This window comes from Prosthecobacter sp. GW821-HT29F12 (assembly GCF_058803405.1).
Genome location: NZ_CM179517.1, coordinates 7,164,809 through 7,395,494, shown reverse-complemented (window position 1 = coordinate 7,395,494; position 230,686 = coordinate 7,164,809). Strand labels below are relative to the sequence as shown.

The window sequence follows — 230,686 nt, the reverse complement described above, 5'->3', positions numbered from 1 at the left end:
AGCACCGCATTGAAGGCACCGCTGACATTGGCGAGGACGTGAGACAGCGGCACCAGAGATGGCTGCGTGCGCACCTCGACGAGGCCGTTCTCATCCGCACGGATGACCGAGAGCAGCTTGATGGTGTAGCCAAGACGTTCGGCGAAGCGGAAATCGGTGATGTTCACGCGGTCCACGCCTTCCACATGGACCTTGTCCTGTGGAATCCAGAATCCGTAGCTCAGGGAAGCGAGAATGATGGCCTTGTGAGCGGCATCCCAGCCACTGACATCGAGGGTGGGGTCTGCCTCGGCATAACCCTTGTCCTGAGCCTCCTGCAGAGCATCAGCATAGCTGAGGCCAGCCTGGGACATGCGGGTGAGGATGTAATTGCAGGTGCCGTTGATGATGCCATGGATGGAGCGGATGTGATTTCCCACCAGCCCTTCCTGCAAGACCTGAATGATGGGAATCCCACCTGCGACAGCCGCCTCAAAGTAAATCGGCACGCCGCATTCCTCGGCCAGGGCGAACAATTCCTTTCCGCGCTCTGCGAGCAGGGCCTTGTTTCCGGTGACGACGATCTTTTTGGCACGCAGGGCAGCGGCCACCAGATCGTAGGCAGTGGTGGTGCCACCGATGAGTTCAACGATCACAGGAATGGCAGGATCATTGATGAGCACCTTCCAGTCTGTGGTGAGCAATTCGGCAGGCACCTCAACATCCCGCGGACGGGAGAGATCACGGACGGCTATTTTGGAGACTTGAAGTTCGGCACCGATGCGCTGACCGATCAGGGAGCGATTCTTTTGGAGATTCTTGAACACTCCAGCCCCCACATTGCCTAAACCGGCCAAGCCTATGTTGATGACACGCGGAGTACTGACGTTGGACATGATGGATAAGATGCCGGAATTGGGGGGCCGTAGTCATGGCGGAGGCACAGGGAACTCGCAAGCGAGAAGGCAGTTATTGAGAAACTCGGCAAATAACTTAGTCAATACCGAGCAAGGAACTGAAATTGAGATTTGTGCATCAATTTTGGAACAAAAAAACCTTGTTTGAACCGGGGAAGACCTGATAAAGATTATTTTAAATTCATGTCCTTCCGTTCCTTTAGTTACTGGTTAGCTTGCAGCATAGCTGCCGCCATGGCTGTGGGGGCGACGGAACCTGACAAGGCTGGCACGCTGGATCTCACAGTGTCTGGAGCTGCCATGAGCAGTGTGATCGCGGTGCCAGAGCCCAGCCGGGCATTGCTTCTATTTGCAGGAATCATGGCCATGGCTTTCACCTACCGCCACGCTTGGCTGAGCTGGAAGCGCAGTGCGCAGTCCTGAAGCGATCCCATCTGATTTGGGCGGCCGTTTTGATTCGACGCATCCGCTGCCGCGACTAGCATCCGTGGTATGAAAGTACTGGCCGCCCTTGTCCTGCTAGCCCACCCGGCACTGTTTGCCGCAGATGCAGCCTTCCCGAAACACGCCATAGCGACGGTGCACCCACTGGCGACTGAGGCGGGCCAGCAGGCGTTTGAAAAGGGTGGGAATGCCATTGATGCGGCCATTGCAGCGGGACTGACGCTGGGCGTGGTGGATGGGCACAACTCCGGCATTGGTGGTGGCTGCTTCTTTGTCATTCATGCGGCAGATGGCACGGTGACGTGCATCGATGGCCGAGAAATGGCGCCGGCCAAGGCAAGCCGCGACATGTATGTGATCAACGGCAAACTGGACGATGAAGCCAGCAAAACGGGGGCGCTGGCCTCCGGAGTGCCGGGATATTTGAAAGCCTGTGCTGCTGCGCAAGCGAAGCATGGAAAGCTCAAGCTGGCCGATGTGCTGCTGCCAGCCGCCGACATTGCGGAAAAGGGGTTCGAGATTGATGCGGTGTATGCGCGCAAGCTGGCGGCGACGGCGGCCAAACTCGCGAAGTTTCCTTCCTCCGCCGCCATCTTCCTCAAGGATGGCAAGCCGCTGGAGAAAGGCCAGCTGCTGGTCCAAAGCGACCTCGCACAAACTTACCGGTCTGTGGCGGAGAACGGGATCGAATGGTTCTATGGCGGTGAATTTGCGCAAAAGACTGGCGAATGGATGGCGGCCAATGGCGGGCTCATGACGGCGCAAGATTTTGCCGACTATCAGGCGCCTGAGCGGGCGGCGATCCGATCGAAGTATCGTGGCTACGATCTGATCACGATGCCGCCGCCGAGTTCGGGAGGGGTGCATGTGGCGCAGATCCTCAACATTTTGGAGCATTTTCCGATCCGCCACTTCCGAGCGAGCAGCCGGATTCATGTGATCACGGAGGCGATGAAGCTGGCGTTTGCGGATCGTGCCTACTGGCTGGGGGATCCGGACTTTGCGCCGGTGCCGAAGGGTCTGGTGGATCCTGCTTATGCGGCGGAGCTGGCGAAGAAGATTGATCTGGATCACGCCACCGCTGTTTCAGGGCACAACATGCCGCCGCACTGGGAGGGAGATGTTTTTGGCAAGCACACCACGTTTCTCTGCACGGCGGACGCTGAAGGCAACTGGGTGGCGCTGAATCAGACGATCAACACCGGCTTTGGCAGCAAGGTGGTGATTCCGGGGACGGGGGTGCTCATGAATGATGAGATGGATGACTTTGCGGTGCAGCCTGGAGTTCCGAATGCCTTCAAGCTGGTGGGAGCGGAGGCCAATGCGGTGGCACCGGGCAAGCGCCCGCTTTCAAGCATGAGCCCCACGATTGTGCTGAAGGATGGGAAGCCGGTGATCGTGACTGGAGCGGCGGGTGGACCTACCATCATCACACAGGCGCTGCTGCTGCAGACGCACATCATTGATGACGGGATGCTGCCGGCGGAGGCGCTGGCGGAGCCGAGATTTCACCACCAGTGGAATCCGGACGAGCTGAAGATTGAGAAGGCGTTTGGAGAGGGCACGCTGACGCGAATGAAAGCGCTGGGGCATAAGCTGGCGGAGTCCGAGGGGTTTGGGGCGTGTCAGGCGATCTATTTTGATGCGGACAAGAAGCTCTTTTTTCCTGCGAATGATCCGCGAGTGCCGGGGAAGGCGGATGGGAAGTGAGTGTGAATACCTGTTTCAGCTTTGTGAACGTTCGTCCGGAACCGCCTGAAGGCGGGACGACAAAACGTGGGCTGGTTTTGCTATGTCTTGGGGCAAAGGCGAAAAGGGTGTTTACTCTTCGCGGAGTTTCCGGCGCAGGGTGGCGCGGTTCATTTTCATGGCGGTGGCGAGGCGGGTGGGCTTGCCGTCGAAGCGCTTGAGCAGGGTGTCCAGCATGGTGGCCTCCACGGTTTCGAGCAGGGCATCATACGCTGGCATCATTTCATCGGTGCCAGTGGTCTTTTGATCCAGCCAGGCGGAGATGGCACGTTTCATCGTTTCTTCGAGGTGATTGGATTCCTCGGTCTTCACGATGCTGGCAGGCAGGTGATGGGGCAAAATGGTGCCGCCGCTGCAGACGGCGGCGGCGTGCGCCATGGCGGTTTTTAGTTCGCGCACATTGCCCGACCAGGTGTGGGCTTTGAGCGCGGCGAGAGCCTCTGCGGAGAGCACCTGACCGCCGAGAAAGGAGACTGCCAAAGCCGGGATGTCGGAGGTGCGCTCGCGCAACGGAGGCAGCAGGACCTGAAGGACCGCGAGCGCGTAGAACAAGTCTTCACGCAGGTGTGGTGCGGCCTCCTGACTGGATGCGCTGAAGAGGCGCGCTTTGATCATGCCTGAACTGAGGCGATGCATGAGTGCCGCCTGGAGGGGCTTTGACCACGCGCTGATTTCATCGAGAAAGAGCACGCCATCCCCTGCTCTGGCGATGGCTTGATCCAGCGCGGCTTCGGCACGATCTTCGGGCCATTCATCGGCACGGAATATGATGAGTGGTTTTTCAGAGCGAGCACTGTGGCGATGAATGACCTGGGCGGCGAGACTCTTGCCGCTGCCGGGGGGGCCTTGCAGGAGGACGGGCGCGTCATTGCCGCTGGCCTGGGCGATGACGGCGAACGCGCGCTGCATGGGCTCGCTGTTGCCGATCATGGTGGTGTCTGCGCGCTGCTCGGTTTTCGCTGGTGCGAAGACTTCGCGGATGGCCCGCTGGATGTCGGCGAGATTGAGCGGCTTGAGGAAATACTCGCGAGCGCCGAGACGCTTTGCCTCAAGGGCGGTGTCCAGCGTGCCGTGGGCGGTGATGATCATCACCGGGGGCGGCTGTGGGAGAGACTGGATTTTCTCCAACACCTTCAGGCCGCTCATGTCCGGCAGGCCGACATCGAGAATGATGAGAGCGAAGGATTGCGCCGCGAGTTTGTCGATCCCGCCCTGCCCTGAAGCGGCCACGACGGGCGTGGCATCCAGACGGCGCACCACGGTGGAGAGTGCTGCGGCGAGGGCGTATTCGTCTTCGATGATGAGGATGGAGGGAGTCATGCGGGAAGCAAGGGGAGCAGCACGATGATCACTGCTCCGCCCTTGGGGTCATTTTGCAATTTCAAGCTGCCGCCGTGTGCGGTGATGACGCTGGAGACGATGTTCAAGCCGACGCCCATGCCGCCTTCTTTTTCGGTAAAGAAGAGTTCGGTGCCTTGTGCCAGCGCGAGTTCGGAAAAGCCGGTGCCGGAGTCGGCGAAGCGAAGCTCGAACCCTGACTCGGCGGACTGGCCGCTGACAATGAGCATGCCACCGCGAGGCATGGCCTGGATGGCATTGATCATGAGGTTTCGCACGGCCTGGGCGAGGCGCTGGGAATCGCCCATGATCCAGATGGGAGAGGGCAGATTGATTTCGACTTCAACGCCGGCATGGCGGGCCTGAGCCTCGATGTTTCTGGCGACGCCGCGAATGCAGTCGGTGAGATCGAGCTTGGTGAGTTTGGGTGGGAGCGGATTTGCGAGGTGGAGCCACTGGTTCACGAGACCGGCGATGACTTCGGATTCGTTTTCGATGAGCTTGATGGCCTGGGCGTCTTCCTCATTCTGCGGGGTCATCAACTGCGCGTGAAGCTGAATGGAGGCGAGCGGGTTTTTGATGTCGTGGGCGAGGCTGGTGGCCACGCGCCCGAGCATGGCGAGGCGCTCGGATTGGGCGCGCTTGAGGCGCTCGCGGACGAGGAGCCAGCCCATGAGGCCGGAGATGAGCCAGAAGGCGATGAAGGCATTGAGTGTGGCGGGATCGCGCAGAGACAGTGACGACACCACGGGAGTGCGGGTGAAGATCATGTCGTTCTTTTCATCCAGGCGGATGGTGAGACGGTCTTCGGTGTTTGCGGGAGCTGTGCCTGCAGGGCGAAACTCGATCTGCATGCCAAGCAATTGCTCCAGATCCTGCGCGAGTTTGCCGCTGCGCGGGAGATTCATGCGGCGGACAAATTCGGCATCGGCCTGGGCTAGGGCCTGGAAGAGGTGGTTGGACTCCTCGCGCTCGCGCTGACGCAGCCACGCGAGGAGCAGCAGAGATCCCGCGATGATGAAGGCGAGAAAGCCGAGGCCGAGGGTGAGGCGGAGCTTGTGGGGAGAGGCGGACACTGCCTACGGTTCCGGCAGAGGAGCGCTTTTATCAATCGGCTTGTCTTCCCAGATGGCTTCGCCTGTGGCGGGGTCGTAGGTGAGGATGCGGCTCTTGCTGCCGGGGACGGGAGCTTTGTCGATCTTGGGCAGCCACTTGGCGAGTTCGGTTTTTTTGGCGATGTGCTGAGGATCCTTGGCGAGATTGGTCCACTCGTTGGGATCGTTCTTCATATCGTAGAGCTCTTCGCTGCCATCGGCGTAGCGGATGTAGCGCCAGTCTTGAGTGCGGATGGTGTGATTGCCCTGATTGTGGGTAGTGATGGCGGGCCACTCGCGGGGTGCGCTGGCGTCTTGGAACTGGGGCATGAGGCTGTGGCCTTCGAGGTCGGGGCGGGCGGGCAGTTTGGCGAGGGCGAGGAGGGATGGGAAGATGTCGAGGAGTTCGACGGGGCTGGTGCAAACCTGACCGGGCTTGATGCCGGGGCCGGCGAAGATGAGGGGGACGCGGGTGCTGCGCTCCCAGAGGGTGTTTTTGCCGGTCATGAGTTTTTCGCCGAGATGCCAGCCGTGGTCGCCCCAGAGGACGATGATGGTGTTGTCCAAGCGGCCGGTGGCTTCGAGCTCGTGCATGAGGCGGCCGACCTGGCTGTCCATGAAGCTGACGCAGGCGAGGTAGGCGCGGACGAGCGGGCGCCATTCGTTGTATTTGCGCAGGGTGCTGAGGCGTGGCTCGGGGAGCTTCCAGTGGAGGAAGTCGGCGAACTTGGGGAGGTCGGCGCGGTCATCTTCTTTGACCGGGGGCATCTGGAGAGTGGCGTCGGGATAGAGATCAAACCACTTCTGCGAGGCGAAGCATGGGACGTGAGGGAGGCGGAAACCAGCGGCGATGAAGAAGGGTTTGTCGGCAGGGGCGCGCTTCAGTGCATCAATGGCGGAGTCGGCGATTTTCCAGTCGGCGTTGTCTTCGTCCTTCTCGGGGAAAACGCCCCAGTCCATGGCGGGATGGCGGTCCGGGCCGGGGAGATTGGCGATGGGGGTTTTGGGTTTCGGCATGGGGCCGCGATTGCCCCATTCGGTGAACTCGGCTTTTTGATCGCCACCACGCATGGAGCCGTCGTGGTAGATTTTGCCGCTGTTGAAGGTGAAATAACCGGCCTGCGTGAAGGTTTGCGGGAGGGTGATGTGAGTCTTGGTTTGCTCCACTTCACGAATGCCGGGAGCGAGACCGTAGATGCCGGTGCTGGAGGGGCGGAGGCCGGTGAGCAGGGAGCTACGCGAGGGATTGCACAAGGGGGCCTGGCAGTGGGCGCTGGCGAAGAGAGTGCCACGTTTTGCCAAGGCGTCGATGGCAGGCGTCTTCACCTGCGGATGGCCGCCGAGGCAGCCGATCCAGTCGTTTTGATCATCGATGGCGATGAAGAGGACGTTGGGGCGTGAGTCGGCGGCGTGGACGGCGGCAGCGAACAGGAATACGGAGCAGAGACTGAGCAACTTCATGGTCGGCTTCAAACGAAGCTCGGCCGATGAAAATAGCAGCGTTAAGGGGCCACGTTTGGAACGAGATGTTCGGCGGCTTTGGCGGCTTCGGCGCGGAGTTCGGGATTGAGATTTTTCTGCTCGAATTCGCGGCACCAGCCTTTGATCTCAAGTTCGTTGAAGATCTTGCCGATGACGCGGCGGAGGAGGCCTTTGAGGTTGGGGAGTTCGACTTCCTGAAGGGAGCGGATGGCGGCTTCCTTGTAGCTTTCGAGAAGGGTCATGGCCTTCTCGTGAGCGCCGCTGTCGAGGGCCCAGTCTCGGATGGTGGCGTTGTCAGGCTTGGTTTTGGCGATGCCGTTCCAGAGGGCTTCCATTTGGTCTTTGACCTCGCCTTTACCTTTCTCGCGCAGGAGTGAGAGGACGATGCTGGGGCGCATGTTCCATTCGTTGTCGGCGGCGGAGTCTTCGCCGAGATCGTCGAGGTCATCGCGGATCTGGTAGGCGATGCCAAGATTTTCGCTGTAGGCGTGAAGCACATCAGCGCATTCATCGAGCTGGCCGGCGAGAGCGGCACCGACTTTGAGGGCGACCTCGAAGGCGGGAGCGGTTTTGCTGCGGAAGATTTCAAGCACCTGCGTGCTGCTGAGGGCAACGGGATGACGTGTCCAGAGGAGTTCGGCGCCCTGACCGATGCAGAGTTCGCGCTGGCCTTCGGCGGCGACGAGGATGGAGGCGCTGCGAATGTGGGCGGCGGCATCGTTGTCGGCGAGGAGGCGGTAGCCTTCACCGATGAGAAGGTCACCGATGTTGAGAGCCACGGGGATGCCGTGCTCGGTGTGCAGGGTGGTTTCGCCGTAGCGTTCGGCGTCGCCGTCCTCGATGTCGTCGTGAACGAGGGAGGCCTTGTGGAAGATTTCGACGGCGATGGCGGCTTTCTTGACAGTGTCTGAGATGGGGCCTTCGGGGTCTTCGCGCAGGGCCTGATAGGCGGCGACGGTGAGGAAGGGACGCCAGCGTTTGCCGGCGCGTGCGAGCCACTCGCGGGCGATGTCATCGCTATGGCCACGGGAGGGGCCCATGAGCGCGTTAAGGGACTCGATGGTGAACCATGTTTTTACCTCGTCATGCAGCGCGTTCAGATTGAGGCGACGGGTTTTGTCGTCGCTGGTGAGGTGGATGTAATCCCAGACCCAGTCGATATCAACGAGGGTGTCAATGCAGTCGTCCTGAAGGAGGGGGACGGCGACGGCGGGAATGGCGGCGGCTTCGATGTAGGGGAAGGTGCGCTCAAGGACGGGCAGGCAGGAAATGCCGACAATGGCTTCGATCTTACCCGTCTGGATGAGGGACATGACGATGGCGCTGCCTTCGGCGACGAGCACGGCGTAGCCGAGTTTTTCCGCTTCGTTTTGGAAATCCTGGATGGAGCAGAGGCCGCACTGCTTGCAGAGCAGGCCGAACTCATCAAAGGGGGCCGGGCATTTGCTTTCCACCCGGAGGCACTTCGGCATCAGCAGCAGACGCTTTTCAAACGGCACGGTGGCGAGGGATTCGCGCCAGGTTTCGTTGGCGAGAAGCACGCCGACGTAATCACGATGGATTTTGTCGATGGCGTGGATGGCGACGATCTTATCCGTGTGGTCCTGCAGATCTGCCAACGGCACCGGGGGGACGAGTTTCTGTTCCTCGGCATAGGCGCGCACCCAGCCGAGGATTTGATCACGATCCTGCTTGGTCTGCGGGATGTTTTTCTTCGGCTGGCGGATACGGCGGTTCAGACCGGGAATGGGCGGAGGAAGGGCGGCAGAACGGACGACGGCAGCGGACATGAGAGAAAGGGGAAAGTGGCAGAATGCCGGATGAAAAGAGTGGGCGGTTTAACCGTGTAAGAGGGGCTTAGTCTTGCAGATATTGCGCTAATGTGTGCGAATCTTGCGCTGCGAGAGGATACGAACTGGCTGCAGATGTCGTTTAGCAGCGGCAAAAACCAACCTCAAACCACCGTGCCACGACCACTTTTGGGCATGTTTTTCTTGGGCTTGGTCTCGGGGAGGCCTTCATCCTGGAGAATGGTGTCCTGAGGGAGCGGCTCCGCACCTTCTTCACCTTTGGGCTCAGGCTCGGCGAATGGCGTGGCCTTTTGGTAGAGCTTGAGACGGGTGTCGAACTCCTCCTGCAGTTTTTTACGATCTTCGTCGGGCAGGTTTTTGTCTTCCTTGAGCAGGGCGATGCAGCGCTTCTGCCAAAGCTCGGCTTCTTTGAATTCACCGTTGCGGGCAAGAGCAGCAGCCATCGTGTCGATCATTTCATAAGGCTGCTCATCGCTCTGGACGACTTCGGCAACGAGCTTCAAGGCACGCCGGGCGAGCAGGACGGCGCTTTCGCCATTGTGCAGATTGTCCTCAGGGCAGGTGGCCAGGAACCAGGCGAGATTGTTGGAAGCCCAAGGGTCTTCGGAGCGGGCCGCACGGCGATACCAAGCTCCGGCACGGCGGTAATCCACGGGCAGGCCCTGGCCGCTGTAGTAGAGATTGGCCAGGCGAGTCATGGCGGGAACGAAGTCCTGCTGGGCGGCTTTGAGGTACCAAAGCGCTGCCTTGGCGGAGCTTTTGTCAATGCCGTCGCCGCGTTCGAGCTTTGAAGCATAGGCGGTTTGCGAAGGGGGATTTCCCTGATCGGCGGCTTTTTTGAACCACTCCGCCGCCTTGACCACGTCTTTCTTCACGCCTTTGCCTTCCTCATACATGGCGGCCAGACTGTGCTGTGAGAGGGCAAAGCCGAGTTCAGCGGAGCTGCGGTACCATTCTGCCGCTTTGGCGAGATCCTTCTTCACACCGACACCATCTTCATAGAGAGTGCCCAGAACATGCTGCGCACGCAGATGCTTCTGCTTGGCGGCCTTCTCGACGGACTTCACGCCTTCTTCGAGATTTTTCTTCAAGCCTTCACCCGTGAGCATGCGCAGTCCCAGCTCGAACTGAGCATCGGCATCACCGCGATCCGCCCAGTCTCGCAGATCCTTTTCATCGATGCGCTGAGTCTGCTGCGCCATGAGAGAGGAAGCAGCAAACAGCAAAGCAACGAGGAGGCCGGCAAGGAGGGGGGATGAGGACGCAAGCTTCATGGAGCGAAATTACGTCTGGCCGGGGCCGTCTCAACCATCAAAATGCAGGCTCCCCTTAAATTGGGAGCGCTTCTACCCCAAATCACGGGAGGCCAGGCGACCTCAGCCACTGCGCCGAGGGATGGGTTTCATCAGAGATAAACTCAAAAAGCCGCCACCCATGTCAAGCCCCTGCCCTTCGTTTATCTTGGGCCGACGTTTTGACAAAATGCGTCATTTGTGCGTAACTAATATTGCAGCCGAAGCTGCCATTCCTTCCAGAGTGGTGGCGCGGGGGACCCAAACACCCTGAGTCGAAAGACGCAGGGCGGGGCGAAGGAAGGTGGGCAACCACCGACCAGTCCACTTCCAAGGACCAGTCCGACAGCTAACCTCGCAGGCGACATTGGAAGGGCGATCCTATGCCCGTCGCGAGTGCGCCGGAATCATGGTCTCCCAAGAACCACCGCTCCTGCGCGTGGACGGGCAACCGTTCACACACCGGGGCCAATGAGACCCAAAGCATGAACCTCAAAGAATATGCAAGCCCCCCGCCGGAGAGCGTGGTCAATCCACCTGTCCCAGGCACGGAGCCGCCGCCAGCAGACCTGCTGCTGGACTGGATGCACGTGATTTATCAACCGGACCACGAGTCCGAAGAACTCGATTTCGAGGAAGCCCTGAGCGCTGCGCCTCATGCAAGCGCCCCACGCCTCGCATGAACCGCACCACCCAAAACTCCATTCCAAATCTGAAATCTTCATGACACATCATCACTTCAAAGCCCCCTGGGACCGCACCCTGCTCATCATCTCCATTTTCACGACGCTGGTGACGCTTGGAGCTGCCATCGTCCTCACTCTCGGACGGCAAACGCCTCCCTTCCTCAGCCTGCCCGCGCTGCCTTCGCGCGGACTCGTCATCGCCGCCGTGCTGCTGATACCGCTGGGCGCACTGCCCTTCATGATTCGCGGTTATGTGCTCACGAAGGACGGCATTCTCATCAAACGCCTGTGGTGGAATACGGTGCTGCCCTTCGCTGAAATGCGTTCCGTCGAAGTGGAGCCGCTGGCACTGAGCCATAGTTTCCGCACCTGTGGCAACGGTGGCATGTTCTCCTTCACGGGCTTCTATTGGAGCCGGCAGCTCGGGCATTTCCGTGCCTACGTCACAGATCAGAACCGTACCGTCATCGTGCACATGAACAACCGCACGGCGGTGCTTTCTCCTGACGATCCTGAGGCTTTCGCACGTGCTGTCACAGCACATCTCCATGCATGACACGCCTACAGAGGCAACACTGGCACCACCTGAGGTGCTGAAAAAATGTGCGGGCTGCGCTGGGCGGTGCGGATGCGTGAGGGATCGGGACGATCCCTCTCCTCCGGAACGCTGACGCGTTGGCAAAGACGTGAGGAGCATTCTTCTCGGTGGGCTCACAGGCGGCCCGGCTCTTTTTCAACTGCCTACTTTTGACGTTCCAGCATTCGCAATCAGCTTCAACTATGGTATGAGGATCGCATGAAAGCGCTTCCGCTCTTTGCTCTGCTCGCCTGCTTCAGTGTTCTTTTTCTTGTCGGCTGCGACGCCAACTTGAACGCCATTCCCGGCCCGCCGTTTGCCTATGATGACTTTGGCACGGAGTCGATGGCCAGCGACCTGCTCGGTCCCAAGGGCAAGGACACCCAGGTGATTGCGCGGTTTGGCTCCACGAATTCAACTCCTCCGGCCGGTGGTCCTGATGTGCGTTATGTGGGTGTGGCGCAGGCCATGAACCACCTGCGCCACAGTGTGCGCAAGCTGGCCAAAACACCGGAAAATCAGGCGCTGTACCAGCGGCTCGCGACCACTTACAGCCGCTTGTACCGGCAATATTCCTCGAAGCGAGATGCTTTTATGGCCGTCCCCTCCGCCAGTTATGGCCGGGGCGGCATGAACCGGGCGCTGATGATGCCTCCGATGCCGCCGACAATCTGAGCGGAGCGCATTTGACAATGCTGCCGCTGCCAGCCACAATCCCGCTCTGACTCCAGTGAGTCGCGGGTGTAGCTCAATGGTAGAGCAGGTGCTTCCCAAGCATCATACGTCAGTTCGATTCTGATCACCCGCTCCACCGAGCATCGAAGCCATGTTTCGAGCGGCTGTGCCTAATTTTTCGATCTCCCCCACCGGCATAGGTGATCCCTATGTCTTGCCTCCTCTTAACAGCGCGCTTCATGCGTGAACACGCAGCATCGTTTTGCTATTCGGCAGCAGTAGAGTTGTGCGCTGCCCTGATACACTTCCGTTGTGCTTTGAGAGATGATCACAAGAAGGGCTGTGTCTTGAGAGAGGTCCATCGAAGAAGGTGCTCTGCAGCGTGAAGGAGCGAGACGGCAAGCAGTACGTGCGAAACGAGGGCTGGGAAGCCCATGCTTCCAAGACATTGAGTGACCGTGGTTGTTGCTGGTCAAATCATCTGACCAAAACCTGCACTGGCCTTTTTTAAGCGGTCATGCGCGCGAGCACAGCGTCGTCCACCGGCTTGCAGGAGCGGTAGCCTTCGCCGTGCTCGGGGAGTTCGGTGAGGAAGGCGGCGCGGGCTGCGGCGGTTTGGAAATCGAGTCCGATAAGGGCGCGGCCGATGCGTTCGCCGGACTGGCGGTAATTGAAGTAGCAGAGGCTGGCGCGATCGCGGATGAGGCGGGAGAGGAAGTCGTGCAGGGCGCCAGAGCGCTCATAGAAGTCGAGGCGCAGGAAGACAGGATGGGTGAGGAGATCACCGCGCAAGGGGATGGCGCGGAAGGCGACGTCCACCGCTCCGGTGAGGTCTTCCCAGGCATAACCGCCTGCGTCCAATCGTGTGGGAAGTGCTGCCAGCTTTTCGGAGTTTTCCGATGTGACGGTGAAGACGGGCCACGCCTCATCGGTGCGATGCAGTCCGTATTGAAAGTCGGCGATGTTGAGGCCTTCGAAGCAGGAATCCAGCAGCGCCAGCATGGCGCCGGGACGCTCGGGGATGCGCACACGCAGGGCGCGTGAGGCGGTGCTGCTGGAGCCTTCGGACTGTGCGATGAGGCCGAGCTGGAGGAAGTCGATGTTGGCACCGGTGATGACGATGAGGACTTTTTTTCCAGCGAGTGCGGCGCGGTCTTTCAGCACGGCGGCGAGGCCCATGGCGCCGGATGGCTCTGAGACGCAGCGCAGCGTCTCCCAGAGCACGCGGATGGCGGCGCTGACTTCGGCATTGGTGATGGTGGCTACTCGATCCAGAGACTGCTGGCAGATGCCAAAGGGGAGTGTGCCGGCTTTGCGGACGGCGGTGCCATCGCAGAAGATGTCGAGGTCGTGAAGTTCGACCGGCTTCTCTGCGGCGAGTGCCGCTTTCATGGAGGCCTGACCCACGCCTTCGACACCGACTGCTTCCATGTTGGGCCAGTAGGTTTTGAGCCAGCAGGAAACGGCCGAGGCCATGCCACCGCCGCCGATTTGGAGGTAGGCTGCGTCGAAGGGGCCGTGGCCAGAGAGCACGACCTCATCTGCCAGAGTCCCCTGCCCTGCCATGACTTTGAGGTCATCGTAGGCGTGCACGTAGGTGGCACCGCTGCTGCGTTCATCTTCGCGTGCGGAGGTGACGGCTTCGTCATAGCTGTCGCCAGCGAGCATGATGCGGACGAATTCGCCGCCGTGGTGGAGCACGGCGTTTTGTTTCACCTTGGGCGTGGAGCGCGGCATGTAGATGCGTGCGTGGATGCCGAGGGTTTTGGCGGCAAGGGCCACGCCCTGCGCGTGATTTCCTGCAGAAGCAGTGACGACGCCTTTGGCGCGCTGCTCGGGCGTGAGCTCGGTCATGGCATTGCAGGCGCCGCGCCACTTGTAGCATTTCACGGGGGAGAGGTCCTCGCGCTTCACCCAGATCTCAGGGCCGGGCTCGGCGCCGGGCAGGATGAGACGCTCCATGGGTGTGGGCTGGCCGAAGCGATAGACCCGCTCCCGGGCAAACAAGATTTCCTGCCGCAAGCGGCGATCCAAAGGCAAATTTTCGCGTTCCATTCGTGGCGGCATACATTCCCGCCCCGCATGCATCAGCAAGAGGTTTCGTGATCTCAATGCGCGACCTTTTTCTTGGAGACTGGATGCCTCCATTCCAAGATCTGCCCGTCCTGCTCAAGACGTGATTTGAGCTTGGTGTAGTCCACCTGCTGCACGGGAATATTGTCATCAATGGCGATGCAGGCTGCGGTGGCGGCGCTCTGACTGGTGCACATGAGCACGGGCTCCATGCGGATGCTGCTGAAAGCGGTGTGACTGGCGCTGAGGGCGAAGGTGACGAGGAGATTGTCGCATTCGCTTTCCTTTGGGACGATGGCCTCGTAGCCGATGCCATAGGGTGGTGCGCCATCGCGACCTCCGGCGGTTTTGCCTTCGCGAGTGACGACGCCGTCTTTTACGATGCGGCGGATTTCATGGGTGTCTGTGCCATAACTGCCGAGGCTGATGGGCTTGGGTGCATTTTTGCGACCGAAGGTATGGTGCTCGGTGAGCACGAGATCGCTGATCATGCGGCGGGCTTCGCGCACGTAGATCTGGTGCGGCCAGCCGCCGTTGTCGGTGAATTCGTCCTTGGGCAGGCCGAAGCGCTGCATGTCTTTGCGCACCTTTCCGGGGACGCGGGGATCGGTGGCAAGGAAGTGCAGCAGACCGCGATGATAGTCTTCGTGCTGCTTCGCGATCTTCTCGCGCTGCGCGTAGGAGGCCTCCGGCCATGCGTGTGAGGCGCCGGGGAGATTGCCGCCGAAGGTCGCGGTGTTGAAGTCCCATTTGTCATTCGGCAGTGCGTCGTGCTTTGAGAACCAGCGGAGGTCCATGGCATCGCCATTGGCGAGGCAGGCTGCGATGAAACGGACGACGATCTCGTAGCGTTTGGGATCGTAGTCCGAAGGCGGCGTGATGGGGATCATGTTGGCCGGATTGGTGGTGAGGCAGAGGCGGAAGCAGTAGGCCTGGACGCCGGGGGCGGGCTCGCCGGGGGTGCCGGGTTCGCCGGCTTGAATGAGGGGCAGCAGGCCGCTCGTTGGGTCGCCCTTCACGACGTAAGGATCGAGGGGGAAATCGCGATCCCACACGCCCTGGCCGCCTTTGAGACGTCCGCTTTCTCCAGGCTGTGCGTAGTTGATGTGCGGCATGAATTTTTCCACGTAGTGAATGCCGTTGTAGGTTTCGCCATATTTCGCATTGCCCTCGCGCATGAGGGTGTAGTTCACGCCGGACTTTGCCATGAGATCGCCCTCGTAGGTGGCGTCGATGAAGACTTTGGCGCGAAAGATGGTGCCGTCTTCGGTGATGAATTCGGTGATGTGTAGGCCGCTTTTCTTTACCGATGCCAGACGCGCTTTGAGGTGAACTTTCACACCGGCATCACGCGTCATGTCGTTGAAGACCTGCTCGGCTTTGTGGGGCTCAATGGCATAGGCACCGCCGGTGGCGGGACCGCCAGCTTTGCTTTCAAAGGCTTTGTCCCAGGCGAGTGTGACGCCGGCTGTGGCGGCGAGCTTGGTGAAGTATTCGCGGGCGATGCCGCCGACTGAGCGAGGATCGCCAATGTCCACGGCGCTGAGGCCGCCGCTGGTCATGCCGCCGAGATGGCGGCCCGGCTCGGCAATGACCACTGTCTTGCCCATGCGTGCGGCCTGCACGGCGGCTGCGACGCCGCCGCTGGTGCCGCCATAGACGCAGAGATCGGACTCCACCACAGCGGCAGAGGCAAGGGATGAGGAGAGGGCACAGGCGAGCAGGAACGACTTCATGAGTTGTACCAAAGCAGACGAATGAACGCGGCCTGCCTTGCTGGTCAAACTGACTGACCAACGGCGAGATCAACAAAGACCACTGAGACCGGCTCGCCAGTGCGCAGAGTGACCTCCAGGCTGTTTTTGCGTGCGTGCAGGAGTTTGGCGGGGATGGTCCATGCGCGCAGTTCGTCGTGTTTGCCGAGCAGTGAGGGATAAGGCACGGGGAAAGGTTCTGACACGTCCGTGGTCGAGGCAAGCGGCTCGTCGTTGAAGATTGCGGACCATTCGCTGCTGCCGAGGGGCTTGTCTGATTGAATGCGGATGCGTGCGTCTTGTTTCCAGCCTTCTGCGGGTGGGGCGAGATCGAAGTTGAACTTGGCGGGTTTGGCCGGTTCGATTTTGCGCGGGACGGGGAGCGGTTTCATACCGGGGGCGCGCCAGCCTTGGGCGATGAACCAGTGCTGCGGCTCCTGTGCAAGTGTTTGCGGATCGCGTAAAGCTTTCAGGGCTTCGAACGGTGGCTCGCCAAAGACGCCGCGGCCTTCGCCCTGGCCGTGCTGGCGATAGTAGGCGAAATTGAAGAGGCTGATGCCATCTGCACCACGCGAATAGGCGAGGTGTGCGGAGGTGTGGAGGTGCTCGCGGGTGGCACGACGGAAAGGAAAGACATCGTAGCCTTTGGCAACTTTGTCTCCTTTCCAGAGGGTGTGGCAGAGTTCGAAGTAGAGTGTGGCTCCGCGTGTCTGCTCGCTGATTGCGGCGAGATCGTGCTGCTGGGTGGTGAAGTAATGCTCGGAGGCGTTTACCATGTCGAGTCCGGCGGCGACGAGTGATTTTAAATCGAGGCCGAGAACGTCCAGTGCAGGCAGATGGCAGGGCACGCGGGCACAGAGCCAGCGGTGCTTGCCATTGCGGGTGGTTTGATCCAGCAATGCACGCACATCGCGCACGAAGCCGGTCATGATGGAGCGGCGCTGATCCAGAGGTGTTTCTTCGAGGCGGAAGTAGCCGTAGAAGCGGAGGAAATCGAGCTCCAGGCCGTCGATATCGTAGTTCTCACAGAGCTCGCGAATGAGTGCGAGCTTCTGCGCGCGCACCTCGGGCACGGCCCAGTTTTGGATGAGGTCGGCTCCGCGCAGGGAACCGGGCTTGAGGCGGAATTCGGGATGCTCAACGTAATGTTTCGTGACGCTCATGCCGATGCTGCCACCGGGTTTGTCGCCGGGTGCAGGATCGCTGAACTCCTTGTGATGCGCATCGTTCATGCGGAGGGAGATGAAGGCAGCCTGCTGGCGCTGGTGGCAGCGGTCGATGAAGACCTGAACGATATCTCCGCCGTCCAGCACAAACTGACCGAAGGGATCGGGCTTCTGACCGTAGCGCTGTTTGATCCAGGCGTAATGTTCCGCAAGTGGGAGCACCTTGCTGGGCCACATGGGCACCATGCCGAGGCCGGGCTGAAGGAGGTGTGCGTCCACGAGGCCTGTCACTTCATCCACCGTGGCTTCGAGCATCTCCTTGCGAAAGGGTTCCCGCTCCTTGTGAAAGGGGCTGATGCAGGAGGTGATGTTGGTGGTGTCGTTGCTGTAGAGAATACGCGGAGCACCACGTGATGAGTCCGCGGCGGGGAGCCGGGAAGCGGCGGCGAGCAGGCCTGCGCTGTGAATGAACTGCCGACGGGTGATCATGGTCATTGAGACTTCTCTGCGGCTGAGGTCATCTTCTTTGGCCCCTCGTGCAAATGCTTTGCCATTGCGGCAACCGTTGCAGCATTTGCGGTGTCTTTGGCGAGGTTGTGATTTTCCTGGGGATCGGTGCGTTCGTCGTAAAGTTCGGTGCCGACGACTTCATTCTTCATGTTGGTCCATTCGGTGTAGCGCCAGCGGTCGGTGCGTATGGAGCGGCCCATGAGCTTCTCTTTGCCGGGGCGCAGATACTGGCTGAAGGCGGCGGCTTTCCCCTTTTGCTCCGGATTGGCGAGCAGTGGAGCAAAGCTGGTGCCTTCGAGATGCGAAGGTGGCTCGAGGCCGCAGAGTTCGGCAAGGGTGGGATAGATGTCCACAAACTCCACAAGGGCATGGGTGCGTTGGCCGGGCTTTTGACCGGGTGAGCTGACGATGAGCGGCGCGTGTGTGCAGAGCTCGAAGTTCGTCATCTTGGTGAAGATGCCGTTCTCACCGAGATGATAACCGTGATCGCCAAGCAGGACGACGATGGTGCTTTCGCGCAGGCCGAGACGATCCAGTTCATCAAGCACGCGGCCGATTTGAGCATCGACGAAGCTTGTGCATGCGCGATAGCCGCGAATGAGATTGAGCGCCATATCATCGGGTATTCCACCAGCAGGAGGTACGTCGCCGTAGGTGCGGAGTTCGTACCAATTGTGCAGAGCCGGGGCGGGCACGTCGGGTGACGGCTGGTAGTTGTCGGGCAGTTTGATGGTGTCTGCGGGATACATGTCCCAGTATTTTTGAGGACAGGTGAAGGGTAGATGGGGCTTGTGAAAACCGACGCCGAGGAAGAATGGCTTCTCTGAGGACTTGAGGCGTTGGAGGGTTTCGATGGCTTTGGCGGCGGTGTGGGCGTCGCTGTAAACTTCGTCGGGTTCGTTCGCTGCTTCAAATGGCGGGCCGCGCACGAGTTTGGGTCGTTTATCAGGAGGGAGCTTTTTGATGGCCTTCAGCTTCTCGTCCGTTTCTTTGGAGAACCAGCTACGATCCGGGACGCCATGATACCATGAAGGCTCGCTCCATGACAGAGGATCATCTCCCGGCTCGCGCTCGCTGTGATGGAAGATTTTGCCCAGCGACAGAGAGTGCCAGCCGTTGTTTTTAAAATGTTGCGGCAGTGTGACGATGTCTGGCAGCTGAGGACGAAGGAAGTGCTGGTTGTCCAAGACACCCGTGGTGTCTGGACGCACACCGCCGAGCAGGCTGGAACGCGATGGATTGCAAACGGAGACCTGGCAGTAGGCGCGCTCAAACAGGGTTCCGCGTGCGGCGAGCTTGTCGATGTTGGGTGAGTGGATGTGCTTTGCGCCGTAGCAGCCGAGTTCGGCACGAAGATCATCAGCCATGATGAAGAGGACATTGAATTCCTTTGCGTGCAGCGCGCCCAAAGAAATGAACAGCAGGATGAAGAAAGATTTCATGGAAGTTTTCCAGCGGGTGATTTTTTGTTTTTGGCTGCGCCTTGTTTTTCTTCGGCTTCTCGCAGCCATTTCACCTTGGACTTGTAGCCTTCGGACAGGTTGGTCTGCGATGAGCGGAGGTGCAGCAGCATGCTTTCGCGCATTTGATTGAGTGTTTTGAGATGTTCGGGGTCAGCGGCGAGGTTGGTCATTTCAAAGGGATCGGTGTCGAGATCGAAAAGGAACTCGCCTTTTTCATCTGCCCACCATTTCCAGCGGCCGTCCGTGGCCATCATGTTCAGGGGTGACTGGGAACCGATCTCGCTGATGGCGGTCTTGCGAACCGAGCTGGTTTTGCCGGTCGCCACCGGCAGCAGGGAGACAGCCTGGCGACGAGGTGAAAGAGTGCCGCCGATGGCCTCGACGATGGTGGGATAGACATCGAACATCTGCACGGGTGCTTTTGTGTGGCCGGTTTTGACCTGGCCTGGCCAGCGGATGACCAAAGGCACGCGGACGGACTCTTCATAAAATCGGCCCTTGGTCAGCTGCCCCTGCGCACCCATCATTTCGCCGTGATCTGCGGTGAAACAAACCAGGGTGCGATCCCAGGTGCCGCGTTTTTGAAATGCAGCGACCACGCGACCGATGCAGTCGTCGGCGAGCGAGATTTTGCCGAGGTAGTTGGCGAGGAGTTCGCGTGCTTCGGGATGGCCGATGGTGCGCATCTCGCGGCGGAAGGTTTCGGGCACGTTGGGCGGCAGGGTCAGTTTTCCGGCTTCATACATGGTGGCGTATTCGCCGGGGGCATCGAGAGGAGGATGCGGCGAGTGCAGGCTCATCACGACGCAGAGAGGTTGATTGGCTGCTTGTTTGCCGACGAAGTCTGCCGCCTCACGGCTCACAAAGACATCGTGGTAGTGCTCCGGTGGCACCAGACTTGCTCTGGGCTGAAACTCCCATTTCACGTAGCGTTCGTGCATGTCTTCAGCGACTTGATCGAGAAGACCGAGTTTGCGCAGATAGGCGCCGTATGGGCTGCGGTCTGTGGGGGAATCGGGCGGGCCGGAGACATCGAAGACGTAATCCAGGCCAATCGCGTGATGATAGTCTTCTACTTTGGGAAAGGCCTGACGCAGACTGGGGCCAGAGGTCCAGTGGGTCTTGCCGATCTGGGCGGTGGTGTAGCCGGCCGATTTGATGTCTTGAAACATGGTGGCCTCTGCGGATGGCGCGTGGTAGTTCAATGCATTGCTCCAGATGCCGTGGCCGCTGTTGTGAGGATACAAGCCTGTGAGCAATGAGACGCGGGCCGGCATGCAGATCGGAGAGGTGGTGTAGCAGCGATCAAAGATCATGCCTTCTGCGGCGATGCGATCGAGATGCGGTGTGCGCACCTGTGGATTTTCCCAGCTAAGATAACGCGGGCTCCACTGATCCGTCAGGATTACCAACACGTCTGGTTTACGTGCGGGCGTATCACTCCACAGCGGAATGGCCATGCACAGCAGCAGAATCAAGCAAAGCGGTCTCATAAGGGGAAAAATCACGCCCTTTAACGAAGGTCCGTATCGGCTTTCGCTGCAATTTCCGCTTATGTTGATGGAGGATGTTACTTCCAGTGGGTGGTTTTCGTCTGCCCCGCGAACTCCACATTCAACTACTTGATTATGTCTGCGCAGCCATAGATACCTGCCGGGGCATTTGCCTGAAGCATCATGGGATCTGAGACGACTGCAGGCAGTTTCACCCCTGCTAAGGCGCGGAGACGCAAGACGAGGGCTGGTTTCATGCGGGCATCAGGACGTGTGGTCTGGACCGATGTTTCTGGCCAAACCGGCTAACCATTGGGGAAATGCGTTTGAGCTGCCAGCATGGGCTGCCAAGCGGCGTATGATGAACCCTCCATGAAGACTGCTTTCAAACTTCTCACTGTCGCGCTGCTGCTTGGCTGCTTTCATCTTCACGCTGAGACCAAGGCTCCAGCGGTGGTCATACCAACGCACACGCGGACGGACGATGTGGTCTATGGTCGGAAATTTGGAGTGGCGCTGACGCTGGATGTGATCACGCCGGAGAAGCCGAATGGCTATGGCATTGTTTACATGGTGAGTGGTGGCTGGGTGTCGGGCTACTCGCCGAACACGCCGGCATTCTATGCTCCTTTTCTTGAGCGCGGTTACACGGTGTTTTCGGTGAGGCATGGCTGTCAGCCGAAATTCATCATCCCTGAGATCACGCAGGACATTCACCGGGCGGTGCGCTTCATCCGGCATAACGCGGCCAGGTGGAAGGTGAATCCAGACAAGCTCGGCATCAGCGGAGGAAGTGCGGGCGGGCACCTCTCGCTTACGATGGCGGTGCATGGTGGGCCGGGAGATCCGAAGGCGAAAGACGCGGTGGATCGAGAGAGCAGTGCGATCCAGGCGGTCGCGTGCTTGTATCCGCCGACGGATTTCCTCAACTATGGCAAGCCGGGTGAGGATGCGGTCGGAGTGGGTACGCTGAAAAATTACAAAGGTGCTTTTGGAGCTGAGGCCGACACGCCGGAAGGGCGCCAGCGGCTGGGCAAGGAGGTCTCACCGATTTATTATATCACCGCGCAGCTGCCGCCGACTTTCATCATTCACGGTGATCAGGATTTCCTGGTGCCGCTGCAACAGTCTGAAACTTTTGTTGCCAAAGCGAAGGAGGCTGGCGCAACCGCGCAGCTGGTGGTCAAACCCGGTGCCGCCCATGGTTGGACGGACCGTCAGCCTGACTACACAGCGTTTGCGGAGTGGTTTGATGCGCAGCTGCGTGGCATCAAAAAGTAGCTGGCGCTACTTGGTCGGGAACGGGTTCCGCTCGTCGAAGCCGGCCTGGTGCCAATAGGGGTAGATCTTTGGCTTTTCGCTGGCGGCATCGAGCTTTGCGACCTGATCGGTGGTGAGGTTCCAGCCGACGGCGCCGAGGTTCTGGCGAAGCTGCTCCTCATTGCGGGCACCGATGATAAGCGTGGAAACGGTGGGGCGCTGGAGGAGCCAGTTCAAGGCGACCTGTGGGACGGTCTTGCCGGTTTCGGCGGCTACTTCATCGAGAGTGTCCACGACTTTGTAAAGATATTCGTCATCCACCTGCGGGCCCATGGAGGAGCTGAGCTTGTGGTTGAGGCGGCTGGTTTCGGGGCGTGGCTGATTGCGGCGGAGCTTGCCGGTGAGGCGGCCCCAGCCGAGGGGACTCCATACGACTGCGCCGACATTTTGATCGACGCCGAGGGGCATGAGCTCCCATTCGTATTCGCGGCCAATGAGGGAGTAGTAGGTCTGATTGGCGACATATTTGGTGAGGCCAAACTTGTCGGCATGCGCGAGGGATTTCATGAGGTGCCAGCCGGAGAAATTCGACACGCCGATGTAGCGGATTTTCCCCGCGCGCACGAGATCGTCCAAGGTGCCGACGACTTCTTCCACGGGCGTCATGGCATCGAAGCCGTGGAGCTGGTAGAGATCAATGTAGTCGGTGCCGAGGCGCTTGAGGCTGTTTTCCACGGAGCGGATGAGATGCCAGCGGGACGAGCCGACGTTGTTTGGGCCATCGCCAAAGCGGAAGGTGCCTTTGGTGGAGATGAGGACTTGATCGCGACGGCCTTTGATGGCCTGACCGAGAATTTCTTCGGCGAGGCCGTTTGAGTAGATGTCGGCCGAGTCAAACATGTTGAGCCCGTTTTCGAGGCAGATGTCGATGAGGCGTGAGGCTTCGGCGACATCGGATGCGCCCCATTCTTTGAAGAATTCTGTGCCGCCGCCGAAGGTGCCGGTGCCAAGGGTGAGAGCGGGGACTTTGAAGCCGGAGCCGCCGAGTTGTCTGTATTCCATAGGAGGTGTGGGTGGGTTTGAGTGTGAGTGAAGTTACGAATTGAAATGCAGCAGGCTTTTAAAAACATCTGCAGCGATTTCGAAGGAATGCAGACGTGCCTGCTGATCGTGAATGTGCGCGGTGGCGATGATTTCGTCTGCCCCGGTGTCATTGAGCAGGACTTCGATCTGCTGGCGGAAGGTGTCCGGTCCGCCGACGGCGGAGCAGCGGGTCATGCGGGACACTTGCGTAGCTTCCACGGGATTCCAGAGTGCATTGATGTCATCGACCGGCGGCTGCAATTGTGTGGGTCTGCCGCGGATGAGATTCAGGAAGACCTGCTGGAGCGAGGTGAAGAGGCGTTTTGCTTCTTTGTCGGTGTCTGCGGTGATGACGTTTACACCGATCATCACGTGTGGTTTGTCCAAAGCTGTGGAGGGTTGAAACTGGGTTCGATAAATGTCCAACGCCTGATGAAGCAACTCGGGTGCGAAGTGGGAGGCGAAGGCAAAGGGAAGGCCCATCTCCGCGGCGAGGGTGGCGCTGAAGGTGCTGCTGCCGAGGAGGTAGAGCGGCACATGGAGCCCCTGCCCTGGCACCGCAAACACGCGCTGACCGGGCAAAGGTGCGCCGAGGAAGCCCTGCAACTCGCGCACATCCGCAGGGAAAGTATCGCCACTGCTGCCGAGGCCACGGCGCAGTGCGCGGGCCGTGAGTTGATCTCCGCCGGGAGCGCGACCGAGGCCGAGGTCAATACGACCGGGATAGAGTGACTCCAGCGTGCCGAATTGCTCGGCGATGACCAGGGGCGCATGATTGGGCAGCATGATGCCACCGGAGCCGACGCGGATGGTGGAGGTGCCGCCGGCGATGTGACCGATGACGACCGAGGTGGCGGCACTGGCAACGCCGGGAATGTTGTGATGCTCGGCGACCCAATACCGGTGGTAGCCCCACTTCTCCGCATGCTGCGCCAGATTGAGCGAGTGGCGGAAGGACTGCGCAGCGGTCTCCCCTTTCAAGATCGGGGAGAGATCCAGGATGGAGTAGAGGAGGCCGGGGTGCGTTTTCATAACGCAGGGTAATCGGTGTAGCCCTTCGCTCCGTCTGCATAGAAGGTGGAAGGATCAGGATTGTTCAGGGCGGCACCTGTGGCGAAACGCTTCGGCAGATCGGGATTGGCGAGGAAGGGAACGCCAAAGGCCACGGCGTCGGCATCACCGGCGGAGAGGATGGCGTTGCCGGATTCGAGGGTGAATTTTTCGTTGGCCACATAGACGCCGCCGAAGGCTTTCTTCAATGCGGGGCCAATGCTGCTGGGGGCCTGATGCTCACGGGCGGCGATGAAGGCGATCTTGCGGCGGCCCAGCTCACGCGCGACGTAGCTGAAGGTCTCCAGAGGATTGGCATCACCCATGTCATGCGCATCGCCACGCGGAGCGAGGTGCATGCCCACGCGGTCGGCACCCCAGACGGAGATGACGGCATCCGTGACCTCCAGCATCAGACGGGCGCGGTTTTCCAAGGAGCCGCCGTATTCATCGGTGCGGTGGTTGGTTTTAGTCTGCAGGAACTGATCGAGCAGGTAACCATTGGCACCGTGGATTTCCACGCCGTCGAATCCGGCGAGCTTGGCGTTTTCAGCGCCTTTGCGATAGGCCTCGATGATGCCGGGGATTTCGGACAGCTCCAATGCGCGTGGTGTTACGAAGGATTTCTCAGGGCGCACGAGACTTACGTGGCCGGCTGCTGCGATGGCGCTGGGGGCGACGGGCAGGGCGCCATCCAGAAAAATGGGGTCTGAAATGCGGCCCACGTGCCAGAGCTGGAGGAAGATGCGGCCGCCGGCCTCGTGAACGGCATGGGTGACGAGTTTCCAGCCGGTGACCTGCTCGTCCGACCAGATGCCGGGGGTATTGGCATAGCCGACGCCCATGGGGGTGACGGAGGTGGCCTCGGTGAGGATGAGTCCGGCGCTGGAACGCTGGCGGTAATACTCGGCCATGAGGGCGTTTGGCACACGCTGCTGGCCTGCGCGGGCGCGGGTGAGCGGGGCGAGGAAGATGCGGTTCGGGAGTGTCAGGGGGCCGAGCTGGAGGGGATCGAAGAGAGTGGGCATGGGGATTAGTTCTTTAGTTCACAATTACCGAACAATAGAATGATTGAACTGCAAGTGAAATTAATGTAGCATCCACGCATCAGACCTCTCCACCATCCTCCAGCCGAAAGTTTTACCGTCGCGGGCATCCTGCATGCCCTGTCAGATCCGGTGCGTCTCAGCATTGTGGCCGAACTGCGCAAGGCCGAGGAAGGCCTGAACTGCGTGGAGACGACCAGTCGCCTGAAATGCACGATGCCGAAGTCCACCTGCTCGCAGCATTACCGCATTTTGCGTGAGTCGGGCATCATCCACAGCGAGCGGCGCGGCGTGGAGCTGACGAGCAAGGTGCGGCGCAAGGAGCTGGACAGCCGCTTCCCTGGCCTGCTGGATGCCATTCTCAAAGCGTGGCGGCGTGAGCAGGGGGAGTGAGATTTACTCCAGGGATTCTGGCGGGCCCAGCATCTCATGCCGCAGGGCGCCTTCCTGTGAAGCCTGCCAGCAAGCATTCGTGGCCACATCCAGGCAGGTGAGCCAGCCGCCACCATAGGCATAGGTGTCTATGCAGACGGCGTGACCGTAATTCAGCGGCCTGCCGTTTTTCTGCGCCGTATGCCCACAGAGCATCCGACGCCCTGAAATATGCGGACGTGGAACGCCGAAGTGCGCCCAGAGCAAGGTTTTCTCCGGCTGCTGCACGAGAGGAAGATCAGGCACAACGTTTGCGTGCACAAAAAAATCCTGTTCTTCCTCATGATAGAAGACTGTTGATTCAATGAAGTCCCAGTGAGCAGCGGGGATGTCGGCTAACGTGGTGGCGCCGTAGGATTCCAGAGTCACCGTGCCTCCATAAGTGAGCCACTTTGAGAAGAACGACCGTTCGTCCCGGGCCCGCAGCATCATCACTTCATGGTTTCCGCGCAACGTCACGAGCCGGCAGCGGCTGCGCAGTTCAAGAAGGTGCTCAATCACCGCCCGAGTGCCAGGGCCACGGTTCACATAATCTCCCAATGTAACGACCGTATCCTCAGCTCCAAATACCAACTCTTGATCCAGACGCCGCAAGGCATCCGAACTGCCGTGAATATCTCCTATGGCAAACAGTCGCATTGTAAATGGGTCGAGAATCAGGCATGGATCGGCAGGAAGACAGTTTTGTCAGCCGCTTTTGTGCCAGCAGGGAAGGCTGAAAGAAAGATCAGTCTGCTTTCAGCAGTCCGAGTTCTTCGAAAAACGCGTCCAGCTTTTGGAGTGTCTCCGCATACGAGTTGTGATGTTTAAACATCCAGGTGTGAATCGCCTCCTAGAATGCTGGAATCGTGTTTTCAGGATGCGTGCTCATGGCACCACGATGCACACAAAGAGCACGGACGGGCATGGCGATGTCTGCGGCGCTTCATGTGCTTTTAGCATTAAATTTACTTCAGCTCGAAAAAGGGCTGCTTCAACGCGGTTGCGGGATTGTGGAGCATGGGGCCGAGGAGAACAGGGATGTCGGTCTCGAAGATGTCCGCGCCCAGACTGAGGAAGCTGCGATAGCCTTCCTCGAGTTCTTGGATGTCGGCGACTTCGCCTTTGATCACCTTGAGATCGAGATGGCGCGAGGTGCCGGCCATGCAGCAGGCGCCTTTGCGGTGGATGAAATCATACAGAGCCACGTCTTGCGGCGGTGTATGGCCGACGAAGGCGATGACATTGCGCCAGGGAATGCCGAGGCGGTCAAACTCCACGGCCTTTGCCACGGTGGGGATCATGACCTCCATCATGATGTCCGGGTTCAGCTGATGGACGGCGGCTGCATCTTTGAAGCTGGAGACGATCAACATCACATAGGCCTCGGCCTTATGGCGAGTAACCATCTGGGCGCGCTCGATGGGTGTGACGTCTTTTTGATCAAGGACGAGCACGGTTTTGCCGCGAGCCCATTCGATGACTTCATCCAACGTTGGCATCAGGAAGGTGGTGGCCTGGCCTTCGGTGTCCTTCAGGCGCAACTGCTTGAGCTCCGCCAAGGTGAAGTCCGTCACGCGGCCGGTTCCCGTGGTGGCGCGCTCCAAGGTGGCGTCATGAAGCAAGACAATGGCTCCGTCCTTGGTGCGGCGAGGATCGATCTCCAGCATGGCAAAGGTGTGCCGAAGTGTGTGCTCGAAGGTGGGGATGCAGTTTTCAGGAAAGCCTTTGGCCGAGCCGCCACGATGGGCGCTGACAAAAGGCAAATGCTGCCCTTTGAATGCGAGAACGGCCTGCAGGTCCTGCGCGGTCTGCGGATGGATGCGGTGCAGTGGAGTGGAGGGAACTGCCGGTCCGGCACGAGGAGGCGGCGGAGTCTCTAACAACGGCTCTGCAGCGGCCTGCACGAGGCAGAGGCCGAATGCGAGAATGGATAAGGTTGTTCGCATGGTCGTCTCCTGAACGGTATTCGCTGCATGGTTCTGGCGGAATCCGCCCGATGAACCTCACTGAGGAGCCGTGAGCCATTCCAGATTGAAACGAGCCAGAGTCAAGCGGCCACCGGCAAAGTGGGCGAGAGCGGAACCGTCGCCGCTGCGGCCATAGAAGCAGAGGATGGTGCCGCTTTTGGTGACGGCGATGTCGGAGTACATGCTGGGGCCGGGCTCGATGGTTTTGTTTACCGGCCAGGTTTTGCCCTCATCGCGGCTGAGCTTCACGCTGACGTTTTTGCGGTCGCGGTTTTTGCCGGGCTCGGCTTTGGCTTTCTCTTTCTCCAGATTGTGGGGATTGGAGAAGAGGATGAGGCTCTGGCCATCGTGATTGTAACGGACGATGCCGCCCATGCAGATAGGTTCGAGGAGGGCATCGTCAAACTTGGGCGTGCTCCAGCCGGTGGCGCCGTCTTTGCTGACGGTGACGAGACGGCGGTGGGCCTTTGATTCACTGCGCACATTGAGCATGACGCTGCCGTCGTTGAGTTCGATGGCGACGGTTTCATTGGGGTTGATCCATTCGTCGGTGCATGGCACGGCGATGTCACCAGCCTTCCAGGTTTGGCCCTGATCATCGCTGTAGATGGTGGCGGTGACGCTGGGGCGGTGGGCATTGCCACCGGTGCCGGTGGAGAGCCAGACGGGGACGACGAGGCGACCAGTCTTGAGCTGGATGCTGTGGTCCGGTCCGGTGGCCAACACCTTCCAGTCATAGTCTTTTTTGAAGGCGTCGAAGGCGGAGGTGATCTCGGTGGGCTTGCTCCAGGTGAGGCCATCGTCAGCGCTGCGTTGGTAGAAGCAGCGCTCGTACTCCAGGCAGAAGAGCATGTGCACGGTGCCATCCTTGTCGGCGATGAGCACGGGGTTGTTGTAGGTGACGTCGTTGGGATCGACATTTTTCATCTTGAGGGCGAAGGGGTTTTTCGTCTTGGGTCCCTCTACATTGGCGATGCTCTGCGGGTCACTCCAGGTTTTGCCTTCATCGGTGCTGCGGCGGAGCAGGATGCGGATGTCGTCCCAGTCGCTAACACCGGCGGCACGCTTGCGAGCTTCACACCAAGCCAGCACTGTGCCCTTGGCGGTCACCACGACGCCGGGGATGTGGTAGAGCTGGTAGGCCGGATTGTCTCCGACGATGAAGAGGTCTTGTTTTTCGATGAAGGGTTCGGCGGCCAACAGCGACGAACCGACGAGCAAGAGTGTGAGGATGGATGATTTCATAAGGTTGAGTCTGGGTAAAAAGTGAAAAGAAGGCCATGGGATCACCACTCTCCGTGGCGCTCGAACTTCGCTTTGGCGTTTTTGCCGAACTGCGCTCCCGCAGCGGCGAGGTTGGCCAGCACTTCATCGCTGCTGAGACCGGCGCTGCTGCGTGCGGCGGGAATGACGGTCTGGCATTCGTTGGAATCCATGAAGCGGGAGGCTTCGAGGATTTGCGGCTGGGCTTCGGGCTCGATGACGAGGAAGCCGTGCTTGTCGGCGTGAATGAGATCGCCGGGAGTGACCTTGCGGCCAAAGACTTCGACTTCACAGTTCCAGCGCACGGGATGGACGTGCGCATGACCCACACAGAAACGACGGGACAGCGCTTTGAAACCAGCGTTGGTCATTTCATCCACATCGCGAATCGCGCCATCGACGATGGTGCCCACACAGCCGAGGGCTCGGTGCATGTTACTGTTCACCTCGCCCCAGAAGGAGCCGATGGTGCGCGGTTTGTCGAGATCCTGGACGCAAACGATCTTGGGGCCGGAGATGCTGGCGACGTAGCGGCGGTATTCGTTCCAAGCATTCGCATTGGCTTCGCGATGCGCTTTGTTGCTGGGCTCGACCACGATGGTGACGGCGTAACCGACCATGGGCCCCATCTGCGGCATGAAGTCTCGAGTTTCTTCGAGGTTGAAGCCATCGGCGGCGGGATCGCGTTTGGTGATCTGCTCCCAGCCGTTGTAGATGGTGGGGGTGTTCCAGCGTTTGAGTTGAAGGAGGTCGGAATGAGGAAGCATGAGGTGCGAAGGATGGGGCATCATGAACGACGCGACACTTGAAATCTCTGTGGTCATTTCAGCTTACCACGGCATGGTGGGAACTCCTGCTTATGCATGCTGTACCAACCAGACCTTCGCTCATCACTCACAGCGCCGACTTTTTGCGCGAGGCCCTGCTGCGTGGAGAATGGCAGGAGGTGCTGCCATCGGAGCGCACGCTTTGCACGCGACTGCGCATCAGCCGGCCCACGCTGCGGGCGGTGCTCGCACAACTGGAACGAGAGGGTGTGATCAGCGCGGTGGTGAACAAACGAAGGCAGATTCTCGCGGCACCTACGACGCGGAGAAAGAGGGCTTCATCTCGCATGATCGCGCTCCTGACGCCTGTGCCTCAGCAGGCGATGCCGCCGTTTGTACTGTTCTGGGTGGATGCGCTGCGTGAGCTGCTGGCAGAGGCGGGATATCAGCTTGAGGTGCATGTGAGTCCGCATTGTTTCACCGCCAAACCTGCGGGAGGGCTGAAGAAGCTCACGCAGCGCGTGCATGCTGCGGTGTGGGTGATGTTTCGCTCCACTCCGGTGATGCAGCGCTGGTTTGTGGAGAAGCAACTGCCCACCGTCATCGCAGGATCGTGCGCTGATGACATGGGCCTGCCTTCGGTGGATCTGGACTACCGTGCGACATGCCGGCATGCAGCGACGATGCTGATGCAGAAAGGACACCGCCGCATCGCCCTGCTGCTGCCGGACTCAGCGCATGGCGGAGATGTGGACAGCGCCCAGGGTTTCCGCGAAGCTTTTGCCACAAGCGATGCCGTGCCTTGCGTGGTGCAGCACCATGAAACCGTGGAACAGGTGATCGAGAGTCTGAATGAGGCGCTGAAAAGGAAACAGGCACCAACGGCGTTTCTAGTGGCGCGTACGATTCACACGCTGACGGTGGTGACGCATCTGCTGCGGCTGGGCCACAAGCTGCCGCGTGATTTTGCCATCGTGTCACGCGATGATGATGCGTTTCTTGATCATGTGGTGCCGAAGGTGACGCGTTATTCGGCAGATGCGGCCAAGTTTGCGAAGAGGCTGGCCAAGCTGGTGCTGGAGCTGGCGCAGACGGGGCATACGAGCGCGAAGCCGGTGCGTTTGATGCCGGATCTGCGACGTGGGGAGACGGTGTGAACGAAACCGCTATGCGCCGAAGGCTTCGATGAAACAGACTTCGAGGGCGAGGCCTTCGTTGACGTTGGTGTGCAGGTGGCTTTCGAGCTGGCGCAGGACGCGGATGCGTTTGGCGACATCTCCGGGCTCCCACTTGGCGGCGAGGGCGGCGGTGGCTTCTTGGAATTTGGGCAGGTCGAGATGCTCGGCTCCGGCTTGCTGGCGGGCGACATCGCCCATCCATGAGAGGAGGAGTTCCATGAGCGAGGTGCGCTGCTGGAGGTAGTCGGCCTCGATCTGGGCTTCGACCTGTTCTTCACGCTGCTTCAGCCAGGCACCGTCGGTGGTCTTGGCGTAGTGGTCCTGTTCGCGTTCGAAGTCGGCTTCCTGCTCCTTCTTAATGGCGTCGTGCAGAGACTCCAGGATTTCTTCGAAGTCCTTTTTCAATGAGAGAGCGGTGGAGATGCTGCCGCTTTCCTTTTTGGACATCTGCTTGAGCACGTAGAGCAGCTTTCCTTCGTGCTCCGTAAAGATGCGCGCGCCATCGGGAGGCATAAGCGCGACTTCAAGTACGCGGGACTGGATGGTGGGCAGGAGCTGCTGGGGCTGAGTAGAGAGCAGCAGCAGGAGCGTGTTTGGCGGTGGTTCTTCGAGTGTTTTGAGAAAAGCATTCTGCGCCTGGGCGTTCATGCGCTCGGCATCGACGATGACCGCGAGCTTCCAGCCGTTGGGTGCGGCGGTGCGGTGGATCATCTTTTCCAAAAAGCGGATGGTGCCGGGGTCGTCGCCATCATCACCGATGGTGATGCGGCGTGATTTGCTCTGCGGACGCAGGACGATGGCCCCCTGCCCTTCCCAGGCTTCGAGCGTGCCCATCTTTGTGCCGACGATGAGATCGAGCATTTTTGCGGCGAAGACTTCATGCTGCGCCTCCTTGGGTCCGGTGATCAGGTAGGCGTGGCCCAAGCGGCCGTTGTCACGGGCGCGGGCGATGAGCTCAAGGGCATGGTCGCTCTTAAACGGCATGGGATAGCGCGGTGATGGTCTGCCAGATGTTTTCGTGCACGACTTCAGGCGTGGCCGAAGCGTCGATGATTTTCACGCGCGCCGGTTCTGCCTGGGCGACTTCGAGGTAACCTTGACGGACTTTTTCAAAGAAGGCCTGCGGCTGGCTTTCCATGCGGTCCAGTTCGCGTCCGCTTTGATGAATGCGCTGCCAGGCGGTGGCGCTGTCCATGTCGAGGACGAGGGTGAGGTTTGGCTGAGTGCCGCCGATGGCGAAATGATTGATGGCGCGAACGCTTTCCAGCGGGAGGCCGCGAGCGATGCCTTGATAGACGGTGGTGGAATCGAGGAAGCGATCGAGGATGACGAAGGTGCCGGATTCGAGCAGTGGGCGGATTTTTTCGCGGACGAGCTGAGCGCGGCTGGCGGCGAAGAGCAGGAGTTCGGTCTCCGGGGTCATGGCGGCGCCTTCTTTGGCATGTTGCAGGAGATGGCGGATGCTTTCGCCAAGCTCAGTTCCGCCGGGTTCACGGAGCACCACGACGTTGCGCCCTGCGGCTTCAAGCCGGGTGCGAAGCAGAGCGATCTGCGTGGATTTGCCGCAGCCTTCAGAGCCTTCGAAAGAGAGAAGGAAGCCAGCGCTCATGACATCACTCCCACTCAATGCTGGCGGGCGGCTTGGTGCTGATGTCATAGAGCACGCGGTTTACGCCTTTGACGCTGTTGAGGATCTTGTTGGAGGCGTTGCGCAGCACGGAGTAGGGCAGCTCGACCCAGTCGGCGGTCATGGCGTCTTCGCTGATGACGGCACGCAGGGAGATGGCCTGCTCATAGCTGCGCTCGTCACCTTTGACGCCGACGGTTTTGACGGGGAGCAGCGCAGCATAGGCCTGCCAGGTGCGCTCATACCAGCCGCTGCGGCGGAGCTCGGCGATGAAGATGGAATCTGCATGCTGCGTGGTGGCGACACGCTCGGGCGTGATCTCACCGGGGATACGAACGGCGAGGCCTGGGCCCGGGAAGGGATGCCGCCACAGAGCCTGATGCGGGATGCCGAGGCTGGCGCCGAGGGCGCGAACTTCATCTTTGAAGAGTTCGGCCAGAGGTTCGAGCACCTTGCCCTGAGCCTTGAGTTCCATGATGCGATCGACGCGGTTGTGGTGCGTCTTGATCTTGCTGGCTATGGAACCGCTGGTGGCGCTTTCGATGACGTCAGGATAGAGCGTCCCTTGGGCGAGAAGCTCGACGTTGTCGGCGACTTTCCAGAATTCTTCAACGAAGAGCGTGCCGATGATGCGACGTTTCTGCTCAGGATCGGTCACGCCTTTGAGAGCACCGAGGAAGATGGCGCTGGCGTCGATCTGCTCGATGGGGACGCCGACTTCTTCAAAGAGCTGCTTCACTTCCGCGCCTTCATTGAGGCGCATCATGCCGGTGTCGATGAAGATGCAGCGGACTTTGACGCCGGCCTTGGCGAGCAAGACCGCGAGCACCGTGCTGTCCACGCCGCCGGAGACGCCGCAGATCACTTCACGGCTGCCGACTTCGGCTTTGATGCGCTCCAGCATCTGGGCTTTGAATTCCTGGATGTCGAACTTCGCGAGAACTGCGCCGCTGCGGGTGAGGAAGTTTTTGAGGATGGCGGTGCCTTCGTGCGAATGCGTGACCTCTGGATGGAACTGGATGCCCCAGCAGCGATCCGACCATTTGAGCGCCACGGGCACGGCGTCTTCATTGGTGGCGATGATCTGGGCCGTGCTGGCGAGATTTGCACAGGTGTCGCTGTGGCTCATCCAGACCTGGGATTCGTGGGAGATGCCGTTGAAGAGGTCCGTGTGATCGGTGACGACGAGCTTGGCGGGGCCGTATTCACGGGTGACGCCCGGTTTGACGGTGCCGCCATGCTTGATGTTGAGAAGCTGCATGCCGTAGCACACGCCGAGGACGGGAACGCCGAAGGACATGAGCTTGTCGTAATCAACATCGGGCGCATCAACATCAGAAGTGCTGCGCGGGCCACCGGAGAGGATGATGGCGCCGGGGCTCTGAAGATTGGCGAGTTCAGCCGGAGGATACAGGTGTGAGACAAAGCCAAGCTCGCGCACACGGCGAACGATGAGCTGAGAATACTGGGAGCCGTAATCGAGAACGGCGACTTCTTGGGCGGTCATGAGAGAGGGGGCAAATGCAGAATGAGGAACCGGACGCCTGATGGATCAATGAGGCTCGTAGTTGACCGGTTCTTCGGTGATGACGACATCGTGCGGGTGGCTTTCCTTGAGGCCACCGGCAGTGATGCGAACGAAGCGGGCTTTGGCACGCAGTTCATCGAGGGTGTTGGCACCGACGTAGCCCATGCCTGAGCGAAGGCCACCGATAAGCTGGAAGACGACGTCTGCGAGCGGGCCTTTGTAGGGCACGCGGGCTTCCACGCCTTCGGGAACGAGCTTGCCGGAGGAGTTCTGGCCGTAGCGGTCGCCTGCACCTTTGCGCATGGCTTTGAGACTGCCCATGCCGCGGTATTCCTTGAAGGTGCGGCCCTGCCATTTGACCATGTTGCCGGGGCTTTCTGCGGTGCCGGCCAGCAAGGAGCCGAGCATGACGAAGTCCGCACCAGCGGCGAGGGCTTTGACGATGTCTCCGGAGTAACGAATGCCGCCATCGGCAATGACGGTGACGCCTGCTGCACGGCAGACTTCAGCGACTTCCTGGACGGCAGTGAACTGCGGCATGCCCACGCCCGAGATGATGCGCGTGGTGCAGATGGAGCCGGGGCCGACGCCGACTTTGACAGCGGAAGCGCCAGCTTTGACGAGATCACGCGCGCCTTCGGCGGTGACGACGTTGCCAGCGACGATGGGCATGGTGGAACCGAGGGCCTCCCGCAGGCGGGCGATGACCTGCATGACGCGGGTAGTGTGGCCCGTGGCGGCATCAATGAAGACGGCATCTGCACCGGCAGCCTGCATGGCGAGGCCACGATCCACGCAATCCTCACCCACGCCGACGGCGGCACCTACGCGGAGCTGGCCGTTGGCGTCTTTGGCGGCATTGGTAAACATCTGGCGCTTTACGATGTCCTGCTTGGTGATCAGGCCGGCGAGCTGGCCGTTGGAATCGACGAGCGGGAGTTTTTCGATGCGGTGCGTGTAGAGAATTTTCAGCGCATCCTCAAAGCTGGTCTGGGGGGTGCCGACAGAGAGCTTCTCACGCGGCGTCATGATGGCCGAAACGGGGGTGTTTTCGTCTTCGATGTACCACATGTCACGGCTGGTGACCATGCCGGCCAGTTTGCCCTGCGCATCCACCACTGGAAAGCCGCTGACGCCCTTTTCGTGCATCAGACGCTGCACTTCACCCAGACGTGTCTCAGGGGAGACGGTGTGCGGCTGCTGGATGACGGTGTTTTCCGAGCGCTTCACCCGGGCCACGTGCTCCGCCTGCTGATCGATGGGGCAGTTCCGGTGAATGACACCGAGACCACCCTCACGTGCGAGGGCGATGGCGAGTTCGGACTCCGTGACGGTGTCCATGGCCGACGAGAGAATCGGCACATTGAGACCGATGGCGGCCAGTTTAGTGGAAACATTGACATCTCCAGGCAGCACCTGGCTCAGTCCGGGGAGGACAAGGACGTCATCGAAACTTAAAGCAAGAGAAGGCAGTTCACCCATACGCCATTCAAGCGACGATCAGGCGGCTGTCATGCAGAAAATTGGGCAGTTTGAAACGGACCGCCACTTCCCTGCAGCAAGAACTAGAAGCCAGGGCGATAGTTGCGCGCTTTGCCCGTGTAGGGATCAATCTGAATGGTGTAAAAGTTTTTGGGCAGATTCCCTGCTGTGACGTCCGCGCCGCTGTTGTAGGTGATGGTGAAAAAGCTAAGCGGCAGGGTGCCGTAATCGAGCTGCGAAAAACCGCCCAGCTGGGCGTTGACTTTTCGGCACGAACCGTCTGGCATGAAGCGAATGGCATTGTATTTGGCATTGGCCACGCCGGAATAGCCCGGACCACCACCTCCAGCGTTTGGCTTGACGTCATCGAGGGACGCACCGCCCGCCCCGTTCAGGAGCGGGGACAGATCCAGCCCCGCCGCGATGATGATGCCGTCAGACAGTTTGTACAAGGTGCCGACCGGCACCACTGACTCCGAGACCTGTGCACTCGCGCCCACGCCTTGTGTCAGCGTCACAATTTTAAACATCTGGTAAGACCGGAACAGCTGCACGGTGGAGCCGGGAAAATCCTGGTCGGGGTGTTTGAAAAACCTCAGTTCAACGGGAACACTCTGTGCGTAAGCCAGCTGCTTGGCTTCAGTGATGGCCCCCATGATGGAATCCCCCGTGGTTGCCAGCCGAGTGGCCTGCATGGTGCGCATCAAAGCGGGAGTGGCAGAAGCCATGATCATCGCGATGATGGCGATCACGACAAGCATCTCGATCAAGCTGAAGGCCCGCCTGGCCTGCCGCTCAGAGTATGGGGAGTGAATCATAGAATAAATGGGCCGGGTTTAAGAGCTAAGAAGGCTGCCATCAGAAGCTCCAGCGGGCCTGCTTGAGAGCGATGGTGGTGCTGAATATTCGATAATTGAGCTTTTGATCAAGCAGGAGCTGAACCAGCGTGCCCGTCTTGCCTTGGGCCCCATCAAGCTCTTCGACCAAGCTCGCGGCATTTTGGAGCTTGCCTGCAATGGCCGTAAGCAACTGCGTCCGCATCTGGCTGTTTTCTTCGCGTGCAAGAAACTCTCCTGACCGTTCATCCAAGGCGACCATGCTGACCTTGAGAAGCGGCGGGAGCAGGTGCTGAGTTCCCTGCGGGCTGGCATTGATTGGCGAAGCTCCAGGATTCACTTTCAAGGTTGAATCATAGATGTACAGAGGAGCGATGGCATAAGGAGCCACAGTCGTGTTGCCAGTGACCTCAATCTGCGGAGAAATCACAAGGGCAATGATGTTCTCGGCAATTGGCCGCGTGAATGCACGCGTTTGAGCGGTCTCTTGAGCGTTTTGAACCTCGGTGTTCAGCACATCCTGATACCATTCCATGGAGTGGGAGGTGATCGGCCGCAGATTAGTGTCATAAATCCGGTTCTTTTCGGCGGTGGGACTGTATTCCATCAGGCGAAGCCGGCTGCGCACCGGGACAGCATTGTTGAGCTGATCAAGAAACGCCGGGCGAAATGACGCATCCGTCCCCCATTCCACAAAATATCCCCGGCCACAGAGGAGGTTGACCATGTTTTCGGTATTGACGGGCTGGTTGGCGCCTCCCTGTCCAGTTGTCGCCACCAGACTTGCGATTCCCAAGGGAGCCTGGAAAAAAACAGCGTGGCCCGGATAGTTCTGTGAGTTGCCTGCAGCGGCAGGAATCACCCTGCTGGTGGGGCCACAGACAAACTGAAGTTCCGACTGCCTGAAGTAGTCTTTGGCCAGGGTGATCTGCTGCCCCGCAGCATCCGTACCCACGGCGTCAAATTCGTTGTCCCAGTAGTTGTTGAGAGTGGCCTGGGAGATTGAGCGAGAGAGTGTATCGAATGCCTGGCGTGCTTCACGAAACTGTGAGACACGGGAATTGGCACGCACCCAGGTGCGCTGAACGATGCCGATGACCTGCGAGACGACGAGCATCAAGATCACCAGAAAGGTCACTGAAACGAGCAGTTCAATCAGCGTAAAAGCACGTCCATTAACCGGCCGAGAGCAGAGACGCGACCGAGGATGTGATGAAAAGGCGGGAAGCTTCATGGCAGGGATAAATCAGCGGGTTTTAGCGATCAACTGATTGAAGGTGACATAAGGAGAAGTGGTATTGCTGTTAAGGGGCGCGAAGACAAAACCTGGCGAACTTGTCGCAGCGATCTTGATCACCATGCGCTTCAGGTAAGGCTGGGTCTTCTCGGCTTTGGGCAGCGCCACCACCTGCTGCGGTTCAATCTCCACAACGTAAGCAAGATCCGTGGCATCCTGCGCGACCTCACGTCCTTGATCGTTGTAGTACTTTTTTACTGTCGCATTCGGCAGCAAATCAAAGGAGGCATTCTCCATGTCATGCGTGATTTGCTCCAAAATGTTGCTGTCATTAATCATCAGCGACGTCTTGCGCGCCATATCGAGCCCCTGGGGCAGGAGTCCCAGGAGCGTGATGATGGCAAGAGCCGCAATGGCCACAGCGAGCGTGACCTCGACCAGTGAGAAACCAGCCTGTGAGCGGGATTTAGTGAGATGTTTCATATGAAAAGAGAGGTAGGGCCCAAGGGATCAACTGGCAGATCATCAGGGGCTGAAACGCTTGCTTTCCAGCGTGCGGAACTTGTAGAAAGTGTCCAAGGGCTTTTCACCCAGGGGGTTGGAGGCAGCACCATAATCAGGCAGAGGATTGGCCACGTCTGTGGGGTCAATGTAACGCTCAATCAGCGCGGACCCACGGTATTCGCCGAGAACGGCATCCTTGGCAGGGTCCATGGTATCCGCAGCCGTGGAACGCGCCTTGGTGATGACCTGCGCCCGCATGTGAACACGGAAGGTGTTGCTGCGCGTGGTGACACGGGCGTAGATGTTGGAATAGGGGCGTTCACGTGTGTTGTCCCCGGTTCCAGGATGGCTCTGCCAGAACTGCTCCATCACAGACTGCAAGTTGGTGCCGCTGGTGTTTGCAGTGATGTTGGAAATACTGCCGAGTGTTTCCCCACCGGATGAGGCTCCCTGGCTGACATCAGGAATCAGATGAATTTCGCAGATCTGGCTGGGGCTGCGGAAGAGACCCCGGTAGCGGTTGAGCGCATGATTGGTGCCCGTGGCAGAATGCTGGAACTTCTGGTCAAACTGATACAAGGTCTTGGTGACATCAATGGGGCGGTGCCAGTACTTCCCGTTGGTGCTCTCATCCCAGAAGCGGTCCCCCGAATTGCTCCACATCGAGGAAGTGGCGGCAGCCTGGTAGGTTTTGGCGTTCTCGGTGTCAGTAGCAGGAATGGTGGTCATGAACTCGCCTTTCATCACGGCATGCATGCCGGTGGCACGGGTGATGTTGGTGAAGGGCACGATCTGGTAGTTGAGGTTGATGCGGCCAGCGGTGGAAAGAGGCTCGCTGATGGCATAAGGCTCAACCACGGGCATAAAGAAGAGATCGAGCAGGTAGTGGTCTCGGGGATTGTTGTCACCCGGGTGGCCAGGACTGACCCCTTTGCCGTAGTTGGCGTTGGAGCTGGCATGAGGCCTGAACAGAAGCGTCTGCCAGGGTTTGCCCTCGGAATAAGTCACGCCACCGGAGATCGCACTGGTGCCGACATTGCCACCTGACCAGACGCCGGTAGGCAGTGAGCCAAACATCACAGGGGAAGACACGATGCGATTCGGGGTCATGTAAATGCCGGTGCGCCAGTCATCGCTGTTGTGCCAAGGCTCGTAGAAGTAGCCGGAACGATAGAACTGGGTCGAGTTGTAGCGGGTGAAATTTCCTGCGTAGAAGTTGCCTTCGTCCGGCTTGTTCACATAGGCGCCATCACGAGCATTGGCGATTCCGTTGTCATAGTCGCCGTAGGCGTTGGCTGTAGCCGCCCAGCCATTGTCTGGTGGCAGGTCGGGAATGCGCGCATCACCGTAAGTAACTCCAGCTACGAGCTGCTGGTCTCTGTTCAGCCCCAGATTAGGAAATCTGGTCATCGCAGCGGCAGTCGGCAAAATGCAACCTGGCTCCGTGGTGGTGACGTGTGTGGTGAATGAGTGAATGCTGCGGGGCTGATTGAGCGGCGGCAGGGAATCAACCGCCTGCCAGAGCGGATGGCGCATCCACATGGTGCTGGGCACATTGTAGCGTGCTGCAGGCAGGCGATAGTCTCCCACGGCAGGGACGAAGGTGCGGATGACATCCGAGCCTGACCAAGGATTGCCATTCGTGTCATAAATGGTGGCACCACTGGAGGTGACGGTCGCCTCGGGTGGGATGAGGCTCAAGCCGACTCTTCCGCCGTTGTCAAAATTGATCGTTCCGCCAGTGACGTTGGCAAATCGAGACTCGGTGTCCAGACGTCCGGTGCATACCTGATCATCGCTGGAATTGAAGGCGGTATAGAAGTTGGGGGCAGCTGGGTACAACGGGGGATTGGCGGTGCCGCGGTAGGCCAGATTGGGGGTGCCGGACATGCGATTGAGGCAGCCCATGCGATTGAAGCACCACCAATGAGGAGCTTGAGTGGAGCGGCGATAGGTGTCCCGGCCATAAGAGTCGATGTAGAAATAATAATCTATCTCATTTTTGTTGGCCGGATCAGTCAGCGGCGGGCCGTTTTGGCCGACACGTCTTTCGTTGGAGGAATAGACCAGAGCAGGGACAGGCAGAGAGGCGCCATCAAACGAAACGCTGATGCTCTGGCACTCCTGGCCGTTGTTTCCGGCTTTGGCGTGAGAGTCATAGATTCTGATGAGCAAATCGCGGTTACCGAAGGCCAAAACCATCGGTTGGTCACGGTTCACGGTAATGAACTGGCTGATCAGGCCCCAGTTGTTCAAACCGTCATGGCCGTTACTGCCGGAGCCGGGATTGGCAAGATAGCGGCTGGTGTCTGTGGAGCGGGCAGTGCCGGAGACGTAGGGATTGGTGTCGTCACCGATTAGGGTCGTGCCCCAGCCTGGACCGGCCCGGCCGCCAGCGATGGCAGTGGGACCCACATGGCCGCCCATGGAGTAGCAGTCAAAGGCCTCGTAGACGTTGCCGTTGGATTTGACGATCACTGTCTGCGATGAGGGAAAAAGCGACTGTCCATTCAGCGTGATGGCACGCAGGAAATCCCCTTCCAGAGTAATGGCCCATTCCGGGAACATCTTGGTCCAGCCGGACATGGGGCAGAAGAACTCCAGCATCAGCATGGCCTGCACGCGTTTTTCATTGGGTTTCAGGGGCGTGTTGAGATCCAAGGTCATGTTCCAGTTGGCCGGATTGTAACCTGGATGAAGCGAGGGGTGACGGTTTGCAATGGTGGGATTGCAACCGTAGAGCGTGCCGTTGCCGTAGGGAGCCGACAGCGGAGGGAAATTGGAATACCAGCGGTTGTAGCCCAGCCAGGGCGGGGTGTGCGGAGGCATCTGTGGTGGAAGCCAGGTGGCAGGAGCGCCACCTGGGTTGCTGCTGGGGGCCGCACTGCTTTCACGGGTGGAGAGCGCCTTGGGGGCGCTGCCACCACCGCTCAACACACCGCCAGTGTTCACCGCGTAAACCGGATCATTCATGCCATCCGCCGTGCAGATGAACTGGAAACCGATTTCTGAAATGGTGAACATGCGGCCCATGCCCTGCACGGTCCGACCGCCCGGTGATGTCCATCGAGCCGGAGAAACCTGGCCATGACCAGGAAACACATATTGATCGGCAGTGATCAGAGAACTGCCAATCTGCGTCTGCGTGCCATCATTTAAACTGCCCGACGCGCGGCGGGTGATGCGCTGCTCCGTGTAGGTGAAGCGGGAGGTGGCAATGTTGTCCCTCTGCAGGTAAAGCGGAGTGCCGGTGATGGGTTGGGGAGGGTTGCCGGAGTTGTAGCCAGACATCCCATCATTGTTGCGTGCCATGACTCCGTCATAGAGATTGGTGCAGCGGATGTAGTCAAAGAACTGGATGGCCAGCTGGGCGGCATTGTCGGTGCCGTATTTCTGGCCGAAATTATTGCTGCTGCCGAGCGAGGAAGTCTGGGGAAACTGCAAGGTCGTCATCTCAGCATAGAGATAATTGAGCAGGGTGTTGTTGCGTGTCAGCCCGGTGGAACCACCGTAATCCGATGAAGAGCCGGTCACGTCGTGGGTTGGATGATGGGGCTGGGCACGGCGGAAAATATAGCTGTTGGCCACTGCGGCACCGGCAGTCCTGCCACGGAGCGTGGAACACAGGGCGATCATGGTGTCGAAGCTGGTGCGACGCTGCTGTCCCAGCCCTTCGTCTGCCACCGGCCACATGGCGATGCGTGGCAGACCATGAATGCTGAACTCAGGAGACCGGCTGTTTGCAGTCAGGAAAAACCTGGATCGTTCGAGCGTGTCATGATCAAACAAATAGCGCGAGCTCTGGCCTGGCAGCGGAATGCTGGTGGCCACCCGGCCCAGATTGCTGTTGTAATTGTAGGCGTTGTCATTGGTGCCGTCCGCAAACAGCATTTCATCCACGCTGGCGAAGAGTCTTTCTTTTCTTGCCTGGACAGTGTCGCCGCTGGAAGCGACAGCCAGTTCACCATTGCTGCCGGAAAAGGCATCTCTGACGAACGGCTTGGTGCCGGACGAGGACCCCCCGGTGGCAATCTTGGGGATCAGCGAGTAAATGGCGTCCTTGGTCTGGGTGATGTTGGTGACATTGGCATTGCGCGCGTAGACGTCCAGATCCACCCCGGGTGCGAGCACCGTGCTCAAAGCCACCGTGGCGGGATGACCAGGATAACGCTGGTACTCGCCTGCAGTGCCGGGGAAATTGGCCCACTTGGAATCACGCTGGTGGTAAAAGTAGGGTGGGGCAAAAAAGGTGGGTTCGGATGCCGTGTTGACATTGACTTTGCAGGATTCGTCATCGGTCCAGAAAGCAACGCGTCCAACGATGGGATTGCTGGCGCTGGGGGTTGTCGCACCGTCGGCACTGATGAACTTGTTGCTGGCGTCAAGCGCGCCGGTGGTGCCGTCCCGCAGGACGTAGATCCACTCGACCGGCATGGGGAGGCGCAGTTTGTTGGGTTCAGTGCCAACATCCGAAGGCAGCACCACTTCATTGTAGGTCACCGTTCCACCGGCCCCGGTGATGGTGGGGGTGGACTTGGTGTATGTGAACCCTTCCACGGCAACCATTGTCCGCCCATTGTCCGGGTTGGTTCCGTTGTAAGCAGCACGGGGGTCAATGATCGGGAAATAGAGGGCCATGGTGCCAGTGGCGAGGCCGGGGCGTACGATCGGATCGTTCAAATCCACATAGCGAGCGGCGTTTTGCGTCGCGTTCCAGTCTTGAGGGATTTGATTGGTGCTGCTGAAAATATCCGCTTCATTGGAGCTGGTGATGACCATCTGCGAGCTGGAATAGAGCTTGTGAGCACGCACAAAATCACCATTGGCCTGATAGACACGCGCCATGCCAGGCTGGGTGGCATGGATGGTGCGGCTGAAGGAGCCCGTGACGGAATTCTGGGCATTTTGCAGCTGCGCCTCGGTGAATACGACAGCGAGATCCGCAAGCTGCTTGGCGCTACGAGAGGCCACATAGCTCTGGCTGGCTTTGTATTCCGTGCGAGTGACTGAAAATATAGCGACCACAAGCATGGACATCAAAGCCACGGTGGTGACCACCATGACTAAAGCCATGGCCTTCCTGCGTCTGTTCCAATTTGCGACTAATGTTGCAGCATTCATGATTAGCTCCTGGTAAATTACTGATTTATGAAGCGATAATAATAAAATCGCATCAACCTGACAAGGTATTTATCATGTAAACACAAAGGCGGCACTGAGCTTTTTCTCAGCAGGCCGGGCGCAGTCTGACTCAGACAGCCAGTCTGCGGCGGCGACGCCAGCCCAATGCCATAACTCCGAGGAGCAGCAGCAACAAGCGGCCGGGCTCTGGCACTGCCACCACGATGATACCCGTGGTGTACAAGTTGCTGATATCCCAGAACTTGCCTGCACCCAGGGTGGGCAGGTCAATGAAATCGGTCGAAGTGCTGCCGGAGAGATTGGCGAAAGTGCCGGTCGGTGTGAGGCCACCCCAGTCAATGAGCTTCCAGCTGTCACCCGTGTTGAAGCTGGTGGAAACCAAGGAACTGCCCGCACCGATGCTCACGTTCAATGTTGCCCCACTGATGGTGATCTGGGAGGCGCCTCCGACATCGCTGAAAACAAGGCGGTCAGCTTCAGTCGTGGTGGTAGAGCCTTGGTTGAGGAAAAGATTCAGCTTCAATGTGGAGCCGCTGGCCAGGGTGGCAAAACCTGGCAGCACAGTTGAATCAAGGTTCACGCTGAGCTGGCTGGCTGTGGTGTGGCCAATGGTGCCGACCATCAGGGTGGCTCCGGCGCTTACCGTGAGTCCATGGCCGCCGGCGGGGGCAATGCTGCCTGTGCCGCCAAGTGTGGCACCGGACTTGACCACCACGCTGCCGAAGCCCGTGCCGGAGCCGGTGCTGTTGTTCACCAGCAAGGTCCCGGCCGTCACCGTGGTATCACCGTGGTAGGTGTTGCTGCCAGAAAAGGTAGCCACGCCTGAGCCCGTTTTGTTCACATAGAGCGTGTCTTCAAGACCGTTGGCCTCACTGATGGTGCCGGAGAAGGTGATTCCCGTCCCCGAATTCGGCGTGGTGGATGCAATTGTCAGCTCTTTGGAATCAATAGTTCCATATTGGAGGAGGTCCTGCAGGGTCACGTTTCCGGTGAAATTCACCGCATTGGCTGAAGCAATGGTGGTGGTTCCCACTCCATTGTAATTGATGTCAATGTTCTGCGTGACCGTGGTGATCGCCGCGTTGTTGATCTGAAGGGTGACGTTGGCATTGCTCTGGTCCAGCAGCCAGTGGACAGGATCCGTGCCCACCCCATTGACATTGGTCACGCTCGGTGCCGCCATGAAGTAGGTCTGGCCAGCCGAGGATCCTTTATCCACAGAGACCTGGACGCCATAGGCCAGATTGCTGTTGGGATCATAAGAACCAGACAAGCGAGCCAGGTTCATGGTGAGGTCGTCATTGATCTGTGTGATCGTGTAAACCCCGTTGCGCTCAGGATGGTCAATCTCATCTTTCACAAGAATGGTTTTGCCGATGTCAGCGGAGCTGAAGGTGAAGCCGTCAATGGTGCGGCTGACATAGTAGAAAGCACCGTCACCACTATCCGGAAGATTAGAAACAATATGCCCGCCACCAGTGGCCACGAACGCACCACCATAACCACTGACATTGGGGACCACGATGGAGGTGTCGCGCTCCACCCCGAGCAAGGAGGCCCCTGCGGTGGCGTAATCTGCCAGCAATGAAAAGTTGAACGAATCCGCTGCGAAGCTCTTATCACCCAGTTCGAGGGTGGTGGTCTGCCCGAGCGCCGCAGCGTTTGTGAGAACCAGCGTGCCGGAGCGGATCACCGTTCCGCCAGTGATGTCGGCACCCGAGGCGCCCGTCTGTGAACCATAGGTGTTGGCAGATGAGAGAACCACAGTGCCCCCACCGATGACCGTGATGCCGCCCTGACCTGAAATGCCGCCATTATAAGTCACCGTGGAACCGGTGTTTTCGGAGAGGAACACATTGCCGCCGACCGTGCGGTTGATTGTCACAGCGCCACTGACCGTCGTGGAAGAGGCGGTGGTGCTGAGGACCGAAATACCGTCGTTGTTCACGTTGCCGAATGTCACCCCGTTGGAAAGGGTGCTGCCATTGAAGACGAGGGTCAGCGCCTTGTCGGAAGTGCGTGTGTCAGTGGTGGTGCCGACTTCGACCCCTCCGCTGCCCAAGGATCCGTTTTGCTGCGCGATGAGCGTGCCTTCGGCGAGCGAAGTGCCACCGGCGTAGGTGTTGTTCGCAGCCAGGCTCAGCACGCCGTTGCCACCTTTGACCAGTCGGCCGTCGCTGCCGGAGATCACTCCTGAGATGATGGCGTCAGGAATCAACGTCCCAGCTGATGGCGACGAGTAGACAGGGCCGCGACCGCTGATGACTTCCACCATATGGGACTTGCGGCCAAGATCAATGCCATTGGCGAAGTTCACCGTGCTGTCAGAGTCCTGGGCGCCGAGGATGAGGGAGTCATTGTCCGGCACGAAACCATTCAATCCCCACACAAGAGTGGCGAAACTGCCGCCGATATTGACGGTGCGGGTCGTGGTGTAGGCGGCAAAGCCACCGCTGCTGGTCCAGTCCACCTGAGTGCTGCCGGTGCCAAGGCTGCGGGTGAAGTCACCTGAATTGAGCCCCACCACACCGCCGTCGATGCGGAGATGGCTGTTGGCAGGCAGCGCACCTGCGGAATCCAGGCGCAAGACGCCACCCTGCAGGTAGGTGGTGCCAGTGTAGGTGTTGGTGCCGGAGAGTGCTGTGGTGCCGTTTCCGCTGAGCACCAGATTGACGAGCAGCCCGGCGGCGGTGTTGTTGGCAATGGATGAGCTGATGGTCAAGGCCGTCAGCGGATTCCAATTGTAGAGGATGAGGTCTGCGGTGGTTCCATCCTTGTTCACCAAGCCGCTGGTCAGGACACCGCCGACGATGGAGTTCACATGGGTGCCTGAGTGGGTGGATTGCAGAATGGCACCGCTGGCAATGGTGAGAGTGTCTGTGATGGTGACGGTGCTGGAATTGAGAGCCAGCGGGACGGTGGCCAGGTTTTCAGAGTACAAGGACACATCGGTGCCGCTCTGGTATGCGGAAACGGTAAGCGTGATGGTATGGTTGCCCACATCCACAAAGTCAATGACTGCACCCGCCGGGATGCCCGGCCCGGCGATCATCATTCCCACCTTCAGACGTGGATCATTGATGTTCGTGATGGTAGCGCTGCCGTTGGTAATGGTGCCGGAGACAAAGGCATTGGAGAAGGCGTACAAGGTGACCGCAGAACCTGAGAGCGTGGGGGCCTGGCTCAGAGTGATGGTGTTATTGGCCACATCAATGGCGGTGATGTAGGTGCCGTCGACAATGCCATTGCCACGGACCAGTTCTCCGACCTGCAGACGATCAACACCTGGAACGCGCTTCACCAGCGTGGGATCCGTGGAGAGCAGGTCAATATCCCCTGCTGTGGAAATTGCGTTGTTGGTCAGCAGAATCGTGTTCACTGAAGCACCGGACACTGTGCTGCCAGAGAACGACTCTTCCAGCAGGGTACCATCAGAGATGTTGTGAGTGACAACCCAGTCGGCGGGATTGGATTTGAACGTATGCGAACCTTTGATATCCGAGCCGGTCAGGATGTTGGTGGCGGAGTCGACAAAGGCAAAGTTGTTCACGCCGGGGTTGAGAGTGCTGTTGATGGTGAACAGGGCGCGGGGCATGAGAACACCGACGTCAATAAATGCGGTGCCGGCGACGGTGATCTGAGCCAGCAAGGCACCGCCATTCACTTCAAAGAGCACGTTGCCACCCTTTTCATAATTGATACCTGAAGGATTGTTGACGTCCTGCAGATTGAGGAAGGTGGCGGCGCCGGTGGTGCCAGTCACACGGATCCTGGAAGACCCCTCGGCGATGTTCAGAGTGCCGATGATGTTCTGCGTGGTGTTGCGGCCGGCGATGCTCTGAATATCGAGCGTGCCGCCGGCCATGGTCAGGGATCCCACATCGTTGCGGATGTACTGATCGTTGAATGCAGGCGAGAGCTTGAGTGTGCCGTCGCCCACCACGAGGGAATTGATGCCGTAGCCGCCGAAAGAAGTTCCGAGCAAAGCCAGCGTGCCAGCACCGATTTTGACAATGCCGTAATCATCCTGATTGCCGGGGGTGGTGTAGTTGCCGCCCATGGTCAGCACCGTGTACGCGTTGCCCACATCCCACACTGCGGTCTGATTGATGGTGAATCCACGGTCCGAGCTGGCGTCGGTGCCGTTGAATTGAAGCGTGCCGCCGTTGAACACCAGATTGGAGACGGTATTGCGGGAGGCGCCCAGGCTGGAAGCAGGACCGGCAAACACGAGGGTGTTGGAACCGGAGGAGATCGCCGCCACGGAGATGTAAATGGTGGTGCCGTCGACGATTTTGGTAATCGTGGCGCCCAAGGGGATGCCGGGACCCGAGACCAGCTCTCCCACACTCAAATTGGCAGTGGTAGGCACGGTGACCATGGAACTGCCATTGGTCGTGGAGGCGATGAGCGTCGCACCGATGCTGGTGCTGGCGCCAAAGGTGAGGTTGTTCTGGCCGGTGGTGGTGACGGGGTTGGAGATCTCGATCGTGTTTTGATCCAGAATCCGCAGGATGGTGGAGCCTCCGGGGATGCCGTTGCCGGTAATCGTCTGCCCGACGGTCAATCCGAGAGTGCTGCCCACCGTGATACGTGCACCGCTTTGAGTGTTGGTGGCAAGTGTTGTGCCGGGGGCGAGGAGGTTGGGGCTGCCAAAGGTGAGATTGGTGGTGCCGCTGGTAAGCGCGTTTGTCAGGGCATTGCCACCTGGGTCGATCACGCCAATGGTGATGGTGGTGCCGTTGACAATGGAGAGGATGACCACCGTTCCGCCGTTGGTGGGAATCACCCCGGAACCAGTGACGGTCTGGCCAACACTGAGCCCGGCAGTGCCGCCGGGGACGGTGATCGTGGCACTGCCAGCTGTGGTTGTGGCTGAAATCGTGCCAGATTTCGCTGCCACGCCGCTGCTATCAAAGTTCAGGTTGGCACCAGTGGTGGTGATGAGCGCGCCATTGGACAAGGTCACGGTGGTCGTGCTGTTGATGGCAGTGATGGTGACACCTGAGGGGAGTGCACTGCCGGTGACGACGGTTCCAAGGGTCAAACCGCTGGTATTGGCGAGAGTGAGCGTGCGGCCCAGCGAGGTGAGGTTCGTGATCAGCTGCGTGCCGGAAGTATAGCCTTCAACCCCCAGAGACTGGATGGTGGTGACACCTGCATTCAGGGTGGTGACGCCGGTGTAGAGATTCATGCCGGAGAGAATCAGATTGCCCAGGCCTGTCTTGTCCAAGCCGGTCACCTGTGAGAACGTCAGAGTGCCGGCTCCAGCTCCTGCAATGGCGGCATTGCTGAGGGTGATGGTATTGGTCTGGAAATTTCGGTCGGTCGAGCTGGAAATTGTTTCATTAGGAGTTCCGTCAAGCGTTAGTGTTGTGCCGTTGATGGCAATCACGGTGCGCCCAAGCAGTGTGGCTCCAACCAATAGATTGGACGGCACGCTGGATACTGTCACATTATTGCCGGAAGTTTGGGTGATGGTGACCGTGGCGGTAGTTGAAAGCGATGTGATGGTTGTTCCATCCACGATGCCGAGTCCGGAGACTCTCATTCCCACATAGAGGCCTGTAGTTCCATTGGTGCCGTTGAGGCCAGTGCCATTTGTGGTGCTGAGCCCGCTAACCAGCGTGCTGCCGGCGGCGGTGGTGCCGGAACGGTCCTGGCTGAACTGCAGGGTTTCCGTCACCGAAGCCGACGTGTTTGAGCTGAGTGTGATAGTGTTGGTCTGGAACTCCCGCGTGGTGGTGGCGGAGATCGATTCATTCGGCGCCCCATCGAGCGTGATGATTGTTCCATTGATGGCGGTCACGGTGCGGCCCAGCAGGGTGGCTCCCACGAAAAGATTGGATGGCACGGCGGATACGAACACGCTGTTGCCGGAAGTGCTGGTGATGCTGACTGTGGCCACCGAGGACAGCGCGGTGATGGTGGTTCCCGCAGCAATGCCAGATCCTGTCACGAGCATGCCCACGGCAAGATCCGCCGAGCTGATGTTGCGCACGAGGTTGCTGCCTGTCGCTATCGTTGCAGTGCGGTCCGCCCGGCTGGCGGTGTTGTCGATGATGGACGCGGAGATGTCCAATGGAGCGCTGGTGTTGTTCTGAATGACCAGCAGGTCATTGACCGTGGTGCTCACACGTCCGGTGGAGAGCGTGCCGATGCCATTGATCAGGGCCGTGCTGCCGCCCATGTTTGGGGAGACGAGAATGGCCCCGCCCTGCAGGGTGTTGGCACCGTTGAGCGTGACCGTGCTCACTCCGCCGCCGCCCACCGGGCTGTTAAAGCGCAGTGTATTGGCCCACCGATTTGTCTGCATGGTGTTCGCGATGAAATCCATGTTTCCAGTGGTCGTGGTGAGGACCCAATCATTGTCCACCTCATTACGGGTGTAGTCGGTGTAGGCCCGGATCATGAGGTCTCCAGCGGTCGTGTTCAGCGTATCGACCAGCGATTCGTTGAAGGAGCTCTTCGTCGCCCAGCTCGAATCGCTGACCGTGGCCCAGGAGCCCAGAATCCCGACCGTGTTGTTGGTGTCGGTGCTGGCGATGTCATTGCCGCTAAAATTGATCTTCGCTCCTGCCTGCCGGCTGATGCCGTTCATGCGCAGGATGGAAGTGCCGCTCAGACGCGTGACGCGGTTGTCCCCAGCACCCAGCGTGACGCCGGCGACGATTTCCACATGGGAGCCGCCCAGCAGTTCAAGGGTGCCGCCAAAACGGCTGCCACCAAGAACCAGAGCGCCAGTGTCTGCAAGCTTGCTGGAATTGTTGGTGGTGTAATCCAGGCGCAGAGTGCCGGCCTGAACCGTGTGGTTGGGCACATTGAACGAAGAATTCAAAGTATTGCGGGTGGTGGGATCTGCCTGGCCGCTAAGGATCAGCATGCCGCCGCCGATCTGCGTGACGCTGCCGTCACCGCCCAAAGATCCCTTGAGATTGAGAATCGAACCCTGCTGCACCAGGATGGTGGAGTTGGCATTGACAAAAACCGAGCCAGCCCATGAGCTGCTCCCCACAGTGGTGGCCAGAGTGCCGCCAGCGAGGTACATGGTCTGCACGGTGTTGTAGGCCACATTGCGCAGGTCGAGGGTGGCATTCTGATTGCCGATGAGGTTGCTGGCGTTGGTGCCGCCAGCGATGATCACGCCTGCGCCGCCCGAAGCACCGAAAGCGCCGTCCACAGTGGCTGCCAGAATACCGGCATTGACCATGGTCTCGCCTTTGTAAGTATTGGTGACGCCAAGGACCCAGGTTCCGTTGCCGATTTTGTTGAGCGAGGTCGGCCCACCCGTGTCATCCCCCAGCACCAGATTGAAGAGGTTGTCACCACGATTGGCTCCACCCAGGGTCAGGGTGCGGGAGCCGGAGCCGGTAAATGCCACAGCGGGGGAGCTAAGATTGTAGCCAAAGGTCAAGGTGGCACCGATCAGAGTGCCGTCTGCGATGATGGCTCCGGCGCTGTCACCCGTGCCGAGTGTGAAGGAGCGGTCGGTGAAGCTTGCGCTATTGTTAAAAAACCGCAGAGTGCCACCATTCAGGACCAGGTTGGCGGCAGCATTGGAAGAGTTGCCGATGCTGCTGTTTTGGCCACCGAATCCAATATCGGAGACGCGGAGCCCCCCGCCATTGATGACGGTAGGGCCTGAGTAGGAATTGCCGTTGGCCAGAGTCAAAATGCCATTGCCATTTTTGGTCAGTGACATGACACCGAAGGAGACCGCTCCATCGCTGATCACCCCATTAAAGGTGAAGTTGTCGGAGGCATTGACAACGAGGTTGGAGGCTGCGGTGCCATTGTTGGTGACCGTGCCGGTGCCGGTGATTTTAGCCACTGTGGTGGAGAAGCCGTTCAGATTGATCGTGCCATCGGTGACGACGGTATAGCCCCCGCCGGTGGTGCCGACCAGGCCGGTATTGCTCTCAAAACGGACTTCGCCGCCGTTGTTGGTGAGGGTGCCGTTGAACTGATTGCTGCCGCCCAGGCGCAGGATGCCGGAAGTCAGCAAAATATCGCTCGTAAGCGTATTGTTGCCAAGCAGGGCAATCGTGGACCCGATCATGCGGATGAAGCCGATGGTGTTGTTGCCGGTCAGTTTGACGGCATTGAAGCCATTGAATGCCAGGTTTTGATTGGTGCCATCCGCGACTGCGAACTGGGAAATCTCGATGGTGGTGTCGTCAACGATCCTGGTGATGACCGTGCCGTCCGGGATGCCATTGCCGGTGACCGTGGCCCCGACTTCAAGTCCTGCGGTGGTGGTGACCGTGACGGTGGTTCCGCCGGTGACGAAGGTTGAGGCCAGCGTGCCGGTGTTAGCCGTCTGCGCGCCGATGGTTTCCAGGCCGCCGGAGAGATTGTTGTTACCTGCGATGAGCAACACACCGAGACTGCTGCTGTCGGGAGCATAGATCAGGCTGCCGACGTTTCCAACGATGCTGTTGGCGGCGCCGATGGTCAGCGTGCTGTTGGTGGCCACGCGGAAGAAACCGTCCGCGACGCCCAGGGTGATGCCACGATTGGCATCGTTGAACACCAGGTTGGTGCTGGCGCGCAGCACCCCACCGTTGATGGTGAGCTGGTCAGCCTGATACGCGGTGGGATTTGAACCCAGGTCACTTTCACGGGTGATCTGCAGCACGCCGTCATTGATGTAGGTCTTGCCCGTGTAGGTGTTGAACACCCCGAAGGTCAGCGTGGTGGCGATGGAAGCAGTGGGTTTCTGGGAGAGGACCACCGTGTTATTGCCGGGATTGAAGCTCACCACTGTGGTGCCAGCCGGGATGCCCGATCCTGTCACCGTGGCTCCAACCGCGAGATCCGCAGTGGTGTTGCCATTGAGCGTGATGGTCGTGCTATTGGGGTTCATGGTGGCGACAGCCAGGCTCACGGTCGGGTTCAGCACCAAGGTGCTGGCCCCGGATTTCACCAAGGAAACCGCATTGCCACCATTGTCCACAATAGCGCTGAAGACGTTGAGCTGGTTGGTCGGCAACTGGAAGATCAACTCGTATGGATTGAGCGATCCGGTGTAGGTGCCAGCAGTGAGCTTGCCGTTCGCAATGGTATGTGTCGCCTGGGTGGCGAGGATACCCCCACTGTTAACAATCAGGGTGCCCCCGCCCATGTTAACGGGATTGATGTTGATGGTGAGGCCGGAGGTGCTCTGAATATTGAGCGAGTTGACGGTGCGGGTGCCAATGGCGGCGGTGGGAGCCTGGGAAGCTTGCACCTTCACATTTTGCGTGGCGGTCCAACCTGCGATGGCGGTGGTGTTACTAGTACCCGTCGCGGTATAGCCAGTGTACCCCGTGATGGCGTTGACGTTGACACCATTGACGTTCTGAGTTGCCACGGTGGCCCATTCGTAGGCCTGCACACCTGAGGTCAAGGTGGAGCGGACCGCCCAGCCGCCAATGATGCCGTTTCCGTTGGTGATGAGGGTCGTGGGTGAGGTGGTGAGCGCGATGACGCCGAGGTCCGTGTTGCTACGGATTGAATTGAAGATGGCGGTGGATCCCGCAGCACGGGTGCCGAGGCTGTCGAAGGTCAGGAGGTTGGAGGCTGAAGTGGCCCGCTCAGAGACGATGCGGTTGGAACCGCCCGCGAAGGACAAAGTCCCCAGGGTTTCAGAGAAGTTTTCCGTGCCTGCCGTGCCGACGCCCTGAAGGGTGAGCTGGCCACCATTCATGACGATCGCGGCGGAGTCGTTGATGCGGTTCACGGCGGTTGCGCTCGTGTTTTTGATTCTCAGGCCCTGGAAGGTGTTGCCGTCAGCCAGTGTGCCGCTGCCGGAGATCAGGATGCTGGTCACGCCGGTCAAGGAGCCCGAACCTTCAATGCGCATGTCGCCGCCGAGAAGATTGACCACTCCCGACACAGTGCTGGCTGAAGCGACCGTCAAAACAGCACCCGAGGTGACGTTGTTGCCATTGCCGACCACCGACAGTCCGCCGGACTGAACATTGACCACGCTGTTCCAGTTCACGGCAGTCAGGTTCTGTTTGCCGGAAATGTAAAATCCGCTGCCAGCGATTGTGATATTAGCGCCAATATTGGTGGTGCCGCCTTCCAAGACTTGGAAGCCGCCGCCGATGGTGGAAGCGGAATTGAAGGCCAGAGTGCCGTTGCCGCCGTCGCGCACGATCGCACCGGAACCAGAGATCAACCGGGTGAAGGTCCAGCCTGCGCCATTGTTGATGCGGAAACCCAGAGTGCCGTTGTTGACGATCGACTGAGCACCGAAGGTGCCTGAAGCGATGCCATTGCCGAAATTGGTGGCGCTTTCGAGAACCAAGGTGGCTCCGGAGTTGATGGTGGTGAGGCCGGAATAGATGATGTTGCCAAGAGCCAGGACCTGAGTGCCGGTGCCGCCAACGACGAGGTTGAGCACACCGGTTCCGGTGTTGTTGGCACGATCCCGGAGGAAGCCGTTGAAGTAGTTCACCCCGCTGGTGTTCAAGGTCAGGGTGCTGTTGGTCGCCTGGTTTTCACCCTCAAGGTTTTCAATGACACCGCTGGCGGTGAAATCGGACAATCCACGGACGGTCTCATTGAAGCCCATCAGCTTCCAGTAGGAATTGTTGCCGTTGTTGCCGGTTGAGTCGCCACCAAAACCGGAATCGAATCTGATGAGGGAGGTGTCGGCGATCTGTTCGCTGGCGCCAAGCTGGACGGTGGGGGTTCCCGAGCCGCCCATGCTGACATTGCCGATCTTCAGGTCTCCGATGATGGTACCGTTGGTGATGGTCTTGGCCAGCACGAGATTGGGGTTGGTGGCATCGCTGGAGCCGCGGCTGAACACGGTGGTCAGGCCGGTGTAGGTGTTGGCGGTTCCGCCGCTCAGAGTGAGACGCCCAGGTCCCATGATGTCGAGGCCCAAAGTCGAACCCGCGACCTGTGAAATGGAGCCGCTGATGTCGAGACGGGCGGTATTGCCACCCGCGTTGACATTGATGCGGAGGTTGCTTGCCATCACAATCGGAGCGGAGATCAAGTCGATGCCGACGGTGGTGCTGTTGGACTGCACCTTGCTGAGCAGGGCCTTGCCATAGTCACCATTGTTGAAGATCAGGCTTCCGCCGCTGCCTTGGGCAATTTCGAAGCGAGCGGTGTTGTTCTGGTCACCCATGACGAGCACGCCCAAAGTTTTATTGCCATCGAGGGTAAGGATGGTGTTCGCGGCGATATTGGTCGTCAGACTGACGATGGCTCCGATCGAGTTTGGCACGGCGGCAGGCAGCCAGGCGGCAGCGGCGTTCCAGGAAGTGCTCGCGCCCAGATTGAAGTTGCTCATCAGGACCGGGATGGTACCTGGCTTGGTGATCGCGAGGATGATGCCGTAGGTGGTGAAAAGGCTCACATCATAGACGAGTCCGCCGCCGAGAGTCGGCAGGATGAGATCGCCACCGCCGGAACCGCCCGTGCGGTAATTCTCGCCGACGTTGAAGCTGGAGAGCGCATTCAGGCCCACCCAGTTGCCGAGATTGAAGATGTCGCCGCTCTGCGCCTTGCCAGAGGTGGTGGCCAGGGTGAGGTAGTTGTTGAGATCCGAAACGACGAGCGTGGTGTTGTTCAGGGTCAGCATGCCGTTGACCGTGATGAAGTCCGTCCTGCCGGGGGTGATTGCGGTCGCATCCCATGTGGCTCGATTCAGATCACGATATCCGCCCAGGGTGTCATAGGTGCCCGTGAGCAGTGAGCTGGTCAGACCGGAACCACCGTTCAAGGTCGCATTGCCAATCTGGAATGTGGCAGCGGAACCGGTGTTCAGGGTGAGATTGCCGTTGAAGGTGAGGGATCCGACACTCGTGCCAAAGGCATCGCCGGGAGAGAGCAAGGAGCCGGTGTTGAACACATGATTGGTGCCATCAGTGAAGTTGTTGGCCAATGTGCCTGCGGTGCCATTGACGGTGCCAGATCCAGCCAGGGTGGCTCCGGTATTGACGGTGGTGGCACCCGTGCCGGTGCGTCCGCCAGAGGCGTTGCCGACCTGGAGAACGCCGCCGTTCACGGTCGTGGTACCGGTGTAGCTGCTGGTGGTGGAAGTGAGCACCCAGCTGCCAGCGCCGGTCTTGACCAGGCTGGTCGCTCCAGCATTGTCATTGACAGAAACCGCCAAGGTGTTGGCTCCGGTGTTGGTGCCGCCGAGGGTGAGGACGCGTGCACCAGCGCCGACGAAGCCCATGGTGACAGAGTTATTGAAGGTCAATGTGCCAGTGCCTGAGGCCTCAATCGTTGCCCCCGCAGTGCCGACACTGAAAAGCCGGTTGATCGAAACGGTGTTGCCGGTGTAGCGCAGCGTGCCACCATCAATGATCAGATTGGAGGCCTGGTTGGTGGAGGCTCCGATGCTGCTGTTGGTACCACCGTTGGCCAGGACGCCGACTTGCAACACCCCGCCACTGATGGTGGTGACCCCCGTGTAACTGTTGGAGCCGCCCAGGCGCCAGGTGTTGGAACCGGTCTTGGCTAGTGATGTGGTTCCGCTGCCATTCCCAATAGCAGCAATGATGCTGTTGATGATGGCGGCGTCACTGGTGCCGGTCAGCCTCAGTGTGTGTGTGCTGCCTGAAGTGAAGGCCAGTGCGCCGTTGTTGGTGAAGGCCAGTGCTCCAGTGCCAGAAGCGTCCAAGGTGCCGCCATTGGTGCCGCCGACGGTGAACAGGCGGTCGGTGCTGGAGCCGGTGCCTTCGTACCGCAGGGTGCCGCCGTCGATGACGAGATTGGCCGCAGCATTGGTGGATGAGCCTATGGCGCTGGCAATGCCGCCGTTCTGAAGATCGAGAATCCTGAGAATGCCGCCATTGATGGTGGTGACGCCGGTGTAACCATTGCCTGCAGAAGCGCTGAAGGCGATGTTGCGGCTCGTCTCGGCGGCTTTGAAAATGGTGACCGTGGTCCCGTTATTCGCCGTGACCGTGTACAAGCCGCTAGGATTTGGGGTTCCGTCTGCATCGACCTTGTCATTCACGGCAAGCGAGCTTCCGGGCAGGTCGAGGGTGACCGTTTCAGCAGCGGCCATTGCGTCGGAGGCTCTGTCGATGGTAAAGCTCAAGCCGTCTGAAGCGATGGAAACGACACGAGATCCGGCCTGGATCCCTTCGCCGCTGATGAGCTGATTGGTCACCAGACCGGTGGCGTCCCCCTGAATGGTCGTGGTGCCGTTGATGATGCCGCTGACGTTGGTGCGGCCATTGTTGGGCTGGAGCAGCCAGGTGCCGGAATCGGTCTTGGTGAGGGAGGTGGCACCGGTGCCGTTGCCAATGGCGACGACCATGGTGTTGTTGCCGGTGTTGGTTCCGCCCAGGGTCAGAAGGCGTGCGGTGGTCTGGTTGTTGAAACCCATGGCCCCTGCACTGTTGAAGATCAGCGCGCCCGAACCGGAGGATTCGATTTTGCCACCCGAACTGCCCACGGAGAACAGCCTGTTGATCGAGGCCCCCGTACCGGTGTAGCTCAGAGTGCCGCCATTCAGCACGAGGTTGGCCGCATCCGCCGTGGAGGCGCCAATGCCGCTGTTCACCCTGCCATTGGCCAGAGTGGCCACCGAGAGCACGCCACCTGTGATGATGGTCGCTCCCAGATAGCTGCTGTTCAAGGCATTGGAGGCCATGAGCAAGGTGCCCGTTCCTGCCTTGGTCAGGCTGTTGCCGACCTGGTTGTCATCCACCACACCGTTGACCGTGAATGTGAAACTGCCGCCGACGTTCCAAGTCTGGCTGGAGCCCAGGATCAGGTTGCTGTTGATGACATTGTTGGCTGAGTTGACGGTGATCGCCGTGGGGCTCAGCAGCATCAGGGTGTTGTTCGAAATGGTGACCGGGCTGCTGCCACTCAGGTAGGTGAGGCTGCCGGTAACCTGATTGCTCCCCAAGGTGATGCTCAGATTGCCAGCAACCGGGTTGGTGGTGGAGAATTTGACGTTGTCGAAGATGCCAGGCGCAGTAGGCCCAGAGCGAAGGACATTGCTCGTTTGATCGGTGTACCAATTGGCGTCGGTCCACAAGTTGCTGAGAGTGCCACCCCACCAGAAATCCACCGGAGTGGTGGCTGCCGCCACCTGGACTGAAATGGCCACGGCATTAGCGATGTTGGCAATGTTGGTGATTACTGCATTGGAGCTATCCCGCATGACCAGACTCAATCCGTAGCCTTGTCCGTTCACCAAGACACCCGGAGTGGCCAGAATAAACGCCTGGGCCAGGGTCTGGCTGTTGAGATTGAGGCCGCCGGCTTTGAAGGCGATCAAATCATGCAGACCCGCGGTCAGTGACGAGGCTCCTGATTGTGGCAGGATGAAGACGGTGGCACCACTGACTCCCACATTGATGGTGTTGGAAGCGGCGGTCGTCACGTCAGACACGACAATGGTGTCCGCGCTGTTGGCGGTCGTGCCGAGGTCAAAGGACATGCGCACGGTGCCGGCATTTGCGGTGCTGTTGCCAATGATCAGACCCGCGCCGGAAGTCCAGGCGGCGCTGCGATTGATGGTGAGAGTACCGGTTGAATCATTGTTCGCCATCGTGAAGGACGAACCGGGAGCCAGATTCAAGACGGCTCCGTTGGTGGCGGTTCCTGATGCGTTGGTATTCCCGATTTGGTAATTGAAGCTGGCAGCGGTGGTCACGGCCAGCGTGGCGTTGGCGGCCACATTGACGTTGAAAGTTGAGCTGGTGGTGGCCGCGTTGTCCAGGGAGCCAGCGGAGAGGATCAGCGTGCCTGCATTGACGTTGGTAGCCCCGGTGTAGGTGTTGGCGGCCGTCAGCGCCCAGGTGTTGCTGCCGTTCTTGGTGAGCGAGGTCACACCGTTGACGGTGGTGCCGTTGTTGGCGATGACCTTGCCAAAGGTGTTGGTGATGGCGGCGATGGAAGTGCCGGTGAGGATCAGAGTACGCGTCTGCTCCGCAGTGCCGTAAGCAATCGTGCCACCCGAAGAAGCGAAGGTGAGCGAGCCGGAGCCAGAAGCATCAATCGTGGCGGTCGCGCCAGCCACAGTGCTGCCAATGGTGAAGCCACGGTCTGTGGAAGTGTTGGCGACGCCAATGTATTTCAGCGTGCCGCCTTCAATGACAATGTTTGCTGCAGCAAATGCTCCCGCGCCGATGCCGCTTGCCACGCCACCATTGGCCATAGTGCTGACGCTGAGGGTACCGCCGTTGATGGTGACGGTGTTGGTTCCGGTGAAGTTGCTCACGCCGGTGAGGGTCAGTTCGCCAGTGCCCACTTTGACAAGGCGCAGATTGGCGAGCGTGGCTGCGGTGAGAACTCCTGAGAAGGTGGTGTTGGTGCTGTCTCCCACGGTGAGGGTGCTCAGCACGCCTGTGCCGGTGTTGGCAGCGGAAGAAGTGATGAAGCCGCCTCCAGAAAGTGATGCAATGGTCTGGCTGCGTCCGGCGAGATCCAAACCGGCGCCGGTGGCGATCGTGACTGCGGTACCGCTCGGCAGGACATTGCCGGCACCTGCGCCGGTGGTGTTGTCGCTGGTCATGCCCAGGCGAAGAATGCCTCCATTGATCGTGGTGGCTCCCGTGTAGTTGTTGGTGTTGTTGGTGAGCAACAAGATGCCGTTGCCCGTTTTGGTCAGTCCTGCCCCGGCCCCGCTGATCTGGCCACTGATCACGCCCACCACAAAAGCGCTGTCAACATTGATGGTGCGTGTGGTGGACCCGAGGTTGACCGCACCGGTGAGAGTGAGGTTTTGATTGGTGGTCTGACCGCCGAAACTGAAATCGCCCGTCACCGTCACGGCATTGCCGGTGTAGGTGGAGAAATTGATGGTGTTGGCGTTATTGTTGGCGGCGACGTTGTTCGACGACAAGGTGATCGTGTTGGCGCCGACGTTGATGCTGGTGATGTAGGTGCCCGCCAGGACGCCGGAGCCCCCATAGACCCCCTGCCCGACTGCCAAAGTGGCAGCAACGCCAGGAGCGAGAGTGACAATGTTAGAATTTTGCACGGTGCTGGTGCTGATACCGGTGACATTGCCCGCCTGGATGGTCGTGCCACCGGCGATGGTCAGCGTGCCAGTGCCCACTGCACCGCTGGTGAGTGCGCCGGGATTGCCCGCCGAATTGGTGCCAAAGATCAAGGTGCCTTCGTTCAGATTGAAGCCGTTGGTGAAGGTGCTGGAACCACTCAGGACCAGCGAGCTGTTGCCGGTCTTCGTGATAGCGCCGCCGGAACTGGTGATCGGCGCAGAGATGACCAGGCCGATGGGGGAGAGACCCGAAACATTGATGACGGGAGCCGTGCTGGTGAACTGGATGGCGGAATTGGCGGCGGTGGTCGCGGCCTGAATCATGGGGGTGGTGGCAAAGTCATCGTTGACCACGGTGATGGCATTCGCAGAGGTCAGCACGAGGGTGCTCAGCGCTGTGGGCGCGTTGAATGCGAACCTCGGCTGGGTGGTGCCACCGGTGTTGTTGAAGGTGAGGCTGGCCAGCGTGGTGGTGGTGGCGGAGGTGTAGCTGAACAGGTTGAGCACGGACCCACCGTTGAGGGTCACGTTGCTGCCCGCAGCGATCTGCCCGATGGTGGAGTTGAACTTGTTGGCATTGCTCATCGTCACCGTGGAGTTGTTGACGGTGAGATCACCGGGGATGACGATGGTGCCGGCTGCGCCGTTCAAATTGAGCGTGCCGCCGTTGACGAAGGTGCCGCCAGTGTAATCATTGGATACCCCTGTGCCTGGATTCAGCGTCAGGGCGCCGCCGCCGCCTTTGACCAGGCTGATGGCGCCGGTCACCTTGACGTTGAAGGCGGTTGTGCCCTGATTGATGTAAACGAAGAAATCGGGACCGGTGCCCGTGAGCGCCGAGGCCGCATTGCCTGCATTGATGTTGGAGCCGCCTGAGTTGGTGAGCAGGCCGACATTCAGCGTGAGGGTGACGGGGGTGGTGCTGTTGCCCAGGGTCAGAGTGCCGCCGGTGTAGCGCAGGGAATTGACGGTCTTGGAAACGAGCAGGGTCGGGCTGTTGCCGTCACTGATGTTCCAGGTGGACTGGGTGCTGGCGGAGGTGATGTCAAAACCGTCGTAGGTGGGGAACGCATTGCCGCCGGCGAACACATTGCCGCCCACAACGCTGCTCAGCGCCCCGATGCCCACGCCGTCCTTGTAAGTCGCAAAGCTGTCACCATTGACGACAGCCCAGCCGCCGATCAGCTTGTTCACCAACTGGCTGGCGGAGACGCCGACGCCATTGATCAAGGAAATCTGCACCGCGGCGTTGTTGTTGTTGCCCGTGCCGCCCATGCCCACGCCGTTGCCGGCGACGAAGTTGACCATGCTCCGGTCACTGTCGGTGCGTGTGAGTGATCCGATGCTCAAGTTGACCGCACTGCCGGCATTGGCCGCAGGAGTGACGGTGATGGTGCTGCCGCCGCGTTGAATGACCAGATTGTTCACGACCACGTTGGTATCGAGTGAACCACCGCCGGTGATGGTGAACGCCCCCCCCTGAAGGGTGAGCGTTGTTCCGGCGTTGATGCGAACCGGGTTGAGATTGTCCAAGGTGCTGAGACCACTGTCGTCCCAGTTCAGCGTGGCGAAATTCACCCCGATGGAGGAAGTTCCTGAGAGCGTGCCGCTGTCGCGCAGCGTGAGGCTGTTGGCCCGGACCATGGTGGCTCCCGTGTAGGAGTTCACATTGGTCAGGGTCATGGCGGAATGATTGGTGAAGGCCAGATTGCCCGTGAGGCTGCCATTGAAGGTGGTGGTGTTGCCGGTGGTTGTCAGCGTGGCGAGCGTGCTGGAGGAGTTGGTCACGACGCCCGTGCCGCCCACACTGTTGTTGCTGTTCAGGAAGGCGACCGCCTGATTGTAGCCATTGAGCTCCAGGGTGCCGCCATTGACGGTCAAGCCCTGGAAGCTTGCGATGGTGGTGGTGGGAGCGCCCAGCGGGGTGATCGTTTGCGGAGCCCAGATGGTGTTGTTGCCGCCGTTGAGAATCAGCGTGCCCGCATTGACGGTGGTGGTGCCGCTGTAGTAGCCGCGTCTATTAAGGCTGACCGTGCCGTCCCCTGACTTCGTCAGACCGCCCGAGGTGTTGAACAGGCTGCCGTTCACATTGAGCACGGTGTCTGCACCGACGGTGTGGAAGTAGAACGCGGCGTTGTTGTTGGAGGCAAAGAACGGGGCGTTGATGCCTGCATTGCCGCTGAAGGCAAGAACACCGCCGGTGTTGACGAGTTCATAAAGCAGGCCGGCACTGGTGTTGAACATGCCAAGGGCGGCCACGTTGCCGTTGGAGACACCACCGCCAGCCTGCAGCGTCAGGCTGTTGCTGTTCTGGCTGAAGGTAATGAGTGTGTTGGTGCTGAGCTGGAAGTTGGTGGTGAGGCTGTTGGACAGGCTGGTGCTCATTTCTGCCGAGGTCAGAGGCCGCAGGAATCCTGTGACGGAGTCTTTGGTGACGAAGGCGGTGCCCAGTCCCGTTAGTGAGTTGTCCCCGAGGATGTCAGAGCGGATGGATTTGGTGGTGGTCCCGTTGGCGCCCGTACCTTGGCTGGCAATGACGTTGAAGGTGGTGGCCAGAAGATTGGCAAAACCAGCGGAAGCTGCGGTTCCTGCGGCGCTGAGATCCCCGCGAAGCAGGAGTGTGCCGCCGGTCTGCACGCCATTCAGCGTGGCCACGGTGAGGGTCATGGAAGTCGCTGCGTTTGCGTCGAGTGTGATGATGCCGCTGCCGCTGCTGATGGTGAGCTGGCTGACGGTTTCAACGGTGTTGGCGCTGGCGTTGCCAATGATGTTGAAATTACCACCGCCGATGTTGAGAACGGTCGTCGGCGTGGCGGTGAGCGGTGTGGCGAGACGGTTGTTGAGGTTCCCGGCACTGTTGTCGAGCGTCAGGGTGCCGCCGGTGAGAACGGTCTGGTTTGGCAGGATGGCAGTGCCCGCACCTGAGTAGGTGACTCCGCCCTGGCCCACCGTGAGAATGCCCGTGGAGCCGCTGATGGCGTTTTGGACGCCGGTGATGGTCATCGTTCCCGTGCCGATCTTGGTCAGAGAGACGGCGTTAGGCGTGCCGTCATTGAAACGGTTGAGCTGACCGGAATAGGTAGTGCTACTGTTGTTGAAGCCAACCGTCAGCACGGCGTTGTTGGCGACGCTGTTGAACACCGAGCCACTGCCAGCCAGTGCGCCCCAGATGGTGGACTGGCCGTTGAGATTGAGCGAAGTCCCCGAATTCAGGGTGAGGGTGGAGAAACGTGAACCGGCGTTGACCGCACCCGATTGGATATTGCCGGCAACGACGTTGAGGGCGCCGACGAAAGTGGACTGATTGATCTGCAGCACGCCATTGCCCAGCTTGTTGAAGCCGCCCAGAGATCCCACCACACCGCCAAGGATGAGGCCGGGGGTTGTTGGAGCGAAATTGGTGAAGGTGCCGAAGTCGAAGGTGTTGACGGTGATGTTGTTGAGCGTGCTGCCGAGGTCGATGCGCCCCACAACCAGAGGGGAGGCCGCTGGATTGAACGGATTCGAGGTGATGCCACCCGCGCCGATGGTGAGCAGACCTTCACCGGAATTGACGGTGGGAGCCAGGTTGCCGCCACCCGAGCCATTGAAGGTCAGCCCCTGCAAGGTCTGGGTACCTGCCAGCACGAGAATGCCGCTGCCATTGATGGTGACTGCGTTGCTGGAATCAATGATGCCGCCAAGCTGCTGGACAAGGATGCCGCTTCCTGAGACGGCGCCGCCATTGATGGTGATGCCGCCAGTGCCGAGGGTGCCGGAACTGCCCACCACCAGAACACCAGAATTGACGACCGTTCCACCCGTGTAGGTGTTGGTGGCATTGAGGGTGAGATTGGCGGCGCCATCACTGCCGGACATGATCAGGCGGAGGGGCCCGGTGCCATTGTCCTTGATGGCCGCATTCATGGTGAAGGTGCGGTTGGTGCCACCGTAGGGCAGCACGTGGATGTAGAGGTCACTTGCAGTATTGGCCAGGCCGCCGGTGATGAAGCCGTTGTTGATGGCGATGTTGACGTTGTCATTGGCCAGAGCCAGCAGGAGGCCGCCCCCCTGCAGGGTGAGTGTCTTGCCACCCAGATTCACCGTCGTGGCGGCCACGGACGGATTGAGCATGCTGAAGGTGTTGACCGTGGTGTCCACCAGAAGCGGTCCCACGCTGGCGGTGGCGCGAATGTTGTCGGTGGCGATGGGGGTACCGGTGAGGGTATTGACGGAGTAACCGGCAAAACCGGTCTGGCTGAGGCGGCCCACCCCCAGGTCAGGGATGTAGCTGGCGAATTCACGGTCCACGACGGCCCAAGGTCCGATGAGACCATTGGTAAGGCCGCCGCTGTTGATGTTGACGCCGCCGGTGTTGGTGCTGGTGAGGACGCCGTTCAGGGTGGTGATGAGGATGCGGCCGTTGTTGCCGATGGCGCCGATGCCGTTGTCAGGGAAGCGAATCGTGGCCGTGGACCCCGCCGTGCGTGAGAGCGAGAGGAGGTTGAGCGTGGCTGAGTTGATGCCGGTGCCGCCATTGGCAGCCTGCACCATGTTGAGCCCCTCGGAGAGGATCACATTGCCAACCGATTGCGCGGTGTCTGTCTGGGCGCGTCCCTGATAGACGAGCGATCCGCCTTTGAGCGTGATGTCAGCGGCAAGGTTCACGCGGTTGGCCTGGGCAAAGTTGACATTGTCATCCAGACGGAAGGTGGCGTAATTGACGGCGATGGAGGAGGTGTTGGAGAGAGTGCCGCCATCTGCGAACAGATTGAGGCCCCCTGCAAAAACCGTGGCACCACTGTAGGTGTTCGCATTGAGGAAGTTGTACTGCTGGTTGCTGCTCTTGAGGAAGCTCATGGCCCCCGCGCCGGCTTCCTGCTTGATCACGCCGCCAAAATTGAAACCGCCGTTATCCAGGCCCAGGATAAGTGCCGCAGCTCCCGCTCCCGAGTTGGTGAAGGTCCCGGCATTGCCCTGCAAGGCGGCGCCATCACCACGTGTTCCGAAGGCAAACTGGGAAGTGCCGTTCAGGTCCAGCGTGGCTCCAGGGGCGACGATGAGGAACTGATTGGGGGTGAGCGTGTTGTTACCGCCGTTGAGTTTCACCGTGCCGTTGTTGACGGCGAAGTTGCCCGTCAGGAGGTAGCCGCTGAGGTTGGCCACACCGGCAAGATTGGTGGGAGCATTGAGAATCAAGGTACCGGGCAGGTCTTTGACGAAACCACCCGTGCCAGTGATCACGCTGTTGATGGTCAGACTGGTTCCTGCGGCGATGGCGGCGTAGCCCTGAGCGCCCAGATTCAATCTCGGGACACTGATGGTGTTGTCGCCATTGACGTTAAGGATGGAACCAGCCGTCAAAGTCAGTGTCGCCCCCTGGGTGGCGATGGAGTTTGTCACGTCAATGCCAGAACCGTTGATCTTGATGGCATTAACGGTCCGGCTGGTGGTGCCCAGAAAGGTCACGGCTCCCGTGATTTGCATGGTCGCTGTCGCTGCCGCTGTGTCGAGGTTGTTGCCGGCGGTGTAGGCCGTATATCCCGCCGTGCCAAAGGCTCCCACGCCCGGAGGCGTCGTGCCTCCGACATAGCCGGCAAATTCAAAGGTCTGGGAGTTGCCGGGGGACAAGTTGATCAGTGTGCGTGCCAGAAGACCATTGGTGGTGCCTGGTGCTGTGGTGAAGATGACTCTGTTGACCACGCTTGCGTTACCCAGATTTGCCCCAAGGAAAATCGTGCTGGAGTCACCGTTGTTGGTCCAGCTGGAGAAGGTGAGCGTGTTGGTGCCGCCAGCGCCTTGGTTCATGATGATCGTGTTGGTCGCACTACGATTAGTGGTCAGCAGGCCGAGGGTCTGCGCGGAGTTTCCGCTTGCAACACCGTCGAATCTGATGGTCCCGCCGTTCAGTGTGAGCGCACGCGCACCTGCGAAGTGGGCGGTGGCGGCGCCCTGGGTGTCATCCACCCACAGCAGTCCCGAAGGCCCCTGAATGGTGATGGTCCCCGTGCCACCCAGGGTGACTCCCGAGCCGGTGATTTTGAAGGTTCCTTCGTTGATGACCAGACCATTGACGAAGGAGGCGCTGTTAGCGCTAAGGGTTGTGGTGCCCGAGCCCATCTTGGTGATGGCATTGAGCGCGCCAAATCCAGCGCCGCTCACGTTGATGGCGCCGGCACCGGCAAGGAGCAGGTTCTGCGCACCGGTGATCGAGCCGGTCAGTGAGAGCGTCGCGCCTGCATCTGCACCGATGGTCGAGGCCGTTGCGAGCGTGACCGTACCGGTGACAACACTGGTGGTACCGTTCGCAAGCGCCTGAAGGGCACCGCCGTTGTTGATGCCGGAACCATTCAGAGTCAGGGCCTCACCGCCGATGTTGACACCGTTCAACTGCAGTGCGGCACCGCTGCCTGTCACCACCGTGTTGCCCGTGACGGTGCCGAGAGCAGCGGCATTGGAAACTTTCACCGCTCCCGAGCCGATGGTCAGCACGCCGTTCCAAGTGCTGTTGGCGTTGCTGAGTTCCAGCGTGCCGTTGTCATTTTTCCGCAGCGCATTGGAAACGGAGGTCAGGCCGAAAGCCGTGTTCAAGGTCAGCGTGTTGCCGGCCGTCACTTCGATGGCGTTGCTGGCCTGATTCAAGGTGATGGTGCGGCTGGTGGCGAAGGTCCCGGTCACACGCAACCCGACGGCAGTGGCGGCGTTCACATTGAGAATCACGCCGTTGGCCACATTGCCCAGTGCTTCATTCGAGGAGACCGCAACAACCCCCCCCTGAATGTCCACATTGCCGGTGAAGCTGTTGGAGGCATTGCCAAGCACCAAGGTGCCCGCACCCAGCTTGGTGATGGCACCGCCTGAGACGACGCCTGAGAGAGTCAGCCCCTGAGTCCAGCTGGAGTCCGACGCGGCGCTCACATTGATGACCTGATTGGAGCCAAGTGTGACGTCGCTGGTGATCTGCAAGCCGTAGCCGTTGCTGTTGGTCACATTCAAACCACCGATGGTGAAGGTCGTGCCGGTGGAGCCGGCAATTTGAATCAGCTTGTTGGATGGCGAGGTGAAGAGCGGGGCGTAGACGGTCCCCAGACGGCCGACGGTCAGGTTCAAGGCCTGGGTGGAGTTGACTGTGATGCCGCTGGCGATCACCTGCCGGGAGCCGGTGCCGTCTCCATCATTGAGCAGGGAGAGATTACCACCGTTCATGTTCAAGGTGACAGTGTTGCCTGCGGTCACGGCGCCCAAGGAAAGGGTGCCGAGGCCGGTCTTGTTGATCACGATGTTTCCGACGGAACCCACGCGGGTGATCTGACCGAGGGCGGCGGTCATGCCAGGATTGATGACATTGATGTTCACCGAGCCGGGAAGAGTCACCAGACCACTCAGCGTGAGGTTGGAACCGGTGGAGACAGTGCTGTCGAACCTGAACTGCCCTGAGAAAGCTGAATCAAATGTAACGGCGTTGCCGATGGTGAGGCTGGCGCTGGAGAGGAGCGTGAGATTGTTGCTGCCAGACATGGTCAGGGTACCTGTGCCCATCGGGCCGGCGCTCACTCCGCCCGTGGTGCCGGCATTGAAGACGCTGCCGGAGCTGAAGAGAAGGCCGCCGTTTTGGAGGCTGATGCCGCCGGAGAAGGTGCTAGGGCCAGTCAGCTGCAGGACGCCGTCGCCGGTCTTGATGATGCTGCCGGTTCCTGCCACGATGCCGTTGATGCTCAGGGAGGGCTGCAGCGGCGCCAGATTCTGACCGTTGGCATTCACCGCGCTGATGTTGAATGTGTGCGCCCCGCTGGTGAGGACCATGGAGCCAAAGCCTGCAAAGGTGAGCATGCTGTCTCCGGTCACGGTGCCAATGGCCGCATTCGTGGAAATTGTGATCGAAGTAGGGCTGTTGATGGCGGTGATGATGGTGCCTGCGGCAATGCCGCTGCCTGTCACCGCCGAGCCCACCGTGAGACCTGCGGTATTGCCCAGAGTGATCACATTGCTGCCGTTGGTCAGGATGCCGTCCATGATGCTCGTGGTGATGGTGGAGGTGCTGCCAAGATTTGAGGAGGTGGCGGTGATGCCGCCGCTGAGGGTGAGCGTGCCAATGCCCACGAGCAATGACGGGGTGGTGCCGCCGGTGTTGTTGAAATTCAGGGCTCCAAGGGTCTGATTGAAGCCGTTCAGTTCGAGCGAGGACCCGCCATTCAAGTTTAGGCTGGCCGTGCTGTTGATCTGGTTGGAGGCTCCAAAGACCACCGTGGATGTGCGTTCCTGGAAGGTGCTGCCATTGGTGGTGCCACCGCCGGTGATGGTCACATCGCCTGCGCCAAAGGCGCGGCCCGTGGTGGATTTCGCCATGACGAAGCCTGCATTGACGAAGGTTCCGCCGGTGTAGGTGTTGTTGCCAGTGAGCACGACCTGATTGGAGCGGAAGCCGCTGAGGCCGCCCGTGCCCGTGGTGCCGCGACCTTCGGTGCCGTCGATGACCAGAGTCACCGCCCCGGCCCCGCCGTTGTTGTCGATGATGTTGGCACCGACGATGACGTTATGACCATACACGTTGCCGTTGCCATTCACATAGCCAAGCGCATGGAGGTAAAGATCTGCCGCGCCACTGCCCGCAGTGAGGTTGCCGTTGGAGATGACGATCGGCATGTTCAGGGAACTGATGAAGTTGACCGCAGTCGGGGCGGCAATGTTGGCATTGGCGTTGCCGGCGAGGGTGACTGTCAGGCCGCTGATGTCCGTCACGGTGCTGCCCAGAATCACAGAGCCAATGGTCAGGGTGTTGGGAATGGTGGCCAGCAGGACGGTGTTGCTCGTTGTGGAGCTGGTCACCACGTTGACCGTGGTGTTGATCAAATCGAAGCCCTGGGAGGCGATCAAACCACCGCTGGCAAGGTTCAGGGTGAAGCCGCCGAGATCGAGAGTGCTGTTGCCGGACACCACCATGGCTAGGCTGTTGATGGTGCGGTTGCCCGTGAGGGTGACCGTCTGCGGCATAGTCAGGGTGGGATTGGCGGCGCCCAGATTTTGGTCGATGGTGAATTTGTTGCCATCAATGATGGAGGCCACCACGGCACCCACGGGGATGCCGCTGCCGAGGACGGCATCGCCGACTTTCAAACCGGCGGTGCTGGCGACGGTGAGCTGGTTGGAGCCAACGGTTCCGGTGGAAGTGACTGCTGCATAGGCCATGCGAATGTTGTCCGTGGCGATGCCTGAGTTGATGTCGTGGGTGGAATAGCCTGCGTAGCCTGCTGAATTCAAGGCTCCCACACCAGTGCCAGGGTTGTAGCTGGCGAATTCGCGCTCCACCACGGCCCAGCCGCCGATCAAATTGTTGGTGAGGCCGGCGCCCACAATCGCGGTGCTGACGCCGTTGATGTTGTCGAAGAACACGCGGGCGGTGCCGTTGCCGTAATTGCCGGTCACGTTGAAGAACCGGAGCGTGCCGTGGGATCCGGCCTGCTGGGTGAGGCTGGTGAACGTCGCCGTGGAGCTGTTGATGCCGGTGCCGGGGGCTGCAACATCGATGACGCTGGCGCCTTTGCCGAGAGTCAGCGAGCCAAAGGCCTCCGTGCCTTCAGTGCCAAAGCGCGCGCGATACTGGATCATGCCGCCCGACATGGTGATCGGGGCCGCGTTGTTGATCCGATCATCAACCAGCGCGTCGAGAATGCTGGTGCCGTTGTTGTTGCTCAGCAGGAGGGTGGCCTGATTGATGGTAAGGGAGGAAGTGTTGCTCAGGGTGGCGGTGCCGAGGAGCTGGAGGCGGCCGCCATTGAGGATCGTGGCGCCCGTGTAGGTGTTGGCGGAGTAGATGTTCCAGTCGGTGTAGCTGTTTGCGCTGGTGGAACGCACCAGGGCCACATTGCCCGTGATCGATCCTGAGAAGCTGCCACCCGTATTGACCAGGCCCAGAGTGGCCTGATTGGCAGAGGAGTTGATGATCGTACCGCCGATGTCTGGCACCAAGTTGGCGTTCTGAGCAGTCGTGGTGTTGGTGCGCAGAAGGTTGAGCACCTGCACATTGCCGTTGAGGTCCAGCGAACCGCCCTGAAGGACAAAATCATTGTTGTAAAAGATCGTGTTGGTCCCGCCCGCCAGCTTCAGGATGCCCTCATTGATGGCCGTGCCGCCAGTGTAGAACTGCTGAGTACTGAGCGTCAGGGTCGAAGCGCCGGCTTTCACCAACCCGGCCGAAACGCCGAACATGGCTGCGTTGATCGACAGATCGCTCAAGGTGTAATAGACGAACTGGGCGTTGCTGGTGGTGCCCAGACGACCGATGGTGCTGCCACCGATGCTGGCACTGGTGGCGCCTGCAAGCACCAGCACGCCGCCGCTGTCCAAGGTGAGGGTCTGCCCGGCATTGAGGGTGACAGCGCCGCCCGTCTGAAGGGTCAGCGAGTTCACGGTCAGGCTGTTGACCAAGGTGGCGGTGCTCAGGCCGGCCGAGATCGTCTGGTTGGTGGACAGGAGCACGTTCAGCGGAGTGGCGACACCGGCCAGATTGTTGGTCAGCGTCGAAGTCATTTCGGTGCTGCTGTTCAAGGCACGCAGCGCTCCGGTGACCGAGTCAGCGGTGGCAAACGAAGTGCCTGAGCCCGAAACGCTTGGATCAACGATCACCCAAGGAATGATACCCTTGTTGAGGGTGTTGGCACCGCCGTTCTGGCCGGTGAAGGCGAAGCCTGTGCCGGTGGCCTGCAATGTTGCAAGCCCGTTACCTGCCGTACCGCTGATCCCACGCACTAGCATGGTGCCGGTGATGCCACCATTGTTTGTGGCACGTGATACAGCCCCGGTGGTGAAGTTGAGCTGCTTTCCTGTATTCGAGTCACCTACTGCGGTGAGCGTGATAACGGTCTGTCCGGCATTCACTGTGAGGGCACCCACGGTTTCTGTGGTGTCATTTCCCGAATTTCCCAAGATGTTGATGGCGCCGCCATAGAGCGTCAACGCCCGACTGCTGAGCCGGTTGTTGGCATTCGTAGCGGTATTGTCGAGGGTGAGAGTCGCCTGAGGCGTGACGAAGACGGTGCCAGTGCCGCCATTCGCACCGGGCACACCCAAGGTGCCATTACCGCTCAGGACCAAAGTGCCCTGATTGACATAGACCGTCTGTCCGTTGAACACGTTGGCAGCCGTCAGTGTCCAGGTTCCTGTGCCTGCTTTCTCCAGCGAGTAGGTGCCGAAGGAAAGATTCCCGTCGTAGGTCATGGCCGTGTCGATGAAGCCGTTCCCTGCCCCGACCAGTCCAAACCAGGAGCCACGACCAGTGCCAGCGGTGCCCACCCGACCTATCATGGAGCCAGTGATGTGAAGTGTCGTTCCGGCATCCACTCCGATGGTGGCGGAACGGTTGTTATTGTCTGCGCTGGTGGGACCCGAAAACGTGATGATGCCGCTGTAGGTGTTGTTGCCGCTGAGGGTATAGGCCTGGCTGGTGGCGCTGGAGATGTTGGCATTCGCAGTCGAGGCCAGAGTGATCGTGTTGCCATTGACGGAAGTGATAGTGGACCCCATGAAGAAGGCCCCCGCCACCAGCATGGCCGGTGGAGCCCCCACCAACGTGACCGTGGTGCTGGAGGTCGAGCTGCTCAGCACCTGAACCGTGCCGCTGAAGGCGGAGTTGCGCAGAGCGCCGGCACCATTGATGCCGTTGGAGGTGATGTTGTTGCCAGGATTGAAAACCAAGGTTTCTGCGACCGTGACTCCTCCCGTCAGCTCCAGTGCCGCAGCCACATTGGCCACCAAGGTGTAGGCGGAGCCTGAATTGGAGCCGAGACTGTAACTGCCGGTGGAGCCAAGGGCCTCGTTGTTTGTGATCCGCACGACGCCCTGACCGACGGTGAGAATGCCGTTCCAGTTGGAGGTGAGTCCATTAAGCCCCTGCGTCATCTTCTGTGAGAGCACCAAGGTGCCTGCGTCGTTCTTCTGCAGGTTGTTGCTGTTGTTCGTAAAGCCGAAGGTTTTGTCCATCGAGAAGGTGTTGCCAGCCGTGACGTCAATGGCGTTGCTGCCCTGGTTCATGACGAAGGTGCGGCCGGCGGAGTGGAAGGTGCCGTCTGCACGCAGGCCCGCCGTGGCGGAGTTGGTGTTGACGAAAACTTCATTCGAGGCATTTCCCAGCGCCTCATTGCTCGTGAAGGCAAGCACGCCGCCCGAGACATTGATCACTGAAGTGCCGGTAATGGAACCACTGGGTGCGGCTGTGAGCCCCTGGCTCAGGTTCAACTGGGTCAGCACCAGGGTGGGATCATCTGAAGTCACGATCAAATTGGGCGTTGATGCCAGAGAAGCATTGGTCAAAGTCACCTGATGCCTGACGAGCGTGGGGTCGTTGGCGGTGATGTTCTGACTTAGACGCAGTTGGTTGCCGGGCAAGATTTCAGCCACAAAGGTGCCCGCTGGTATGCCGTTGCCAGACACGGCCATGCCCACGCGGAAGTCGCTGGTACCACCGACACTTGTCACAGTCACGATGGAGTTGTTGAAATTGCTTCCTGTGGTCGTGGTGGTGACGTTGTCATTGATGGAGGCGATCTTCGTTCCGGAGGCAATGCCGTTGCCGCTCACCAGCATGCCGACGGTGAAAGTGCTGGCGATGCTCGGAGTCAGGGTGAGAACGGTCTGGCCGCTGGCCACGCTGGAGGCAAAACTCTGCGTGGAGATGGAGCTGATGCGCGTGCCGACACCGCCGGCGTTGACGCCAGTGCCGCTCAGCAGCTGGCCGGCGACCAAATTGGACGCGCTCTCGACGGTCAGAACTGTCCCGTTGATGACACCAAAAGCATTGAAGTTGACCGTGCCGCCAAAGTTGTTGGTGGAATTGCTGAGAACCAGCGTGCCGCCACCGGCTTTGAGAATGCTGGCGCCCGCGCCGGTCACCTGACCGGCGAGTTCAAGGCCCTGGACCAGATTGTTCGAAGTGGTGGCGTTGTTGACCGTGAATGTCGGCGCGCCCGTCAGGGTGGTGACACCGCTCACCTGCAGACCATAACCATTGTTGTTGGCCACCGTCACGCTCCTGTTGCCCACGTTCAAAGAGGAGATCACCGCCCGTTTGTTGGCCGGAGGATTGTAGAAAGGGGAAATGGCGGAGGAAACGGGTCCGACCGTCAGCGTGACATTGCCAGCGACAGTGATGTTATGATTGAAGGCCAGATTCTGCAGGCCGCCGGTGCCGTCACCGTCGTCCAGCAGCTGCAGGGTGCCGCCAGCCATGGTGAAGGTCTTGTTGTTGAGGGCGCTCACGCCCAGCACGCGCAGGTTGGCACCCGGTTCAAAAACCAGCTGCCCGGCAAAGCCCGAGTTGTTGCCCGTGAGGCTCACCGTGCCGCTCTGGGAGGCAAAGCCGGTCTGCTGCACCACTCCCGTGGCCAGCGCATTGACAGCACTGACCGTCGTTCCAGCATTCTTGGGGGTGGAACGGATGACGAGGGTCGTGGTGGCGTCTCCGGTGATGCCGCCTGAGACGATGAGATTCGCTCCCACATCCGCGACGGGCTGGCCGCCCGCAATCGCATCCAGCACCAAGGTCTTGCCGCTGGCAATGGTCACTGCGCCGCCCAAAGTGACTGAGACCGCATTCGCCACGTCCTGAATGACGGCGTTTGAATTGACATCGACCGCATTGCCAAACGTGGTCACGGAACCGGCGCCACCTTTGGAATCCAGCACCAAATTGCCGCCCGAAAGCACGACCTTGGCCGAGCCAATGGGATCAAAGGAGCCTCCAACGGTGCTGCCGGTGAGCACCAGCGTGGGGGTCTGGGAGAAAGTCAGCGCCGTGGAGGAAGTCACCGCAGAGGCATCTCCCGAGACCTTGAACTGGGTGCCGTTGACGATGGCGATGATGACCGCGCCCTTGGGAATGCCCGTTCCGCTGACCGTCATGCCCACGGCCAAACTTGAGGTGCTCCCACTCGCCAGTGTCAGCGTGCTGGCCTTGCCGTTGAGAGTACCGTCAGCCACATAACTCGAGGCGACGTAGGTGGCATTTTGGGTCACGGATGTGCCGATCATCTGAATGCTGCTGGTGGAGCCCAGAGTGTTGGCGCTCTGAGTCCCATTGAAGTAGAGCCAGCCAGCGCCGGTCTTCTGGATGGTCATGGCCCGGCCCTCATCCGAAACCACGCCGTCAAAGGCCACATTCATGTCCGAGGCGATGGTGACCGTGCCGGCGGTGCCTGAACCCAGGGTGCCAAACACGGTAGGGGAACCTGCGGTCCCCCCAAAGCGCAGCGTCTTGCCAAAGCCGCCGCCGTTGCCCACCACGGCGGTCTGGCCGAGGAGATCGTAAGACGACACGGTGAGCTTGGCACCCGTGTCCAGCAAAAGGCGCCCCATCTGAGCGGAGGTGATGGTGGTGTTTGAGAGAGAAATCTCGGCGTCCCCCGTGAGGCGCACATCATTGCCCAGCTGCAGGGCGTTGCTGGAACCGTTGACCGTGTTGACATCCGCCAGACGAAGAACGCTGTTCGGAATGACTTTGCGAATCTGCCCGTTGCCCTCGTTGGTGTCAGGGCCTGCGTAGCCCAGATTGATGTTGCCGCCGCCGGAGCCATTCACGTAGTCGATGCGGATTTCGTGTGCGCCGGAAGCCAGAAAGATCGGCGCGCTGGAAAGATCCGTGTTGCCTTTGCCGCCGTCGTTGTTCAAGACCAGCACCCCGTCGATGTAAACCTTGGCACCGTCATCAGCGGCGGCAAAGAAGGTGTAGGCTCCGGCAGAACCGATGACCACCTTGCCCACCCACTGAGCGCCACCGGCCGCCGGGATGTTGTTGACATTGCTCAACTGGAGGTCCGTGCGGACGCTGTCTGCGACCCCGGTGAAATTGACGAGGCCGCTGTCACCGGTGCCGGTGGTGGTGAACTGACGACCTGAGAGGCCGTTTGAGGTGGAGTTGAAACCAAGAATGTCGAGCCTCGAACCTCCCTGCAGAGTGACCTGATTGGTGCCCAGCGGGTTCTTCCCGGTGGTGAGGTCGGTGGAATTCGCATCCACCCGGAGCATGGCTTTGTTGCCAACGGAAATGCCGCCGGTCAGGGAAGTGGCGAAGTTGTTGTTGCGAGTCCCCAGGTGCAAAATACCATACTTGGACCCGGCAGAGCTCGCCGTGTCGGTAAACTGGATGGACAGACCATTGGTGCCGGCCAGCGGAGCCGTGAGAGAAACTTCAGTGTCGGAGACGCTGGAGTCCCCCTTGATGGTGATGGAAGGCGAAGCGCCGGTGAACGTCAGCGTATTCGCTGCGGAGGAAGAGGTGATGCTTGTTCCCGCCGCTTCGAACCGCAGACCACCCACGGAGATGGGAGCGGTGATGGTCACGTTGGTGGAACCCAGGAAAGCAGCGATGTCTCCGCCCGCGTTGTTCCAGGCAATCTGTGTTCCCGCCGAGCCCGTGGGCACGGTAGCCAGCCAGTTCTTGGTGGTCGTGTCCCAGTTTCCCGAGGTGAACTCGCCGGAAACCTTGCCATCTGTCGTCCAGTAAATGGTCGCAGATTGCAAAGGCGTGGCGACTTGCATGACGAACACCAGCACGGTCATGAACCAGCCGAGGAGGATGCGATTGTGTCGAAGTGTTTTCATCAGAGAAAAAAGTTTGGGCAGGGGCGGCGCGGGAGAATTTTAAAAAAGGCGGAAGAAAAGGACACAAGACAGCGAAACGGCGGCGTTTAGACACTGAACCTGCGCATCCATGGGAAACCCTGAAAAGTCACAACCGTTCGACACAACGAGCATTTCGTTGTGCGTCTGGTCGATGGGGTGATTTCTCATGGGGGTAAGCAAATGGTTGGTGCGTGGATGCACGCCGGGGTAAGACAGCATTCCAAGCCTAGCGTTCAGAATAGCGAAAATGGATCTGTCCCGTCAATGCAAATACATCGACTTTACGATTTTTCGCCTCTGAGGAGCCTCAGGGCACAGCCACGGCAGGTCCATCTAGGATTTCCACGCGCAAAGCCGCCAGTTCCCCAGCGTCGCGGGTAATCAGCACGCTGATTCGGTGGGTTCCGGCGCTCAATTCGAGCTCCTGCTGGGGCAGCAATTCCTTTAGCTCTGCCCCGTCCACCGCCACAACGATGCCCTTCACGGCACTGAAGCCGAGTTTGACTTTGCCGGCACCGTCCAATTTCAGGCCAAATTGGACGATTTTTGGGAACCAAGGATACATTTTCTGCGCCGCAGGCAGATCAGCGAGAGGGAGGTCGCCATTCACCTGGCTGAGCGCCATCTGCCATGGGAAGGGATGTTTGTCGTCGTTCAGGGCAAAGCTGCCCACGTGGCGGACGTGGTCCACGTCCTTCTGCTCCATCTTGCCCATGGCCTTCCAGGTGCGGACGTAGCGGTTCGGCTGGGTCTTGTAGGCCCCTTCCCGGCCGAGTTCGGAGAGGAAACGCACAAGATCGATGAATTCGTCTTCGCGCAGGCTGGCGGTGAGGCCGGGGGGCATCATGCTCACGGGGCTCATCTGGCGGCTGGCGATGGCGGATTTGGCCACCCTGATGATCTGATTGGCGGGGTCACGAATCGTCAATTCCTCAGCGCCATCATTGATGAGGCCGCCGGAGATGACTCCGCCGTCCTTTTTGCTGATGATGACCATGTGGTAGCCTTCCTTGATCTTCTTGCTGGGTTCCAGCAGGCTCTCAATGAGGTAGTCCACCGGGGCGCTGGCACCGATGCTGACGAGGTTTGGCCCCAGCACGCCGCCGGATTCGCCAATGGCGTGGCAGGTGGTGCAGAGCATCTGCTGGCGGCGGTAGACGGCCTCGCCACGGGCGGGGTCGCCCTGGGTCTTCACCTTGGCCACCATGGCGCTCATTTCCTCAGGGGTGAGGGGGCGGTCCATCTGCTTGACGCCGCCGGCTTTTTTGAGGGCATCAGCCAGGGGGCCCTGAATGCCGCGTGAGGTGACCATGCGGATGCCTTCGACGGCCACGGAGTCAAGAATCGTCTTGCCTTCCAGTTCCTTGGCCAGCACGCCGGGGAGCTGCTTGTTCTTCAGGAAAACGGTGAGGATGGGCTTGGCGGCATCCACTTCTGCCTTGGCCAGGAACTCGACGGCGCGCTTGGCCGCGAGCTGCGGTCCGACGCTGGTCAGGCCGTCAATCATGAGGGCACGCAGGCCGTTGTCCTGGGATTCGGTGAAGAGCTTGTCGAAGAGGTCACGGGACTTCACGCCGCCGAGGGCGGTGAGGCCGCGTGTGGCACCATCGCGGATGGCAGGGAGGGTTTTGGCGTCCGTGAGCAGGGCGACCAGCGTGTCGCGGGCGGGTTCCACTTTCCAGAGTCCGGCGAGGATGGCGGTGCGGTGCACCACATGGGGCTCAGGGCGGGTAAACCAGGCCATCACGATGTCTTTCGCGCCTTCCGGAATGACCTTGCGATCCGTGGCAGCCTTCACCAAGGCGTCCTGCAGGCCAATGTAGTAGGGGGCAAGGGAGGCGTCGTTGACCATGTCGACCATGGTCCTGGCCTGCGCGGCGTCGGCGGCGCTGCCGGCCATGTCGAGCACGGCGGCGGCGTCTTCGGCGCTGAGCTTGCCGCTTTTCAGCGCAGCAAACAGGGGTGGCAGGGCATCGCTGCGGCCGGTGCTCTTCATGGCGTAGACGAGGTGCTTGGGCCGCTCGTCGAGCTTGAGCTTGCCCTGGACGACTGCGGGCATCCAGATGTCGGCCTGCTCACGGCAGGTCTGCTCCAGGAGGAAATCGAGGGAATCGTCCATCGGGCGGTCCAGCACCTTGAGGGCGAGGCTGACTGCTCCGGGCTTGCGCATGTCTGCCAGTACGGCCAGGGCCCAGAGGCGCACCTGGGCGTTTTCGTCCGCCACGGCCTGCTCCAGCACCTTCATCACTTCAGGGAAAACCTTCCAGCGGTGGCTCAGGATGCGCAGCGCGGCGGCGCGGATGCGGTAGTCCCCATTATCCCACAGCCTGCGCCAGAGCGTGGGCGAGAAGGAGTTCACGCCTTCGCGCGCCCAGGCGGCTTCGAGCAGGGCGTGGGAGTCGGCTTCCTTGGTGGTGTCCAGCTTGGCGGCCCACTCGTCCAGGGCCAGCGTGACTTTGGCGGCACCTTGGTCGCGGAGCTCGCGTTTGGCAAAACGACGCACGTGGTTGCGGTCGGACTTGAGCATTTCCAGCAGGTCGGCCGTGGTGGCACCGGAGATCTGGACCTTGGGGCTGAGGGGCTTGCCCTTGGCGGTGATGCGCCAGATGCGGCCGTGCGAGTGGTCGCGGCGGGCGTCGCGGAAGTCCACTTCCCCGTGCTGGATGATGGGATTGTACCAGTCGGCGATGTAAATGGCACCGTCCGGGCCCATCTTGACGTCAATAGGGCGGAAGGCGCGGTGCGTTGAGGCGAGGAGATCCGGGAGCTGCTTGGCGATGTAGCTGCTGCCGCTGGGGGTGAGCTGGAAGCGGTTCACGCGGTTGCCGCGGAAATCATTGAGCACAAAGGTGCCCTGCCAGTCCGCCGGGAAGTGGGGGTCTTCGATGATTTCCAGTCCGCACTGCTTGGGCTGGCCGGGGCTGAGGCCGTGGAGGATGCGCTTGGCCCCCGGGGAGGTGGCGAACACGGAGCCGGGGAAGATGAAATTGATCCCCTCCCCGCCTGCGCCGTCGCACGCGAAGCTCTGGCCCCAGCGGTCGAACTCGAGGCCCCAGGGATTGATGAGGCCTTTGCTGATGATTTCCGCCCGGCGCGTCTCCGGCCGGAACTCCCAGATGCCGCCGCCCATGAGACGGCGAATGCCGTGGGGGGTCTCCATGTGGGTGTGGATGTAGATGGACTGATTGAAATAGAGCATGCCCTCCGGGCCCCAGCGGAAGGTGTGGAGGAGGTGGTGCGTGTCCTCCGTGCCGAAGCCGCTGAGCAGGATGGTGCGGTCGTCCTCTTTGAGATCGTTGTTGGTGTCCTTTAAAAAGAGCACCTCGGTGGAATTGGCCACATAGAGACCGCCGTCTCCGGGGGCGAGGGCGGTGGGGATGTGCAGGCCTTCGGCGAAGGTGGTGGATTTGTCGGCCTTGCCGTCGCCATCGGTGTCTTCGAGCACGACGACCTGGTCCTTGGCCTCTTCGCCGGGCTTGATGTGCGGGTAGGTGGTGCTGGTGACGACCCAGAGGCGGCCCTGGGCATCCCAGTTCATCTGCACGGGCTTCTGGATCATGGGCTCCGCCGCGAAGAGATTCACCTCAAAGCCCTCGGGAACCACGAAGGCCTTCAGCTCCGCCTCGGGATGCGCGTCCGGCAGATCGGCGAGCGATGTCGGCTGCGAGGCATGGGCGGCGAGGCCGATCGAACCAACGAGAATCAGGGCAAGGCGAGTCATCATAAAAGGGAAGCGCAAGATACGACGCTGCGGCGGACATTTGGCAAGCATTCTCTCGGGGGAAATGCAGGGGGGTGGTGGGGAGGGTGGCGGTTGACCGATGCGGAGAGTGCGCTCATGGGTGAGCGCCCCGGACCGCATCCCCTGTTGAAAGCAAGGCCTTCAACATTTAGAATGCGCACATGAGCACCGCCGCCCTCAATATTGCCGAGCTTGTCGAATGCGCGCTCTCCATGCCTCGTGCCGAACGTTCCTATCTCGTCACCAAGCTTATCGGCAGTCTTGATGATGACGATGACCTCGAAGTGAGTCCGGAATGGCAGGATGAGCTCAACCGACGCGTGGAGGAAATGCGCGATGGCAGCTCTCCTGGAATTCCGCACGAGGAAGTTATGAGCGGTGCGCGGGAGCTGCTGGCCAGCATCCGCAAAGAAAAGCAGGCCGCATGAGCCTCATCTGGAACAGGCATGCCCGGATCGAATATTACGAGGCAGTCGGGTACTATGCCCGGATCCCCGGTTGAAACCGGACCCGATGACTCCGCAGATCTGGCCTGAGGGATCAAGATGATCCCCTCCTCCCAAAGCGCCAGTTTGCCTACGCAGGCGAGCCCTGACTGCGGCATCGCCCCCACGAGATACAGGCATCGGGTGAGGACAGATAAACGTTGTATTCAGCCAACGACTTAGAATCATCCTTAACCCCTGATTGCATCACAATCTTAGTATGGGGTATTCACCCCATATCAAATCGAGCTTAAACCATCTATTATTTCCATTGTAGCTATAAATTACAATAAATATAGATGACCTCATTACCTAATCGTATTTTCTCGCATATCCTCCTAAGGCGCATCTCTTGGTGCCTGATCACCACGGCCGCTGTGGCCGGATTCCACCTCTCGGCGGCTGAATCTCCCATCGTGCTGGGGCAGGCGGCTGACTTCGCGGTGCTGGCGGGGGCGGGCATCACCAACACAGGGCCCACCACCATCATCGGAGATGTGGGCAGCCTGCCCACGGCCACGATGACGGGCTTTGGCTCGGTGACCCTGACAGGGATCAATCACGGCGGAGATGCCATCACCCTGAGCGGCAAGGGCGATCTGCTCACGGCTTTCAATGACGCCGCCGGCCGCCTGCCGACGATCATCTATGCGCCGATCGCGGATCTGGGCGGACTGACGCTGGCCCCCGGGGTGCACACGGACTCCAGTTCCTTTGGCATCACCGGCACGCTGACGCTGGATGCGATGGGAAATCCCAATGCGGTGTGGGTTTTTCAGGCGGGCTCCACGCTCATCACCGCCGCCGGCAGCAGCATCAATCTGATCAACGGCGCGCAGGCGGCGAATGTCTTCTGGCAGGTGGGCAGCTCAGCCACACTGGGGGTGAACTCGGCCTTCATCGGCTCCATTCTGGCGAACACCGACATCACACTCAACACCGGGGCCACGCTGGACGGGCGGGCTCTGGCCCTGAATGGAGCGGTGACCATGGACAGCAACAACATCGCCATGACGCCCCTGCTGGTGAACGGCCCCACGCATTGGCTGGGCGCCGCGAGCGGCCTGTGGACGACGGCGGGCAACTGGGCCGTGGATGTGGCAGGCACGCCTTCGCTGCTCGTCCCCTCCGCTTTGGACAACATCACCTTTTCCGCCAACGGCGCGGCCAATCAGAGCACCAACCTGGGCGCTGATTTCACCATCAACACGCTGACCATTAAAGACCCGGCGGCGGTCACCATCGCCGGTGCCAACACGCTGACTCTGGCCGGCGATCCGGGCCTCACCATCAATGCCGGCGCAGGGCTGGTGACGATCTCCAGCGGTCTGGCCTTCACCGGCTCGGCACCGCTGGTGACTGTGAACAACACAGCCGGGGCGATTTTCAGCGGCGTGGTCACCAGCGCAGGCAGTTTGATCAAAGCCGGCACCGGCAGCCTGGGCATCAGCGGCGCGACCACGGTCACCGGCCCTGCCAGCATCGCTGCGGGCACGCTTAATATCCTCACGGGCGGCAGCTTCACAGCCCTGAGCACCACGGTGGCAGCAGGCAGCACGGTCTCCGTGGCCGGAGCCCTCAACTCCCCGGCGGTGAACATCCAGGCTGGCGGCAATCTGGATGGCACGGGCATCATCACCGGAAACGTGATGAACCTGGGCACGGTGAATCCGGGGGCCGCCGTGGGCGCCCTCACCATCAACGGCACCTACACCCAGGGCGGCAGCGGTCTGCTGGCCACCGAGCTGGTGACTCCGGCCAACCATGACCAATTGCTCATCAGCGGCGCGGCGAATCTCGGCGGCACGCTGGTGATCACCACTGCGGGCGGACTGCGCCCGAACCTGGGCGACAGCTTTGATATCATCCAAGCCGGCAATGTGGCGGGTCAGTTCGCCACGGTGGTCAATCCCTTCGCAGGTCCGGGCACCCTGGTGAATCTCGTCGTCGTGTACACCCCCACGGCCGTCTTTGTAAATGCCGTGCAGAACAGCTTTGGAAATGCGCTGAGCCTCATCCCGCTCACCCCGAATCAAACGGCCGTGGCGGGTGCGCTGGACTCCGCCTTGAACGATGTGCGCCAGGCTCCCGTGCTGGCCTATCTCAACGGTCTTAACATCAACGCCGTGCCGCAGCAGCTGGAAAAAATCGCCCCGGAAGAGCTGACGGCGATCTACAGCATCGCCTTTGCCCAGCTGGACACGGAAATCATGAGCGTGCAGCAGCGCCTTTCCTCCATCCGCAGCGCGGGCTGGAGCGAGCCCGTCGCCGAACAGACAGAGAGAACGAGCGGCAAGGATGTCTATCCCGTTTCCGGGCTCTCCCCCACGATCTCGCCAAACAACTACCGCTATGGCTTCTTTGCCAATGCGACCGGCCAGTACGCCAGCCTGGGAAACACCGCCAATGCGAACGGCTTTGATGTGCAGTCCGTGGGCAGCACCATCGGCGCGGATGTGCGCCTGAATGACAACTGGGTCCTGGGTGTCACCCTCGGCTATGCACGCTCCAACAGCGATCTCACGGACGGCGGCAGGCTCACCGCCGATGGCATGCGCGCAGCGGTGTATGCGATGTACCTGAGCGGCGCCTTTTACACCGAACTCATGGTGGGCGGCAGCTTCAACAGCTATGACACGCGGCGCAGCGCGCTGGGCGGCATGGCCACGGGAAACACCAACAGCACCAGCTACGACGCCTATATCGGCACCGGCTACAACATTCAGGTGAACCAATGGACCTTCACCCCCATGGCATCGCTGCGCTACACGCACGTGAACATCGACAGCTTTGAGGAATCCGGATCCCTGCAGCCGCTGCGTTTTGGCTCCCAGAGCCAGGAGTCGCTGCGCTCACGCATCGGCTTGCGTGCGGCCTACACCGCCCTCGTGGGTGCGGCCCGGGTCACTCCCTCACTCAGCATGCAGTGGCAGCATGAGTACCTGTACTCCCAGCTCGGCATCACCTCCCAGTTTGCCAATGGTGCCGGCAATCCCTTCACCGCCTACGGCCCCCGGATCGGGCGGGACAGCGCCCTCGTCACCGCAGGCATGAATGTCGCGTGGAGCCGCTACGCCGTCTACCTCGCCTACCAGGCCGAGCTCTTCCGCACCAACTACCAAAGCCACACCGTGTTCGCCGGCTTTCGCGTGAGCTGGTGAGCTGACGCAGGGTGGGTTCTCGATCCGAGCACAACAACCGGGCGGCATGCCAGAAGGTGGTATGAGTGCGGCGGCAGCCCGGGTGTCCCTGAGCGGGTGAAAGCTGGAGCGTCGCCAACTCCTCCAGCCTCTCACCGCTCCAGGGACGGCGCACCTTTTTGACCGCCTGCCATGCCACAGACCCGAAATCACGGACCCGACACAGCCTAACTCTTACCCACAACATGAAGCAGCTTCCAGGTTTCGGTCATGTCGTGAAGATGGCGCAGACCTCGCCAGAGGACTTCCATGCCTGGCGGTGGATCGTTCTTGCGATCCAGGTAGCCTCCCAGCCGCGCGATCCAGCGCACCGCCTCGGCGATGCTGGGTGGACTTGGAGTTTTCGTCTTGAGCTGACGCGTGGCCCAGGCGTTTAACACCGCGCACTCCTCGGCCTCCAGCCACTGGGTCGCGGGCTTCTGCGGCTTTTGACGCGCGGCATCGCGCAAGGCCATGAGCCTCCAGGCCACGATCAAGTCCAGGCTCAGCGCCTTGCGCAGCCTCTCCAGGCTGCCCAGACGCCGCGCCTCGCTCTGACAGCCGCTCTTGAGCGTGCGGTGGAACACCTCGATGCCCCAGCGCTTCGCATACCACTGCAGCTGTCGTTGAACCTGCGCCGCATCCCCGCAGGGAATGCTGGAGAGCAGCTTCCAGTGCAACGCTTCGCTGCCTTCGGGCGCGCCGGTCTCCACCGCGTCGATGGCCCAGAGATCCAGCGGTGTGCTCGCGCCAAAGAACCGCGCCTTGTCCCGCGGCACCCCCAGCTTCACCGGCGCGCTGCGCAGCACCAGCGTGGCCGTGCGCTCCTTGCGCGTGCCCTGCGCTGGCACCACGATCTCAACACGCGCCAGCTCCGGCTGCGCTTCGAGGTGGTCCCACACCACCTCTCCCGTTTCGTGCAGGCGGCGCGCATGCAGGGCGCGCACGAGCACGGCACATTGCTCGTCATGCTGCCGGTTGCTCACAAAGAGCTCGTAAAGATCGCTCTCCCGGTCAGCAACCAGCACCACACGGGGCTGCCTGCCGGAAGCCGCCTGACGCTGGGCCACGATGGCTTCATAAGCGCTGACCCACCGGTGGCTCTCGCGCTGATCGAGCGCTTTGCGGTTCTTTTGCGCCTGCCGTTGCCGCCGCGAGGGGCCGTCACGCTCGCGCGCCCAGGTGTGGGCATGGAGCACGCCGAGAGCTTCGCCCTGCTCGCTGAAAGCCAGCACGCTGTGCAGCAAGAAGCCCTGCGCGCAGCCATTGCCCTGGCCGATGGGGCCGACACCCTCCGTGCCAGCATGAGTCGTGTGATTGAAGCTCGTCGTGTCAGCCACGGCCAGCACGACCTCATGGCCGGCCATGCGCCCCCAGGTGGCCTCTCGATGACTCTGCCCAATGTCAGCAGCTTCGAGCCGTTCATTGGAGAGCAGACGGTAGGAAGCCTTGACAGCCGCTTTGCTGCGGCTGCCTTCAGGGATGGAGGCCTGCGGCTGCGCCGCCCAATCTTCAAGCATGATGGCCAGCCGTCGCACAAGACGCGGATCAATGCCACTGAGATGCGCCAGCTCGCGTTGCGACCAGCCCGCCGCCAATGGACTGCCTATACTTTTGCCTTTCGATGACGTTGCTGCTGTCATCTCCCATAGTTTAACCGCACCCGTTTTTGTACAGCGCTCCTTCCTCAAACTTGTGGGTAAGAGTTAGGCTGCGCCGCGTCCGTCGAATCCTTCGTCCCAGCGTGCACTGGCATCATCTCACGTTCTCCCTTTCCAAATCCCCCCTGCCCCTCACCGCCACGCACTCACCGCCGAGGAGTGCTCGCGGTAAAATTTCTCAAAAGCCGCGTGGGAGCCGTTGAAGAAGCTGCGGTCGCAGAAATGGCGCAAAGAGGCACGGCCGCCGTGGCGGGTGTAGGCGCCGCCCACGTCTCCGGTGAATTCCGGCCCCAGCAGCGCGGTCTTGGGATGGCCGCTGATGTCCCCGCAGTACTGCCAGAAGCTCCAGGTGCCAAAGACGCGCGGCACGCTGAAGGTCATGCGCATGGCCGACTGCTCCCCGTAGCGCGGGATCCACAGGCCGCAGGTCTTGAGCACCGCGCGCTCCGCCGGAGTGAGCGCCTGCAGCTCGCGCGTCTGCTGGTCAAAGCCCGGCATACCAGGAAGTGGCACGCTGCAGTAGAGCAGCGGCCATGCGCCGGTGCGCGCCCGCACGTGCTGAGCGCCCCAGGCGAGCTGCGACCACGAGACGCGGTCCTGCCCTTCGTTGTCCAGCACCATGAGCACCGGATGCGCGGTGGTGCCATGCCGATGCGCCGTGGCGGCCACCACGCGGATGAAGCGGTCCAGCTGCGCCTGCAGATTTCCGGCGCGGTTCACGTAATGATACGCGCCCCACTTCAAGCCAGCCACCCGCGCCGCGTGCTCGCGCTGCGCATACTCCACGTCCGACTTCGATGCGCCGCGTGTGGCACGATGGATGATGAGATCAATGCCCATGCGGCGCAGGAGATGGCAGTGCAGCGCGCCGCCGTCCCAGCCGAAGTCCACAGTGTTGTTGAGCAGCGCGCGCGCGCGATGCACAGAGACGGTCTCCGTGCGGATGGGGGAGCAGGACGCGAGCAGAGCTGCCACGGCAAGGGTGAACCAGATCGAGGCGCGTGTGTTCATCCGCCGTTTTAGCGGGAGGCGTGGGGTGGCGTCAATGAGGAAGCGTGGGGGCTGGTGATGTTAAAATAAAATATGACTTCTCTGCGGCGCCATCTTAACGATTTCCCATGCCCACATTGGTGACGAAAGACCTGCTCGATTTCTACGACGAATTCAAAGGCGACTTTGGATTGCTCGACGAGCGTTGGGCACGCCAGAAAGACCGGGACAGGCATGATCAGTTTGGCAAAGAAGCGGCGTCATTGCTGAGCGAATATGTGGACAAGCTGTACTTTGTGAAAGTCGAAGCGCTTTCGGAGAAGCTCAGATCAGACACCGTTGAAAGGATCGCTGAGCTTGAGAGCATCATTGATCCGGAAGTCGTTGGGATTTTGAGAAGAAGAATATCGTGACTTCAGAAAAGAGACCCCCCATGCATGATCCACGCTTCCAATCTTGAAGTCATTCTGTCATGCAATCGAATCAAAACACTCTGTAGCTCCTGACCGAGTATGAAAAGCAAACGAAAGGCGCAGGATCGAAGCTACCAAGAGCGCGCCGCCCCCCCCGAACCGGCCGGCTTTTTCACCTGACAGGGGGCTGCCTGCATGGGAGGCAAAAAAGCCGCACCTACATGCCTCTTTTTAGGAGTCCTGATGAAACGTCGCATCCATTCTTGCCGTCCCGCAGGGTCTGAATAAGATAGCCACCTGTGCCTCCCCCCAAGATATCTCACACTCGCTGCCTCCTTTTCCTGATCGCCCTGTTCTCTCTGGGACTGACTGCCGCCGAGGCCGCGACTCCTCCGTCACTGGGGACCGCAGCCGTTTTCCAGCTCCAGGATACCAGCGCCTACCTTCAATTGTCATCCCTCACCACGGGCAGCACCCCGGCGAGCGTGATGTTCGAGTACGGCACGGATACCACCTACGGGAGTCAGCTGGCGATGACGGGCCCCTATGGTGCCAATGCCACATTCTACGCCGTGGGCGGCAGGGTCACGGGCCTGAATTCTGCAACCACCTACCATTATCGCGTCAAAGTCACCGATACAGCGGGCAGCGTATTCAGTGGAGACCAGACCTTCACCACCACGGCCCCGCCGGTCTTGACCACGGGCACTGTTCTGTCGGTGGGTTATGTCATCGCCAATGTCAGCGGATCGGTGGATCCCAAGGGGCATGACCTTCTGATGTCCTACCAGATCAATCAGTTCAGCGACTATCGCAGTGGAGGCGGGAGCTATGGCACGACTCCGTACATGGTCAGCGGCAGCGGTGTCGCCCCCCTGACCTGCACGCTCTATGGCGTGGCGGGAACTGTTTACCACTACCGCCTGTGCGCGCAGGACCAGACGACGGGCGATTTCTACTACGGTGCGGACCAGATGATCACCTTTCCGAGCGGGGACGCCACCACGCTGGCCGCCACCAGCGTGGCTGACATCAATGCCACCGTCAGCGGCAGCTACGGCAGCGATCCCTGCATCTTCTCCTTCCAATACGGCACGGACACCAGCTATGGTTCCACACAGGTCACTGTGAGCCTTCAAAGCAATCCGATCAACTCCGGCCCCGTCGTCGCGACCGGCATCCTGACCGGCCTGCAGCCGAACACGATCTACCACTACCGCGTCGTGGCCTATGTGCCTTCCAAAAGCAAAACCTACTATGGGGCGGACATGAGCTTCACCACCGGGCCGCCTGCCGCGCCGCCCTCGTTCACCTGGGTGAACGGGTCGCTGACGGATCTTGCCGCCACGGGCACCCTGCTCAGCGCCTCTTTCCAGACTGGCAGCTCCCCGGCCACCCTCGTCTTCGACTACGGCACTGACACCACCTACGGTACCACCGTTGCCTACCCTGGCACCCTGCCCGCCAGCACCAGCCCGAGCCAGGGTGTCCACATCACGGGACTCTCACCAGGCACCGTGTACCACTTCCGCGCACGTGCCACCAACAACGAAGGCTCCGCCACCTCTGCGGACGCCACCTTTACCACGCTGCAAATCCCCACGGCCACCACGGATGCGGCGACCTCCATCGGGGCGAACTACGTGGCCTTGAACGGCAGCTATGCGAGGCAGGGCGGCATCTACACGGCCAGCTTCGAGTACGGACTCAGCACCTCGTACGGCACCTCCGTGGCAAACTCAAATCCGGTCATCATCATCATTGGCGGCAACAACCCGCTGGCTGCCTCGGCCGCTCTCACCACGCTTTCTCCTTCAACCACGTACCATTACCGCCTCAAGCTGGTGGACAGCACCGGCACCGCCTACTACGGGAACGATGCCACCTTCACCACGCTCTCCTTCGCCGATGCCTGGCGGCAGACCTACTTTCATACCACCGGAGACACAGGGAGTGCCGCAGATCTCGCCAACCCCTCTGGCGACGGCATGCCTAACCTGCTCAAATACGCCCTGGGGCTGGATCCCACCATTCGGAGCGCCCCGCCCACGCCAAGCTGCCAGAGCTACAATGGCGGGGGCACGCGCCTCTCCCTCTCCTTCACCCGCCTCTCCTACCCGCCGGATGTGACTCTTGAAGTCCAGACAGCGGACAGCCTCTCCGGACCTTGGACCACCATCGCCAGCAGCAGCAATGGCGGCGCGTTCGCCGCCGCCGCTTCTTTTGATGCAGGAATTGTGCAGGAGGTGGTTTACCCCAGCAGCGCCCGCGACGTCCTCGTCTATGACACGGTCCCCATGGCTCAGGCCACGCGCCGCTTCATGCGTCTCAAGGTCTCCCGCTGAGCACCGAGGAATCATGACGTGATTTCACTCATGGCTCAGGAGGCAGGCTGCGCTGCGCTGGTCCTGTCCCTTCACAGCCGTGCACAAAAAAACGCGGCATCCGTGAAGATGCCGCGTCTGAATTGAATGGTTCCAACGTGTGCGTCTGAACCCCTGCCGATCAACGGCGGCCAAACCAGCGGCGGAAGAAGCTGGGGCGGGATTCCGCGCGGTTGATGCGATGCGACAGCACGTTTTCCTCGCGGTTGAGGCGCATGGTTTCACGACCGGTCAGATGCCCGTTGTGCATGAAGCGATCACGGTTTTCCTGCCGTTGGATGTGCTGCTCGCCGCGTTCCAGGCGATTGGCCTGCCCGGGGCTGAGCCTGCCGGTGACGACGCCGTTGTTGATGCGTCGCTGCTCGTTGTTGAGGCGGCCGCTCACTTCATTGACGCGAGGGTGCGAGCGGAAGAAGGGCAGGCCGGCACTGGCGCTGCTGGGAACGACGAAAGAGCCCAGCACCGTGGCACAGGCGAAGGTGAGAAACGTTTTCATGGTATTTGAGTGGTTGTGTGTTTCTGTTCTTTGGGTGCGTCCGAAAATCGAACGTCGCCGGTAGAGACGATGCCCTGGATTTCATGATTCAAAAGAATTCAGATGCCGCTGCAAAATCAGCATTGTGGTGGAGTGCGCATGGGCCCTGCGCCTATGCGCATGAGGACAAAAAGAGACCCCTGATCAGCGGCTCAGAACTTCTGCTGTCAGCGCTCCTCGCTTCAATTCCTCGCCATACCATGTCATAAGTGGAGCCATATGAATGCTGACAAGCGCACGGATTTGTGAATGATCATGCCACATGAGGACATTGAAACGAACACTCTTTCTCGGGCTGCTGGTGGCGGCGCTCACGGCACGTGCGGATCTGGCCACGGAGCCGTGGCCGGGAGTGCTGCGGGAGTTCCCTTATGACGTTCCCTGCGCGCTCACGCAGGGCGGTTTTCGCATCACTATCAGCGAGCCGAGTGACCCGGAAATCCGCAAGATGGGCGGCTCCGGCGGGTGGATGCTGAACTTCACCGTGCTGAATGAGAAGAACGGGCGGAAGCATGTCTTCTACGATCAAAGCGTCAGCGTGCGGTGGCTGGCGCCGTTTGAAGGCCATCCGCAGCTGGAGATCTGGGGGCGCGGTGGTGGCGGCTTCTACTCGCGCTGCCTCACCCGCGTGATCCGCGGCAAGTACCGCTGTGTACGCATCGACGAGTTTATCAATGTTCGCGAACGCTCGACCCAGCCTTCCATCACCACCACTCTGCCACGCAGCGGCGAGGTGCTTTACTTCACAGAGACGCGCATGCCGGAAGGGTCGGAAGGTGACTTGTTCTATGAGGATGAGAAATAGGCGTGATGAACCTTGAACTGAGGCCCCTTTGACACCCATGAAACCTTTCCACGCCTACCGGCTCGTGCCTCTGAGTGCCATTCTATTTTGCCTGCGCTTTGCGGGGCAGGCGGCGGAAGATCCTCTCAAAGTTCTGAGCTCAACCTTCAAAGACCTGCGTGCAGCCCCTGTCGTTTCTCTGCATGGTTGGAACCACAAGAAAAAGGTGATGTATGTGTATGAGCGCGAGGTCAAAGCCTCGACGGCTGCCGCCAGTGTGAAAAACGCCACTTCTGATTTCCTGACCTCTCAAAAGTGGATTTTCAGGCCCGATCTTGGCGAACCCATTGGAACGGGCGCGGCCATACACCTGACGTTTAAGAACCCGAAAGGGAGTTCTATCACTCTGTCGATGCTCGCGTATTCGTATCTCGTCATCAGCTATCCCGATGACAGCAAGGTGCCTCATTTATGGTTTAGCGTGGACGGCAAAGGTGAGCTCAACAATGTGTTCTGGCCTGAGCTGTTTGAAAAATACTCGAAGGAGTGGAAGGTGGAAAAAATCGAAAGAGAGAATAAGTGACAGGCCATGACACGACGTGAATGGCGGTTGATTGAGCGAAGCGGCTGGCGTGGGCAGGTGATGCGGACACTCTTGCCTGCGACGAACGTCCTGGAACTCTCACCTGCAGGCAAGAGTGCCTGCAGCACTCATCCTCACTCCCCCACGTGCTTGTCCACCAGCGCATCGAGCGCCTGGTAGAGTTCATCGGTGTCCAGGGTGTCGCGATTGCTCAGAATGATGGTGCTGCGATTGCCTCCGATGTCGCGATAGTAGCTGTTCTCAAACCCGGCCCAGGTGCCGTCGTGACCGCAGGCATGCACGGAGCCGTCGTCATCGGTGTAGAGGGTCCAGCCCAGACCGTAGTCGAAGGCCTTGCCTTTGCGGGTGGTGGCGGGCGTGAGGGCTTCCTTCCAGGTGGCGGGTTTGAGGAATTTTTTGGCGCGCACGGCAGCGTCCCACTTGGCCATGTCTTCGAGGTTTGACCACACGCCGCCGTCTCCCACCACCATGACTTTCTGCGGCCACTCGGGCGGGGTGCCCCATGTGGGCTTCCATGTTTCTTTCTTCTCACGCCACTCATAGCCGAAGGCGCGGTTGTACTTTTCATCGTCCTCGGTCTGCGGCACGGACTTGGGGCTCTGGCAGATGAAGGTGTGCTGCATGCCGGCGGGGAGGAAGATCTCATCCCGCACGAATTCGCCGAAGGGCTTCTTCGCCACGCGCTGCACGATGCTGGCGAGCAGGAGGTAGTTGCTGTTCGTGTACTCAAACTTGCTGCCGGTGCGGAACTGCAGGGGGTAGTCCTTCTTCAACCGGGCGAACATGCCGAGGTAGTCCTCGTTCACGGCGTAGGTCTTGTGGCGCATGGGCACGCCTTCATCATCAAAGTCGAAGTACTCGGGCAGGCCGGAGGTGTGCTGGAGGAGATCGCGGATGAGGATGGGATTGTCGCTGCTGTATTCAGGCAGCTCGGGGAGGTGGTCGCGCACGTCGTCATCGAGCGTGAGCATACCACGATCCACCAGAATAAGCAGGGCGGTGGCGGTGAAGGGCTTGGAGCAGGAGGCGAGCTCAAACAGCGTGCTGGGGGTGATGACTGTCTCATCCTTCACGCTGGCCAGTCCGTACCCCTTTTGGAAATGCAGCCTGCCCGGCACGCGGATGAAGATGGCCACGCCGGGGCTGCTTTCATCGATGCCGGTTTTGGCCACGAGGCGGTCGATGGCGGAGACGAGTTCTTTGCTGGGGCGGAGGTCTTGCGCGAGGGCGGCGGTCGCGGCGGCGAGAACGAGGAACATGGTGAAATGGCGCAGCATGCGGGGCAGTGCGGAGCGGGTGAAAAGCATGGGCGCTGTCCCTGCGCCAGTGACGGGAGCGGGGCAAACAGTTTCAGTCTAAGCTTTCAACCGGGCGCGTCCAACTAACGAATGTGGCGGTGTGATGAACAGATTTTTAACCGCTGATATGACGCTAATCAGACGCTGATAAATCCAAATCAGAAAAGGGTTTTTGAATGAGGAATCCAGTAGATCCCTCTGATTCCTGAGCTCCTGCCTTCCTTTTTTCGGGCTTGGAATTTCAGGTCCGACATTCTGGATTATTAGCGTCATGTCAGCGTCTCATCAGCGGTTAGAATCTGAACTTCTCGCCGAGGACAGCCGAGCCTCTCAGCAGCCAGCCTGGGGACGTTCGATTTTCCGCAGAGGCGCGGAGGGAACAGAGATTGAATCTGAACTCTGCCACCTCTGCTCCTTTGCCCCTCTGCGGTTGATTCGAAGATGCCTTCAGCCTCCGATGACTCCAGGGTCGAGCAAGAGGAAGATTTCTCTACGGCGCTCCTACTCCGCACCACACAGGCGCACGGGCTTGATCTCCACGGTGCGGTCCCCTTCCCCGACAAACAGGACGCCTTCCTGCAGCGTCACGGTGAGGTCCATGGAGCGCTGCGCCAGGGCGCCGAGGGCCTCGCTTTCGGCGGCGGGGATCTGCCACACGGTGAGATTGCTCACGCGGGTGAATTTCCCGGCGAGCGCGGCCCACCACGTGGCGGCGTTGCTGGCAAAGCTATACACGCTCACCTTCTTGGACCTGCCGCAGAGGCGCACGAGTTTTTTCTCATCGGGCTGGCCGAGCTCGATCCAGTGCATGAGCAGGCCGGTGAGGTCGTGCTGGCTGAGCGCGGGCTCATCCGCCTCCCACATGTCCTTGCCAAACTCCAGCTTGCCGAGGTCATTGTTCTCCGGCGCATTGAGGACGAAGGCCAGCAGCCGGATCATCATGCGCTCCTCCGTCTCCGACGGATGCCGCGCGAGGGTCAGCTCGTGGTCGGCATAACGGTTGGCGTCGAGGTCGGAGAAGGAGACCTTGGCTTTGTAGATGATTGCTTTGAGGGCCATGCGTTCGCTTAGACGGGAATGCGGCGGGTGGCAAGGGAGGGTGTGTGACGGCATTGGTCAGGGAAGGCCCACCGCATGAGAGCTCCGCCCTCCTGCTCGGCTTGCCCTTCGAAGCTTTAGCGAAGAATGGGGCCTCGATCCTTCCGCGCCGCAGCAGCCAAACGTGAGCGCATTGGAAAAAGGGGAAGGCGCAATCTCACCCGCACACGCAGTGACGAAGGATTCTACGGACGCGCACAGCGCATCCCTACCATCCAGCGTAGCGCGTGCCGCAGGGCTGGTAGGGAACCGCTGCGAGGGTCCGTGATTTCGGGTCTGCAGCTTCCGCAGGCGCTCAAAAAGGTACGCCGTCCTTGCGGCGGTGAAAATGCGGGGATCGGCTCGTCACCGATCTCCCCTCATCGCACGATCTCCCTTCCCCACGCTCCCAATCCGGAAAAGTGCTGAATAAATCAAGCGCCGCCTAAGTCTGAATGCCGCGAAGGTCTGATCACGCAGGCCTTCTCCGCGTCCTTCCCAGCCCGGCGGAATCCGTGTGTCCTCAGCCATTCGCAGCCAGATGCCTTGTTCTCCTCTGCATCCTTTTCACACCCCCTTGTATGCGCCTCGCCGTGCCCCAGGCCATGCGGAGCGGGGCCTGCGAAATAAGATTGCAAATTTTCCGCAGACAGCAAAAAATGGCATTTCGTGGCAGGTCGCCATGGCTCCGCTGTTTCCTCCCCACCCACGCACCATGCGGCCTCCCATGCAGGCCCCTGCCCTTCAGCGAATTTTCATTTGAATCGAACCCCCGCCCCTGCACCCAGCCATGAAACTCGCACGCATTCTCCCCGCCGCACTCATCCTCCTGGCCGCCAGCCAGCACGCCCAGGCAGAGCTGGGCCGCAGCGCTCCGCCTTCGCAGGCCACTCCGGCTTTGAGCACCAACTACCGGCTGAAGCTCGCCGCGAAGTCCGGGGACAAGGCGCTGGGAGAGATCTCCCTGCTGACCTGCGCCCCGGTCATCGATGCGTCCGGCTTTCTCGACAAACCGGCGGATGAATCCCTGCCCGCCACCACGCTGACGCTGCGCGGCAAGATCGAGGAGCAGGAGGGCGGCGCGCTGCTGATGACCTACACCTTTGGCCTGAGCACGCCGGAGGTATCCCGCACGGTGCTGCCACCCGTGAAGCGCGCGGAGTCAGACGCCAAGGCGGCCGATGCCAAACCGGAGCCGCGCGGCAACGTCTCCAGTTTCATCTCCTACCGCGACCACTTTTCCACCGGAGCGCTGCGCATGCAGCCTGGCAAATCCTACGAGCTGGTGACGATGGCCGGCGTGGTGTACTCCCTCACGCTTTCCCCGGAGCCGCAGAAGTGAAACCCGGGCCGCGCCCCGCACAGAGGCCGCCATGACCACGCGCACAAGCACCCACCCACACTCCCGCTCCCGATGAAACCCTCCCTCTTCATTCTCCTGACCGCGCTCGCGCTTGGCACGGGCCTCATGCCGGCCGCCGCGCAGGACAGGAAAACCGTCATCCTGCCGCCCCGGCCGATGCAGAACCCGCTGGCTGCACCACCGTCACTCGACTCCGCCGAGGCTGAAAGGGAGACGCCGCTGCTCGGGGCCAACTACCGCATCGTCATCAGCGCGGCGGCAAAGGGCCAGCCGACGGGCGAGCTCTCCGCGCAGACCTGCTCCGCCTCCTTCCAGATCAACGGCTGCCTGGCCATGCCCACGGCGGAAGATCCCCACGGCGCCGAGCTCTCCGTGCGCGGCATGCTCTCCGAGCTGGAGGGCGGCGGCCTGAGGCTGGGCTATTCCCTGGCCGTGACCACCCGCGTGCCCAGCCAGACCCTGGGCCTGCCGGGCTCAGGGCAGGCGGTGGTGAGCACCTACAGCTTCAAGAAAAACGGGGCCACAGGCATGCTCCTGCTGCAGCCGGGCAAAAGCTGCGAGCTCATGCAGATCTCCGGCGTGGTGTATTCCCTCTCCATCACGCCCACGGAGACCTGGCCAGCCGCCAAGCATGCAGCACCCACGACTGCAAACGGCAAAAAGCAGGCCGCTGCCGAGACAGAAACGAAGCAACTGGAGGACGCCACGGGCAGAGGCCCGAGTGATGAGGACAGGAAACGCTACGAGAGTTTGTCGGACCGGGGAAAAGAAAAATTTCGCAACACCCTGAGGGAACACTTCAGCCAGGAGCAATTCCGAAACGCCCCCGAGGAAGAGCGCCGCGAGCGCATCAAAAAGCTCTTCAACGAGGCCGAAGCCGAGGACAGGGCGAATGCAAAGTGAGGCCTGCGGCGGCGAGGGTGCGTGGCGGCGTGGGTCAATCCAGCCCACCTCAGGTGATCTTACTCGTCCTCGTTCCTTCCATTGCCGACTGCATGCGCCATGCACGAACAACCTGGCAACGCGGCGAGGGAATCAGGCCTCCAGAATCACTTCAATTCCTGCACGGCATCCCGCGCTCCGTGCAGCACACGCACCACTTCCAGCCGATCGTCCACTCGATACACGATCAGGTAATTCTTCCTCACGGTGTGAAACCACAGATCGTGCGGCGTCAGGTCACGCCTGCGATGGCCCAGAGAGGGCAGTTCCGCCAGTTGTTGCACCTCCGCACGAATGTCGGCCTCCAAAACATCGGCAGCATCGGGATTGTCCTCCGCGATGAAGGCCCACAGGTCTTGCAGATCGTCTTGCGCGGCGTGGCTGTAAACCACCCCGCTCATGCACCTGCACGCCACCGGGTCTTGAACTCCGCCATCTGCGCCTGCGACTGCTCTTCGGTCAAAACACGGCCTTCCTCCAGATCACGCAGACCGGCGTCGATCTTCGCGGCAGCAGCCGCCTTCCAGCGCTCCTCCTGCCGCAGCAGTCCAAGAGACTCGGCCACCACCTCGTCCGCATCACGATACAGGCCCGAGGCGATCTTCTGGCTCACAAAGGTTTCCAAAGCGGCGGGCACGGTCACGGTCATGCTGGACAGTCTCTCAAACATGAGGGCTGTCAAGCCAGCCCGCCGGCGATGATTCCTCCTCACCAGCTGTCCGCACGGCGAAAGCGGCGTCGCGCCAAGGCTTGGTGCCGCAGTTCAGGACGCTTGGCGCAGGCGTGTTCCACTCCGCATCTCATGCCCTGTCCTGCCTTGGCGTTCTTCCCTGCCGGGCGCTTTTGTGCGCCGCATTGCCAAAATGCTCGTTGACGTTCCAGAATTCGTGCCTAATGGGTGATAATCACCCACGGTTTTCAGGTCCGAACAGCGGGCCGTCCGGGAGGATACCAGACACTGCTCTTCTCTCCTATGACATTGAACACGACCTCCGACCTGCCTGTTTCTCCCGGCTCCGGCCCTGCTGCCGTCCCTCACGCCGCCCTGCCTGCCACGGCAGTCGCAGCGCCCCCGGCTCCTCCTTCACCTCCGTCGGCCTTGCTCACCTCCGCCCAGCTCATGGCGGCTCTGGGCATCCACCGCCGCATGCTGAAGAAGTGGAACCGCGACCGCCTCATCCCCTCCATCGGCGTGCGCCATGCGCGGCGCTATGATCTGGAGCAGGTGATGGAGGCCCTGCGCACGCACGGTCAGCCGGCCAGGGCGGCTTCCGCTTTCGCTGCTGCTGCTTCCGCCCCACCCGGCATGGGCGTTCCCGCCGGGATGGCTGCGGCCTCCTAATACCAGTTTCTACCATGTTTAATCACACAGACGCCGCTTTGTCCGCGTCTGCTGCCTCCTGCTGCTGTTCGATCACCACCCTCCTCCTGCGACGCGCCGTGATTGAGGACGATCCGGCCACCACCACCCCTTTATGACTGCACGCACAAACCACCACGACATACCAGCCTTGAAAGAACGCCTGCTCATCCCGGAGGTGTGGCAGAAGCTCGGACTCTCGGGGAAGCCGGCGGCGGCGTGCCGCTCGCCCTTCCGGGAGGACAAGAACCCCTCCTTTTCCATCTCCAAGGACGGGAAGCGCTGGAAGGACTACGGCACCGGCCAGAACGGGGACGTGATCGACTTCATCGCCATGGCGCGGCAGATCACCACCGGGGAGGCGCTGAAGGTGTTTCTGGAGCTGGCCGGGGTGCCCGTGCCGGTGAAGGGCCGCAGCCCGCAAAGCGGCACCCCACGCGGCACGTCCTTCAAAGAAAAGGTCACCGCGCTGCTGCCGCCGCAGGAGCCGCCGCAGCGGGAGGGCCTGCGCGTGCCGCTGCAGAATGGCACGGAGGCGGACCGGCTGCTGGTGGCGGAGACACGGCGCATCACGCTGGAGGCCGTTTCCACAGCGCTGGCGCTGCGCACGCTCACCTTTGCCATCGTGCAGGGCTTCCGCTGCTGGCTGCTGGTGGATGCGGAGGAGCGCGTGGTGGAGGCGCGGCGGCTGGATGGCATGCCTTTCACAGCGTGCGGCTCTCTGGGCCGGCGGAAGGCGCACACGCTGCGCGGCTCCCGCAAAGACTGGCCGCTGGGCGCGGCGGTGCTGCGCCGCCTGCCCCAGTTCCGCACGCTGCTGCTGGTGGAGGGCGGGCCGGACTACCTGGCGGCGCTGCACTTTGCGCACGAACTGGAACGCTGGGATGTGCTGCCCGTGGCCATGCTGGGGCGCGGCACGGGCGCACGGATCGACCCCGGGGCGCTGGAGCTCATGCGCGGCCGCCGCGTGCGCATCTACCCGCACAACGATGCCGACGGCGGCGGTGTCAAAAGCGCCCGCCAGTGGGCCTTGCAGCTCGCTGAGGTGGGCTGCGTGGTGGACATCTTCGATTTCACCCGGCTGCGCCGCACGGACGGCACGCCCATCAAGGACCTCAACGACTGCACCGCCGGCCTGGATGAGGAATCCACCGCCGGACTGCGAGAGGGCCTCTTCCCCAAACCCGATCTGGAGGTGCATCCGCCGTTTTGAGTCCTACTCGAACTCGTCCTCGATCACTACAATCTCTTTGGCTCCCGCCCTCAACGAAGAACCGAGCATCCGGAACCGGCGATCGAGCCCACCGTTCATCGCCCCCCTTTAGCCACTGCGAAGCCATAGGATCGAGGACGAGTTCGAGTAGGAGGACGAGGACGATCCCGCATCTCAACCACCGCTCTCTCCCTTTCCAACCGCCCCCGCCTCTCAGCCACCGCCAACAACCGCAAATTTCCCGTCAACACCATACCCTAACATAACATAACATAACATAAACGAACACACACACCATGGACCTGGCCACACCCTTCATACCCACCGCCGAAGAACTCGCCGAGCGCGAGCGCCTGCGCGCACGCAGCCCTTTTCCTGCGCAGGGCACCACCCACACGCAGAGCACGGGCGTCCCCGCTGCGGCCCCGCAGGCCTATGCCAGCAGCGCTCAGGCGCAGCCCGCCCCCGGACAGCCGCCGCCACGGCCACCGCTGGCGCAGTTTGTCCTCACGGCAGAGCAGCTCGCGGCCCTCGTCATCCCGCCACGGCCCGCATTGCTGGACCAGTGGCTGTGCCAGGGGGATCTGGGCTACATCTACGCCCCGCGCGGCGTGGGCAAGACGTGGATGGCCATGGCCCTGCCCGGCGCCATCTCCTGCCGCCGCCCGCTGGGCCTGTGGGCTGCCGCTGCCCCCGACACCTCAGATACCGCCCCCACGCCGGACGATGCCCCCGAAGCCACGCCTGCGCCCGCACCCGATCACATCCCCGTGCTCTACATCGATGGCGAGATGGCGCTGGAGCACACCAAGTACCGCGCCAAGGGGCTGGACCTCTCCAAGGTGTGCCACCTCCACCACGAGCACCTCTTCAATCAGAACGGCACCTGCCTGAACATCGGCGAAGTGGAGGACCGCCAGCGCATCACCGACCTCATCATCCAGCAGGGCTACCAGGTCATCATACTGGACAACCTCAGCTCCCTGGCCTCCGGCGTGGATGAAAACAAAGGCATGGACTACGAGCCCCTCTCCCACTGGCTGCTCGAGCTCCGCCGGCGCAAGATCACCGTCATCGTCGTCCACCACGCCGGGCGCAACGGCATGATGCGCGGCCACTCCAAGCGCGAAGACGCCTGCTCCTGGATCATCGAACTGCGCAACGCCCGCCTGGAAAGCGACCCCGGCGCGAAATTCGTCAGCCACTTCGCCAAACCCTCCCGCAACACCGGCGATCCCCTGCCCGACATGCTCTGGCACTTCACCACCGACAAGACCACCGGGATCACGGACATTCAGTGTGAGCTGGCGCAGGTCTCGGAATACGAGCAGTTCATCCAGCATGTGCTGGAGGGGGTGACGAGCCAGAAGGACCTCGCGGAGCTGATGGACAAGAACAAGGGCACCGTCAGCAAATGGGCGCGCAAAGCCCTGCAGGATGGCCGTCTCAGCGGCGGTGCCAACAAGCTGCTGCCGCCGAAAGCCTCGCCGTCCAAGGGGCGCGGCAAAATACGCGTCCACGCCAGCGATGATGATTTCGACGATGACGACGGCTACGAACAGGACGACGACAGCTAAAACCCCGCTCCACCCGCTCCACACGGCACCTCTGGTTGCCGGTTGCCCACCCTATGTTTTCGAAATGGCAACCGGCAACCAAGCCTCTCCACCCCCTCGTTTTTTGGAGCTTTTTATGGCATAATGTAGCACACCGTGGCATCCCGTGGAAACCCGACGCACGTTTGTGAAGGTCCGAAGCCAAACCCATGGCAACCGAAAAGGGGTGTCTGGTTGCCATGCGGCAACCGGGAAATGGCAGTTCCGAGAGCGCCCGCTGGGCATCAACGCCCCTGCGCATTCACCACCGGCTCCTCAGGAAATTCGACGCCTGGCGCGATTTTGCTGACGAAGGCCACGGCATCCGCATAGCGGTCAAAGTCTTTGATGTGCTCGACCAGCCCCTCGGCATTCACGCCATAGAGGGCGAGAATGGAGGGCTCGTATTCGGCATCGAAAGGATCATCGCCGTAGATCATGGGCTCAAAACTGTCGTCGCCGCTTAGGCAGCGAATGGTTTGAATGCGCCAGTGGGTGAAGGGGGAAGCTGGAACAGGATTGATTGCCTTCACGTCCAGCGGCAGGCGCGGCGCATCTTGATAATGCAACGGCAGCAGGAGTTTCATGGCCACATCCGGGCAGTCCTCGGCGTCGAAGCCGCTCAGATTCTCCACACTCATGCGCTGCAGACATGCGGCTCCAAACTTGTCCTCCAGCAGGTAGGGCCAGACGTCCTCCGTCTCATCAAAGACCACATGCTTGCAGGCCCATTCCTCAAACAATGCCGCAATGCGCATCGCTTCGCGGTAAAACTGATCCACGCCGTTGAAGACATCGCTTAGACTGAGGTTTTGCAGCTTGGCGGCCTGATCGCAGGCATCCCGCAGGGACATGGCACAGGCAAAGACAGCAGCAGGATCGAGAGAGTCGTTTTTGAAAATCATGACTTCCCAGCAACGCACAAGGGTTTTAGTTTCCTGGAATGCCCGCACGCAAAAACTGGACCCGTCCTGAGCTGCTCATTCTCTTGAATGTGTACCACAAGCTGCGGTTTGGGCAGATGCATGAGCGGCAGCCGACGGTGATCACGCTGGCGAAGAAGCTGGAGCGCACGGCGGGGAGTGTGGCGATGAAGCTGTGCAATCTGGCTTCGCTGGATCCGGCGCTGAAGCTGCGCGGGATCAAGGGGCTGGATGGCGCGAGCAAACTGGATGCTGCGATGTGGCAGGAGTTTCACGACAACCTGGAGGCGTGCGTGCCTGCCAGCGAGGCGGCGCTGCGCGAGCTGATGAAGGCGGGGCCGGAGGCGGAGATGGAGGTGCTGCCGAAGCAGGGCATCCGCATCATCAAGACACCGCCCTCAGGGCCGACGACGACCACCAGCACGGTGCAGGTGCGGCTGGGTCAGGACTATTTTCGCAATGCGGTGCTGAACAACTTTGGCGGCCGCTGCGGCGTGTCGCAGCTGGGTCTGCGCGAGCTGCTCATCGCCTCGCACATTCTGCCCTGGGGCACGCATGCCGGCCAGCGGCTCAATGTGCGCAACGGCCTCTGCCTCTCACGCCTGCACGATGCGGCGTTTGACCGCCATCTGATCTCGTTTGATGACAACCTGCGCCTGCTGCTTTCCAAGCGCCTGCTCAGCGAGCTGCCGCAGCGGGCGGTGCAGGAAAACTTCGCCGCGTATGAGGGGCAGACTTTGGAGATGCCTGAGGACTCCGTGCTGCCGGATCTCGCGTTCATGGCGGAGCATCGGGAGACGTTTTTGAAGATGTAGCGGAGTTCAGTGTCAGAGATCCAACCCCAAGCCACATGGCTTACCACCCCCAGCTCATGCCTATGCGTAAATCCCTTTTATGTGCCGTGATTTTCATCGCGGGTTTGGTGTGTGGCCAGTTCATCAGCAGACCGATGTATGACCGCAATGGCGAGTCCCGTGAAAATCTGGTGAGGCTGAAATGCCTGCATGGTCTGGCTGAGGATTTCCGCCGTGCGCATGAGCGCTGGCCGCAGAGCCTGCCGGAGCTGCAGGACTGGTGCCAGGGGGACGCGCAACGACGAATCATGTTTGATCGGTCGTCGAACGTTTCTGCGGAGGGTATGACGTTCATCCCGTGGAAGCTGCTGAAGGACCCGCAGTCAGGGCTTTTCAGCGGTTTCACCTCCGGCAGACACGAGGCTTTGCGATGCGAGTACCAAATGGATGCCGAGGGCCGGGCAACGGTGGTCAAGTGAATGGCTGATCCTTGGGAGTGGCCGCTAAAGATGGAGCCACAAGGCCTCCGGTTGCCGGTTGCCATTTCGAAAACATAGGGTGGGCAACCGGCAACCATGAGGGTGCGGAGGGGTCAAAAACACGGTGCCGGAAATGGCAACGGGCCGCATTGGAGTGCAGGAGGCGGCGGTGCGTGGCAAGCGGTGGAAGGGGCGAGGGGGGTGCCTGAGACGAAATCATGGCAACCGGAGGGGGTGTTTGAGTTGCCGGGGTTTTTGGTTCGTTGTTCTTGGTTCTTGGTTCTTGGTTTGTGGGGGCAGCGGAGGGCGTCTTTGGAGCGCGGACCTCCGAGTCCGCAGCGCCCCGCAGCACGCGGCGCTCCGCTCTTCGCCTTCAGCCCATTCACGCCGAGGGTCACCGTGTTTGCGAGGTTCATCATGCAGCGCCACACGCGAAGTTTTGGCGACCTGCTGCGGACTCGGAGGTCCGCGCTCCATAGCCGCAGAAGCGTGCGCCTTTTAGACAATCTCAAGTCCCCAGCGCCCGCCTGAGCCGGGCCAGCGTCTGCGCTTGGCGCTTGCGGGAGAGGGCGCATTCCCAGAGGCGGAGGACGGTCCAGCCGGATTTGCGGAGCTCGCGGGTGACGAGGCGATCCCGCTGGCGGTTGCGGGCGATTTTTTCGTCCCAGAATTTCCGGTTCTGCCGGGGGCGGGTGGCGTGGCGGGGGCAGCCGTGCCAGAAGCAGCCGTCCACAAAGACGACGACGCGCTCCTTGCGGAAGACGAAGTCGGGTCGCACGCGGGGCTTGCGGATCTTTTTCTCCCCGGCGCGCGGATGGGGCATGCACACGGACACATGCCGCCGCCAGCCGGTGATCTTCTCGGCGCGCAGCAGGTCCCGCAAGCGCAGCTCCGTGGCGGCGTTGCCGGTGGAGCGGATGCGGCTCATCACCTCGCTGCGCTTGGCTGGGGTGAAGACGTCTGGCATGGGGCGGGAGGGGACTAGATCCTAGATGCTGGATACTTGATGAACTTGAGGAAGGAGGCTGAGGTGGCGCGGTGGGGTGGGGTTTGAAGCAGAGGGTTTTGAACCGCTGATATGACGCTAATGAGACGCTGATAAAAACCAATCAGAATATGCGGACTGATTGATTGATTCGCTTCGCTCACCCTCCGGGCTCCCTACGGTCGTCTGTTTGCCTTCGGCTATCTCCGCTACGCTCCGGTTCACTTCGTTCGGCTCGCTTCGCTCACCCTCCGGGCTCCCTTTGGTCGTCTGGCTCGCTTCGCTCGGCTCTGATGATTAGCGTCATGTCAGCGGTTGGAATCCGGGCGCTTCACCTTTTGCGCTGCCCACCGTGGGACGATGATATTGAAAGCAGCCTTGTGGCTTTTGCGCACCCAAGCCCTCCCGGACCCGCTAGGCTCCATGCCTATGACGCGCTCGTCATGAAGCTTGGTTTATGCAGGTAAAAACCACGCAGTGCTTCGCAAGGGACGCGGAGCAGGAGGGCGCGGGGAGGACTAGGATGGCACTCGTCACAGGATCATGGGATCCGCGCCCCGGCACACACACATCAGGGGCGGGGACCGCATGCCGGTGGCAGGCGCTTGCGGCGAAAGCTGCGGTGCTTCCCCTTTTTTTCGGACCAACCAGCGAAATCCAACCAACAGCAACCACCATAACCTACCACATCCTATGAAAACACGACTGCTCCTCCTCGCCACCCTGGCCGCGGCCGGCTTCCTCAGCTCCTGCGCGGCCCCCACCCATGCGTCTTCGACGCCCCACAGCGCCATCACCTGCAGCAAGTGCCACACGGTGTACTTCAAGTCCCCCAGCGTGACCACAGCGGCGGGAGACAAGGGCTTCGTGACCCTGAAGTCCGCCAGCAAGATGTCCTGCGCGGACTGTGAGAACAAGGTCGTCTCATGGGTGAAGACCGGCACCTTCACCGAGCACGTCTGCAAGACCTGCGGCGGCGCCATGAAGCACTGCAGCATGCATTGAGCTCCTTTTTGAGGGTCGAGTGAAGTGAGGCCGCCAGCGGATGATGCCGCTGGCGGCTTTTTCTTGGGGGAGGGATGCGGGGGCTTGAAGCAGAGGTTTTGGAACCGCTGATTGGACGCTGAAAAAAAACGTCAGAATATCCGGAGTCTGAGTTCTGGATTCCGGATCAGCGTCATGTCAGCGTCACATCAGCGGTTGGAATCCGGGCGCTTCACCGAGGGCGTACGAACAGCGAGTCATGGCTCGGTTTGATCAACCACGGAATACACGAAATACACGGAACCCGGAGTTCGGTTCAAAATCAGATTCTGTGTATTCCGTGTGTTCCGTGGTCAGCATTCAGAGCTTTTGAACCGCTGACTAGACGCTCATTAAACGCTGATAAATGCCCACCAGAATATCCGGATTAGTGTCACCTCAGCGGTCAGAATCCGGGCCCTTCACCGAAGGCGCGGCGGCGGTTTGCCCACCGGCCTCAGCGCGCGGCGGATTCGGCGGCGGAGTTCAGGAGGAGGGCGCTGGAACTGAGGCTGCCACGCACGGAGGCGAGGCTGGCCACGCCGAAGCCAAAGCCCTTCATCTCGTTCACCCAGAGCTGCCGGCCGGTGGTGGCATCCAGCGCGTACATGTAGCCGTGGATGCAGACGATGAGGCGGTCGCCATCCAGCAGCAGGCTGGCGTAGGTCTCGCCGGAGGGAGCCGTCCACTGCCAGACGATTTCGCCCGTGTCCCGGTGCAGGGCGGCGACGCGTTTGTTGAATCCGGTGAAGACGAGGTCGGAGATGTCCATGGCGGGAAAGAGCAGCCGGGGGCGAGGACGCGCCAGTGGAAGATGCGGCGTGGTTTGGAATGGCGGGAGGCGATCCCCTGTTCCGCAGGAACATGGCTACTTGGCTGGCGCTACGGCCGCTCCACCTGGGCTTCGAGGTTCTGGATCTGCTCGGAGTCGCCGGGGAAGTGCAGCGGGCCGGCGAGCATGATGGCGCCGGCGGAGTTGTGAAGCTCCACACGGTAGTCGCCGGGGGAGATCAGGGCGAAGCGGCAGGTGCAGTCTTTTGTGAGGAGCGTACGCATCACCAACCGCCACCGCGTGCCGTGCGCGTCTGTTTCCGGCTCCAGCAGGAAGGCATCGCCACCGATGAGTGTGTGGCGCCAGTAGTCCGCCTCGCCGAGTTTCCGGTCGCCGATGCGAAAGGACACGCGGGCGGTGTTGCCCCCCACGGTGATGTCCACCTTGCGGCCCTGCCGGAGCAGGGTGTCGAAGTCCGTGTGCAGCACCTCGCGCTTCCACGGCGCGAGGATTCCAAGCTCATCGCGCAGCTGGAGTTTGAAGCCTGCGAAGGTGGCTGGACCGAGCCTCCACACCTTGCGCTCGGGCTCGCAGAGGGAGGGCGGCGGCTCCAAGAAAACGCGGTGCTTGGAGTCCGGATTTTGGGTGGCGTAGAGCACCAGATGCTCAAAGTACTGCCGCGAGAGCGGGCTGGAATACCCCAGCTTCAGGGTGATGACGACGGGCTGGGTTTCGCGCTCCACGAAGGCCACATAGCCCCAGATCCCTGCAGCCAGGAGGGCGGCGGAAATGAGGATGAATGTGAGGCGCTTCATCGGTGTGGGTCATCGTGACGGGAGCCGGAGGAATTGTAAATGCAGAATGAACTGGAGAGGCGAGGTGAGGGTTGGAGCAGTTTGTAACCGCTGATTTGACGCTCATGAGACGCTGATAAAGGCAGTTGAAAGGCCGGAGTGGTGCGGCCAGCGCAGCAGGCTTGAGAGCATCAACCGGCCTGCGAAAGCGGCGTCGCGCCGAGGCTTGCCGCCGCAGTCCAAGACGCTGCCGCGGGGCGCGGATGCTGGGGCGCTACTTTTAACACCATCCGCCTGGGGGTGGCTTCAGCTTGGATTTCACCAGGTCGAAATACTTGGTGGGTTCCTCTTCAAAGATTTCTTTGCCTGCACCCATGTACGCGCGGGCCAGTTCATCCGCAGCGAGGACTTCATGGCCCAGTTCGAGCTGGGTCTGCCCCAGCCGCAGATGCACAAAGGGATTGCCGATGCCTCCTGCGCATTTGACGGCATTGAGCAATGGCTGAATGGCCTCGCTGTATCTTGCTGACTGAAAAAGCGTGTCACCGATGGCTGTGAACAGCCAGCCGGCAGCGGACCATTGTTCGATGGGTGTTGGCAAAAGATCGAGGGCCTCTTCAAAGCATCTCACTGCAGCATTGCAGTCGCCAGCATCAGCGAAGGCGTCGCCTTGCTCTGACAGGCGGGTGATCTGCGCGTGGATGTGGTCGGAAAGATCGCTCATTTTACTGCCACGGCTTTCTAAACTTAGAATGAGGCGGTGTCTGCGCGATGATCAAACCACTGCAAACGTTTGGGCCCCAGCGACGCGCTAGGATCGAGGACGAGCAGGAGAACGAGGACGAGGACGAATTGGCGGCTGGCAGGGCTGGGGCGTGGCGGCGCGTTTTCCAGACCGAGCTAAAGCTCGGGAGTACTTTGCCTCACGGCCTGCGCGCCTGCTGCAGGGCTTCTTCCTTCAGCTTCTGGATCGTCGCATCGCCCTGGGCGATGAGGGGGTCGAACATGGGGATTTCCTTGGCATTTTGCCCCTGCTCGTGTTTGCGGAAGCCGAAGAGGTAGGTCTCGTTGTGCGGGCGCCAGCGGTTGAAGAAGAGGGTGTCTTTGGCGATGACGGCGCGGCGGAGGTTTTCCAGCGCGGGGGAGGGCGCATCGGGCAGCTTGAGGCCGAGGCCTTCGATGAGCTTGGCGCTGAGCTTTTCATAGCCTTCGCGGGTGTAGTGCACGCCGTTTTCGGTGAGGGGCTTGCGGATGACGCCGGGCTTGGGGAGGCCGCCCATGAGCTCGAACCAGTCGACAAAATACGCGTTCTGCATGAGGGCAAATTTGTGCAGGGCATCGCGCAGGCTGGAGAGATTGCGGTTCGCGGCGGAGAGGTCTGGCAGCGGGGGCGGCAGGGTCTCCAGCGGGGGCGGGGTGGCGATGATGACGCGCACGCCGGGGGATTTGGAGCGGATGAGGTCGATGAGATTGCGGTAGCCGGTCAGGAAGTCCGGCAGGGAGCCGAGGCGCTCAAACGCGAGCTCGCTGCCGTAGCAGAGGATGACGACGGTGGGCTTGAGCATTTCCAGGTGCACGGAGAGACGCTGCAGGCCTTCCTCAGGCGGGCCGAAGTAGGAGCGTGCATGGCCAAAGACGGTGTCGCCGCTCCAGGCGAGATTGCGCACGGTGACTTTTTCTTCGCCCAGGGCGAGATCCAGCCGGGGCTCAAAGGAGCCGTAACGCTGCTCGCGCTCCAGCACGGTGTTGCCGATGAGGACGACGCGGTCGCCGTCCTGAAACTGAAAGGAGGAGGGCTGCGCCGGTGCGGAGGCAGCAGGGGCGTCCGTCTCCGGAGCTTGAGCGGATGCGAAGGAGGCGCTCAGAAGCACCACGAGGCCGGCCAGGGATTTCAAATTCATGCGGGCGCTATTGGAGCGGAGGCGGTGGGAGTTGTCTAGAGGGAGGTTTGGGGAGAGGATACTTCGACAATCAACCATCCTTGCTCATCAACGCGTTCTCCGTAGCAGGCACTGCGAAGGATGAATCGTCCATCAGGCGTACCCAGGCCGCGCCGCAGCCGGAGGATTGACGATTGATGAGCCATCGATTTTTGATTTTTGAGGTGCCAAACCAGCGCTGCGTCGATTTCGGGATGGTAGGGAACCGCTGTGCGGGTCCGTGATTCCGGGTCTGTCATTTCCCGCAGGCGATCTAAAAGGTGCGCCGTCCTTGGGGCGCCCGGCAGCGGAGGGCGGAGGCGTTTGAAAAGGGGGAGAACGATGAGGCAGCAGACGCGCTGGGACGAGGGATTCTACGGACGCGCACAGCGCATCCCTACCAGCGCTGCTTGGCACGGCGCTGTCTCTGGAAAACAACCGTCAACCATCCTTCTTCGCTCTGCGAGCTACGCAGGACACGTCGCCAACCACCGTCAACTTCCCCTTCCCCCTACCCTCCCCCTCTTCAGTTCCGCACCACCTTCACGCGCATGAACCGCGGGCCGCCGCTGCTCAGGGGCTGGGAATCGCGCACGATGAGGCGGGTGCTGGTGTCCTGCTCGGTGACGAGGCCGGCGCTGCTCCAGCTGGCGGAATTGCTGAGGTCGCTGGTGGCTTCCACGGTGAAGGTCACATCCGTGGCGGCGGCGTTTTTCGGCACGGTGATGCGCAGGTATTTCTCTGAGCTGACGCTGGAGGTGTCAAACACCAGCGGGGAGCTGCCGGCCAGCTGCGGCGCGGTGCCGAAGGCGTATTCCAGGAGATTGGCCTGGCCGTCATAGTCGGCGTCCAGGGCTTGGGCGGCATTGGGGTCAGCGTAGCCGCCGGTGGCGGTCCAGTTCTGCGCCTGCCACACTTCAAAGGGCTTGGTGTAGCCGGTGAAGGGGAGGTCTTTGAAGGTCTGCGCGCTGCTGTCGTTGGCGGTGAAGCGCAGCACGTAGCTGCCGGCCTGCCCCAGGGTGGCGGTGGTGTCTGTGGCGGTGGCATTGCCAAAGGCCACGGTGCCGGGGCCGCTGACCTTGGTCCACAGACTGGTGAGGGTGACGGGGGCGGGGTAGCTGTCATCCGTCAGGGTGGCATCCAGCGGCACCGGGGAGAGCGGGTAGGTGGCCGCATTGGCGATGGCGATGACCGGGGCGCTGTTGAGCGGGGCGATGGTGAGATTGGTAAAGGTGCAGGTGTTCATGCCCACGCCGCTGGAGTTGTTCACGTAAAAGCCCACCCAGACCGGAGTGGTCATGATGATGGTCTGCGGCTGGCCGATCTGCACCCAGGTGCCGGGGCTGCCGGAGACGTCCGGCGCGCGGTAGGCGGTGATGCCGTTGCCTTTGCGGATGAAGCGGATCCAGTTTCCGGAGGCGATGCCGCTGGGCACGCCACCGCCGGCACCGCCGGCCAGGGAGGTCCAGTAGTAGCCATTGTAGGCGCCCTGGGGCATGCGGCCGATGTGGAGCTGGCCGCCGTTCTCCATGCTCTCCGCCACACGGAGGCCGCCGCTGGAGCTGTCGGCGTTGGAGCCGTAGGTGGCCAGACGGGTGGTCACGACCATGTCCCCATAATACTGCCAGCCATGGTAGTAGCCGGTGGTGCTGCCCGTGATGGTGTAGGTGCCGCTGCTGAGGCTGCCGCTGCCGGGGGCGGCGGGGGTCACGGTGGAGTCTTCGCTGAGCAAGGCGGGGCCGGTTTGCGCCGGGGTGAGGGTCATGTGGTCAAAGATGCCCGTGGCGGTGCTGGCCGTGCTGTTGCTGGTGGTGGTGAGGCCGTAGTGCGCGGCGGCGTCCATGGGGATGGTGGCGGTGCCGAGCTGCACCCAGGAGCCGGGCGTGCCGCTGCTGTCCGCCGCGTAGCTGGCGGTGACGCCGCCGGTGGCGGCATTGCGCTCCAGTTTGAGCCAAAGCGGCAGGCTGGGCGCGGCGACGCTGCTCACCGTGTCCGCAGTGCTGACCGTGAGGCGGGTGCGGAACTGCAGGCCGCTGCCGGGCACCAGACCCAGCACGGCCCGGCAGCCGGCGCGCAGCATGGAGTCGCGGATGGTGACGCCGGAGAGCGCGGTGCTGGAGCTGAGGCTGGTGAGGCGCGCCACGACGGCACCGTCCCCGCTGATCTGCCTCATCATCACATGCGCACCGTCGCTGCTCGCGGCATAGCCCGCGCCGGTGCCCGTGACGGAATGCTGGCCGCCGAATTCCACCCCCTGCCCGCGCCGTGCGGAGCTGGGGCCGAGATCATGCGTGATCCAGTCCGCCGCCACCAGCGCGGAGCCCACGACCACGGTCACCTGATCGCTCACCGTGAACTGGGTGTCTGTGGCGGTGACGCGGAGGATGTAGTTGCCAGGGGCGGAAAAGGTGACGGCCGTGGTGCTGGCGGTGGGATTTTCAATGGTGGCCACGCCGGGGCCGCTGATCTGCGTCCACAGCTGCGTCACGGCTGCAGGCGCGCCGTCGTCGGCGATGGTGGCGCTGACGATGACGCCGTTGCCATTGGCGATGAGGGAACCCTGGGAGCCGGGGCTGTTGATGAAGAGGGTGGGCGGGCTGTCGTTGTCTGCGATGGTCACACTGTCAAAGGACTGCGCGCCGATGTCGTAGGTGCCGGTGTTCAGGGAGAGCGTCACCTGCTCGTCCCCTTCGGTGGTGCCGTCGTCTATGGGCAGGATGTCCACCGTGCGGGTGGCCTGCCCGGCGCTGAAGGTGAAGGAGGAGGTCACCGTGGTGTAGTCGGTGCCGTTGGTGGCGGTGCCAGCAATGGTGAAGCCCACGGCCAGCGTGCCGGTGGTGGGCGCCGTGCGGGTAAAGGTGAACTGCCCGGGATTGCCCGCCGTCTCCGAGGCGCTGGCGTCATTGGCCACCAGCGTCACCGTGCTGCGGTCGTCATCCAGGAGGTTCACCGTGGCGGTGGTGGGCGTGCCAATGGTGTAGGAGGAGCCGGAGGCGAGGGTGAGGATGATGGTCTCGGTGCCCTCATTCGTGGAGTCCTGCAGCGGGGTCACATTCACCACCACGCTGGCGGCGCCGGCGGGGATGGTCTGCGTGGTGGCGATGACGCTGTAATCCGTGCCGCTGGTGGCGGTGCCCGTGCGGGTGAGATTCACCGTCAGAGACGCGGCGGTGCTGCCGGTGCGGGAGATCGTGAACTGGCCGGGGTCCAGCCCCGCCTCGGAGGCGGCGGCATCATTGGCCGTGATGCTGACCACCGGCAGGTCGTCATCCGTGATGGTGAGGGTGTTTGAGGTGATGCTGCCGAGCTGGAATCCCTGGGGATTGGCCAGGGAGATGATGACGGTCTCTCCCGCGTCCACCACCGCATCATCCACGATGGAGACGGTGATGGTCTGCACCGTGTCCCCGGGGGCAAAGGTCAGCGTGCCGGCGTCCAGGGTGTAATCCGTGCCGCCGCCCGTGGCGGTGCCGCCGGTGACCGAGTAATCCACCGTGCTGGTCACGGTGGCTGGCGTGGCCAGGCTGACGGGCAGGTCCACCGTGCCAGCGCTTTCCAGCACGGTGCTGGTGGCGGCGGAAAAGCCCACGTAGGGACTGGCGGGCGGCACGTCGTCATCCATGATGGTGTAGCCGTAGAAGTTGCCAGTGCTGCTGACGGCGGCCCCGTTGGCATTGGAGAGCAGCAGGGTCACCAGATTGTCCGGCTCGTCCACGGTGTCATTGACCACGCTGAGCACGATGTTCTTCGTGGTCTCGCCGGGGGCAAAGGTCAGCACACCGGGTGGCAGGGTGAAGTCAATGCCGGTGCCAAAGGCGGTGGTGTAGCTCTGAATGCGCTGCCCCTGGCCGATGCCGGCGCTCTTGATCCAGCGGCCGATCATGGCCTTGGAGTAGCTGTCGCGCGACTTGCGCATCATGATGCCCGCCTGCGAGGCTGTGTCGCCACCCGTGAGTGAGGTGACGCGGGCGATGAGGGTGAAATCTCCGGAGACGGAGGTGGCCGCGAAATGCCCCTCGTCGTTCAGGTTGGTGCCGCTGCCATTGAGCGTCCACACGCCGTCGGCGTAGCTCTCGCTCCCCTGCTCGTTCACAAAGCCCACCGTGCGGCCCTGCAGACCGGTGCCGGGCACGGCGGCGCCATTGAGCGTGACGTTGTCAAAGGTGGCCGTGGCGATGAGGCCATCCGTCGCCGCAGAGACGCCAAGTCCCGCCAGCACCGTGGTCCCCACGGGGATGGTCTGGGCGGAGCCGCCGCTGGGGATGGCCCAGTTGACGCCGTCCTTCGAGTTGGTAACGGTGAAGACATCCCCCGCACGCACCAAGCGGAACCACTGCGGCAGCACCGGCGCGGTGTAGGTGGTGGGGGAGTTTGAGACGGCGTTCAGGGTGGTGCGGTTCAGCGTGTAGTAGGCGCTGGTGGAGGCCGGGGTGGCCAGACTGGCGGCATAGACCGAACCCGCCGCCGTGGAGGAGCGCAGCATGACGCCGATGCGCGCACTGGTGCTGGTGGTCCCCATGGAGACCACGCGGGCGCTGATGATGCAGTCCGCCGAATTGGTGACGGTGGAGTTCACATAGCAGAAGTTGTCCGAGGTGGAGCCGGAGAAGATGCCCGCGCCGGGCGTGCTGAAGGTGTACACGCCGTTGCTTAACGTATGCGTGGCCCCGGCGGCGGTGCCTACCACGGACCGCGTTTCCGTGCCGACGGACGCCCCGGCGGTGAGGCCGGTGATGGAGTAGTTGTCGATCACCGCCGAAGTGGCCGTGGTGCTGCCCGCCGCGGCGACGATGCCCGCAAGATAGCTCGTGCTGCCCAGTCCGCTGACGGTGAAGCTGCCGCCGCGCTGCGTCCACACCGTGCCGTCATTGGACTCGAAATGGGTGATGGTGTTGCCTGACTTGACCACGCGCACCCAGAAGGGCAGCCCGCGCAGGAGGCCGGAGATGCTGCTGTTGATGTTGGAGCCGTTCACCGCGTACTCCACGGTCACAGGCGTGGCCTGCGCCGGGGTGAGGGTGACGGGGATGTTCACGGAGGTCACACTCTCCAGCCCGGCGGAGCCCGGGGAGCCAAAGGCCACCGTGGCCGTGGCGGTGTCATTGTCCGCGATGTACATCACCGTGCCGGGGCTGCTGCGGGAGTAGCCACCCGGCGCGAAGTCAAAGGTGAGGGTCTCGGTGCCCTCAAAGGTGGTGTCATTGATGACGGACACCGGCACGTCCACCCCCGACGCGCCTGCGGGGATGACGATGCTGCCGGGCAGCGCGGTGTAGTCACTGCCGCTGGTGGCGGTGCCGCCCAGCGTGTAGTTCACCGTGAGTGCGGCGGTGGTGCTGCCGGTGCGGGACACGTAAAACTTCACCGGCGTGGTGGCGGCCCCTTCAGTAAAGCTGATGCCGCCGGAGGTGCCCACCTGCGTGTCCACAAAGACGGTGTTGATGTTGTCGTTGTCCTTGATCCACATGGTGGCGGCGTTGGTCTGGCCGTAGGTCTGGTAACCGGTGCTGGCGGCCAGGGTGAGGGTGAGCGTCTCCATGTCCTCCAGCTCCACATCATTGGTGGCGGTGATGGTCACGTCCTTGGTCACGGTGGCGCCATTGTTCAGGGTGATGGTGGTGCCCGTGAGGGTGTTCCCCGTGCCGCTGACGCTGAAGTCCCCCGCAGAGGCGGTCCCGGAGAAGTCGTAGTTCACCGCCAGCGTGCCCGTGCCGGTGCCGCCGCGCAGGGTGATGCGGAAGACGGCCGTGCTGCCGCCCTCCGTCACGCTGCCCATGTTCACCACGTCCACATAGGGGAGGTCGGGCGAGTTGTCATTGATCGTGAGGAACGCCGTGCCCGTGTCTCCGATGATGTAGTTCGTGGCATTGCCCCCAAGGTAGAGCACCACCTGCTCCGGCCCCTCTCCCAGCGAATCAAAGCGCGGGACGATGGTGATGCTGGCCTGCTTTTCCCCGGCGGGGATGACCACGCTGCCGGGCATGGCCTCATAATCGATGCCATGCAGGGCCATGACGCCCGAATTGTACGTACCGGCAAAGGCATAATAAACCGTGAGCGCCGCCGTGGTGTCTCCGCTGCGGGTGACCACGAAGGTGCCGGTGTCCGCCTTGGCACCCGGCACGGTCAGGTCCACCTCGGTGGCCACGGCGTCCGTGGCAGCCACGGTGACGATCTGGGTGTCGTCATCATACACGCTGGAGGTGGCGCTTGCGGCGGTGGATTCCACCAGGTAGGCGGCCGTTCCGGTCAGGGTCACGACCACCGTTTTCAGCGGCTCGGATACGTTGTCATTGATCGGCGTGATGCTGACTGTGGTAGTGGCGGAGCCCACCGGGATGGTGACGCTGCCAGGCAGCGCGGTGTAGTCCGTGCCGCTGACCGCCGTGCCGCCGACGGTGTAGGAGACGATCAAATCCGCCGCAGTTGACCCGGTCCGCGTCAGGGTGAGCACGGCAGGCGTTCCAATGCCCTCCAGCGCCGCATTGGCCGTGGCGAGGATGGACACCTTCTGCAGGGGCGTGTCGTCATCGGCGATGGTCACGCTCGCCACCGAAGGCAGGGCGACGAGGTAGCCGTTTCCAGAACCGAGCTGCAGCGTGGCGGTTTCCGGCCCCTCCGCCAGCGCGTCCACCACGGGGGTGAGGGTGACGTCCAGCGTCTGCGACCCGGCGGGAATGGTGAAGGTGCTGAAGCCGTTGGAACCCGCGACGTAGTCCGGGGAGAGGGTGTAGTCCGTGGTCTTCGTGGCGCTGCCCAGGGCGGTGTTCACATTCACCAGCAAATCCTGGCTGGTGTCTCCGGTGCGGGTGAGGCGGAAGCTGCCGGGCGTCACCGGGGCCAGTTCATTGGCCGTGGCGTTAGGCGCGGTGAGAGTGACGACGGACTGCGCGGTGGCCTCGAAGTCCGCGCCGGCAAAGCTGGGAGCCACGGTGATGCTGTTGTTGAACAGCTCGCCAAAGGTGTAGCCATACAGCAGGGGCGTGAGCGTGTAGTTGTTCGCGCTCAGGTTGGGGATGGTGAAGCGGCCGTCCTCGTCGGTGATGACGCCGTTGACCCCATTGGCGGTGACGACGACCTCCGGCAGCCCCGCGCCGAGGAGGGTGATGCGGCCGCTGATCGTGTAGGTGGTGGCGCTGCCCACGGTGATGAGCAGGCTCCGTGTGGCGGTGCCGCCCCGCATGTCGCTGGCCGTGCAGGTGACGACGTAGGTGCCCGCTGCGGTGAACTGACGAGTGATGACGGCCGCGTTTGGAGAGGCGATCTTGATGGAGGAGCTGCCGAAGTGCTGCCAGTAGTAGGCCAGGGAGTCGCCGTCCGCATCGCTCGCAGTGGCGGTGAAGGTGACGGTGGCATTCAGCGGCACCACCGTGGCGGAGGCCGCGAGCGCCAGCGTGGGGCGGTGGTTCCCCGGGAAGCTGCCCATGTTCACCTGCACGTCCATGTAGCGCGGCACGTCATTGGCCGCCACGGTGGTGATGTGGATGCCGGCCTCTGTGTCTGAGAAGGTGCTGCCTGCGGAGATGGCGGCGTCCTCCTTGAGGAAAGGCGAGCCGTTGGTGGTGTCGATGAGCTGGAAGTTGCTGGCGCCGCCATTGGGGAAGCGCCACCCGAGGACCATGCCGTTTTTCATCCAGGGGTTGGTGTCAAACAGCGAGTGGACCTCCCCCCAGTAAACGCGCTGGGAGTCCTTCACGATGTTCAGCGCATAGCGCCGCTTGGGGTCCAGCGTGCCCTGGTCATAGGCATAGATGCGGTAGAGGCCGCTCTGCGTCACGGGCTGCAGGAAGTTGCTGGGCAGCCAGCGGATCTGGTTCTTGGCCTGGGTGTTGTACTGCCCGTTGGGAAAGCTGCCGCTGCTCCCCATGATGTCATAGCTGTCGCCATACTCCTCGTTCACCCCGGCGCCGATGCTGCTGGTGCCGGCAGTGGTCCAGAAGTTCGCATGGGCAAGGCCAAAGCAGTGGCCGATCTCGTGCGCCCAGAGGCCTACGCTGTCTCCCCGCACCCAGACGGTGCTGCCGCCGCCCAGGCCGCCGTAGCTGCCAGGGCCGCCATTGTGGCGCAGCACGGTGCAGTCGTAGTCATTCCAGTCAAAGCCCAGCTTCCGCGCCTCATCCCTCGACTCCTGCATTTCCACGCTGGTGCCGCTGATGTCTCCGCCGTTGCTGGTGTCCCGGTTGATGTAATAGGCCTCATTGTGCTTCAGCTTCACCGGCGGCGTGACCACGCCCGCCAGGGAAAGGCGGCCGTAGGAGGACTTGGAGTAATGGTCAGCCACATCCCGCAGGGTGGCGTACAGCGCCGCCTCGGTGGAGGGCACGCCGTTCTGATCCGCATACGTCATGGGAATGACCAGCACCTTCACATTTCCCAGCGCCGGTGTGGGCGCGGCAGGCAGGATGCCGGTGAAGCCAAAGGTGCCGCCCGTGCTGCCCTCTCCCATGATCAGGGTCTGATTCAGCACGTCGATGTGCATCGTGTTGCAAAAGTACATCGTCTCCGTGGCCGTCTCCACCGCAGGCGTGGCCGCCGTGATGACATCTGTGATGGCGTCGGCATTTTCAAACACCTGCTTCCCCGACACCGGGCAGTCCACCACGGCCGGTTTGTTCGCCGGCGGGATCTCCCCCACCTCCAGCGTGCGGGAGGGCATTTCATTGACGGCAAAGTCGGCGTCCACCGCCACGCCATTGAGGGAGGCATTGGCCGTCCAGGTGACGACGGGTGCCCGCGCTCCATAAACGTAGGCGCGGTAGGTCTGGCCGCTTTGCAGCTCCACCTCCCGAAAAGTCAGCGACCCCGAGGGCAGCGGCTCGCCCTCCATCGGCGTCGCCTGCAGCACGCGCAGCACGCCGATGTCGTTCACCCGCTTCTCGAGCTGCTGCAGCACTGCCACCGGCAGCTTCTGCCGCACCACCATGGGCACCGCACGCGTCAGGGCCTGCCTGGGGTCGTCTTTAATCATCTGCTTGAAGACCGGCCGGCGTGCCTCCGCCAGCTTCACGCCTTTCTCCACCAGCGCCCCACGCTCCTCGGGTGCCGCCTCCAGATAGCTCTGGCTCCACTCATCAAAGGCCTCCATCGCGCGCCCCGGCTCCACCGCCGCCGCCTCAACAGCGGCCTCCTCCTTGAGTTTCGACGCTGGCTTCGCAGGACTCCCCCCTGGCCCAGCCTCCATCAGTCCCGGACGCAGACGCGGCCCCGCCACGACCTTCGACATTTTCCTCGGAGCCGAAACCACTTCAGGCTCCTCCAGGACATACGCACAAAGCACCGCCAGCAGCAGCACCGCAATTGAGATCAATAGATAACGAAAACGCATGGTAGAATGCCAGCTTGGTTGGGAACGTCGGGAAACTTAACAATCGACAGTCCATTTTATTAGAAATTCTTTCGGAATTTCGGAATCAAATGCTGCCAATTCTTTATCTGTGATACCCGATTTCCGCCACAAAAGGCAATACAGGAATGCTGGGCCCTAAGGAGATAGCATTTTCCGAAACTGATTTCCGGAAAGCGAGCATGGAGACGCTCGGCGGCGGCTTGAGGACAAGCCGCCCTACCTCGTGCCGGGCGCTCGCATGCCCAGCGCTGGTAGGGCGGGTTGTCCTCAACCAGCCGCCGTCGACGTGTCCTTCGTAGCTCGACGCAGGAGAGCGAAGAAGGAAGCCCATGATCCTCGATCAAGAAACAGCCGCTAAATGGAAATGAGTTTTGTGAACCTCTACAACCAACCCTCACCTCTTCCTCAGCACCAGCAGCACATCCGCATAGCTGTCGTCAAACTTGCGGGGGTCGGTGAGGTCATACGTAAAATCGTAGCACTCCAGGTACTCCAGTTCGGGGACTTTGCGGAGGAGGGCCTTCAGTTGCGCGGCGCTGTAGGTACGGAACTGCCAGCGCGTCTCCTGCGTGTGGGTGCGGCCGGAGTCGGTGATCTTGAGGCGGGTGCGCAGGTTTTCCAGGCGCGTCTTGCGGTCGGCCTGCCAGGTGTGGGTGTTGCACACGACTTCGATGCTGCCGCGCCTGGCCACCCAGCGCTCGTGCTCGTCTTCCTCGCGGTCGTAATCCGTGAGGTGCAGGCCCAGGAAGAACACGCCCCCGGGGCGCAGGGCGGCGGCCACGCGGCGCAGGCACTCGGCGGCGTCCTTTTCCTTGAGCAGGTACTTGAAGGTGCTGACGAGGCAGTGCGCCATGTCAAAACCGCCCTTCACGCCCTTGGGCAGGGTGAAGCTCTGCATCCAGTCCTCCCACAGGCGCGCCTTCAGCCCCGCCTTTTCCAGCCGCTGCTGGGCAAAGGCGATCATGTGCGCGTTGCCATCGAATCCGCTGACCTCCCAGCCGCGCCGGGCCAGCTCCAGCGCCAGACGGCCGCTGCCGCAGGCGGGCTCCAGCAGGCGGTGGCGCGCCACCTTGGCGGGCGTGGCGTATTTGGCGTAGGCCTCTTCCAAAAAGTCCGCCTCCTTGAGGGTGCCATCGTCAAAGACGATGTCGTAGTAGAGGGGCGTGTCGTACCAGTCGCGCTGTTCAGTGGGCATGGGGGGAGGATGGCGAGTTTGGGAAAGTGCGCCAGATTGGAATGACGAATGCAAAATGCCGAATGGGCTTCGCAACGTCATTCGTCATTCGTCATTCCGCCCTGCTGCCGTTTAAGCCCTCCTTTTCACCGCAAGTAGCGCCCGCCTCCACGTCGCGCTTAAAAATCCCGCCCCTACTGGCACCCGAAATGCTGCTTGATTGTTGGTAACTGGTGGAGATTGATGCGCCCCCGTGCCCTGCTTCCTCTTCCGATATGATTGTGTGGGATAATTTCTTCTGGTTTACCAGCTACATCCTCGTTTTTACCGCCCTGTCCGCCTTTGGCGCGCACAGAATCAAGGTGTTATACCACTATTGGAAACACCGCATGGACGTGCCGGTGCCGCCTCATGAGTTCGCCGAGCTGCCCGTCATCACCGTGCAGCTCCCCATTTTCAACGAGCTCCACGTGGTGGAAAACCTCCTGCGCACCGTCAGCGCCCTGGACTACCCGCGCGACCGCCTGCAGATCCAGGTGCTGGACGATTCCACGGACGAAACCGCCCCGCATGCCGAGAAGCTTTCCGCCGATCTGAAGGCCAAGGGCTACGACATCGAGTACCGCCACCGCAGCAACCGCAACGGCTTCAAGGCCGGCGCTTTGGACGAAGGCATGGCCTCCGCCAAGGGCGAGTACATCTGCATTTTCGACGCCGACTTCCAGCCGGCACCGGACTACCTCAAGCAGGTGATCCACCACTTCACCGACGAAAAAGTCGGCATGGTGCAGGCGCGCTGGGGGCATCTGAACAAGAACTTCTCCCTGCTCACCAAGCTGCAGGCCCTCTTTCTGGACGGCCACCTCGTGCTGGAGCAGACGGCCCGCAGCCGCCACGGCGAATTCCTCAACTTCAACGGCACCGCCGGCATCTGGCGCAGAGCCGCCATCGAAACCGGCGGCGGCTGGCAGCACGACACCCTCACGGAAGACTTGGACCTCAGCTACCGCGCGCAGCTCAAAGGCTGGAAATTCATCTACCTCAAGGACGTCGTCGTCCCCGCCGAGCTCCCGCCGGACATGGATGGCTTCAAGAGCCAGCAGCACCGCTGGACCAAGGGCAGCATCCAGGTGTGCAAAAAGACCCTCGGCAACGTGTGGCGCAGCGACATCCCCCTGAGCCTGAAGATCGAGGCCACCTCCCACCTCACGTCAAACTTCGCCTACCTGCTCACGCTTTGCACCCTGGTGCTGATGTACCCCGCGAATTTCGTGATGGGCAGCAGCTGGCACAAGGCGGTGTTTGTGGACGTGCCCGTGTTCTTCTTCGCCTCCCTCAGCGTCATCATCTTTTACATGACTGCCCAGGGCGCCCAGGGCCGCTGGGGCTGGCTCAAAACCCTGCCGTATGTGCCCATGCTGCTCGCCCTCGGCATCGGCATGAGCATCAACAACGGCAAGGCCGTGCTGGAGGCGCTGCTCAATCAGTCGTCCGAATTCGTCCGCACGCCGAAATACGGCATGGAAAACAAAGCGCAGGCCAGCAAGCAGCGCTCCCGCTACAAGGCCGGCAAGTCCATCGCCCTGTGGATCGAAGTCCTGCTCACCGGCTACTTCGGCTGGATGATCGCCCTCGCCGCCCAGCGCGGCCAGTGGGGCAGCATCCCCTTCCTGCTGCTGTTCTTCTTCGGCTTCGGGTATGTCGCGGCAGGATCGCTGATGAAGCGGTTTTCGATGTCCGCGTTTCAAGCACCGCAGCCGGTGCCGGTGGAGGTGTGAGGAGGAGTGTTGACCAGTTGCGCTGCAACTGGACACCCGGCGGGTCCGCAACATGGAAAAACACCCGCCTCTCGCCAGCGGAGCGCAGCGTGATGTGCCACCGCTACGCGGTTCCACGAATTTGGAAACGATGTGCTGATCGCAAACCGTGGGTTGGCACCCACGGCTACCGTTATGCCAGCCCTACGGGCTTCCTGAGCAGAAGCGCCTAGCGTGAGCAATCAGCGTGGCGTCAACGTGGAAGGCGATTGGCCTCATGCTTTACCAAGCGATGCCACAAAAGCATCCATCTCTGCCTCGACTTCTTCGAAAGGAATCAGCTTCGCGTGACCTGCCTCAATCTCCTGAACGCGGGTTCTAATCACAGCATCCCATTCAGCTTCGGCCTTGTCAGGAGCAGATGTGGGGGACATGGCACCGTTTTACCTCCCGGCGTTTTGGTTGTCCAGATCCTCGATGGGTATTCCCCCATGCGATACGGCCAGCCCTGCGGCAATTGGCTCGAAAGCGCGTAGCGCTGGCACAACGGTAGCCGTGGGTGAAACCCACGGTCGGCCGACAACCCACCGTTGCCAGGACGGTGGAACCGCGTAGCGGTGACACAAAGCCCCGCCGCACCCATCGCCTCCGCCATGGCCAATACCTACACGCAGATCCTGTATCACATCGTGTTCTCCACCAAAGAGCGTGCCACGGTTCTGCGGGAAACCCGGCGGGAGGAATTCTTTCGCTACGTCTGGGGCGTCCATCAGGGCCTGAACTGCCACCTTCACCGCATCAACGCGATGGATGACCACGTGCACATCCTGACGACGTTGCATACCTCGCTGTCGCTGGCGGATTACATGCGCGAGCTGAAGGCGAACACCAGCCGCTGGATCAAACAGGAGAACCTCTTTCCCGGATTCGACGGCTGGCAGGACGGCTACGGTGCCTTCACGATTTCGGTCCGCGAAAAGGATGCCGTGATTCGTTACATCAAGGACCAGCAGGTGCATCATCAGCACACGGATTTTCTGGGGGAACTGCGGCGCATGCTGGATGAGGCCCGCATCAAATACGACAACCGATACATCGCGTGATCGTGGACTTGGGCTGATGCGGAGGTTTGTGTCACCGCTACGCGGTTCCTCGGGATTCGAACGGCATGGGCCACGCGGTTCCGTGGGTTGGCACCCACGGCTACCATTGTGCCAGCGCTACGCGCTTCCGGAGCTGAACTTATGAGCCGGCTTAGCGCCGAACGATCATGGCAGCGCCACGCCCTTTCATGGACTCGTCACTCTTCCATGCTCTCGCAGGCCGAGCTGAACCTGTACAGCTCGTCACGGATGCTTCGCAACAGATGTAGATCCCACCATTCGCCTGGGCCTTCGCTTTCCAGCAGCAGTCTGGGGATCTCTTTCATCTCCAGCACCTCACGGTCTAGAATGGAGCAGCGGGCATCGACCGACAGGCAAACGCCATATTTGACGCTGACCAGATCCACGAATCGAGCAAGGTGTTCCGGGGACATTGAATCGGCGATCATCATTGTTTGATGGCTGGGGCGAACTTATCCCGTTGCTGCGAATTCGGCAAGCAGTCCGGGGCGCGGAATTCAGTCCGCAGCAGGTCGCAAGCCCCCAGCGGGTGGGACTCCACACGGCATCGCACAAACCAGACCCATCCTCGGTGTGAACGGCCGGCACGTGAAACTCAGAGCGCCACCTGCTGCGGAGTGCTGCGGAATCAATTCCGCGCTCCATCCTTCCCGCATTCCCCCGCGTAACTTTCCCGCCCTCTCCGGGTTATCCCTCCCCGCATGAAATTGCTCTCCCGCGCCTTCGCTTCCGCCTCTGCCCTCACGCTCGCTCTTGCCACGCCGTCCCTGCTCACCGCCGCTGGCAATGACTGGCCGCGTTTCCTGGGTCCCACGGGCGCGGCCATGGTCACGGAATCCAAGGTGCCGCTGAAGTGGAGCGACACGGAAAACCTGCTGTGGAAAGCGGACATGCCAGGGCCCGGAGCCTCCAGCCCCATTGTGCTCGGCGACAAGGTCTTCATCACCTGCTGGACCGGCTACGGCGACAAACCGGGCGCGGACGACATGCGCCAGCTCGTGCGGCATCTGCTCTGCCTCAATCGCGCCGATGGCAAGGTGCTCTGGGATGCCAAGGTGCCCAGCGCCGCTGCGGAAGATCCGTTCACCGGATTCATCACCGAGCACGGCTACGCCACCCACACGCCGGTGACGGACGGCGAGCGCGTCTATGTGTTCTTCGGCAAGAGCGGCGCGCTGGCCTTTGACCTCCAGGGCAAGCAGCTCTGGCAGACCTCCTGCGGCACCAGCTCCGGCCAGCGGCGCTGGGGTTCCGCAGCTAGCCCCATCATTCATGGAAATCTGCTCATCGTGAACGCCAACGACGAGAGCCAGACGATCTTCGGCCTCGACAAAACCAACGGCAAAATCGTGTGGAAGGCCGAGGGCGATTTCGGCATGGCCTACGGCACGCCGAACATCCTCAAACGCGATGGCGTGGACGATCTCGTCATCGCCGTGCCGCAGGAATTGTGGGGCATGAATCCCGACACCGGCAAGCTGCGCTGGTATGCCACGCACGGCCTCACCGGCAACGTCTCCCCCTGCCTCGTCCCCGGTGGTGGCGACACCGTTTACGTCTTCGGCGGTTTCCCCGCCACGCGCAGCACCGCCATCAAGATCGGTGGCAAAGGGGATCTCGGCCCCAAGGCCATCCTGTGGGACAGCAGCTCCAGCTCCTACGTGCCCACTCCCATCCTCAAAGACGGCCACCTCTACGTCATCAATGATCAGGGCTTCGCGCTGTGCATCGACGCCAGGACCGGCAAGGATGTGTACCGCGAGCGCACCACCATGGGCTCGCGCGGCGGCGGCAAGCCCTTCTACGCCTCGCCCGTGCTCATCGGCGACAAGCTCATCTGCGTCTCCCGCCGCAACGGCGCCTTCATCCTCGCCGCCAAGCCCACCTACGAGCTCCTCGCCACCAATGAATTCGCCAGCGACACCACCCACTTCAACGGCACCCCCGCCGTGAGCGGCGACTTGCTGATTCTGCGCAGCAACAAGGCGGTGTATTGCGTGGGTGTGAAGTAGGAGGCTGAACGCCAGAATCAGTGGCCGCAAAGAGACGCAAAAAGGAGCAAAAAATGAGACCCTGAAGCGGCTTCTCCCGCAGAGTCGAGCCTCCAAATGAATGGGTCCGTTCAGAGCGAAAAGACAGATCTGTCCGCCCTCAACAACCACAACGACCTCTACTTTTGCGCTTTTTTGCGCTTCTTTGCGGCCAACCTCTGCGGTCCTCTCCTTTTCGCACCTGTTTCAGTCCTTTTGTGCTGCGCAGCGGCGGTTTTCCCTGCGCAGCCTGTTTTGCAGCCAAACCCCGCCGAAAGGCCGCACCACGCGCCGCGTAGTCTTCGGCCATGATTCGCACCCTGCTCTTTGTTGTTGGCGCTTCGGCGCTGCTTTCCCTCCATGCCAGCGGCCAGCACATCCGTGCCGGCATCATCGGCCTGGACACGTCCCACGTGCTGGCCTTCACCAAGACGCTGAATGCCACGCCGCAGAAGCCGGAAGTGATGGGGGTGCATCTCGTCGCCGCGTATGCGCAGGGCTCCAAGGACATCCCCTCCAGCACGGAGCGCGTGCCGGAGTACACGGAGAAGGTCAAGGCCATGGGGGTGGAGATCGTCCCGAGCATCCATGAACTGCTCGACAAGGTGGACGTCGTCTTCCTCGAATCCAATGACGGCCGCGTGCACCTGGAGCAGGTGCTGCCGTGCATCGAGGCGCACAAGCCGGTCTTCCTCGACAAACCCATCGCGGGCACATTGGTCGATGCGATCAAGATTTTCGACGCCTCCAAGAAGGCTGGCATTCCCGTCTTCTCCTCCTCCTCGCTGCGCTTTGGCAAAGGCACGCAGGCCGTGCGCGGCGGCAGCATCGGCAAGGTGAAGCAGGCCAGCACCTCCAGTCCCGCCAGTCTGGAACCCCACCACCCCGACCTCTTCTGGTATGGCATCCACGGCGTGGAGTCCCTCTTCACGGTCATGGGCACCGGCTGCCAGAGCGTGAAGCGCGGTAGCGTCATGGAGGAAGTCACCACCGTGGACAAGGTCACCAAGAAGGAGACCAAGCAGACCGTCGCCCGCATCACCGTGACCGGCACCTGGGAAGGCGGCCGCACCGGCACCTTCACCGAATCCAAAGGCTACGGCGGCAAGGCCATCGGTGAGAAGGGCGAGGCCGACATCGGCACCTACGACGGCTACGATCCCCTGCTCTACTCCGTCGTGCACTTCTTCCGCACCGGCGTCGCTCCCGTGAGCCCTGAAGAAACACTGGAAATCTACGCCTTCATGGAAGCCGCCGACGAGAGCAAACGCCGCGGCGGAGCCGAAGTCACCCTCAAGGAAGTGATGGACAAGGCCCTGGCGGAAGCGCGCAAGTAGTGCCGGCATTTCCCTACACGCACCGTCTGTCAGCGAACCGCGTGCCCGCAGTGCAGGGCGCGCGGCCAGGCGGTGATGGCTTCAGCCATGTCCGCTTCTTAAATTCACAGCGGCAGAGCCGGTGAATGAATTACCTTGCCCGTTTGTAGGCGTGACTGCTATAAGCGATTTGCATGACATTCACCGCGCGTTGTTTCTTATACTCGACCTGTATTTTCCTTGCCCTGTCAATGTCCGCCCGGGCGGCGGTGGTGAATGCTGTCTGGAACACCGCAGCAGATGTGCCGGTGACCTCCAGCATCTACCTTGCCACCTACTATGCCACCGGGAACACGGTCAATTTCACCCTGAATTTCGCCCCACCTACCGGCACGAATCTGACGGTGGTGAACAACACCGGGCTGCCCTTCATCAGCGGAGCTTTCAGCAATCTGACGCAGGGGCAGGTTGTGAACTTGAGCTACAATGGCCTGACCTACCCGTATGTGGCCAACTACTACGGCGGCACAGGCAATGACCTTGTGCTCGTGTGGAAAGGCAACCGACCTTTGTCATGGGGGGGGGATGCTTATGGGCAGTTGGGAAACAATGCGACAACCACCTCCCCGGCACCTGTGGCGCTGAACACCGCCGGCGTACTGGCAGGCAAGACGGTTACCGCCATTGCCAATGGTTCAAACACCAATTTGGCGCTTTGCTCAGATGGCACCCTGGCCGCGTGGGGTTACAATGGCTATGGCCAGCTGGGAAACAACAGCACGGCGACAAGCAATCTGCCTGTGGCGGTCATCACCGCAGGTACGGCACTGGATGGCAAGACCGTCACCGCAATCGCCGCCGGAGATACTCACTGCCTGGCGTTGTGTTCAGACGGCACACTTGCCGCGTGGGGCGGCAATTTCAGCGGCCAGCTGGGCAACAACAGCACGACACAAAGCAACGTGCCCGTGGCTGTCGTCACGGCAGGCACGCCGCTGGCCGGCAAGACCGTCATCGCAATTTCAGCCGGTAATTCCCACTGTCTGGCACTTTGTTCAGACGGCACGGTGGCCGTGTGGGGTTACAATAACTACGGACAATTGGGCAACAACAGCACGACGACAAGCACCGTGCCCGTGGCAGTCACCACCAGCGGAGCCTTGTCTGGCAAGACTGTCATCGCAGTTTCAGCCAGTTATTCCCACAGCCTGGCGCTGTGTTCAGACGGCACGGTGGCCGCGTGGGGTTACAATGGCTATGGCCAGCTGGGAAACAACAGCACGGTGCAAAGCAACGTGCCCGTGGCGGTCACCACCAGTGGAGTCTTGTCTGGCAAGTCCGTAACCGCAATTTCTACTGATTACTACCACTGTCTTGCGCTCTGCTCAGACGGTACGGTGGTCGCCTGGGGTAACAATAGCTACGGCCAGCTGGGCAATAACAGCACGACACTAAGCACCGTGCCAGTGGCGGTCACCAGCAGCGGAGTCTTGTCTGGCAAGACCGTTGTTGCAGTTTCAGCTGGTTATTACCACAGTCTGGCGCTGTGTTCAGACGGCATGGTGGCTGCGTGGGGTGGCAATTCCTCTTACCAGTTGGGCAGCAGCACCATGAACCAAAGCAACGTGCCGGTGGCGGTAAGTGCCAGCAGCAATGCCTTGACGGGCAAAACAGTGTCTGCGGTCATTTCCGGGCAAGACCACAGCGGCGCCCTGTGTTCCGACGGCACCGTGGCGATGTGGGGCAGCAATTCCTATGGACAGCTGGGCACTGGCGCCGCCTATGTTTTCCCAGTTCCGGCGCCGGTTACCACCACCGGGACACCCTTGAGCGGCAAAACCCTCATCGCCCATACCGTTGGGGGCGGCCATTCCCTGGGCCTCTGCTCCGATGGAACGCTCGCTGCCTGGGGCTCCAACTTCAACGGCCAGTTGGGCAACAACACGACAGCCAGCAGCAGTGTGCCGGTGGCGGTGACCACCGGCGGCGTTCTCGCCGGCAAGACGGTCATCGCGGTTGCGGCGGGCAATTCCCACAGTCTTGCGCTGTGTTCAGACGGCACGGTGGCCGCCTGGGGGCTGAACAGCAACGGCCAGCTGGGCAACAGCAGCACAACGCAAAGCACCGTGCCCGTGGCGGTGACCACCAGCGGAGTCTTGTCTGGCAAGACGGTCATCGCAGTCGCAACTGGCACCTCTCACAGTCTGGCATTGTGTTCAGACGGTACAGTGGCCGCGTGGGGTGCCAATTACTTCGGACAATTGGGCAACAACAGCACGACGCAAAGCACCGTGCCTGTGGCCGTCGTCACCAGCGGAGTCTTGTCTGGCAAGACGGTCATCGCAGTCGCAGCTGGCACTTCCCACAGTCTGGCACTGTGTTCAGACGGCACAGCGATCGCGTGGGGCTACAATTCCAACGGCCAGCTGGGCAACAACAGCACGACGAACAGCCTCGTGCCGGTGGCAGTCGTTGCAGCAGGAACGCCGCTGGCTGGGAAAACCGTCATCGCAGTATCAGGTGGTTATTACCACAGTCTGGCGCTGTGTTCAGACGGCACGGTGGCCGCGTGGGGTCAAGCTATCTTCGGACAATTGGGCAACAACAGCATAACGCAACGCACCGTTCCTGTGGCAGTCACCACCAGCGGAGCCTTGCTCGGCAGAACCGTCACCTCAATCTCAGCCGGTTATTACTACAGTCTGGCGCTCTGTGCAGACGGCACTCTCGTTTCCTGGGGGTATGGCTCGAATGGTGAACTGGGCACCGCTACCTCGTCAAGCACCGTGCCGGTGGCGGTCAATACATCCGCGCTCATGCCCAACGAGAAGTTTGTTCAGGCCAGCAGCGGGTCGGCAGCCTATCACAACCTTGCCATCGTCGCGACACCACCTCCACTGCCCTCGATTTATGTTCAGGCGAGCGCAGGCACCAATCTGCTCAGCGGCAATACCGTGGACTGCGGTAACAGCGCTGTAGCAGTGGGGATCACAAAAACGTTCACCTTGGGGAATTCCGGCACGGCAGCTCTCTCCATTTCAGGTGTGACGATTGACGGCGTGAATGCGGCAGATTTCACCATCACGACTGCACCTGCCAGCACCGTGGCTGCAGGCGGCACCACCACGCTGGTGGTGACATTTACGCCCGGCGCTGCGTTTGGCCGTAATGCTGCGCTGCATGTGACCAGCAATGATCTTTACGGCAGCCCGTTCGACCTCAGCCTTACGGGTGCTGGTATTACCAATGTAACAGCCAGCTACAATTCGGCCACAGACGTGCCTGCCACCTCCAGCTCGTTCAACGCCAGCGGCAGCACGGTGAACTTCACGCTCAACTATGCACCCGTGCCGGGCACCACTCTGACGGTGATGAACAACACAGGGCTGGGCCTCGTCAGCGGAGCGTTCAGCAATCTGGCGCAAGGCCAGCTCGTGAACCTGAGCTATCATGGAGTGACCTACCCCTTCGTAGCCAGCTACTATGGCGGTACGGGCAATGATCTGGTGCTCGTCTGGGCAGGTTCACGCCTCGTCTCCTGGGGCTACAACAACAGTGGTCAGCTCGGCAATAATACCACCACCGACAGCTATGATCCCATGACCGTGACGACGTCGAGCACTCCACTGGCCAGCCGCACGCTGCTGGCGCTCTCAGCAGGGAATGCTCACTCCCTTGCGCTATGCGCGGATGGCACCCTGGCTGCCTGGGGTCTCAATGTTGAGGGTGAGCTGGGCAACGGCAGCACTACCAACAGCAGCATCCCGGTGGGCGTGACGGCGGCAGGAACGCCGCTTGCCGGAAAAATGGTCGCAGCGCTTTCTGCGGGTTATAAGCATAACCTCGTTTTATGCGCGGACGGCACCTTGGTGTCCTGGGGCTATAACACTTTCGGTCAGTTGGGCAACAACTCGACCAGCAACAGCAGCACTCCCGTGGCTGTGACGACTGCAGGCACACCGCTCGCAGGCAAATCCGTGGTCGCTGTCAGCTCGGGCTCTTATCACAATCTGACGCTCTGCGCGGATGGCACTCTCGCCACGTGGGGCTACAACGCTTCCGGTCAGCTGGGCAACGGCTCGACCACCAGAAGCCTTGTGCCAGTAGCGGTGGCGACCGCTGGCACACCGCTCGCTGGCAAATCCGTGGTTTCTTTTGCAGCCGGGGGAACTCACAACATCGCACTCTGCACTGATGGCACGCTTGTGACCTGGGGATCGAATACGAATGGCCAGCTCGGCAACAACAGCACCACGCAAAGCACGGTGCCCGTGGCGGTGACCACTGCGGGCACGGTACTAGCTGGCAAAACCGTCATCGGAGTGGCCGCTGGAAATAACCATTCTCTCGCGCTATGTTCTGATGGCACGGTGGCCACGTGGGGTGCTAATAACTACGGCCAGCTGGGCAACAACAGCACCACCGACAGCAGCCTTCCCGTGGGCGTGAGCACCAGCGGCATGCTGGCGGAGAAAACGGTGGTCCGATTGATGGCGGGATCTGCTCACAGCATGGTTTTGTGTTCGGACGGCACGATGGCAGCCTGGGGAAACAACGTCCGTGGACAATTAGGCAACAACCCGACCAGCAACATCACCAGCAGTATCCCCTTGGCGGTGAGCATCAGCACACTTGGCGTGGGTGAGCGTTTCGTTCTTCCGGCCAGCGGCCAGACTGCTTTGCACAATTTGAGCCTGGTGGCCTCGCCCGTTCCTGCCTCGGCCACCACCCTCCCGGCATCTTCTGCCACCGCCACCACCGTGGTGCTGAATGGCACGGTGAACGCCAACGGCGCTGCCGCCACCGTGTCATTCGACTACGGTTTGGACAACACCTACGGCACGAATGTGGCTGGCGCGCCTGCTTTGATCACCGGGGCCGACGACACAGCCGTCAGCACCACACTGACCGGTCTCGCCCCGAACACGACCTACCATTTCCGCGTCAATGGCAACAATGGCTCCGGCTCCGCGAACGGTGCCGATCTGACCTTCACCACTCCATCCCTGAGCCCGCTGCAAAACTGGCGGCAGACGAACTTCGGTACCCCGGCCAACAGTGGCAGCACGGCGGATGCCGCAGACTACGATGGGGACGGCATTTCCAACCTGATCGAGTACGCGCTGAACCTCAGCCCCACGGTGACCAGCAAGCTGCCCCTGGCCACAGTCCTCAGCGGCGCAAATTTTGAGTACACCTATTCCCGCAGCACGGCTGCCGTGAATGCCGGCACCACCTTTGCGGTGGAATGGAGCGGCACGCTGACAGATACGTGGAGCCGCAGCGGGGTGACTCAAACGGTGCTGAGCGACGATGGCACCACGCAGCAGGTCAAAGCTGTGATTCCTGTGAATGCAGCGACCACGATGTTTATGCGCCTGTCGGTGACTGCGCCACCGTGAGAGGGGGGGCAGGGGCAGGCTGGGAGATTACCGCAGCTTTTTAGCTCGAATCCGTGAAAGACCCGCCCAAAAACCTGCTGGGACCGTTCTCTGTAGGTGGGGTTGCAGAGGATGAAAGAGTCCCTTTCTTTCGTGCAAATATGTTCAACATTCCCTGCGTCACTACGTCTGAGAATCATGCGCTCCTCAAAGAACCGCTGAAATATCCCACCCCCAAAACCACTCCATGAAGACCCAACCTCGTCTCTGCATTGCGTTCACCTGCGCCGGCATGCTGGCGTCAGGACTGCCCGGCGTCCACGCCCAGCAGCCCGGAGCACTGCCGCCGGGCGCATTGCCGCCTCCCGCATCGACAAAGCCTGTGGCACCGCCAACGCTGATGCCTCCGGCGGATTCGAAGGAGCCTCTGACGGCGGATTTTTCCGCGAAGATCCTGCGTGATCCCAGCGTGCTGCCGAACAACGGCCAGTTGCAGATGAGCTACGCCACGGTGGTGGAAAAGATCCTGCCCAGCGTCGTCACCATCCACTCCTCCACCCCCATCAAGGCCCCGGAAGTGGACCAGATCCCGCCGCAGCTCCGCCCCTTCTTCTACCGCTTCTTCGGCGCCCCCGGCGGCGGCCAGGATCCCTTTGGCGGCGGCATGAATGAGGACGACGAGCCCGCACCGGCACCGCGCCGCCGAGGCCAGCCGCAGCAGCCCCAGCGCCCGCAGCAGCCAGCCCCGGATGATGACGCCCATCAGTCCCAGGGCGTCGGCTCCGGCATGATCATCACGACCGACGGCTACATCATCACCAACAACCACGTCGTGGCAGATGCCAAAAAGATCGACGTGGATGTGGACGTCAATGGTTCCACCAAAACCTACCGCGCCACCGTCATCGGCACAGACCCGCTCACGGACGTCGCCCTCATCAAGATCGACGCCACCGGCCTCATCCCCGCCACGCTGGGAGACAGCTCCAAGCTCCGTGTGGGCGACATCGTCCTCGCCGCAGGTGCGCCCATGGAGCTCAGCCGCTCCGTCACGCAGGGCATCGTCAGCGCCCTGGGCCGCAGCAATGAAGGCATCGTGGGCAAGGGCAACGGCCGCGGCGGCCGCGTCCAGGGCTACGAAGACTTCATCCAGACCGATGCCTCCATCAATCCCGGCAACTCAGGCGGCCCGCTGGTGGATGCCATGGGCCGCGTCGTCGGCATCAGCACCGCCATCCTCTCCCGCACCGGTATGAACGCCGGCATCGGCTTTGCCATCCCCATCAACATGGCCCTCCACATCGTTGAAGACCTGCTGGACGACGGCGCCGTGCAACGCGGCTTCCTCGGCGTGCAGATCACCGATCTCGACGGCGCTCTCGCAGAACGCCTCGGCTTTAAGGAGCAGGGCGGCGCAGTCGTCATGATGGTCGGCGCAGGCTCACCCGCAGAAAAGGCCGGCATCCAGCTGGAGGACATCATCGTCGCCATCAACAATCAGCGTGTGGACAGCAGCAGCCGTCTGCGCCTCATCGTCAGCGGCACCAAGCCCGGCAGCCAGATCCCCATCGACGTCATGCGCGGCGGCAAACGCCTCACCCTGAACGCCACGCTGGAAGCCCTGCCCGAGGAGGCCCTCTCAGAGCTCAGCAGCGGACAGCGCGGCATCCCGCTCCCCGGTGCCCCCGGCGGCCAGGCCAAGGACAACATCAGCGAACTCGTCTCCGGCGTGACCGTCCAGACCCTCACCCCGGCCCTGCGTGAGCGCCACGACATCCCTGACAACGTGACCGGCGTCATCGTCACCAAGGTGGACGCCGACAGCCGCGCCGCCGCCATGGGCGTGGAGGAAAGCGACGTCATCTCCCACGTGAACCGCAAGCCCGTGACCAACGCCGCCGAAGCCCGCACCCTGGCCAAAGGCAGCGACAAAACCGTCCTCCTCCGCGTCTGGCGCAAAGGCGACACCATGCTGCTCATGATCGGTAACAATTAAGCCGCGAATGATTCAACGGCCCGCGTGTGCTATGAAGCATGCGCGGGCTTTTTTGTGCTCAGAAAGTCCGCCATGTGCAGCCAGTCAGGAGACGTTCGTCTTGCCGCAGAGAGGCAAAGGAGCAGAGGTGGCAGAGTTTGAAATTCATTCTCTGCTCCCTCTGCCTCTTTGCCCCTCTGCGGCAGATTCGAACGTGCCACAGACTTTCAAACAGCAGGGCTTGGGACGTGGAGTGGAACGTGATGCCAAGGCGAATCAAGTGACAAGCACTGAGAAACAGGCACGTTTGGAGCCACCTCCCAGATGAACATGAATGCCGAAACAGTTTTTAGCATCGCGCAAATGCAGCAGCATTACGGAGACTTTTATGCGCTCAGTCCAAAGGTGGATTTTGATCCAGACGAAGTGCCAGACGAACTTGTGCCTCTCATTCCCTATGCAGCTTTTTGGGGCCTGCCGGATGATTTGGACCGGGAGAATTTGGTAGAAGCGGCCTCCCCCGAGATCGTTGCGAATCTCAAATCCATCATTCGATCGCACGACGACGCGCTCGACGCCTGGCTGGCGGGGCCTTTGGCAGACAAGCCGCCATTTTCGGCCGCCTACATTGCTTTTTCCGCCATGCGAATGGCTGCGGATTATTGCTGAGCCCCAATGCTCTACGACGCCCACAATCATCTCCAGGACGAGCGGCTCGACCCGTGGCGTGAGGAGATCCTCGCCACGCTGCCGCAGACCGGGCTGGCGGAGATGATCGTGAACGGCTCCTGCGAGGAAGACTGGCCCGCCGTGGCAGACCTCGCCCGCTCCCACTCATGGATCCGCCCCGCCTTTGGCCTGCACCCTTGGTATGTCAAAGAGCGCACCCAGGACTGGGCCACCACACTCAAGCAGCTTCTGGTAGATCATCCCCACGCCGTCGTCGGTGAGATCGGTCTCGACCGCTGGATTGAAAACCCGGACATCGACGCGCAGCTCGAATGCCTGCGCACGCAGCTCGCCCTCGCCGTGGAGTTGGACCGCCCCGCCACCATCCACTGCCTGCGCGCCTTCGGCCTGCTGGAAGAAACCCTGCGCAACACCCCGCTGCCACGCCGCGGCTTTCTCCTCCACTCCTACGGCGGCCCCACCGAGATGATCCCCGGCTTCGTCAAACTCGGTGCCTACTTCTCTCTCAGCCCTTACTTCGGGCACCCGCGCAAAGCCGCGCAGCTTGCCGTTTTTAAAAGTGTCCCGCTGGAGCGCCTCCTCACCGAAACCGACGCCCCCGACATGTGGCCGCCGGATGATCTGAACCCGCACCCGCTGCATGCAGCCGATGGCAAGGCCCTCAATCATCCCGCCAATCTGCGCGTGAGCTATGAGCTGCTGGCTCAGGTGCGCGGGATGGAAGTGGCGGAGCTGGAGAAAGCCATCGCGGAAAATTACCGGACACTTTTCGGTGCTGCATCTTGAGCGCGCAGGCTCATTCCCTCTAAAATCAAAAATCGATGGCTCGACAATCGTCAATCCTCTGGCTGCAGAGCTCCGTGGGCATGCGCGATTGACGATTGATGAACAATCGATTGTTGATTGTTGAAGTTTCTTCCCCGCAGCCCGCAAGTTCCAGCCCCGTTGCGAGGTGCGCCTTGCTTTCGGGCACATCAGGGCCAACGCTGGCCCGTCCCCTGCTTTCATTATGCCATCCATGCGCAAAACCAAAATCCTCTGCACTCTCGGACCTGCCACGGAGAGTCCTGAAGTCCTTGCCAATCTCATCGCCAAAGGTGCCGACGTCATCCGCCTGAACATGAGCCACGCCTCCCATGACTGGGTGCGCACCGTTTACGCCCGCGTCCGCGAGGCCGCCGCCGCCTCCAAGCGCGAAATTGCCGTCCTGATGGACCTCACCGGCCCCAGCATCCGCACGGGCGATGTGGAGCAGCCCTGGCTGCTTCAGGTGGGAGACACCGTGGAATTTCGCTGCAAGGCCGAAGTACCCCCGAGCACGCCCTACTCCGTCAGCGTGAACTACCCGGAACTGGGCAAGGACCTCAAGATTGGCGACACCATCATGGTGGACGGCGGCATGATCCAGATCAAGGCCAGCGAGGTCTCCACCCTCCGCGTCATCGGCACCGTCATGACCAAGGGCGAGATGAAATCCCGCCGCCACATCAATCTCCCCGGCGTGCCCGTGCGCCTGCCCCCGCTCACGCAAAAGGACTACGCGGATCTCGATCTCGGCGTGGAGCTGGGCGTGGATTTCTTCGCCCTCAGCTTCGCCCGTGAGCCGGGCCACCTGCAGCACCTGCAACTCCTCCTTGAGCAGAAGCAGAGCAAAGCGCGCGTCATCGCCAAGATCGAAAACCAGCAGGCCATCGACAACATCGACGCCCTCGTGGAAGCCTCCGGCGGCATCATGATCGCCCGTGGGGATCTCGGCAGCGAATGCCCCATCGAGGACCTGCCGCTCATCCAGCGCCAGATCGTGGAGCGCTGCTCCTACCATGGCCGCAAGGTCATCGTGGCCACGCAGATGCTGGAAAGCATGATCGAAAACCCGGTGCCGACGCGCGCGGAAGTCACGGACATTTTCAACGCCGTGATCGAGCAGGTGGACTGTGTGATGCTCAGCGGTGAGACCAGCGTGGGCCGCTACCCGGAGAAATGCGTGGAGGTGCTGGACACCGTGATCAGCCGCATTGAGCAGAAGTATCCTTCCGGCCGCTTCGCCAGCGATGCCCCGCTCAAGACGAACAAGCACAAGACCGTGAAGGCCGCCATCCTGCTGGCCAACAGCATCCCCGGCAGCAAGCTCCTCGTCTTCACCATCCGTGGCGTCATGGCGCACTTGCTTGCGCATCAGCGCCCCGAGTTCGCCCCCATCTTTGCCTTCACGCCCAATCTGCACGTCAGCCGCACGCTGGTCACCGCCCGTGGCGTGAACCCCTTCGTGCTCCAATTTACAGAAGGCGACCCCGAGGCTGCCATTCGCAACGCGCTGGACCTGCTGCGCATGGAAAAGCTCATCAAGCACGGCGACCCCCTCGTCATTCTCAGCGATGCACTCTACGACGGCATCAATGTGGATGCGATTCTGCTGCGCGAGGCTTGAAAGCGTGCGGCATCCGGCAGATTAGGGCGGTGTCAGCCGTATTCCAGCCCATGCGATCCGTCCGCCTGCTAGTTCTGTCCTTTCTCATCGCCCCCATGGCGCTGGCGGACACCCGTGTGTTCGTCAGTCTCGCGGGCACGCTGCTGGAGGCGGAGATCACCGCCGTTTCAGGGGACAATGTGACCCTGAAGCGCAGCAGCGATCAGCAGACCCTCACCATCAACCGCAAGACCCTCTGCAAGGAGGACAGCGCCTACATCGCCACCTGGGCGGCGCAGCACCCGGATCTGGCCACCGGCCCTGTGCCCACAGCAGCCAGCACCACAGCGCCAGCGCAGAAATACCGCCTCGTCTGCCAGACGCTGCCGGCCAAGAGCAACCGCAGCGGCGGAGACCTCTACCAGCGCACCTTTGAGCACACTTACAACTTCAACATCAGCAGCCAGGAGGTGACCCGCGACCTGCAGAATGCCCGCGGCCTGGCCCTCATCCTGGCCAAAAACACCTCCGACCGCAACGGTGACCTCATCGTGCTGCAAAAGGAGGAGTTTGACATCTCCATCCGCCCCCAGTCCAAGATGGTGCACACCACTCAGCCCGTGCGCCTCACCTATTTTGTAGGCGGCGACTCGCCGGATGCCGGGGTGAAAAGCTACGGCTATGTGCTTATCATTCGTGATGCCGCAGGCAACGTCCTGCACGTGGAAGCCAGCCCTGACACCAGCGCGAAGTTCACCAAAGAAATCCTCGCCCTGCCCGAAGCCCCCTGCATGGTGGACCGAGAGTTCAAGCTCAAGGCCAGGACGGATGTGCCTCTGGAGTACATCAGTTTCTAGCGCAGCAGGTGCTTACTGCCCCAGCAGAAGCAGCACACCTGCCACGATGGCAAGAATGGGCACCAGGATGCTGAGCGCGCCGAGGGTGATGCCAAAGGCACCCATGAAGCCCACGAGAATGAGATAGATGGCCAGCGCAATCATGCCGCGATTGTTGGTAAGTTTCATGCCTTTGTATTCGGTTTCGCACTTCAGTCCGGCCGTAACGCAAGGGCTCAGACACCTTGCCGGGCCCTGCGGCATGCAGGATCTCTTCCTTCGAATTTAACAAAGGCGCTGCAGCGAAGCCTTTGAGGCTTCGCTGCAGCGCCACGCGCTTGGCGCATCCCGTTTATTGCAATCCCAGGGCGTGCAGCAAAGCAGGAACAATGGAATTGGTGACGCCCATGCCATGATCCTGCTGATACCGCCCGATGGCGTTCAACGTTTGCGGCCCGATCCGACCATCGATCGGCCCCTGATAGTAGCCAAGACGCGCCAGCGCCTGCTGCACGGCGAGCTCATCCGCATACTGACTGTTGGGCTGGTAGGCGTAGCCTCTTGGAAAGCTCTCCCGTGTGGGATAGAACTTCACATTGGGGTTCTCGTAATAATAGGGCGAATTCGGCGGCCCGTAGTAGAAGCCGTGGCCGGCATACCCCATGCCTGGAGACAGGACGTAACCCGAACGCGGGTGCTGCATGTACACGACCTTGTTGTGCTCGTTGTAGTGCGGGATCTTCTGCACGAATTTTTTATCGAACTTGGGCTCAAACTTGTGTTCGAACTTTTGCGGATGTTTGGGGCCGGCAGATCCATGCTTGCCGTTGTTCCCATGGCCTTTGTCCTTGGCCGGGGAGGTCGATGCCACCGTCAAAGAAAGGACGACGGCCAGAGACGCCGAGCCTAATGCTCGGAGACGAATGAGGGGTGGTATTTTCATGGGGATGGGGTTGGGGGTGTGGTGGAAATGAGTTTTTGAATGCCGCGTCTGCGGGTAGATCAGGGCTCAATGGTCACCGGCGTGCCCACTTCCACAGCGTGGAAGAAGGCGGCGGCCATGAAGCCGGGCATGCGGATGCAGCCATGCGAGGCGGCGTAACCCGGCAGGTAGCCCTCATGCATGCCGGTGCCGCCAACGATGCGCATGAAATACGGCATCTTGGCGCCGTCATAGATCGCCCCTTTGGGCTTGGGATCCTTGCTCGTGTCCACATCCTTCTGGATCACGTTGCCATTGGCATCCACGTAATCGCCAAACAAGGAGGACACATGATCGATGTCTTTTTCGATAATTTTAAAATTGCCCGTCACCGTATCGAGCCCTTCACGCCCTGACGAAATGCGCGACATTCCGGCAAGCTGGCCGTCTTTGTAGAAAAAGGCGCGCTGCTGCGAAAGGCTGATGCGGATGGAGGGTTTGCCGCTCATGTAGTCGCCGTTCCAAAAGGACTCTTCGACGGCAACTGGCGGAGACGGGGGCAGAGGCTCGACACAGCCCGGGAGCAGGCAAAGGAGGGCAGCGGCGAGAAGGCAGGAACAGCCATGGGATAGGGTGGAGGGCATTGCAGATAACATGAAGAGCGGAGCTGGCTGACGCGATGAGGTGTTCACCCCATGGATCGCGGCATCAGCCTCTGTCATCTAATCGGATGAATTCTCCAATCAGCCTTCTCGGCATGCGACTTCCTGCACTGGATCTCGCCCGGGCTGCAGCATGAGACATTTTTTAATACGACGTCCGCTTTGGCACCAGCCTCCGATACATCTCAAACCCTAACACCCAATCCATCCATGAATATTCTCCTCATTCTTCTCATTCTGTTGCTTATCGGTGGCGGTGGCTACGGTTTCCGTTCCGGCAATCATTATGTCGGCGGTGGTGCAAGCCTGCTGGTCATCATCCTCATCGTACTGCTCCTCACCGGGCGGATTTAAACTCCAATCCACCCTCTTCGCGGCCGATCGTCCGCTCAAAACCACCAACCCGTCCGTTAACAAAACTCATGAAACTCAGTCCTTTTCTCCTCCTCATTCCCGCCATCGCCACCCTGAACCTCGCATCCTGTGTGGATCCGATGATGGGAGGAGGCGGCTATTCCAACGGTGGAGGCTATGGTGGCGGCTTCAACACCTACTCCACTCTGCCGCAGAATTACTCCGGCAGCGCGTACTACTACCAGGGGCGCTACTATTCAGGCGGCCAGTATCAAACCGGCAGATACAGCTATCAGGGCAGGCAGTACTCGAACCGCTACTACCACAACGGGCAGTACTACTACGGCGGCCAGCACCAGAACCACTCGCATCCTGGCATCCATCCTTCGAGCTACCGTCCTTCGAACAGCTACCCCTCCAGCTTCCGCCCGTCGAACAGCTATCCGTCGAACGTTCGCCCTTCGGGTTACCGCCCATCGGGCAGCTATCCATCGAGCAACCACCCTTCGAACTACCATCCGACGGGCAACTTCCCCGCGAACAACCACCCTTCGGGCGGCCATCCCTCGGGCAATCACTCCTCGGGTGGCCATTCGTCCGGGGGGCACTCGGAACATCATGAAGGCTGGAACAGGTCTTCAGGCCGCCGCTAAACAGCGGGTTTGAATCAGACTCTGGGTGGAGAGGCGTCATGGCTTCTCCACCCTTTTTTCGTACAGGGGCATAAGTGCGCCGGACATCCGCAACCGGGCGGCGATGCCAGACGCCATCTGCTGCGACATCCGATTCTGGCATGACCTGCGATTCATATTTGCACGCAACCACGCTGAAAATTTAACCCACTCCGCCCCGCCATGAATCTCCTCCTCATTCTTCTCATCGTACTGCTCATTGGCGGAGGCGGGTATGGCTTCCGTTCCGGGAATCATTACGTCGGCGGCGGCGCCAGCCTCCTCGTCATCATCCTCCTCGTCCTGCTGCTCACAGGCCGGATTTGAGCGATACCTGCGTCTTGCCACCCACTTGTCTCAAAACTGTGATCTCATGAAACTTCATACCAGCCTCCTCATCCTTCCCGCCCTTGCCGTGCTGGCGCTCTCCTCCTGTGAGAATCCAGCGATGCCCGACAGCGGCGGCCACAGCTACACGAAGCTGCCCCGGAATCACACAGGCAGCGCCTACTACTATCGTGGCCGCTATTACACCGGCGGCCAGTATCAAACCGGCCAATTCACCCATGAAGGACGCCCGTACACGAACCGCTACTACCACAACGGGCAGTACTATTACGGCGGAGAGCACAAGAATTTCCCCCGTGAAAACCACGACTTCCAGCACGGTGACTTCCCGGCGGGCAACTATCCTGACGGCAACTACCAGGGCACGAGCTGGAACAAACCCTGAAAGCCTCCTTGTTGCGCAGCAACAAGGCAACTTTTCACTCCTTCGTCACCGCTTCGTCCAAGTTCAGCAGCATGAGGCACAGGCTCGTCCACGCGGCGTGCTCGAGGGCATCGATGGATTCATCTCGCTTCGACTCCCCCACCGCGAGCAGCTTCAACGCCGCCGCACGATCTGACTGCTGCGCCCGCAATTTGCCAAGCTGCACTTTCAGCAGCGCAGCTTCCGCTTTGGCAGGCTCACGGCAGGTGACGAGATGAAACGCCTGCACGAGCGCGGCGTCTTCATTTCCACGATTTGCCAGCAAGACTCGCTGCGCCAGCACACGGGCGGCTTCCACGTAGGTTACGTCGTTCAAAGTGACCAGCGCCTGCAACGGCGTGTTGGTGCGTGTGGCTTTGATCACGCAGGTCTGCCGCGCGGAGTTGTCGAACAACATGGTGGGCCCCACGATGCGGCGCCAGAAGATGTACAAGGTGCGGCGGTAGAGCGCATCGCCGTGATCCTGGACGTAGCTCTTTTTGCCAAAAGTCGCCTCCTCCCAGATGCCCTCGGGCTGGTAGGGTTTGACTGAAGGCCCGCCAAGCTTGTCCTGCAGCAGGCCTGCCACAAACAAGGCCTGATCACGCAGCATCCACGACGGCATGCGAAAGCGCGGCCCACGTGCGAGATAGCGGTTCTCGGGGTCGAACTGCGCGTCTTTGATTTTCGATGATTGCTGGTAGGTCTCGCTCGTCACGATCAAGCGCATCAGCGCCTTCACATCCCAGCCGCTGTCGATGAACTCGGAGGCCAGCCAGTCGAGCAGTTCGCGCTGCGGTGGCTCCTCGCCCTGCAGGCCAAAATCCTCCGCCGTCTTCACCAGGCCTACACCAAAGAAGGCCTGCCAGAAGCGGTTCACCGTGACTCGAGCGGTGAGCGGATTGTCGCGGTTCACGATCCATTCCGCGAGGCCAAGGCGGTTGCGCGGTGCGTCCGGCTTCATTGCGGGGAGACTCGCGGGTACGTTGAAGCTGACCTTCGTGGTGCTGGGCTTGTCATACGCGCCCTTTTCCAGCACAAAGGTCTCACGCACCTTGGGTGTGGTGTCCATGACCATCACCTTGGTGACGGCGTTGGTGGCTGAAACACGCGCACGCACCGCGGCGAGGAGCTTCTGCAGCAGCTTCGTGTAAACGGCGTCCTTGTCTTTGAAGTAGTTCACCGCCTCCAGCAGCGGATCCACGCCCCGGTTCTTCGGCTCTGTCTTGGCGATGTAGCTCGGCAGGTTTCCAGGCAGCTTGATCGCATCGGATTCCGTCAGCGGTTTGCCTGCGGGACGCGGCCACTTTGTCAGCTCAAACGCCTCCACCTCCGCAGCGACTTGCTTCACTTTTTCCGTGGTCGTTTTCACCCGTTCGAGTTCGGCAGGCGTGGACATGTCCATCGCCGGAGCTGCCTGCCCACTGCGGCCAATGCCGTCTTCGCTTGTCTGGTTGAAGACATCGTAGAGCCCGTAGTAATCACGCATCGTCAGCGGATCAAATTTGTGATCGTGGCACTTCGAGCAGCCCATCGTCAGCCCCAGCCACACGGTGCTGGTGGTCTCCACGCGATCCATCACATTCTCCACCCGCGTCTCTTCTGCGATGCGCCCGCCCTCGCCATTGATCATGTGGTTGCGATTGAAACCCGTGGCCAGTTTTTGCTCCGGCGTTGCATTGGGAAGCAGATCGCCACCAAGCTGCCAGATGGTGAACCGGTCATAGGGCATGTTTTCATTGATCGCCTTCACCACCCAGTCACGCCACGGCCACATGGTGCGCTCAGGATCGCCCTGGTAGCCGTTCGTGTCCGCATAGCGCGCCGCATCCAGCCAGTCCCAGGCCCAGCGTTCCCCGAAACGCGGTGAATTCAGCAGGCGCTCAACCGCTTTGCCATACGGCTCCTTCAGTTCATCCGCTGTCGGAGGCAGCCCGGTCAGATCCAAAGACACACGACGCAGCAAGGCCACCGCATCGGCCCGTGGCGCAGGCTTCATCCCCTTCTCCGCCAGCTTCGCACGCACAAAGGCATCGATGGGGTGCTTGGCGCCCACGTTCGGCACCTGGGGCCGCTCAATCCGCTTGAAGGCCCAGTGCGTGCCCCACTTCGCCCCTTCGTCGATCCACTGCTTGAGCAACTGCTTCTGCGCATCCGTCAGCGTGCGATTGCTCTTCGGTGTGGGCATCACCTCATCCGGGTCGGTGCTGAAGATGCGTTCGATCAGGGAGCTCTCATGGCTCTTGCCCGGGCGAATGGCCGCCACTCCGTCCTTCACCGCTTTCGCGTCTTTCTCCACATCCAGCCGCAGATCGCCTTTGCGCTCCTTCGCATCCGGGCCGTGGCAGAAGTAGCATTTGTCGGAAAGGATCGGCTGGATGTCGCGCGAGAAATCAATCGCCGCCGCAGAGAGAGCGGAGCTGCAAAGAAGGAGAACGCAAAGGACACGCATGGTTGGGCGGAATGAGCATACGATGTCTGCAGGTTCAGTATTGCCAAACACGCATGGCAGATCCTAGCATGCGACCAATGCACATCCCAACCCTCATCGAGCACAAGCGCGACGGCGGCACCCTCACCTCCGAGGAGATCCACTTCGTCATCAGCGCCTTCACTCGCGGGGACATGCCGGAGTACCAGATGAGCGCCCTGGCGATGGCGATCTTTTTCCGCGACATGACAACGGAGGAAACCGCCGCGCTCACCGAAGCCATGCTGCACAGCGGCAGCATGCTGCTGTGGAACGACCACGACCCCATGCGCGTGGACAAACACAGTACCGGCGGCATTGGCGACAAGACTTCACTCATCCTCGCCCCACTGCTGGCCTGCGACAACGTGTGGGTGCCCATGATCTCCGGTCGCGGCCTCGGCATCACGGGCGGCACCTTGGACAAACTGGAAAGCATCCCCGGCTTCCGCACGCAGCTCAATGAGGTGGAGATTCACAATGTCATCGACCGCATCGGCTGCGTGATGGTCGGCCAGACCGCCGGCATCTGCCCTGCGGACAAAAAACTCTACGCCCTGCGCGATGTCACCGGCACCGTGCCCAGCGTGCCGCTCATCACCGCGAGCATCATGAGCAAAAAACTCGCCGAAGGTCTGAACCGCCTCGTGCTGGATGTGAAGTGGGGCAGCGGTGCCTTCATGAAAACGCAGGAGGAGGCGCATCGACTCGCCCACAGCCTTGTCACCGTCGGAGAGGCCATGGGCGTGCGCTCCAGCGTGCGCCTGAGCGAGATGAACGAGCCCACGGGAGAGTCCGCCGGCAATGCCCTGGAAGTCGCCGAATGCGTGCGCTGCCTCCAAGGCCAGGGCCCGCAGGATCTGGAGGACATCGTGCTCGATCTCGCCTCCGCCGTTTCCGTTTCATCCCGCGCGGATCTGGCGATGATGCTGCATCGGGGTGACGCCTGGCAGAAGTTTCAAAAGATGGTCACTGCCCAGGGCGGCAACGTGGATGCACTGGAAAAGATGGCCACCGTGCATCGCGCGCCGTTCATCGGCGAACTCAAAGCCACCGCCAGTGGAACCCTCACGCGCATGGATGCCGGCGGCATCGGCCAGGCCGTCCTCGAACTAGGCGCCGGCCGCTCCAAAGCTGCTGATCCCATCGACTACGCGGTGGGCTGTGATCAGATCGCCAAGACTGGAACGCAGGTGCAAACCGGCGATGTACTGCTGCGCGTGCATGCGCGCACGAAGGGCGCGCTGTTTCGCACGCTGGATGTTTTGGGCGAATGCGTGGAGATTGACTGACGTTTGTAACAAGACCAATCAGCGTTTATTGATGACCATGCCTGAAGAATCGAACTCAAATGCGCCAAGTTGGGCCCGTGGTTCCCAAGGTTGCATCCGCTCTGACGGCTTACGTGTCATGATGTGCTGGGAAATCGATCGTTTGCTCAACAGGGAAATCGCCACTCATTGGAAAATATGGGGCAAAGACATTCTCGCCGAGCAACCAAAGAGTCTCCCTCTGGCTGATGTTTTGAGATGGGTTGATGAAACATACCCTCTACTTCCAAGTGCATCTCAAAACTCCCCTGAATCATCATGAACCGCCGCCGCTTCCTCCAGACCACCACCGCCGCCGCACTGCTGCATGAGTCAGTTCAGGCCGCTCCGCCTGCGACGCGCATCATCGACACGCACACGCATTTCTATGATCCCTCGCGCCCCGGTGGCGTGCCGTGGCCGGGCAAGGGCACGCCTTTGTACCGCACCGTGCTGCCTGCCGACTGGCTCGCGGTGGCAGCGCCGCACGGCGTCAAGGAAACCGTCATCGTCGAAGCCAGCCCGCTGGTGGAGGACAACCAGTGGATTCTCGATCTCGCTGCCAAGGAAAAGAGCATCGTGGGGTTCGTGGGTCATCTCGATCCGGGCGCGGAGTTTGCTGGCCATTTGGAGCGTTTCGCTGCGAATCCCATCTTTCGCGGGGTACGCTGGAGCGGCGCGTTTCTGCAGGATGCTGCGAAACAGGAAGCCGTGCTCGCCGGTGCCAGGCTGCTGGCCAAGCACGGCCTGGAGCTCGATTTGAACGGTGGCCCCAGTTACCTGCCACACGCCGCCAAACTCGCCGCCGACGTGCCCGATCTGCGCGTCCTCATCAATCACCTCGGAGCCTCCGGCGATCCCCAGTCCCTGCGCCCCGAATGGAAGGACAACATCCGTGCTGTGGCCAAACAGCCGAACGCCTTCATGAAAGTCTCCGCCCTCGTGGAGCAGGTGAAATGCGAATACGGCAAGGCTCCGAGCGATACCTCCTACTACCTCCCCGTTCTCGATCATCTGTGGGAATCCTTCGGCCCTGACCGCCTAATCTACGGCAGCGACTGGCCTGTCTCCGACAAAGGGGCACCGTATGAGGTCGTCTTCAAAATCGTGGACGAGTACTTCCGTGCCAAAGGGACTGAAGCCTGCGAGAAGTACTTCTGGAAGAATTCGAAGGCGGCGTATCGGTGGGTGGAACGAAGCTAAAACGGCACCTCTTCTATGGATTGACCACCCCATTGATGCATCTTAGAATAGGTTTATGAGTACTCAGTCTGCCTTCCATCGCGGCGTGCATCCGTTGCTCAACCTCCTGCTCCCTGGCAAGGAGGCGGCAGTGCTGGCTGTGAAACCAGATCAAGCCTTGAGCGCCCGCATTGAGGAACTTGCCACCAAGTCCACCGAAGATAAATTGACCGCCGATGAGCGTGATGAATATGAAGGCTATGTTCAGGCCAACAAATTTGTAGCCACACTCCGTCGGCAGGCCCGGAAAATGCAATCTGAAAGAGCCTCGTGACCGAAGCGACGAGAGCATTCGTTCGCCAACGAGCAGGCTTGCGCTGTGAGTACTGCCGACTGCATCAGGACGATTCACCATTGGCAGCTCTTCACATTGAGCACATCCGCCCGCGAAAACACGGGGGTTCCGATGATGCTGACAACCTCGCTCTCGCATGCATCGACTGCAATTTGCACAAAGGATCTAATCTCACAGGCATTGATCCTCTGACAGGCACTGTGACTGAGCTGTTTCATCCTCGTCTCCAAAACTGGAATGACCACTTTGCATGGCAGGGAATCCGCCTCACTGGCAAGACCGCCGTTGGTCGGACGACTATTCAGGTCTTGAACATAAACTCCGCAGATCAGCTAGATCTCCGTGCTGCTGGATAAACATATGCGCCTCGTCCTCCAACGCGTCTCCTCCGCTTCCGTCACCGTCGAAGACACCATCACCGGCCAGATCGGCATGGGCTTGATGATTCTCGCGGGCGTCGAAAATGAGGACACTCTGGAGGACGCGACCTGGCTGGTTCAGAAACTCACGCAGATGCGCATTTTTGGCGATGCGGAGGGCAAGATGAACCTCAGTGTGAAGGACATCGGCGGGGAGCTGCTGGTGGTGAGCCAGTTCACGCTGCATGCGAGTACTAAGAAGGGAAACCGCCCCAGTTTCATCCGCGCTGCACGGCCAGAGACTGCGATCCCGCTCTATGAACAGTTCCTAGCGCTGCTGGAAACGGAGATGGGCAAGCCTGTGGCGCGCGGCATCTTCGGTGCCGACATGAAGGTGGCTCTGGTCAATGACGGGCCGGTGACCATCTGCATCGACTCACGGGCGAGAGAGTGAAAAGCAGCCCTGTCTGCCTCATGAACATAAAAAGGGCGGACCGAAGTCCGCCCTTCTCATTTGGGTTTTCCAGGTTTTGGGGGTTGGAAAGTTAGGCAAGTCTAGGCTTCACCAGCGTCTCGAGGCGGTTCACACCGCGACGAATGCGAGCTTTAATCGTGCCAAGAGGCTCGTGCAGGCGTTCGGCCACCTCGGCCTGGGTGAGGCCGGTGAAGTAAGTCAGCTCGATGGCTTCGCGCTGATCCTGGGTGAGCCGGGACACGGCGCTGTGGAGAATCGTGTCGCGCTCCTTGAACTCGAGGTTCTCGTGGCCGGAGGGCTCAAACTCGTACTGGTCCTTCTTGTTTTCGGACTCGAAGTCGTCGTTCAGGCGTGAGCGGCGCTGCTTGGAGCGGATGCGGTCGATGGCACGGTTACGGGCCAAAGTCGTCAGCCAAGTAAGCGGCTTGCCTTTGCGGGGTTCGTAGAGGTGGGCCTTGTTCCAGACCTGCACGAGGACCTCCTGCATGACGTCCTCCGTGTCGTGGTGGTCGTTCAAGACGTTGGAGATCGAGGCGAAGATGAGGCCGCTGTACTTCTTGTAGAAAGTCTGGAAACTGGCGGAATCGCGTTCCGAGATGCGCTTCAGGAGGCGGATGTCTTCGACGACATTGGGGTCAACCTCAGGGGAAATTTCAGTCATGTTCATGGTGATTGGGGTTACCTGACAAATTGGAATAATTGCGACAAACGACCTTTCGTCAAAGATTTGTTTCTCTTTTGTCTAATTTTATATCGAATTTTGTCTAACTTTACGGCGCTGAGATGCATCAGCCTGCTTAATATGTGACGGATCGATCCTGCTTTTATTCCCACTGAATCTGAGCCCCCAAAAATGACGACTCCAAGGTGCACAACAGAGCAGCGCACCCATGAATCGATGCCCGGCGAGCCTTTGGATGGCAAAATTTATCCGCGATCTGTATTCGGCCCTATTTGGCTTTTTTAGCCGCCGCTTTCCGGCCGCCATTGCCCTGCACCCCGCGCCCGTTGGGCTTGGCGGGGTCGTACCCGGCGTTTTTCGTGGGCATGAGGGCACCCACGTCTTTCTGCCAGGCCTGCAGTTCGGCGAGCATGGCCTTCACACGCTCAGGCTCCTGGGCGGCGAGGTTCTTGGTCTCGCTGAGATCGTCCTTCAGGTTGAAAAGCTCAGGCTGGTCGTGCTCAAACCACTGGATGAGCTTCCAGTCGCCACGGCGCATGGCCGCACCGGGGGCGCCGCCTTGATTGCCATAGTGGGGGTAGTGCCAGAAGAGAGCGCGCTCGGGCAGCGCCCCCTTACCTTCCAAAAGGGGCCGCAGGCTCACGCCATCGATTCTTACGGTCGGCTGGGTGCCGGTCACATCCGCCAGCGTGGCGAAGTAGTCGGGGCTGCACACCGGTGTACCCACCTCCGCCCCCGGCTTCACCACGCCCGGCCAGCGCACGATGAGCGGTTCGCGGATGCCGCCTTCATAGAGCCAGCCCTTGCCGCCGCGCAGGGGCAGGTTGGACGTGGGCGAGCCCTCGCTGGTGCTCAAGCCGCCGTTGTCCGAGGTGAAAATGATGATCGTGTTTTTCGCCAGGCCCAGTTCGTCCAGCTTGGCCAGCACCTTGCCCACGGCGGCGTCCATGGCCTCCACCATGCCAGCATACACCGCGTGCTCCTGCACCAGGCGCACATCGCGCGGCTCCTCGCGGCCAAACTTGGGCTCCAGCCCGAGCTTCTGGCGCTTGGCCTCATACTTCGCCTGCAAATCGGGCCGCGACTGCAGGGGCGTGTGCACGGAGTAGAACGAGAAAAAGGCAAAGAAGGGCACGGCCTTGTGGGCCTCGATGAACTTGTTGGCCTCCGTGGCGAGTCGATCCGGCAGGTGCTCTCCGGGCGGGCCGTCGGGCAGGCGCGGATTCCCATAGGGCACAAAGTATTTGCCGGGGCCATACGGGCCGCCGCGATCATTGCCGCCCATGTTCACATCATAGCCCTGATTCTCCGGCCAGAAGCCCTCGGGGCCGAGGTGCCACTTGCCGGCGAAAAAGGTGGCGTAGCCTGCGCTCTTCATCAGTTCGCCCAGCGTCATCTCCTCATGCGCCAGACGGTCCGAATACGGGGCGGGCAGCAGCCGGGTGTTGCGCTTCCAGCCTTCCGGCTTCAGCGGAGAACCGATGTAGTCGGTGATGCCCGTGCGCTGCGGCCAGCGCCCCGTCTGCACGGCGGCGCGAGTGGGTGAGCACACCGGGCAGGCGGCGTAGGCGTCCGTGAAACGCGCACCCTCTTTGGCAAGAGCGTCAATGTGGGGCGTCTCATAGAAGGTGCTGCCGTAGCAGCCCAGATCACGCTGGCCGAGATCATCGACGAGGAAGAAAACGACATTGGGCCTTTCAGCGGCGTGCAGCGCAGCGGCGAAAACGCCCAGAAGGAGCAGTGATTTCCAAAACATAGGCCGAAGGGAACGCACCGCCCGGCTCCGACCTTGCCCCAAAACCCCCGTTTTGGCCCTGCCTTACCCCTTGCACGCAGGCCGAATCCGCCGACTCTACGCGCCCTTTTTTCAGCCATGATCCCCAACGCCTACCGTACCTTTCACTGCAACGCCGTCCGCTCAGAGCACATCGGCCAGACCGTCACACTCTGTGGCTGGGTGAATTCGGCCCGCGACCATGGCGGCGTCATCTTCATCGACCTGCGCGACCGCGAAGGCCTGACCCAGGTCGTCTTCCGCCCGGAAGAAAACGCTGAGCTCGCCGCCCAGAGCCATCACCTGCGTGACGAAGACGTGCTGCAGATCACCGGCAAGGTGGCCGCACGCCTCACCGGCACGGAAAACGCCAAGCTCGGCACCGGAGAGATCGAAATCGTCGCCACCGAATTCAAAGTGCTCAACAAGGCCGACGTGCTGCCCTTCCAGCTCGATCGTGAACTGTCCAACGAAGACATGCGGATGAAGTACCGCTACCTGGACCTGCGCCGCGAGCGCATGAGCAAGAACATCCGCACACGTCACAAGATCACCAACGCGGCACGCAACTGCCTCGACGCCGCCGGCTTCATCGAGGTGGAAACACCGATCCTGAGCAACCCGACACCGGAAGGCGCACGCGACTTCCTGGTGCCTGCCCGCCTGAACCCCGGCCGCTTCTACGCGCTGCCGCAGGCTCCGCAGCAGTACAAGCAGCTCATGATGGTCGCCGGCCTTGAGCGCTACTTCCAGATCGCCCGCTGCTTCCGCGATGAAGACCTGCGCGCCGACCGCCAGCCTGAATTCACCCAGATCGACATCGAGGCCAGCTTCATCGAGCGCGATGACATCCTGAACCTCGTCGAAGACCTGCTGGTCAAAATGTTCAAGGCCGGCACCGACCGCGACATCCCCACGCCCTTCCCACGCATGACGTATCAGGAAGCCATGGACCGCTACGGCTCCGACAAGCCGGACACGCGCTACGGCAACGAGATCGTGGACATGGCCGACGTCTTCGCCAACAGCGGCTTCAAAATCTTCCGCAGCACCATCGAGAACGGTGGCGTCGTGCGTGCCATCAACGCGAAGGGCTTCGCCGGCATCACCACCGGGCAGATGATCCGCCTCAACGAGATTGCCACGCAGGCAGGCATGAAAGTGAAGCAGCTCGCCTTCATCAAGGTGGAGCGTGATGCGAATGGCGTGCTGGAATACAAGAGCCCGCTGTGGAAGTTCTTCAGCGAAGACGAGCAAAAGGCCCTCATCGCCAAGCTCGGCGTCGTAGAAAACGACATCGTGTTCTTCTACGCCGGCACCTGGCAGGAAGCCTGCGACATCCTCGGCCGCGTGCGCGTCGAGATCGCCAACATGACCGCGCTGACCAAGGACAGCACCGCCTTCAACTTCCTCTGGGTCGTCGATTTCCCATTGCTCGCCCAAGATGCCGAAACGCAGAGCTGGGTGGCCGTGCATCATCCCTTCACCCGTCCGAAGACCGAGGACATCCCGCTCATGGACGCCGGCGAGTACGGCAAGGTGCGCGCTGAAGCCTACGACGTGGTCCTCAACGGCTACGAACTCGGCGGCGGCTCCATCCGAATTCACGAGAAGGATCTGCAGGCCAAGATGTTCAGCGTCCTCGGCGTGAACGAAGAAGAGCAGGCCCACAAGTTTGGCCATCTGCTCGACGCCTTCCGCTTCGGCGCCCCTCCTCACGGCGGCCTCGCCCTGGGTCTGGACCGCATCGCCATGCTGGTGAGCGGAGAAGACAGCATCCGCGAAGTCATCGCCTTCCCGAAGAACAACAAAGGCAGCGACTTGATGACCGACAGCCCGACGAACATCGACTTCAAGACCCTGCGCGAAATCTACATCCAGAGCACCTGGAAGGAGAAGAAGCCGGAGACTGCCGCGGTGGCGACCGCCTAAAGTTGACCGGTTGCGCCGCAACCGGTTCCAGACTCCAGTTGCGGCGCAACTGGGCTACTTTGGCTTCGCCCATGCTCGAAACTCGCCTTCCTTCAAGCGGGCCTTGATGGGATTTTTCAGGATGTACTCCCGGAATTTCTCCAGGCTCGCGGGGCTGCGTACGACGTGGTCAAAGCTCTCCCATTGCCAGAACTGGCCGCTCTTCTCCAGCAGGGCATTGATGCGACCTGCGGTGTAGCGTTTCCAATTTCGGCAGAGACTCTGCATGTCGCCGCGCCCACGAATGCCTGCCAGCACATGCACGTGATTCGGCATGACCACGAAAGCCTCCAGTTGATACTTTTCGCCGTCCATGTGCCGCAGATTTTCTTCAACGATCTCACTCAGCCTTGGTTGCTTTAGCACACACTCGCCGTGGCATTCATCCAGCATCCCATGCCACTTGGCGGTGAAGAGGCGGTAGAACTCCCGATGGTCCCGCTCGGGCAGCATTTCGACTTCGCGCTGCCAGTCCTCAAAGGTGGGATCAATGCCATGATCTCTCAGCCATGTACACCGTTCCGCATCCCATTTCTCGAAGACATCTGCGGGGATGGAATCCGCCGTGCGCCAGGTGATGAAGTAGTAGGCGTTCGCTTGCTCCCAGTGCGGCAGGCTGCCTTGGCTGATCTCCGTTTTCGCTCCTGGATCAAAGAACCGAAAGTCCATGCGGCAGCGTAAAGTTGACCGGTTGCGCCGCAACCGGTTTCAAGACTCCAGTTGCGGCGCAACTGGACTACTTTCGCAACGCGCCCATCAGTGCGTCCAGTTCTTCGCGCACGTCTCCCGCCTCTCCAAGCGTCTGCGCGATCTCAGCTCTCACCGCCTCGCGGAAGCGTTTCCGTAGGCGATGCACGGCCACTTTGATGGCTTCGATGCTCATGCCGAGTTTCGTGGCCACTTCGCTTTGTGGCGTCGCATCGGCTTCCGCTGTCAGCCACGGTTTCAACACATCAAAATGCTCTGACTTACCTTCATCCCGCATCTCGGACTCCAAACGTGCCAGCGCACGCGCGAGCAAGGTCAGCGCCCACTGGCGGTCAAAGGCCGCATCCGGTGCTTCGGTGCGCGTGTCGGCGATTTGCAGGCCCGCGCCGGTCGTGTCGGAGTCACCGTCGATCACCGCATGAATCTGGCCGCCGCCGCGCTTGGCAGCACGATCATGCTCGCGTTGATTGGCAGCAAAGCGTTTCAAGACCGTGAGCAGGTAACTGCGAAATTTCCCACGCAAAGGATCGGCCCCGTCAATGGTCCCGCCCGCGAGAAGCTTGGCAAAGAAGTCATGCGCCAGATCCCGCGCCACATCCTCCGCACGCCCATCACGCCGCAGAAACGCCATCACGGGTGCGTAGTAAGCCTCGCACAACTCGCTCAACGCAGCCTTCGCCTGCGTGTCCTCGCCGCGAGAGCGGGAGACGAGCGTCCAGCGGGTCTCGTGGAAAGAGGAGGTCATTGGGGAAGAGGAGGGATAACCACCGAGTCGAACGTGACCGTTTGAACTTTCCGGCTGCGTATTCGAAAGCGTTCCACCTCTCGCAGAGGTGTCGGGAAATAGATCCTTTCAGTCACGCTGTTGCGGGTTCCGCTGCTGGACTTGCCGACAGAGCCCAAAGAGGTTCCGTTCTTCAGCAAAGCCACCCCATCATAGCTGGTCTCATCTTCAAATTTGGACCACGCGAGAAAAGCACGCTGATCATGATCTTCACCCAATGCAGCAAGCAGGCAGCCATCTCCAAGAGCCATGGAGCCATTGAAGTCAGTAGGAACATTGGAGCCGTATTTCCACGGCCCAATGCTGTAGTGCAGCACGATGCGCACCTTCTCGGGCAGTTTGCCGCGACGGCCTGGGCTGATGACCAGGCTTTTAAGAAGAGGCGTCGGCTTGTCAGACGACCAGCCAGGTCCGGCAATATCTGCATCTCGATCTAGCAAGGGCTGGCCGTTCACGTCTGTGATGTCCACCCTCAGCACACTGTACTGATCAAAGTCTGGATGCCCAAACCAGAGCTGCAGCCAGCAGGTCTCATCGCTTTGGTTTTCTACATCCCCGCCTGTTGATTTCTCGATCAGCGGTTCGGACTCGTTTGCGGGCACAGGCCTGCCCTGAGGAGAGTAAACCGGCCACTGCCACTCCTTGCGGTTTTGTTTGAGACGCGTGAACTTCAGCACAGGTTTGTGCTGCAGCGCAGATGCACTTCCTTCAATGACCGGACTTGTCGGCGAAACGGCTGGAGTGAGACCGGCCCCCTTTAACTCATTCGGCGAATAATACGGAAACAGCATCTTCCCGATGATCTTGTCCCACGACATCAAGTATTCCTCGGGATTGCCGCCGCGTTTCAGCAGCAGTCCTTTGGATTCGACAGCAACCACACGCGCCAGCCAGGTCTGCCCGTTCTCATGTGCATAGGCGATGAGGTCTCCCTGGGCGAAACCGGTGTCGAGATGCGAGGCGATCCAACGGCTGTTTTTAGCCACCCCCGGTTCATTGCCACTCGGAATAAAATAAGGCCGGGCGATGAACGAGCGGACGAACAGTATCAACACGACCACCGGGATGACAAGCTCGAGATTCCGCACGAGCCGATGAGGCTTGATGGCAGGACGCCCCACCGGATGCCGGTGCATCCATACCAACGTGGAAACCACCGAGGCAGCCACTGCGACCAGCGTGAGCGTGATGGCAGCCCATGAGTAGGCGTCCTGATGGCGCGGCAATTGATAAATGCCCGCGATGCCCGCAGCGACGACGGTGAGCGACCAGCCATAGAGATGCTTCCCAAAAACGGCGTTCACATCATACCAGCGCTCGTCGGACAGAAAGGTCGAGGGCAGGCGCACGCCGTAAAAGGAGTTCATCGGCACCAGACGCAGCCAGAGCGGCAGGCTGAGCAATGCAAGGATGCTGCCAATGATTTCAATCCCGGACGCGACCAAAGTTTGTGCGGTCACCCCGGTCTGGCTCGCATGCACCCAGTGGCGCGTCATCCAGCTGAGAGACAGAAACAAGGGGACAACAGCTGGAATTAACCAGAGCACACGCGAGGGGCGCTCATGCCATGCGGTCGGGCGTTGGGCACCGCCCTGCGCTTCAAATTCGAGCTGCCTGCGCGCCCACCACGGCATGAGCACAGATGGAAGCATCATTGGCAGCCAGATCCACGTTGCCAGGAAGCCGCTTTCATTCGTAGCCCGCACCAGCCATAGCAGCAGAGGCGGTGCCTCCGTGAGATTCTTGATCACATGTGGTGCGTGCACCTGCCCGCCCATACCGCTGACAAGAGCATACACCTGTCCGCCATACGCATGCACACCAGCCGCCAAACCTCCCGCAGCCTCCCAGCCCAAGGCCAGGCCACCTGCGGATAAAAAGCCGATGCTCAGGCCGCCATAGGCCAGCAGCAATGCGAGAGCAAACCCACCCCAGGAGATGAGGCCAATGCTCATGCCACCGAGCGCACAAACACCGACGGCCATGCCACCACAGGCGAACAAGCCACGCGCATAACCACCAAAGGCCACCACTCCCACAGCCCGGTCTCCAAAAGCAAAGAAGCCACGTGCAGTACGCTTGCGCCCCGTCGTGGGATCAATGCCTGAGGTGATGTGCAGCAGCGGCCTGCCCAGCAGTGTGCGCTTGGACTTGTACTCAAAGCTGCTGAACCGCATGGCCAGCGAGCGCCGCGCCTGCGGCGGCATGGAGGCGATGCCTTCGATCTGCGTTTTGAACTCGCCCGCGCTCTGCTGGCGCATGGCGCGGTCTTTGGCCAGCGCACGAAACACGACCTCGTCCATGTTGCCATTCACGGCGGATTTTTCGGAAGGTGCTGCAAAGCGGCCCAGCGGAAGTTCGCCGGTGAGCATCTCATAGAAGACCACGCCGAGGCTGTAGATGTCCGCACGGTGGTCCACGCTGCCGGGCTTCTCGATCTGCTCGGGCGCCATGTAGGGGGCGGTGCCGAGCTTGGCACCGCTTTGGGTGAGCATCATGCCGCCGTCGCCGTCCTCGTTGAGGATCTTGGCGATGCCGAAGTCGGCGATCTTCACCCTGCCCTTCGTATCTAGCAGGATGTTCTCCGGTTTGATGTCACGGTGCAGCACGCCCTGGCTGTGGGCGTATTGCAATGCTTCACACATCACGGGGATGATGTTCAGCGCCTGCTCCGGGGTGAAGCGGCCGGCACGCATGGCCTGCCGCAGGTTCACGCCATCGACATATTCCATGATGAGGAAGCAGAAGCCGCCGCTCTCGCCAAAGTCATGCACGGTCACGATGTTGGGATGGCTGAGCCGTGCGAGCACGCGCCCCTCACGCGTGAACCTCTCTGCAAAGCCCGGCGTGGCTGCGAGGGATTTGGGCAGCACCTTCAGCGCCACCATGCGGTCCAGCCTCGGCTGCCGTGCACGGAAAACCGCGCTCATGCCGCCGTGGCCGATGAGATCGAGGATTTCGAGATCGGGAAACGCAGCGGCGATTTCCGCGAGCGTAGGCAGGTCACGCGGGGCGAGCGGCAGAGTGTCTGCGCCACCGTCCGTCGGCATGGCAGCAGCGGCCATCAGGTCGGCAGGGTTCAGCCCGTGGAAGGGATCGGATGAGAGCGTGGGAGTGTCCATGATACCGGCTGCATGGGGAATGTGGCGGCGGAGGTTACACACGATCATGCGGTGCAAGCCAGAAACTTCATCCCGGGTCATGGAATCCCTTCTTGCGAAAATCGAGCAATACCGTCACACTCGCGCTCCAACTTCCCCAACCCGCCACCATGCGCCTCCTCGCGCTGCCAACCCTCTTCCTGCTTTTCATGTCGATCTCCGGTTCGTCACCTGCTGCCAGTGTTGAATCCTCCATCTGGGGAAAAACCCCGGCGGGTGAGGAAGTGAAACTCTTCACGCTGCGGAATGCGAAAGGAATGGAGGTCAGCCTCACCAACTGGGGCGCCTACATCGTCGCGGTGAAGGTGGCTGACAAAAACGGCAGGTTTGCCGATGTCGTGCTCGGTTTTGACACGCTGGACGGCTACCTGGGCAAAAACCCCTTCTTCGGCTGCATCGCGGGCCGCTATGCAAACCGCATCGGCCATGCGAAGTTCAAGCTCGATGGAGTGGAGTACCCGGTGACCGCCAACTCCGGCAAGCACCAGCTTCACGGCGGCAAGGAGGGCTTCGACAAAAAGCTCTGGTCCGCGAAACCGACCCCGAACGGCGTGGCACTCAGCTACACCAGTCCGGATGGCGAGGAAGGCTACCCCGGCACACTGCAGTGCTCGGTGACCTACACGCTGACCGAGGACAACAGCCTGAAGATCGACTACCACGCCACCACGGACAAGCCCACGGTGCTGAACCTGACGAACCACGCCTACTTCAATCTGGCAGGCGAAGGCAACGGTGACATCCTGGGCCATGTGCTGACGCTTCCGACGGACCAAATCACCGCCACCGATGACGATCTCATCCCCACGGGAGAGATCGCCAGCATCAAGGGCACGCCACTGGACTTCACCACCCCGCATGAGATCGGCGAACGCATCGGTGCGGATTTCAAACCGCTCATTCAGGGCATCGGATATGATCACAACTACGTCTTGTCCGGCACCGGCATGAAGCTGGCCGCCACCGTCAAAGATCCCGCCAGCGGCCGGGTGATGACCGTGCGCACCACGGAGCCCGGGGTGCAGCTTTACACCGGCAACCACCTGAATGGCGTGCCGGGCAAAGCGGGGCATATTTATGCAAAGCGTCATGGCTTCTGCCTGGAAACGCAGCATTATCCCGACAGTCCGAACCATCCCGCCTTCCCCAGCGCAACCCTGCGCCCGGGTGAAAAATTTAGCAGCACCACGATTTACCAGTTTTCCGCCGAGTGAGCGCCACCACCACCGTCCTGACCGATCGAGTCCCCCTGTTTGAATCCCAGCCACCTGCCTTCATTCAGGAGCAGGATTTTGCCGCGAGGCAGTATCGGGGCCGTCGTGACAATCAGGAAGACTACTATGCCTTTGCCGACGCCGCCGAACCCGAGGAGCGCAGCCTTGAGCGCCTGCTTCTCGTCATTGGCGATGGACTCGGCGCGCATGCCGGCGGCAGTGTGGCCAGCTACATCGGGGTGAACGCTTTTGTACGTGCCTACCATGAGCAGGACGGCCCGACTTCCTGGAAGCTCAAGCATGCCGTCGAGACAGCGAATGAGACCCTCGGCATCATTACCAGCCGCATGCCCAGCGTGGCTCCGCCCATGGGCACCACGATGGTGGGCGTGCTCATCACGCCGAAGACGATGGAATGGATCAGCGTGGGCGACTCGCCACTCTTCCTTTTCCGCGATGGCGTGCTGCATCGCCTCAATGCCGACCACAGCCTTTCCCCGCTCATTGATGCCCGTGCAGACCGTGGTGAGATCACCCGCGAGGAAGCTGAGAATCACCCCGACCGCCACACGCTGCAGGCCGCACTTCTGGGCATGCCGCTGGCGATGATCGACACACCCTCCGAGCCCTGGTCCCTGAAGAAAGGTGACATCGTCATCGCCGCCAGCGATGGCATCTTCACGCTCACCCACAAGGCGCTGGAAGAACTGCTCAGCTTTGGCAAACACACCACGGCGGACAAGATCGCCGATGCAATCATCTTTGCCATCCGTCGCATCAACAACGACCGTCAGGACAACACGACGGTGGGTGTGGTGAAGATCGGGTAGCAGCTGGGACTTCAAGTCCGGCAGTGCATGCTTGTTAGTAGGACGGGGTGTGGCGACAGCCCGCCCGTCTCTGAGCGTACGGCTAACACCACGGCGTGCGAACGTCCTCGCAGTCGGGCGGTTTGGCGAAGAATGCCATGGAGCATCACTACACACTCGATGCTAAACACGCCCAACCTACGGCCTGAACGCCGCCAGCATCAGCAACAAGTCTGATATTCAAAAACGCACGCTCGGCTTGCCAGGATCATCCGGCTCGGACATGTCCGAGTCCAAGGCCCACCGCCAGCCAAGACGCAGCAGCCAGAGGCCGCCTATGAGCGACACTCCGCACGAGATGCCATAGAAGCGCAGCAGACTTCCTTTCTCCACGATTTCGGTGGATTGAATGCCGAGATAACAGACCCACCCGCAAACGATGGCATAACCAACGAGCGCGATGCCCACCAGGCCGATGACACAGCCTGCCGGTGTTGCTTTCGTCGGACTCTCCATGACGGCTGAACTAGCCAGGTATTGGAGAATTTGCCGTTACAATCCCAGCTCGCGTTTCACGATGCCCACCCCCGCCACCATGCTGGCCAGCTTCTTCTTCGCCGCCCAGCGTGCAGTCTGGCTTAGGCCGCAATCAGGCGCAAACACCAGCTTGTCCGCAGGCGCGTGCTTCAAGCAGGCATGCACGGCATCGGCGATCTGCTCCGGTGTTTCGATGTGGTAGCTCTTCACGTCGATGATGCCCACGGCGACATCATAGCGTTCGGCCATCGGCTTGATGACTTCCAGTTCGGCGTATTCGCGGTTCGCCATCTCCACGTGCACTTCGTCGCAGTGCAGATCGAGGAAGGCGGGGAACAGCGGCGCGTATTTGCGCCAGCCCACGGGGTGGCCCTTGAAATTGCCGAAGCAGAGGTGCGTGCAGATGCGCGTCTTGCCGTAGCCGCTGCTCACGGTGCGGTTGAAGATGTCCACAAATCGCTTCGTGTCTTCGCGGTAGCCGTAGCAGCTCATGCTTGGTTCATCGACGCAGATCTCTTCCGCACCCGCCGCCACGAGATTCGCGATCTCCTGGTTCACGATGGGCAGGAGCGCCTCCGTGATGGCGTAGCGGTCTTTGTACTGCGCATTCGGCGCCAGTCGGCCACTGAGCGTGTAGGGCCCGGGAACGGAGACCTTCAAGCGCTTGCCGGTGTGTAAGGCCAGACGCTGCAGGCGCTCAAGCTCCTCCACCACGCCCAGGCCACGCGGGGCGCGCAGTTCGCCCACGATCTCATGCTTGCCACGCTGATCATGCGCCGGCGGTCCAAAGCGTCGCGGGCTGGCAGGCTCCAGCGCGATGCCCTCGATGAAGCCGTAGAAGGACAAATTGAAGTCAAACCGTGTCTGCTCGCCATCCGTGATGACGTCCAGCCCTGAGGCGATTTGATCCTGAATGGCCACCTGCGCCGCGTCGTCCTGCATTTCCGCGATGTCAGCGCTGCCGAATTCGGCGAGATGCCGGGCCGAAAACTCGAGCCACCCGGGAAACGGATAACTGCCAATAACGGAGGTGCGGAGGGGTTGGGATTGCATATGGAGCAGCTTATCGACGCAAGAAGCTCAGCGTCAAAGCCAAGCGGCAAAACACAACCGATGCGGCGGAAAGGTTCATTCGCCTCATCCGCTTCTAAATTAAATCTTAGTTTAGCACGCGACGACTTAACTAAGTTCGTAGAGTACTTTTGAAAACTTACATCCTTATGAAAACTAACCCGCTTATTTTATTTATATTAACTAATTTACTTACTATTTTGTCACTTAATGCCCAAACGCCACTCGTCGGCACCGGCAGCAGCTACAGCTCGATTTTCCCCTCTTCCGCACCCGTTACTTACGATGTCCCGGGCGGAGGGCTGGTCTCGATCACTCTTTCAAACGGCTCCACCACTGCAACCCGGGGGCTGTGGGATCTCACCGCCCAGGGAGGTGCCAACGCGACGATTCTCCTAAGCCTGACCGAATCCGCCGCGCAGGTGGCGTTGACAGGATCAGCCCTGCAGTTTCAGATCAGCAACGACAACAATTCATTGCTCGGCCTCCTGGGGGCCGGCACCAGCATTCACTATGGGTGGCAGGCGGTGGCTTATTTCGACACTCCCGGGGATGTTCTCAACTACACCCCCAACACCCATTACAGCGTGAGCTTTGATGTGGATGGCAACAACGGCCTGCTCAGCTCCGTGGCGGGATTGAACCCGAGTTTCACCTTCGAACTGATCGACGGCCTGGGGAACACGCTGACGAGCACCAACAACACTTCCCAGATCAACATCGCCGGCCTGCTGGGCTCGGGTGTCACGACAGGCACTGTGAATCTGGACTATATTATTGATGGCACCGTTCCCAGCGGCCCCATTGGCGTGCGGTTCATTGGTGATGCGCAGGTCGGCGCCACCGCACTGAGCCTCGGCACCGACTTTGCCACCATCTCGAACCTGAATATATCCGCCACCCCCGTGCCAGAGCCCGGCGGCAGCGCGCTGATCGCCTCCGTGGGTGTGCTGATGCTAATGCGCAGGAGAAGACTGGGAAAGGCCTAGGCCCCCAGTTTCGCATAATACTTCGCGATCCGTCGCGCATGCTCGTCATACGCGGCTTCAAACAACTCGGTGGCTTTCTCAGCTCCGACAACTGCTCCCGCCGTGAGCACCTTCGGCGGCTGACCGGCTTTGACCAGCCGGTCGGCCACTTCGGCTTTGACGGCGTTCACCAGCAAACAGCCGCCCACGGTGCTGCCGGGGGCGACGGGGGTGTCGAGATTTTCGATCTTGATCATGGCATCGCCAACGGGCGCGCCGGTGTCGAGGACGATGTCGGAGAAGTCCTGCAGTTTTTTGCCATCGCGGTGGCGGCTGGTGCTGGCCTCGCTGTGCGTGGTGCTGATGATGGCGACGACTTTGACGCCTCGCCGCTGGAATTCCTCGGCCATTTCCACCGGGACCACATTGCAGCCGCTGCTGGAGATGACGAGGGCGCTGTCGCCGGGCATGAGATCGAAGTTCCGCAGGATGCGGTTCGCCAAGCCGCTGACGTTTTCGAGGAACATGGCCTGCCGCTGGCCGTTCGCGCCGACGACGAGGTTATGGAAGGTCAGCGAGAGCTCGACGATGGGATTGAAGCCCGGGAAGGAGCCGTAACGCGGCCACATTTCCTCCACCAAAATGCGGCTGTGGCCGGAGCCAAAGACGTGCACCATCTGTCCGGCGAGGATCGTCTTGGCGAACATATCAGCGGCCTGCTGGATGAGCGGAAGCTGATCACGGACACGGTTGAGGAGGCCTTGGCTGGCGTCGAGGTATTGGAGGGCGGGAGTCATGAGTGTTGCAGGAGATTGAAAACGGAACCGAGGCATCCGGCGCTGTCGCCGAGCTGGGCGGGAACGATGCGGGCCTGATGGCCGCCGGGCCGCCATTCAAACTCCGCGAGGGTTTGCCGCAAGGGCTCAAACAGGCGGGGACCAGCGCCGACAGCGATGCCACCGCCGACGATGACGACTTCGGGATCAAGCACGTTGATAAGGGAAGCGATGGCGGCGGCGAGATTGCGCACAGAGGCCAGCCAGACTTTGGCAGCAAAGGCTTCCCCTGCACTCAAAGCATCCAGCAGCGCATGCGTGGTGGCGTAGCGGCCTTCACCGCGCTGGGCGATGGTCTGGTTGCCGATGGCGCTTTCGAGACTTCCAGGGGTGCCGAAATCATCGCACAGTCCATTCGCATCGATGGTGATGTGGCCGAGATGCCCTGCCCTGCCAATCTTGCCTTTGAGCAAGCGTCCGCCACTCCAGATCGCGCCGCCAACACCGGTGCCGAGCGTGAGCATGAAGGCATCCTGCGTGTCCTTCGCAGCTCCGGCCCAGACTTCACCGAGCAGCGCGGCGTGCGCATCATTCAGCACGCGGCAGTCGCGCTCCAGAAAGGTGGACCAATGGAATTTTTCGAGCCCGTGCATGCGTCCCGGCATCCAGTCGATGCAATGACCGTCCGGATTTGCCAATCCGGGTGCGGAGAGACCTACACGAAGCTTTTGCCCGGCCTGAGCTTCGAACTCATGCACGATCTCACGCACGGTGAGGGCGAAGCGCGGAGTGTTGCCGTCTAACTCCCCATCACGCGTGGGTTTTGAAAGCGTAGCGAGGGTGCGGGCACTGGCGGTGTCCACGAGAGCGGCCTTGATGTTTGTGCCGCCGAGATCGATTCCGATGGCCTGGCTCATGATGCTTGGAGCTGGCCCTCGCTAACAGTCCACCCGCCATCCACGGCGAGGACCTGACCGGTGATGAATTGGGAATCGGGCGACAGCAGGAGCAGAGCGGCGGCATCGCAGTCCTCAGGCTGGCCGATGCGGCCACCGTCGAGCGGTTGCTTGGTTTTGACGAAGTTCATGATGGTCTCGTTGCTCACCGCCCGCTGGGACATCGGCGTCTCGACCAAGGCGGGGGCGATGACGTTCACGCGGATGTTTTGCGGCGCGTAGTAGGCGGCGATGGATTTGCTGAAACCGATGATGCCCGCCTTAGCCGCAGCATAGGCATGGGAGGCGAAAAACTGCGCGGAGGGTGAATAGCCGAGCACGCTGGCCATGTTGAGGATCACGCCACCGCTGCCCTGCTTGAGGAACTGGCGGATCGCGGCGCGGTTCGAGTAGATGACGGAGTTCAAATTGAGGTCCAGCGTGTAGCTCAGGCCTTCATTGGTGAGTTCGTGCAGCGGCCCGTCTCCCCGGCTGCGGCCACTGCCGCCGGCCACGTGGTAGAGAGCGTCCACCTTGCCAAATTCACCCACCGCCAGCTCCACCGCACGCTCCGCCGCCTCCGGCGTGGCGGCGTCTGCTGCGAAGCCACGCGCGTTCGATCCGAGGACTTCCAGTGCGGCATCCACATTCGCCTGTGAGCGGCTGCTCACAACGACCCGGGCTCCCGCCGCGACGAGCTTTTTCGCCGCAGACAGACCCAGCCCCGTGGTGCCGCCCATGAGGATGATGTTCTGGCCGGAAAGGGAATGCATGTTGAGTGAAGGAGTCGGACGTGCGATGTCGTTGTTCAAGCTTCCTCATGAACACACGACGTACTTTCCTTCGCAACCTCTCAAGTTTGGCTTTTACGGCTCCGTTGATGGCGGAAACGCCGAAATCGAAGAACACCGTCTGCTTTTTCACCAAGCACCTGATCGGCCTTAGCTATGACGAGATCGCCACGCTGGGCGCAGAAATGGGCGTGAATGGCGTGGAGTCGCCGATCCGGCCCAAAGGACACATCGAACCGGAAAAGGTGGTGGATGAGCTGCCGAAGTACATCGAGTCGCTGAAGAAGCAGGGCTTGGAAATGACCATCCTGACCTCGGGTATCAACGAGGTGAGCAAGGAGCAGCGCACGGAAGAAGTGCTGCGCACAGCGGCGAAGCTGGGCGTGAAGCGCTTCCGCATGAACTACTACAAGTACGACCTCAAGCAGCCCATCTGGGAGCAGCTCCAGGCCGTGCGGCCCAAGATCAAGGACCTCGTGGCCCTGTGCAAGGAGATCGGCATCCAGCCCATGTTCCAGAACCACAGCGGCAAGGACTACTTCGGCGCGCCCGTGTGGGACATCTTCTCCATCATGCGCGAGTATCCGGCGGCAGACTTCAGCTTCGCCTACGACATCCTGCACTCCACCTGCGAAGGCGGCCTGTCCTGGCCCCTGGAGTTCAATCTCGTCAAAGACCACATCGGCGCCGCCTACTTCAAAGATTTCAAATGGGACGGCCGCAAGCTCGTCACTGTCCCCCTCGGTGAAGGCCAGGTGGACCCCGCCTACGGCAAGATGCTCATGAAAACCGGCTACAGTGGGCCGATTTCGCTGCATCTGGAGTATCTGGAAGGGGATCCGAAGGATGCTGCGGTGCTGAAGGGTTTCCGCGAGGCGCATGTGCGGGATATGAAGACACTGAGCGGGTGGCTGGGCTGGGCGTGATGGAGTGGGTTCGTTTCCTGGGAAATGGAGAGGCCTGCAACTCACGTCATGTTAAACACGAAAATATGACGCCCTTGTACGTCATATTCTACAATCCTACAGCCCATCGACAAACCTGTGGCACATAGTGCAGATACATCTCGACAGATTTGTCGGCTATTCAATAATTCGCCAGCCTATCAGCGCCACTCGCATGAATCTCCGAGGCATAGTCCAGCGCGTGTTTGGGATTAAGCAGCCTTTGCCTCTTCAGCACTTCACGAAGCACATAGACGCTGATTTGGGAGAGTTCACCTTTTGTCGGATTTCTTCATCGTGGTTCATTCATCAGCACAGCGATGCCGGAAACATCATGATTCGAGGCAGATCAGAGTCCCCCACCGACGAGCAGAAGGCGCTCATACATCACTTCATGCCTTTGCTGCCATCACTCACAGAAGCATCACTGGTCATGCTTCGCCCGCCGCATGACTTTCCGGACCAGCATATCCCCACCCATCTCATTCTTCGAGAGCTTCGATTTGAGTCCACAGGTGTCGCTGAGCTGTTCTTTGACCCTGAAATAGACATCGATGGATATATCTTGTGGCCTATGGCCACTTGCTCACATGCCGGCTCACTGCTATCTACAGACTGGACGACATGACCACATCCACGACTATCGACCAAACGAGGGCGAACAAAACGCTGATGGCAACTGCTCTTAGCCAGCTGTCGTGTCAGCCGAGACTTGCGCTCGACTTTGCCGCAGCTTAGACGTTCGTTGATCGGCCGGTCAACATAGCTCCCTGATCACAACGCCACAATGCGCCGGAGTCCCGGGATGGATTGACAACGAGCTGCCTTCAGCCCCTCCTGAAGCATGCACACACAGCCCTTGCGCGCCCGCCGGAGCGCCCTAGAATCCGCTTCCCCCTTTCCACCCAAAGCATGAGCACCCACGTCAAACTTTACATCCCTGGACCCGTTGAAGTCAGCCCTGACACCTATGCTGCGATGGCGCAGCCGATGATCGGGCACCGCGGCAAGGGGTTTCAGGACCTTTACGCCGAGATCCAGCCGATGCTGCAGACTCTCTTCGGCACGAAACAGCAGGTGTTTCTGAGCACTTCCTCCGCCTGGGGCGTGATGGAAGGTTCCATCCGCAATCTGGTGAAGAAAAAGGTTCTCAACTGCTGCAACGGCGCCTTCTCCGACAAGTGGCTGGACGTTTCCAAGCGCTGCGGCAAGGAAGCCGAAGCCTACACCGTGGAGTGGGGCCAGCCTGTGCGCGCCGACGAGATCGACAAGCGCCTGGCCACCGGCGAGTTCGACGCTGTGACCTTCATTCACAACGAAACTTCCACCGGCGTGCTCAGCCCCATCGCGGAAATCGCCGCGCTGAAGAAGAAGTACCCGGATGTGATGTTCATCACGGATTCCGTGTCCGGTTTCACCACCGTGCCGGTGAATTTCGACGAACTCGGCATCGACGTGCTGCTGACCGGTTCCCAGAAGGCCTTCGCGCTGCCTCCGGGCCTGGCACTCTTCACCGCCTCCGAGGCGGCGATGGCCCGTGCGGCCACGATCAATGATCGCGGCTACTACTTCGACTTCCTGGAGTTTAAGGCCAACGGCGAGAAGAGCATGACGCCAAGCACGCCCTGCATTTCCCTGATCTACGGCCTGCGCCACCAGTTGCAGAAGATCTTCGCCGAAGGCGTGGACAACCGCTACGCCCGTCACGCCAAGCTCAACGGCATGGTGCACGAGTGGGTGCGCCGCAACGGCTTCGAATTCTTCGCCCCCGAAGGCTTCCGCTCCAAGTCCCTGACCTGTGTGGCGAACAACAAGGGCATCGACGTGGCGACCTTCATCGCCCTGCTGAAGAAGAACCACAGCATGATCATCGACGGCGGCTACGGCAAGCTGAAGGGCAAGACCTTCCGCGTCTCCAACATGGGTGACGAGTCCGAAGCCAGCATCAGCACGGTCATCGCCGCGCTGGATGACAGCCTCGCCAAGCTCTAGTCGATACCCGCCTCATTTCACCCCTGAGGGTGATTCATCCATTGCCGAACGGCCCTGAGAAATCAGGGCCGTTCTTTTTTGTGCATCGGCCAGCGTTCACAAACCTGTTACGAGGTGTGAGGCGTGTTGGCACGCGGGATGCTTTGAATAAGCATTCAGATGGAACCAACTCGCATCATTCCGATCTCATCAGCCCGCCACGCTGCGGGTGCGCAACCCAGCAACATCGTCCGCATGGAACCCGATCCTGGTCTGATCAAGATGGAGTCCTTTCAGGGACGCGAAACTCTGTCAGGTGGCGACACTGAATCCGCCCAGCGTTTCGCCGGCGAGGTGAAATATGTTGGGTACTTCGCAGACAAGCTGGCGGAGACGCTCGGCATGCGCCGTTTGGAAATCGCCATCGTGGAAGACAGGGAAGGTCAGACATCCATCAGCACGGGGGAAAAGACTGGCAGCTGGCACGGAATGATCAGCAGCAACCGCAGGTCGATCAAACAGGTGCGCGAGTCACTGGCACGCTGATCCCGATTTCCTCATGAGTTTGAATTCTGTGATCACCTCCGCAGCCTCCCTGCAACGCCTCGACGGCGTGGCAGGCGTAATGCTTTTCAAAGGCCGCAACACCATCCACCGGCAGATGCCCTTCTCCGACACGCGTGCGGAGAACCTGCGTGAAATCATCATCCAGATGCTCGACGGCTACCGCCAGGTGCGTCGAAAAATGCACCAGGTCTTCCTGGAATTTGACGGCGGCTCCCTGCTCATTGTGACGCAGGATGAAGCGGTGATGCTGTTCTTCCTCACCTCACGGGCAGACTCCGATCTCGCGGCCAGCGCCGCATCGGTGATGCTCAATGATCACGCCAAGGTGCTGAACGATGCCTCTACGGAGGCGCAGCCAGCTTCAAAGCCGCCGGCAGACGGCATCGAAGAACTCGTCGTCACAAGTCCGCGTGCTCTCTCCCAGCTCACCGAAAAAGCAGAAACGACCGTCAATCAGTGGGGAGCTGTGCGCAAATGCGTGGAAGGCGTGCTGGGCAAGGTCATGGGCCGTGCGCAGGCCAGCAATCTGATCCAACGCACCATTGACGAAGCGAAAATCCCCGACCCCTACCGCCTTTCCGCCACGGAGGTGCGCAAGCTCGCCATCAGCGTGATCGAGCATGTGCCGAACACCTCGAAACGCCGCCAGCTGCTCGTCGAACTCGACGCCTCGATGGAACATTTGAAATTCTGAACCTGACCCCCACACATGCTGCACTTCCGCGCCTGCCTTTTTGCCTTCATCACACTGCTCACCTGTGCGTCTGCCCAGGAAGGCAACGCCAAGATAGAGGCCAAGCTCGACACCATCATTAAGAAGCTGGATGCCAGCCAGGGCACCCTGAATGAGGTGGCCAAAGCCGTGAAACCCGCAACCGCACCCGCCGCGGCGGCTCCCGCTGTTGCCAGCACGCCGGCAGACGCAGCCCTGAAGTCTGACATTGAGACGGTGCAGATGAATCTGAACTATGTCTGGATGGTGGCCACGGGAGCGCTGGTCTTTGTGATGCAGGCCGGATTTGCGATGGTGGAACTGGGATTCGCACGGGCGAAAAACAGCATCAACATCATCATGAAGAACTTCCTCGACTTCTGCATCAGCGCCATCGTGTTCCTGTTCATCGGCTTTGGATTGATGTTCGGCACCAGCGCAGGCGGCTGGATCGGCAGTGACAGTTTCTGGATCTCCAATCACGCGGCAGATGACAAGCTGTGGGCCTTCTGGTTCTTCCAGGTCGTTTTCGCCGGCACCGCCTGCACCATTGTTTCCGGAGCCATGGCTGAGCGCACGAAATTCGTCGGCTACCTGATTTATGCTGGCCTCCTGGCGGGCCTTGTGTATCCGCTCGGTGGGCATTGGGCCTGGGGCAGCTTTGGCGGCGCGTTTGGAGTCGGCGGAGAAAAGGGCTGGCTGGAGGCGCTGGGCTTCGTCGATTTCGCTGGTTCAACAGTGGTGCATGGCTGCGGTGGTGCATGCGCACTGGCTGGCATTCTGGTCGTCGGAGCAAGGCATGGCCGCTTCGCCAAGGACGGCACGCCGCGACTGATCGCTGGTCATAACATTCCACTCGCCGCTTTCGGGGTGTTCATCCTGTGGTTTGGCTGGTTTGGCTTCAATGCCGGTTCCACCCTCATCGGCAACGGCACGATTGGCCGCATCGCGGTGAACACCACCATCGCTCCTGCGGCAGCCGCCCTTTCCGCCATGATTTCCATGTGGTTTGTGCAAGGCCGGCCGGACGTGGGCATCACGCTCAACGGTTCGCTGGGTGGGGCCGTCGGAGTCACCGCCTGCTGCGCCAATATTTCTCCCGCCTCCGCCTTGGTCGTCGGTTTGATCGCGGGCATCATCACCACGGTGGCCACCATCGCGCTGGAGCGCATGCAGATCGACGATGCCGTGGGCGCGGTGCCCGTGCATCTTGCGAATGGCTGGTGGGGCACCCTCAGCGTGGCCCTCTTCAACCAGGACGGCTTTGATGCGCACAAACTCGGCGTGCAGGCGCTGGGCACCTTTTCGGTCACGCTCACCGCGTTCACCATCTGCTTTGCCATCTTCAAGCTGGTGGACAAGCTCGTCGGCCTGCGCGCCACGGACAATGAGCAGATCGACGGCCTCGACTTTGCCGAGCACGCCGCCAACGCCTACCCCGACTTCCAGACCACGGAGCAGGCCTGAGGCAACCTAGGTCACGCAATGCGCAAGATCGGCGGCGCGACCCGGACGCGGTTGTGCGTTGATTCCGGGTCATGATCAATCTCACCCGCCTTTACTGTGATGTCGCCCAGCCCATGGACCACCTGCGCTATGGCCGCGGCCACGGTTCCCCGACTTCCGCCGCTGAGCGCCGCCCCATCGTCGTCTGGAACATCACCCGCCGCTGCAATCTGAAGTGCGTCCACTGCTACCAAGATTCTGATTCGAAATTCTACCCCGGTGAACTCAGCTGGGAGCAGTGCAAAGCCGTCATCGATGATCTCGCCGAGTACAAAGTGCCCGCCCTGCTGCTTTCCGGAGGCGAGCCGACGATCCACCCGCACTTTTTTGAACTGGCTGAATACGCCACGGGCAAGGGCCTGCGCCTCACGCTTTCCACCAACGGTACGCTGATCAATCCCGAGTGGGCGCAGCGCATCAAGGACATCGGCTTCTCCTACGTCGGCATCTCGCTCGATGGCATGGGTGCCACGCACGACCACTTCCGCGGCAAGGTGGGAGCCTTTGACAAAGCGGTGGCTGCGTTTCGAAATTGCAAAGCGGTGGGCCAGAAGGTGGGCCTGCGTCTCACGCTCTCCCGTCACAACATCGCCGATATCGAATCCATCCTCGACTTCATCGAGAAGGAGGACATCGAGCGCGTCTGCTTTTACCACCTCGTCTACAGCGGACGTGGGGCAGATCTCATGGAAGTGCCGCATGAGGAGACACGCGGAGCCATCGACAAGATCCTCGACCGCACCGCCAAGTGGGCCGCGAGCGGCAAGCCCCGTGAGGTTTTGACCGTCGATCAACCCGTGGACGGCCCCTACCTCTACATGCGTCTGAAACGGGAGAACCCCGAACGCGCCGCACGTGCGATGGAACTGCTCACCTGGAACGGCGGCGGTGCGAACAGCAGCGGCACCGGCATCAGCAACATCGACACGCAGGGCAATGTGCATCCCGACCAGTTCTGGCATGAGCTCACGCTGGGCAATGTGAAGGACCGCAAGTTCAGCGACATTTGGAGCAATCGCGACAACGCCACGCTCAATGCCCTGCGGGATCGCAAACAGCACCTGACTGGCAAGTGCGCGCAATGCAGTTTCCTGGATGTCTGCGGTGGCGGCTTCCGCGTGCGCGCTCTGCAAATGACCGGCGATCTGTGGGCGCCTGACCCATCCTGCTATCTCAATGATCAGGAGATAGGCATCGCTCAAGCGGCTTAAAAAATATCCAGTTTAGCTGGTATGGAAATTTAGCGAATTACATCGTAATCACTGGATTTTACGACGCTGTTGTCTTGCCCTTTGGGCATACTCCTGCAAGCATGGTCAGGCGTTGTTTGAAGTTACACTTCGCATCAACGTCATCACCTTCATCTTCTTAAAATCCATGAAAGCTTCGCGTTGCCCCACCGCCTGTGTTGCGCGCATGTTCGCCATGCTGACGCCGGTCGTCCTACTGGTCCAGTGCGCCATGCCACCCAGGGAGGCCTGGCACAGCATTCAGACGAACGGACTGATTCCCTACCTGACCTCTGCGAGACCGTCACCGCCATTCCGCACCGGTGCTTTGTACGCCCACCGTTACTCCTCCTACACTCAGCGCCCTCGCTACGGCACCGGTTACACGCCCAACAACTATTTCAGCACGCTCTCCACGGGATTGGGCAGTTCCAGATATGTGCCTCGTAAGCGGTCGAGCAGTTCCTCGCTGGTACGCAGCCCGGATGTGAAAATTCCGGTGGAAGAACCTGTCCACACGGCTCCTCCGCGCATCGCGAATAATCCGCCTCCCGTCAGCCCGGCACCAAAAATCACTGACAGTGCCGAAGCCACCACTGAAAGCCTGCCCTACGGCGCCCCAGTCCCGGGCCGTATCAACATGGTGAACAGCCCCTTCGCCGGCAAAACGCAGCTGGTGGATGTTTCCGGCATGAGTGCCGGCCAGACCGTGAAGTGCCCCTACACTGGCAAATTGTTCAAAGTACCGCCAACCCAGCAGGCTGCAAACAGCGTGGAATCGCGATTGGAATCCAAGCCCGAGGCCCCCAAGGCCAGCGAGGAGCCCAAGGCCGAGGACAAAAAACCCTGAAAACTGCTCCAAAAGAGGGTTTCACCGCGCTCGAACCCCGGGAAACCGGGGGCGGACTGCATTTGATCTTGATTCGATCTTGATCAGTGGAACTCTTGCCGCCCTCAAAACCGCAAACGACAACCGATCATCCATCATGGGTCAACAACTGAACAAAGTCATCAAACGCCGCCGCCGTAAGCTCTATCTTGCCCGCAAGAAAGCTCTGGCCAAGGCCGGCGTCTCCCGCAAAGCACGCGCCGTTAAATCCGAAGCCAAAACCGCCAAGAAGGCTCCAGCCAAGAAAGCTGCCGTCAAGAAGGCCACCACCAAGCCCAAGGCTGCTGAAGTCGCCGCCGAAGCCACTCCAGCCCTTGAAGTCGCAGCTCCGGCCGTTGAAGTTGCTGAGACCGCTGCTCCTGAAGCTGCTGCCCAGGAATAACCGGTTCGCCGCGCAGTCATTTCAAAACAAGACCACCGTCATGGCCTGCCGTGACGGTGTTTTTTTGTGCTGATGCGCTTCCGGCCCCGCTTAGCGGAACCACAAATTCCCACCTGCGCCTGAATTTGCGCCGTTGGAGGAATTTGAATTGTAGCCGTCGTAATAGCCGCGTTCAAAGCTGGAGCGATAGCGCGGATCATAGCGCCCTACCTGCGCCGACGGATCGGCCACCCGCCCACCGGTGCGGTCACGCAGACCATAGTCGTAACCTTGGTTGTAGGTAGGATCACGCGGTGCCTGCTGCTGCGGCACATTTTGCACCGGTGGCTGGGCCATGCCCTGATTCGGATAGCCCCCGACTTCTCGGCGGCTGTTCATCGTCAGTCCGTAGCTTTGATTGTAAGCATCGCGGTAAGCCATCTCGGTATTGCGGTCATAACGTGATGGATAGCGCTGGTAGTTCTGGCTCTGGCCCTGCTGGGCGTCCATCTGCCCGTCCTGCTGACCACGCTCAAACGCCATGCTGTTCATCTGCGAACCCTGATCCCGCATGTCCTGACGGTACGGATTCGCATAGGGATCAGCACCGTTCGGACCTTGATAAGGATCCACGCATTGCGTGAGAAGCAGCGGCAGAGCCAGTGTGAGGAGATGGGCTGATTTCATAAGCTGAATCGTATGGGAAGATCACGGACTGGCAAGAATGCAGTCGGCCGAAACTACTTCTTCCCCTTTGCTGCAGCCGCAGTGAACCAGTCGCCACCACCACCGCCGCCAAAGGGATTGCCCATGCCGCCGCCGGAGCTGCGCTGGCCACCACCGCCGCTGGAAAAGCTGCGCTGACCGCCGGCAGGCCCACCCGCCGGGCGTGGCCCTGCCGCGCCTTGTTTCTTCTCAAAGTCAGGCTTCGATTTCATGCTCAGAGCGATGCGCTTGCGCGGGATGTCCACTTCCGTGACCGTCACCTGCACGCGCTGCGCGACCTTCACGACTTCCGCTGCATCACGCACAAAGTTGTCACTGAGCTGGCTCACATGCACGAGGCCGTCCTGATGCACGCCAATGTCCACGAAGGCGCCAAAGGCGGTCACGTTCGTCACGATGCCCGGCAGCTTCATGCCCACGGTGAGATCCTTCATGTCGTTCACGCCGTCGGCGAAGCTGAAGACTTCGAACTGCTTGCGCGGATCGCGGCCTGGCTTGGCGAGCTCGTTCATGATGTCCTGCAATGTCGGCAGACCCACGTCCTGGCTCACATACTTCTTGAGATCGATCTTCTGGCGCAGGTCCGCACGCTGCATGAGTTCCGGCACCGTGCAGCCAATGTCAGCCGCCATTTTTTCGACGAGAGGGTAGCGCTCTGGATGCACCGCGCTGGCATCCAGCGGATGCACCGCATCGCGGATGCGCAGGAAGCCCGCCGCCTGTTCAAAGGCCTTGTCGCCCAGTCTTGGCACCTTCATGAGATCTTTGCGGCTCTTGAATGGGCCGTTCTCGTTGCGGAAGGCCACGATGTTGGCCGCATGCGCGCTGTTCAAACCGGAAACATAGCTGAGCAGTTGCTTGCTGGCAGTGTTCAGCTCCACACCGACGCCGTTCACCGCGCTGATGACCACATGATCGAGGCTGGTCTTGAGCTGGTTCTGATCCACATCGTGCTGATACTGGCCCACGCCGATGGATTTTGGATCCAGCTTCACCAGTTCCGCCAGCGGGTCCATGAGACGGCGGGCGATGGAAACGGAACCACGCACCGTGACGTCATGATTGGGGAACTCCTCACGCGCGACTTCGCTGGCGCTGTAGATGGAGGCGCCGCTCTCGTTCACCATGATCACCGGGATTGATGCCGGCACGCCGATCTTCTTCACGAACATTTCCGTCTCACGGCTGGCGGTGCCATTGCCGATGGCAATGGCCTGGATCTTGTAACGATCCACCAGATTGAGCACCAGGTTCTTCGCATGCAGCAATCCGCTGCCCTCGCCGAGCAGGTAGATCACATCGTTGTAGAGAAGCTGGCCCTGAGCATCGAGCACGACGACTTTGCAGCCCGTGCGGAAGCCTGGGTCGATGCCGAGAACACGCTTCTGTCCCAGCGGCGCCGCCAGCAGCAGTTCGCGCAGATTGTCTGCAAACACGCGCACGGCCTCTGTATCTGCTTTCTTCTTTGATTCGAGACGAGCTTCGGTCTCCATGCTGGAGCTCAGCAGGCGCTTGTAGCTGTCGGCGCATGCCAGCTTCATCTGGTCAGAGCAGGCATTGCCGCCTTTGACGAACAGGTTTTCGATCATCTTGATCGCGGTGTCTTCTGCAGGCTGAATGCGCATGAGCAGGTAGCCTTCTTTTTCCCCACGACGAATGGCGAGCATGCGGTGAGACGGGATGGCTTTCAGCGGCTCACTCCAGTCGAAGTAGTCGCGGAACTTCTGCGCCTCTTCGTCCTTTTCTTTTCCGAACATGACCTTGGAAACGACCGTGGACTGCTCCGCGAAAAATTTACGCAAGGTGGCACGTGCGTCCGCATGATCGCTGATGCGCTCCGCGATGATGTCGCGTGCACCACTCAGAGCGTCGTTGGCATCCTTGACGCGCAGCTCTTCGTTTTCGTGGTCCGGGTTCACATACTTCACCACCTCGCCATTCAGATCCACGCCATGGGTCATGAGATTGGCCTCAATAAAGTCCGCCAGCGGCTCCAGACCTTTTTCTTTGGCGATCGTGGCGCGTGTGCGGCGCTTCGGACGGAACGGCGCAAAGATGTCCTCCAGTGCATTCATCGTTTCTGCCTTCTCGATCTTCGCGCGCAGCACGTCGGTCATCAGCTTGCGCTCTTCGAGCGATTTCACAATCGCGGTGCGGCGGTCGTCCAGCGCCACGAGCTGAGTCATGCGCTCCTGGATGTTCTGGATCTGCACTTCATCCAGAGACCCGGTGGCCTCCTTTCGGTAACGGGCGATGAAGGGCACGGTGGCGCCATCGGCAAAGAGTTTGGCCGTCGCGCCGACCTGGATGGCCCGCAGGCCCAGCTCCTTGGCGACACGTTCGACGTGGGTGACATTGATGTTGAGTTCGTTAGCAGCAGACATGGTTGGAAAGGGAAAAGTGAAGGATAAAAATCCGGTTGGGATCAGTGGAGTTAGCGAGACGATCACGGGCAGCAACCATTCAAGATCACATGTGAAAAACTTTTGTCGGAGCCATGGCTTGACATCGTGTTGCGAAATTTCCAACACGGCTTCGTATTGAAGCTGCATGAAGAAATTTTTTGTGGCTTTTCTGCTTTCACAACTTGCAACTGCCGCTGAGGACTGGCCGCGCTGGCGTGGAGCGAATGCGGATGGAGGGTGGAATCCGAAGGACATCCCGGCGGACTTTGCCAGGAAAGAGCCCGAGAGACTTTGGAAAAAAGAGATCAGCGCCGGGTTCGGCGGCGTCACCGCAAGCAACGGACGGGTGTATGTGATGGACCGGATCAAGACCCCCAAAGAGATCGAACGCATTCTGTGTTTCGACGCCGAGAGTGGCAGAGATGTTTGGCAGCACACTTGGGAGATCAGCTACGGCAGCATGGAATATGGCACCGGGCCGCGTTCATCGGTTAATATTACTGATGGCAAGGCCTACGCCTTGGGTGCGACGGGCGTGGCATTGTGTCTTGATGCTGTGAAGGGCCAGGTGATGTGGCAGGTGGACATGGTCAAAACCTTCGGGGCGGAGATTCCGAAGTGGGGTTTTGCTGCATCGCCCGTGATCGATGGGGATCGAGTACTGCTGCATGTCGGAGCGAAGGCTGGCTCGGTCATTGCCTTGGACAAAACATCCGGCAACGAAGTCTGGCGGGGCGGCCCAGATCCAGCGGGTTATTGCACACCGGAGATCATCTCGCATGCGGGCACACGTCAGCTCATCGCGTGGGGACCGGAGCATGTGCAGAGCCTTGATCCAGACAGCGGTCGGGTGAACTGGCTTTTTCCATACAAGATCACGTATGGCGTCAGCATCGCGCAACCGCTTTATCGTGATGGCATTCTTCTCGTCTCGGACTACTGGCATGGCGCGAAGGCACTTCAACTCGAAAAGACTCCCGAGCTGCTGTGGGAAAATCAAACCGAGATCTGCGGCCTCATGTCGGCTCCATTGTATAAAGACGGCGTCGTTTACATGCTCGACAAGACTCGCGGCCTTCAGGCCTTCGAGCTCAAGACCGGCAAAATTCTCTGGAGCGATGACAACTCGCTCACACCGAAGGAGAGCAATCCGCAGATGAGCCTCGTGTGGATGCAGGAATCGACCAACCTCGCCGCCTTGCTCAATGCCAACGGTGAACTCATCTATGTCACACTTAAGCCCGACAAGCGCGAGGAACTGGCCCGCTGGCAGATCATCGGCAAAACCTGGGCGCATCCGGCATTCGCGGGAAACAGGGTATTTGCGCGCAGCGATAAAGAATTGTCAGCCTGGCGGCTTTGGTAGTGAGTATGAAACTCTGGCTGCCCCTGCTTCTCTGTGTTTTCTCCATCGCCGCCGCTCCTGTGACAGAACAGCCTGCATGGAAAGCAGGTGCGGCATCAGCCAAGATCACTCCGGATAAACCGATGTGGATGGCGGGTTATGCAGCGCGCACCAAACCTTCTGAAGGTGTGGAGCTGGATTTGTTCGCGAAAGCATTCGTGCTCACAGATCAGACAGGTGGACGGTTTGCGCTGATCACAATGGATTTGATCGGCGTGCCGAGGAATCTGCGCCTCGCTGTGGCAGAGCGGGTGAAAAAAGAACACGGCATCGAACCGGCAAACCTCGCCATCAACGCCTCTCACACGCACAGCGGGCCGGAACTGCGCACGAGCAAGATTCATGGCGCGGATGATCTGGCGCTGCGTGAGAAAGAAGCGGCTGAATACACGACACAATTGGAGAACACCTTGGTCAAACTCGTCGGTGAAGCGCTGCAAAAATCGGTTCCGGCGCATCTGGATTACAGCACGGCACGCTGTGGAGTCTCCATGAACCGCCGCACGCCGGACGGCAAAGGCGGCTGGAACAATTTCCCGAATCCAAACGGCCCGGTGGATCAAACGGTGCCCGTGCTCAAAGCCAGCAGTGCTGATGGCAAGGACATCGCGATCATCTTTGGCTACTCCTGCCACTGCACCACGCTTGGTCATCAAAAATTCAGCGGCGACTACGCGGGCTACGCACAGCAGGAACTTGAAAAGGCGCACCCCGATGCGGTGGCGATGTTTGCGAACGGTTGCAGCGGCGATCAGAACCCCTATCCGCGCAAGACCATGGAACTCGCGCAAACGCATGGCAAATCGCTCGCCACATCCGTGCAGGCCGCGCTGGACACCCACATGCAGCGACTCAAGGGCCCCATCCGCGCCGCGTATCGTGAGATCCCGCTGGCCTATGACAAGCTGCCCACCAAGGAACAGCTTCTCGAAGAGCAGAAATCCACGAACACATGGCAGGTCACGCATGCCACCCGCGTGCTCCAGCGCATCGCCGACGAAGGCCCGCTGTCCCCGACCTATCCCTATCCCGTACAGGTGCTTCGCATTGGCAACGAACTTACGTGGGTCACGCTCGGCGGTGAAGTCGTCGTGGATTACTCACTCCGCCTCAAACAGGACGTCAAAGATCCCATCGTCTGGGTCAGCGGCTACACCAACGACGTCATGGCCTACATCCCCAGCCTCCGTATCTGGCAGGAAGGTGGCTACGAAGGCGGGGGAGCCATGATCTACGGATCGCATCCCACACGGTGGAGCGACAAGACTGAAGAGAATATTGTCAACACGGTGATGGAACTGCGGAAAGCAGTGGAGTGAAACACCCGGGCCAGGTTCACTTTTGCGCTCGCAACAAACGGACCTGCGCCTTCAGCAGTTCTGCTTGTGCCCGCTTGATCTCGACGTCAGAAACGCGGGCGAGTTCTTTCATCCTTTTGGCCCACTCCACCCTGCGCTCGTTAGCAACCACCAGATCCTGAAGTGCGGCAATCAGGGCATCCCGCTGCCCCTTTTCACGAGCGAGATCGACCTTTGCTTCCGCCAGTTCAACCTCGGCCAATTCCACCCCCGATCCATTCTCTGCGGAAGCCCGGCCCGACTGGTGAAGAGCCTGTTCGATTTCAACGAGCTGCTCTCGAATTTGGACAATTTCGGTGAGCTTTGTGAGGACTTTCGCATCCGGCTCGGCCGAGCCAGGAACTTTGGGTGACTCCTCCGCAAGGATTGTGGACGAGAAGAGCACGGCGATAGCGGTAGTGATCAGTTTTGTTTTCATGGGAGTGGTTGGATTCACATGCAACTGCGGCCCGACTGAGCCAGCAGCTCAACTGCTTACTAACGACATTTGGATTTGATGGTTACCGACTTTTCCGCTGAAGCAGATGAATAGGCATGGGCATGACCCAGCTTGTAGCGGCAGGTATGATGGCGCCTCGCCACAAAAAAACAGGCCGGGAACTACTCCCGGCCTGTAGATCTTGAGGAATGACTTCAGTCGTCGGACCAAGAAAGCCCGACATCAGGTCACTTGCTGTTCTCAGCGAACTGCGCGTCGAAGATGATCTTCGAAGGCGGGAAGTCGATCTTCTTCACGAAAGCGGCGGATTCGGCGGCGCCGAACTCGCGGTCCATCGCGCCGTCTTCCCACTCGACGCTCAGCGGTCCACCGTAATCGATGTCGTTGAGGGCGCGGATGATGCGCTCAAAGTTGATGTTGCCACGGCCCACGGACTTGAAGTCCCAGTAGCGGCTCGGCTTGTGGAAATCGACGTGGCCGCCGAAGACGCCGGCGGTGCCGTCACCAATGCCCCAGGCGACGTCCTTCATGTGCACGTGGAAAATGCGGTCGCTGAACTTGTAGAGGAACTTCACATAATCGACGCCCTGATAGCCAAAGTGGCTGGGGTCGTAATTGAAGCCGAAGGCGGGGTGGTAATCGACGGCCTGCAGCGCGCGCTCGGCGCTGGCGATGTCGAAGGCGATTTCGGTAGGATGCACTTCGAGGGCGTAGCGGATGCCAAGCTTCTGATACTCATCGAAGATCGGGGTGAAGCGCTTGGCGAAGTCCTTGTAACCGGCGTCGATCTGGCCGGGGAGATTCGGCGGGAAAGAGTAAACAAGGTGCCAGATGCTGCTGCCGGTGAAGCCGTTGACGACGCTGACGCCAAAACGCTTGGCAGCGTGTGCGGTCTTGATGAGCTCTTCAGCAGCGCGCTGGCGGACGCCTTCAGGATTGCCGTCGCCATAAATATGGCCGGGAAGAATCTGGGCGTGGCGGGGGTCGATGTTGTCGCACACGGCCTGACCGACGAGGTGGGTGGAGATGGCGTGGCATTGCATACCTGCGGCCTTCAGTTTGGCGCGCTTGGCATCGCAGTAGGCCTGATCGGCCTTGTCCACTTCGAAGTGGTCGCCCCAGCAGGCGAGTTCGACACCGTCATAACCGAAAGCCTTGGCCTTCTGGATCATGGTATCGCAGGAAAGATCGGCCCACTGGCCGGTGAAGAGAGTGACTGGGCGTGGCATGTCAGGTGTGTGGTTGAGTTGAGGCGGGGAAGAAGGAGAAAGATTCGTGAAAGTCGAATGTGAATGACGATTTTTTGCGAGGGGCGGCTATTTGCGCTCGACCGCCTGGGTGCGGACGAGGGTGTAGGGGAGCTCAAGGGTGAGCTGCGCCGGCTTGCCTTCTGCGTCGTTGACTTGGGCGATATTCTTGAGGCTGCCGGATATTTTGTTGCTCACATCCAGCATGTCGGAGAGGCGGCGGACGAGGGTGATGTCGAAAGCGACCTCCATGCGGCTGAGGTAATTCATGGGCCGCTCCATGGTGAAACTGCCCACGATGTGCACGGTGGCCTGCTTCCCGTCGGGGCGCTCCTCCAAGGCGGCCAGTGTGCATTCGATGTCTTTGGCGACCACCGCGCCGTAATCCTTGCCACTGGATTCATTGATGCTGACTTTCCACGTCTCGCCGGCTTTGCGCGTCTGATTGAGAAGGCACGCCTCCGGGATTTCCAACAAAAGTCTGGTGAATGCCAGATCATTGAGGAACTTCTGCTGCTCGGCCGTGGGCTTCCCTCCGACCAGGGCGCATTTCCATTTTCCATCTGCTGATTTGCGAAGACGGAGGGTTTTGCCCACCAAGGGCCCGGCCTGTTCGGCAGGCTGCGGGGCGGGGCCGTTGTAATTGACCAGTTCGCAGACCATCTCGCGCACCTGCACCTCCTCGGCGTCAGTTCCCAGCAGACGCCGGACGAGGTTGACCCGCTGAACGAAGCGGCAGGAGAAATCATTGGCGGAACTGGACTTCTGCATGCGTCCTTTGCCTTCCTGCACGCGCACTTCGCGCTTTTCCCGCAGCAGTGTGCCGGTGCGGAGCGAAGAGGGGGCTCCCAAGTCCACAGGTCCTGCCGAAGTGTCAGCGGCGTTCAGATGAACGGAGATGAGCAAAAACAGCAGGAAACACAGCGGGGAATGCATGCAGCGAGACTACCAAAGACATGCGTGCCAGCACAAGCCGCAAGTGCCGACCCCGGCAGAGCACGCTCATTTCATGCTTGGCGAATGCCCCCTCTTCATTCCATGATGCAGAGATGCACCGTGTGTTTTTCCTCTGCCTCGCCTTCACCGCCGTGATTCATGCGCAATGGACCACATCACACGTCCATGGTTCACCTGAAGCACCAAAACCCTTCATCGCTGAGCAGACTTTTGCCTCCATCCAGCTTCAGGATGCCTTGGAGATGATCGCCGTACCCGGTGCGCAGCGCTTTGTCACCGTCGAAAAGGGCGGCAAAATCTGGAGCTTTAAGGATGCACCGGACGCCAGCGCCAAAGACCTGCTCATCGATCTCAAGCCGGAGCATCCGACGCTGCAATACGCCTATGGCATCGCGTTTCATCCACAGTGGAAGGAGAACGGCTATGTCTTCCTCTGCTATGCCTATGGCGACAAAGTAGCTGATGGCACGAAGCTCTCGCGCTTCAAACTCACGCAGCAGGAGCCGCCGGTGCTCGATCCCAAATCGGAAACCGTGCTGCTCACCTGGCGCAGCGGCGGTCACAACGGAGCCTCGCTGCAGTTCGGCCCAGACGGCATGCTCTACATCTCCACCGGCGACGCTGAAGTCCCCTCCCCGCCTGACCCTCTGAACACCGGGCAGGACATCAGCGATCTGCTGTCCTCCATCCTGCGCATCGACGTGGATCATCAGGAAAATGGCAAGGCCTACGCCATTCCAGCCGACAATCCCTTCTTAAAAACACCCAAAGCCATGCCGGAAATCTGGGCCTTCGGCTTTCGCAATCCCTGGAAGATCAGCTTTGATGCCCAAGGCCGCCTATGGTGCGGCGATGTCGGCTGGGAGCTGTGGGAAATGATTCATCTGGTGCAGCGCGGCGGCAATCATGGCTGGAGTGCGTATGAAGCAAGCCAGCCGATCAAGCCCGAAACCCAGCGACCCGAGCCCATCATCCCGCCCGTGGCCGCGCACCCGCACACCGAGGCCGCGAGCATCACCGGCGGCTATGTCTATCACGGCACCCGGTTTCCGGAACTGCGTGATGCCTACATTTACGGCGACTATGAAACCGGCAAGATCTGGGCGCTATGGCATGATGGCAAACAAGTCACACGCCGTGAGGAAATCGCCGACACCCCGCACAAGATCGTGACCTTTGGCCAAAGCGAGGATGGTGAGGTGTACTGGATGAACTGGGAAAACAGCACACGAATCTACCGCCTGACGCCGAATCCTGCCGTCGGCAAACCGAGCCAGTTTCCACGCAAGCTCAGTGACACGGGCTTGTTCAAGGACACCGCTGCGCAAACACCCGCCGCAGGCGTGCTGACCTTTGAGATTGCCGAACCGATGTGGCAAGACGGTGCCACTGCCACCCGCTTTGTAGCTCTGCCCGAAGGCAAAAGCATCACGACAACTCGCAGCGGCAATCCCGCCAAGCCGAATTTCAAAGTGGAGTGGCCCGCCGAGTCCGTGCTCGCCCGCACCATCACCTGGCCCGCCACCCAGCAGCGCATCGAAACCCAGGTGCTCCATTTCGACAGTGAGACCTGGAACGGCTATTCCTACCGCTGGAATGTCCAAGGCACGGATGCTGAGCTTGTCGAGGCCGATGGTGCCGATTTCACTGTGCAAAAGCAGCCCTGGCGCATTCATGGCCGCGCCGAATGCGCCCGCTGCCACAACAACTGGAGCGGTTTCGCTCTTGGATTTCAGCCAGATCAGCTTGTCAGCATTGGCGGCAAAAAAACAGCCGAAGCATCAGCTTTGTTCAATGGCCCATTCCTTGAACGGTTGCCCACGCATCTCGTTTCCAGTGGGGATAAAACAGCAACTCTCGAAACCCGCGCCCGCTCCTGGCTGCATGCAAACTGCGCCCATTGCCATCGCCGCCACGGCGGCGGCAGCGTGCCGTTGATGGTGAACTTCGATCTGCCCACGGCTGAAACGATGATGATCTATGAAAAGCCCACACGAGGTGATCTGGGCATTAAGGACCCTGCCGTCGTCCATCCCTTGGCCCCGCAACGAAGCATTCTGTTTCATCGTATGGCCAGCACTGGAAGCGGCCACATGCCGATGATTGGCGCGCGTGATCCTGATCCGGCAGGTGTTCGACTGCTGTGGGACTGGATCAGTGATCTCCCCACCCAAAATACGCCTGAGCTGAGCTACACCGTTGAGTATGACCGCAAGAGCCGCTTGAACTTTGAAGGCGCTGTTGCTCTGCTTGAGGCAGACAAACAAGTCGGAGGTGCGGATCCCATGCGCTGGTTCCCGACTCCGTCTCATTTGATGATGGCGATCAACAACGATGTGCTGCCCCCTCAAGCTCGTGAAGCCGCCATCAAAGCTGCCATGGCCAGCGGCGATCCGAACATCACCGCCTTGTTCGAGCGCTTCCTACCGCCCGAGCAGCGGGTGAAGACGCTCGGCGTGAACTTTGACACCAAGAAGCTCCTCTCCAAAAACGGCGATGCGAAGCGCGGCGGTGGACTCGTCAGCATGAGCGGCAAGCTGGCCACCTGCCTGGCCTGCCACATCGTCAACGGCATCGGCCGCGATTTCGGCCCGGATCTGAGCAAAGCGGGGGCGCGACTGACGCGTGAACAAATCCTCGAAAGTCTGCATAAGCCCTCAAAAAACATCGCCAAGGGTTACGAGACCTGGCTCGTCACATTGAAGGATGGCAGCGTGCAAAGTGGTTTCGTCACCCATTCCGATGAAAGGACGATCACTCTCAAGCTCCCCACCGGACAGCCGCAAACGATCCAACGTGACCAAATCAAAAGTCAGCAGCCGCAGCCGGTGTCCCTGATGCCCGAAGGGCTGCTGCAAAGCATGACTGAGCAGGAAGCCGCAGACCTCATGGCGTTCTTGGCGGGCTTGAGATAGGCACATACCCCCTTTGCGACACGCCCATTCCCCCCGCTCTAACCCACAAGAAACTGCATACACCGGACGAGGATGATGCGTTCAAATATCATTGATGCATACCACCCCAGTCACCTGCCCGAGCTGTTTTCAGGAATTTGAGGTTTCTACCCCATCCTATAACGAGGTGCCATGCGATGTGGACTATGACTGTGAGGTTTGCTGCAGACCTCTGCGCATCTTTTTCTCGGAAGATGACGGTGAAGTCTTGGGCATGGCCTACGGCTTGGGAGAGAACGGGCCCTATGGGTGATTCTCATCAAAACACAGCCTAACATTATGATAGTCCCAAGTATCCCCTTTCCTATGCCTCCCTTGCGCGTTTTCGCAGAGAATGCATTTGGCTGTTTGCAAAAACGGAAGTTGTCGTTAATCTCGAAAAATCCCGCTGCCAGGAGTCTGGTGGATGGGAAGCTTGACAAACAGGTTAACACCCACACACATGAAAATCGCTATCCTTACCCTTATCGCGGCTTCCGCCGTCCTCTCCGCTTGCCAGCAGCCTGCTCCTCCTCCTCCGCCGCCACCAATGCACAGCGGCAAGTAAGCAGTCGGCCGCCTGGTGCGGCTGGTTGTGAAACTTACGTGTGATCATTTAATGATCCGTCTTGCCACTGTTCTGTCGCTGCGTCCGTGATGCTTCATGCATCCTGTTCCAGCTAAGACGGCATGTGCGAAGTGCGACGCCAAAGCGAAGGCCGACTGCAAAGACGGTCACAAGCTCTAATCTGACAGGCAACTGTCACATTGCGCCGCCGTTCCCCACCCAACCGGGGGACGGCGGCTTCTTTTTTACTCTTCCAGTGCCGAATTCCAGATGCCGGAGACCTGTTTATACTTCATTGATGGACTGCCATGCCAGACTGCCTGCTCGCCCTTGAATCCTCCTGCGATGAGACTGCTGCGGCCATCTGTACCCTGGACGGCGAGCTGATTGCCGGCAGGATCGCCTCACAGATTGAAATTCACCGCCAGTATGGCGGAGTCGTGCCGGAGGTGGCCTCACGCAATCACATCCTCCACGTGCGGCCGCTGGTTCAGCAGGTCCTGGCTGACGCCGGAAAAACGCTCGGTGACATGTCAGCTTTTGCAGCCACCAGCGGTCCGGGATTGGTGAGTTCGCTGCTCATTGGAACGTCCATGGCCAAGGCGCTGGCCATCTCTGAAAACAAGCCTTTCCTGGCCGTGAATCACATGGAGGGCCACCTGCTCTCCCCCTTTATGAATGGCAACGGCCCGGTGCGCCCCTGTGTGGCGCTCATCGTCAGCGGCGGACACACAATGCTGGTTCGGATGCGCGGCGTGGGCAGCTATGAACTGCTGGGTCGCACGCGTGACGACGCCGCAGGCGAGGCCTTTGACAAGGTGGCGAAGATGATCGGCCTTCCCTACCCCGGCGGGCCGGAAATCGACAAGCTGGCCACACGTGGCGATCCAACCGCCTTCGCCTTTCCACGGAGCTTCCTGGATGGCCGCAGCCTGGAGTTCAGTTTCAGCGGCTTGAAGACCGCCGTGCTGTATGAACTGCCACGAGTCGACCTGAAGAGCGAACAGGTGCTGGCCGACCTCAGCGCCAGTGTGCAGGCGGCGATCATCGAGGTGCTGGTCGAAAAACTGGTGCTCGCGGCCAAGCAATGCGGGGAGACTCTCGTCACCGTGAGCGGCGGGGTCAGCTGCAACCGCGGCCTGCGCGCGGCGCTCACCGCACGTTGCGCCAAAGCAGGCCTGCAACTGCTGCTCGCAAGGCCGGATCTTTGCACCGACAATGCGGGCATGATTGCATTCGCCGCTGCGCAACGTTTCAGCATCGGCCACACTTCTCCTTTGGAGGCGGATGTGGATCCCAATCTCTCCCTTGTCAGCTAATCACCCTCCCCATGTTCATGCGCCCGACCTTTCTTTTCCTCTGCGCATTCACCAGCCTCCAGGCAGGCGACTGGCCGCAGTTTCTCGGCCCGCAGCGCAACTGCACCGCCACTGACGAAACCGCGATCGTTGGCAGCACTGAACCCGAGATTGTCTGGAAGCGCATGCTGGGCAGCGGTCATGCCGGAGCCGTGGTTTGTGACAACTGCGTGATCATGACGCACCGCCAAGGCGGCGAGATCATCACCGAGGCGCTGGCGGCTGCGGATGGCAAATCCCTCTGGAAACACGCCTGCCCTACTGCCTACCGCGACAGCTTTGGCTTCGACAACGGCCCCCGCGCCGTGCCGTGCATCGCTGCAGGCAAAGTCATCACCCATGGCCCCGAAGGCATGGTCCAGGCGCTCGATTTCAAGACAGGCGAGCTGATCTGGAGTTATGACACCGTCGCGGAGCTTGAATCACCCCAGGGGTACTTTGGCCGCGCCTGCTCACCTCTCGTCACGGATGGCAAAGTGCTGCTCAATGTGGGTGGCAAGAACGCAAAGGGCGGGGCGGGCATCATCGCGCTGGATCTTGCCACGGGAAAACTCGCCTGGCAGGCCACGGAAGATGAAGCGAGTTATTCCTCCCCCCTGCTGATCCCCGGAGATCAGGGCGTAAGCGCCTTTTTCACCCGACGCGGTGTCCTTCTCACGCAAATCAGCGATGGCAAGGTGCTGGCAGATGACTACTTCCGCGCCCAGATCGATGCCTCAGTCAATGCGGCTTCTCCTGTGCCCTGCGGGGATGGCAGGCTGCTTTTCACCGCCGCGTATGACGTGGGTGCTGGCCTGTGGCAGTGGAACAAGGCTGACCGCAAACTGACCAATGTGTGGAAAAAAGCCGACACCCTGGACTGCCACTACACCACGCCAGTTTACCACGCCGGGTACGTCTATGGCCTGCATGGCCGACAAGAGAGCGGCATGACTCTGCGCTGCATCTCCGTGGCCGATGGCAAGATCGCCTGGGAAGCTCCGGATCGCCTTCAGGGCGGCACCCTGATTCTGGTGGGAGACAAAATCCTCCTGCACAGTGAAGCTGGCGAACTGTGGATCTTCACCGCCGATCCGAAGAAATTCAATCTCCTGCAACGCAGCCAGATCACCCGTGCGGGACATCGCAGCCATGATGCCTTCTCAAATGGCCAGCTTTACGCCCGGGATGCGGAGAAACTGGTCGTGCTGAAGGTGAAGTAGGCGCTGGATTGATCCGCAGGCGCGTCTAGTCTGCGCTGCATGGCTCAAATCGGCAAACGCAACTCCCTCATCGTCCTCCACAGTACGCCGCACGGCATTTATCTGGACGGGGGTGATCACGGTGAGATTTTGCTGCCGAACCGTTACATCCCCAAGGGCACCAGCCTTGGCGATGCCCTGGACGTTTTCATTTACCGTGATTCCGAGGACCGCCTCGTGGCCACCACGGAGGTGCCTTTTGCCATGGTGGGCGAATTTGCCACGCTGGAAGTGGTGAGCGTGAACCGCAACATCGGCGCCTTTTTGAACTGGGGCCTTCTCAAAGATCTGCTGCTGCCCTTTCGTGAACAGGCGGATCAGGTTTACGTGGGAGACAAGGTCGTGGCCTACATCATGCTGGATGAGAAAACGGACCGCATCATCGCCACCACACGCCTGAACCGGCACCTGAGCCGCGAGCGCCCGCCGTTCAAGCCGGCGCAGCCTGTGCCTTTGCTCATCACCGCCCGCACGCCGCTGGGCTACAATGCCATTGTGGCGGGAACACATGTCGGACTGCTGTATCACACCAATATCGGCGCACCACTGCAGGTCGGACAACGAATCAACGGCTTCGTCAGCGCGGTGCATCCCAGCGGCAAGATGGATCTCAGCCTCGATGCCTCAGGCTATCAGCGCGTTGCATCACTGACGGACCGCATTCTCGAAGCACTCAAGAACAACGGCGGCAAGCTGGACTTTGACGACGACAGCCATCCCGAGGCTATTCGCAGCCACTTCGAAGCCAGCAAAAAAGCCTTCAAGCAGGCACTCGGCTCGCTCTACAAACAGCGCCGTATCGAGTTCACCCGTCCGGGTATCGCATCCCTCGACGTTCGTGAGCCAAAAGAAGGTGACTGGAAGCCTTCAGTCAAAAAGGGCTAAGACGGCCTGCTGAGCCTTATTCGGCGCACTGTCGACCACCGGCGAATAAAAAAGGAGCGCCCGTTGCCAGGCGCTCCCTCCCAAATAACTCACTCATCCACAGCTCAAGGCAGCGGGAAGCGCTGGTTCGTCTCGCTGACTTCCTTGCGGATTTGAGCCAGAGCGGCTTCGTCGTCACGATTCGTGAGCGCACGGTCGATCCAAGCGGCGATCTGTTTCATCTCAGCTTCCTTCATGCCGCGCGTGGTGACGGCAGGAGTGCCGACACGGATACCGCCTCCGAGGGTGATCTTCTCGGTGTCGAAAGGAATGCCGTTTTTGTTCACGGTGATCGCAGCCTTGTCGAGTGTCTCGCTGGCGACCTTGCCATTAAGGCCTTTCGGGCGGAGATCGACGAGCATGAGGTGGTTGTCCGTGCCACCGCTGACGATGCGGTAACCGAGCGCGGTGAGGGCGGCAGCGAGGGCTTGGGCGTTTTTAACAACCTGCGCAGAGTAGTCTTTAAAGCCGGGTTTGAGGCATTCGCCAAAGCAGACGGCCTTGGCGGCGATGACGTGCATGAGGGGACCGCCCTGGACACCGGGGAAGACCTGACTCTGGATCTTTTTGAAGAGGTCCTCACGATTGGTGAGGATCATGCCGCCGCGCGGGCCACGGAGGCTCTTGTGCGTGGTGGTGGTGACGAAATCTGCATACTCCATCGGGGAGGGATGGGCGCCACCGGCCACGAGACCGGCGATGTGGGCCATGTCCACGAACAGATAAGCGCCCACGCTCTTGGCGATCTCGCTCATCTTTTTGAAGTCAATGATGCGCGGGTAAGCACTGGCACCGGCGGTGATCATTTTGGGCTGCTCCCGCAGGGCAACTTCGGCGAGCTCGTCGTAGTCGATGAGTTCGTTTTCCTGGTTCACTCCGTACTGACAGAAATTGTAGAAGCGGCCCGAGAAGTTGGCCGGATTACCGTGAGTGAGGTGACCACCGTGGGCAAGGTTCATACCCAACACCTTGTCGCCAGGCTGAAGGACGCTGAAATAGACCGCTGCATTGGCCTGCGAACCGGAGTGCGGCTGCACATTGGCGAATTTGGCGCCAAACAGCTCGCACGCGCGATCGATGGCAAGCTGCTCGACCTTGTCGACTTCCTCGCAACCGCCGTACCAGCGCTTGCCGGGATAGCCTTCGGCATACTTGTTCGTGAGGCAGCTGCCCTGAGCGGCCATGACCGACTTGCTGGTGAAGTTTTCACTCGCGATGAGCTCGATGTGATCCTGCTGACGGTGCTGCTCGCCACGAATGATGTCGGCAACGGCGGGATCATTCGCTTCCAAAATATCGAGCGGGTGCGGCTGTGCGTTCATCTTGTCCACCCGGCGGCCATGACGGCCACCAGCAAAGGGTGTTTTCAGCCATGCATCCACGATCTCGTTCGCGGTGGCTGGAGGGGTGTTTTTACCGGAAAGGCACAGCACGTTGGAGTTGTTGTGCTCGCGCGTGATGGCGGCGGTCTGAACATCGCTGACCAGCGAGGCCTGAATGCCCACATGACGGTTTGCAGCGATGCACATGCCGATGCCCGTGGTGCACACCAAAATGCCCGCGTCAGCCTCGCCAGACAACACCTTGTCAGCGACCACTTCGGCGTAATCAGGATAATCGACGGAATCGTGTGAATTCACTCCCAGATCCTCCACGCCATAGCCGGCGGATTGCAGGTGTGCGACGACGGCATTTTTCAATTCCACTCCGCCATGGTCGGCGGCGATGGCGAGTTTATGGGGAGGGCTGCCGTTGGGATTGCTGGTCATTTTTTTTCGCGTTGGGGTGAGGGTCGAAGATGGGTGGGCGATGGCTGCTGTCATCCATCATTTTGCTTCCAGGTCTGGTCGATGTAAGCAATCAGGCTGGGCAGTATTTTTTCCAGGCTGCGCAGCGTCTCTTCATACGCTGAACGCCCCTGTCCAAAGGGGTCGGAAACGTCCCTGCCGCGCAGAGCGTCTTCGGCGGCAAATTCAGAGACAAGATAAACTTTGTCGGCCTGCGCGGGAAACTCATCCACGATGGCCGCCATGTGATGCGAGGACATGGCAAATACGTGCGTGGCCTGCTCCAAGGTCTTCTGATCAAGCATGCGGCTCTGAAAACTGGCCAGATCGAGACCGCGTTCCTTCAGCAGAGCCGCCGTGTGTTTGCTGGCAGGCATGCCGGGTGCCGCAGCCACACCTGCGCTGGAGACCTGATAGTCAGTGCGTTCCCTGACCAGATCACGGAAAAGCGCTTCCGCCATCGGGCTGCGGCAGGTGTTGCCAGTGCAGACAAAAAGAACGTTTTTCAAGATGCTGAGCGGGTTTGGTTCGATCCCGCCAGAGCAGACGGGGGAGGTCAGTGTGTCGCGACACCATCATTTTGTCAAAGGCGGAGCAGTTTCTGCTCATAAGCATTTTCGTGGAATATCCCGCTTGCCAAAGGGGAGGCTCATGGGCTTTGCTTCTGTTCCTCTTATTTTCAAGCGCTTAAACATCGGATGGCGGAACGATATAAAATATATGAAAAGCTCGGCATGGGCGGCGTTGGAGCCGTCTTCCGCGCTTATGACAGCCAGTTGAAGCGCTGGGTCGCCGTCAAACGACTGCTGACCGCCAACGAAGCCGACGTCGACAAAGGCGTCGCTTCCGAGCTGCGACGTGAGGCCGATGCACTCGCCTCCCTGCGCAATCCGAACATCGTGACCATCTTCGATGTGGCTAGCGATGACGAAGGATTGTTCATCGTGATGGAACTGCTGCAGGGTGAAGACCTCGCAGATGTCGTCGCCCGTGGCCCGCTGCCCTACGATGATTTTAAAGAACTGGCCTCGCAGACGCTTGAAGGACTGCTCGCGGCGCATCAGCACCACATCCTGCATCGGGACATCAAACCGGAGAACATCAAGGTGGAGCGTCTTCCCGGTGGCCGTATGCAGGCGAAGATCATCGACTTCGGTCTCGCACGTGCAGGGCTGCGCGCCCGCAAGCAGACGGAAGACCAGGAAGGCACGGTGATGGGATCCATTTACTACATGGCTCCCGAGCAGCTCACACGTGAACCCGTGGATGAGCGCACCGATCTCTATTCACTGGGCTGTGTTTTCTATGAAGCTCTCTCCGGCAGAAAGGCGTTCGATGGAGCTTCGATGGCCGAGGTCATCGACAAGCACATCGACCATGTGCTGGTGCCGCTGCATGAAATCGCTCCGCATGTACCGCAGTGGCTGGGAGCTTGGTGCGCGCGCCTCATGGCCCAAAAGCCTGATGACCGCCCGGCCAACGCGCAGCAGGCCATCGAAGAATTCCGTGCTTGGGAAAAAATGCCCACCATGGTGCCCTACGGCCCTTGGATGGGCATGTACGCACCGCCGCCCGTTTATATGCCACCGGGCATGCCTCCGGGAACAGGCACGGTGCCGCTGACGGGTTATTATCCTCCCCCCGAAGCGCAGCCCGTCTATGCTGAGCCTGTGGCCGTGGAAGTCATTCCCGAGGCGCAGCCTGTTGTCGAGGTCGCCGCACTCACGACGCCCCTGGCCCCAGCGCCACGCAGGCCCGGCACCGGGCACACGACTGCGATGCAGCGCCCGCCATCGGCGATCCGCTCTTCATCCACCCCGGCTTCATTCATTCAGACAAACGCGAAGCTGATTAAACAGATCGCCATTATCGGCGGAGGCATCATCGTGCTGGGCATCGGCGGCTGCTTTTTCTTCGGTAAAAAACCCGGCGCTTCATCTTCCAGCAATTCGGCGCTCTCAGCCATTGGCATCTCGTCCAATCCGCCCAAGGTCAGCTACCAACTCCCACAGGACCGACCGTTTCCGCCTGTGGACCGTGGCATCGCACTCTTCTATGTGGGCAACACCGCCAACCTGACCAACCGCAAAGGAGCCGACGGCAAACCCGCCCAAGCCAACCCAAACGAGCCGGTCATCGAGTGGCATGACCTTTCTGAGAGGGGTGGCGACAACATTTTGCGCAGCTATCAGAAGAGTCCAGACTACGCGCCCAAGCGCGTCAACTGGCCGGAAGCCGCCAAGGGCGGCACCCCGAAGCCGGGGCGGGTCGTGCTCGATTTCCATTCCCGCAATGGCAAGCCCTGCATCCTGGAGCTTGATGATACGGGCTCTGAGACACAGAACATGCCCTTCGGAAGCAAGGATGTTGGAGTCCCCAACGATAAAGGCCTCACCGTCGTCATCGCGTTTCAGGCCGATGCGACCAAGCTCCCCACGCGTGTTTTCACCCTCGGCAATGACGACGGCACCACGGTGTCTTTGCTGGTGGACGAGAAGAAGAATCTCGTGGTAGAAGTTAAAAATGCAGGCGGCAGCCCTACGCTGACCTCGAAGGATGTGAACGGCACGCTGGCCTGCCTCGCCTTTGTGAGCTGGAACGCCAGCACGGGCCTCGTGGAACTCCGTGCACGCGATGCCGATGGCAAGGCCTTCACCTCTTCCGGCGGCAAGTCCACCGCTCCTTCCAAGCCCCTCAACTGGCTGCTGATCGGCCGTGGCCAGGACAGCAGTGGTGGAAGCGTCAGCCCACAGGATCAATTCAGCGGCTATCTGGCGGAATTATTCGTTTACTCCATCATCTTGAAGCCTGACCAGACCCAGCTCATCGATGGCCGGGTGCGTGATTGGTACTTCCAGCCCGCAGCCCCTGCGCCTCTCAACACCCGGCTGAGAACGAAGCTTGCCTGGATCGAGCCGCGCAGTGCCTGGAAGCTAAACGCCAGCCTCAAAAAAGAAGACTGCGCAAAGGCTGTGGACAACAATACAGGGTCTCGTTGGGCCACGGGAGTTCCCATGAAGGGCGGCGAGTGGTTCACCGTTGAACTCCCAACCGAGGAAAACATTGCCGGCTTGGCCCTCGACAGCCAGGCCAGCTATCAGGACTACCCGCGCAAGTATAAAATCGAAGTGTCGTCCAACGGCACGCAGTGGAATCCCACAGATGCCCAGGGAGATGGGAGTGTTGTGACCGAGATCGTTTTCAAGACACCGCAGAAAGCGCGTTTTGTTCGCATCACTCAGCTGGGCACAGCAAGCAGCTACTGGGGCATCAACGAACTGGTTCTGTTTAAGAAGTAGCCAATCGCCCTTTAAGGGCGGCTCCTCTCAGTTCATCACATCACGCAAGGCTCCGCGCAGGAGGTGTGCCTGTTCATGACTCAGCCCAGCAGGAGCAGCCACTGCGGCATGCACAATCCCGGCGGACGTTTCACACGGGATCACAGTGAGCACTTTCCCAGATGCCAGCGGCTGGTGAATCACAGGAGGCGTTTCACAGGCGGACATCGCGCTCGCACGGATCGCCGCTCCGCATGCCATCATGGTGGAAAGCACCAGCCCGGCTTTCGCCTCCCCACCCCACAGGACTTCACCGTCATCACTCATCACAAGAAGCTGTCCGCCCCCATCATGCAGAACCTGCCGCGCCCAGCCGGCAAATGCAGCCAGTCGCACTTCACGCGAGCCTTGCGGAATTTTAAAAGCGGCTGTCTGAGGAGAAACGGCCGTGAATTCTGGCACAGCATCATCTGTGTCTTCTTCATTGCAGAATTCGGCCTCCTCGGGGGCGCCACTTCCATCATGAAGAGGAGCAAACACTGAGATTCTTTCCTTGGCAGGTGGCTCCACTGCCACACTCTCGCTCATGCGGGTGAGGATGCCCGCGTCGGTCGCACGCTGGCGAATCGCACGCAGTTTGTCACGGATTCGACTCAGGGGCAGCGCGGCAGCGGGGTTGGGAATGGACAGACCGTGCTCGTCATCATCCGTTTCATCTTCCATCACTGGCGGTGGCTCTGGTTCGTAAGCCAATGTTTCAGCATCTACTACAGCAGGCTCTGGCCTCACGGACGGTTCCTGCCAGTCCATGGCAAATCCCCAGGCCTCGGCTGCATTCCCAGGCAAGGATTCTGGAGTCGTATCTATCTCAATCAAGCCTGACGTTTCTTCCACGCCTGCCTCCTGAGGTGCGATCTGCGCCACCAGCGCCTTGATCCGCTCGGCATCAATCCATGAGACTTGCATGGCCATGCTCCCTTTCACGTTCGTGGGTCAATCCAATCCGCTGCTCCAGCTCGGCTGCGATCTGGTCAAAAATCAACGCTTCGGGCGGCGGGTTGCGCTTTGTTAGCGCCACCGGCACCCCCAGAGCACTCGCTTCGAGAAACGAGGACAGGCGCGGAATGCTCTGCTGAAACATCAGGTTTGCAGGCAGCATTTCGCGCAGCTCACGCGCAACCTTCAGGCTCATCTCATTTTCCCGCATCACCATCGTCAGCAAAATGCCCGCAACACGCACACCAGCCCCCTCTGCACGAAAACGCGCCAGAGTCTCGAGCAAATGCGGCACGCTGCGGATCGCCAGTGGCTCGGCCTGCTGGGGCAGCACCACAAAATCACAGGCCTTCACCACGGCTTCCGTCGTGCTGCTCATCCCGGCCGCTGTATCCATCAGGACGACATCGACCCCTCTCAGTTCGGCTCCCCGCAGCAAATCGGCCAGACGAGCCGGCACCTCATGAGCCGACCAGCCCTGCCGTGAGCAGGTGTCATACTGCCCGGCGGGTACGATCTCCAGCTCTGGGAGCCGCGTTGGCACCACCATTTTGTTCAAATCCCCGCCTCGAACGAGAAACTCATGAAAGCCCTCACGCGCCTTGGTGCTCTTCGCCAGCGACAAGCCCACTCCGCCCTGCGGATCCGTGTCGATCAACAGCACGCGCCAGCCACGCCGCGCCAGAGAGTAGGCGAGGTTGATGCATAACGTGGTTTTACCCACGCCGCCTTTCTGACTCGCTGTTGCAATCGCTATCACACGTCGATGCTAGGATGGGTTTGCCGAATGGCAAGGAAGTTGCGCGGCAGACCATTCAAGATTAAATCCCGCGAGTCTCCCGCTGGCGGGGATCATCTCCTGCCCCCTCACATGAAACCGCCTCTATGCTTTTCCTGTCTGGCGCTCTGCTTGACGAGCCTGTCCTGTGAACGCCACACGGAGCTCAAGCGTGAAATCGCCGCACTGGACGCCACACTTAAAAAGGACGAATCAGCCACCCAGCAGTACGATAAAGACATCGCCGCACTCGGTGGCAGGGAGGGGTTGACGCATCTTCTCGAACAGGGCCAGATCAAAGAGAACCAGCTGCGTCCGTTGGAATTTGTCAATGGCCCCAGGACGCGCAAGCTCTCCGCCATTGAAACCGAGTTCGCCAAGCTCAAGCCGGCCGCTGAAGCATTCAAAGCCGCGCAACCCAAGTAAGCCACATCACAAAACACCGTGTTTGAATTCCGTTTCAGTTCCTTTCTCAAGGCCCTGCTTTTGCTCGCCTGCATCATCGGCGGCTGCGACTACCTTGCCAAACTCGACAAACTCAAGGCGGAGCTTGCCGAATTGAAATCCCAGGCGGGCACCGCTCGAGAAACAGCAGAGCTGCGCCGGCAGGAATGGACTGAGATCAAAGCCGCCAAAGACAAGCTGGATCAGCTGGAAGCACGCATGACGGAGGTCATTCGGCAGCGCGACCTTCTGGACACCAAAGAGCGCAAACTGACCGGCGAAATCAAATACATGGCAGATTCCATGGCGGCAGCTGTGGAAAACATCCGCACATTGGCCATCGGCACGGTGATACCGGAACTCAGGCTGCCAGGACGTTCAGCCCTGTACAATGCCAAAATCTTCAAGATCAACGACGATTCGATCTCTTTTCTGCACGAAGATGGCGTGGCCAATCTGCAGGCGAAAACCGATGAGCTGCCGGTGGAGTTGGTGCAGAAGTATGACCTCGGCCCGAAGTCCATCCATGCCGGTCTGCTGCGCCTGCTTGATGAGCTCAGTGCGCCGACGACCTCCAAATCAGCCCCATCCGGCAAGCCCTAGGGCTTGTAGAGTTTCTTTTGCCTCTTCAAGAGGCTCTCTTTGCACCACTTTCCGCATGCAAACATTGTTTCTAAATGTATTTATAATCAGAACATTCTTTCATTCCTAGCATCTCCACAACATTACCTAATGTACCGCCCCCTAATTTTAACCGGCCTCGCAGCCACTCTTTTTGCAAGTTCCTGCGATAAAGTTGGCACCTTGAATAATGAGCGGGCCAAGGTCGAAGTGGAGATCCAACAAATCAGAAAAGAAATGGCCTCTATTGATGATAAATTCGAATCGCTTCGAACCATCCCTGTATCAAACGGAATGACCTTGGAGCGTCACCTTGAAGAGTCGGTGAAAAAAAATGTGGAACTGGAGGCAAAACAGGCTGCTCTAAGCAAAACATGCGCCGAAGCCGAGGCTGCTCTGAGCGTATTTCGTCCCCGTTTGGAAAACTACAAAGCCAAATACCTGTACTAATCATGTTTGAAGAAAAAAAAGCCTGGGCCGCTCTCTTTCTTGTTGGCCTTATTATAGCGTTTAGTTATTATATTAATTACGAAGACAAACTAAGTGCGGCCAGTTCAGCTCTACAAGAGAGCAAGTCCCAGTTGACAAGCATGAAGGAATTGTTGCCTCAAAAAAAGAAGGCTTGGAGCGAAAAAGAGCGAGTTGTTAACAAGATCAAGGCTGAGAATGACAAAAACACCGCTCTCCTCGCGGAACAAGACACCTTGGACCAGCGTTATCAAAAAGCTGAGAGCGACCTCAAGTATGCTCTCAACTCCATGCAAGAAGCGGTGGAGAGAACGAGAAACAACGCTCCCGGCACCGAACTGGGAGAGATCAAATTAGCCAACGGCAAAACTCTGCTTAACGTTAAAATTCGTAGAGTGGAAGAGTCCGGCATTTCTTTCATCCATGCTGATGGCGTGGGCACAATTCCAACCGATCAGGTTCCTGAAAACTTGAAGGAACAATATGATCTGGGGCCGAATGCTCTTGTCTCCATGATTCAGCATGCCCAAACAGCATTGCTGCAAGAGTCAGGAACGGACGGCACCAATAATTTATCAATCCCGCCCCTCGAAATACTTGGCAGTTCGCCTTCCGCAAACACCATGGCCAAAAAAATCGCCGTTGATGATTCCAAGATAAAAAGTATCAAATTGCGGATGGCTGAGTTGGATTCACGCATCGCAAACTGCGCCGGTTTAGTGACGCAATATCTATCTGCGGCAAAAAGCCATCAGGCGCTGGCTGAGACAGCCAAATTTCGCGGGGTCCCTTCCACGCGGCACACTGACAACGCGAATAAAAATCTAGCCCAAGCAGCTTTGCTGGAGAATCAAAAGGCAGGCCTGGTTGAAGAACGTGGAAAGCTCGCCATCGAACTCGACTATGCGATAAGAGGCAAGTAACGCCAAGCTCCACTCGCCATCTTCGGATTCGGCGGAGTGAAATGAGCCATGCAGCCAATTATCATCGCATCAAAAGTCTGCCGGTCCAAATTCGCAGTTTCGGTGGGTTAAGGATTGGCGGAGTTGCTGGATCTGTTAAACAACGGTGATTTTCACTGTGCTGCCACAAGGACTGTCTTCATCGTGCCTAAATTCGAAATGACCTTTTCGAGGCTGGGAGCCTCTACTGCCGCGTCAGTTTTCATCCAACCATTCGGCATAAGCCGTAGCATTTATTCTTGTCACTTTTGACACCTCCTGATCTGATGCTAAAAATATCCAACATGAAATACCCATGCATTTTCACTGCTTTGGCTGGCATTCTATTGACAGGCGCCTGTGATAAAAATGAGTCCATGTTTAAAGAACAGGCTGGTTTGGAAGCAGAGTTCCTTCAAGGCAATGAAGAGCTGCAACATCTCGACGCAGAACTGGTCCAAGGCACCAATACCATCGACCTGAATGTGCTGGCGCAACAGGAAATGGAATGGGTGAAATACAATGCCGCAATCGAACAGGCTGTGGCCGGGCTGAAAAAAAAATGCACCCAGGGTGATGATCTGCTGAAAAAAGTTCAATCCAAGCTTGATGCCTACAAAGCCCTCAACGCTCAATAATCCCCACCACCATGCTTACCTCACCCAAGTTTTGGCTTCTGGTTGTAATCGGCGGCGGCCTCGGTGGCTATTTTTATCATGATTATACCGCCAAGCTCAAGGCATCAGAACTGGCTGTGCAGGAAGTCACCACCCGACTTGCCGACCAACGCAGTCTCATCGCTCAAAAGAAAGCGTTCCTGAATCAACGCCGCGATACCATGGAAAAAAATCAGGTGCTTCTGAAGGCCAAGGGCATCCTCGACAAGCGCCTTGAAAAAATCAACGCCGACCTGGCGCAGAACACCGACTCATTCAAAACGGCAGTGGAGAACGCACGTTCCTCTGCCGCTGGCAAGGAATTGGGAGATTTCACGCTAACCAATGGCAAGCTGGTCCGGTCTGCCAAAATCCGCAAAGTGGATGAATCAGGCATCTCATTGATCTATGCCGATGGCGTTGGCACTGTTACGGTGGATCTGCTGCCTGAGAATTTGAGAGAGAAATATGATCTGGGAGCGAACGCCCTGATACCCAAGCTGATTGCTGCAGTTACGGCTTTTAAAACATCACCACCAGAAGCAGCGCTCACATCAAAGTCCCCAACCAGTGAGCCAACGCCGCCGGAAATGGCCAAGGCTCAAGCACCAGCCACCTCCAGCGTGACGACAACCATACCTGCGCTGGCGGCGGGTTCATCCTTTGATGCCGGTTGTCTCATCATCATCAAAACAGACCATGGCAGCGGCTCAGGATTCATCGCCCAGGTGAATGGCAAAACCTACGTCTATACCAACGCGCATGTCATCTGCGGCACGCCCAAAAGTTTCACCTCCAAGATTGAAAGCATCAAAACGGCATCGGGACGGAATATCCCGATTCCATACGAGATTGAGCTTTCGAACACATACGATCCAAATTCATCCAATGGCCTTGAAGACGTGGCACGTTTCCCTGTGACGCTCAAAGACGGCGAGACCTCTTATGCCCTTGTAGACACCAATTTTTCGGTCGCCGTCAATCAAAGGGTAACCGCCTATGGCAACAGTCTGGGAGGCGACGCTGTGACTTCGCTTGATGGTGCGGTGCTTGGTTTGGGAAGTGACCGAATCGAAGTCAGCTGTCAGATCGTACCTGGCAACAGCGGCGGGCCAGTTGTACTCACAGACACAAAGCAGGTACTAGGTATCTCAACCTACCTGGATTCAGGCAAAAGTGACATCTGGACCCGGGGAACCGTTTTCGAAAATGTAAGACGCTTTGCGGTGAGGCCTGACAAGGTGACCAAATGGCGGAAAATGCAATACACCTCACTGATGAGTTCCTTGGCCGAGCTGAAAGCTTTCCACCGTGATACTTTGACTTTGGCTGCCGCATGCTATCTCGACCCCAAGCCCAATCGCGGAGGGTTTGACATTCCCAGCCGGCCCCGCGGTGACTACATTATCCGCCAGGTCATTGTGGATGGCAGCAGATTTACATTAGGCGCGGCCATCAGCAACGGCATTGCCAAGGTCAATCAACGGCTGGGGTTCACGAAAGGCACAATGGCCATCACCCAGGTGGTTCCTGTCTTCGCTGAATTCTTTGGCTCCGTGGCCCAGGTTTCATCATCACAAATAAGCATGCTCTCCAATGCAGACCGAGCTCCCTATCTGAAGCAGTTCATTCCTGAATTGCTGGAGATCAGAAAAACGATTCATGCCAATTTCCTCAATGAAGGCGCCACGCGCTATCGCTGAGAAATTTCACTTCTTCACGTCGGCGACCTCCGGGTTCAGCGGCGTGTAGTGCTCCATGTAGCCGATCATCATCTCGTCGAAGGTCTGCTGCCCCCAGCGCACGGTTTTGGTGGGATCAGGGTTGGCCGGATTGCCAGAGCTGTTGTCATACACGGCGGTGATTTTCACCGTGCTGCCACGAGGCAGGAAATGCGGCATGGCGTAGTCGTAGCGGAGCTGCCAGTTGAAGTCGTATTTGGGGATGTCCAGCAGCGTTTCGGTCTTGCCGCCGGGCAGAGTGACCTCGAATTTGAAGGCCTTGCCGCGCACGTGCATGTGGGCCATCCAGGCCATCACATTGACATCCACCGGCAGCGTACGCTGGGCCACCTCCACATGATTGGCCTCTCCTGGAGGGATGCTGAGGCGTGTATTGGACAAGCCGGTGGTGTGAACGACATATTTCGGCAGTGCCTTGGAAAACAGCAACCCCATGCGGATCGTGTCTTCCACCGCCTTGCCGTTCGGCGTGTAGTGAATCTGAAAGCTCACCGTCGCGCCCGCCGGCAGCTTGCGGGCAAAGCCATCGGGGTAAATCTGCTTCGTATTGCCGGGAACATAGGCAGCCCAGTAGCCTTCAGCGCCTTCATCACCACCACCGCGCACCTTGCTGCCTTTTTCATGCACACTGACAATGACGTGATGCACGACTTCGCGGGCGCTGGGAAGAATCTCATAACCGCGCACCCAGCGGTCTTCAGGAAATTCGGTGGCCACAGTCACGCGCTGGTAGGGCATCGTGCCTTCGGCCTTGATGGCAATCGGCTTTGCGGCGGCGATGATTGCATCCGGCTTGCCAAAGCTCCATTCGCTGGGGAAAACGCGCGGCTTGGGCGCATCCGCAATGTCGCCTTTGGCACGATCCGCGCTCAACCATGCCAGCAAATCCGAACGATCACGTTCGGATAAAGAGCGGTCATTGATCCAAGGGGAGTGCGCACGCCCTTCAAGCGGAGCGGCAAACCACGGCGGCATGGCCCCGCGCTCCACCTGCTTGCGGATCATTCCAGCGTGCTCGATCACCGCCTCATACGAATCCAGTGCAAACGGCCCCACGCCGCCCTTGTGATGGCACTCCACGCAGTTTGCCTGCATGATGCGCGCGATGTCACGGTGATAAGTCACGGGTGTGCTGGCGATGCCTTGTTGCGCAGGCAGATCCAGCGCGCATCCCGGCGCACTGGTCGCGACCAGTTCTGCCGGCTCGCCACGCAGCATCGCAGCCACGGCATCGCGCAGGTAATGATGCTGCGGCTCATTCTTCGAGTAGCCGAGGCCATATTGATCATTCAGAGCACCGCGGTAAACGAGCGTGCGTGCAGCATCGAGCAGGAACACCTCCGTTGTGGTCGTTGCAGCTAATTGCTGCGCAAGTGTGCCAGCCGCATCTGTAGCGACTGGGGAGACCAGCTTGTGGTCTGCGATGAACTGCGTGATCTCCTCGGCTTTCTGTCCTGGAGGTGCGTTCACCAGCAACATGCCCACGCCCTGTTCCTTCAGATCTTTTTCCAGTCGGGCAGTCTCGGGCGCCAGCTTGCCGCTGATCGGGCAGCTCGCGCTGAATAGTGCAATCACGAGGCCGTTCTTGCCTGAGGCGCTGCTCAGTTTGATTTCGCTTCCATTCAAGGTCTTCAGGCCCAGATCTGCCACCATGCGCCCCACCCCATGTTCGCTGCCCTTGAGCAACGCAGGCGCTTCCTTGAAGGAAGGATCCTCGGAGGCGGGTTTGATAGGGCTCTCAGTGGTCGCGCTTCCCGTACTGCCGCGCTTGCGCAAAGTGGCGATCACCTTCTCCGCCTCTTCCAACGTCACCGAGCCGTCTTTGTCCGTATCAAGGCCGTTGAACCATTTCTTGTTCGGCAATTCCTCAGCGGTCAGTTTGCCGTCGCTGTTCTTGTCCATGCGCTTGAAGAGGACGGGCGTTGGCTCGTCACCTACCCCAGCGGGCAGATTGCCCGAGAGCTTGCGCATTTTCTGGACGGCTTCGAGCGCTTCGTCATGCGTCAGCTTGCCATCCTTGTTCAAGTCCAGCCGGGGCAGGTAGTTCGCGCCGTTCATTTCACTCCCACTGATGATGCCGTCGCTGTTCTGGTCGAACGCCTTGAATTTTTCGTCGAACTCAGTTTGCTGCGCCTGCGCACGCAGACCGACGACGGAGAACGCCAAAGCTGCGCTGCCGAGCAGAATGAAGAGAGCTTTTTTCATGGGAAGATGCATGGGAACACGCTGTGTGACCTGAAGTTTCCTGCCGTATGACAGGATCATCCAGCAAAATCACCGTTGTACGATTGACGCTGCCTCTGCGTTCCGTTTGAATCCGCCTGATGAGCAACCGCATCCTCTCCCTCCTGTCCGTCATGGCCTTCGCCAGCACCGCTGCTGCCGAAGTGGCCTATGAATTCGTCCCGAACTTCATCACCCCGCCTCCAGGTAAAGAAACCATCGGCGACGGCCACGGCGAAATCGCCGTGGATTCCGCCGGCAACATCTACGTCAGTGTGCAGGACAAAGACCCCGCCCTGGCAGGCCTGCAGGTGTACGGCAAGGACGGCAAGTTCATCAAAACACTCCCTCTCCCCCCTTCTCTTCATGGCTTTGTGATTCGCAAGCTTGGCGGTGGTGAGCACATCTATGCTGCCGTGCTTGGCGAACAGAAGGTCATCAAGTGCAACCTGGATGGCAGCATCGTGATGGAGATCCCCACCAGCGCCTTCCCGGCTGAACAGCGTGATTTTGTGAGTGTCACCAAAACTGACGAGACCGATCCGAAAAAGAAGACTCCCATCGCATCGGGCCTGAAGATTGCTGATACCAAAACAGAAATCACCCTGAAGCTCGCTGACGGCACCGAGAAGAAAATCGCCAAGGAAAAGGGCGTCGCTGCAGCTGGCGGACTCAAGCTCACCAACTGCGACGTGGCTCCCAATGGCGACATTTACGTCGTCGATGGCTATGGCCGCAGCTTCATCTTCGTGTTCAGCGCCGATGGCAAATTCAAGAGCGTTTTTGGCGGCCCTGACAAGCCCCTCGCGCTGGCAAACGCCCACAAGATCTTCATCGACACACGCTTTGAACCCGCCCGTGTCATGATCTGTGACCGCGGCCACAAGCGCATGCTGCACACCGACCTCGCAGGTAATTTCATCGGCGAAATCGCCACCGAAATGCGCAACCCCAGCTCCGCCAGCTTTCACGGCGATCTGATGTGCGTGGCAGAAATCGCCGGCAACGTCAGCGTCTGGGACAAGGCCAACAAGCGTGTGGCCGATCTCGGCACCAGCCCGGAAATGACCAACACCCCCGGCATTGCCCCCAAGGACTGGAAGCAGGGGGTCGTGACCAGCCCGCATGGCATCACCTTCGACAACGATGGCAACATCCTTGAAACCGAGTGGAACAAGTGGGGCCGCGTTTTGAAGTGGAGCGTGAAGAAATAATGATGCGCCTCGCGCGATCCATCCTCATTCTCGCCGCAGGGGGAGCCGTTCTGGCCCCCCTGTGTGTTTTGGGGCATGGAGCCGAATTTTTGAGCGCCAAGCTCACCCTCCTGCCGGATGCGGAGGTGCTGCTGGAGGTCACCGCTGACTACGGCAGCAACCCGCTCATCATGGATGAATCTGCTGCGCTGGATGCGCTGGCTGACCCAGTACGCCTCAGGCAGCACGAAACTCTGCTGCCGCTTGCCCATCTGGCCACGGCAACCCTCTCGCAGCACCACAACTGGGCGGATTATGCCCCTGCTGCCTACCTGCCCTCCGGCACCGAAGGTGAAGATCATGCCTTGATCACCTCAGCCTGGCGCTGGCGCAGCGCGGAGCCAGAGATCGTTTTTGAAATGCCCAAGGGCAAACTCCACGACGTGCTGCTCTGGACGCACGATGCAACGCATCCTGACGCGCCGCCCAAGTGGATGCTCCTGCTTGCGGGAGATCGTTCCCGCCCCATTTCCATCCAACTCACGCCTTGGTGGCGCAGCTGGATGGCGGCCGCAGGAGCAGGCGGCCTGGTTTTGGTCGGAGTTTACTTCGTCTCGCGGAACTTCACATTGCGCCAGCGAACGCTGTAGGGGCCGGTGCCGCCTTTGATGCCGTGTACTTGAAAGCCAATGTAGCCTTCGGGGTCATTGGGCTGGGTGAAGTCGGCGGCAGGCACTCCGTTGACGAAGCTCTGGTAATGATCACCCTTCACCACGATGCGGTAGTGGTTCCATTCGCCCTTTTTGAAGGCTGCCTTTGCGGCATCGGTCCGCACTGCGTCCGTTTTGGTCAGAATGCTCCACCAGGTACCGCGACGTGCTTCATCATAGAAATCACCGGCAGTGCCGTTGATGGCGATCTCACACTGCGGTCCGTAGAGGCGTCCGGCTGGAAGCTTGCCTTTGGCGCCCTCAGGCACTGGATCGCCTTCTTTGGCAATGTGGCTGCGCACCTGCACGCCTGAATTCAGCGCATCATCCACATTCACTTCGAACTCGAGTTCGAAATCTTTAAACGGGCCGATGGCGAGGAAAGTGTTCGGGCTGCCTTCGGTGGTAGTACCGGTCAGCACCCCGTTTTCCACTTTGTAGGTGGCTTTGCCGCTGATGACTTGGCCGCCTTGCAATGAGCCGTCGGCAAACCAGTTCTGCCAGCCACCTTCTTCCTTGGTTTGGGCGTTCAGACTGAGAAGGGCTGCCCCGAGCAGGGCGGCAGGGAGAGAGATACGGAGTAAGCGTTTCATATGGATTGGGCGGTTTTGAACGCTGTTCGAGACCGTTTTCCATCGCTAACTGCCAGATGCTTAATGAACCTTAAATAAAACCGGGGTTTTTATGGGGTTAAAACCCCAAATTAATGGAAGCCAACCTTGACCATCGGGTCAAGTTGGAATTAAAATGGGGTTATTACCCGGTTATTATTGGATGGCCCGCCCCTCAAACACCTTCGACTCATTGTCACTGACGATCGCGATCACACCGCAGATCAAGCAGTACCTCGAAGACATGACCTTGAAGGGCACGTTTGGCAGCAGCCCCGCCGAGGCGGCGAGGATGCTGTTGAGCAATGGGATCGATGCCATGTTGAACTCGGGTGCTTTGGACAGACGCAAATGGACTCTCAAGGACGGACAACTCGTGCTTTTGACGCCGGATCAACCTTCACTATCATCATGACACTGCAACACGATCCTCAGGCTGACTCCACTGTCTTCTCCACCCTCGTTGAAGTCGAAATGACCGACATGGACCGCAGCAAGAAAGGCAGCTGGAAATCCGAAACCCGGCTCTCGATGCTATCGCACGAGATCACCCGATACATGCCTGAACTCGCCGCCCTCCTAGCCGAAGGCGGCAAGCAGAAGCTGTTGGCTGCTGCCTAAGTTGGAAGCCGCCAAAGAGCGGTAGAGGATGTTAAAGTAACGCCACTAAAGTTACAGCCCGCCACTGAGCAGGCCCCAAGGACCAAGCCGTTCGGCGGCTTTTTTGCGCAGGATCGCCTGCTTTTCAGCAGGGAGATGCTGGCAAATACGATTAAGCGAACCCGCCACGCTCACGTCGGCCTTCTGCCAGACTTCACGGCGCAATGCCTTGAATTCCGTGGCCGCTTGCAGCAGTTCCGCATGCACCGCTTTGCGCTCGGAATCCGTGAGATCAAGCTCCGCCACCATCTGGGATTCGATCTTGCCCACGACTCGGTCAACCGGTGCGTGTGACTCATCAGGATGTACCATGGCATGCCGAAGGATTCGACGCAGGACCAGCAGTCCTCCGCCAATGCCGCAACCTGCCCCTAGGGCAAAGACCAGCAGCAGCAGAAGAACCGCTTTCCAGCGTGACGAGGTGTTGGATGGAGTGTTCATGGAAATCAAATGCCTGCAAACACGGGGCCCTGAAGCTGCCAGATCCAGGCAATTTCATTCACGACTTCGAGGCTCTCGAGGCAAGCCAGAACGGCTGCAGCAGCGAGACACCCAAAACTGGTCTGCAGCCATCGGGAACGAAAGAGACTGAGAACATCGTCCAATAGAGACACGGCTTGTGACCGGGAGGAGGTGATTTCAGCGCGAATGGCAGCACGCAGATCCAGGTCTGCTGGCGAAGGAGCCGATCGTGCAAGGTGTGTGAGCTGGTCCCAAGAAGTGGGTTTACGAGAGGTTGTATCCATGGCGTGTGAGGATGGTTTTAAGGCGCTGCCGTGCACGGAAGGCTTTTACCTTGGCGTTGACTTTGCTCCAGCCGAAGTGCGCGGCGATGTCACCCAGTGGCATTTGTTCGAGGTGGAGCAGCGTGAGCAAGGCACGGTCATCCGGCGGGAGATGCGAAAGGATGAACTGCGCACTGGCAAGAGCGTCGCTGGCAGTTGGGACGTCCTCCGCACTGGCGATGTGGTCGAGAGGATTGGATTCATCGGTCGGCTGAACGAGGCGCGAAAAGGGTGAACGCTGATGCTTGCGGCAGAATTCGAGGCCGATGTTGGCCGCGATCCGTTTGAGCCAGTGCAAAAAGGGTCTGTCTGGCCGCCACTGGGGCAATGCGCGCCAGGCACGCACAAACGTCTCCTGCACCATGTCCTCAAGATCGGCACGGTTGGCGGAGAAGCGATGGAGCATGGCGGTCATGGTAGACTGGTGGCGTGTGATGATTTGATCAAAGGCATCGAGATCTCCAGCCTGCGCCGCCTGAATCAGGACGAGGTCATCGTCCACAAGGCTTTCAGTTTGAGCGGCGGCGGTCACAGCTGGTAACGCAGGTAATTCCAAAACGGAGAATGGCAACGAGGCAGACCTAAGAAGATCAAGCCTCGTTGCCGTGGAGCGCATTCAGCGCAGCGCTGAGGCGAGCGCGCCATCGACCATGCCTTCGATCTCTGTGCGGGCTGCTTCGTGCTGTTTTTGCTGCTCCGGCGTGAGCAGGGGCCGGACCTGCGCACCGATGCGGGCCATAAGCAGCGCACGATCTCGTGCGGCATCGCCGATCTTTTCCGCAGCAGCCTTGGCGCTGCCGCCTTCCTTGACGGCTGCCTCCATGGCATGGCGAGCGGCGCGGCTCTGGTTGATCTGCGCATGAATTTCCTCACGGTGCTCTGCGAGGATCTTGCTGATCGCCGCCTTCTGTTCTTCGTTGAGCGGCGTCTGCTTGCGGAAGTTCAGAAAGTGACGCACCGCCGTGCGCACGATCTCGCGGATGGAGGAGCGTGTTTGATCAGGGATGATTCCTTCGCCGATGTCGGCGCTGCGGCCGAACGCCATCGCAGGGATGGCGGTGGCAAGGCCAAAGACGGCGAGCAGTGACAGTATCAATGTTTTCATAATTTGGCAGTGTTGGAGGTTTATTGATTCTTTGTCGTGGTGGTGGTCGCCGACTTGGTCTGACCATTTGGCCCCGTGGCGCTGCGGGTGGCGGTGCGGGTACCATCGGCATGTGTCACGGAACCACTGGTCGTGGCGGTTTTGCCATTCGGGCCGGTGACCGCACCGCTGGAGGCGCGACCGTTTTCGATGCGAGTCACCTGCTGGCTGGCGGTGGCAGTTTTGCCTTTGGCTCCAGTCGTGGCGGCGGTGCGACTGGCACCGGTGCCAGGAGTGACATTACCAGCAACTGCACGCGAGCTGGTGCCTCGTTTGGTGGTAAATGAGGAACTGCGGCCGAAATCGCGCGCCTGCACGCTTCCGAGGGTGAAACCGAGAGTTAGGAGGATGAGGGTAGTTTTCATGATGTGATGTGGGTTTGGATGGATCGCGGCTTGAGAACCGCACAGTGAGCCGAATGCCGGACAGAACCGTGTGGTTACAGAAAAAGCCGCCCTGCGGTTTTTGGCGTCGGCTGTTGACTCGCCGCCACGTCTGCATGACCAGAAAACATGCAGATCATCTCCGGAACCGCCGTCGCCGAAAAAGTCCTCGAAGAATGCCGCCGCGAAATCGCCGAACTGGCCGCGCTGGGGCGCAAGCCGGGCCTCGCGGTCGTCCTCGTGGGTGATGATCCGGCGTCACGGGCTTATGTGCGTTCCAAAGATAAAAAGTGCCGTGATCTGGGACTGCACTCCGTCAAACTCGAACTCCCGGCCACCACGACTCAGGACGAGCTGCTGGCCCATGTCCATGCCTTGAACAATGATCCGGCGATTCATGGCATCCTGGTGCAAAGCCCGCCCCCCAAGCACATCGACGAGGCCGCCATCGTCCGAGCCATTGATCCGGCCAAGGACGTGGATGGTTTTCACCCGGTCAATGTGGCCAAGCTCGCGCTGGAAGATCCCACGGGGTTCGTCCCTTGCACCCCGCTGGGCTGCCAGCGACTGCTGATCGAAGCCGGCATCGAAACGAGCGGTGCCCATGCCGTGGTGGTCGGCCGCAGCATGATCGTGGGCAAACCCATGGCCCTGCTGCTCATGGCCAAGGGCAAAGGCGGCGACGCCACCGTGACCGTCACGCATTCCCGCACACGCGATCTCGCCGCGATCACCCGCATGGCGGACATCATCATCGCCGCGATTGGCCGCCCGCATTTCATCAAGGCCGAGCATGTCAAAGAAGGTGCAGTCGTGATCGACGTGGGCATCAACCGTGTGGACGATCCGACCACTGAAAAGGGTTATAAACTTGTCGGCGACGTTGCCTACGATGAAGTCGCGCCGAAATGTCGTGCGATCACCCCCGTCCCCGGCGGCGTGGGTCCGATGACCATCGCCATGCTCATGGCAAACACGATCAAGGCCTGCAAGCAGGCGTGATCGCGGTGGTTTCATGCGGATTTTGATTCTCAATACGTGGCGCGCATGCCATGCTTCCGGTCACCATGCGTATCCGACCGACCCTTTTGACCTCCGTACTGGCCCTTGCGATGCCCGTTTGTCTTTCCGCTGAAGAAGACAAGCCAGCCAAACCTGAAGCCCCGCCTGCGGAGAAAAAGGACAGTAAAGCGGATGAGAAAAAAGAAGGCAAGAAGCCCGAAGCCGACAAGCCGGTGGTGACGAGCGGCAAGGTGACCATCGGTGGCAAAGAAATCGCCTATGAAGCCAAGGCGGGCACGCTGCCCATCCTGAAGCCAGACGGCAAACCTTCGGCGCAGGTCTTTTACACGGCCTACACCATGAAGGATGTGAAGGACGCGGCCACGCGGCCTGTGACGTTCTGCTTCAATGGCGGTCCGGGCAGCAGTTCAGTGTGGCTGCATCTGGGAGCCTTTGGCCCCAAGCGTGTCGACCTGCCGGCGGATGGACTCACGCCCCCGCTGCCACCAGGCGGACTGGTGAACAATGAGTTCTCCCTGCTGGATGTAACGGATCTGGTGTTCATCGACCCGGTGAACACCGGCTTCAGCCGTGCCGAAGATCCGAAAAATCTCAGCGAATTTCTCGGCGTGCAGGAAGACATCGCCAGCGTGGGTGAGTTCATGCGCTTGTGGGTCACTCGTGAGGAACGCTGGAGGTCGCCGAAATTCATTGCAGGGGAAAGCTACGGCGGCATTCGCGGCGGCGGGCTGGCAGAGCATCTGCAGCAGCGGCACCGCATGTACTTGAACGGCATCGTGATCGTGTCCGGATTGCTCGATTACGCGACGCTGATCCCCGGACCGCTGAATGAAACACCGTATCTGGTGGGACTGCCTGCGATGACCGCGACGGCGCACTACCACAAGAAGCTGCCGGCGGATTTGCAGGCGGATTTCAAGAAGGCCGTGGCGGAATCGCGCGCGTTTGCCTTTGGTGAATACGCTTCGGCCCTGCTCAAGGGAAGCGACCTGACAGCTGCAGAGCGTGAGTCGGTGGTGAAAAAACTGGCCCGGCTGACCGGCTTGGAACCGAAGCTGATTGAGGAGCAGGAACTGCGGATCGACAGCGGGGTGTTTCGCGAGCGGCTTCTGCGCAAAGAAAAGCTGGTGCTCGGTGCCTACGATGCGCGGGTGACTGGGCGGGATGGCGATGAGTCGGAAAATCGTCCACAGATCGAGCCTTTCATGCGAGTCGTGGGCAGCATCGCTGCGGCCTCGATGAACGCCTATTTGCGCGAAGAATTGAAGTATGAAAAAGACCTGCCGTATGAAGTGCTGGCACCGCAGCCGAACTGGAACCACGGCAAGGGCAACAGCTATACGAGCGTGAGCGGCCAGCTGGCGGAAGCGATCAAGCAAAACCCCCATCTCAAGGTGCTGGCTCTGGTGGGCTGGCGTGACTTGGTGACACCACCTGACAACATGCTGCTGAGCGTGCGCCAGATGCACCTGCCAGATGAACTGCGCGGGAACATTGAATTCGCCGAATATGAGTCCGGCCACATGATGTACACGAACCGCCCCGACATGGAGAAAATGCATGCGGACATCGCCGCATTCATCGCCAAGGCCCTGAAGTAATCCCCAGCCCCCACGCCTACATGAAAAACTGCTGGATCGCAATGATGCTGGTGTCTGGGGCCATGGCTGCGGACAAACCCAATGTGGTGCTGCTCTATGCGGACGATCTCGGCTATGGAGATGTGTCCTGCTACGGCGCAAAGACCATTTCGACCCCTCACATCGACAAACTGGCTGCTGAGGGGCTGCGTTTCACGGACGGACATTGCTCGGCGGCGACTTGTACACCCTCACGATTCGCGATGCTGACCGGCGAGTACGCCTTCCGGCAGAAGGGCACGGGCATTTTGCCGGGGGATGCCAAGATGATCATCCCACCGGGCCGTGCGACCCTGGCCTCTGTCTTCAAAGGCGCTGGCTACCAGACCGGCGTGGTCGGGAAATGGCATCTGGGGCTGGGTGACGGCGCTTTAGACTGGAATGGCGCGATCCAGCCAGGACCGCTGGAGATCGGCTTTGATCACTGTTTTATCATGGCCGCCACAGGAGACCGTGTACCTTGTGTGTTTGTGAAGGATCATCAAATCGTGGGTCTTGACTCAGCGGACCCGATCCAAGTGAGCTATCAGCAGCCCTTTCCCGGAGAACCAACGGGCAAGGCCAACCCCGAACTGCTCAAGATGCACCCCAGTCACGGGCATGACATGGCCCTGATCAATGGCATCAGCCGAATTGGTTATATGAAGGGAGGAAAAGCGGCCCTTTGGAAGGATGAGGAGATGGCGGACACCTTTACCAGCCAGGCGGTCAAGTTCATCGAGGCCAGCAAGGGAGCCCCCTTCTTTCTCTATTTTGCTGCACATGATCCTCACGTGCCGCGCGTTCCCCATCCGCGTTTTGTTGGAAAAAGCGGCATGGGACCGCGTGGAGATGCCATTTTGCAGTTCGACGACAGCGTGGGCACAATCCTAGCCGCACTCGACCAACTGGGCCTGAAAGACAACACCCTTGTCCTCCTCAGCAGCGATAATGGCCCCGTGGTGGATGATGGATATCAGGACCAAGCGGTCGAAAAGCTCGGCGATCACAAGCCCGCCGGCCCCCTGCGGGGTGGAAAATATAGCGCGTTCGAGGGGGGCACCCGCGTGCCTTTCATTGTTCGCTGGCCCGCGAAAGTGAAGCCGGGCGTGAGTTCCGCCCTCGTCTGCCAGGTCGATTTCCCCGCCACTTTTGCCGCTTTGACCAGCCAGCCAGCTCCAGCCGCCGCGGCGGACAGCCAAAATATCCTGCCCGCGCTTCTAGGTGCGGATGAGAGCGGAAGGAGCGAACTGGTCGAGCAGGGTGGTCCAATCAGCCTGCGGCATGGGGATTGGAAATTCATCCCTCCCAGTCCTGGGGCCGCCAAAAATAAGAACACCAATAGTGAGACCGGAAATGCCCCCGGCCCTCAGCTCTATGACTTGTCCCAGGACCTTGGGGAAAGCCAAAACTTGGCTAAAACACAGCAAGATCGGGTCAAAGCCATGTCATCCGCGCTTGAAAAGGCGCTTTTGGGACCGGGTAAATAGGTCCTTTCCCGCGTCCAAGCTTGCCGAAACTGCAAAAAAACCGCTAATTGGCCTAATTGGATGCCCCTCCGGCACGTTCGAGCCATTGGAATTCCATTCCCTTCATTCCACACCACCATGAAACAAACCACGAAACTGCTCAGCAGCCTGCTTGTTTCCGCGCTTTGTGCGTCTTCCGCCTTGGCGGAAATTCGCACTTGGACGGACACCTCGGGCCGCCAAGTCACTGCCTCATTCATCGGACTCGATGGTGAGGACATCATTCTGAAAACCGCAGACGGCGCCACTCACAAGTTCGCGCTGACCAGATTGTCTGCGGAAGACCAGGCGCTGGCCAAAAGCATGAAGCCTTCGGACCAGCCAGTGATGCTGGCGAACGCCACGGTAGCCCAGGCATCCGCTTCAGTTGACCGCCTCGTGGCCAATGGCCTTGTACGTGCCAATCCTGAGCGCGCCAAGGGTGGCAAGAAGCCGATTACCGGATTCAACCCGCTGGCCAGCGACGAGCAGTTCGTGCGCCGCGTTTATCTCGACATCGTCGGTCGCATTCCGAATTACGCGGAAACCAATCAGTTCGTTTCGGACAGCAATCCGAACAAGCGTGCCAAACTGATCGACATGCTGCTCGACAGCCCCGGTTACAACAGCAACACGTTCAACTACTTCGCGGAAATGCTCCGTGTGAAAGACCGCCTCGAACAGGACAACCTGCGCGGCGTTCCCTACATCAACTGGATGCAGCACGAGATCGAGAAGAACACCCCGTGGGATAAGATGGTGTATGAGATGCTGACCGCCAAGGGAAAGATGTGGCAGGACGGCGCCGCTGGTTATCTCCTGCGTGACGCAGGCATGCCGCTGGACAATCTGGCCAACACGCTTGCAGTGTTCCTTGGCACCGACGTGGCCTGCGCCCAGTGCCACGACCACCCGTTCTCCGACTGGACTCAGCACCAGTTCTATGAAATGGCCTCCTTCTTCGGCGCCACCACCACCACGATGCGTGCTTATGGCAAAGGCAAGGGCAAAGAAAGCCCGGGCATGGCCATGAACGCCATGAATGATCTGATGCCTAAGATTGAAGAAATGGTCACCCAGAGCGGCCAGGACATCAAGCGCATCCGCAATGGCATCCGCAACTACATGGGAGCCAACCGCTACATCGTCGGCGACATGGACACCAACACCATGAAGCTGCCACATGACTACAAGTATCCTGATGCCAAGCCCAATGATCCGGTGGAACCCAAGTTCATCACCTGGAGCAAGGACGACAAAAATCTTCCTGCCTACAAGCAGAAGATGAAGTCCGCAGAAGAACTTCGTCCAGCATTCGCCAAATGGGCCACGGATCCAAGCAATCCCCGCTTCGCCATGGCGATCGCCAACCGCATGTGGAAGCGTGCTTTCGGCCAGGCCATCTGTGAGCCAGTGACCAACATTGATGATCCAAAGCAGTCCGTGAATCCCGAACTGCTCATCCATCTGGCTGAAGAAATGAAACGGGTGAAGTTCGACATCAAGAGCTTCATGCGCATCATCTACAACACCCGCGCTTATCAGTCTGAAGCCACCTCGGAAAAGATTGCCATGGGCGAACCCTACTACTTCCAGGGCCCCCTCCTCCGCCGCATGAGCGCTGAGCAGGCCTGGGATTCCTACATGACCTTGGTTCTCGGCGACCCCGACAAGTATGCCAAGCCTCTTGAAGATCTCTACAGCCGCTCCATTGACCTGGACCTCAGCAATCCAAAACTGGATGCGCAGACCGTGCTGGTGAAGTATGACGCCTTCCGCAAGATGGCAGAAAAAGAACGCGCCCTCATGGGTGGTGGTCTTGCCGAAGCCGGTGGTGACGACATGATGATGGACAGCGGCAAAGCCAAAGGCAAAGGAAAGGCAGAAGCCAAACCTGCAAGCGGCATGATGGAAAACGCCTCCCTGACCTACAACGGCATGGTTCTTCGCCGGGCCTCCACTCTGGAGCAGCCTGCTCCAAACGGCCACTTCCTCATCGACTTCGGTCAGTCCCCCCGCTCCCTGATTGACGGCAGCGTCAAGTCCGGCTCGGTTCCCCAGGTGCTGATGATGATGAACGGCAAGGCGCAGCAGATGCTCACCAGCCCGGATTCACTGATCTTCCGCACAATGGCGCAGGTGAAGTCCCCACCTGAAAAGGTTGAGGCTCTGTTTGTCTCCGTCCTTAACCGCCGCCCAACGCTTGCGGAAAAGGACATCGCCAAGCGCGCCCTCTCCGGAGGTGATGACGGCTATGCCAACATGATCTGGGCGCTCATCAACACCCGCGAATTCATCTTCATCCAATAATCCCAAGTTTAACCGACAACACGTAACGCGCAGACATCTCTTATGAAACCAGCACTCAACAAGCTCAACCCCATCGCCCGTCGTGACTTCATGATGCGCACGGCTCAGGCCGCGCTCGGCGTGACCGTCATGCCCTCTCTGAATCTGGCGGCTGCCGGCACCACCGGTGCAGGCACCCCCGGCTTCGGCAAGGCCAAAAACGTCATCTTCCTCTGGATGGGTGGCGGCATGACCCACATCGACACTTGGGATCCAAAAGACGGGCCAACCAAAGGCCCTACCGATCCGATCAAAGCAAATGCTGGCTCCGGCAACATGGACCGCCTCGGCGGCACTATGGAGAAGATGGCCAAGGTGGCCAACAAGTTCTCCATCATCCGTTCCATGAGTTCCAAGACCGGTGTGCATGATCAGGGCACTTATGTCATGAAGACCGGCTATGAGCCGCGTGGCACCATTGTCCATCCTTGCATCGGCGCCTGGGCCTCCCATTTCCTGGGCCGTATCAAAGGGCCAACCCTCCCAGACAGCGTGGTCGTCAACAGCGGCAATGCTTTCCCGGGCGCAGGCTTCTTCCCCACCACGATGAGCCCCATCCCGATCTCCAATCCAGAGACCGGGCTGCAGAACATCAAGCCGACCACTTCGGAAGATCAGTTCAAGAAGCGTCTGTCCCTGACCGATGAATTCGACACCTCCTTCCGCAAAAAGTTCCAGTCAGACGATGTGAAGTCCTATTCCGAGTTCTATGACGAAACCGTCAAGCTCATGAAGAGCGAAGACCTGAAGGCCTTCGACCTCAGCCAGGAACCAGCAGCGGTGCGTGAGAAGTTCGGCAGAAACAACTTCGGCCAGGGAGCCCTCCTTGCCCGTCGTCTGGTGCAGGCCGGTGTTCGTTTCGTCGAAGTTCAATCCGGCGGCTGGGACATGCACAACACCATTGACACAGCTCTTGGTACAACTGCAGCAACAATGGACAGCGTCTTCGCCGCATTGATCGAAGACCTTGTGTCCAACGGCTTGTTTGAATCCACGATGATCGTCATGGGTTCCGAATTCGGCCGCACGCCGGACATCAACGAAAATGATGGCCGCGACCACTACCCCCTCGCTTACTCCACCGTCTTCGCAGGCGGCGGCGTCAAGGGCGGCTTCGTCTATGGCTCCACCGACAAGGAAGGCCGTCGTGTCGCTGACAAGCAGTGCACACCGCAGGACTTCCAGGCCACCATCGGCCATGCCATGGGCCTTCCCGTGGACGAAGTGGTCATGTCACCCTCCAACCGTCCCTTCACGGTCGGCGACAAGGGCGTTCCTGTCCTCGACATCTTCGCGTAACCAATCGCAGGATATCTCCTCAATGAGAAGCACCCGGTCGCAAGACCGGGTGTTTTTTTGGGGGTCTTGCCCTGCATAACCCGCTGTCAGCAGGTCACGCACGCCTGCGTTGGGCATTCAGCAGGGCGGCCCCAAGGAGCAAGAGCAACACGCTGCCGGGCTCGGGCACCGGTATGACGGAAGTGATCGTAAAGTTAAAGTCGTCAAAGCTTTGAATGTAGCTCACCGCGCCATTGTCCAGACTGCCTCCGCGCAAATCCCACTGCAGTCCGGTAATGGCTCCGCTGACCAGCCCTAGACTCTGATTGTTGAGCACCCCCATGCTGCTTCCCAGCATTGAACTTCCGTCATTGTAGGCGCTTATGCCGAGAGTTGCGGTGTTGTTCAGTGTATCCAGCGCCACGGTGATTTCAGACCAGCCCTGCGTGCCCATTTGATAGGCTGTCTTTTGCCAGGCGTCGCCGATCATGCGGTACTGCAGGAAGTTGTCGCCGGTGTACCCCACTTCAAACACGGGCTGGTTGGCCGCATCAAGCAGCGACAGCCCCAGCATATTGCCGGTGTCCAGGTCATCCCAGTCCGAGGGCTTGACCCAAAACGACATTTGCACCTGCAATCCTGCAGTACTGGCGGGAGTAATCCCGTCATAATCGCGCGAATCCATACTGTAGCCGTAACTGAAGCTTTGATCCGAAGCCATCAGGTTCAGGGTCTGTGCCCCGGAGTGCGGCATGGTGTTCCGGTAAGCGACGATCTGATTTCGATAGTACTGGCTCCCATAATAATAGGGGGCCGTGGCATCTTCGTACAGCCTGCCTCCTGACAGCACCTGCCAAAGGCCTGTACCGTCAGCAATGTCCGTCGCCCCTCCCCCGGGGCCTGAGTTGTTGGTGCCATACTGACCCGCGTTATAACGTGTAACGTCGGGCCCGTTCGTGCCGTCCCCAAAGGAGTTGGGGTAGGCTCCCAGCGGCACCACCCCGGTATAGCCGTTGGCGGAGCTATTGTTGAGATAGAATTGGGCGTCCCCCACCAGATAAGCAGACAGAATTTGGCCATTCATGGGCACCCGATAACCATCTTGCTCCTCAAAACTGCCTAAATAGGCATGGGCGTCATGGGACCAGAACATGGCTCCAATGACGCACGCATAGAGACAAAATCTGCGTTCGAGGATCTTCACAGGCTAAACATTACCTTAGCCAATATAAATATAAATTCAATAATTAACAAAATATTCCATATTAAGGGAAGGCATTCGCTGATTGCCTTCGGGTGCAGGGATATGCGAGGAGCCGTCAAACCAACCACATGCCACCTCTATCCCACGCGTCATTTTGAATCCTCCATCACCGCCAAAGGGGGGCCAAATGCCTTTCACGCACGCCTTTTCCTGCTTGCGGCCTCCTATGAAGCCCGGATAATGACTGCCCTTCCGTGCCTCCTTGGCTAGTGATAAATACACATGAGCAAACCCAGCCCCAAGTCCGACGAACCCTCCTTTGAAGACGCCATGCAGCGCTTGGATGAGATCGTGGCGGGAATGGAGGACGGCCAGCTTTCCCTGGAGGAAATGATTTCCAGCTACGAAGACGGGGTGCGACTCCTCAAAGTTTGCCGGCAGCGTATCGATGGCGCCCGCCGTCGTGTGGATGTGATCAGTGCCGATCTGGAAGGTGGCAAAGCCTCGCTCAGTTCATTTGACGATGCCGCTGATAACGACGAGAGCGCCGAAGACACCGAAAAACTCCGCGCCCCCGCCCGCCGCCGTAAAACCGCCGAGCCTGAAGGTGGCGAAATTCGACTTTTTTAGACCTGTGGATACCCAACTGCCTGCCATCAACTCCCCTGCCGACCTCAAAGCCCTGCCGCTGGAGAAACTGCCCGAACTTGCGGAGAAAATTCGCCAGACGCTCATCGAGACCCTCAGCCAGACCGGCGGCCACCTCGGCCCAAATCTTGGTGTCGTGGAGCTTAGCATCGCCCTGCATCGGGTGTTCGACACCCCCAAGGACCGCTTCGTCTTCGATGTGGCGCACCAGGGCTATGTACACAAAATGCTCACCGGCCGCTGGGACCGTATTCACACCATCCGCCAGCATGACGGCCTGAACGGCTTCCTCCTTCGCACTGAAAGCGAACACGACTGCTATGGTGCAGGCCACGCTGGCACCGCCCTCTCCGCCGCCCTCGGCATGGCCACGGGGCGTGACCTTTGCGGAACGGACGAAAACGTCATCTGCGTGGCCGGAGACGCCGCGTTCACCTGCGGTCCGGTGTTTGAAGCGATGAACAACGTCGCTGCGCACACCAAGCGCCTCATTGTTGTGCTGAACGACAACGAGTGGTCCATTGATCGTAACGTCGGTGCGATTGCGAAATACTTTAATTCCATCGCCACGCACCCTGCGTACGCGAACCTGCATCAGAAAGCCGGCAAACTGCTTGAGTTCGTCCTCGGTGAAGACGCACGCCGCATCGCCAAGAAGGTCGAGGACCACGCCAAGAATATTCTGCTCCCGCAGAGCCAGACCCCGTCCAATCGCAGCTCGCTCTTTGACGAATTCGGCATCCGCTACTACGGCCCGATCGATGGACACAACATCCCACTGCTCATCCAGACCTTCGAGTTCCTCAAGACTCAGGACGAACCGGTGATCCTGCACATCATCACCGAGAAAGGCCGTGGCTACACCCCTGCCCTCAACGATCCGGGCAAGTTCCACGGTCTTGGTAAGTACACCATTGAGACTGGAGAAACTCCGACCAGCGACAAGCCCACCTACTCCCAGGTCTTCGCCCGCAGTGTCACTGACTTCGCCAAGGCCGACAAGAGCATCGTCGCCATCACCGGAGCCATGCCCGGCGGCACTGGATTGAGCGTCTTCAAAAAGGAAATCCCTGAGCGCTATTTCGACGTGGGCATCGCCGAAGAGCATGCCGCGCTTTTTGCCTGCGGACTTGCCACCCGGGGGCTGAAGCCCTTCCTTACCATTTACTCCACCTTTATGCAGCGCGCGTTCGACATGATCGTGCATGACATGGCAGTCCAAAATCTCCCCGTGCGCCTCTGCATGGATCGTGGCGGACTCAGCGGCGATGACGGCCCCACGCACCATGGGCTTTTCGACATCGCCTACCTCCGGGGCGTCCCCGGCATCGTCCACATGCAGCCGCGCAATGAAGACGAGTTTGTGGACATGCTCTGGACCATGGCATGTTATGAAAGCGGTCCCATCGCCATCCGCTACCCGCGTGGCAATGGCCCTGGCATCATGCCCAAGGACAAGCCGGTCCGCCTCGAAATCGGCAAGGCCGAAGTCGTTGCCGACGGCAACGATGTCGCCCTCATCGCCCTTGGTGATATGTTCCCCATCGCTGAAGCCGCTAAAATTGAACTCGAAGCCAAAGGCCTCTCTGTCGCCCTCATCAATCCACGCTGGATCAAGCCCCTCGACATGGACTGCATCTCATCCTTCGCTAGAAAAGTGAAGGTTGTCTGCACCCTTGAGGACCACGTCCTGCGCAATGGATTCGGCACCGGCGTCATCGAACAGCTCAGCGACGCAGGCATTCATACTCCTGTCGTCCGCATCGGCTGGCCCGACCAGTTCATCGAGCACGGCACCCCCTCGGTCCTCCGCAAAAAACACGGCCTCAGTGTCGAAAACACCGTCGCAAAAGTGCTCGGTGCTTTAGGCCGGGTGTGATGGCAGCGCTGGGTGGCTTGCTGAATCGTCTTTTCAAGAAAGCCGAGGCACCTCCATCTGAATATTGATTCAACTGTGATCTGCGGCTGCTTTCCTTCTGGAAATGTCAGCACCATTGACTCATCCTCTCATTTTGCTCCGGACCACGCATGACAATGCGTTTGGAGGACAAGAATATTTGTATTCAACTTTGCCTGTACTGAGAAATCCTGATCAGACGTTTTCACAGGCCGCTCCAGAGTCCCTATGTTATTTCGTGACGATGCCGCTATTCCTTTTTCGCCCCAAAAAGTGGGTGATTCCGGATGGCTGAGGAACAGGGCACGTCATCGGCCAGGTCTGGCTGAAGACGGCCAACAAGCACGTGCGACCCATGCGCCGGCCGAGGTGACATGGAGCAATGAGAGGCCGTTCTACAGCCGTCCCTCGCAGCGCAATCGGCGCGTGCAGCCTTTTCAAAAATGGTTCATTGCAGCAGGCTTCCTCATGGCCGCCGCTCTAGGCTACGTTCTCGGCCTCAGTCATCGACTCCCTGAATCTCGGCCTGAACTTCCAAGCCAGGATCTCGCATCCTCGTCAGCGATGAAATCCGGAACCGAACTAGTGACGCTGAAGGGGGGGAGCTGCTCCAAGGGGAACCCACTGGGTGAATTGAAGGATGCACGGCCTCATCAGGTCATTCTGGCACCGTTCATGATGGCAAAATTCAAAGTCCCCTCCGAGGTCGAACTAGTGGCGCTCAAGGGTGGAAGTTTCTCCATGGGCGACCCACTGGGTGAATTGAAGGATGCACGGCCTCACCAGGTCACTCTGGCACCGTTCATGATTGCCAAACACGAAGTCACCTTGGAGCTATGGGACAGCGTTATGATTTGGGGGCGGGACCATGGCTATCCAGATCTCCTTGCGGGCAATGGTAAAGGACACAATCACCCTGTCTACGGCATATCCTGGGGAGATGTGGTGAAGTGGTGCAACGCTTTAAGCGAAAAAGAAGGCCTCACTCCTTGCTATTATACCGCAACCACCAAGAAGCACATCGCACGCAAAGGCAGGGTGGACATCGGCAACCAGCATGTCAACTGGGAGGCCAATGGTTACCGCCTGCCGACGGAGGCAGAATGGGAGTTTGCAGCCCGTGGTGGCCTCGCAGACAAACGTTTTCCCTTGGGCAATGAAATCACGCATGAGCACGCCAACTATCATGGATCACCCCTTATTGAGTATGACAAAAGTCAGCGTGAAGGAACAGCCCCTGCTCTGATGAGCAGCAAACCCTACACCGCCGTTGTTGGCAGTTTTCAGCCCAACGGATTCGGCCTGCATGACATGGCTGGCAATGTGTCCGAGTGGTGCTGGGATTTCTACGATTCAAACTACGGCACCTCAGAGCCGCAGCTCAATAATCCCCATGGTCCTGACAAGGGCCAAAACTGCGTCGTCAGAGGTGGCAGCTGGCGGCATACGGCCGCTGAAGCTCGCTGCGCGAGTCGTTTCAGCCTGCCAGGATATCTCCCAGCAGCGCATGTCGGCTTTCGGGTCGTTCGCTGCCGCTGAGACGCCTGTCGTAAGCAACAGGTCATTCTTTGTCCCCCTAACCTCCTGATTCGGCGGAGCGCCCATGATCTTCAGGGAATCACCGATGCGAAGTTCTGCGTGGCATAGACATGAAATTTCGGACAGGTGCAGGCATGTGTGCCGCAGCCTAAAAACAGGAGATTGCGGTTCAGAATGTTTACCCGGTGGCCCGGAGAGTTCATCCACAACTTCACCATCTCATCCGCAAAGGCGAGGTAAGTGAGGCCGTTCGTGGTGCGCATGGCGATGTTTTCAGCACGCTCGCCACTTTTCAGGCCCTTGGCCTCCATGCGCTGCCAGGCGGTGCGTTTGGAGGGATCATTCGGATTCTCGTGAGAAAAGAAATTCTCCAAGGCCATGTCTCGCGAGTGCTCATAGGCACATGCCGTCAGCGCACGTGAAGTTTGGAAAATCGGCAACTTTTGCTTCTCCCGCTCCGCGTTGGTGGCAAAGAAAATCGCCGCGTTGAGCAGGCCAACATCCATCTTGGCATGATCCATCACCCTCATCGCAGGTGCATACAGGCGAAAAGTGGCAGGATTAAATCGCTCATAGTCAGCAAACGTCCAAGGCGCAGACGGCACCGTGTCTTCAGCACCCAGCGACAGCGTTAAAAGAAGCAAGAGCGAGATCAAACGCATCAAGGCAGAAGGAAGCCGGGAGTGGCTTGAAGGCAACTGGATGAACGCCTCCCTGCCAAGAGACCGATGAAATTCAAAATACAATGTCAAGGGAAACAGCCGTGCGGCATCATCACCTCTCCTCCACCCAGCCCGGAGCCGGATAGCTGCCAAGGATCTTCACCTGGACTGCGATGCCTTCGACTTCGAGAGCTGTGATGGCCTGCTGGAGCGTAGCATCGGAATGATGACCGCTGATTTCGAGGAAGAAGCGGGCCTGGGTGCCGCTGGTGGTGGGGCGATTCTCGATCTGGCGGACGTTGACGTTGCGTGAGGCAAAGACCTGCAGGACTTCCATGAGCGCTCCCACGCGATCCTTGGAATGGATCATGAGCATGGTGTTGTCATTGCCGGAAGGGGGACCCGAACGGCGACCGAGAATGATGAAGCGCGTTTGCGTGGCGTACTCACGCGGTGACGTGGCGATGACGCGCAGATCGTGCAGTTCAGCACTCAAGGGCGTGCCGAGAGCGGCTACAGTGGGATTCTGCGCCGCGAGCGTGGCTGCAGCACTGGAACTCGCTGACTCGATCAATTGTGCGCCAGGGAAGCTCTGCATGAGCCAGGGACGACAATGGGCGAGCATCTGCGCCCGGCCATGGATTTCAGTGATGGTGCTGTTCGGCCCCTGAGCCATGACGGCGGCATCGGCCTTCCACAAAATTTCGGCGTAGATCTGCAGCGTGCTGTCTGCCAGATGGTCCAGCGTGTGATGCACTGCGCCTTCCGTCGAATGCTCAATGGGCAGCACGCCGTAGTCGGCGGTCTGCGCGGCCACTCGGCCAAAGACTCCTTCGGTGCTGGCTTCAGCGAGGTATTCGACGCAGTGGCCAAACTTGTTCACCGCCGCCTGATGCGTCCAGGAGCCCGTGGGGCCGAGGTAGGCGATTTTGAGGCTGTCCTCCAAAGCGAGCGCTGCGCTCATGATTTCGCGGTAGATCGCACGGATCGCCCGCTCAGTGAGACGGCCGTTTTGCGCACGGTTGATCTCCGCCAGTTTGCGCAGCAGTTTGTCTTCGCGGCCCGGCACATAGATGTCGAGGTCGTCCTTGCGCTTGATCTCGCCAACAGCGTGCACCAGTTCGGCGCGCTCGTTGAGCAAACGCAGCAGCTGCTGATCGATGCTATCGATCTTGTGGCGGACTTCTTCGAGGGACATGGACCGCAGGAGAAAAGAGGGTTAGGACTCGTCCGCCGCAGGCGTGACGGGAGCCAGGGAGAGCTGATGCTCCTGCGGGTGCTCGGCAGCCGCCGCACTTTCTTCGGCGGTCGGCAGTTTCACACGGCGAAGCTCGGAAGCGTTGGGCATGTCATCGAGACTGCGCACGCCGAAATGGTCAAGGAAAGCCTCCGTGGTGCCATACAACAGCGGACGGCCAGGCAGATCGGCCCGGCCTTCGATTTTCATCAAACCGCGGTCGATGAGCTGTTGCACCATCGCATCCACCGATACACCGCGAACCGCTTCGATGCCGGCTTTTGTAATTGGCTGGCGGTAGGCCACAATGGCGAGTGTCTCCAGTGCTGGCTGGCTCAGGCGCTGCACTTTTTTACCGGGATAAAGCGCGCGGCACCACTCGGCATACTCGCCACGGGCGGCGATTCGCCAGCCGTTTGCACGCTCGACGAGGGTGAAGGCATGCTTTTCCGCGGCGTAGCGGGCGATCAGTTCATCCAAACTCGCACGCACCTGCTCCTCTGTTGTAGCCGCCAATGGGGCCACCCACTCCGGGATCTGGATCGGACTGCCTTCGGCAAGCGGCTCGCTGGCGGCATCACAAATGTCCTTGGCCGTCTCTTTGACGGCGGCACACATCTGCGGCACACCCAGGGGCTCCTGGGTGGCAAAAAGAAGAGCTTCGACGATCGAGATCAGTTCCATGGCGCGGACAGGCAATCTCAAGCGAGCCAGAGGGGAGAGTCAAGCCATGCCTTAGCCTTGACACTCCCGCCATGCCCGCTCTCTCATGCTCCCATGGCCCTGCGTCTCGACACTGCCGTCATCCGCGGCGAAATCGACAACACCACCCGCGACAACGTGCGTGGCAAGCTGTGGCTGGTCGGTCGGGAAGATCCCGTCATCATTGACCTGAGAGGAAATGCCTGGCGCGACGTCGCCGGCTGCAAAATAACTTTCACCAATCCCACCCCCTCGCCTGGGCCCGCCTCGGCCTTACAGCCGAAGCAAAAGGGCCATGTCGGCGATATCACCACTTCCCACAAAGAGGAGCTCGAGAGCGCCAATGCGCTCTACATCGAATGGTTCTCCGAGGAAAACGGGCGTGTATTCATCGAGGGCACGGATTTTGAGGTCAGCATCTCCGCATGGGTCTGGGAAATGGACGAGGCGGAGGAGGAAGCGCAAAAAATGAGCAACCTGCAAGCCATGCGCGAATGGCTGGCCGGCATCATCCAGCGCCCCGAACCGAGGGAGGATGACGACGATGAGGAATTCGATGCCAGTGAAGAATCCTGGGAAGACTCACTCAAGCAGTCTGATCGCCTCACCGATGCAAACATGGAAGCCATCGAAAAATACGGTATCGATGGCCTGCATGATGACCGCATCGCCTTTGTCATGGGCTGGGATCACATGCTGGACGGCAGCCGCGGACGCGAACGAGGAGACAACGATGACAAGGGTGAAAACTGGAAGGAAGGCCATGATGGCATGCCAGAATTGGACGGGATCGAGATGGAACTCGATGACCAAGCCTTCCCCGACTACCTGGAAGAAGAGAGCGAGCGTGAAACCCACCCGCTGCAAACCATGGCCCATGCTTTCGTCCTGCGACTTCTGACCGAGATCAAAGAGGAACGCGCTGAAAACGCCGCAGAGAGCGATGGCAGCACAGCGCTCGACCGTTTCATCCGCAACTCGATGAACATCAGTGGCAAGCTGGCTGGAGCACTTGGCACGCAGGATTTTGGCGGCTCATTCCAAACCGGCCACACGCTCGCGATTCTACGCCGTTGCCTCAACTGGGCCAACGACGCCTTAGCTGCATTAAACGAACTGATGGAGGCCCCCGAATGGAAGGACCGGCAAGATTTGCTCAACGACTTCCGAGCCGAACTCTTTGCCATTCGCGACGGCATCAACGATCTGCGCAAGCAACTGCGCGCTGAATAGCCACGGGGCTACTTCCGCAAGGACTTCCAAGGCTCTTCTTCACTGTGATCCACCAAACCGGGCTCATCCGCCTTGGCCGGAGAAAGAATGGCCAGAAAGACGAGCATTTCATCGCCCACGTTCCAGGTACCATGGATTTCGCCCATGGGAATGAAGGCCGTGTCACCGGGACCGAGGATTTTCTTCTGCTGGCCGACCCATTGTTCGGCCTTGCCCGAAATAATGTAGATCATCTCCTCCCGGGTGGGGTGCGAGTGGAAAGGGTGGCTGCGCCCCGGCTCCATGTTGGCCCGCACCATCATGAGGTGCTCGTTGTTCACGATGTCGCTGCGGCAGATCCATTCCTCCAGCGTCCACGGGGAGAGGTAGTCGATTTTTTCGGCAGCGGTGACGAAACGGCGGTTGGCGATGGCTTCGGACATGGTAGGCGGATGCTAGCGTGATGAAATCACCCCGGCAAGCCGGGGGATGCACCTGTGACTATCCGTTTTGCCACTTCAATACGTGAACAAATCCTTCACCACCCACGGGCGCTCGATCTCCACGCCCTTCTGCTTCATCAGGAGATTGAGGGCATCGGCCATGCGCTGTTTCATGTGCTTGGTCAGGCGGCGGCCTTTGCGGGCGCGCTGCACGGCTTTGTGGGTCATTGGCTCCGTACTGGCTGCCACCAGGGCGTGATTTCCCAGTTCATGCTCGGTCATGATCCCGTCCAGAGGCTGCACGCCCATGTTGCGCTCGATTTCGTCTTGTCCCATGATCACCCTCTCATTCCGCAAACCGTCATCTGCAATCTGAATTCCAGCCATGCGCATCCTTCTCACCACTACCAGCTATCAGGACACCCCCGGCGACCACCACGAACTGCTCGCCGCGCAAGGCTACGAAGTACACCGTGAACGCGGCCCCCTGCCGGAGAAACGCATGCTGGAGCTCGCGGGCGAATTTGACGCCTTTCTCTGCGGTGACGACGAAATCACCCGCGCCGTTTTGGACAAGTCCCTGCCCCGCCTGCGGGTGATCTCGAAATACGGTATCGGTTTGGACAAAATCGACGTGGCTGCCTGCACAGAGAAAAAGCTGCCCGTGCTCTTTACCCCGGGCGTGAACCACACCACCGTGGCCGAGCACACCTTCTGCCTGCTGCTCGCCATGGTGCGCAATCTCGTCGATTCCGCCAACTCCGTCCGCAACGGCCAGTGGAAGCGTGTCACCGGCCACGAAATCTGGAACAAGACCATCGGCATCGTCGGCCTGGGCCGCATCGGCCAGGAGGTGGCGAAACGCGCCACCGCCTTCGGCATGAACATTCACGCCATGGATCTGCCGCAGTACTGGCCCAAGGCTTTCGCAGACGTTCACGGCATCACCCAGCATGAGGAAATTGAAACGATGCTCCCCCACATCGACGTGCTGAGCCTGCACGCGAACCTGAGTGAGAGCACCCGAAACCTGATCAACGCCGAACGCTTGAAACTGGCGAAGCCCGAACTGCTCGTCGTGAACACCTCGCGCGCCGAACTCGTCCACATGGCCGACATGATCGCCGCGCTGGATGCCGGCAAAGTCGGCGGCTATGCAACTGATGTGCTCGACGAAGAGCCCCCACCTGCTGATCACCCGCTGCTCAAGCACCCCAAGGCCCTCATCACGCCCCACATCGGTTCACGCACTTACGAAAGCGTGCCCCGCCAGGCCATGCGCGCCACACTGAATCTCGTGAACTATCTCAAGGGGGAGAAGGACGTGATCCAGGCGAACAAGTGGTGACCTCCACCAGCAGCATTAAAGCATCCCGTGCTCCTTGAAGCTGAAGTAAGGCAGCGGGCGTGATTCAGCAGGTGTGCCGATGATGAGGTGGTCCTGGAGAAAAAGCCCAGTGGCTTCGGAAGCTTCACGGAGTCGGCGAGTGATGCGGCGGTCGGCCTCGCTCGGGGTGGGATCCCCGGAAGGGTGATTGTGAACGAGAACGAAAGCGTAGGCGTTATGGATGAGCACTTTCCGCAGCAGATCGCGCGGATGAGCGACGCATTCGTTCAAGCTGCCTTTGAAAGCCTCCTCACTGCGCATGACGGCAAGCTTTGTGTTGAGCAAAATAATGCGGACTGACTCGTGGCCGAGGGCCTGCATCTCGGGGCCGATGTAGTCGTAAATGCGCTGCGGACGATCGAGGATGACCTCCGTATGCGATGGCTCCTGTGCAGAGCGGCGGCCCAGCTCAAAAGCAGCGGCGAGCAGGGCGGTTTTCGCAGGACCAAGGGCTTTGATCTTTCTCAAGATGGCCGGCTCCAGGCGGGAGAGGTCACGCAGGGATTTGTAGTCTCGCAGGATGCGCTGACCGATCTGAAGGGCGTTTTCACCCTTCGTGCCCGTGTTGATGAAGAGAGCCAGAAGTTCCGCGTCTGAAAGAGCCTGAGGACCCAGACGAAGCAGACGCTCACGCGGGCGGTCGTTTTCCGGGATGTCGTGGATTCGACTCATGAATCAGCGCTCACTTCACACGACTTAAAATAAAAACTCAATGAAGCGCGCGGCACTGGTCCAGCAGGCTGTGCAGATAACCAACGATGTCTTCGAGCGCCTGTTTGTGCGGCGAGGCATTAAGGCAGACCAAATCGGCGCGGGCTTCGACCAGCATGTTTTGCGCAAACTTGACGGCGCGCTCGACGGCCCCTTCGTAGTCGGCGATGCCGGCAAGAATGGTGGTGTCCATGGGCTCGCCTTTGAGCAGCATGCGGTTGAGCTTTTGCTTCTGCGCATCGGTGGCTCCTTCGAGGAGGTAAAGGATGGGCAGTGTGAGCTTGCCACGTGCGAGGTCGGTACGAAGCGTTTTGCCCACCGTTTTTTCGTCACCGACGATGTCGAGGCAGTCGTCGTAGATCTGGTAGGCAGTGCCGAGTTTGAGGCCGTAGTCCTTCAATGCGGCCTGCACGGAGTCGGGCTGCTGATTGAGACGGGCGCCGAGTTCACTGGCGGCGGCGAAGAGCGCGGCGGTCTTCATCTCGATCATCTTGAGATAATCGGTGACGGAGAGATTGAAATCGAAGCGGCGCTGGGTTTGCAGGATTTCGCCCGTACAGACATCACGTGAGGCTCGGGCGATGGTGCGGCAGACATGCGTGTCTTCAAACTCGGTGGCGAGTTCAAGCGCGTAGGCGAAGAGGCTGTCCCCCAGCAGGACGCTGAGACTGCTGCCCCATTTGGCGACGGCGGTGGGCTGGGCGCGGCGAATGTCCGCACCATCCATGATGTCGTCATGAACAAGGGAGGCAATGTGGACGAGCTCGAGAATGACGGAAAGGCGCGTGTGCCCTTCGTGAGTGCCTCCCGTGGCGCCGCCGGCGAGCACGGCCAAAGCAGGGCGGATGCGCTTCCCCGAAGTTTTGCAGACATAACTCACGTAACCTTCGACACCGGGATCAAATGCACGTGCTTGTTCGAGGATGGCCGTTTCCACGCGTTCCAAGTCTGCCCGCACGAGGTGAAACGGAAAAACAGGATTGCTGGCGCTGAGGGCTGGGGCTGACATGGAATCTACCTCATTCCATCCACCACGGCAGGGGGTTCGTCAAATGCCGTGCAGATGCCTCGCTAAAGTGAACTTTCAAAAGAAATGAAAGCCGGGCTTCACTATTTTCGTCTGGCGGCCAGAAGTCCGCTGACGATTGCATCGGCAAGTTTCTGGCGGTGAGCAGGATCCGCACAGCGCAAGGCCTCGCGCTTGTTGCTGAGATAGCCGCATTCGACAAGCACGGCAGGCATCTCGGTCTCACGCAGCACTTTATAATTGCCATGAAAAATACCGCGAGTGCCACCGGTGACCTTGCTTTTGATCGAACGGCTGATGGCTGTGGCGATCCGTTTGCCGCGCGGGCTGCGGTAATACACCTCCCCACCCGAGATGATGGTTTTGCGGCTGCCATTGAAATGAATGCTGACAAAAACTGACGAGCGGACGCGATTGGCGATCCGCGCCCGCCGCTCGAGTTCCACAAAAGTGTCCGTGCGCCGCGTCATGACGGTTTTCAGGCCTCTTGATTTCAGCGCCGTTTCAACACGTTTCGCGACATCTAGACAGAGCTTTTTTTCGATCAACCCATTCCAGACGGAGCCGCCGTCTTTGCCGCCATGGCCAGCATCAATCACCACTGTGGAAAAACGCAGCCGCTCCTCTGCCACAGCAGCCACCTCTCCTCCCACGAACAACGCCAGACAGAAAGCAGCGATGCGTGAGGGGTGAGCGTTCACAACCGCTAGGGAATTTTAAGCGTTCTGCCCGCGCGGATCTTGTCGGAAGACAGCCCGTTTGCAGCCTTGAGTTTCGCCACCGTGGTGCCGTTCCTGCGGGCGATGGCCCCCAGGCTGTCACCGCTTTTGATGGTGTATGAGCCACCTTTGCGGGTGCTCTTGCTCCCGGAGTTCTTGCCGCCGGATTTGGATTTGGAGGAGGATTTTTTCTTGGAGGAACTGCGGGAAGAGGAACCGCCATGAGAGGAGCGCCAGGAGGAGTAGTCCATGCCAGCCCCCTGCCCGCCCTCGGCAGCCCAGTCACTTTTGTAGTCACCGTTGGCCGCAAATGGATAATCTGCATGCCCCAAACTGTGTGGCGGCGTGTCCGGCGACCCATGCAGATTGATAACCGGCAGGTCTTTGGGCAGCCCCTTGATGTGGCCAGAATTTTCACACGCTGCCAGCAATAGCAGCGGCAAGACCAGACAAGCTTTGAGCAGCAATGGCGTACAATGGTTCATGCAAGAGTATGCGTCACTTTCGCCTGTTTCGTGCAGGAATCAATTCGCCGCATGAAAACGACTGATGCGCTGTTTGACCCGGGGAACACCATTTTTATCCTTCACGAAAACAATGGTGCGCTCATGATAATACCCTGCACCGCTGGCTGGCAGGCTGTAACGCCAGTTGGCAACATCAGCGCTGGGATCATTGCCTTCCATGGGGTTTCTGATCGTGTTATAAACAGTCCTGCCATCCATGCCGGGCCTCACCAGCGAGAAATTTCTTTCCGAGAACCCCATGGAGTAGCGCGTGCCGGTGGAGCCGATATGGAACACCGCATTGATGGAGTCAGGAACAGAATAACCGTATTTGACGGTGCAAAAAACAACCATCAATGCCGGGATAAGGATGATCACGGCCGGGGTGAAGAAATACCAGTTCTTTTTGACGAATGCAGAATTCATGAAGCCCGCATGCTGGTGGAAACGACGGCCGCAGGCAAGGTAAAACACATGGCAAATCAAGACTGCCTATTGCTCAGCTTGCGACAAAAACATCCCCTAGTTCTCTGGCAGATTTGAGCAACAGGACACTTTCACTGAAGGCAGCATCGTGATTCCGATCCTGCTGCCCCATTGATTACAAGTGCTGATCTCCAGGTGGAGATGCTGTTGTGGTGTAAAGCAGTTGACCATCTTGCACCCGAAGGTATTTCGCGGCCCCTTGGATGTCTTCATCACTGAGACCAGGAACCACAAAGACCCGACCACGCATCGCCCCGCGCACCGACATGCCACCGCGCACAATGGCACGCACGGTATCGATCACACTCTCATCCTGCACAAAGTTCAGGTCAGCTGCCTGCGCCATCATGCAAGTAGAGCACAGCTCCTGCGCATTGCGGCGATCACGCGCTGCATAAGCGGCATCATTCTGACCCAGCATCGGGACCACCATTCCGACCATCACTCCAATAATGGCGATAGACATCAGGACCTCAAAAAGACTGAACGCCGAACAAGCTCGGCATTGCTTGGATATGTGCGCGTGGTTTTTCATGGCTGCCTGTATTTATGATGGTAAATTGTGATAATTATTGCAAAGATGCAACCTTAAAGTGTCAAATTTCGGTAAAAGGGTCATATACGCGTCTCACAATTGATAACGATAAGGCAGACCGACACTAATTTGAAAACCGACTCCGTGCATCACTGCTTGCCAAACCAAGCCAGAAACTCGCGATTACCTTCCGTTCCTTGAATGGAGGACTCAATCAAACCCCGCCATTCCAGTTCTGGCTGCGACTTCACAAACTCCTCAATTCGCGAACAGGCTTTGGCATGAAGTTCTGGTTCACGCACAATGCCCCCCTTGCCAATCTCCTCCCGTGAGAGCTCAAACTGAGGTTTGATCAAAACCAAGGCCTGCCCACCCGAACGCAGCGCCTGCAGCACCGCAGGCAGGACCAAGGTCAGGGAAATGAAAGAGAGATCAGCCACCAGGATATCGACCTCCTGGCCTATATCTTCCCGGCGCATGTGCCGAAGATTGAACTGCTCCCTTGAGACCACTCGCGGATCACTGCGCAGCTTCCAGGCGAGTTGATTGGTGCCGACATCGAAGGCGAAGACCTTCACCGCACCGCGCTGCAGCAGGCAATCGGTGAATCCCCCCGTGGAGGCACCCACATCTAGCGCGGTCATTCCCGTCACATCAACTCCAAAATGGACCAGCGCACCTTCGAGCTTCAAACCACCACGGCTGACAAATTTGGGGCGCTCCCGAACGACGATCTGCTGGAGCTCAGCGACCAACCAGCCCGGATGGGTGATGCGCTTGCCCATGACACTGACCTCACCCGCCATGATAAGGCGTTTGGCCTGTTCACGTGAAGGCACAATGCCGAGCTTCAGCAGGGCGAGATCAAGACGTTCGCGGGGCATCTAGGATGATCGTTATTTCCGAATCGGCAGAATCAACTCGTCGCCTGCTTCAATGCGAACACCTGGAAGCGAGGCCGTGTTGTCGATGTCCACTACGGCTTCCGCTGCTTCGATGGTTTCACCCACGATCACGCGGCCGACCAGTCCATTGCCGCGGCGGACATCGAATTTCATCCCACCGGCCAGTTGTTTGTCTTTTCCAGCACTGATCACGGCAAAGCCCTGATCATTGTGTACTTCAATCACCTTGGCGAAGGCTGGCATGCCCAAAAGCTGCTTTTGCAGATCAGTCAGAGGCGCTGCTGCAGGTGAGGCATACGTGGCCGGGGTTCCAGGCATCAGGTTGCTTCCGGCCAGAGGCGGCACTGAGGTCGCCGGCACTTCCGGCGGCGGCGGCAAAGCTGTCACCGTGTCAGGTTTCGCCGGCATGGCCATCTCATGGGCTGCCTGCTGCCTGCGCACTAGTTCGAGTTCTTTGCGCGCTCCTTTGGCCTCCTCCTGTGCCTCCCAGGCCAGATAGCCGGTGATGGCGAGCAGAATGATCGTGAGAGCCAGGGCATAATGAGAGAGACGCATGCCGCATGCTAGACGCAAGCTCAGCGCGGATCAACCCCCTCTCACTTCAGCGCAGCAGTCCAAGCAGTTCACGCATGCGTAGCTCGATGTTGAGCAGGCTGGCCTGCACGCCGGCCAGCCACTCCATGTCAGCACCTTGGGGATGCTGCTGCACCAGCTTGTCTGTCGCATTCAAGGCCGCCGCAAACAGGGGCAGACTTTGTTCAAGATCGACCACCAAAAACTGCCATTGATCCTTTTCTGCTTGGGCAAACTGACGCAGGACATGGATGAGATGCGCAGCCAGATCTGCCACCGTGGAGAGCAGACGCAGGACCGCCGGGCGGGTGCGCACCTCCTCATTGAAAACAAGCAGGCTTTGAAAACGCCTCAGTTCCTTGGCCAGCGCCGCAGAGCGCGCCACAGGATTCAGGTTGCTGCTCCCCTGCGCTTTGGCGGGTGTTTGACGGGGCGGCTCGATGGTGGGATCATTTTTAATTGAGGCGAATGGATCGCTGCCTGGTTTGGCAGGCTGAAATGGGTCGTCAAAACCGGGACTGTGCAAAGCATCGGCTGATTTTGAATTTCGGCTAGTCCCCAGCAGGAAATGCTTCCGCCGGGCCCGGTTCTGTCGCAGCAAGGCGGCCTCTTCCTCCTTGGTCAGCTGCCAGCGCGGTGATGAGACACGCATCTGCAAATGCCAGGACTGGATCAGGATGCGCTGGTGATCCTGATTGAACCACTCAAAGAACAGCAGGTTTTTCAGCCCGGGCGGCTCAGGTAATGTACAAACCATGCCAGATTGGGCTCTTCGGCGCGGGAGTTTCAGCACGCGAGAGGAGGCTGTCATCAAGCCACTGTATCCGTACTGCATGGCCGAGATGGCATCCACATGGTCTTCATTGGCATTTGGCAGCGGATTGTGAAAGTCCACTTTGCAGCCGGCAATATCGCGCAGAAAATTGCCCACCAATTCCACTCGTACGGGCTGATTCTGACCTGCGAGGTGAAACACACCTGTAACCAAGCCGGGTACTTCGTTGGAAAGGTACCCGCCAAGGATGGACGATTCGAGGCAAATAATCATTAATTGTCATATAAACTAGAGGCCGGAGGTGGGTGTCGCAAGCAGACATGCCTTCAATAAAGCAAAAATTACCTCTAGATTGGCCCGCCCCATTTATTGTGGAACTGTGGCAAGATTGCTGCTTGTTCCACAGCTCATGTGATGTTACGGCCCAGTTCCCCAAAACCTAAACACCAATAAAAACATACCATGAAAGACCTCGTCTACCTCAGCCGCGCCTTCGTTGAATTCGGACCCTTCGCAAAAAAAGAAATCCTCGATTTCCAAAAGCGCGGGATCCTCACTGAAACTGATTATCTCCGCGATGAAGGCAGTGACAGCTGGGTTCACTATCAGGAATGGCTGACCGTCGTCCCGATGCCTGCGCCAAAACTGGTCAAGAAGACTGCTGATAAAGCACCTGCTGCCAAGACCCCCGCTGCGAAGAAATCCAAGAAAGCCGCGTGATGCGCAGTGCGAGGCCTCAGCGCCTTGCCTGTTTGCAATCTCTAGTCTGATGCGCGCCCAGCCTCTGTGCTGGACGCGCATCGTTGTTCATGCGAATAGCCCGCGTGAACGAAGCCGATGCAATCACCTCCCGGACCTTGCGCAACGAACTGTGGCGCTCGATCCCCTCGGGAGTCATCGACACCCTGACCGCCACCTTCGGCATGCTCATCGCCGTGCGGGTGTTTCACATGAGCGATGTGGCAAAGTCCGTCTTTCTCAGTGCCACCAGTGGGGGCATGGTGGCCAGCTTGTTTGTAGTTCCACTTCTGCTGCGGGCCAAAAGCACCATCGCGCGCACAGCGGCCAAAGTGCAGTTGTTGGGCGGTGGCTGCATGGCCGTTTCAGCGGCGTTTCCACACAACCCTCTGCTCTACATTGGCGGCCTGAGCCTGGGCTTGTTCTGCCTGACCATGCAGATCCCTTTGCTGACGCAGATCTACCGCATCAATTACCCTGCTGAAAAACGCGGCAAACTGTATGCGGTCACCGGGGTCACACGAGCGGCGGCAGCGGTGTGCTTCGGTTTTGTGGGCGGCAAACTTCTCGGGTGGGACATTGCTAACTATACTTGGCTGTTGTGGGCCTTCGCTGCCAGCGGCTTCATTTCCGGCTTCTGGACCTATGGCCTGCCGGTCACCGAGTGGGAAGCACCGGAAAATTCCAGCACCAGCCTCTGGAGCTCCATGCGCTGGGTTAGGGAAGACCGCGATTTCCGCACACTGCTCATCTCATGGATGATGATGGGCATCGGCAATCTCGCTGCCGCATGCCTGTTCGTCGAATACCTCGCCAACCCGCGCCACGGCATCAACTTGAGCGAGTTCAATGTCGCCTGGATCACCGGGGTGGTGCCTGTGCTGGCCCGCGTCGTCTTTTCTTATCCCTGGGGTCTGGTTTATGACCGCTTCCACCTCTTCACTGTGCGTGCAGTGCTGAACGTCTTCTTTGCCGCCGGCATCCTCTGTTTCTTCCTTGGCCACAGCCTCTTCTGGTGGACCTTTGGCATGGCCTTGTGGGGCATGGCCAATGCTGGTGGCAATGTCACCTGGGCGCTCTGGGTCACCAAACTCGCTGACAAACACGCCGTCGCCGAATACATGAGCGTGCATACCTTTCTCACCGGCGTGCGCGGCCTCATTGCCCCTTCCCTGGCTTTCGCCATGATCAAGGTCATGTCGTTCGACACCTTTGCCATCGTCTGTGGTCTTACCATTCTTTCCGCCAGCGGCTTCATCGGCGTTCGCGCCCGCAGCAATTCTGAATCCACTGACCGCCTTCGTCCGGGTGCCCGTAAAGAACGTTTATGAATATCCACCTCGTCCAAATCAATTCCGTCTGGGAAGACCGTTCAACCAATCACGCCAAGGCGCGCCAGTTGATCGCCAGCGCCAGTCCGCAGCCAGGATCGCTCATCATCCTGCCGGAGACCTTTTCCACTGGCTTCAGCATGAATCTCTCCGTCACTGCCGAGCCAACGAATGGCCTCACCGAACAGTTCCTGCGCGAAATGGCCGCGCAATACCAAAGCTGTGTCATCGGTGGAGTGGTGACCTCCTCCGAAGATGGTCGTGGCATGAACCAAGCCCTCGCCATCGCCCCGGACGGCACCGTCCTTGCCCGCTACACAAAAAATCACCCATTCAGTCTGGGCGGCGAAGACCGCGCCCATCTCGCAGGCACGGACGTCAGCATCTTTGAATGGCAGGGGCTGCGCATCGCCCCGCTCATCTGCTATGATCTGCGCTTTCCAGAACTGGCCCGCAGTGCCATCCGCGCCGGAGCCGAGGTACTTGTCTTCATCGCTGCCTGGCCGGTGAAACGCATCCAGCACTGGATCACGCTGCTCCAAGCCCGCGCCATCGAAAACCTGGCCTATGTCATTGGCGTCAACCGTTGCGGTACCGATCCCGAGTTTACTTACACGGGTCGCAGCCTCGTTGTCGATCCCCACGGTCTCATCATCGCCGATGCCGCCGAGCAGGAACGCGTCATTAGCGCCCGGATCGACCCAGCCGTCCTCCACGACTGGCGCAGTCAGTTCCCTGCGCTCAGGGACGCCGGCATCCCGTCCTGATCACCACAGGCTTGTCCGCATCCGCCCGGCCTCGAGGATGGCATCAAACCGACGTGCATCGTCTTCCCGCGTGCCGCTGACGAGAACGTAGCCATACTTGCGCCAGTGCTCCATCTCCGCAGCTGCGTTCTGCATGCGCAGTTCAAACGCCGCGGCATCCTCTGTCGCTCGGCCTGAGAGGCGGTTGCGTAGTTCCTCCAGACTGGGTGGCATCACGAAAATCTCCAGCAGGCAGCGCTTCACCAGTTC

The 230,686-nt window shown here is 60.0% G+C and carries 175 protein-coding genes, 1 tRNA gene and 1 riboswitch (2 of these 177 cut by a window edge); of the genes, 86 read left to right on the top strand and 90 right to left on the bottom strand.

The window, feature by feature from the left end; all coding sequences use genetic code 11:
- Positions 1 to 875 carry the 5' portion of a homoserine dehydrogenase gene (locus tag AC3RLQ_RS30380; protein ID WP_493032702.1) on the bottom strand. It extends 448 nt beyond the left edge of the window, so only the first 875 of its 1,323 coding nucleotides appear in the window; the start codon lies at positions 873 to 875; the stop codon falls past the left edge of the window.
- A 204-nt stretch (positions 876 to 1,079) separates the two neighbouring features.
- On the opposite strand from AC3RLQ_RS30380, the gene AC3RLQ_RS30375 reads away from it, so the two are divergent.
- Together AC3RLQ_RS30375 and ggt are read left to right on the top strand one after the other, a co-directional pair.
- Complete coding sequence (locus AC3RLQ_RS30375; protein ID WP_493032700.1) at positions 1,080 to 1,319, top strand: PEP-CTERM sorting domain-containing protein; 240 nt, start codon at positions 1,080 to 1,082, stop codon at positions 1,317 to 1,319.
- Positions 1,320 to 1,388: 69 nt separating this feature from the next.
- A complete protein-coding gene (gene ggt, locus AC3RLQ_RS30370) occupies positions 1,389 to 3,050 on the top strand; it encodes a gamma-glutamyltransferase (RefSeq protein ID WP_493032698.1) in 1,662 nt (553 codons plus the stop codon).
- A 111-nt stretch (positions 3,051 to 3,161) separates the two neighbouring features.
- Here ggt and AC3RLQ_RS30365 read toward each other — a convergent pair whose 3' ends face one another.
- The 5 genes from AC3RLQ_RS30365 to AC3RLQ_RS30345 form a co-directional block, all read right to left on the bottom strand.
- Positions 3,162 to 4,409, bottom strand: a complete 1,248-nt coding sequence (locus AC3RLQ_RS30365) for a sigma-54-dependent transcriptional regulator (protein WP_493032696.1) — start codon at positions 4,407 to 4,409, stop codon at positions 3,162 to 3,164.
- Positions 4,406 to 5,503, bottom strand: coding sequence for a sensor histidine kinase (locus tag AC3RLQ_RS30360; protein WP_493032694.1), 1,098 nt, complete (start codon positions 5,501 to 5,503; stop codon positions 4,406 to 4,408). The genes AC3RLQ_RS30365 and AC3RLQ_RS30360 overlap by 4 nt, the downstream gene beginning before the upstream one ends.
- Positions 5,504 to 5,506: 3 nt before the next feature.
- Positions 5,507 to 6,982 carry a sulfatase gene (locus tag AC3RLQ_RS30355; protein ID WP_493032692.1) on the bottom strand — a complete coding sequence of 492 codons (1,476 nt, stop codon included), beginning with the start codon at positions 6,980 to 6,982 and terminating at the stop codon, positions 5,507 to 5,509.
- A gap of 41 nt (positions 6,983 to 7,023) precedes the next feature.
- A complete protein-coding gene (locus AC3RLQ_RS30350) occupies positions 7,024 to 8,793 on the bottom strand; it encodes a polyprenyl synthetase family protein (RefSeq protein WP_493032690.1) in 1,770 nt (589 codons plus the stop codon).
- 164 nt (positions 8,794 to 8,957) lie between these two features.
- Positions 8,958 to 10,088, bottom strand: a complete 1,131-nt coding sequence (locus AC3RLQ_RS30345) for a tetratricopeptide repeat protein (RefSeq protein ID WP_493032688.1) — start codon at positions 10,086 to 10,088, stop codon at positions 8,958 to 8,960.
- Positions 10,089 to 10,315: 227 nt separating this feature from the next.
- Positions 10,316 to 10,485, top strand: a riboswitch (cyclic di-AMP (ydaO/yuaA leader).
- A gap of 106 nt (positions 10,486 to 10,591) precedes the next feature.
- On the opposite strand from AC3RLQ_RS30345, the gene AC3RLQ_RS30340 reads away from it, so the two are divergent.
- The 4 genes from AC3RLQ_RS30340 to AC3RLQ_RS30325 all read left to right on the top strand — a co-directional run bounded on the left by AC3RLQ_RS30340 (position 10,592) and on the right by AC3RLQ_RS30325 (position 12,180).
- The gene (locus AC3RLQ_RS30340) at positions 10,592 to 10,789 is read left to right on the top strand and encodes a hypothetical protein (protein WP_493032686.1); all 198 of its coding nucleotides are present in this window, start codon (positions 10,592 to 10,594) and stop codon (positions 10,787 to 10,789) included.
- A 40-nt stretch (positions 10,790 to 10,829) separates the two neighbouring features.
- The gene (locus AC3RLQ_RS30335) at positions 10,830 to 11,348 is read left to right on the top strand and encodes a PH domain-containing protein (protein WP_493032684.1); all 519 of its coding nucleotides are present in this window, start codon (positions 10,830 to 10,832) and stop codon (positions 11,346 to 11,348) included.
- Between the two features lie 240 nt (positions 11,349 to 11,588).
- On the top strand, positions 11,589 to 12,044 hold the full coding sequence (locus AC3RLQ_RS30330; protein WP_493032682.1) for a hypothetical protein: 456 nt from the start codon (positions 11,589 to 11,591) through the stop codon (positions 12,042 to 12,044).
- Positions 12,045 to 12,106: 62 nt separating this feature from the next.
- A tRNA-Gly gene (locus AC3RLQ_RS30325) sits at positions 12,107 to 12,180 on the top strand.
- A 371-nt stretch (positions 12,181 to 12,551) separates the two neighbouring features.
- Here the strand turns inward: AC3RLQ_RS30325 and AC3RLQ_RS30320 are convergent.
- Genes AC3RLQ_RS30320 through AC3RLQ_RS30300 form a run of 5 tightly spaced genes read right to left on the bottom strand, consistent with a single transcriptional unit; the run spans position 12,552 to position 20,503 of the window.
- A complete protein-coding gene (locus AC3RLQ_RS30320) occupies positions 12,552 to 14,099 on the bottom strand; it encodes a pyridoxal-phosphate dependent enzyme (protein WP_493032680.1) in 1,548 nt (515 codons plus the stop codon).
- Positions 14,100 to 14,152: 53 nt separating this feature from the next.
- A complete protein-coding gene (locus AC3RLQ_RS30315) occupies positions 14,153 to 15,853 on the bottom strand; it encodes an FAD-dependent oxidoreductase (protein WP_493032678.1) in 1,701 nt (566 codons plus the stop codon).
- Between the two features lie 44 nt (positions 15,854 to 15,897).
- The gene (locus tag AC3RLQ_RS30310) at positions 15,898 to 17,526 is read right to left on the bottom strand and encodes a hypothetical protein (protein WP_493032676.1); all 1,629 of its coding nucleotides are present in this window, start codon (positions 17,524 to 17,526) and stop codon (positions 15,898 to 15,900) included.
- Positions 17,527 to 17,528: 2 nt separating this feature from the next.
- On the bottom strand, positions 17,529 to 18,989 hold the full coding sequence (locus AC3RLQ_RS30305) for a sulfatase (protein WP_493032674.1): 1,461 nt from the start codon (positions 18,987 to 18,989) through the stop codon (positions 17,529 to 17,531).
- Entirely contained in the window at positions 18,986 to 20,503 is a 1,518-nt protein-coding gene (locus AC3RLQ_RS30300) for a sulfatase family protein (protein ID WP_493032672.1), read from the bottom strand. Before AC3RLQ_RS30300 ends, AC3RLQ_RS30305 begins: the two co-directional genes overlap by 4 nt.
- 372 nt (positions 20,504 to 20,875) lie before the next feature.
- Between AC3RLQ_RS30300 and AC3RLQ_RS30295 the strand changes: the two genes are divergently transcribed.
- A complete protein-coding gene (locus AC3RLQ_RS30295; protein ID WP_493032670.1) occupies positions 20,876 to 21,784 on the top strand; it encodes an alpha/beta hydrolase fold domain-containing protein in 909 nt (302 codons plus the stop codon).
- Between the two features lie 6 nt (positions 21,785 to 21,790).
- Here AC3RLQ_RS30295 and AC3RLQ_RS30290 read toward each other — a convergent pair whose 3' ends face one another.
- The 3 genes from AC3RLQ_RS30290 to AC3RLQ_RS30280 are packed head-to-tail and all read right to left on the bottom strand — an operon-like array spanning position 21,791 to position 24,924.
- Positions 21,791 to 22,825 carry an aldo/keto reductase gene (locus AC3RLQ_RS30290; RefSeq protein ID WP_493032668.1) on the bottom strand — a complete coding sequence of 345 codons (1,035 nt, stop codon included), beginning with the start codon at positions 22,823 to 22,825 and terminating at the stop codon, positions 21,791 to 21,793.
- Positions 22,826 to 22,858: 33 nt separating this feature from the next.
- Complete coding sequence (locus tag AC3RLQ_RS30285; protein WP_493032666.1) at positions 22,859 to 23,878, bottom strand: LLM class flavin-dependent oxidoreductase; 1,020 nt, start codon at positions 23,876 to 23,878, stop codon at positions 22,859 to 22,861.
- Positions 23,875 to 24,924: an alkene reductase gene (locus tag AC3RLQ_RS30280; protein WP_493032664.1), complete on the bottom strand. Its 1,050-nt coding sequence runs from the start codon at positions 24,922 to 24,924 to the stop codon at positions 23,875 to 23,877. Before AC3RLQ_RS30280 ends, AC3RLQ_RS30285 begins: the two co-directional genes overlap by 4 nt.
- A gap of 150 nt (positions 24,925 to 25,074) precedes the next feature.
- On the opposite strand from AC3RLQ_RS30280, the gene AC3RLQ_RS30275 reads away from it, so the two are divergent.
- A complete protein-coding gene (locus AC3RLQ_RS30275) occupies positions 25,075 to 25,335 on the top strand; it encodes an ArsR/SmtB family transcription factor (protein WP_493032662.1) in 261 nt (86 codons plus the stop codon).
- A gap of 3 nt (positions 25,336 to 25,338) precedes the next feature.
- Here the strand turns inward: AC3RLQ_RS30275 and AC3RLQ_RS30270 are convergent, their stop codons facing one another.
- The 4 genes from AC3RLQ_RS30270 to AC3RLQ_RS30255 all read right to left on the bottom strand — a co-directional run bounded on the left by AC3RLQ_RS30270 (position 25,339) and on the right by AC3RLQ_RS30255 (position 29,353).
- The gene (locus AC3RLQ_RS30270) at positions 25,339 to 26,013 is read right to left on the bottom strand and encodes a metallophosphoesterase family protein (protein ID WP_493032660.1); all 675 of its coding nucleotides are present in this window, start codon (positions 26,011 to 26,013) and stop codon (positions 25,339 to 25,341) included.
- A gap of 308 nt (positions 26,014 to 26,321) precedes the next feature.
- Positions 26,322 to 27,302 (bottom strand): glycerophosphodiester phosphodiesterase family protein, encoded by a 981-nt coding sequence (locus AC3RLQ_RS30265; RefSeq protein ID WP_493032658.1) that lies wholly within the window; start codon positions 27,300 to 27,302, stop codon positions 26,322 to 26,324.
- Positions 27,303 to 27,359: 57 nt separating this feature from the next.
- Entirely contained in the window at positions 27,360 to 28,568 is a 1,209-nt protein-coding gene (locus tag AC3RLQ_RS30260) for a sialidase family protein (RefSeq protein ID WP_493032656.1), read from the bottom strand.
- A gap of 41 nt (positions 28,569 to 28,609) precedes the next feature.
- Complete coding sequence (locus tag AC3RLQ_RS30255; protein ID WP_493032654.1) at positions 28,610 to 29,353, bottom strand: RraA family protein; 744 nt, start codon at positions 29,351 to 29,353, stop codon at positions 28,610 to 28,612.
- 92 nt (positions 29,354 to 29,445) lie between these two features.
- On the opposite strand from AC3RLQ_RS30255, the gene AC3RLQ_RS30250 reads away from it, so the two are divergent.
- Positions 29,446 to 30,510 (top strand): substrate-binding domain-containing protein, encoded by a 1,065-nt coding sequence (locus AC3RLQ_RS30250; RefSeq protein ID WP_493032652.1) that lies wholly within the window; start codon positions 29,446 to 29,448, stop codon positions 30,508 to 30,510.
- A 9-nt stretch (positions 30,511 to 30,519) separates the two neighbouring features.
- On the opposite strand, the gene AC3RLQ_RS30245 is transcribed toward AC3RLQ_RS30250, so the two are convergent.
- From AC3RLQ_RS30245 to AC3RLQ_RS30200, 10 genes are all read right to left on the bottom strand, one after another.
- Positions 30,520 to 31,515, bottom strand: coding sequence for a DNA polymerase III delta subunit-related protein (locus tag AC3RLQ_RS30245; RefSeq protein WP_422322001.1), 996 nt, complete (start codon positions 31,513 to 31,515; stop codon positions 30,520 to 30,522).
- Positions 31,505 to 32,140 (bottom strand): dTMP kinase, encoded by a 636-nt coding sequence (tmk, locus tag AC3RLQ_RS30240; protein WP_493032650.1) that lies wholly within the window; start codon positions 32,138 to 32,140, stop codon positions 31,505 to 31,507. The genes AC3RLQ_RS30245 and tmk overlap by 11 nt, the downstream gene beginning before the upstream one ends.
- Positions 32,141 to 32,144: 4 nt before the next feature.
- The gene (gene guaA, locus AC3RLQ_RS30235) at positions 32,145 to 33,665 is read right to left on the bottom strand and encodes a glutamine-hydrolyzing GMP synthase (RefSeq protein ID WP_493032648.1); all 1,521 of its coding nucleotides are present in this window, start codon (positions 33,663 to 33,665) and stop codon (positions 32,145 to 32,147) included.
- Between the two features lie 45 nt (positions 33,666 to 33,710).
- Complete coding sequence (gene guaB, locus AC3RLQ_RS30230; protein WP_493032646.1) at positions 33,711 to 35,168, bottom strand: IMP dehydrogenase; 1,458 nt, start codon at positions 35,166 to 35,168, stop codon at positions 33,711 to 33,713.
- A gap of 83 nt (positions 35,169 to 35,251) precedes the next feature.
- Entirely contained in the window at positions 35,252 to 35,986 is a 735-nt protein-coding gene (gene vccD / locus AC3RLQ_RS30225) for a Verru_Chthon cassette protein D (RefSeq protein WP_493032644.1), read from the bottom strand.
- 40 nt (positions 35,987 to 36,026) lie between these two features.
- On the bottom strand, positions 36,027 to 37,238 hold the full coding sequence (vccC, locus tag AC3RLQ_RS30220) for a Verru_Chthon cassette protein C (RefSeq protein WP_493032642.1): 1,212 nt from the start codon (positions 37,236 to 37,238) through the stop codon (positions 36,027 to 36,029).
- Between the two features lie 12 nt (positions 37,239 to 37,250).
- On the bottom strand, positions 37,251 to 37,724 hold the full coding sequence (gene vccB / locus AC3RLQ_RS30215) for a Verru_Chthon cassette protein B (RefSeq protein ID WP_493032640.1): 474 nt from the start codon (positions 37,722 to 37,724) through the stop codon (positions 37,251 to 37,253).
- A 42-nt stretch (positions 37,725 to 37,766) separates the two neighbouring features.
- Positions 37,767 to 42,818, bottom strand: coding sequence for a Verru_Chthon cassette protein A (gene vccA / locus AC3RLQ_RS30210; RefSeq protein ID WP_493032638.1), 5,052 nt, complete (start codon positions 42,816 to 42,818; stop codon positions 37,767 to 37,769).
- A gap of 178 nt (positions 42,819 to 42,996) precedes the next feature.
- Positions 42,997 to 74,433, bottom strand: coding sequence for an autotransporter-associated beta strand repeat-containing protein (locus AC3RLQ_RS30205; RefSeq protein ID WP_493032636.1), 31,437 nt, complete (start codon positions 74,431 to 74,433; stop codon positions 42,997 to 42,999).
- A 328-nt stretch (positions 74,434 to 74,761) separates the two neighbouring features.
- Entirely contained in the window at positions 74,762 to 78,178 is a 3,417-nt protein-coding gene (locus tag AC3RLQ_RS30200) for a PVC-type heme-binding CxxCH protein (RefSeq protein ID WP_493032632.1), read from the bottom strand.
- A 179-nt stretch (positions 78,179 to 78,357) separates the two neighbouring features.
- On the opposite strand from AC3RLQ_RS30200, the gene AC3RLQ_RS30195 reads away from it, so the two are divergent.
- Together AC3RLQ_RS30195 and AC3RLQ_RS30190 are read left to right on the top strand one after the other, a co-directional pair.
- Positions 78,358 to 78,624: an addiction module protein gene (locus tag AC3RLQ_RS30195; RefSeq protein ID WP_493032630.1), complete on the top strand. Its 267-nt coding sequence runs from the start codon at positions 78,358 to 78,360 to the stop codon at positions 78,622 to 78,624.
- Positions 78,625 to 78,980: 356 nt separating this feature from the next.
- Positions 78,981 to 81,842 (top strand): ice-binding family protein, encoded by a 2,862-nt coding sequence (locus AC3RLQ_RS30190; protein WP_493032628.1) that lies wholly within the window; start codon positions 78,981 to 78,983, stop codon positions 81,840 to 81,842.
- A 206-nt stretch (positions 81,843 to 82,048) separates the two neighbouring features.
- On the opposite strand, the gene AC3RLQ_RS30185 is transcribed toward AC3RLQ_RS30190, so the two are convergent.
- The gene (locus AC3RLQ_RS30185; protein WP_493032625.1) at positions 82,049 to 83,503 is read right to left on the bottom strand and encodes an IS4 family transposase; all 1,455 of its coding nucleotides are present in this window, start codon (positions 83,501 to 83,503) and stop codon (positions 82,049 to 82,051) included.
- A gap of 150 nt (positions 83,504 to 83,653) precedes the next feature.
- Positions 83,654 to 84,532, bottom strand: coding sequence for a GH25 family lysozyme (locus AC3RLQ_RS30180; protein WP_493032623.1), 879 nt, complete (start codon positions 84,530 to 84,532; stop codon positions 83,654 to 83,656).
- 107 nt (positions 84,533 to 84,639) lie between these two features.
- Between AC3RLQ_RS30180 and AC3RLQ_RS30175 the strand changes: the two genes are divergently transcribed.
- Together AC3RLQ_RS30175 and AC3RLQ_RS30170 are read left to right on the top strand one after the other, a co-directional pair.
- Entirely contained in the window at positions 84,640 to 84,924 is a 285-nt protein-coding gene (locus AC3RLQ_RS30175; protein ID WP_493032621.1) for a hypothetical protein, read from the top strand.
- Positions 84,925 to 85,223: 299 nt separating this feature from the next.
- On the top strand, positions 85,224 to 87,269 hold the full coding sequence (locus tag AC3RLQ_RS30170) for a fibronectin type III domain-containing protein (protein ID WP_493032619.1): 2,046 nt from the start codon (positions 85,224 to 85,226) through the stop codon (positions 87,267 to 87,269).
- Positions 87,270 to 87,429: 160 nt separating this feature from the next.
- Here AC3RLQ_RS30170 and AC3RLQ_RS30165 read toward each other — a convergent pair whose 3' ends face one another.
- Complete coding sequence (locus AC3RLQ_RS30165) at positions 87,430 to 87,804, bottom strand: hypothetical protein (protein ID WP_493032617.1); 375 nt, start codon at positions 87,802 to 87,804, stop codon at positions 87,430 to 87,432.
- Between the two features lie 301 nt (positions 87,805 to 88,105).
- Here AC3RLQ_RS30165 and AC3RLQ_RS30160 point away from each other — a divergent pair, with 301 nt between their 5' ends.
- Both AC3RLQ_RS30160 and AC3RLQ_RS30155 read left to right on the top strand, forming a co-directional pair.
- A complete protein-coding gene (locus AC3RLQ_RS30160) occupies positions 88,106 to 88,648 on the top strand; it encodes a hypothetical protein (RefSeq protein WP_493032615.1) in 543 nt (180 codons plus the stop codon).
- A 37-nt stretch (positions 88,649 to 88,685) separates the two neighbouring features.
- A complete protein-coding gene (locus AC3RLQ_RS30155; RefSeq protein ID WP_493032613.1) occupies positions 88,686 to 89,210 on the top strand; it encodes a hypothetical protein in 525 nt (174 codons plus the stop codon).
- 134 nt (positions 89,211 to 89,344) lie between these two features.
- Here the strand turns inward: AC3RLQ_RS30155 and AC3RLQ_RS30150 are convergent, their stop codons facing one another.
- Positions 89,345 to 90,538 carry a serine hydrolase domain-containing protein gene (locus AC3RLQ_RS30150; RefSeq protein WP_493032611.1) on the bottom strand — a complete coding sequence of 398 codons (1,194 nt, stop codon included), beginning with the start codon at positions 90,536 to 90,538 and terminating at the stop codon, positions 89,345 to 89,347.
- A 492-nt stretch (positions 90,539 to 91,030) separates the two neighbouring features.
- Entirely contained in the window at positions 91,031 to 91,588 is a 558-nt protein-coding gene (locus AC3RLQ_RS30145; protein ID WP_493032609.1) for a YaeQ family protein, read from the bottom strand.
- Between the two features lie 808 nt (positions 91,589 to 92,396).
- Between AC3RLQ_RS30145 and AC3RLQ_RS30140 the strand changes: the two genes are divergently transcribed.
- Both AC3RLQ_RS30140 and AC3RLQ_RS30135 read left to right on the top strand, forming a co-directional pair.
- Entirely contained in the window at positions 92,397 to 92,948 is a 552-nt protein-coding gene (locus tag AC3RLQ_RS30140; RefSeq protein WP_493032607.1) for a hypothetical protein, read from the top strand.
- A gap of 72 nt (positions 92,949 to 93,020) precedes the next feature.
- A complete protein-coding gene (locus AC3RLQ_RS30135; RefSeq protein WP_493038846.1) occupies positions 93,021 to 93,872 on the top strand; it encodes a hypothetical protein in 852 nt (283 codons plus the stop codon).
- Positions 93,873 to 94,018: 146 nt separating this feature from the next.
- Here AC3RLQ_RS30135 and AC3RLQ_RS30130 read toward each other — a convergent pair whose 3' ends face one another.
- Positions 94,019 to 94,312: a type II toxin-antitoxin system RelE/ParE family toxin gene (locus AC3RLQ_RS30130; RefSeq protein ID WP_493032605.1), complete on the bottom strand. Its 294-nt coding sequence runs from the start codon at positions 94,310 to 94,312 to the stop codon at positions 94,019 to 94,021.
- A complete protein-coding gene (locus AC3RLQ_RS30125) occupies positions 94,309 to 94,581 on the bottom strand; it encodes a ribbon-helix-helix domain-containing protein (protein WP_493032603.1) in 273 nt (90 codons plus the stop codon). Before AC3RLQ_RS30125 ends, AC3RLQ_RS30130 begins: the two co-directional genes overlap by 4 nt.
- A gap of 303 nt (positions 94,582 to 94,884) precedes the next feature.
- Between AC3RLQ_RS30125 and AC3RLQ_RS30120 the strand changes: the two genes are divergently transcribed.
- From AC3RLQ_RS30120 to AC3RLQ_RS30110, 3 genes are all read left to right on the top strand, one after another.
- A complete protein-coding gene (locus tag AC3RLQ_RS30120; RefSeq protein WP_493032601.1) occupies positions 94,885 to 95,253 on the top strand; it encodes a helix-turn-helix domain-containing protein in 369 nt (122 codons plus the stop codon).
- Positions 95,254 to 95,386: 133 nt separating this feature from the next.
- Positions 95,387 to 96,484 (top strand): CHC2 zinc finger domain-containing protein, encoded by a 1,098-nt coding sequence (locus AC3RLQ_RS30115; protein WP_493032599.1) that lies wholly within the window; start codon positions 95,387 to 95,389, stop codon positions 96,482 to 96,484.
- Between the two features lie 296 nt (positions 96,485 to 96,780).
- The gene (locus AC3RLQ_RS30110; protein WP_493032597.1) at positions 96,781 to 98,061 is read left to right on the top strand and encodes an AAA family ATPase; all 1,281 of its coding nucleotides are present in this window, start codon (positions 96,781 to 96,783) and stop codon (positions 98,059 to 98,061) included.
- Positions 98,062 to 98,324: 263 nt separating this feature from the next.
- Here the strand turns inward: AC3RLQ_RS30110 and AC3RLQ_RS30105 are convergent, their stop codons facing one another.
- Positions 98,325 to 98,984: a hypothetical protein gene (locus AC3RLQ_RS30105; protein WP_493032596.1), complete on the bottom strand. Its 660-nt coding sequence runs from the start codon at positions 98,982 to 98,984 to the stop codon at positions 98,325 to 98,327.
- A 38-nt stretch (positions 98,985 to 99,022) separates the two neighbouring features.
- Here AC3RLQ_RS30105 and AC3RLQ_RS30100 point away from each other — a divergent pair, with 38 nt between their 5' ends.
- Complete coding sequence (locus AC3RLQ_RS30100) at positions 99,023 to 99,817, top strand: HNH endonuclease (RefSeq protein ID WP_493032594.1); 795 nt, start codon at positions 99,023 to 99,025, stop codon at positions 99,815 to 99,817.
- 35 nt (positions 99,818 to 99,852) lie between these two features.
- The gene (locus tag AC3RLQ_RS30095; protein ID WP_493032593.1) at positions 99,853 to 100,275 is read left to right on the top strand and encodes a hypothetical protein; all 423 of its coding nucleotides are present in this window, start codon (positions 99,853 to 99,855) and stop codon (positions 100,273 to 100,275) included.
- Positions 100,276 to 100,783: 508 nt separating this feature from the next.
- Here the strand turns inward: AC3RLQ_RS30095 and AC3RLQ_RS30090 are convergent.
- Positions 100,784 to 101,242: a very short patch repair endonuclease gene (locus AC3RLQ_RS30090; RefSeq protein WP_493032592.1), complete on the bottom strand. Its 459-nt coding sequence runs from the start codon at positions 101,240 to 101,242 to the stop codon at positions 100,784 to 100,786.
- A 711-nt stretch (positions 101,243 to 101,953) separates the two neighbouring features.
- Here AC3RLQ_RS30090 and AC3RLQ_RS30085 point away from each other — a divergent pair.
- Positions 101,954 to 102,265, top strand: coding sequence for a hypothetical protein (locus tag AC3RLQ_RS30085; protein WP_493032591.1), 312 nt, complete (start codon positions 101,954 to 101,956; stop codon positions 102,263 to 102,265).
- 475 nt (positions 102,266 to 102,740) lie between these two features.
- Here AC3RLQ_RS30085 and AC3RLQ_RS30080 read toward each other — a convergent pair whose 3' ends face one another.
- The 6 genes from AC3RLQ_RS30080 to AC3RLQ_RS30055 all read right to left on the bottom strand — a co-directional run bounded on the left by AC3RLQ_RS30080 (position 102,741) and on the right by AC3RLQ_RS30055 (position 116,309).
- On the bottom strand, positions 102,741 to 103,055 hold the full coding sequence (locus AC3RLQ_RS30080; RefSeq protein ID WP_493032590.1) for an outer membrane protein assembly factor BamB family protein: 315 nt from the start codon (positions 103,053 to 103,055) through the stop codon (positions 102,741 to 102,743).
- A 110-nt stretch (positions 103,056 to 103,165) separates the two neighbouring features.
- On the bottom strand, positions 103,166 to 103,870 hold the full coding sequence (locus AC3RLQ_RS30075) for a hypothetical protein (RefSeq protein WP_493032589.1): 705 nt from the start codon (positions 103,868 to 103,870) through the stop codon (positions 103,166 to 103,168).
- A 259-nt stretch (positions 103,871 to 104,129) separates the two neighbouring features.
- Complete coding sequence (locus AC3RLQ_RS30070; RefSeq protein WP_493032588.1) at positions 104,130 to 104,573, bottom strand: tetratricopeptide repeat protein; 444 nt, start codon at positions 104,571 to 104,573, stop codon at positions 104,130 to 104,132.
- 199 nt (positions 104,574 to 104,772) lie between these two features.
- Positions 104,773 to 105,750, bottom strand: coding sequence for a GDSL-type esterase/lipase family protein (locus AC3RLQ_RS30065; RefSeq protein ID WP_493032587.1), 978 nt, complete (start codon positions 105,748 to 105,750; stop codon positions 104,773 to 104,775).
- Between the two features lie 544 nt (positions 105,751 to 106,294).
- A complete protein-coding gene (locus AC3RLQ_RS30060) occupies positions 106,295 to 115,093 on the bottom strand; it encodes a Calx-beta domain-containing protein (RefSeq protein WP_493032586.1) in 8,799 nt (2,932 codons plus the stop codon).
- Between the two features lie 415 nt (positions 115,094 to 115,508).
- A complete protein-coding gene (locus AC3RLQ_RS30055) occupies positions 115,509 to 116,309 on the bottom strand; it encodes a class I SAM-dependent methyltransferase (RefSeq protein ID WP_493032585.1) in 801 nt (266 codons plus the stop codon).
- A 254-nt stretch (positions 116,310 to 116,563) separates the two neighbouring features.
- On the opposite strand from AC3RLQ_RS30055, the gene AC3RLQ_RS30050 reads away from it, so the two are divergent.
- Complete coding sequence (locus tag AC3RLQ_RS30050; protein WP_493032584.1) at positions 116,564 to 118,066, top strand: cellulose synthase family protein; 1,503 nt, start codon at positions 116,564 to 116,566, stop codon at positions 118,064 to 118,066.
- A 254-nt stretch (positions 118,067 to 118,320) separates the two neighbouring features.
- Here AC3RLQ_RS30050 and AC3RLQ_RS30045 read toward each other — a convergent pair whose 3' ends face one another.
- Complete coding sequence (locus AC3RLQ_RS30045) at positions 118,321 to 118,479, bottom strand: addiction module protein (protein ID WP_493032561.1); 159 nt, start codon at positions 118,477 to 118,479, stop codon at positions 118,321 to 118,323.
- Between the two features lie 183 nt (positions 118,480 to 118,662).
- On the opposite strand from AC3RLQ_RS30045, the gene tnpA reads away from it, so the two are divergent.
- Positions 118,663 to 119,148: an IS200/IS605 family transposase gene (gene tnpA, locus AC3RLQ_RS30040; RefSeq protein WP_493032557.1), complete on the top strand. Its 486-nt coding sequence runs from the start codon at positions 118,663 to 118,665 to the stop codon at positions 119,146 to 119,148.
- 197 nt (positions 119,149 to 119,345) lie between these two features.
- Here tnpA and AC3RLQ_RS30035 read toward each other — a convergent pair whose 3' ends face one another.
- A complete protein-coding gene (locus tag AC3RLQ_RS30035) occupies positions 119,346 to 119,600 on the bottom strand; it encodes a hypothetical protein (protein WP_493032555.1) in 255 nt (84 codons plus the stop codon).
- A gap of 270 nt (positions 119,601 to 119,870) precedes the next feature.
- Between AC3RLQ_RS30035 and AC3RLQ_RS30030 the strand changes: the two genes are divergently transcribed.
- From AC3RLQ_RS30030 to AC3RLQ_RS29995, 8 genes are all read left to right on the top strand, one after another.
- Positions 119,871 to 121,181 carry an outer membrane protein assembly factor BamB family protein gene (locus AC3RLQ_RS30030; RefSeq protein WP_493032553.1) on the top strand — a complete coding sequence of 437 codons (1,311 nt, stop codon included), beginning with the start codon at positions 119,871 to 119,873 and terminating at the stop codon, positions 121,179 to 121,181.
- 326 nt (positions 121,182 to 121,507) lie between these two features.
- Positions 121,508 to 122,536, top strand: a complete 1,029-nt coding sequence (locus AC3RLQ_RS30025) for a Gfo/Idh/MocA family protein (protein ID WP_493032551.1) — start codon at positions 121,508 to 121,510, stop codon at positions 122,534 to 122,536.
- Between the two features lie 230 nt (positions 122,537 to 122,766).
- Positions 122,767 to 127,917 (top strand): RCC1 domain-containing protein, encoded by a 5,151-nt coding sequence (locus tag AC3RLQ_RS30020; RefSeq protein ID WP_493032549.1) that lies wholly within the window; start codon positions 122,767 to 122,769, stop codon positions 127,915 to 127,917.
- Between the two features lie 226 nt (positions 127,918 to 128,143).
- Positions 128,144 to 129,892 (top strand): Do family serine endopeptidase, encoded by a 1,749-nt coding sequence (locus AC3RLQ_RS30015; protein ID WP_493032547.1) that lies wholly within the window; start codon positions 128,144 to 128,146, stop codon positions 129,890 to 129,892.
- A 309-nt stretch (positions 129,893 to 130,201) separates the two neighbouring features.
- A complete protein-coding gene (locus tag AC3RLQ_RS30010) occupies positions 130,202 to 130,540 on the top strand; it encodes a hypothetical protein (RefSeq protein WP_493032545.1) in 339 nt (112 codons plus the stop codon).
- Between the two features lie 6 nt (positions 130,541 to 130,546).
- Positions 130,547 to 131,347 (top strand): TatD family hydrolase, encoded by an 801-nt coding sequence (locus AC3RLQ_RS30005; RefSeq protein ID WP_493032543.1) that lies wholly within the window; start codon positions 130,547 to 130,549, stop codon positions 131,345 to 131,347.
- Between the two features lie 232 nt (positions 131,348 to 131,579).
- Entirely contained in the window at positions 131,580 to 132,989 is a 1,410-nt protein-coding gene (pyk, locus tag AC3RLQ_RS30000) for a pyruvate kinase (RefSeq protein ID WP_493032540.1), read from the top strand.
- Between the two features lie 50 nt (positions 132,990 to 133,039).
- Positions 133,040 to 133,825: a hypothetical protein gene (locus tag AC3RLQ_RS29995; protein WP_493032538.1), complete on the top strand. Its 786-nt coding sequence runs from the start codon at positions 133,040 to 133,042 to the stop codon at positions 133,823 to 133,825.
- A 12-nt stretch (positions 133,826 to 133,837) separates the two neighbouring features.
- Here the strand turns inward: AC3RLQ_RS29995 and AC3RLQ_RS29990 are convergent, their stop codons facing one another.
- The 3 genes from AC3RLQ_RS29990 to AC3RLQ_RS29980 form a co-directional block, all read right to left on the bottom strand.
- A complete protein-coding gene (locus tag AC3RLQ_RS29990; RefSeq protein ID WP_493032536.1) occupies positions 133,838 to 133,993 on the bottom strand; it encodes a hypothetical protein in 156 nt (51 codons plus the stop codon).
- A gap of 163 nt (positions 133,994 to 134,156) precedes the next feature.
- Positions 134,157 to 134,747 (bottom strand): peptidoglycan-binding protein, encoded by a 591-nt coding sequence (locus AC3RLQ_RS29985; protein WP_493032534.1) that lies wholly within the window; start codon positions 134,745 to 134,747, stop codon positions 134,157 to 134,159.
- Positions 134,748 to 134,806: 59 nt separating this feature from the next.
- Positions 134,807 to 135,370, bottom strand: coding sequence for a L,D-transpeptidase (locus tag AC3RLQ_RS29980; protein WP_493032532.1), 564 nt, complete (start codon positions 135,368 to 135,370; stop codon positions 134,807 to 134,809).
- A gap of 228 nt (positions 135,371 to 135,598) precedes the next feature.
- Here AC3RLQ_RS29980 and AC3RLQ_RS29975 point away from each other — a divergent pair, with 228 nt between their 5' ends.
- The 4 genes from AC3RLQ_RS29975 to AC3RLQ_RS29960 all read left to right on the top strand — a co-directional run bounded on the left by AC3RLQ_RS29975 (position 135,599) and on the right by AC3RLQ_RS29960 (position 137,146).
- Positions 135,599 to 135,742, top strand: a complete 144-nt coding sequence (locus tag AC3RLQ_RS29975) for a DUF3309 family protein (RefSeq protein WP_493032530.1) — start codon at positions 135,599 to 135,601, stop codon at positions 135,740 to 135,742.
- Between the two features lie 68 nt (positions 135,743 to 135,810).
- A complete protein-coding gene (locus AC3RLQ_RS29970) occupies positions 135,811 to 136,395 on the top strand; it encodes a hypothetical protein (RefSeq protein WP_493032528.1) in 585 nt (194 codons plus the stop codon).
- A gap of 201 nt (positions 136,396 to 136,596) precedes the next feature.
- Positions 136,597 to 136,740: a DUF3309 family protein gene (locus AC3RLQ_RS29965; RefSeq protein ID WP_493032526.1), complete on the top strand. Its 144-nt coding sequence runs from the start codon at positions 136,597 to 136,599 to the stop codon at positions 136,738 to 136,740.
- A 46-nt stretch (positions 136,741 to 136,786) separates the two neighbouring features.
- A complete protein-coding gene (locus tag AC3RLQ_RS29960) occupies positions 136,787 to 137,146 on the top strand; it encodes a hypothetical protein (RefSeq protein WP_493032524.1) in 360 nt (119 codons plus the stop codon).
- A gap of 34 nt (positions 137,147 to 137,180) precedes the next feature.
- Here the strand turns inward: AC3RLQ_RS29960 and AC3RLQ_RS29955 are convergent, their stop codons facing one another.
- A complete protein-coding gene (locus tag AC3RLQ_RS29955) occupies positions 137,181 to 139,616 on the bottom strand; it encodes a PSD1 and planctomycete cytochrome C domain-containing protein (RefSeq protein WP_493032522.1) in 2,436 nt (811 codons plus the stop codon).
- A gap of 77 nt (positions 139,617 to 139,693) precedes the next feature.
- Here AC3RLQ_RS29955 and AC3RLQ_RS29950 point away from each other — a divergent pair, with 77 nt between their 5' ends.
- The 6 genes from AC3RLQ_RS29950 (at position 139,694) to dtd (ending at position 143,294) form a co-directional block, all read left to right on the top strand.
- Positions 139,694 to 140,926 carry a thymidine phosphorylase gene (locus AC3RLQ_RS29950; protein ID WP_493032520.1) on the top strand — a complete coding sequence of 411 codons (1,233 nt, stop codon included), beginning with the start codon at positions 139,694 to 139,696 and terminating at the stop codon, positions 140,924 to 140,926.
- A 37-nt stretch (positions 140,927 to 140,963) separates the two neighbouring features.
- Positions 140,964 to 141,227: a hypothetical protein gene (locus tag AC3RLQ_RS29945; protein ID WP_493032519.1), complete on the top strand. Its 264-nt coding sequence runs from the start codon at positions 140,964 to 140,966 to the stop codon at positions 141,225 to 141,227.
- Positions 141,224 to 142,147, top strand: a complete 924-nt coding sequence (locus AC3RLQ_RS29940; RefSeq protein ID WP_493032517.1) for an amidohydrolase family protein — start codon at positions 141,224 to 141,226, stop codon at positions 142,145 to 142,147. Before AC3RLQ_RS29945 ends, AC3RLQ_RS29940 begins: the two co-directional genes overlap by 4 nt.
- Before the next feature lie 85 nt (positions 142,148 to 142,232).
- Complete coding sequence (locus AC3RLQ_RS29935; RefSeq protein ID WP_493032515.1) at positions 142,233 to 142,460, top strand: hypothetical protein; 228 nt, start codon at positions 142,233 to 142,235, stop codon at positions 142,458 to 142,460.
- Complete coding sequence (locus AC3RLQ_RS29930) at positions 142,457 to 142,837, top strand: HNH endonuclease (protein WP_422315662.1); 381 nt, start codon at positions 142,457 to 142,459, stop codon at positions 142,835 to 142,837. Before AC3RLQ_RS29935 ends, AC3RLQ_RS29930 begins: the two co-directional genes overlap by 4 nt.
- A gap of 4 nt (positions 142,838 to 142,841) precedes the next feature.
- A complete protein-coding gene (gene dtd, locus AC3RLQ_RS29925; protein ID WP_493032513.1) occupies positions 142,842 to 143,294 on the top strand; it encodes a D-aminoacyl-tRNA deacylase in 453 nt (150 codons plus the stop codon).
- Between the two features lie 91 nt (positions 143,295 to 143,385).
- Here the strand turns inward: dtd and AC3RLQ_RS29920 are convergent, their stop codons facing one another.
- Together AC3RLQ_RS29920 and AC3RLQ_RS29915 are read right to left on the bottom strand one after the other, a co-directional pair.
- Positions 143,386 to 143,976: a sigma-70 family RNA polymerase sigma factor gene (locus AC3RLQ_RS29920; RefSeq protein WP_395733244.1), complete on the bottom strand. Its 591-nt coding sequence runs from the start codon at positions 143,974 to 143,976 to the stop codon at positions 143,386 to 143,388.
- A gap of 289 nt (positions 143,977 to 144,265) precedes the next feature.
- Complete coding sequence (locus tag AC3RLQ_RS29915; RefSeq protein ID WP_493032510.1) at positions 144,266 to 145,753, bottom strand: sulfatase; 1,488 nt, start codon at positions 145,751 to 145,753, stop codon at positions 144,266 to 144,268.
- A 117-nt stretch (positions 145,754 to 145,870) separates the two neighbouring features.
- Between AC3RLQ_RS29915 and aspS the strand changes: the two genes are divergently transcribed.
- Entirely contained in the window at positions 145,871 to 147,703 is a 1,833-nt protein-coding gene (gene aspS / locus AC3RLQ_RS29910) for an aspartate--tRNA ligase (protein ID WP_493032508.1), read from the top strand.
- A 54-nt stretch (positions 147,704 to 147,757) separates the two neighbouring features.
- On the opposite strand, the gene AC3RLQ_RS29905 is transcribed toward aspS, so the two are convergent.
- From AC3RLQ_RS29905 to AC3RLQ_RS29895, 3 genes are all read right to left on the bottom strand, one after another.
- Positions 147,758 to 148,411, bottom strand: a complete 654-nt coding sequence (locus AC3RLQ_RS29905) for a transposase (RefSeq protein WP_493032506.1) — start codon at positions 148,409 to 148,411, stop codon at positions 147,758 to 147,760.
- Positions 148,412 to 148,478: 67 nt separating this feature from the next.
- Positions 148,479 to 149,195, bottom strand: a complete 717-nt coding sequence (locus AC3RLQ_RS29900) for an RNA polymerase sigma factor (RefSeq protein WP_493032504.1) — start codon at positions 149,193 to 149,195, stop codon at positions 148,479 to 148,481.
- The gene (locus AC3RLQ_RS29895) at positions 149,192 to 152,356 is read right to left on the bottom strand and encodes a protein kinase domain-containing protein (protein ID WP_493032502.1); all 3,165 of its coding nucleotides are present in this window, start codon (positions 152,354 to 152,356) and stop codon (positions 149,192 to 149,194) included. Before AC3RLQ_RS29895 ends, AC3RLQ_RS29900 begins: the two co-directional genes overlap by 4 nt.
- Positions 152,357 to 152,505: 149 nt before the next feature.
- Between AC3RLQ_RS29895 and AC3RLQ_RS29890 the strand changes: the two genes are divergently transcribed.
- Both AC3RLQ_RS29890 and AC3RLQ_RS29885 read left to right on the top strand, forming a co-directional pair.
- Complete coding sequence (locus AC3RLQ_RS29890; protein WP_493032500.1) at positions 152,506 to 153,609, top strand: aldose epimerase family protein; 1,104 nt, start codon at positions 152,506 to 152,508, stop codon at positions 153,607 to 153,609.
- Positions 153,606 to 154,439: a PP2C family protein-serine/threonine phosphatase gene (locus tag AC3RLQ_RS29885; protein ID WP_493032498.1), complete on the top strand. Its 834-nt coding sequence runs from the start codon at positions 153,606 to 153,608 to the stop codon at positions 154,437 to 154,439. Before AC3RLQ_RS29890 ends, AC3RLQ_RS29885 begins: the two co-directional genes overlap by 4 nt.
- A gap of 219 nt (positions 154,440 to 154,658) precedes the next feature.
- Here the strand turns inward: AC3RLQ_RS29885 and AC3RLQ_RS29880 are convergent, their stop codons facing one another.
- The gene (locus tag AC3RLQ_RS29880; protein WP_493032496.1) at positions 154,659 to 154,934 is read right to left on the bottom strand and encodes a hypothetical protein; all 276 of its coding nucleotides are present in this window, start codon (positions 154,932 to 154,934) and stop codon (positions 154,659 to 154,661) included.
- A gap of 36 nt (positions 154,935 to 154,970) precedes the next feature.
- Entirely contained in the window at positions 154,971 to 156,008 is a 1,038-nt protein-coding gene (locus AC3RLQ_RS29875) for a methionine synthase (RefSeq protein WP_493032494.1), read from the bottom strand.
- A 218-nt stretch (positions 156,009 to 156,226) separates the two neighbouring features.
- Here AC3RLQ_RS29875 and AC3RLQ_RS29870 point away from each other — a divergent pair, with 218 nt between their 5' ends.
- Positions 156,227 to 157,015 carry a PEP-CTERM sorting domain-containing protein gene (locus tag AC3RLQ_RS29870; RefSeq protein ID WP_493032492.1) on the top strand — a complete coding sequence of 263 codons (789 nt, stop codon included), beginning with the start codon at positions 156,227 to 156,229 and terminating at the stop codon, positions 157,013 to 157,015.
- On the opposite strand, the gene AC3RLQ_RS29865 is transcribed toward AC3RLQ_RS29870, so the two are convergent.
- The 3 genes from AC3RLQ_RS29865 to AC3RLQ_RS29855 are packed head-to-tail and all read right to left on the bottom strand — an operon-like array spanning position 157,012 to position 159,478.
- Positions 157,012 to 157,791, bottom strand: a complete 780-nt coding sequence (locus tag AC3RLQ_RS29865) for a sugar isomerase domain-containing protein (RefSeq protein WP_493032490.1) — start codon at positions 157,789 to 157,791, stop codon at positions 157,012 to 157,014. The genes AC3RLQ_RS29870 and AC3RLQ_RS29865 overlap by 4 nt on opposite strands.
- The gene (locus AC3RLQ_RS29860) at positions 157,788 to 158,687 is read right to left on the bottom strand and encodes an ROK family protein (protein WP_493032488.1); all 900 of its coding nucleotides are present in this window, start codon (positions 158,685 to 158,687) and stop codon (positions 157,788 to 157,790) included. Before AC3RLQ_RS29860 ends, AC3RLQ_RS29865 begins: the two co-directional genes overlap by 4 nt.
- A complete protein-coding gene (locus AC3RLQ_RS29855; RefSeq protein WP_493032486.1) occupies positions 158,684 to 159,478 on the bottom strand; it encodes an SDR family NAD(P)-dependent oxidoreductase in 795 nt (264 codons plus the stop codon). Before AC3RLQ_RS29855 ends, AC3RLQ_RS29860 begins: the two co-directional genes overlap by 4 nt.
- A gap of 47 nt (positions 159,479 to 159,525) precedes the next feature.
- Here AC3RLQ_RS29855 and AC3RLQ_RS29850 point away from each other — a divergent pair, with 47 nt between their 5' ends.
- The 9 genes from AC3RLQ_RS29850 to AC3RLQ_RS29810 all read left to right on the top strand — a co-directional run bounded on the left by AC3RLQ_RS29850 (position 159,526) and on the right by AC3RLQ_RS29810 (position 167,696).
- Positions 159,526 to 160,422 carry a sugar phosphate isomerase/epimerase family protein gene (locus AC3RLQ_RS29850; protein ID WP_493032484.1) on the top strand — a complete coding sequence of 299 codons (897 nt, stop codon included), beginning with the start codon at positions 159,526 to 159,528 and terminating at the stop codon, positions 160,420 to 160,422.
- A 193-nt stretch (positions 160,423 to 160,615) separates the two neighbouring features.
- Positions 160,616 to 161,068: a hypothetical protein gene (locus AC3RLQ_RS29845; RefSeq protein WP_493032482.1), complete on the top strand. Its 453-nt coding sequence runs from the start codon at positions 160,616 to 160,618 to the stop codon at positions 161,066 to 161,068.
- A gap of 284 nt (positions 161,069 to 161,352) precedes the next feature.
- Positions 161,353 to 162,432, top strand: a complete 1,080-nt coding sequence (locus AC3RLQ_RS29840) for a pyridoxal-phosphate-dependent aminotransferase family protein (protein ID WP_493032480.1) — start codon at positions 161,353 to 161,355, stop codon at positions 162,430 to 162,432.
- A 159-nt stretch (positions 162,433 to 162,591) separates the two neighbouring features.
- Positions 162,592 to 162,957 carry a hypothetical protein gene (locus AC3RLQ_RS29835; RefSeq protein WP_493032477.1) on the top strand — a complete coding sequence of 122 codons (366 nt, stop codon included), beginning with the start codon at positions 162,592 to 162,594 and terminating at the stop codon, positions 162,955 to 162,957.
- A 13-nt stretch (positions 162,958 to 162,970) separates the two neighbouring features.
- A complete protein-coding gene (locus tag AC3RLQ_RS29830; protein ID WP_422315013.1) occupies positions 162,971 to 163,672 on the top strand; it encodes a hypothetical protein in 702 nt (233 codons plus the stop codon).
- 15 nt (positions 163,673 to 163,687) lie between these two features.
- On the top strand, positions 163,688 to 165,157 hold the full coding sequence (locus AC3RLQ_RS29825; RefSeq protein ID WP_493032474.1) for an ammonium transporter: 1,470 nt from the start codon (positions 163,688 to 163,690) through the stop codon (positions 165,155 to 165,157).
- A gap of 71 nt (positions 165,158 to 165,228) precedes the next feature.
- The gene (locus AC3RLQ_RS29820) at positions 165,229 to 166,407 is read left to right on the top strand and encodes a radical SAM protein (RefSeq protein ID WP_487686686.1); all 1,179 of its coding nucleotides are present in this window, start codon (positions 165,229 to 165,231) and stop codon (positions 166,405 to 166,407) included.
- A 166-nt stretch (positions 166,408 to 166,573) separates the two neighbouring features.
- Positions 166,574 to 167,275: a hypothetical protein gene (locus AC3RLQ_RS29815; RefSeq protein ID WP_493032472.1), complete on the top strand. Its 702-nt coding sequence runs from the start codon at positions 166,574 to 166,576 to the stop codon at positions 167,273 to 167,275.
- Between the two features lie 136 nt (positions 167,276 to 167,411).
- The gene (locus AC3RLQ_RS29810; protein WP_422315021.1) at positions 167,412 to 167,696 is read left to right on the top strand and encodes a hypothetical protein; all 285 of its coding nucleotides are present in this window, start codon (positions 167,412 to 167,414) and stop codon (positions 167,694 to 167,696) included.
- 90 nt (positions 167,697 to 167,786) lie between these two features.
- On the opposite strand, the gene AC3RLQ_RS29805 is transcribed toward AC3RLQ_RS29810, so the two are convergent.
- Positions 167,787 to 168,362: a hypothetical protein gene (locus AC3RLQ_RS29805; protein ID WP_493032470.1), complete on the bottom strand. Its 576-nt coding sequence runs from the start codon at positions 168,360 to 168,362 to the stop codon at positions 167,787 to 167,789.
- A gap of 53 nt (positions 168,363 to 168,415) precedes the next feature.
- A complete protein-coding gene (locus AC3RLQ_RS29800) occupies positions 168,416 to 170,785 on the bottom strand; it encodes a Tex family protein (protein WP_493032468.1) in 2,370 nt (789 codons plus the stop codon).
- A gap of 166 nt (positions 170,786 to 170,951) precedes the next feature.
- Between AC3RLQ_RS29800 and AC3RLQ_RS29795 the strand changes: the two genes are divergently transcribed.
- Entirely contained in the window at positions 170,952 to 172,172 is a 1,221-nt protein-coding gene (locus AC3RLQ_RS29795) for a PQQ-binding-like beta-propeller repeat protein (protein WP_493032466.1), read from the top strand.
- A gap of 5 nt (positions 172,173 to 172,177) precedes the next feature.
- Positions 172,178 to 173,530 carry a neutral/alkaline non-lysosomal ceramidase N-terminal domain-containing protein gene (locus AC3RLQ_RS29790; protein WP_493032464.1) on the top strand — a complete coding sequence of 451 codons (1,353 nt, stop codon included), beginning with the start codon at positions 172,178 to 172,180 and terminating at the stop codon, positions 173,528 to 173,530.
- Between the two features lie 16 nt (positions 173,531 to 173,546).
- On the opposite strand, the gene AC3RLQ_RS29785 is transcribed toward AC3RLQ_RS29790, so the two are convergent.
- The 3 genes from AC3RLQ_RS29785 to AC3RLQ_RS29775 form a co-directional block, all read right to left on the bottom strand.
- Entirely contained in the window at positions 173,547 to 173,987 is a 441-nt protein-coding gene (locus AC3RLQ_RS29785; protein WP_493032462.1) for a hypothetical protein, read from the bottom strand.
- Positions 173,988 to 174,235: 248 nt separating this feature from the next.
- Complete coding sequence (locus tag AC3RLQ_RS29780; RefSeq protein ID WP_422316413.1) at positions 174,236 to 175,237, bottom strand: sugar phosphate isomerase/epimerase family protein; 1,002 nt, start codon at positions 175,235 to 175,237, stop codon at positions 174,236 to 174,238.
- Positions 175,238 to 175,324: 87 nt separating this feature from the next.
- Entirely contained in the window at positions 175,325 to 176,191 is an 867-nt protein-coding gene (locus tag AC3RLQ_RS29775; protein WP_493032459.1) for a hypothetical protein, read from the bottom strand.
- A 113-nt stretch (positions 176,192 to 176,304) separates the two neighbouring features.
- Here AC3RLQ_RS29775 and AC3RLQ_RS29770 point away from each other — a divergent pair, with 113 nt between their 5' ends.
- From AC3RLQ_RS29770 to AC3RLQ_RS29755, 4 genes are all read left to right on the top strand, one after another.
- The gene (locus AC3RLQ_RS29770; protein ID WP_493032457.1) at positions 176,305 to 179,127 is read left to right on the top strand and encodes a PQQ-dependent sugar dehydrogenase; all 2,823 of its coding nucleotides are present in this window, start codon (positions 176,305 to 176,307) and stop codon (positions 179,125 to 179,127) included.
- Positions 179,128 to 180,021: 894 nt separating this feature from the next.
- The gene (gene tsaD / locus AC3RLQ_RS29765; RefSeq protein WP_493032455.1) at positions 180,022 to 181,032 is read left to right on the top strand and encodes a tRNA (adenosine(37)-N6)-threonylcarbamoyltransferase complex transferase subunit TsaD; all 1,011 of its coding nucleotides are present in this window, start codon (positions 180,022 to 180,024) and stop codon (positions 181,030 to 181,032) included.
- A gap of 17 nt (positions 181,033 to 181,049) precedes the next feature.
- On the top strand, positions 181,050 to 182,273 hold the full coding sequence (locus AC3RLQ_RS29760) for an outer membrane protein assembly factor BamB family protein (protein WP_493032453.1): 1,224 nt from the start codon (positions 181,050 to 181,052) through the stop codon (positions 182,271 to 182,273).
- Positions 182,274 to 182,312: 39 nt separating this feature from the next.
- Positions 182,313 to 183,197: a CvfB family protein gene (locus AC3RLQ_RS29755; RefSeq protein ID WP_493032451.1), complete on the top strand. Its 885-nt coding sequence runs from the start codon at positions 182,313 to 182,315 to the stop codon at positions 183,195 to 183,197.
- 104 nt (positions 183,198 to 183,301) lie between these two features.
- Here the strand turns inward: AC3RLQ_RS29755 and rpiB are convergent, their stop codons facing one another.
- Both rpiB and AC3RLQ_RS29745 read right to left on the bottom strand, forming a co-directional pair.
- Positions 183,302 to 185,005 carry a ribose 5-phosphate isomerase B gene (rpiB, locus tag AC3RLQ_RS29750; protein ID WP_493032449.1) on the bottom strand — a complete coding sequence of 568 codons (1,704 nt, stop codon included), beginning with the start codon at positions 185,003 to 185,005 and terminating at the stop codon, positions 183,302 to 183,304.
- Positions 185,006 to 185,055: 50 nt separating this feature from the next.
- Positions 185,056 to 185,532, bottom strand: coding sequence for a low molecular weight protein arginine phosphatase (locus tag AC3RLQ_RS29745; protein ID WP_493032447.1), 477 nt, complete (start codon positions 185,530 to 185,532; stop codon positions 185,056 to 185,058).
- 189 nt (positions 185,533 to 185,721) lie between these two features.
- On the opposite strand from AC3RLQ_RS29745, the gene AC3RLQ_RS29740 reads away from it, so the two are divergent.
- Positions 185,722 to 188,322: a protein kinase domain-containing protein gene (locus AC3RLQ_RS29740; RefSeq protein WP_493032445.1), complete on the top strand. Its 2,601-nt coding sequence runs from the start codon at positions 185,722 to 185,724 to the stop codon at positions 188,320 to 188,322.
- Positions 188,323 to 188,349: 27 nt separating this feature from the next.
- Here AC3RLQ_RS29740 and AC3RLQ_RS29735 read toward each other — a convergent pair whose 3' ends face one another.
- Complete coding sequence (locus AC3RLQ_RS29735) at positions 188,350 to 189,267, bottom strand: hypothetical protein (RefSeq protein WP_493032444.1); 918 nt, start codon at positions 189,265 to 189,267, stop codon at positions 188,350 to 188,352.
- Entirely contained in the window at positions 189,248 to 190,057 is an 810-nt protein-coding gene (locus AC3RLQ_RS29730; protein WP_493032442.1) for a ParA family protein, read from the bottom strand. The genes AC3RLQ_RS29735 and AC3RLQ_RS29730 overlap by 20 nt, the downstream gene beginning before the upstream one ends.
- Before the next feature lie 111 nt (positions 190,058 to 190,168).
- Here AC3RLQ_RS29730 and AC3RLQ_RS29725 point away from each other — a divergent pair, with 111 nt between their 5' ends.
- From AC3RLQ_RS29725 to AC3RLQ_RS29700, 6 genes are all read left to right on the top strand, one after another.
- Positions 190,169 to 190,501, top strand: a complete 333-nt coding sequence (locus tag AC3RLQ_RS29725) for a hypothetical protein (RefSeq protein ID WP_493032440.1) — start codon at positions 190,169 to 190,171, stop codon at positions 190,499 to 190,501.
- An 18-nt stretch (positions 190,502 to 190,519) separates the two neighbouring features.
- On the top strand, positions 190,520 to 191,122 hold the full coding sequence (locus tag AC3RLQ_RS29720; RefSeq protein WP_493032438.1) for a hypothetical protein: 603 nt from the start codon (positions 190,520 to 190,522) through the stop codon (positions 191,120 to 191,122).
- 129 nt (positions 191,123 to 191,251) lie between these two features.
- Entirely contained in the window at positions 191,252 to 191,590 is a 339-nt protein-coding gene (locus tag AC3RLQ_RS29715) for a hypothetical protein (RefSeq protein WP_493032437.1), read from the top strand.
- Between the two features lie 2 nt (positions 191,591 to 191,592).
- On the top strand, positions 191,593 to 192,531 hold the full coding sequence (locus tag AC3RLQ_RS29710; RefSeq protein WP_493032435.1) for a hypothetical protein: 939 nt from the start codon (positions 191,593 to 191,595) through the stop codon (positions 192,529 to 192,531).
- A gap of 323 nt (positions 192,532 to 192,854) precedes the next feature.
- Positions 192,855 to 193,187 (top strand): hypothetical protein, encoded by a 333-nt coding sequence (locus tag AC3RLQ_RS29705; RefSeq protein WP_493032433.1) that lies wholly within the window; start codon positions 192,855 to 192,857, stop codon positions 193,185 to 193,187.
- Between the two features lie 11 nt (positions 193,188 to 193,198).
- Positions 193,199 to 194,908: a S1 family peptidase gene (locus AC3RLQ_RS29700; protein ID WP_493032431.1), complete on the top strand. Its 1,710-nt coding sequence runs from the start codon at positions 193,199 to 193,201 to the stop codon at positions 194,906 to 194,908.
- A 6-nt stretch (positions 194,909 to 194,914) separates the two neighbouring features.
- On the opposite strand, the gene AC3RLQ_RS29695 is transcribed toward AC3RLQ_RS29700, so the two are convergent.
- Positions 194,915 to 197,152, bottom strand: a complete 2,238-nt coding sequence (locus tag AC3RLQ_RS29695; protein ID WP_493032429.1) for a redoxin family protein — start codon at positions 197,150 to 197,152, stop codon at positions 194,915 to 194,917.
- Between the two features lie 119 nt (positions 197,153 to 197,271).
- On the opposite strand from AC3RLQ_RS29695, the gene AC3RLQ_RS29690 reads away from it, so the two are divergent.
- Together AC3RLQ_RS29690 and AC3RLQ_RS29685 are read left to right on the top strand one after the other, a co-directional pair.
- Entirely contained in the window at positions 197,272 to 198,384 is a 1,113-nt protein-coding gene (locus AC3RLQ_RS29690) for an NHL repeat-containing protein (protein WP_493032427.1), read from the top strand.
- Positions 198,384 to 199,013 carry a hypothetical protein gene (locus tag AC3RLQ_RS29685; RefSeq protein ID WP_493032425.1) on the top strand — a complete coding sequence of 210 codons (630 nt, stop codon included), beginning with the start codon at positions 198,384 to 198,386 and terminating at the stop codon, positions 199,011 to 199,013. Before AC3RLQ_RS29690 ends, AC3RLQ_RS29685 begins: the two co-directional genes overlap by 1 nt.
- On the opposite strand, the gene AC3RLQ_RS29680 is transcribed toward AC3RLQ_RS29685, so the two are convergent.
- On the bottom strand, positions 198,968 to 199,666 hold the full coding sequence (locus tag AC3RLQ_RS29680; protein ID WP_493032423.1) for a 3-keto-disaccharide hydrolase: 699 nt from the start codon (positions 199,664 to 199,666) through the stop codon (positions 198,968 to 198,970). The genes AC3RLQ_RS29685 and AC3RLQ_RS29680 overlap by 46 nt on opposite strands.
- A 181-nt stretch (positions 199,667 to 199,847) precedes the next feature.
- Here AC3RLQ_RS29680 and AC3RLQ_RS29675 point away from each other — a divergent pair, with 181 nt between their 5' ends.
- Both AC3RLQ_RS29675 and AC3RLQ_RS29670 read left to right on the top strand, forming a co-directional pair.
- Positions 199,848 to 200,099: a hypothetical protein gene (locus tag AC3RLQ_RS29675; protein WP_184341943.1), complete on the top strand. Its 252-nt coding sequence runs from the start codon at positions 199,848 to 199,850 to the stop codon at positions 200,097 to 200,099.
- Positions 200,096 to 200,305: a hypothetical protein gene (locus AC3RLQ_RS29670; protein ID WP_397381378.1), complete on the top strand. Its 210-nt coding sequence runs from the start codon at positions 200,096 to 200,098 to the stop codon at positions 200,303 to 200,305. The genes AC3RLQ_RS29675 and AC3RLQ_RS29670 overlap by 4 nt, the downstream gene beginning before the upstream one ends.
- Positions 200,306 to 200,356: 51 nt before the next feature.
- On the opposite strand, the gene AC3RLQ_RS29665 is transcribed toward AC3RLQ_RS29670, so the two are convergent.
- The 4 genes from AC3RLQ_RS29665 to AC3RLQ_RS29650 all read right to left on the bottom strand — a co-directional run bounded on the left by AC3RLQ_RS29665 (position 200,357) and on the right by AC3RLQ_RS29650 (position 202,638).
- Positions 200,357 to 200,785: a hypothetical protein gene (locus AC3RLQ_RS29665; protein ID WP_493032421.1), complete on the bottom strand. Its 429-nt coding sequence runs from the start codon at positions 200,783 to 200,785 to the stop codon at positions 200,357 to 200,359.
- Positions 200,786 to 201,070: 285 nt separating this feature from the next.
- Positions 201,071 to 201,661, bottom strand: coding sequence for an RNA polymerase sigma factor (locus tag AC3RLQ_RS29660; RefSeq protein WP_493032419.1), 591 nt, complete (start codon positions 201,659 to 201,661; stop codon positions 201,071 to 201,073).
- Positions 201,662 to 201,745: 84 nt separating this feature from the next.
- Positions 201,746 to 202,234, bottom strand: coding sequence for a Spy/CpxP family protein refolding chaperone (locus tag AC3RLQ_RS29655; RefSeq protein ID WP_493032417.1), 489 nt, complete (start codon positions 202,232 to 202,234; stop codon positions 201,746 to 201,748).
- Between the two features lie 20 nt (positions 202,235 to 202,254).
- Complete coding sequence (locus AC3RLQ_RS29650; RefSeq protein WP_493032415.1) at positions 202,255 to 202,638, bottom strand: hypothetical protein; 384 nt, start codon at positions 202,636 to 202,638, stop codon at positions 202,255 to 202,257.
- 147 nt (positions 202,639 to 202,785) lie between these two features.
- Here AC3RLQ_RS29650 and folD point away from each other — a divergent pair, with 147 nt between their 5' ends.
- From folD to AC3RLQ_RS29625, 5 genes are all read left to right on the top strand, one after another.
- Positions 202,786 to 203,658: a bifunctional methylenetetrahydrofolate dehydrogenase/methenyltetrahydrofolate cyclohydrolase FolD gene (folD, locus tag AC3RLQ_RS29645; protein WP_493032413.1), complete on the top strand. Its 873-nt coding sequence runs from the start codon at positions 202,786 to 202,788 to the stop codon at positions 203,656 to 203,658.
- Positions 203,659 to 203,723: 65 nt separating this feature from the next.
- Entirely contained in the window at positions 203,724 to 205,280 is a 1,557-nt protein-coding gene (locus AC3RLQ_RS29640; protein WP_493032411.1) for a S10 family peptidase, read from the top strand.
- A 20-nt stretch (positions 205,281 to 205,300) separates the two neighbouring features.
- Positions 205,301 to 206,788 carry a sulfatase family protein gene (locus AC3RLQ_RS29635; RefSeq protein ID WP_493032409.1) on the top strand — a complete coding sequence of 496 codons (1,488 nt, stop codon included), beginning with the start codon at positions 205,301 to 205,303 and terminating at the stop codon, positions 206,786 to 206,788.
- Positions 206,789 to 206,905: 117 nt separating this feature from the next.
- Complete coding sequence (locus tag AC3RLQ_RS29630) at positions 206,906 to 209,116, top strand: DUF1549 domain-containing protein (RefSeq protein ID WP_493032407.1); 2,211 nt, start codon at positions 206,906 to 206,908, stop codon at positions 209,114 to 209,116.
- A 42-nt stretch (positions 209,117 to 209,158) separates the two neighbouring features.
- Positions 209,159 to 210,454 (top strand): DUF1501 domain-containing protein, encoded by a 1,296-nt coding sequence (locus tag AC3RLQ_RS29625; RefSeq protein ID WP_422315965.1) that lies wholly within the window; start codon positions 209,159 to 209,161, stop codon positions 210,452 to 210,454.
- 94 nt (positions 210,455 to 210,548) lie between these two features.
- Here the strand turns inward: AC3RLQ_RS29625 and AC3RLQ_RS29620 are convergent, their stop codons facing one another.
- On the bottom strand, positions 210,549 to 211,637 hold the full coding sequence (locus AC3RLQ_RS29620; RefSeq protein ID WP_493032405.1) for a PEP-CTERM sorting domain-containing protein: 1,089 nt from the start codon (positions 211,635 to 211,637) through the stop codon (positions 210,549 to 210,551).
- Positions 211,638 to 211,919: 282 nt separating this feature from the next.
- Between AC3RLQ_RS29620 and xseB the strand changes: the two genes are divergently transcribed.
- The 3 genes from xseB to AC3RLQ_RS29605 all read left to right on the top strand — a co-directional run bounded on the left by xseB (position 211,920) and on the right by AC3RLQ_RS29605 (position 215,721).
- Positions 211,920 to 212,267, top strand: coding sequence for an exodeoxyribonuclease VII small subunit (xseB, locus tag AC3RLQ_RS29615; RefSeq protein ID WP_493032403.1), 348 nt, complete (start codon positions 211,920 to 211,922; stop codon positions 212,265 to 212,267).
- 4 nt (positions 212,268 to 212,271) lie between these two features.
- The gene (gene dxs, locus AC3RLQ_RS29610; protein WP_493032401.1) at positions 212,272 to 214,164 is read left to right on the top strand and encodes a 1-deoxy-D-xylulose-5-phosphate synthase; all 1,893 of its coding nucleotides are present in this window, start codon (positions 212,272 to 212,274) and stop codon (positions 214,162 to 214,164) included.
- Positions 214,165 to 214,746: 582 nt separating this feature from the next.
- A complete protein-coding gene (locus tag AC3RLQ_RS29605) occupies positions 214,747 to 215,721 on the top strand; it encodes a formylglycine-generating enzyme family protein (RefSeq protein ID WP_493032399.1) in 975 nt (324 codons plus the stop codon).
- Between the two features lie 71 nt (positions 215,722 to 215,792).
- Here the strand turns inward: AC3RLQ_RS29605 and AC3RLQ_RS29600 are convergent, their stop codons facing one another.
- From AC3RLQ_RS29600 to scpB, 3 genes are all read right to left on the bottom strand, one after another.
- Positions 215,793 to 216,365 carry a CAP domain-containing protein gene (locus AC3RLQ_RS29600; protein ID WP_493032396.1) on the bottom strand — a complete coding sequence of 191 codons (573 nt, stop codon included), beginning with the start codon at positions 216,363 to 216,365 and terminating at the stop codon, positions 215,793 to 215,795.
- 130 nt (positions 216,366 to 216,495) lie between these two features.
- A complete protein-coding gene (pheA, locus tag AC3RLQ_RS29595; protein ID WP_493032394.1) occupies positions 216,496 to 217,581 on the bottom strand; it encodes a chorismate mutase in 1,086 nt (361 codons plus the stop codon).
- Between the two features lie 21 nt (positions 217,582 to 217,602).
- Complete coding sequence (scpB, locus tag AC3RLQ_RS29590) at positions 217,603 to 218,304, bottom strand: SMC-Scp complex subunit ScpB (RefSeq protein ID WP_422315979.1); 702 nt, start codon at positions 218,302 to 218,304, stop codon at positions 217,603 to 217,605.
- 93 nt (positions 218,305 to 218,397) lie between these two features.
- Between scpB and AC3RLQ_RS29585 the strand changes: the two genes are divergently transcribed.
- On the top strand, positions 218,398 to 219,555 hold the full coding sequence (locus AC3RLQ_RS29585) for a hypothetical protein (protein WP_493032392.1): 1,158 nt from the start codon (positions 218,398 to 218,400) through the stop codon (positions 219,553 to 219,555).
- Positions 219,556 to 219,563: 8 nt separating this feature from the next.
- Here the strand turns inward: AC3RLQ_RS29585 and AC3RLQ_RS29580 are convergent, their stop codons facing one another.
- On the bottom strand, positions 219,564 to 219,977 hold the full coding sequence (locus tag AC3RLQ_RS29580) for a cupin domain-containing protein (RefSeq protein WP_493032390.1): 414 nt from the start codon (positions 219,975 to 219,977) through the stop codon (positions 219,564 to 219,566).
- A gap of 75 nt (positions 219,978 to 220,052) precedes the next feature.
- Positions 220,053 to 220,313: a hypothetical protein gene (locus AC3RLQ_RS29575; RefSeq protein ID WP_461527338.1), complete on the bottom strand. Its 261-nt coding sequence runs from the start codon at positions 220,311 to 220,313 to the stop codon at positions 220,053 to 220,055.
- 49 nt (positions 220,314 to 220,362) lie between these two features.
- Here AC3RLQ_RS29575 and AC3RLQ_RS29570 point away from each other — a divergent pair, with 49 nt between their 5' ends.
- A complete protein-coding gene (locus tag AC3RLQ_RS29570) occupies positions 220,363 to 221,325 on the top strand; it encodes a phosphoglycerate dehydrogenase (RefSeq protein ID WP_493032387.1) in 963 nt (320 codons plus the stop codon).
- A gap of 15 nt (positions 221,326 to 221,340) precedes the next feature.
- On the opposite strand, the gene radC is transcribed toward AC3RLQ_RS29570, so the two are convergent.
- From radC to AC3RLQ_RS29525, 9 genes are all read right to left on the bottom strand, one after another.
- Positions 221,341 to 222,036, bottom strand: a complete 696-nt coding sequence (gene radC / locus AC3RLQ_RS29565) for a RadC family protein (protein WP_493032385.1) — start codon at positions 222,034 to 222,036, stop codon at positions 221,341 to 221,343.
- 37 nt (positions 222,037 to 222,073) lie between these two features.
- Positions 222,074 to 223,084, bottom strand: coding sequence for a polyprenyl synthetase family protein (locus AC3RLQ_RS29560; RefSeq protein ID WP_493032383.1), 1,011 nt, complete (start codon positions 223,082 to 223,084; stop codon positions 222,074 to 222,076).
- Positions 223,085 to 223,185: 101 nt separating this feature from the next.
- Positions 223,186 to 223,803 carry an N-acetylmuramoyl-L-alanine amidase family protein gene (locus AC3RLQ_RS29555; protein ID WP_493032381.1) on the bottom strand — a complete coding sequence of 206 codons (618 nt, stop codon included), beginning with the start codon at positions 223,801 to 223,803 and terminating at the stop codon, positions 223,186 to 223,188.
- 5 nt (positions 223,804 to 223,808) lie between these two features.
- Complete coding sequence (locus AC3RLQ_RS29550; RefSeq protein ID WP_493032379.1) at positions 223,809 to 224,306, bottom strand: LysM peptidoglycan-binding domain-containing protein; 498 nt, start codon at positions 224,304 to 224,306, stop codon at positions 223,809 to 223,811.
- A gap of 39 nt (positions 224,307 to 224,345) precedes the next feature.
- Positions 224,346 to 224,801, bottom strand: a complete 456-nt coding sequence (locus AC3RLQ_RS29545) for a hypothetical protein (RefSeq protein WP_493032377.1) — start codon at positions 224,799 to 224,801, stop codon at positions 224,346 to 224,348.
- Between the two features lie 127 nt (positions 224,802 to 224,928).
- Entirely contained in the window at positions 224,929 to 225,348 is a 420-nt protein-coding gene (locus AC3RLQ_RS29540; RefSeq protein WP_493032375.1) for a type II secretion system protein, read from the bottom strand.
- 149 nt (positions 225,349 to 225,497) lie between these two features.
- Complete coding sequence (locus AC3RLQ_RS29535; protein WP_493032373.1) at positions 225,498 to 226,232, bottom strand: TlyA family RNA methyltransferase; 735 nt, start codon at positions 226,230 to 226,232, stop codon at positions 225,498 to 225,500.
- Positions 226,233 to 226,244: 12 nt separating this feature from the next.
- The gene (locus AC3RLQ_RS29530; protein WP_493032371.1) at positions 226,245 to 226,808 is read right to left on the bottom strand and encodes a hypothetical protein; all 564 of its coding nucleotides are present in this window, start codon (positions 226,806 to 226,808) and stop codon (positions 226,245 to 226,247) included.
- A gap of 46 nt (positions 226,809 to 226,854) precedes the next feature.
- On the bottom strand, positions 226,855 to 227,874 hold the full coding sequence (locus tag AC3RLQ_RS29525; RefSeq protein WP_493032369.1) for a hypothetical protein: 1,020 nt from the start codon (positions 227,872 to 227,874) through the stop codon (positions 226,855 to 226,857).
- A gap of 189 nt (positions 227,875 to 228,063) precedes the next feature.
- On the opposite strand from AC3RLQ_RS29525, the gene AC3RLQ_RS29520 reads away from it, so the two are divergent.
- The 3 genes from AC3RLQ_RS29520 to AC3RLQ_RS29510 all read left to right on the top strand — a co-directional run bounded on the left by AC3RLQ_RS29520 (position 228,064) and on the right by AC3RLQ_RS29510 (position 230,437).
- Positions 228,064 to 228,321: a hypothetical protein gene (locus tag AC3RLQ_RS29520; protein WP_493032364.1), complete on the top strand. Its 258-nt coding sequence runs from the start codon at positions 228,064 to 228,066 to the stop codon at positions 228,319 to 228,321.
- Positions 228,322 to 228,410: 89 nt separating this feature from the next.
- Positions 228,411 to 229,670 carry an MFS transporter gene (locus AC3RLQ_RS29515; RefSeq protein ID WP_493032363.1) on the top strand — a complete coding sequence of 420 codons (1,260 nt, stop codon included), beginning with the start codon at positions 228,411 to 228,413 and terminating at the stop codon, positions 229,668 to 229,670.
- Positions 229,667 to 230,437, top strand: a complete 771-nt coding sequence (locus tag AC3RLQ_RS29510) for a carbon-nitrogen family hydrolase (protein WP_493032361.1) — start codon at positions 229,667 to 229,669, stop codon at positions 230,435 to 230,437. The genes AC3RLQ_RS29515 and AC3RLQ_RS29510 overlap by 4 nt, the downstream gene beginning before the upstream one ends.
- Here the strand turns inward: AC3RLQ_RS29510 and gmk are convergent, their stop codons facing one another.
- Positions 230,438 to 230,686, bottom strand: the end of a protein-coding gene (gmk, locus tag AC3RLQ_RS29505) for a guanylate kinase (RefSeq protein WP_493032359.1). Its footprint extends 354 nt past the window's final position; 249 of the gene's 603 nt are visible here — the last part of the coding sequence; its start codon lies off the right edge, out of view — the gene reads right to left on this strand; its stop codon occupies positions 230,438 to 230,440.

Coding starts and splice junctions, on each gene's coding strand:
- AC3RLQ_RS30375 (WP_493032700.1), top strand. CDS start 1,080: ATGTCCTTCCGTTCCTTTAGTTACTGGTTAGCTTGCAGCATAGCTGCC.
- ggt (WP_493032698.1), top strand. CDS start 1,389: ATGAAAGTACTGGCCGCCCTTGTCCTGCTAGCCCACCCGGCACTGTTT.
- AC3RLQ_RS30365 (WP_493032696.1), bottom strand. CDS start 4,409: ATGACTCCCTCCATCCTCATCATCGAAGACGAATACGCCCTCGCCGCA.
- AC3RLQ_RS30355 (WP_493032692.1), bottom strand. CDS start 6,982: ATGAAGTTGCTCAGTCTCTGCTCCGTATTCCTGTTCGCTGCCGCCGTC.
- AC3RLQ_RS30350 (WP_493032690.1), bottom strand. CDS start 8,793: ATGTCCGCTGCCGTCGTCCGTTCTGCCGCCCTTCCTCCGCCCATTCCC.
- AC3RLQ_RS30345 (WP_493032688.1), bottom strand. CDS start 10,088: ATGAAGCTTGCGTCCTCATCCCCCCTCCTTGCCGGCCTCCTCGTTGCT.
- AC3RLQ_RS30340 (WP_493032686.1), top strand. CDS start 10,592: ATGAACCTCAAAGAATATGCAAGCCCCCCGCCGGAGAGCGTGGTCAAT.
- AC3RLQ_RS30335 (WP_493032684.1), top strand. CDS start 10,830: ATGACACATCATCACTTCAAAGCCCCCTGGGACCGCACCCTGCTCATC.
- AC3RLQ_RS30330 (WP_493032682.1), top strand. CDS start 11,589: ATGAAAGCGCTTCCGCTCTTTGCTCTGCTCGCCTGCTTCAGTGTTCTT.
- AC3RLQ_RS30320 (WP_493032680.1), bottom strand. CDS start 14,099: ATGGAACGCGAAAATTTGCCTTTGGATCGCCGCTTGCGGCAGGAAATC.
- AC3RLQ_RS30315 (WP_493032678.1), bottom strand. CDS start 15,853: ATGAAGTCGTTCCTGCTCGCCTGTGCCCTCTCCTCATCCCTTGCCTCT.
- AC3RLQ_RS30310 (WP_493032676.1), bottom strand. CDS start 17,526: ATGATCACCCGTCGGCAGTTCATTCACAGCGCAGGCCTGCTCGCCGCC.
- AC3RLQ_RS30305 (WP_493032674.1), bottom strand. CDS start 18,989: ATGAAATCTTTCTTCATCCTGCTGTTCATTTCTTTGGGCGCGCTGCAC.
- AC3RLQ_RS30300 (WP_493032672.1), bottom strand. CDS start 20,503: ATGAGACCGCTTTGCTTGATTCTGCTGCTGTGCATGGCCATTCCGCTG.
- AC3RLQ_RS30295 (WP_493032670.1), top strand. CDS start 20,876: ATGAAGACTGCTTTCAAACTTCTCACTGTCGCGCTGCTGCTTGGCTGC.
- AC3RLQ_RS30290 (WP_493032668.1), bottom strand. CDS start 22,825: ATGGAATACAGACAACTCGGCGGCTCCGGCTTCAAAGTCCCCGCTCTC.
- AC3RLQ_RS30285 (WP_493032666.1), bottom strand. CDS start 23,878: ATGAAAACGCACCCCGGCCTCCTCTACTCCATCCTGGATCTCTCCCCG.
- AC3RLQ_RS30280 (WP_493032664.1), bottom strand. CDS start 24,924: ATGCCCACTCTCTTCGATCCCCTCCAGCTCGGCCCCCTGACACTCCCG.
- AC3RLQ_RS30270 (WP_493032660.1), bottom strand. CDS start 26,013: ATGCGACTGTTTGCCATAGGAGATATTCACGGCAGTTCGGATGCCTTG.
- AC3RLQ_RS30265 (WP_493032658.1), bottom strand. CDS start 27,302: ATGCGAACAACCTTATCCATTCTCGCATTCGGCCTCTGCCTCGTGCAG.
- AC3RLQ_RS30260 (WP_493032656.1), bottom strand. CDS start 28,568: ATGAAATCATCCATCCTCACACTCTTGCTCGTCGGTTCGTCGCTGTTG.
- AC3RLQ_RS30255 (WP_493032654.1), bottom strand. CDS start 29,353: ATGCTTCCTCATTCCGACCTCCTTCAACTCAAACGCTGGAACACCCCC.
- AC3RLQ_RS30250 (WP_493032652.1), top strand. CDS start 29,446: ATGCATGCTGTACCAACCAGACCTTCGCTCATCACTCACAGCGCCGAC.
- AC3RLQ_RS30245 (WP_422322001.1), bottom strand. CDS start 31,515: ATGCCGTTTAAGAGCGACCATGCCCTTGAGCTCATCGCCCGCGCCCGT.
- tmk (WP_493032650.1), bottom strand. CDS start 32,140: ATGAGCGCTGGCTTCCTTCTCTCTTTCGAAGGCTCTGAAGGCTGCGGC.
- guaA (WP_493032648.1), bottom strand. CDS start 33,665: ATGACCGCCCAAGAAGTCGCCGTTCTCGATTACGGCTCCCAGTATTCT.
- guaB (WP_493032646.1), bottom strand. CDS start 35,168: ATGGGTGAACTGCCTTCTCTTGCTTTAAGTTTCGATGACGTCCTTGTC.
- vccD (WP_493032644.1), bottom strand. CDS start 35,986: ATGATTCACTCCCCATACTCTGAGCGGCAGGCCAGGCGGGCCTTCAGC.
- vccC (WP_493032642.1), bottom strand. CDS start 37,238: ATGAAGCTTCCCGCCTTTTCATCACATCCTCGGTCGCGTCTCTGCTCT.
- vccB (WP_493032640.1), bottom strand. CDS start 37,724: ATGAAACATCTCACTAAATCCCGCTCACAGGCTGGTTTCTCACTGGTC.
- vccA (WP_493032638.1), bottom strand. CDS start 42,818: ATGGCTTTAGTCATGGTGGTCACCACCGTGGCTTTGATGTCCATGCTT.
- AC3RLQ_RS30205 (WP_493032636.1), bottom strand. CDS start 74,433: ATGAAAACACTTCGACACAATCGCATCCTCCTCGGCTGGTTCATGACC.
- AC3RLQ_RS30200 (WP_493032632.1), bottom strand. CDS start 78,178: ATGATGACTCGCCTTGCCCTGATTCTCGTTGGTTCGATCGGCCTCGCC.
- AC3RLQ_RS30195 (WP_493032630.1), top strand. CDS start 78,358: ATGAGCACCGCCGCCCTCAATATTGCCGAGCTTGTCGAATGCGCGCTC.
- AC3RLQ_RS30190 (WP_493032628.1), top strand. CDS start 78,981: ATGACCTCATTACCTAATCGTATTTTCTCGCATATCCTCCTAAGGCGC.
- AC3RLQ_RS30185 (WP_493032625.1), bottom strand. CDS start 83,503: ATGACAGCAGCAACGTCATCGAAAGGCAAAAGTATAGGCAGTCCATTG.
- AC3RLQ_RS30180 (WP_493032623.1), bottom strand. CDS start 84,532: ATGAACACACGCGCCTCGATCTGGTTCACCCTTGCCGTGGCAGCTCTG.
- AC3RLQ_RS30175 (WP_493032621.1), top strand. CDS start 84,640: ATGCCCACATTGGTGACGAAAGACCTGCTCGATTTCTACGACGAATTC.
- AC3RLQ_RS30165 (WP_493032617.1), bottom strand. CDS start 87,804: ATGAAAACGTTTCTCACCTTCGCCTGTGCCACGGTGCTGGGCTCTTTC.
- AC3RLQ_RS30160 (WP_493032615.1), top strand. CDS start 88,106: ATGAGGACATTGAAACGAACACTCTTTCTCGGGCTGCTGGTGGCGGCG.
- AC3RLQ_RS30155 (WP_493032613.1), top strand. CDS start 88,686: ATGAAACCTTTCCACGCCTACCGGCTCGTGCCTCTGAGTGCCATTCTA.
- AC3RLQ_RS30150 (WP_493032611.1), bottom strand. CDS start 90,538: ATGCTTTTCACCCGCTCCGCACTGCCCCGCATGCTGCGCCATTTCACC.
- AC3RLQ_RS30145 (WP_493032609.1), bottom strand. CDS start 91,588: ATGGCCCTCAAAGCAATCATCTACAAAGCCAAGGTCTCCTTCTCCGAC.
- AC3RLQ_RS30140 (WP_493032607.1), top strand. CDS start 92,397: ATGAAACTCGCACGCATTCTCCCCGCCGCACTCATCCTCCTGGCCGCC.
- AC3RLQ_RS30135 (WP_493038846.1), top strand. CDS start 93,021: ATGAAACCCTCCCTCTTCATTCTCCTGACCGCGCTCGCGCTTGGCACG.
- AC3RLQ_RS30130 (WP_493032605.1), bottom strand. CDS start 94,312: ATGAGCGGGGTGGTTTACAGCCACGCCGCGCAAGACGATCTGCAAGAC.
- AC3RLQ_RS30125 (WP_493032603.1), bottom strand. CDS start 94,581: ATGTTTGAGAGACTGTCCAGCATGACCGTGACCGTGCCCGCCGCTTTG.
- AC3RLQ_RS30120 (WP_493032601.1), top strand. CDS start 94,885: ATGACATTGAACACGACCTCCGACCTGCCTGTTTCTCCCGGCTCCGGC.
- AC3RLQ_RS30115 (WP_493032599.1), top strand. CDS start 95,387: ATGACTGCACGCACAAACCACCACGACATACCAGCCTTGAAAGAACGC.
- AC3RLQ_RS30110 (WP_493032597.1), top strand. CDS start 96,781: ATGGACCTGGCCACACCCTTCATACCCACCGCCGAAGAACTCGCCGAG.
- AC3RLQ_RS30105 (WP_493032596.1), bottom strand. CDS start 98,984: ATGATTTTCAAAAACGACTCTCTCGATCCTGCTGCTGTCTTTGCCTGT.
- AC3RLQ_RS30100 (WP_493032594.1), top strand. CDS start 99,023: ATGCCCGCACGCAAAAACTGGACCCGTCCTGAGCTGCTCATTCTCTTG.
- AC3RLQ_RS30095 (WP_493032593.1), top strand. CDS start 99,853: ATGGCTTACCACCCCCAGCTCATGCCTATGCGTAAATCCCTTTTATGT.
- AC3RLQ_RS30090 (WP_493032592.1), bottom strand. CDS start 101,242: ATGCCAGACGTCTTCACCCCAGCCAAGCGCAGCGAGGTGATGAGCCGC.
- AC3RLQ_RS30085 (WP_493032591.1), top strand. CDS start 101,954: ATGAAAACACGACTGCTCCTCCTCGCCACCCTGGCCGCGGCCGGCTTC.
- AC3RLQ_RS30080 (WP_493032590.1), bottom strand. CDS start 103,055: ATGGACATCTCCGACCTCGTCTTCACCGGATTCAACAAACGCGTCGCC.
- AC3RLQ_RS30075 (WP_493032589.1), bottom strand. CDS start 103,870: ATGAAGCGCCTCACATTCATCCTCATTTCCGCCGCCCTCCTGGCTGCA.
- AC3RLQ_RS30070 (WP_493032588.1), bottom strand. CDS start 104,573: ATGAGCGATCTTTCCGACCACATCCACGCGCAGATCACCCGCCTGTCA.
- AC3RLQ_RS30065 (WP_493032587.1), bottom strand. CDS start 105,750: ATGAATTTGAAATCCCTGGCCGGCCTCGTGGTGCTTCTGAGCGCCTCC.
- AC3RLQ_RS30060 (WP_493032586.1), bottom strand. CDS start 115,093: ATGCGTTTTCGTTATCTATTGATCTCAATTGCGGTGCTGCTGCTGGCG.
- AC3RLQ_RS30055 (WP_493032585.1), bottom strand. CDS start 116,309: ATGCCCACTGAACAGCGCGACTGGTACGACACGCCCCTCTACTACGAC.
- AC3RLQ_RS30050 (WP_493032584.1), top strand. CDS start 116,564: ATGATTGTGTGGGATAATTTCTTCTGGTTTACCAGCTACATCCTCGTT.
- AC3RLQ_RS30045 (WP_493032561.1), bottom strand. CDS start 118,479: ATGTCCCCCACATCTGCTCCTGACAAGGCCGAAGCTGAATGGGATGCT.
- AC3RLQ_RS30035 (WP_493032555.1), bottom strand. CDS start 119,600: ATGATGATCGCCGATTCAATGTCCCCGGAACACCTTGCTCGATTCGTG.
- AC3RLQ_RS30030 (WP_493032553.1), top strand. CDS start 119,871: ATGAAATTGCTCTCCCGCGCCTTCGCTTCCGCCTCTGCCCTCACGCTC.
- AC3RLQ_RS30025 (WP_493032551.1), top strand. CDS start 121,508: ATGATTCGCACCCTGCTCTTTGTTGTTGGCGCTTCGGCGCTGCTTTCC.
- AC3RLQ_RS30020 (WP_493032549.1), top strand. CDS start 122,767: ATGTCCGCCCGGGCGGCGGTGGTGAATGCTGTCTGGAACACCGCAGCA.
- AC3RLQ_RS30015 (WP_493032547.1), top strand. CDS start 128,144: ATGAAGACCCAACCTCGTCTCTGCATTGCGTTCACCTGCGCCGGCATG.
- AC3RLQ_RS30010 (WP_493032545.1), top strand. CDS start 130,202: ATGAATGCCGAAACAGTTTTTAGCATCGCGCAAATGCAGCAGCATTAC.
- AC3RLQ_RS30005 (WP_493032543.1), top strand. CDS start 130,547: ATGCTCTACGACGCCCACAATCATCTCCAGGACGAGCGGCTCGACCCG.
- pyk (WP_493032540.1), top strand. CDS start 131,580: ATGCGCAAAACCAAAATCCTCTGCACTCTCGGACCTGCCACGGAGAGT.
- AC3RLQ_RS29995 (WP_493032538.1), top strand. CDS start 133,040: ATGCGATCCGTCCGCCTGCTAGTTCTGTCCTTTCTCATCGCCCCCATG.
- AC3RLQ_RS29990 (WP_493032536.1), bottom strand. CDS start 133,993: ATGAAACTTACCAACAATCGCGGCATGATTGCGCTGGCCATCTATCTC.
- AC3RLQ_RS29985 (WP_493032534.1), bottom strand. CDS start 134,747: ATGAAAATACCACCCCTCATTCGTCTCCGAGCATTAGGCTCGGCGTCT.
- AC3RLQ_RS29980 (WP_493032532.1), bottom strand. CDS start 135,370: ATGCCCTCCACCCTATCCCATGGCTGTTCCTGCCTTCTCGCCGCTGCC.
- AC3RLQ_RS29975 (WP_493032530.1), top strand. CDS start 135,599: ATGAATATTCTCCTCATTCTTCTCATTCTGTTGCTTATCGGTGGCGGT.
- AC3RLQ_RS29970 (WP_493032528.1), top strand. CDS start 135,811: ATGAAACTCAGTCCTTTTCTCCTCCTCATTCCCGCCATCGCCACCCTG.
- AC3RLQ_RS29965 (WP_493032526.1), top strand. CDS start 136,597: ATGAATCTCCTCCTCATTCTTCTCATCGTACTGCTCATTGGCGGAGGC.
- AC3RLQ_RS29960 (WP_493032524.1), top strand. CDS start 136,787: ATGAAACTTCATACCAGCCTCCTCATCCTTCCCGCCCTTGCCGTGCTG.
- AC3RLQ_RS29955 (WP_493032522.1), bottom strand. CDS start 139,616: ATGCGTGTCCTTTGCGTTCTCCTTCTTTGCAGCTCCGCTCTCTCTGCG.
- AC3RLQ_RS29950 (WP_493032520.1), top strand. CDS start 139,694: ATGCACATCCCAACCCTCATCGAGCACAAGCGCGACGGCGGCACCCTC.
- AC3RLQ_RS29945 (WP_493032519.1), top strand. CDS start 140,964: ATGCCTGAAGAATCGAACTCAAATGCGCCAAGTTGGGCCCGTGGTTCC.
- AC3RLQ_RS29940 (WP_493032517.1), top strand. CDS start 141,224: ATGAACCGCCGCCGCTTCCTCCAGACCACCACCGCCGCCGCACTGCTG.
- dtd (WP_493032513.1), top strand. CDS start 142,842: ATGCGCCTCGTCCTCCAACGCGTCTCCTCCGCTTCCGTCACCGTCGAA.
- AC3RLQ_RS29920 (WP_395733244.1), bottom strand. CDS start 143,976: ATGACTGAAATTTCCCCTGAGGTTGACCCCAATGTCGTCGAAGACATC.
- AC3RLQ_RS29915 (WP_493032510.1), bottom strand. CDS start 145,753: ATGTTTTGGAAATCACTGCTCCTTCTGGGCGTTTTCGCCGCTGCGCTG.
- aspS (WP_493032508.1), top strand. CDS start 145,871: ATGATCCCCAACGCCTACCGTACCTTTCACTGCAACGCCGTCCGCTCA.
- AC3RLQ_RS29905 (WP_493032506.1), bottom strand. CDS start 148,411: ATGGACTTTCGGTTCTTTGATCCAGGAGCGAAAACGGAGATCAGCCAA.
- AC3RLQ_RS29900 (WP_493032504.1), bottom strand. CDS start 149,195: ATGACCTCCTCTTTCCACGAGACCCGCTGGACGCTCGTCTCCCGCTCT.
- AC3RLQ_RS29895 (WP_493032502.1), bottom strand. CDS start 152,356: ATGGACACTCCCACGCTCTCATCCGATCCCTTCCACGGGCTGAACCCT.
- AC3RLQ_RS29890 (WP_493032500.1), top strand. CDS start 152,506: ATGCGCCTCCTCGCGCTGCCAACCCTCTTCCTGCTTTTCATGTCGATC.
- AC3RLQ_RS29880 (WP_493032496.1), bottom strand. CDS start 154,934: ATGGAGAGTCCGACGAAAGCAACACCGGCAGGCTGTGTCATCGGCCTG.
- AC3RLQ_RS29875 (WP_493032494.1), bottom strand. CDS start 156,008: ATGCAATCCCAACCCCTCCGCACCTCCGTTATTGGCAGTTATCCGTTT.
- AC3RLQ_RS29865 (WP_493032490.1), bottom strand. CDS start 157,791: ATGACTCCCGCCCTCCAATACCTCGACGCCAGCCAAGGCCTCCTCAAC.
- AC3RLQ_RS29860 (WP_493032488.1), bottom strand. CDS start 158,687: ATGAGCCAGGCCATCGGAATCGATCTCGGCGGCACAAACATCAAGGCC.
- AC3RLQ_RS29855 (WP_493032486.1), bottom strand. CDS start 159,478: ATGCATTCCCTTTCCGGCCAGAACATCATCCTCATGGGCGGCACCACG.
- AC3RLQ_RS29850 (WP_493032484.1), top strand. CDS start 159,526: ATGAACACACGACGTACTTTCCTTCGCAACCTCTCAAGTTTGGCTTTT.
- AC3RLQ_RS29845 (WP_493032482.1), top strand. CDS start 160,616: ATGAATCTCCGAGGCATAGTCCAGCGCGTGTTTGGGATTAAGCAGCCT.
- AC3RLQ_RS29840 (WP_493032480.1), top strand. CDS start 161,353: ATGAGCACCCACGTCAAACTTTACATCCCTGGACCCGTTGAAGTCAGC.
- AC3RLQ_RS29835 (WP_493032477.1), top strand. CDS start 162,592: ATGGAACCAACTCGCATCATTCCGATCTCATCAGCCCGCCACGCTGCG.
- AC3RLQ_RS29830 (WP_422315013.1), top strand. CDS start 162,971: ATGAGTTTGAATTCTGTGATCACCTCCGCAGCCTCCCTGCAACGCCTC.
- AC3RLQ_RS29825 (WP_493032474.1), top strand. CDS start 163,688: ATGCTGCACTTCCGCGCCTGCCTTTTTGCCTTCATCACACTGCTCACC.
- AC3RLQ_RS29820 (WP_487686686.1), top strand. CDS start 165,229: ATGATCAATCTCACCCGCCTTTACTGTGATGTCGCCCAGCCCATGGAC.
- AC3RLQ_RS29815 (WP_493032472.1), top strand. CDS start 166,574: ATGAAAGCTTCGCGTTGCCCCACCGCCTGTGTTGCGCGCATGTTCGCC.
- AC3RLQ_RS29810 (WP_422315021.1), top strand. CDS start 167,412: ATGGGTCAACAACTGAACAAAGTCATCAAACGCCGCCGCCGTAAGCTC.
- AC3RLQ_RS29805 (WP_493032470.1), bottom strand. CDS start 168,362: ATGAAATCAGCCCATCTCCTCACACTGGCTCTGCCGCTGCTTCTCACG.
- AC3RLQ_RS29800 (WP_493032468.1), bottom strand. CDS start 170,785: ATGTCTGCTGCTAACGAACTCAACATCAATGTCACCCACGTCGAACGT.
- AC3RLQ_RS29795 (WP_493032466.1), top strand. CDS start 170,952: ATGAAGAAATTTTTTGTGGCTTTTCTGCTTTCACAACTTGCAACTGCC.
- AC3RLQ_RS29790 (WP_493032464.1), top strand. CDS start 172,178: ATGAAACTCTGGCTGCCCCTGCTTCTCTGTGTTTTCTCCATCGCCGCC.
- AC3RLQ_RS29785 (WP_493032462.1), bottom strand. CDS start 173,987: ATGAAAACAAAACTGATCACTACCGCTATCGCCGTGCTCTTCTCGTCC.
- AC3RLQ_RS29780 (WP_422316413.1), bottom strand. CDS start 175,237: ATGCCACGCCCAGTCACTCTCTTCACCGGCCAGTGGGCCGATCTTTCC.
- AC3RLQ_RS29775 (WP_493032459.1), bottom strand. CDS start 176,191: ATGCATTCCCCGCTGTGTTTCCTGCTGTTTTTGCTCATCTCCGTTCAT.
- AC3RLQ_RS29770 (WP_493032457.1), top strand. CDS start 176,305: ATGCACCGTGTGTTTTTCCTCTGCCTCGCCTTCACCGCCGTGATTCAT.
- tsaD (WP_493032455.1), top strand. CDS start 180,022: ATGCCAGACTGCCTGCTCGCCCTTGAATCCTCCTGCGATGAGACTGCT.
- AC3RLQ_RS29760 (WP_493032453.1), top strand. CDS start 181,050: ATGCGCCCGACCTTTCTTTTCCTCTGCGCATTCACCAGCCTCCAGGCA.
- AC3RLQ_RS29755 (WP_493032451.1), top strand. CDS start 182,313: ATGGCTCAAATCGGCAAACGCAACTCCCTCATCGTCCTCCACAGTACG.
- rpiB (WP_493032449.1), bottom strand. CDS start 185,005: ATGACCAGCAATCCCAACGGCAGCCCTCCCCATAAACTCGCCATCGCC.
- AC3RLQ_RS29740 (WP_493032445.1), top strand. CDS start 185,722: ATGGCGGAACGATATAAAATATATGAAAAGCTCGGCATGGGCGGCGTT.
- AC3RLQ_RS29735 (WP_493032444.1), bottom strand. CDS start 189,267: ATGCAAGTCTCATGGATTGATGCCGAGCGGATCAAGGCGCTGGTGGCG.
- AC3RLQ_RS29725 (WP_493032440.1), top strand. CDS start 190,169: ATGAAACCGCCTCTATGCTTTTCCTGTCTGGCGCTCTGCTTGACGAGC.
- AC3RLQ_RS29715 (WP_493032437.1), top strand. CDS start 191,252: ATGTACCGCCCCCTAATTTTAACCGGCCTCGCAGCCACTCTTTTTGCA.
- AC3RLQ_RS29710 (WP_493032435.1), top strand. CDS start 191,593: ATGTTTGAAGAAAAAAAAGCCTGGGCCGCTCTCTTTCTTGTTGGCCTT.
- AC3RLQ_RS29705 (WP_493032433.1), top strand. CDS start 192,855: ATGAAATACCCATGCATTTTCACTGCTTTGGCTGGCATTCTATTGACA.
- AC3RLQ_RS29700 (WP_493032431.1), top strand. CDS start 193,199: ATGCTTACCTCACCCAAGTTTTGGCTTCTGGTTGTAATCGGCGGCGGC.
- AC3RLQ_RS29695 (WP_493032429.1), bottom strand. CDS start 197,152: ATGAAAAAAGCTCTCTTCATTCTGCTCGGCAGCGCAGCTTTGGCGTTC.
- AC3RLQ_RS29690 (WP_493032427.1), top strand. CDS start 197,272: ATGAGCAACCGCATCCTCTCCCTCCTGTCCGTCATGGCCTTCGCCAGC.
- AC3RLQ_RS29685 (WP_493032425.1), top strand. CDS start 198,384: ATGATGCGCCTCGCGCGATCCATCCTCATTCTCGCCGCAGGGGGAGCC.
- AC3RLQ_RS29680 (WP_493032423.1), bottom strand. CDS start 199,666: ATGAAACGCTTACTCCGTATCTCTCTCCCTGCCGCCCTGCTCGGGGCA.
- AC3RLQ_RS29675 (WP_184341943.1), top strand. CDS start 199,848: ATGGCCCGCCCCTCAAACACCTTCGACTCATTGTCACTGACGATCGCG.
- AC3RLQ_RS29670 (WP_397381378.1), top strand. CDS start 200,096: ATGACACTGCAACACGATCCTCAGGCTGACTCCACTGTCTTCTCCACC.
- AC3RLQ_RS29665 (WP_493032421.1), bottom strand. CDS start 200,785: ATGAACACTCCATCCAACACCTCGTCACGCTGGAAAGCGGTTCTTCTG.
- AC3RLQ_RS29655 (WP_493032417.1), bottom strand. CDS start 202,234: ATGAAAACATTGATACTGTCACTGCTCGCCGTCTTTGGCCTTGCCACC.
- AC3RLQ_RS29650 (WP_493032415.1), bottom strand. CDS start 202,638: ATGAAAACTACCCTCATCCTCCTAACTCTCGGTTTCACCCTCGGAAGC.
- folD (WP_493032413.1), top strand. CDS start 202,786: ATGCAGATCATCTCCGGAACCGCCGTCGCCGAAAAAGTCCTCGAAGAA.
- AC3RLQ_RS29640 (WP_493032411.1), top strand. CDS start 203,724: ATGCGTATCCGACCGACCCTTTTGACCTCCGTACTGGCCCTTGCGATG.
- AC3RLQ_RS29635 (WP_493032409.1), top strand. CDS start 205,301: ATGAAAAACTGCTGGATCGCAATGATGCTGGTGTCTGGGGCCATGGCT.
- AC3RLQ_RS29630 (WP_493032407.1), top strand. CDS start 206,906: ATGAAACAAACCACGAAACTGCTCAGCAGCCTGCTTGTTTCCGCGCTT.
- AC3RLQ_RS29625 (WP_422315965.1), top strand. CDS start 209,159: ATGAAACCAGCACTCAACAAGCTCAACCCCATCGCCCGTCGTGACTTC.
- xseB (WP_493032403.1), top strand. CDS start 211,920: ATGAGCAAACCCAGCCCCAAGTCCGACGAACCCTCCTTTGAAGACGCC.
- AC3RLQ_RS29605 (WP_493032399.1), top strand. CDS start 214,747: ATGAAATCCGGAACCGAACTAGTGACGCTGAAGGGGGGGAGCTGCTCC.
- pheA (WP_493032394.1), bottom strand. CDS start 217,581: ATGTCCCTCGAAGAAGTCCGCCACAAGATCGATAGCATCGATCAGCAG.
- scpB (WP_422315979.1), bottom strand. CDS start 218,304: ATGGAACTGATCTCGATCGTCGAAGCTCTTCTTTTTGCCACCCAGGAG.
- AC3RLQ_RS29585 (WP_493032392.1), top strand. CDS start 218,398: ATGGCCCTGCGTCTCGACACTGCCGTCATCCGCGGCGAAATCGACAAC.
- AC3RLQ_RS29580 (WP_493032390.1), bottom strand. CDS start 219,977: ATGTCCGAAGCCATCGCCAACCGCCGTTTCGTCACCGCTGCCGAAAAA.
- AC3RLQ_RS29575 (WP_461527338.1), bottom strand. CDS start 220,313: ATGGGACAAGACGAAATCGAGCGCAACATGGGCGTGCAGCCTCTGGAC.
- AC3RLQ_RS29570 (WP_493032387.1), top strand. CDS start 220,363: ATGCGCATCCTTCTCACCACTACCAGCTATCAGGACACCCCCGGCGAC.
- radC (WP_493032385.1), bottom strand. CDS start 222,036: ATGAGTCGAATCCACGACATCCCGGAAAACGACCGCCCGCGTGAGCGT.
- AC3RLQ_RS29560 (WP_493032383.1), bottom strand. CDS start 223,084: ATGTCAGCCCCAGCCCTCAGCGCCAGCAATCCTGTTTTTCCGTTTCAC.
- AC3RLQ_RS29550 (WP_493032379.1), bottom strand. CDS start 224,306: ATGAACCATTGTACGCCATTGCTGCTCAAAGCTTGTCTGGTCTTGCCG.
- AC3RLQ_RS29540 (WP_493032375.1), bottom strand. CDS start 225,348: ATGAAAAACCACGCGCACATATCCAAGCAATGCCGAGCTTGTTCGGCG.
- AC3RLQ_RS29535 (WP_493032373.1), bottom strand. CDS start 226,232: ATGCCCCGCGAACGTCTTGATCTCGCCCTGCTGAAGCTCGGCATTGTG.
- AC3RLQ_RS29530 (WP_493032371.1), bottom strand. CDS start 226,808: ATGCGTCTCTCTCATTATGCCCTGGCTCTCACGATCATTCTGCTCGCC.
- AC3RLQ_RS29525 (WP_493032369.1), bottom strand. CDS start 227,874: ATGATTATTTGCCTCGAATCGTCCATCCTTGGCGGGTACCTTTCCAAC.
- AC3RLQ_RS29520 (WP_493032364.1), top strand. CDS start 228,064: ATGAAAGACCTCGTCTACCTCAGCCGCGCCTTCGTTGAATTCGGACCC.
- AC3RLQ_RS29515 (WP_493032363.1), top strand. CDS start 228,411: ATGCGAATAGCCCGCGTGAACGAAGCCGATGCAATCACCTCCCGGACC.
- AC3RLQ_RS29510 (WP_493032361.1), top strand. CDS start 229,667: ATGAATATCCACCTCGTCCAAATCAATTCCGTCTGGGAAGACCGTTCA.